This window comes from Microbacterium sp. AC026 (assembly GCF_979258475.1).
Genome location: NZ_OZ409857.1, coordinates 3,389,186 through 3,599,603 on the forward strand (window position 1 = coordinate 3,389,186; position 210,418 = coordinate 3,599,603).

Annotated in this window: 186 protein-coding genes, 2 tRNA genes, 3 rRNA genes, 27 pseudogenes and 1 riboswitch (1 of these 219 only partly in view); of the genes and pseudogenes, 146 read left to right on the forward strand and 72 right to left on the reverse strand. The window is 67.7% G+C overall.

Annotated elements, in window-relative coordinates; translation table 11 throughout:
• The 4 genes from ACZZ93_RS17185 to ACZZ93_RS17200 form a co-directional block, all read left to right on the forward strand.
• Window positions 1–554: the 3' portion of a ribose-phosphate diphosphokinase gene (locus ACZZ93_RS17185; protein ID WP_053097056.1), read on the forward strand. The gene continues 481 nt to the left of window position 1, outside the view; the window shows 554 of its 1,035 coding nt (coding positions 482–1,035); its start codon lies off the left edge, out of view; its stop codon occupies window positions 552–554.
• A gap of 85 nt (window positions 555–639) precedes the next feature.
• Window positions 640–1,110: an FMN-binding protein gene (locus ACZZ93_RS17190; RefSeq protein WP_053097053.1), complete on the forward strand. Its 471-nt coding sequence runs from the start codon at window positions 640–642 to the stop codon at window positions 1,108–1,110.
• Between the two features lie 15 nt (window positions 1,111–1,125).
• Complete coding sequence (locus tag ACZZ93_RS17195) at window positions 1,126–1,983, forward strand: FAD:protein FMN transferase (RefSeq protein WP_463511630.1); 858 nt, start codon at window positions 1,126–1,128, stop codon at window positions 1,981–1,983.
• A gap of 27 nt (window positions 1,984–2,010) precedes the next feature.
• Window positions 2,011–3,585: an FAD-dependent oxidoreductase gene (locus ACZZ93_RS17200; protein ID WP_295101881.1), complete on the forward strand. Its 1,575-nt coding sequence runs from the start codon at window positions 2,011–2,013 to the stop codon at window positions 3,583–3,585.
• Window positions 3,586–3,832: 247 nt separating this feature from the next.
• Here the strand turns inward: ACZZ93_RS17200 and ACZZ93_RS17205 are convergent, their stop codons facing one another.
• From ACZZ93_RS17205 to ACZZ93_RS17215, 3 genes and pseudogenes are all read right to left on the reverse strand, one after another.
• On the reverse strand, window positions 3,833–4,195 hold the full coding sequence (locus ACZZ93_RS17205; protein WP_463511766.1) for an endonuclease domain-containing protein: 363 nt from the start codon (window positions 4,193–4,195) through the stop codon (window positions 3,833–3,835).
• 930 nt (window positions 4,196–5,125) lie between these two features.
• Window positions 5,126–6,595 (reverse strand): sensor histidine kinase, encoded by a 1,470-nt coding sequence (locus tag ACZZ93_RS17210; protein ID WP_463511631.1) that lies wholly within the window; start codon window positions 6,593–6,595, stop codon window positions 5,126–5,128.
• Window positions 6,596–6,621: 26 nt separating this feature from the next.
• Window positions 6,622–7,349, reverse strand: a pseudogene (locus ACZZ93_RS17215) (response regulator transcription factor).
• A gap of 163 nt (window positions 7,350–7,512) precedes the next feature.
• Between ACZZ93_RS17215 and ACZZ93_RS17220 the strand changes: the two are divergent.
• The gene (locus ACZZ93_RS17220; protein WP_463511632.1) at window positions 7,513–8,985 is read left to right on the forward strand and encodes an ABC transporter permease; all 1,473 of its coding nucleotides are present in this window, start codon (window positions 7,513–7,515) and stop codon (window positions 8,983–8,985) included.
• 40 nt (window positions 8,986–9,025) lie between these two features.
• Window positions 9,026–9,751 carry an ABC transporter ATP-binding protein gene (locus ACZZ93_RS17225; RefSeq protein ID WP_463511633.1) on the forward strand — a complete coding sequence of 242 codons (726 nt, stop codon included), beginning with the start codon at window positions 9,026–9,028 and terminating at the stop codon, window positions 9,749–9,751.
• A 56-nt stretch (window positions 9,752–9,807) separates the two neighbouring features.
• On the opposite strand, the gene gndA is transcribed toward ACZZ93_RS17225, so the two are convergent.
• Both gndA and ACZZ93_RS17235 read right to left on the reverse strand, forming a co-directional pair.
• Window positions 9,808–11,256, reverse strand: coding sequence for an NADP-dependent phosphogluconate dehydrogenase (gndA, locus tag ACZZ93_RS17230; RefSeq protein WP_463511634.1), 1,449 nt, complete (start codon window positions 11,254–11,256; stop codon window positions 9,808–9,810).
• Window positions 11,257–11,353: 97 nt separating this feature from the next.
• A complete protein-coding gene (locus ACZZ93_RS17235) occupies window positions 11,354–11,479 on the reverse strand; it encodes a hypothetical protein (RefSeq protein ID WP_256381367.1) in 126 nt (41 codons plus the stop codon).
• A 222-nt stretch (window positions 11,480–11,701) separates the two neighbouring features.
• Here ACZZ93_RS17235 and ACZZ93_RS17240 point away from each other — a divergent pair, with 222 nt between their 5' ends.
• Window positions 11,702–12,310 carry a 50S ribosomal protein L25/general stress protein Ctc gene (locus tag ACZZ93_RS17240; RefSeq protein WP_053097039.1) on the forward strand — a complete coding sequence of 203 codons (609 nt, stop codon included), beginning with the start codon at window positions 11,702–11,704 and terminating at the stop codon, window positions 12,308–12,310.
• Window positions 12,311–12,430: 120 nt separating this feature from the next.
• Window positions 12,431–13,012, forward strand: a complete 582-nt coding sequence (gene pth / locus ACZZ93_RS17245) for an aminoacyl-tRNA hydrolase (RefSeq protein ID WP_053097037.1) — start codon at window positions 12,431–12,433, stop codon at window positions 13,010–13,012.
• Window positions 13,013–13,047: 35 nt separating this feature from the next.
• On the opposite strand, the gene ACZZ93_RS17250 is transcribed toward pth, so the two are convergent.
• From ACZZ93_RS17250 to sdhC, 9 genes are all read right to left on the reverse strand, one after another.
• On the reverse strand, window positions 13,048–13,758 hold the full coding sequence (locus tag ACZZ93_RS17250) for a hypothetical protein (RefSeq protein ID WP_463511635.1): 711 nt from the start codon (window positions 13,756–13,758) through the stop codon (window positions 13,048–13,050).
• A 24-nt stretch (window positions 13,759–13,782) separates the two neighbouring features.
• On the reverse strand, window positions 13,783–14,787 hold the full coding sequence (trpS, locus tag ACZZ93_RS17255; RefSeq protein ID WP_072591541.1) for a tryptophan--tRNA ligase: 1,005 nt from the start codon (window positions 14,785–14,787) through the stop codon (window positions 13,783–13,785).
• A gap of 77 nt (window positions 14,788–14,864) precedes the next feature.
• On the reverse strand, window positions 14,865–15,707 hold the full coding sequence (locus ACZZ93_RS17260) for an exodeoxyribonuclease III (RefSeq protein ID WP_053097033.1): 843 nt from the start codon (window positions 15,705–15,707) through the stop codon (window positions 14,865–14,867).
• A gap of 9 nt (window positions 15,708–15,716) precedes the next feature.
• Entirely contained in the window at window positions 15,717–16,445 is a 729-nt protein-coding gene (locus ACZZ93_RS17265) for a YihY/virulence factor BrkB family protein (protein ID WP_463511636.1), read from the reverse strand.
• A complete protein-coding gene (locus tag ACZZ93_RS17270; protein ID WP_463511637.1) occupies window positions 16,442–16,918 on the reverse strand; it encodes a YhjD/YihY/BrkB family envelope integrity protein in 477 nt (158 codons plus the stop codon). Before ACZZ93_RS17270 ends, ACZZ93_RS17265 begins: the two co-directional genes overlap by 4 nt.
• 77 nt (window positions 16,919–16,995) lie before the next feature.
• The gene (locus tag ACZZ93_RS17275) at window positions 16,996–17,763 is read right to left on the reverse strand and encodes a succinate dehydrogenase iron-sulfur subunit (protein WP_053097029.1); all 768 of its coding nucleotides are present in this window, start codon (window positions 17,761–17,763) and stop codon (window positions 16,996–16,998) included.
• A 2-nt stretch (window positions 17,764–17,765) separates the two neighbouring features.
• The gene (gene sdhA / locus ACZZ93_RS17280; protein ID WP_053097027.1) at window positions 17,766–19,592 is read right to left on the reverse strand and encodes a succinate dehydrogenase flavoprotein subunit; all 1,827 of its coding nucleotides are present in this window, start codon (window positions 19,590–19,592) and stop codon (window positions 17,766–17,768) included.
• Window positions 19,593–19,611: 19 nt separating this feature from the next.
• Complete coding sequence (locus ACZZ93_RS17285) at window positions 19,612–20,055, reverse strand: succinate dehydrogenase hydrophobic membrane anchor subunit (protein WP_053097025.1); 444 nt, start codon at window positions 20,053–20,055, stop codon at window positions 19,612–19,614.
• Window positions 20,055–20,489, reverse strand: coding sequence for a succinate dehydrogenase, cytochrome b556 subunit (gene sdhC / locus ACZZ93_RS17290; protein WP_463511638.1), 435 nt, complete (start codon window positions 20,487–20,489; stop codon window positions 20,055–20,057). The genes ACZZ93_RS17285 and sdhC overlap by 1 nt, the downstream gene beginning before the upstream one ends.
• Before the next feature lie 179 nt (window positions 20,490–20,668).
• Here sdhC and ACZZ93_RS17295 point away from each other — a divergent pair, with 179 nt between their 5' ends.
• The 10 genes and pseudogenes from ACZZ93_RS17295 to ACZZ93_RS17340 all read left to right on the forward strand — a co-directional run bounded on the left by ACZZ93_RS17295 (window position 20,669) and on the right by ACZZ93_RS17340 (window position 32,174).
• Window positions 20,669–21,784, forward strand: a complete 1,116-nt coding sequence (locus ACZZ93_RS17295) for a mannose-1-phosphate guanylyltransferase (RefSeq protein WP_463511639.1) — start codon at window positions 20,669–20,671, stop codon at window positions 21,782–21,784.
• A gap of 147 nt (window positions 21,785–21,931) precedes the next feature.
• Window positions 21,932–23,044, forward strand: a complete 1,113-nt coding sequence (locus ACZZ93_RS17300) for a BMP family lipoprotein (RefSeq protein WP_053097021.1) — start codon at window positions 21,932–21,934, stop codon at window positions 23,042–23,044.
• A gap of 161 nt (window positions 23,045–23,205) precedes the next feature.
• Window positions 23,206–24,720, forward strand: a complete 1,515-nt coding sequence (locus ACZZ93_RS17305) for an ABC transporter ATP-binding protein (protein ID WP_053097019.1) — start codon at window positions 23,206–23,208, stop codon at window positions 24,718–24,720.
• Complete coding sequence (locus ACZZ93_RS17310; protein ID WP_463511640.1) at window positions 24,717–26,036, forward strand: ABC transporter permease; 1,320 nt, start codon at window positions 24,717–24,719, stop codon at window positions 26,034–26,036. The genes ACZZ93_RS17305 and ACZZ93_RS17310 overlap by 4 nt, the downstream gene beginning before the upstream one ends.
• The gene (locus tag ACZZ93_RS17315; protein WP_056280054.1) at window positions 26,033–27,319 is read left to right on the forward strand and encodes an ABC transporter permease; all 1,287 of its coding nucleotides are present in this window, start codon (window positions 26,033–26,035) and stop codon (window positions 27,317–27,319) included. Before ACZZ93_RS17310 ends, ACZZ93_RS17315 begins: the two co-directional genes overlap by 4 nt.
• A 7-nt stretch (window positions 27,320–27,326) precedes the next feature.
• Window positions 27,327–27,725 (forward strand): cytidine deaminase, encoded by a 399-nt coding sequence (locus ACZZ93_RS17320; RefSeq protein WP_042536471.1) that lies wholly within the window; start codon window positions 27,327–27,329, stop codon window positions 27,723–27,725.
• Window positions 27,722–29,013: pseudogene (locus tag ACZZ93_RS17325) on the forward strand (thymidine phosphorylase). Before ACZZ93_RS17320 ends, ACZZ93_RS17325 begins: the two are co-directional and overlap by 4 nt.
• Before the next feature lie 52 nt (window positions 29,014–29,065).
• A complete protein-coding gene (locus ACZZ93_RS17330) occupies window positions 29,066–30,181 on the forward strand; it encodes an adenosine deaminase (RefSeq protein WP_463511641.1) in 1,116 nt (371 codons plus the stop codon).
• A gap of 41 nt (window positions 30,182–30,222) precedes the next feature.
• Window positions 30,223–31,287, forward strand: coding sequence for a polysaccharide deacetylase family protein (locus tag ACZZ93_RS17335; RefSeq protein ID WP_463511642.1), 1,065 nt, complete (start codon window positions 30,223–30,225; stop codon window positions 31,285–31,287).
• 29 nt (window positions 31,288–31,316) lie between these two features.
• On the forward strand, window positions 31,317–32,174 hold the full coding sequence (locus ACZZ93_RS17340; protein WP_463511643.1) for a carbohydrate kinase family protein: 858 nt from the start codon (window positions 31,317–31,319) through the stop codon (window positions 32,172–32,174).
• A gap of 19 nt (window positions 32,175–32,193) precedes the next feature.
• Here the strand turns inward: ACZZ93_RS17340 and ACZZ93_RS17345 are convergent, their stop codons facing one another.
• The 7 genes from ACZZ93_RS17345 to ACZZ93_RS17375 form a co-directional block, all read right to left on the reverse strand.
• Entirely contained in the window at window positions 32,194–32,943 is a 750-nt protein-coding gene (locus ACZZ93_RS17345) for an alpha/beta hydrolase (protein WP_082297854.1), read from the reverse strand.
• 10 nt (window positions 32,944–32,953) lie between these two features.
• Complete coding sequence (locus ACZZ93_RS17350) at window positions 32,954–34,273, reverse strand: flavin-containing monooxygenase (protein WP_463511644.1); 1,320 nt, start codon at window positions 34,271–34,273, stop codon at window positions 32,954–32,956.
• 85 nt (window positions 34,274–34,358) lie between these two features.
• A complete protein-coding gene (locus tag ACZZ93_RS17355) occupies window positions 34,359–35,516 on the reverse strand; it encodes a mannitol-1-phosphate 5-dehydrogenase (RefSeq protein WP_463511645.1) in 1,158 nt (385 codons plus the stop codon).
• Window positions 35,516–35,947, reverse strand: coding sequence for a PTS sugar transporter subunit IIA (locus ACZZ93_RS17360; RefSeq protein WP_056280066.1), 432 nt, complete (start codon window positions 35,945–35,947; stop codon window positions 35,516–35,518). The genes ACZZ93_RS17355 and ACZZ93_RS17360 overlap by 1 nt, the downstream gene beginning before the upstream one ends.
• Before the next feature lie 67 nt (window positions 35,948–36,014).
• Complete coding sequence (ptsP, locus tag ACZZ93_RS17365) at window positions 36,015–39,329, reverse strand: phosphoenolpyruvate--protein phosphotransferase (RefSeq protein ID WP_463511646.1); 3,315 nt, start codon at window positions 39,327–39,329, stop codon at window positions 36,015–36,017.
• Window positions 39,326–39,607, reverse strand: a complete 282-nt coding sequence (locus ACZZ93_RS17370) for an HPr family phosphocarrier protein (protein WP_463511647.1) — start codon at window positions 39,605–39,607, stop codon at window positions 39,326–39,328. The genes ptsP and ACZZ93_RS17370 overlap by 4 nt, the downstream gene beginning before the upstream one ends.
• A complete protein-coding gene (locus ACZZ93_RS17375) occupies window positions 39,604–39,921 on the reverse strand; it encodes a PTS sugar transporter subunit IIB (RefSeq protein WP_053096993.1) in 318 nt (105 codons plus the stop codon). The genes ACZZ93_RS17370 and ACZZ93_RS17375 overlap by 4 nt, the downstream gene beginning before the upstream one ends.
• Window positions 39,922–40,085: 164 nt before the next feature.
• Here ACZZ93_RS17375 and ACZZ93_RS17380 point away from each other — a divergent pair, with 164 nt between their 5' ends.
• The gene (locus tag ACZZ93_RS17380; protein ID WP_463511648.1) at window positions 40,086–41,069 is read left to right on the forward strand and encodes a BglG family transcription antiterminator; all 984 of its coding nucleotides are present in this window, start codon (window positions 40,086–40,088) and stop codon (window positions 41,067–41,069) included.
• Entirely contained in the window at window positions 40,973–42,007 is a 1,035-nt protein-coding gene (locus ACZZ93_RS17385) for a BglG family transcription antiterminator (RefSeq protein ID WP_463511649.1), read from the forward strand. The genes ACZZ93_RS17380 and ACZZ93_RS17385 overlap by 97 nt, the downstream gene beginning before the upstream one ends.
• An 8-nt stretch (window positions 42,008–42,015) precedes the next feature.
• On the opposite strand, the gene ACZZ93_RS17390 is transcribed toward ACZZ93_RS17385, so the two are convergent.
• The 3 genes and pseudogenes from ACZZ93_RS17390 to ACZZ93_RS17400 form a co-directional block, all read right to left on the reverse strand.
• Window positions 42,016–42,279: an HPr family phosphocarrier protein gene (locus tag ACZZ93_RS17390; protein ID WP_072591532.1), complete on the reverse strand. Its 264-nt coding sequence runs from the start codon at window positions 42,277–42,279 to the stop codon at window positions 42,016–42,018.
• Window positions 42,280–42,284: 5 nt separating this feature from the next.
• On the reverse strand, window positions 42,285–43,955 hold the full coding sequence (locus ACZZ93_RS17395; protein ID WP_295101903.1) for a phospho-sugar mutase: 1,671 nt from the start codon (window positions 43,953–43,955) through the stop codon (window positions 42,285–42,287).
• A pseudogene (locus tag ACZZ93_RS17400) lies at window positions 43,952–44,784 on the reverse strand (purine-nucleoside phosphorylase). The gene ACZZ93_RS17395 and the pseudogene ACZZ93_RS17400 overlap by 4 nt, the downstream one beginning before the upstream one ends.
• A gap of 48 nt (window positions 44,785–44,832) precedes the next feature.
• On the opposite strand from ACZZ93_RS17400, the gene ACZZ93_RS17405 reads away from it, so the two are divergent.
• A complete protein-coding gene (locus ACZZ93_RS17405; RefSeq protein ID WP_171821928.1) occupies window positions 44,833–46,287 on the forward strand; it encodes an NAD(P)H-quinone dehydrogenase in 1,455 nt (484 codons plus the stop codon).
• 68 nt (window positions 46,288–46,355) lie between these two features.
• On the opposite strand, the pseudogene ACZZ93_RS17410 reads toward ACZZ93_RS17405, so the two are convergent.
• Together ACZZ93_RS17410 and ACZZ93_RS17415 are read right to left on the reverse strand one after the other, a co-directional pair.
• Window positions 46,356–48,121: pseudogene (locus tag ACZZ93_RS17410) on the reverse strand (acetyl/propionyl/methylcrotonyl-CoA carboxylase subunit alpha).
• Window positions 48,122–48,199: 78 nt separating this feature from the next.
• Entirely contained in the window at window positions 48,200–48,838 is a 639-nt protein-coding gene (locus tag ACZZ93_RS17415; protein ID WP_053099183.1) for a Maf family protein, read from the reverse strand.
• Between the two features lie 23 nt (window positions 48,839–48,861).
• On the opposite strand from ACZZ93_RS17415, the gene ACZZ93_RS17420 reads away from it, so the two are divergent.
• The 7 genes and pseudogenes from ACZZ93_RS17420 (at window position 48,862) to ACZZ93_RS17450 (ending at window position 54,515) form a co-directional block, all read left to right on the forward strand.
• Complete coding sequence (locus ACZZ93_RS17420) at window positions 48,862–49,803, forward strand: TRAM domain-containing protein (protein WP_463511650.1); 942 nt, start codon at window positions 48,862–48,864, stop codon at window positions 49,801–49,803.
• Window positions 49,800–50,090, forward strand: coding sequence for a hypothetical protein (locus tag ACZZ93_RS17425; RefSeq protein ID WP_463511651.1), 291 nt, complete (start codon window positions 49,800–49,802; stop codon window positions 50,088–50,090). The genes ACZZ93_RS17420 and ACZZ93_RS17425 overlap by 4 nt, the downstream gene beginning before the upstream one ends.
• Before the next feature lie 40 nt (window positions 50,091–50,130).
• Window positions 50,131–50,793, forward strand: coding sequence for a response regulator transcription factor (locus ACZZ93_RS17430; RefSeq protein ID WP_053096978.1), 663 nt, complete (start codon window positions 50,131–50,133; stop codon window positions 50,791–50,793).
• A gap of 49 nt (window positions 50,794–50,842) precedes the next feature.
• Window positions 50,843–52,012: a sensor histidine kinase gene (locus ACZZ93_RS17435; protein WP_463511652.1), complete on the forward strand. Its 1,170-nt coding sequence runs from the start codon at window positions 50,843–50,845 to the stop codon at window positions 52,010–52,012.
• A complete protein-coding gene (locus ACZZ93_RS17440) occupies window positions 52,009–53,019 on the forward strand; it encodes a hypothetical protein (RefSeq protein WP_053096976.1) in 1,011 nt (336 codons plus the stop codon). Before ACZZ93_RS17435 ends, ACZZ93_RS17440 begins: the two co-directional genes overlap by 4 nt.
• Before the next feature lie 297 nt (window positions 53,020–53,316).
• A pseudogene (locus ACZZ93_RS17445) lies at window positions 53,317–53,409 on the forward strand (hypothetical protein); the annotation flags it as partial.
• A gap of 395 nt (window positions 53,410–53,804) precedes the next feature.
• Entirely contained in the window at window positions 53,805–54,515 is a 711-nt protein-coding gene (locus ACZZ93_RS17450; RefSeq protein ID WP_463511653.1) for an ROK family protein, read from the forward strand.
• Window positions 54,516–54,712: 197 nt separating this feature from the next.
• Here the strand turns inward: ACZZ93_RS17450 and ACZZ93_RS17455 are convergent, their stop codons facing one another.
• From ACZZ93_RS17455 to ACZZ93_RS17480, 6 genes and pseudogenes are all read right to left on the reverse strand, one after another.
• Window positions 54,713–54,946 carry an acyl-CoA carboxylase subunit epsilon gene (locus ACZZ93_RS17455; RefSeq protein WP_400342067.1) on the reverse strand — a complete coding sequence of 78 codons (234 nt, stop codon included), beginning with the start codon at window positions 54,944–54,946 and terminating at the stop codon, window positions 54,713–54,715.
• Entirely contained in the window at window positions 54,943–56,532 is a 1,590-nt protein-coding gene (locus ACZZ93_RS17460) for an acyl-CoA carboxylase subunit beta (RefSeq protein ID WP_372984169.1), read from the reverse strand. Before ACZZ93_RS17460 ends, ACZZ93_RS17455 begins: the two co-directional genes overlap by 4 nt.
• Before the next feature lie 108 nt (window positions 56,533–56,640).
• A pseudogene (locus tag ACZZ93_RS17465) lies at window positions 56,641–57,614 on the reverse strand (hypothetical protein).
• Window positions 57,615–57,694: 80 nt separating this feature from the next.
• The gene (locus tag ACZZ93_RS17470; RefSeq protein WP_053096968.1) at window positions 57,695–58,387 is read right to left on the reverse strand and encodes a phosphocholine cytidylyltransferase family protein; all 693 of its coding nucleotides are present in this window, start codon (window positions 58,385–58,387) and stop codon (window positions 57,695–57,697) included.
• Between the two features lie 282 nt (window positions 58,388–58,669).
• Window positions 58,670–59,236 carry a hypothetical protein gene (locus tag ACZZ93_RS17475; protein WP_463511654.1) on the reverse strand — a complete coding sequence of 189 codons (567 nt, stop codon included), beginning with the start codon at window positions 59,234–59,236 and terminating at the stop codon, window positions 58,670–58,672.
• Between the two features lie 81 nt (window positions 59,237–59,317).
• Window positions 59,318–59,659, reverse strand: a complete 342-nt coding sequence (locus ACZZ93_RS17480; RefSeq protein ID WP_463511655.1) for a hypothetical protein — start codon at window positions 59,657–59,659, stop codon at window positions 59,318–59,320.
• Window positions 59,660–59,723: 64 nt separating this feature from the next.
• Here ACZZ93_RS17480 and ACZZ93_RS17485 point away from each other — a divergent pair.
• The 4 genes and pseudogenes from ACZZ93_RS17485 to ACZZ93_RS17500 form a co-directional block, all read left to right on the forward strand.
• A pseudogene (locus ACZZ93_RS17485) lies at window positions 59,724–60,074 on the forward strand (ATP-binding cassette domain-containing protein); the annotation flags it as partial.
• Between the two features lie 206 nt (window positions 60,075–60,280).
• The gene (locus tag ACZZ93_RS17490) at window positions 60,281–60,406 is read left to right on the forward strand and encodes a hypothetical protein (RefSeq protein ID WP_463511656.1); all 126 of its coding nucleotides are present in this window, start codon (window positions 60,281–60,283) and stop codon (window positions 60,404–60,406) included.
• Window positions 60,382–61,947 carry a hypothetical protein gene (locus tag ACZZ93_RS17495; RefSeq protein WP_463511657.1) on the forward strand — a complete coding sequence of 522 codons (1,566 nt, stop codon included), beginning with the start codon at window positions 60,382–60,384 and terminating at the stop codon, window positions 61,945–61,947. Before ACZZ93_RS17490 ends, ACZZ93_RS17495 begins: the two co-directional genes overlap by 25 nt.
• Before the next feature lie 40 nt (window positions 61,948–61,987).
• A complete protein-coding gene (locus ACZZ93_RS17500; protein WP_053096965.1) occupies window positions 61,988–62,254 on the forward strand; it encodes a DUF3039 domain-containing protein in 267 nt (88 codons plus the stop codon).
• Window positions 62,255–62,274: 20 nt separating this feature from the next.
• On the opposite strand, the gene ACZZ93_RS17505 is transcribed toward ACZZ93_RS17500, so the two are convergent.
• On the reverse strand, window positions 62,275–63,600 hold the full coding sequence (locus ACZZ93_RS17505) for a nicotinate phosphoribosyltransferase (RefSeq protein ID WP_285364258.1): 1,326 nt from the start codon (window positions 63,598–63,600) through the stop codon (window positions 62,275–62,277).
• Between the two features lie 75 nt (window positions 63,601–63,675).
• Here ACZZ93_RS17505 and murI point away from each other — a divergent pair.
• The 5 genes and pseudogenes from murI to ACZZ93_RS17530 all read left to right on the forward strand — a co-directional run bounded on the left by murI (window position 63,676) and on the right by ACZZ93_RS17530 (window position 67,520).
• Window positions 63,676–64,508, forward strand: a pseudogene (murI, locus tag ACZZ93_RS17510) (glutamate racemase).
• A 45-nt stretch (window positions 64,509–64,553) separates the two neighbouring features.
• Complete coding sequence (gene rph, locus ACZZ93_RS17515; protein ID WP_042536503.1) at window positions 64,554–65,288, forward strand: ribonuclease PH; 735 nt, start codon at window positions 64,554–64,556, stop codon at window positions 65,286–65,288.
• Window positions 65,288–65,881 (forward strand): RdgB/HAM1 family non-canonical purine NTP pyrophosphatase, encoded by a 594-nt coding sequence (rdgB, locus tag ACZZ93_RS17520; RefSeq protein WP_463511658.1) that lies wholly within the window; start codon window positions 65,288–65,290, stop codon window positions 65,879–65,881. The genes rph and rdgB overlap by 1 nt, the downstream gene beginning before the upstream one ends.
• Window positions 65,882–65,937: 56 nt before the next feature.
• A complete protein-coding gene (locus ACZZ93_RS17525; protein WP_463511659.1) occupies window positions 65,938–66,513 on the forward strand; it encodes a dihydrofolate reductase family protein in 576 nt (191 codons plus the stop codon).
• A gap of 86 nt (window positions 66,514–66,599) precedes the next feature.
• Window positions 66,600–67,520 (forward strand): cation diffusion facilitator family transporter, encoded by a 921-nt coding sequence (locus tag ACZZ93_RS17530; RefSeq protein WP_463511660.1) that lies wholly within the window; start codon window positions 66,600–66,602, stop codon window positions 67,518–67,520.
• 3 nt (window positions 67,521–67,523) lie between these two features.
• Here ACZZ93_RS17530 and ligD read toward each other — a convergent pair.
• A pseudogene (ligD, locus tag ACZZ93_RS17535) lies at window positions 67,524–69,498 on the reverse strand (non-homologous end-joining DNA ligase).
• 58 nt (window positions 69,499–69,556) lie between these two features.
• Here ligD and ku point away from each other — a divergent pair.
• Window positions 69,557–70,411, forward strand: a complete 855-nt coding sequence (gene ku, locus ACZZ93_RS17540) for a non-homologous end joining protein Ku (RefSeq protein WP_053096954.1) — start codon at window positions 69,557–69,559, stop codon at window positions 70,409–70,411.
• Between the two features lie 27 nt (window positions 70,412–70,438).
• Here ku and ACZZ93_RS17545 read toward each other — a convergent pair whose 3' ends face one another.
• Both ACZZ93_RS17545 and ACZZ93_RS17550 read right to left on the reverse strand, forming a co-directional pair.
• Window positions 70,439–71,209 carry a DedA family protein gene (locus ACZZ93_RS17545; protein ID WP_053096952.1) on the reverse strand — a complete coding sequence of 257 codons (771 nt, stop codon included), beginning with the start codon at window positions 71,207–71,209 and terminating at the stop codon, window positions 70,439–70,441.
• Window positions 71,210–71,275: 66 nt separating this feature from the next.
• Window positions 71,276–71,357: transfer RNA gene (locus ACZZ93_RS17550), tRNA-Leu, on the reverse strand.
• A 120-nt stretch (window positions 71,358–71,477) separates the two neighbouring features.
• Between ACZZ93_RS17550 and ACZZ93_RS17555 the strand changes: the two genes are divergently transcribed.
• Genes ACZZ93_RS17555 through ACZZ93_RS17590 form a run of 8 tightly spaced genes read left to right on the forward strand, consistent with a single transcriptional unit; the run spans window position 71,478 to window position 75,933 of the window.
• Window positions 71,478–72,266: a CpaF family protein gene (locus ACZZ93_RS17555; protein WP_463511661.1), complete on the forward strand. Its 789-nt coding sequence runs from the start codon at window positions 71,478–71,480 to the stop codon at window positions 72,264–72,266.
• Between the two features lie 14 nt (window positions 72,267–72,280).
• A complete protein-coding gene (locus tag ACZZ93_RS17560; protein ID WP_463511662.1) occupies window positions 72,281–72,658 on the forward strand; it encodes an ATPase, T2SS/T4P/T4SS family in 378 nt (125 codons plus the stop codon).
• The gene (locus tag ACZZ93_RS17565; protein WP_463511663.1) at window positions 72,655–73,512 is read left to right on the forward strand and encodes a type II secretion system F family protein; all 858 of its coding nucleotides are present in this window, start codon (window positions 72,655–72,657) and stop codon (window positions 73,510–73,512) included. Before ACZZ93_RS17560 ends, ACZZ93_RS17565 begins: the two co-directional genes overlap by 4 nt.
• A gap of 5 nt (window positions 73,513–73,517) precedes the next feature.
• Complete coding sequence (locus ACZZ93_RS17570; RefSeq protein WP_463511664.1) at window positions 73,518–74,447, forward strand: type II secretion system F family protein; 930 nt, start codon at window positions 73,518–73,520, stop codon at window positions 74,445–74,447.
• Between the two features lie 19 nt (window positions 74,448–74,466).
• Window positions 74,467–74,679, forward strand: coding sequence for a hypothetical protein (locus tag ACZZ93_RS17575; protein ID WP_053096947.1), 213 nt, complete (start codon window positions 74,467–74,469; stop codon window positions 74,677–74,679).
• A gap of 12 nt (window positions 74,680–74,691) precedes the next feature.
• On the forward strand, window positions 74,692–75,102 hold the full coding sequence (locus ACZZ93_RS17580; protein WP_463511665.1) for a TadE/TadG family type IV pilus assembly protein: 411 nt from the start codon (window positions 74,692–74,694) through the stop codon (window positions 75,100–75,102).
• Entirely contained in the window at window positions 75,092–75,526 is a 435-nt protein-coding gene (locus ACZZ93_RS17585; protein WP_463511666.1) for a TadE family protein, read from the forward strand. Before ACZZ93_RS17580 ends, ACZZ93_RS17585 begins: the two co-directional genes overlap by 11 nt.
• On the forward strand, window positions 75,523–75,933 hold the full coding sequence (locus ACZZ93_RS17590; RefSeq protein WP_285364268.1) for a hypothetical protein: 411 nt from the start codon (window positions 75,523–75,525) through the stop codon (window positions 75,931–75,933). Before ACZZ93_RS17585 ends, ACZZ93_RS17590 begins: the two co-directional genes overlap by 4 nt.
• Window positions 75,934–75,983: 50 nt before the next feature.
• Here ACZZ93_RS17590 and ACZZ93_RS17595 read toward each other — a convergent pair whose 3' ends face one another.
• A complete protein-coding gene (locus ACZZ93_RS17595) occupies window positions 75,984–76,538 on the reverse strand; it encodes an NUDIX hydrolase (protein ID WP_463511667.1) in 555 nt (184 codons plus the stop codon).
• The gene (locus ACZZ93_RS17600; RefSeq protein ID WP_056280127.1) at window positions 76,535–77,767 is read right to left on the reverse strand and encodes an MFS transporter; all 1,233 of its coding nucleotides are present in this window, start codon (window positions 77,765–77,767) and stop codon (window positions 76,535–76,537) included. Before ACZZ93_RS17600 ends, ACZZ93_RS17595 begins: the two co-directional genes overlap by 4 nt.
• 108 nt (window positions 77,768–77,875) lie before the next feature.
• Between ACZZ93_RS17600 and prfB the strand changes: the two genes are divergently transcribed.
• On the forward strand, window positions 77,876–78,985 hold the full coding sequence (gene prfB / locus ACZZ93_RS17605; protein ID WP_053096937.1) for a peptide chain release factor 2: 1,110 nt from the start codon (window positions 77,876–77,878) through the stop codon (window positions 78,983–78,985).
• Between the two features lie 12 nt (window positions 78,986–78,997).
• Here the strand turns inward: prfB and ACZZ93_RS17610 are convergent, their stop codons facing one another.
• The 3 genes and pseudogenes from ACZZ93_RS17610 to ACZZ93_RS17620 all read right to left on the reverse strand — a co-directional run bounded on the left by ACZZ93_RS17610 (window position 78,998) and on the right by ACZZ93_RS17620 (window position 81,492).
• On the reverse strand, window positions 78,998–79,717 hold the full coding sequence (locus ACZZ93_RS17610; RefSeq protein ID WP_463511668.1) for a septum formation family protein: 720 nt from the start codon (window positions 79,715–79,717) through the stop codon (window positions 78,998–79,000).
• 242 nt (window positions 79,718–79,959) lie between these two features.
• Window positions 79,960–80,043: pseudogene (locus ACZZ93_RS17615) on the reverse strand (DUF2510 domain-containing protein); the annotation flags it as partial.
• Window positions 80,044–80,064: 21 nt separating this feature from the next.
• A complete protein-coding gene (locus tag ACZZ93_RS17620) occupies window positions 80,065–81,492 on the reverse strand; it encodes a DUF2510 domain-containing protein (RefSeq protein ID WP_463511669.1) in 1,428 nt (475 codons plus the stop codon).
• Between the two features lie 138 nt (window positions 81,493–81,630).
• Here ACZZ93_RS17620 and ftsE point away from each other — a divergent pair, with 138 nt between their 5' ends.
• From ftsE to smpB, 3 genes and pseudogenes are all read left to right on the forward strand, one after another.
• Complete coding sequence (gene ftsE / locus ACZZ93_RS17625; protein WP_053096931.1) at window positions 81,631–82,683, forward strand: cell division ATP-binding protein FtsE; 1,053 nt, start codon at window positions 81,631–81,633, stop codon at window positions 82,681–82,683.
• The gene (gene ftsX / locus ACZZ93_RS17630) at window positions 82,680–83,594 is read left to right on the forward strand and encodes a permease-like cell division protein FtsX (protein ID WP_056280135.1); all 915 of its coding nucleotides are present in this window, start codon (window positions 82,680–82,682) and stop codon (window positions 83,592–83,594) included. The genes ftsE and ftsX overlap by 4 nt, the downstream gene beginning before the upstream one ends.
• Before the next feature lie 85 nt (window positions 83,595–83,679).
• Window positions 83,680–84,150: pseudogene (gene smpB / locus ACZZ93_RS17635) on the forward strand (SsrA-binding protein SmpB); the annotation flags it as partial.
• A 5-nt stretch (window positions 84,151–84,155) separates the two neighbouring features.
• On the opposite strand, the gene ACZZ93_RS17640 reads toward smpB, so the two are convergent.
• Complete coding sequence (locus ACZZ93_RS17640) at window positions 84,156–85,646, reverse strand: dipeptidyl-peptidase 5 (RefSeq protein ID WP_463511670.1); 1,491 nt, start codon at window positions 85,644–85,646, stop codon at window positions 84,156–84,158.
• Window positions 85,647–86,074: 428 nt separating this feature from the next.
• Complete coding sequence (gene lexA / locus ACZZ93_RS17645; protein ID WP_056280140.1) at window positions 86,075–86,761, reverse strand: transcriptional repressor LexA; 687 nt, start codon at window positions 86,759–86,761, stop codon at window positions 86,075–86,077.
• A 282-nt stretch (window positions 86,762–87,043) separates the two neighbouring features.
• On the opposite strand from lexA, the gene ACZZ93_RS17650 reads away from it, so the two are divergent.
• The 4 genes and pseudogenes from ACZZ93_RS17650 to hisH form a co-directional block, all read left to right on the forward strand.
• Window positions 87,044–87,406 carry a LysM peptidoglycan-binding domain-containing protein gene (locus ACZZ93_RS17650; RefSeq protein ID WP_053096921.1) on the forward strand — a complete coding sequence of 121 codons (363 nt, stop codon included), beginning with the start codon at window positions 87,044–87,046 and terminating at the stop codon, window positions 87,404–87,406.
• Between the two features lie 91 nt (window positions 87,407–87,497).
• Window positions 87,498–88,592, forward strand: coding sequence for a histidinol-phosphate transaminase (locus ACZZ93_RS17655; protein ID WP_198032320.1), 1,095 nt, complete (start codon window positions 87,498–87,500; stop codon window positions 88,590–88,592).
• A pseudogene (hisB, locus tag ACZZ93_RS17660) lies at window positions 88,589–89,205 on the forward strand (imidazoleglycerol-phosphate dehydratase HisB). The gene ACZZ93_RS17655 and the pseudogene hisB overlap by 4 nt, the downstream one beginning before the upstream one ends.
• A 10-nt stretch (window positions 89,206–89,215) precedes the next feature.
• Window positions 89,216–89,842: pseudogene (gene hisH / locus ACZZ93_RS17665) on the forward strand (imidazole glycerol phosphate synthase subunit HisH); the annotation flags it as partial.
• 75 nt (window positions 89,843–89,917) lie between these two features.
• Here hisH and ACZZ93_RS17670 read toward each other — a convergent pair.
• Window positions 89,918–90,925, reverse strand: coding sequence for a MinD/ParA family ATP-binding protein (locus ACZZ93_RS17670; RefSeq protein ID WP_463511671.1), 1,008 nt, complete (start codon window positions 90,923–90,925; stop codon window positions 89,918–89,920).
• 666 nt (window positions 90,926–91,591) lie between these two features.
• On the opposite strand from ACZZ93_RS17670, the gene priA reads away from it, so the two are divergent.
• Window positions 91,592–92,338, forward strand: a complete 747-nt coding sequence (priA, locus tag ACZZ93_RS17675) for a bifunctional 1-(5-phosphoribosyl)-5-((5-phosphoribosylamino)methylideneamino)imidazole-4-carboxamide isomerase/phosphoribosylanthranilate isomerase PriA (RefSeq protein ID WP_463511672.1) — start codon at window positions 91,592–91,594, stop codon at window positions 92,336–92,338.
• Window positions 92,322–93,149: an SseB family protein gene (locus ACZZ93_RS17680; protein WP_053096910.1), complete on the forward strand. Its 828-nt coding sequence runs from the start codon at window positions 92,322–92,324 to the stop codon at window positions 93,147–93,149. The genes priA and ACZZ93_RS17680 overlap by 17 nt, the downstream gene beginning before the upstream one ends.
• A gap of 48 nt (window positions 93,150–93,197) precedes the next feature.
• On the opposite strand, the gene ACZZ93_RS17685 is transcribed toward ACZZ93_RS17680, so the two are convergent.
• On the reverse strand, window positions 93,198–93,596 hold the full coding sequence (locus tag ACZZ93_RS17685) for a DUF1844 domain-containing protein (protein WP_463511673.1): 399 nt from the start codon (window positions 93,594–93,596) through the stop codon (window positions 93,198–93,200).
• A 231-nt stretch (window positions 93,597–93,827) separates the two neighbouring features.
• Between ACZZ93_RS17685 and infC the strand changes: the two genes are divergently transcribed.
• The 23 genes and pseudogenes from infC to argH all read left to right on the forward strand — a co-directional run bounded on the left by infC (window position 93,828) and on the right by argH (window position 118,385).
• Window positions 93,828–94,478 (forward strand): translation initiation factor IF-3, encoded by a 651-nt coding sequence (gene infC / locus ACZZ93_RS17690; protein WP_463511767.1) that lies wholly within the window; start codon window positions 93,828–93,830, stop codon window positions 94,476–94,478.
• 72 nt (window positions 94,479–94,550) lie between these two features.
• Entirely contained in the window at window positions 94,551–94,745 is a 195-nt protein-coding gene (gene rpmI / locus ACZZ93_RS17695) for a 50S ribosomal protein L35 (protein WP_017828564.1), read from the forward strand.
• 32 nt (window positions 94,746–94,777) lie between these two features.
• On the forward strand, window positions 94,778–95,164 hold the full coding sequence (rplT, locus tag ACZZ93_RS17700) for a 50S ribosomal protein L20 (RefSeq protein ID WP_045252681.1): 387 nt from the start codon (window positions 94,778–94,780) through the stop codon (window positions 95,162–95,164).
• Between the two features lie 102 nt (window positions 95,165–95,266).
• Window positions 95,267–96,079: a TrmH family RNA methyltransferase gene (locus ACZZ93_RS17705; RefSeq protein ID WP_295105155.1), complete on the forward strand. Its 813-nt coding sequence runs from the start codon at window positions 95,267–95,269 to the stop codon at window positions 96,077–96,079.
• 76 nt (window positions 96,080–96,155) lie between these two features.
• Window positions 96,156–96,824, forward strand: coding sequence for a response regulator transcription factor (locus ACZZ93_RS17710; protein ID WP_053096904.1), 669 nt, complete (start codon window positions 96,156–96,158; stop codon window positions 96,822–96,824).
• Between the two features lie 6 nt (window positions 96,825–96,830).
• On the forward strand, window positions 96,831–98,207 hold the full coding sequence (locus ACZZ93_RS17715; protein ID WP_463511674.1) for a sensor histidine kinase: 1,377 nt from the start codon (window positions 96,831–96,833) through the stop codon (window positions 98,205–98,207).
• Entirely contained in the window at window positions 98,204–99,184 is a 981-nt protein-coding gene (locus ACZZ93_RS17720; protein ID WP_463511675.1) for a TAXI family TRAP transporter solute-binding subunit, read from the forward strand. Before ACZZ93_RS17715 ends, ACZZ93_RS17720 begins: the two co-directional genes overlap by 4 nt.
• A gap of 352 nt (window positions 99,185–99,536) precedes the next feature.
• Window positions 99,537–100,286: an amino acid ABC transporter ATP-binding protein gene (locus ACZZ93_RS17725; protein ID WP_372984152.1), complete on the forward strand. Its 750-nt coding sequence runs from the start codon at window positions 99,537–99,539 to the stop codon at window positions 100,284–100,286.
• 46 nt (window positions 100,287–100,332) lie between these two features.
• A complete protein-coding gene (locus ACZZ93_RS17730) occupies window positions 100,333–101,241 on the forward strand; it encodes a glutamate ABC transporter substrate-binding protein (protein ID WP_053096898.1) in 909 nt (302 codons plus the stop codon).
• Between the two features lie 57 nt (window positions 101,242–101,298).
• Window positions 101,299–101,955 carry an amino acid ABC transporter permease gene (locus ACZZ93_RS17735; RefSeq protein ID WP_053096897.1) on the forward strand — a complete coding sequence of 219 codons (657 nt, stop codon included), beginning with the start codon at window positions 101,299–101,301 and terminating at the stop codon, window positions 101,953–101,955.
• The gene (locus ACZZ93_RS17740; protein ID WP_053096895.1) at window positions 101,952–102,893 is read left to right on the forward strand and encodes an amino acid ABC transporter permease; all 942 of its coding nucleotides are present in this window, start codon (window positions 101,952–101,954) and stop codon (window positions 102,891–102,893) included. The genes ACZZ93_RS17735 and ACZZ93_RS17740 overlap by 4 nt, the downstream gene beginning before the upstream one ends.
• 48 nt (window positions 102,894–102,941) lie before the next feature.
• Window positions 102,942–103,982: a phenylalanine--tRNA ligase subunit alpha gene (pheS, locus tag ACZZ93_RS17745; protein ID WP_053096893.1), complete on the forward strand. Its 1,041-nt coding sequence runs from the start codon at window positions 102,942–102,944 to the stop codon at window positions 103,980–103,982.
• Window positions 103,982–106,485: pseudogene (gene pheT, locus ACZZ93_RS17750) on the forward strand (phenylalanine--tRNA ligase subunit beta). The gene pheS and the pseudogene pheT overlap by 1 nt, the downstream one beginning before the upstream one ends.
• 280 nt (window positions 106,486–106,765) lie before the next feature.
• The gene (locus ACZZ93_RS17755) at window positions 106,766–107,332 is read left to right on the forward strand and encodes a DUF402 domain-containing protein (protein WP_463511768.1); all 567 of its coding nucleotides are present in this window, start codon (window positions 106,766–106,768) and stop codon (window positions 107,330–107,332) included.
• A gap of 62 nt (window positions 107,333–107,394) precedes the next feature.
• Window positions 107,395–108,357, forward strand: coding sequence for an NAD-dependent epimerase/dehydratase family protein (locus tag ACZZ93_RS17760; protein WP_463511676.1), 963 nt, complete (start codon window positions 107,395–107,397; stop codon window positions 108,355–108,357).
• Window positions 108,358–108,378: 21 nt separating this feature from the next.
• A riboswitch (TPP riboswitch) is annotated at window positions 108,379–108,472 on the forward strand.
• A pseudogene (gene thiM, locus ACZZ93_RS17765) lies at window positions 108,463–109,310 on the forward strand (hydroxyethylthiazole kinase). (Overlaps the previous riboswitch by 10 nt.)
• On the forward strand, window positions 109,307–111,457 hold the full coding sequence (gene thiD / locus ACZZ93_RS17770) for a bifunctional hydroxymethylpyrimidine kinase/phosphomethylpyrimidine kinase (RefSeq protein ID WP_463511677.1): 2,151 nt from the start codon (window positions 109,307–109,309) through the stop codon (window positions 111,455–111,457). The pseudogene thiM and the gene thiD overlap by 4 nt, the downstream one beginning before the upstream one ends.
• Before the next feature lie 244 nt (window positions 111,458–111,701).
• On the forward strand, window positions 111,702–112,754 hold the full coding sequence (argC, locus tag ACZZ93_RS17775) for an N-acetyl-gamma-glutamyl-phosphate reductase (protein WP_447647573.1): 1,053 nt from the start codon (window positions 111,702–111,704) through the stop codon (window positions 112,752–112,754).
• A complete protein-coding gene (gene argJ / locus ACZZ93_RS17780) occupies window positions 112,751–113,908 on the forward strand; it encodes a bifunctional glutamate N-acetyltransferase/amino-acid acetyltransferase ArgJ (protein ID WP_072591497.1) in 1,158 nt (385 codons plus the stop codon). The genes argC and argJ overlap by 4 nt, the downstream gene beginning before the upstream one ends.
• Window positions 113,905–114,822: an acetylglutamate kinase gene (argB, locus tag ACZZ93_RS17785; protein WP_463511678.1), complete on the forward strand. Its 918-nt coding sequence runs from the start codon at window positions 113,905–113,907 to the stop codon at window positions 114,820–114,822. The genes argJ and argB overlap by 4 nt, the downstream gene beginning before the upstream one ends.
• A pseudogene (locus tag ACZZ93_RS17790) lies at window positions 114,819–116,029 on the forward strand (acetylornithine transaminase). Before argB ends, ACZZ93_RS17790 begins: the two are co-directional and overlap by 4 nt.
• Complete coding sequence (gene argF, locus ACZZ93_RS17795; protein ID WP_056280178.1) at window positions 116,026–116,955, forward strand: ornithine carbamoyltransferase; 930 nt, start codon at window positions 116,026–116,028, stop codon at window positions 116,953–116,955. The pseudogene ACZZ93_RS17790 and the gene argF overlap by 4 nt, the downstream one beginning before the upstream one ends.
• Window positions 116,955–118,385 (forward strand): argininosuccinate lyase, encoded by a 1,431-nt coding sequence (gene argH / locus ACZZ93_RS17800; RefSeq protein WP_463511679.1) that lies wholly within the window; start codon window positions 116,955–116,957, stop codon window positions 118,383–118,385. The genes argF and argH overlap by 1 nt, the downstream gene beginning before the upstream one ends.
• 50 nt (window positions 118,386–118,435) lie before the next feature.
• Here argH and ACZZ93_RS17805 read toward each other — a convergent pair whose 3' ends face one another.
• Complete coding sequence (locus ACZZ93_RS17805; RefSeq protein ID WP_053096868.1) at window positions 118,436–119,035, reverse strand: DUF1349 domain-containing protein; 600 nt, start codon at window positions 119,033–119,035, stop codon at window positions 118,436–118,438.
• Between the two features lie 59 nt (window positions 119,036–119,094).
• Here ACZZ93_RS17805 and ACZZ93_RS17810 point away from each other — a divergent pair, with 59 nt between their 5' ends.
• From ACZZ93_RS17810 to ACZZ93_RS17825, 4 genes are all read left to right on the forward strand, one after another.
• A complete protein-coding gene (locus ACZZ93_RS17810; protein ID WP_053096866.1) occupies window positions 119,095–119,739 on the forward strand; it encodes a SatD family protein in 645 nt (214 codons plus the stop codon).
• Window positions 119,736–120,584 (forward strand): hypothetical protein, encoded by an 849-nt coding sequence (locus ACZZ93_RS17815; RefSeq protein ID WP_463511680.1) that lies wholly within the window; start codon window positions 119,736–119,738, stop codon window positions 120,582–120,584. Before ACZZ93_RS17810 ends, ACZZ93_RS17815 begins: the two co-directional genes overlap by 4 nt.
• Window positions 120,585–120,636: 52 nt before the next feature.
• Window positions 120,637–121,938, forward strand: a complete 1,302-nt coding sequence (gene tyrS, locus ACZZ93_RS17820; protein ID WP_157557429.1) for a tyrosine--tRNA ligase — start codon at window positions 120,637–120,639, stop codon at window positions 121,936–121,938.
• Between the two features lie 94 nt (window positions 121,939–122,032).
• Window positions 122,033–122,830 (forward strand): DUF4184 family protein, encoded by a 798-nt coding sequence (locus tag ACZZ93_RS17825; protein WP_463511681.1) that lies wholly within the window; start codon window positions 122,033–122,035, stop codon window positions 122,828–122,830.
• On the opposite strand, the gene ACZZ93_RS17830 is transcribed toward ACZZ93_RS17825, so the two are convergent.
• Window positions 122,815–124,161, reverse strand: a complete 1,347-nt coding sequence (locus tag ACZZ93_RS17830; RefSeq protein ID WP_463511682.1) for a CoA transferase — start codon at window positions 124,159–124,161, stop codon at window positions 122,815–122,817. The two genes, ACZZ93_RS17825 and ACZZ93_RS17830, sit on opposite strands and share 16 nt — an antisense overlap.
• Window positions 124,162–124,751: 590 nt before the next feature.
• On the opposite strand from ACZZ93_RS17830, the gene ACZZ93_RS17835 reads away from it, so the two are divergent.
• The 3 genes from ACZZ93_RS17835 (at window position 124,752) to rrf (ending at window position 130,013) form a co-directional block, all read left to right on the forward strand.
• Window positions 124,752–126,275, forward strand: a 16S ribosomal RNA gene (locus tag ACZZ93_RS17835).
• Between the two features lie 406 nt (window positions 126,276–126,681).
• Window positions 126,682–129,786 (forward strand): 23S ribosomal RNA (locus tag ACZZ93_RS17840).
• 109 nt (window positions 129,787–129,895) lie between these two features.
• Window positions 129,896–130,013: ribosomal RNA gene (rrf, locus tag ACZZ93_RS17845) — 5S ribosomal RNA — on the forward strand.
• Together the 16S, 23S and 5S rRNA genes form the textbook arrangement of a ribosomal RNA operon.
• Before the next feature lie 289 nt (window positions 130,014–130,302).
• On the opposite strand, the gene ACZZ93_RS17850 is transcribed toward rrf, so the two are convergent.
• A complete protein-coding gene (locus tag ACZZ93_RS17850) occupies window positions 130,303–131,412 on the reverse strand; it encodes a hypothetical protein (RefSeq protein WP_463511683.1) in 1,110 nt (369 codons plus the stop codon).
• On the opposite strand from ACZZ93_RS17850, the gene ACZZ93_RS17855 reads away from it, so the two are divergent.
• The 17 genes and pseudogenes from ACZZ93_RS17855 (at window position 131,353) to ACZZ93_RS17935 (ending at window position 147,988) form a co-directional block, all read left to right on the forward strand.
• Window positions 131,353–132,366, forward strand: a complete 1,014-nt coding sequence (locus tag ACZZ93_RS17855) for a hypothetical protein (protein WP_463496533.1) — start codon at window positions 131,353–131,355, stop codon at window positions 132,364–132,366. The genes ACZZ93_RS17850 and ACZZ93_RS17855 overlap by 60 nt on opposite strands.
• A pseudogene (locus ACZZ93_RS17860) lies at window positions 132,366–133,402 on the forward strand (HAD-IIA family hydrolase). Before ACZZ93_RS17855 ends, ACZZ93_RS17860 begins: the two are co-directional and overlap by 1 nt.
• 63 nt (window positions 133,403–133,465) lie before the next feature.
• Window positions 133,466–133,642: a hypothetical protein gene (locus ACZZ93_RS17865; protein ID WP_171821925.1), complete on the forward strand. Its 177-nt coding sequence runs from the start codon at window positions 133,466–133,468 to the stop codon at window positions 133,640–133,642.
• The gene (locus tag ACZZ93_RS17870; RefSeq protein ID WP_053096856.1) at window positions 133,639–134,436 is read left to right on the forward strand and encodes a TlyA family RNA methyltransferase; all 798 of its coding nucleotides are present in this window, start codon (window positions 133,639–133,641) and stop codon (window positions 134,434–134,436) included. The genes ACZZ93_RS17865 and ACZZ93_RS17870 overlap by 4 nt, the downstream gene beginning before the upstream one ends.
• Complete coding sequence (locus tag ACZZ93_RS17875) at window positions 134,433–135,347, forward strand: NAD kinase (RefSeq protein WP_463511684.1); 915 nt, start codon at window positions 134,433–134,435, stop codon at window positions 135,345–135,347. The genes ACZZ93_RS17870 and ACZZ93_RS17875 overlap by 4 nt, the downstream gene beginning before the upstream one ends.
• Window positions 135,344–137,035, forward strand: coding sequence for a DNA repair protein RecN (gene recN, locus ACZZ93_RS17880; protein ID WP_463511685.1), 1,692 nt, complete (start codon window positions 135,344–135,346; stop codon window positions 137,033–137,035). Before ACZZ93_RS17875 ends, recN begins: the two co-directional genes overlap by 4 nt.
• A gap of 17 nt (window positions 137,036–137,052) precedes the next feature.
• Window positions 137,053–138,771, forward strand: a complete 1,719-nt coding sequence (locus ACZZ93_RS17885; protein ID WP_053096852.1) for a CTP synthase — start codon at window positions 137,053–137,055, stop codon at window positions 138,769–138,771.
• A gap of 14 nt (window positions 138,772–138,785) precedes the next feature.
• On the forward strand, window positions 138,786–139,364 hold the full coding sequence (locus ACZZ93_RS17890; RefSeq protein WP_394195476.1) for an NUDIX domain-containing protein: 579 nt from the start codon (window positions 138,786–138,788) through the stop codon (window positions 139,362–139,364).
• Between the two features lie 2 nt (window positions 139,365–139,366).
• Window positions 139,367–140,269: a site-specific tyrosine recombinase XerD gene (gene xerD, locus ACZZ93_RS17895; protein WP_463496539.1), complete on the forward strand. Its 903-nt coding sequence runs from the start codon at window positions 139,367–139,369 to the stop codon at window positions 140,267–140,269.
• Between the two features lie 156 nt (window positions 140,270–140,425).
• Entirely contained in the window at window positions 140,426–141,259 is an 834-nt protein-coding gene (locus ACZZ93_RS17900; RefSeq protein ID WP_053099169.1) for a ParA family protein, read from the forward strand.
• A gap of 73 nt (window positions 141,260–141,332) precedes the next feature.
• Window positions 141,333–142,151, forward strand: a complete 819-nt coding sequence (locus ACZZ93_RS17905; protein WP_295105834.1) for a segregation and condensation protein A — start codon at window positions 141,333–141,335, stop codon at window positions 142,149–142,151.
• A complete protein-coding gene (gene scpB, locus ACZZ93_RS17910) occupies window positions 142,141–142,755 on the forward strand; it encodes an SMC-Scp complex subunit ScpB (protein WP_053096848.1) in 615 nt (204 codons plus the stop codon). The genes ACZZ93_RS17905 and scpB overlap by 11 nt, the downstream gene beginning before the upstream one ends.
• 76 nt (window positions 142,756–142,831) lie before the next feature.
• A complete protein-coding gene (locus ACZZ93_RS17915) occupies window positions 142,832–143,620 on the forward strand; it encodes a pseudouridine synthase (RefSeq protein WP_463511686.1) in 789 nt (262 codons plus the stop codon).
• Window positions 143,617–144,761, forward strand: a pseudogene (locus ACZZ93_RS17920) (prephenate dehydrogenase). The gene ACZZ93_RS17915 and the pseudogene ACZZ93_RS17920 overlap by 4 nt, the downstream one beginning before the upstream one ends.
• Entirely contained in the window at window positions 144,754–145,428 is a 675-nt protein-coding gene (gene cmk / locus ACZZ93_RS17925) for a (d)CMP kinase (RefSeq protein ID WP_295104348.1), read from the forward strand. Before ACZZ93_RS17920 ends, cmk begins: the two are co-directional and overlap by 8 nt.
• Window positions 145,421–146,941 carry a ribosome biogenesis GTPase Der gene (gene der, locus ACZZ93_RS17930; protein WP_053096842.1) on the forward strand — a complete coding sequence of 507 codons (1,521 nt, stop codon included), beginning with the start codon at window positions 145,421–145,423 and terminating at the stop codon, window positions 146,939–146,941. Before cmk ends, der begins: the two co-directional genes overlap by 8 nt.
• 108 nt (window positions 146,942–147,049) lie before the next feature.
• Window positions 147,050–147,988 carry an NUDIX domain-containing protein gene (locus tag ACZZ93_RS17935; protein WP_463511687.1) on the forward strand — a complete coding sequence of 313 codons (939 nt, stop codon included), beginning with the start codon at window positions 147,050–147,052 and terminating at the stop codon, window positions 147,986–147,988.
• Window positions 147,989–148,166: 178 nt separating this feature from the next.
• Here ACZZ93_RS17935 and ACZZ93_RS17940 read toward each other — a convergent pair whose 3' ends face one another.
• The 6 genes and pseudogenes from ACZZ93_RS17940 to ACZZ93_RS17965 form a co-directional block, all read right to left on the reverse strand.
• Complete coding sequence (locus ACZZ93_RS17940; RefSeq protein WP_463511688.1) at window positions 148,167–149,621, reverse strand: HNH endonuclease signature motif containing protein; 1,455 nt, start codon at window positions 149,619–149,621, stop codon at window positions 148,167–148,169.
• A 38-nt stretch (window positions 149,622–149,659) separates the two neighbouring features.
• Window positions 149,660–150,045, reverse strand: a pseudogene (locus ACZZ93_RS17945) (RNA-binding S4 domain-containing protein).
• Window positions 150,045–150,713: a lysoplasmalogenase family protein gene (locus tag ACZZ93_RS17950; protein ID WP_463507817.1), complete on the reverse strand. Its 669-nt coding sequence runs from the start codon at window positions 150,711–150,713 to the stop codon at window positions 150,045–150,047. The pseudogene ACZZ93_RS17945 and the gene ACZZ93_RS17950 overlap by 1 nt, the downstream one beginning before the upstream one ends.
• Window positions 150,714–150,753: 40 nt before the next feature.
• A complete protein-coding gene (locus ACZZ93_RS17955; protein WP_053096834.1) occupies window positions 150,754–151,209 on the reverse strand; it encodes a hypothetical protein in 456 nt (151 codons plus the stop codon).
• 20 nt (window positions 151,210–151,229) lie between these two features.
• Window positions 151,230–151,427 carry a helix-hairpin-helix domain-containing protein gene (locus ACZZ93_RS17960; protein ID WP_053096832.1) on the reverse strand — a complete coding sequence of 66 codons (198 nt, stop codon included), beginning with the start codon at window positions 151,425–151,427 and terminating at the stop codon, window positions 151,230–151,232.
• Window positions 151,424–152,008 carry a GNAT family N-acetyltransferase gene (locus ACZZ93_RS17965; protein ID WP_463511689.1) on the reverse strand — a complete coding sequence of 195 codons (585 nt, stop codon included), beginning with the start codon at window positions 152,006–152,008 and terminating at the stop codon, window positions 151,424–151,426. Before ACZZ93_RS17965 ends, ACZZ93_RS17960 begins: the two co-directional genes overlap by 4 nt.
• Before the next feature lie 118 nt (window positions 152,009–152,126).
• Between ACZZ93_RS17965 and ACZZ93_RS17970 the strand changes: the two genes are divergently transcribed.
• From ACZZ93_RS17970 to ACZZ93_RS17980, 3 genes are all read left to right on the forward strand, one after another.
• Window positions 152,127–152,203: transfer RNA gene (locus ACZZ93_RS17970), tRNA-Pro, on the forward strand.
• Window positions 152,204–152,407: 204 nt separating this feature from the next.
• Window positions 152,408–153,097: a DUF5343 domain-containing protein gene (locus ACZZ93_RS17975; protein ID WP_463511690.1), complete on the forward strand. Its 690-nt coding sequence runs from the start codon at window positions 152,408–152,410 to the stop codon at window positions 153,095–153,097.
• Window positions 153,090–153,569, forward strand: a complete 480-nt coding sequence (locus ACZZ93_RS17980) for a TIGR02391 family protein (protein ID WP_463511691.1) — start codon at window positions 153,090–153,092, stop codon at window positions 153,567–153,569. Before ACZZ93_RS17975 ends, ACZZ93_RS17980 begins: the two co-directional genes overlap by 8 nt.
• A 754-nt stretch (window positions 153,570–154,323) precedes the next feature.
• Here the strand turns inward: ACZZ93_RS17980 and ACZZ93_RS17985 are convergent.
• Both ACZZ93_RS17985 and ACZZ93_RS17990 read right to left on the reverse strand, forming a co-directional pair.
• Window positions 154,324–155,076, reverse strand: a complete 753-nt coding sequence (locus ACZZ93_RS17985; protein WP_463511692.1) for a hypothetical protein — start codon at window positions 155,074–155,076, stop codon at window positions 154,324–154,326.
• 76 nt (window positions 155,077–155,152) lie between these two features.
• Window positions 155,153–155,722 (reverse strand): hypothetical protein, encoded by a 570-nt coding sequence (locus ACZZ93_RS17990; protein ID WP_463511693.1) that lies wholly within the window; start codon window positions 155,720–155,722, stop codon window positions 155,153–155,155.
• Window positions 155,723–156,578: 856 nt separating this feature from the next.
• On the opposite strand from ACZZ93_RS17990, the gene ACZZ93_RS17995 reads away from it, so the two are divergent.
• On the forward strand, window positions 156,579–156,746 hold the full coding sequence (locus ACZZ93_RS17995) for a hypothetical protein (RefSeq protein WP_198032317.1): 168 nt from the start codon (window positions 156,579–156,581) through the stop codon (window positions 156,744–156,746).
• A gap of 80 nt (window positions 156,747–156,826) precedes the next feature.
• On the opposite strand, the gene ACZZ93_RS18000 is transcribed toward ACZZ93_RS17995, so the two are convergent.
• The 5 genes from ACZZ93_RS18000 to ACZZ93_RS18020 all read right to left on the reverse strand — a co-directional run bounded on the left by ACZZ93_RS18000 (window position 156,827) and on the right by ACZZ93_RS18020 (window position 160,454).
• The gene (locus ACZZ93_RS18000) at window positions 156,827–157,102 is read right to left on the reverse strand and encodes a hypothetical protein (RefSeq protein ID WP_053096828.1); all 276 of its coding nucleotides are present in this window, start codon (window positions 157,100–157,102) and stop codon (window positions 156,827–156,829) included.
• A gap of 529 nt (window positions 157,103–157,631) precedes the next feature.
• Window positions 157,632–159,221 (reverse strand): amidohydrolase, encoded by a 1,590-nt coding sequence (locus tag ACZZ93_RS18005; RefSeq protein ID WP_463511694.1) that lies wholly within the window; start codon window positions 159,219–159,221, stop codon window positions 157,632–157,634.
• The gene (locus tag ACZZ93_RS18010; protein ID WP_463511695.1) at window positions 159,218–159,715 is read right to left on the reverse strand and encodes an MFS transporter; all 498 of its coding nucleotides are present in this window, start codon (window positions 159,713–159,715) and stop codon (window positions 159,218–159,220) included. The genes ACZZ93_RS18005 and ACZZ93_RS18010 overlap by 4 nt, the downstream gene beginning before the upstream one ends.
• The gene (locus ACZZ93_RS18015) at window positions 159,691–160,020 is read right to left on the reverse strand and encodes a hypothetical protein (protein WP_463511696.1); all 330 of its coding nucleotides are present in this window, start codon (window positions 160,018–160,020) and stop codon (window positions 159,691–159,693) included. Before ACZZ93_RS18015 ends, ACZZ93_RS18010 begins: the two co-directional genes overlap by 25 nt.
• Window positions 160,021–160,208: 188 nt before the next feature.
• The gene (locus ACZZ93_RS18020; protein ID WP_463511697.1) at window positions 160,209–160,454 is read right to left on the reverse strand and encodes a hypothetical protein; all 246 of its coding nucleotides are present in this window, start codon (window positions 160,452–160,454) and stop codon (window positions 160,209–160,211) included.
• Window positions 160,455–160,535: 81 nt separating this feature from the next.
• On the opposite strand from ACZZ93_RS18020, the gene ACZZ93_RS18025 reads away from it, so the two are divergent.
• Window positions 160,536–161,234, forward strand: coding sequence for a TetR/AcrR family transcriptional regulator (locus tag ACZZ93_RS18025; protein ID WP_463511698.1), 699 nt, complete (start codon window positions 160,536–160,538; stop codon window positions 161,232–161,234).
• A 30-nt stretch (window positions 161,235–161,264) separates the two neighbouring features.
• On the opposite strand, the gene ACZZ93_RS18030 is transcribed toward ACZZ93_RS18025, so the two are convergent.
• On the reverse strand, window positions 161,265–162,128 hold the full coding sequence (locus ACZZ93_RS18030) for a DUF72 domain-containing protein (RefSeq protein WP_463511699.1): 864 nt from the start codon (window positions 162,126–162,128) through the stop codon (window positions 161,265–161,267).
• A gap of 424 nt (window positions 162,129–162,552) precedes the next feature.
• On the opposite strand from ACZZ93_RS18030, the gene ACZZ93_RS18035 reads away from it, so the two are divergent.
• Window positions 162,553–162,942, forward strand: a complete 390-nt coding sequence (locus tag ACZZ93_RS18035; protein WP_463511700.1) for a hypothetical protein — start codon at window positions 162,553–162,555, stop codon at window positions 162,940–162,942.
• Between the two features lie 5 nt (window positions 162,943–162,947).
• On the opposite strand, the gene ACZZ93_RS18040 is transcribed toward ACZZ93_RS18035, so the two are convergent.
• Window positions 162,948–166,409, reverse strand: a complete 3,462-nt coding sequence (locus ACZZ93_RS18040) for an error-prone DNA polymerase (protein ID WP_463511701.1) — start codon at window positions 166,407–166,409, stop codon at window positions 162,948–162,950.
• Between the two features lie 61 nt (window positions 166,410–166,470).
• Here ACZZ93_RS18040 and ACZZ93_RS18045 point away from each other — a divergent pair, with 61 nt between their 5' ends.
• The gene (locus tag ACZZ93_RS18045) at window positions 166,471–167,754 is read left to right on the forward strand and encodes a hypothetical protein (protein WP_463511702.1); all 1,284 of its coding nucleotides are present in this window, start codon (window positions 166,471–166,473) and stop codon (window positions 167,752–167,754) included.
• 190 nt (window positions 167,755–167,944) lie between these two features.
• Here ACZZ93_RS18045 and ACZZ93_RS18050 read toward each other — a convergent pair whose 3' ends face one another.
• Window positions 167,945–168,742, reverse strand: coding sequence for a hypothetical protein (locus tag ACZZ93_RS18050; RefSeq protein WP_056278977.1), 798 nt, complete (start codon window positions 168,740–168,742; stop codon window positions 167,945–167,947).
• Window positions 168,743–168,874: 132 nt separating this feature from the next.
• Between ACZZ93_RS18050 and ACZZ93_RS18055 the strand changes: the two genes are divergently transcribed.
• From ACZZ93_RS18055 to ACZZ93_RS18080, 6 genes and pseudogenes are all read left to right on the forward strand, one after another.
• Window positions 168,875–169,345: a prepilin peptidase gene (locus ACZZ93_RS18055; RefSeq protein WP_463511703.1), complete on the forward strand. Its 471-nt coding sequence runs from the start codon at window positions 168,875–168,877 to the stop codon at window positions 169,343–169,345.
• Window positions 169,346–169,383: 38 nt separating this feature from the next.
• Window positions 169,384–169,596 carry a hypothetical protein gene (locus tag ACZZ93_RS18060; RefSeq protein ID WP_042538484.1) on the forward strand — a complete coding sequence of 71 codons (213 nt, stop codon included), beginning with the start codon at window positions 169,384–169,386 and terminating at the stop codon, window positions 169,594–169,596.
• Window positions 169,589–169,831: pseudogene (locus ACZZ93_RS18065) on the forward strand (CYTH domain-containing protein); the annotation flags it as partial. The gene ACZZ93_RS18060 and the pseudogene ACZZ93_RS18065, both read left to right, overlap by 8 nt.
• Window positions 169,832–169,935: 104 nt before the next feature.
• Window positions 169,936–170,232: a CYTH domain-containing protein gene (locus tag ACZZ93_RS18070; RefSeq protein ID WP_463511787.1), complete on the forward strand. Its 297-nt coding sequence runs from the start codon at window positions 169,936–169,938 to the stop codon at window positions 170,230–170,232.
• Between the two features lie 54 nt (window positions 170,233–170,286).
• On the forward strand, window positions 170,287–171,441 hold the full coding sequence (locus ACZZ93_RS18075; RefSeq protein ID WP_222839260.1) for a type III polyketide synthase: 1,155 nt from the start codon (window positions 170,287–170,289) through the stop codon (window positions 171,439–171,441).
• The gene (locus ACZZ93_RS18080; protein WP_463511704.1) at window positions 171,438–172,181 is read left to right on the forward strand and encodes a methyltransferase domain-containing protein; all 744 of its coding nucleotides are present in this window, start codon (window positions 171,438–171,440) and stop codon (window positions 172,179–172,181) included. Before ACZZ93_RS18075 ends, ACZZ93_RS18080 begins: the two co-directional genes overlap by 4 nt.
• Window positions 172,182–172,212: 31 nt before the next feature.
• Here ACZZ93_RS18080 and lpdA read toward each other — a convergent pair whose 3' ends face one another.
• On the reverse strand, window positions 172,213–173,610 hold the full coding sequence (gene lpdA / locus ACZZ93_RS18085; RefSeq protein ID WP_053096802.1) for a dihydrolipoyl dehydrogenase: 1,398 nt from the start codon (window positions 173,608–173,610) through the stop codon (window positions 172,213–172,215).
• Between the two features lie 9 nt (window positions 173,611–173,619).
• Window positions 173,620–174,279, reverse strand: a complete 660-nt coding sequence (locus ACZZ93_RS18090) for a copper resistance CopC family protein (RefSeq protein WP_463511705.1) — start codon at window positions 174,277–174,279, stop codon at window positions 173,620–173,622.
• A gap of 99 nt (window positions 174,280–174,378) precedes the next feature.
• On the opposite strand from ACZZ93_RS18090, the gene ACZZ93_RS18095 reads away from it, so the two are divergent.
• The 3 genes from ACZZ93_RS18095 to ACZZ93_RS18105 all read left to right on the forward strand — a co-directional run bounded on the left by ACZZ93_RS18095 (window position 174,379) and on the right by ACZZ93_RS18105 (window position 176,194).
• A complete protein-coding gene (locus ACZZ93_RS18095; protein ID WP_150115087.1) occupies window positions 174,379–174,864 on the forward strand; it encodes an FHA domain-containing protein in 486 nt (161 codons plus the stop codon).
• A gap of 43 nt (window positions 174,865–174,907) precedes the next feature.
• Window positions 174,908–175,549: a transcriptional regulator FtsR gene (gene ftsR / locus ACZZ93_RS18100; RefSeq protein WP_463511769.1), complete on the forward strand. Its 642-nt coding sequence runs from the start codon at window positions 174,908–174,910 to the stop codon at window positions 175,547–175,549.
• A gap of 99 nt (window positions 175,550–175,648) precedes the next feature.
• Window positions 175,649–176,194 carry a MerR family transcriptional regulator gene (locus ACZZ93_RS18105; RefSeq protein ID WP_053096796.1) on the forward strand — a complete coding sequence of 182 codons (546 nt, stop codon included), beginning with the start codon at window positions 175,649–175,651 and terminating at the stop codon, window positions 176,192–176,194.
• Window positions 176,195–176,287: 93 nt separating this feature from the next.
• Here the strand turns inward: ACZZ93_RS18105 and ACZZ93_RS18110 are convergent.
• Window positions 176,288–177,098: pseudogene (locus ACZZ93_RS18110) on the reverse strand (ParA family protein).
• A 94-nt stretch (window positions 177,099–177,192) separates the two neighbouring features.
• Between ACZZ93_RS18110 and ACZZ93_RS18115 the strand changes: the two are divergent.
• On the forward strand, window positions 177,193–180,600 hold the full coding sequence (locus ACZZ93_RS18115) for a pyruvate carboxylase (protein ID WP_463511706.1): 3,408 nt from the start codon (window positions 177,193–177,195) through the stop codon (window positions 180,598–180,600).
• A gap of 731 nt (window positions 180,601–181,331) precedes the next feature.
• Here the strand turns inward: ACZZ93_RS18115 and ACZZ93_RS18120 are convergent.
• Window positions 181,332–181,547, reverse strand: coding sequence for a hypothetical protein (locus tag ACZZ93_RS18120; RefSeq protein ID WP_463511707.1), 216 nt, complete (start codon window positions 181,545–181,547; stop codon window positions 181,332–181,334).
• A 327-nt stretch (window positions 181,548–181,874) separates the two neighbouring features.
• Between ACZZ93_RS18120 and ACZZ93_RS18125 the strand changes: the two genes are divergently transcribed.
• Together ACZZ93_RS18125 and def are read left to right on the forward strand one after the other, a co-directional pair.
• On the forward strand, window positions 181,875–182,612 hold the full coding sequence (locus ACZZ93_RS18125; RefSeq protein ID WP_463511708.1) for a MinD/ParA family ATP-binding protein: 738 nt from the start codon (window positions 181,875–181,877) through the stop codon (window positions 182,610–182,612).
• Window positions 182,612–183,102, forward strand: a pseudogene (gene def, locus ACZZ93_RS18130) (peptide deformylase). The gene ACZZ93_RS18125 and the pseudogene def overlap by 1 nt, the downstream one beginning before the upstream one ends.
• Window positions 183,103–183,160: 58 nt before the next feature.
• Here the strand turns inward: def and ACZZ93_RS18135 are convergent.
• Window positions 183,161–184,993 carry an AMP-dependent synthetase/ligase gene (locus ACZZ93_RS18135; protein WP_056278967.1) on the reverse strand — a complete coding sequence of 611 codons (1,833 nt, stop codon included), beginning with the start codon at window positions 184,991–184,993 and terminating at the stop codon, window positions 183,161–183,163.
• Window positions 184,994–185,144: 151 nt separating this feature from the next.
• Here ACZZ93_RS18135 and ACZZ93_RS18140 point away from each other — a divergent pair, with 151 nt between their 5' ends.
• Together ACZZ93_RS18140 and ACZZ93_RS18145 are read left to right on the forward strand one after the other, a co-directional pair.
• Window positions 185,145–185,843, forward strand: coding sequence for a lysophospholipid acyltransferase family protein (locus ACZZ93_RS18140; protein WP_053099163.1), 699 nt, complete (start codon window positions 185,145–185,147; stop codon window positions 185,841–185,843).
• 37 nt (window positions 185,844–185,880) lie between these two features.
• Window positions 185,881–187,221 (forward strand): class II 3-deoxy-7-phosphoheptulonate synthase, encoded by a 1,341-nt coding sequence (locus tag ACZZ93_RS18145; RefSeq protein WP_053096786.1) that lies wholly within the window; start codon window positions 185,881–185,883, stop codon window positions 187,219–187,221.
• Between the two features lie 121 nt (window positions 187,222–187,342).
• On the opposite strand, the gene pknB is transcribed toward ACZZ93_RS18145, so the two are convergent.
• Together pknB and ACZZ93_RS18155 are read right to left on the reverse strand one after the other, a co-directional pair.
• The gene (gene pknB / locus ACZZ93_RS18150; protein ID WP_463496663.1) at window positions 187,343–189,289 is read right to left on the reverse strand and encodes a Stk1 family PASTA domain-containing Ser/Thr kinase; all 1,947 of its coding nucleotides are present in this window, start codon (window positions 189,287–189,289) and stop codon (window positions 187,343–187,345) included.
• Window positions 189,290–189,298: 9 nt separating this feature from the next.
• Complete coding sequence (locus ACZZ93_RS18155; RefSeq protein ID WP_463511770.1) at window positions 189,299–190,387, reverse strand: LysM peptidoglycan-binding domain-containing protein; 1,089 nt, start codon at window positions 190,385–190,387, stop codon at window positions 189,299–189,301.
• Here ACZZ93_RS18155 and ACZZ93_RS18160 point away from each other — a divergent pair.
• On the forward strand, window positions 190,326–190,532 hold the full coding sequence (locus tag ACZZ93_RS18160; protein ID WP_463511788.1) for a hypothetical protein: 207 nt from the start codon (window positions 190,326–190,328) through the stop codon (window positions 190,530–190,532). The two genes, ACZZ93_RS18155 and ACZZ93_RS18160, sit on opposite strands and share 62 nt — an antisense overlap.
• A gap of 251 nt (window positions 190,533–190,783) precedes the next feature.
• Complete coding sequence (locus ACZZ93_RS18165; RefSeq protein WP_332257703.1) at window positions 190,784–191,128, forward strand: Rv2175c family DNA-binding protein; 345 nt, start codon at window positions 190,784–190,786, stop codon at window positions 191,126–191,128.
• A 26-nt stretch (window positions 191,129–191,154) separates the two neighbouring features.
• Here ACZZ93_RS18165 and ACZZ93_RS18170 read toward each other — a convergent pair whose 3' ends face one another.
• Complete coding sequence (locus ACZZ93_RS18170) at window positions 191,155–192,255, reverse strand: polyprenyl synthetase family protein (protein ID WP_072591462.1); 1,101 nt, start codon at window positions 192,253–192,255, stop codon at window positions 191,155–191,157.
• 86 nt (window positions 192,256–192,341) lie between these two features.
• On the opposite strand from ACZZ93_RS18170, the gene ACZZ93_RS18175 reads away from it, so the two are divergent.
• The 20 genes and pseudogenes from ACZZ93_RS18175 to ACZZ93_RS18270 all read left to right on the forward strand — a co-directional run.
• Window positions 192,342–192,713 (forward strand): DUF3040 domain-containing protein, encoded by a 372-nt coding sequence (locus ACZZ93_RS18175; RefSeq protein ID WP_053096778.1) that lies wholly within the window; start codon window positions 192,342–192,344, stop codon window positions 192,711–192,713.
• A gap of 279 nt (window positions 192,714–192,992) precedes the next feature.
• Window positions 192,993–193,424: a division/cell wall cluster transcriptional repressor MraZ gene (mraZ, locus tag ACZZ93_RS18180; protein WP_053096776.1), complete on the forward strand. Its 432-nt coding sequence runs from the start codon at window positions 192,993–192,995 to the stop codon at window positions 193,422–193,424.
• A gap of 117 nt (window positions 193,425–193,541) precedes the next feature.
• Window positions 193,542–194,479, forward strand: a pseudogene (gene rsmH, locus ACZZ93_RS18185) (16S rRNA (cytosine(1402)-N(4))-methyltransferase RsmH).
• Window positions 194,476–195,051 carry a cell division protein FtsL gene (gene ftsL, locus ACZZ93_RS18190; RefSeq protein WP_053096773.1) on the forward strand — a complete coding sequence of 192 codons (576 nt, stop codon included), beginning with the start codon at window positions 194,476–194,478 and terminating at the stop codon, window positions 195,049–195,051. Before rsmH ends, ftsL begins: the two are co-directional and overlap by 4 nt.
• Before the next feature lie 264 nt (window positions 195,052–195,315).
• A pseudogene (locus ACZZ93_RS18195) lies at window positions 195,316–196,248 on the forward strand (penicillin-binding transpeptidase domain-containing protein); the annotation flags it as partial.
• A 59-nt stretch (window positions 196,249–196,307) separates the two neighbouring features.
• Window positions 196,308–196,871: a penicillin-binding transpeptidase domain-containing protein gene (locus ACZZ93_RS18200; RefSeq protein WP_463511771.1), complete on the forward strand. Its 564-nt coding sequence runs from the start codon at window positions 196,308–196,310 to the stop codon at window positions 196,869–196,871.
• 28 nt (window positions 196,872–196,899) lie between these two features.
• Window positions 196,900–198,311 (forward strand): annotated as a pseudogene (locus tag ACZZ93_RS18205) (UDP-N-acetylmuramoyl-tripeptide--D-alanyl-D-alanine ligase).
• A pseudogene (mraY, locus tag ACZZ93_RS18210) lies at window positions 198,308–199,419 on the forward strand (phospho-N-acetylmuramoyl-pentapeptide-transferase). The pseudogenes ACZZ93_RS18205 and mraY overlap by 4 nt, the downstream one beginning before the upstream one ends.
• Window positions 199,409–200,946, forward strand: a pseudogene (gene murD / locus ACZZ93_RS18215) (UDP-N-acetylmuramoyl-L-alanine--D-glutamate ligase). The pseudogenes mraY and murD overlap by 11 nt, the downstream one beginning before the upstream one ends.
• Window positions 200,915–202,153 (forward strand): putative lipid II flippase FtsW, encoded by a 1,239-nt coding sequence (gene ftsW / locus ACZZ93_RS18220; protein ID WP_053096763.1) that lies wholly within the window; start codon window positions 200,915–200,917, stop codon window positions 202,151–202,153. Before murD ends, ftsW begins: the two are co-directional and overlap by 32 nt.
• Entirely contained in the window at window positions 202,150–203,226 is a 1,077-nt protein-coding gene (locus ACZZ93_RS18225; RefSeq protein WP_053096761.1) for a UDP-N-acetylglucosamine--N-acetylmuramyl-(pentapeptide) pyrophosphoryl-undecaprenol N-acetylglucosamine transferase, read from the forward strand. Before ftsW ends, ACZZ93_RS18225 begins: the two co-directional genes overlap by 4 nt.
• Before the next feature lie 64 nt (window positions 203,227–203,290).
• Entirely contained in the window at window positions 203,291–204,688 is a 1,398-nt protein-coding gene (murC, locus tag ACZZ93_RS18230) for a UDP-N-acetylmuramate--L-alanine ligase (RefSeq protein WP_053096759.1), read from the forward strand.
• Window positions 204,689–204,691: 3 nt separating this feature from the next.
• A complete protein-coding gene (locus ACZZ93_RS18235; RefSeq protein ID WP_447647591.1) occupies window positions 204,692–205,639 on the forward strand; it encodes a cell division protein FtsQ/DivIB in 948 nt (315 codons plus the stop codon).
• A gap of 175 nt (window positions 205,640–205,814) precedes the next feature.
• On the forward strand, window positions 205,815–206,966 hold the full coding sequence (gene ftsZ, locus ACZZ93_RS18240) for a cell division protein FtsZ (protein ID WP_463511709.1): 1,152 nt from the start codon (window positions 205,815–205,817) through the stop codon (window positions 206,964–206,966).
• Window positions 206,963–207,667 carry a YggS family pyridoxal phosphate-dependent enzyme gene (locus tag ACZZ93_RS18245; RefSeq protein ID WP_056278955.1) on the forward strand — a complete coding sequence of 235 codons (705 nt, stop codon included), beginning with the start codon at window positions 206,963–206,965 and terminating at the stop codon, window positions 207,665–207,667. The genes ftsZ and ACZZ93_RS18245 overlap by 4 nt, the downstream gene beginning before the upstream one ends.
• 43 nt (window positions 207,668–207,710) lie before the next feature.
• A complete protein-coding gene (locus ACZZ93_RS18250) occupies window positions 207,711–208,175 on the forward strand; it encodes a cell division protein SepF (RefSeq protein ID WP_053096751.1) in 465 nt (154 codons plus the stop codon).
• Window positions 208,176–208,178: 3 nt separating this feature from the next.
• Window positions 208,179–208,478, forward strand: a complete 300-nt coding sequence (locus ACZZ93_RS18255; RefSeq protein ID WP_053096749.1) for a YggT family protein — start codon at window positions 208,179–208,181, stop codon at window positions 208,476–208,478.
• A 152-nt stretch (window positions 208,479–208,630) separates the two neighbouring features.
• Window positions 208,631–209,239 (forward strand): DivIVA domain-containing protein, encoded by a 609-nt coding sequence (locus tag ACZZ93_RS18260; protein ID WP_053096747.1) that lies wholly within the window; start codon window positions 208,631–208,633, stop codon window positions 209,237–209,239.
• Between the two features lie 51 nt (window positions 209,240–209,290).
• Entirely contained in the window at window positions 209,291–209,881 is a 591-nt protein-coding gene (gene lspA / locus ACZZ93_RS18265; protein ID WP_463511772.1) for a signal peptidase II, read from the forward strand.
• A gap of 2 nt (window positions 209,882–209,883) precedes the next feature.
• Window positions 209,884–210,418, forward strand: a 535-nt coding sequence (locus ACZZ93_RS18270) for a pseudouridine synthase (protein WP_463511710.1), incomplete at its 3' end; no start/stop codon positions are given.

Below are 210,418 nucleotides of genomic sequence, written 5' to 3' on the forward strand. Positions count from 1 at the left end.
TCTTCGACGGTCCCGTCGACCACCTGTTCGCCAAGCCCGTGCTGCTCGAGTACTTCCAGCGCACGCTGAGCCCCGCCGACCGAGAGATCCTCACGGTCGTCTCGCCCGACATGGGTCGTGTCCGCGTGGCCGACACATGGTCCGACAGCCTCGGCGCCCCGCTGGCGATCATCCACAAGCGACGCGACCCGAAGGTCGCGAACCAGGTCTCGGTGCACGAGATCGTCGGAGCGGTCGAGGGTCGCACCTGCCTGCTCGTCGACGACATGATCGACACCGGTGGAACCATCGTGAAGGCCGCGCAGGCGCTCAAGGCCAACGGCGCGCATCGCGTGATCGTCGCCGCGACGCACGCGATCTTCAGCGATCCGGCCTCCGAGCGTCTGCAGGACGCCTCGATCGACGAGGTCGTGATCACCGACACGATCCCGCTCACCGAGTCGCGTCGCTGGGACAAGCTGACGGTCCTCCCGATCGCCCCGATGCTCGCGCGTGCGATCCACGAGGTCTTCGAAGACGGATCCGTCACGAGCATGTTCGGCGGAGACGCGTAAGCGACTCATATATCGGGCACAGCCTGCACATAGACGGGCTCCCTACGGTCGAATCAACACATCGATCAAGGCCGGGAGGACCATCATGATCCGCACGACTGTACCGACTTCTGTTCGCAAGAGCGCCGCCCTGGTCGGCGTCGCCGGGCTCCTCGTGCTCGCCGGTTGCTCCGGCACCGCGGATGCCGAAGACCAGTCCACCGACGCCGGAACCGACACGAGCACCGAGTCGACGGATTCGGGCGCATCGACGAGCGGCGACTACACCGACGGCACGTACACGGCCGACGGTTCGTACCAGACCCCCGAGACGGTCGAGAAGATCAGCGTGACCCTCACCGTCGCCGACGGCCTGGTCACCGAGGTCGAGGTGACCGGTGACCCGCAGGCACGCGAGAGCGAGCAGTACCAGGGGCAGTTCATCGACGGGATCTCGGATGAGGTCGTGGGCAAGTCGCTCGACGAGATCGAGGTCAGTCGAGTGGCCGGATCGTCGCTCACCAGCGGCGGGTTCAACGAGGCCGTCGAGTCGATCAAGGAGCAGGCGGCCGCCTGAGGCGCCTGACCACGTATGGCGATCTGGCGTTTCGACGCGATCGGCACGGCCTGGGAGATCGAGACGTCGCACGAGCTCGACGAGTATGACCGTGAGCGAGTCGGGGCCGAGATCGAGCGGTTCGACCGAGAGTGGTCGCGGTTCCGTGACGACTCCTCGGTCACGCGGGTCGGCCGTGACGGCGGCTCGATCTCCTCGCCCGATGCGGGAACCATGCTCGATGCCTTCCGCGAGCTGTCCCGCGCGACCCACGGGGCGGTCAACCCGCTCGTCGCCGACAGCCTGTCGGCCCTGGGCTACGACTCGTCGTACTCGCTCGTCGCGCACGATCCCGTCGCTGCGCCCGGCGACTGGACGTCCCTGCTGGACTGGACGCCGGGGGAGGCCACGGCATCCGTTCCCGCCCTGCTCGATGTCGGGGCCCTCGGCAAGGGGCGCCTCGTCGACCTCGTCGCCGCGGTGCTGTCCGACGTTCACGGGAGTGTCGTGGTCGATGCCGGCGGTGATATGAGGGTCCGCGGCGATGCGGTTCGGGTGGGCCTCGAGCATCCATACGATCCGACGAAGGCGATCGGCGTGATCGAACTGCAGGATGCCGCGCTGTGCGCCTCGGCGGTCAATCGCCGTGCGTGGGGCGACGGACTGCATCACGTCCTCGACGCTCGCACCGGCGTGCCCGTGCGGACATGGGCGGCCACGTGGGCGATCGCCCCCGACGCGATGCGAGCGGACGCTGTCGCGACTGCCCTGTTCTTCGAGGGCGGGCCAGAGATCGCCGCATCGTGGGGCGTGGAGTGGGTGCGGATGACGACCGACGGGCGGGCGGAACGCTCGACCAGCTGCCCCGCTCAGCTGTTCACCACCCGCCGTTGAATCAACGAAGTAGGGAAGAGTAGACCTGTGATCACCTCCATCACCGCACTGCGGCAGCGGGTCCTTGCGTTGCTCGGCGGCATCTCGATGTATCGCCTGGTGCTGTTCGCGCTGCTGACGCTGGCGCTCATCGCTGTGGTGCTCTCAGCTCTCGGCGTGATCGTCTCACCCACGCCGGTCGAGATCCTCGCATCCTTCGTCGTCCTGGCCATGGTCATCTCGCTGGTGGACGCAGCGGCCCAGCGAATCCTGCGCCTTCCGTGGCGTATCGAGTCGTCGCTGGTCACCGCGCTGATCCTGCTCTTCGTGCTCCGCCCCGGCATCGAGCCGAATGCCCTGCTCGGCCTCGCCATCGCCGGAGCCGTCGCGAGCCTCTCCAAGTACCTGATCGCGTGGCGAGGTCGGCACATCCTCAACCCGGCGGCGTTCGGCGCTGCCGTCGTGTCGATCCTCGGGTCGTTCGGAGCGTTCGAATGGCTCGGGACCTCGTCGTCCTGGTGGGTGGGCACCCCGTCACTCTTCATCCCCGTCCTGATCCTCGGGCTCGCCGTGCTGTGGCGCACCGAGAAGGTGCGGATCGTCGTCGTGTTCCTCGTCGTCGCCATCGCCGTCTCGGTCCTTCGTCAGGCCGTGCAGGCGCAGGAGTTCGCGATCGACTTCGACGCCGGCTCCGCCCTCTCGTTCGCGATCCTGCAGTCTCCGTTCCTGTTCCTCGGTGCGTTCATGCTGTCGGAGCCGTTGACTCTGCCGCCGCGACGGTGGCAGCAGTTCTCGGTGGCAGTTCTCGTCGGCGTGCTCGCCGGCTGGCCGATCGCGATCGGCGGTCTCTTCACGCTCGGGCAGGAGCGTGCTCTGCTCATCGGAAACCTCCTGGCCTTCGCCTTCGCGCTGCGCGGATCCGTGCGTCTCGTGCTCGAGAAGCGGCAGTTCATCACGCCGACGGCTCAGGAGCTGACGTTCCACGCGAAGGGCACGCTGAAGTTCCTGCCGGGGCAGTACCTCGAGCTGGACGTGCCGCACTCCCGCCCGGATGCGCGCGGAACCCGTCGCGAGTTCAGCATCGTCTCGGCGCCCGCCGACCTCCCGACGCTGCGCATCGCCTACAAGGACGGCGATCAGAAGCATCCCTCGAGCTACAAGCGTGCGCTGGCGGCCGCCGAGCCGGGTGCTGCGCTCGCGGTGACCGGCACATGGGGCGACTTCCTGCTTCCACGCGCCGAGACCCCGGTGCTGATGGTGGCCGCGGGCATCGGCGTCACGCCGTTCGTGTCGCAACTGCGACAGCTGATGCTGACCGAGCAGCAGCGTGACGTGGTTCTCGTCTACGTGGCATCCGACAGCTCGGAGCTCGCGTTCCGCGACGAGCTGGCCGCGACCGGTGCGCGCGTGATCGTGTTCACCCGGGACGAGCCTGTCGACCTGCCCTCGCGCTGGACCTGGGCCCAGGGTGCGCGCCTCGACGCGGCGGCTCTCGAGCACTACGTCCCGGACATCGGCGAGAGGCATTCCTACATCTCCGGCCCGCCGCGGCTGATCGCCGACCTCGCTCCCGCCCTGCAGAAGGCGCGGTCGCTCACGACAGACGCCTTCGCCGGGTACTGAGTCCGGTCTGTTCGGTGTCGCCCGGCGCCACGTGCAGGACGCCAGCACGTTCTGCGGGCCGGTTCTCCTGATTCCGTCCTGCATTCGTGCCTCGGTCCTGCAAGTGGTACAGGCTGTGCCTCGCCGAAGCGCTCTGTAGATCGCGGGGGTGGGTTGTCCTGTTCCGGTTGCAGGCCCCAGGCACGTTCTGCGGGGTGGTTTTCCTGATTCCATCCTGCATTCGTGCCTTGGTCCTGCAACCGGTACGTCAGATGCGTGCGCGAAGGCGATCGACGGCCGCAAGGATGGCGGCTTCCACGACCGGCCAGTCGTGGACGATCATCGCGTAGTCGAAGCGCAACGTCTCATATCCCTGCCTGGATGCCTCCGCATCGCGCAGCAGATCTCGATGGCGGTGCGATGCGCTGTCGTGATTCTCCGCCCCGTCGGCTTCGAGGATGAGCAGCTCATGGAGCACGAAGTCCACGCGTCCGACCGAAGGAATGTCGACCTGACATTCGAGATGGATCCCGAGCAGGTGAAGCCGAAGACGAAGCAGTGACTCGAGGCCGCTGTCGGCATCCGTCCGAGCCAGATCGACCAGCCACCGAGCCTTCGCCGGGAGGCGGATCGGATGCGGGCGCGGCCTGACGCTCCGATCTTGCGCAGCTGCAGGGCCGACTCGATCGAGACGAAGAACGACTCATCGCCCTTGCAGAGATAGACGTGCACAAGGGCGTCCTCGAGGGGAGCGAGGCCGAGAACCGTCCGTCCGCCGAAGTAATGGCCGGTGCAGGTGCATGCGATGTGGTGGTTTCGGCCGCGAGTGCCGAGCCAGACATGCGGATTCGTATCGTCCTCGAGCGTCCAGATGCCGTGCAGCCGCAGTGCACGAGAGCAGGTCAGCGCGCCTCCGTGCGCGGCAGCGGTGAGAACGTCGGCGGGAGCGGATGGCGTCGCGAACACGCCGTTGCGGACGCGAGTGATCGTGCCGTCGCGAACGGCTGACGAGAGCATCCGTCTGCTCAGCCCGAACTGGCGAAGAGTCGTACCCCTGGCCAGATCGCCCAGGTGAGAGAGGACGTGTGCGGCGGTCGGCATCTGATCGATCCTGCCCGTTCTGAGGCGGGGGACGGATCGGAATCGAGGGTCGTGGAAGGTATCGGCTGATAGCCCGACCTGTGCAGAAGAGAAGTCGTGGGTCCGTGCGGTCGTCTGCTTCACCGTCTGCAGGATGAGAGCACGGTTGCAGGATCAAAGTCGTCGGTTCGTCCTGCGAACGTGCCGCGGCCCTGCAAGCGGCCCGGGGGAGGGCCGGCGCAGAGGGGAGCGTGTTCCGTCTGCAGGATGAGAGCACGGTTGCAGGATCAAAGTCGTCGGTTCGTCCTGCAAGCGTGCCGCGGCCCCGCAGCCGGTCCTGGGGGAGGGCCGGCGCAGAGAGGGGCGTGTTCCGTCTGCAGGATGAGAGCACGGTTGCAGGACCGAAGTCGTCGGTTCGCCTTGCAGAAGTGCCTCGGTCCCGCAGACGGCTCTGCGGGACCGAGGGGAGACGAAGACGCGGTCAGTCCGAGGCGGACGCCGGATTGATCGGGAGCCGCACGCTGAAGGTCGTGTCTCCGGACTCGCTGTCGACCGTGAGGTGACCGCCGTGTCCTTCGACGATCGCCTTCGCGATGGCCAGTCCGAGCCCCGTGCCGCCGGTCTGGCGGGCGCGGGAGCTGTCACCGCGGGCGAAGCGTGCGAAGAGCTCGTCCCGCACCCCGGGGTCGATGCCCGGGCCGTTGTCGTGCACGCGCAGCACGGCCTCGTCGCCTTCGCGGGCCACGCTGAGGGTGATCGACGTACCGGCAGGCGTGTGCGTCCGCGCATTCGCGAGCAGGTTCGCGACGACCTGGTGCATGCGGCCCGCATCGCCGACGATGACGATGGGCTCGTCCGGCGCCTCGATGTTCCAGTGGTGGTCGGCTGCGGTCGGGCGCGCGTCGGAGAGCCCCTCCAGCGCGAGCTGCGTCAGATCGACGGTGCCGTAGACGAGTTCCCGTCCCTCGTCGAGACGGGCGAGCAGCAGCAGATCCTCCACCAGGCGCGTCATGCGCAGGGACTGGGCCTGGATGCGCTCGAGCGACGTCGTGGTGCTCTCGACGGCCGCCTCTCCGCCCTGCTGCTTCAGCGCACGCAGAGAGAGCTCGGAGTAGCCGCGGATCGACGACAGAGGTGTGCGCAGCTCGTGGCTCGCGTCGGCGACGAACCGACGCATCCGCTCTTCATTCTTCTGACGGGAGGCGAGAGAGGCGTTGACATGGTCGAGCAGCTTGTTGAGGGAGGAGCCGACGAGACCCGTCTCGGTCCGCGGATCGGCCTCCGCGGCAGGCACCCGCTCGGTGATCTGCACCTCTCCGCGGTCGAGGGGCTGGTTCGCCACCCGCGTCGCCGTCGCGGCGACCGCACGCAGCGGTCTCAGTCCGACGCGAATCGTGATCGCCGTCGTGAGCGCGAGGAGGATCAGACCGCCGATCGTCGCGAGGGCGATCACGGTGAGCAGTGTGGCCAGTTGATTCTGGATCTCGGTGCGGGGGAGACCGGTGACGACATTCACACCGTTGGGCGCCTGCTTCGCGAAGACCATGTACGAACCGAAGTCGTCCAGGGCGACGGTGGCGCTGGGCTGGCCGGCAAGTGCCGCGTCGATCCGTTCGAGGTCCGCGCTGGTCAACTTCTGCGGGACGCCGCCCCACTCGTCCTTGGTGTCGGGGAAGAGCACGCCGCTGGTGCCACCCTCGGTGCTGGACACCGCCAGCAGGAGTCCCGGAACCCGCGCATCGTTGATCTCGAGGATGTTGTCCATGTTCGCGAACTGGGCCGGTACCCGGCTGACCCACTGCGTCACCTGATTCGAGTAGCTGTGCAGGCGATCCTCAAGCTGCCGTTCGAGCGTGCTGCCGAGCAGCGCACTGGTGATCACGGCGACGATCACGAGGATGAGCGAGACGAAGCCGATCACGGCTGTCATCAGCCGTGTCTGCAGACTCATCGGCCGTCTGGCCATCCCCGTGCTGCTCACTGAGGTGCCTTGATCATGTAGCCGACACCGCGCACGGTGTGCAGCAGCGGGGTGCGTCCGGCGTCGATCTTCTTGCGGAGGTACGAGATGTACAGCTCGACGACCGAGGACTTGCCGCCGAAGTCGTAGCTCCACACGCGATCGAGGATCTGCGCCTTCGACAGCACTCTGCGTTCGTTGCGCATGAGGTAGCGGAGCAGCTCGAACTCGGTCGCGGTCAGCTCGATCTCGGTGCCATCGCGCATGACCTCGTGGCTGTCCTCATTGAGGGTGAGGTCGGCGACGCGGAGGATCGACTGACCGTCGTCGGCGGTCGCGTGTCCCGTGCGACGGATGATCGCGCGCAGACGTGCGATGACCTCTTCGAGACTGAACGGCTTGGTGACATAGTCGTCGCCGCCGGCGGTGAGGCCGGCGACGCGGTCGCCCACGGCATCCTTCGCGGTCAGGAACAGTACGGGCACGAGGCTGCCCGACTCGCGGAGGCGCCGCAGCACGGCCATGCCGTCGAGGTCGGGCATCATGATGTCGAGCACGAGAGCGTCGGGTTCGAACTCGCGCGCGACCTGCAGAGCTTCGAGGCCGGACGACGCCGTGCGCACCTCCCAGCCCTCCATCCGCAGAGCCATCGCGAGCAGGTCGGTGAGCATCTGCTCGTCGTCGACGGCGAGGATGCGCAGGGGGAGCCGTCGGGGCGGCGCAATTCGGGAAGATCAGTGCTCATGAGTACATTCTGCGGAATCACCTATGGGGTTTCTATGGAGTGCGCTATGCGTCGCCTGTGAGAAAGCACCCATAGCCTTCTCATCATCGGTCCCTCGATATCGCAAAAGTCCGGTCTTTAGCGTCGACATCGGCCCCGCGAACGGCGCGGCAGAAGGAGACACATGTACGGGACATATCTACGGCGCGAGTTGGCGGGCCGCAAGAAGCAGACCATGATCGTCGCGATCGGACTCGCGATCGCGATCGCCCTGGTGATCATCGTGAACGCCCTCACGGCAGGAGTTCGGGATGCGCAGGCGCAGGCGCTGGAATCGGTGTACGGCGTGGGCACCGACCTCACGGTCACCGGTGCCGCGGCGGAACCGGGGGAGGGCGGCGGGCAGCGCTTCGACTTCGGCTCGGAGGACGGCGCGACCGAGGGCGACACGACCACACTGAGCCAGTCGACTCTCATGACGGACTTCATGCGCGGCACGCTCGACGCGTCCGTGCTCGACACGGTGACCTCGACGGATGGGGTGACGGCGGCATCCGGTGCTCTCAGCCTCACGAACTCGACCTTCTCGGGCGAGCTGCCCAGCGGCGGGTTCGGTGAGCAGGACGCCACGACAGAGAGCACTGCGCCGACCGAGGGTCAGGCGCCGCCGCAAGGCGGAGCGGGTGGCGCGGGTGGCGGCTCGTTCGGCGTCGATTCATTCACCGTGCTCGGCATCGACCCGGCCGTGACGTCAGTGGGTCCGCTCGCCTCGGTCGGGGTCAGCGATGGCCGGGCTCTCGACACGGATGACGCCGGGGCACTCGTCGCGCTCGTCGACGCGACCTACGCGACCACGAACGAGATCGCCGTCGGCGACACGATCGACGTCGCAGGCTCCGATGTGGAGATCGTGGGGATCGTGGCTTCCACCGCGGACTCCGCCGACACCGCTGCCGACGTCTATCTGCCCCTCGACACGGCGCAGGATCTCTCCGGCGCCGGAGACGTCGTCTCCACGGTGTACGTGCAGGCCGAGTCCGCATCGTCGATCGACGCGGTGCAGGCGGCCCTCGCAGAAGAGCTGCCCGACGCGACGATCACCTCGCAGTCCGAGCTCGCCGCCACCGTCTCCGGTTCGCTGTCCAGTGCCACGTCGCTGATCACGAACCTCGGCACCTGGCTGTCGATCATCGTGCTCGCCGTGGCCGTGCTGCTCTCGGTGCTGCTGACGCTGTCCGGCGTCTCGCGCCGCACCCGCGAGTTCGGCACGCTCAAGGCGATCGGCTGGTCGAACGGTCGCGTCGTGCGCCAGGTCGCGGGCGAGTCGATGGTCCAGGGACTGATCGGTGGCGTCGTGGGGCTCGCACTCGGCATCGCCGGCATCGTTGTGATCGATCTCGTGAAGCCGACCGTCGCGGCTGCTGCCGCGAGCACTGCGGAAGGTGGCCCCGGCGGGATGGGCGGCGGGCCCACCGGAGGTGGCGACATGTTCCAGACGCAACAGGCGGCCGACATCGTGCTGCACGCACCGTTCACACCGTGGGTGCTGGTCGCCGCGGTCGGCCTCGCCGTGCTCGGCGGTCTCGTGGCAGGAGCATTCGGAGGCTGGCGCGCGGCCCGCCTCAGCCCGGCAGAGGCACTGCGCTCCGTCGCCTGACGGACGCTCGATCACCCATCGCACGACAAGGAGATACGACATGACCATCGCAGACATCGCCCCTTCCGCGAGCGGCACGGATGCCGCGGCGCCGCTGTACCGCGCGCAGGGTGTCACTCGCACGTACACGCAGAAGGGACGCACGGTGAAGGCGCTCACGGGGGTCGACCTCACGATCCTTCCCGGTGAGTTCGTCACCATCCAGGGGCCGACCGGAGGGGGCAAGTCGACTCTCCTGCAGATGCTGGGCGCGCTCGACAAGCCCTCCTCCGGCTCGTTGAAGCTCGGTGACATCGAACTGGCGTCGGCATCCGCGAGGGAGCTCAGCCGCATCCGTGCCCAAGAGATCGGCTTCGTGTTCCAAGGGTTCAATCTCATCCCCACGCTGACGGCGGCCGAGAACGTGGACATGGCCCTCGAGCCCACTGACCTGAGCCGGACCGAACGGACGGGTCGCGTCGCCGGGGCTCTCGCTCACGTCGGGCTCGCCGACCGCGGCGACCACCTGCCCACCGAGCTGTCGGGCGGTCAGCAGCAGCGTGTGGCGATCGCGCGGGCGATCGTGAAGCGACCCCGCGTGCTGCTCGCGGACGAGCCCACAGGCAACCTCGACGAGAGCATGCGCGATGAGATCCTCACGCTGCTCCAGGGGCTGTGCGCGGAAGGGATCACCATGATCGTCGTCACTCACGACTCGGCGGTGGCGCGCCGGGCCACCAGACGCCTTCGGCTGGCGAAGGGCACGGTGCAGGACATCACCCGGTGAGACATGACGAAGGCCCCGGCGGAATCGCCGGGGCCTTCGTCATGTCTGCGACGCGCTCAGTGCGTGTCTTCGGCTTCGATCTCGGTGCGGTCGCCCGACCACTGCGTGTGGAAGGTGCCCGGCTTGTCGATGCGCTTGTAGGTGTGCGCCCCGAAGAAGTCGCGCTGGCCCTGCACGAGGGCTGCGGGGAGGCGGTCGGCGCGGATGCCGTCGTAGTACGACAGTGACGACGAGAACGCCGGAGCCGGGATGCCGGCCTGTGCCGCCGCGACCACGACGCGACGCCACGGCGCCTGAGCGCGCGTGATCGCCTCGGTGAAGTACGGAGCCGTCAGCAGCACGGGAAGACCGGGCTCTGCCGCGTATGCGTCGGCGATGCGGTTGAGGAACTGCGCACGGATGATGCAGCCGCCGCGCCAGATCTTGCTGATGGCGCCCAGGTCGATGTTCCAGCCGTATTCGGCAGCGCCCGCGCGGATCTCGTCGAAGCCCTGCGAGTACGCGACGATCTTCGATGCGTAGAGCGCGAGACGGACGTCCTCGATGAAAGCGGCCTCGTCTGCGACGACGAACTCCTCGTCCGGGCCCGGGAGGGCTCCGGCGACCTCGCGCTGCTCGGGGTGCGACGACAGCGAGCGGGCGAACGTGGCCTCGGCGATGCCGGAGACGGGAACGCCGAGCGACAGCGCGGTCTGGACGGTCCACGCTCCGGTGCCCTTGGCTCCGGCCTGGTCGAGGATGACGTCGACGAGCGGCTTGCCGGTCTCGGCATCTACCTGGCGCAGCACCTCTGCGGTGATCTCGATCAGGTACGACTCGAGCTCGCCCTTGTTCCATTCGGCGAAGATCTCGGCGATCTCGGCGGGCGACTTGCCCGTGCCGCGGCGGATGAGGTCATAGGCCTCGGCGATGAGCTGCATGTCGGCGTACTCGATGCCGTTGTGCACCATCTTGACGAAGTGTCCGGCACCGTCGTGTCCGACGTGCGTGACGCACGGCTCGCCTTCGGCGATCGCGGCGATCGACTTGAGGATCGGGCCGAGGGTGATCCACGACTCGTCCGAGCCGCCGGGCATGATCGACGGGCCCGTGAGTGCGCCCTCCTCGCCGCCCGAGATCCCGGCGCCGACGAAGTTGATTCCGGTCTCACGGACCGCCTTCTCGCGGCGGATCGTGTCGGGGAAGTACGCGTTGCCGCCGTCGACGATGATGTCGCCCGGCTCGAAGACCTCGACCAGCGAGTCGATCACGGCGTCCGTCGGGCCGCCGGCCTTGACCATGATGATCGCGGTGCGCGGCTTCTGCAGCGAGTCGGCGAACTCCTGGTAGGTCTGGGCGGGGATGAAGCCGGCCTCAGGGTGATCGGAGACGAGCGTCGCGGTCTTCTCGTAGCTGCGGTTGAAGATCGCCACCGCGTTGCCCTCGCGGCTGGCGAGGTTGCGGGCGAGGTTCGAACCCATGACGGCGAGTCCGACGACTCCGATGTTCGCTGATGCTTCGGGCACAGATGGCTCCTAGATCGAGAAGAAGGGGATGCTCCCAGATTATCGCGGCGTCCGGGGTGGTGCTCCCGTGTGACGGGTGGTGACGGACGCGAGGAGGTCAGTCCTTGCGGTATCCCGAGCGCCCCAGGGAGAACAGGGCCGCGAAGGTGAAGCCTGCGGCGCACACGGTCATCGCGCCGATGAGCCAGGCGATCGCGTGGGAGAAGAAGACGCCGTCGAGCATGAGAGAACTCCGTGTTCTGCAGAGAGGGGATCGGTGTTCTCAGCCTACCGGCTCATCCGGTACCATGAGAGGAGTACCTCGGCGAGGGATGCTTCTGCGCGTGCGCTGGCATCCGTTATCGACGCGGCGAAGCAAGCCGGTGGCTTTCCTCACGTGTCTGCGTTCGAGAACAATTCCAAGACCACCGCGTAGCTGTCGCTGCGTGCCCCGAAGGAGAACCCCATGTCTGAAGACACCAAGGTCAAGGCCGAGCTCCGCGAGAGCTTCGGCAAGGGCTTCGCCCGTCGTCTGCGCGCCGCAGGCAAGATCCCCGCCGTGATCTACGGCCACGGCACCGACCCGGTGCACGTCGCACTGCCCGGCCACCAGGTCTCGCTGATCATCCGCCGTGCGAACGCTCTGCTCGAGCTCGACATCGACGGCAAGGACCAGCTCGCTCTCGTCAAGGACGTCCAGCGCGACCCGGTGCACCAGATCATCGAGCACATCGACCTGCTCGTCGTCCGCAAGGGCGAGAAGGTCACGATCGACGTTCCCGTCGTCGTCACCGGAGAGTCGGCTCCCGGAACGATCGTCAACCAGGACGCGAACACGCTGTCGATCGAGGCCGAGGCCACGCATCTTCCGCAGAACGTCGAGGTCTCGGTCGAGGGTCTCGAGGACGGCACGCACATCACCGCCGCCGAGGTCAAGCTCCCCAAGGGCTCGACGCTGCTGACCGACCCCGAGGTTCTCGTCGTCGCGATCTCGATCCCGGCCGAGGAGTCGCTCGAAGAGGACGAGGCCGGCGCCGACGAGGCTGCCGCCGAGGAGGCTCCCGCCGCGGAGTGATCTCCGCAGGCGCAGCGCACAGCTGACTGCAACACAGAGGGGGCGCGAGCATATCGCGCCCCCTCTGTCGTATTCTGACCCGGGCACCGCGAAGGGCCCGCATTCCGAGAGGACGACCACATGGCATCCACCTGGCTCGTGGTGGGACTCGGCAACCCCGGCCCCCGATACGCGGATACGCGTCACAACATCGGCCAGATGGTCGTCGATGAGCTCGCATCACGCCGCGGCGAGAACTTTCGGGAGCACAAGGGCGGCGCGCGCGTCGTCGAGACCTGGCTGCGCCCGGGCGGCGACAAGCTCGTGCTCGCCAAGCCGAACACGTTCATGAACGTGTCCGGGACGCCGGTCGCCGCCCTGGCGCGGTTCTACTCGGTGCCGCCGGAGCAGATCATCGTCGTCCACGATGAGCTCGACATCCCGTTCGACACCGTCAAGCTCAAGATCGGCGGAGGCCACGGCGGGCACAACGGCGTCCGAGACATCGCCCGTGCCATCACCACTCCGGATTTCCCGCGGGTGCGGGTCGGCATCGGTCGACCGATGGGGCGCCAGGACCCCGCGGACTGGGTGCTCTCGCCGTTCGGCAAGGACGAGCGCGCGAACCTGCCCATCCTCGTGTCCGACGCGGCGGACGCGGTCGAGCTGCTCGTCGAGGACGGACTGCTCGCCGCTCAGCAGAAGCACCACGCTCCACGGTGAGAGACGGGGCGGTGCACCCGTCGCGTGCCCCGCGGCTACGGCAGGAAGCCGGTCGCCGTTCCCGTCGACAGTGTCACCAGCAGCACGACCCAGAAGATGATCGGGCCGAGCACGGCGACCACGAGGCCGGCGATGCCCGCACCGCGCGCCTGCTTCTTGCGAATGGCGATGATGCCGATGACGATGGCGGCGATGCCGAGGATGGTCCCCGTCCAGAACGAGATCTCCGCCCACAGGACTTGGTCCCTCGCGGGAGAGAGGATCGACAGGAAGTCCGGTGCCGTCGTGTCGAGACCGCCCGGAAGACGACGTCCGATCTCGAAGCCCATGATGCCGGCGACGATCGGTGTGACCACGGCTGCCACGATCGCCAGGACCAGAGCCAGGATGCCGAGCAGCCCTGACTTCTTCTCCGCGATCACCGGTGCCTGGTATGCGCCCGCGGGCGCTGCGTAGCCTCCGACCGGAACCTGATAGGCGCCGGGAGGAGCCGCCTGCGGTGCGGGAGCGCCTTGGTACGAGGGCGGAGCGCCCTGATAGGCCGGGGGAGCGCTCTGGTATGCGGGCGGAGCACCCTGATAGGCCGGGGGAGCGCTCTGGTATGCGGGCGGCGCCGGGGGAGTCGACGAGTACGCAGCGGGCGCTGGCGGCACGGGCGGAGCGAACTGCTGCTGCTCGTCGGCCGATCGGGGCGCGGGAGGCACAGGGGGGACGGCACCGGACGGGGGCTGCTGCGGATCAGTCACGCCCCCATCCTATGGCTGGCCAGGTCAGACGCGACGAAGCAGTCCGACCCGGTCGTAGACCGCTCCGAGAGTGGCGTCGGCGACGGCATCCGCACGTGCGGCGTTCTGCGCGAGGATCCGATCGAGTTCAGCAGGGTCGTCGAGCAGCTCGAGCGCGCGGGCACGCACCGGCTCGAACTCGTTCACGACGACCTCGGCGAGTCCCTTCTTGAAGTCCCCGTAACCGCGGCCCGCGTACTCATCCTCGATCGCCGGAACCTGACGTCCCGACAGCGCGGCGTAGATGGTCAGCAGGTTGGACACGCCGGGCTTGGTGTCGCGGTCGAAGCGCACCGATCCTTCGTTGTCCGTGACGGCCCGCATGATCTTCTTCGCCGACTTCGCCGGGTCGTCGAGCATCCAGAGGACTCCCGCATCGCTCTCGGCGGACTTCGACATCTTCGACGTCGGGTTCTGCAGGTCGTAGATGCGCGCCGTGTCCTTCTGGATCACGGGGCGGGGCACGACGAACGTGTCCCCGAAACGGGAATTGAAGCGCTCGGCGAGGTCGCGGGTCAGCTCGACGTGCTGCTTCTGGTCGTCGCCGACCGGCACGACATCGGTCTGATACAGCAGGATGTCAGCTGCCATCAGCACCGGGTAGGTGAAGAGACCGACGCTGGTGGCATCCGCTCCGTAGCGCGCTGACTTGTCCTTGAACTGCGTCATGCGACCGGCTTCTCCGAAACCGGTGATCGTCGACAGGATCCAGGCCAGCTCGGCGTGCGCGCGGACGTGAGACTGCACGTAGAGCGTCGAGAGGGAGGGCTCGATGCCGGCGGCGATGTACTGAGCAGCGGTGCGGCGGGTCTTCTCGCGCAGCTCGGCGGGATCCTGTGCGACGGTGAGCGCATGCAGATCGACGACGGAGAAGTATGCGTCGTACGAGCTCTGCAGATCCCGCCACTGCAGGAGCGCTCCGATGTAATTGCCGATCTGAAGCGAGTCGGCGGAGGGCTGCATTCCTGAGTAAAGGCGAGGTTTCGTCACGACATCAATCCTAGGCGGCGCCGGTCGTGCCGGACCGCGCGAACCGGGTCCGTCCGAACCCGGGCGCCGCCTGCTGTTCAGTAGGTGTAATCGACGACCACCGGAGCATGGTCGCTCCAGCGCTCGTCATAGGCGGCCGCGCGGGCGACGTGATAGGCAGTGACCCGTTCGGCGAGAGCCGGAGTGGCGAGGTGGTAGTCGATGCGCCACCCGGAATCGTTGTCGAACGCCTGCCCGCGCATCGACCACCAGGTGTACGGCCCCTCGACCTCGCCGTGGAACACCCGGCCCACGTCGACCCAGCCGAGACCGGTGCCGGTCGAGCCGTCGACGCCCTCGACGGTCTCACCCGCCGCTCCGAGGAATCTGTCGAAGTACGCCCGCTCACGGGGCAGGAATCCCGCCTTCTTGCGGTTGCCGCGCCAGTTCTTGATGTCGAGTTCGCGGTGGCCCACGTTCAGGTCCCCGGTGACGAGCGCGAGTGCCCCGTCGTCCGCGCCGAGCTCGGCCAGCCGGGCACCGAACGCGTCGAGGAACTTCCACTTCTCCTCCTGCTTCGGAGTGTCGGCCTCGCCGCTGTGCACGTAAGCGCTCACGACCGTGAGAGGGCGGTCGCCGATGAGGAAGTCCGCTTCGATCCAGCGACCCTTCGAGTCGAAGTCGGCATCGCCGAAGTCGGTGCGCGAGGCGAGAGCCGGCAGCCGGCTGGCGATGGCCACGCCGGCGCGACCCTTGGCGGTCGCCTCGTCGTGCACGAACGTCCATCCGGGCAAGGCCGCTTCGAGATGCTCGTCCTGGCCGCGGACCTCCTGCAGAGTGAGGACGTCGACGTCTGCCGCGTCGAGCCACGCGCTCATGCCGTTGCGAGCCGCCGCTCGGATCCCGTTGACATTGACCGTGGCGATTCGCAGATGAGGCATGGTTCCAGCCTAACGAGCGCCACCGACATCGCGTGTCCGCTGCAGCTCGGCCAGCAGCCGCTGCGCGAGTGGCGACGCGGTGTCGACGGGCGGGGGCGCGGACGCCTCCAGCTCCGCCAGTTCCCGCTCCGCCGCATGCACGGCTCGCCGCGCGCCCCATACGCCGTACCAGGGTGCGGTGTCGCGTGCCGCGTGCGCGTCGCGGACGCGGATGCGGGCGGCCATGAGCAGGGTCTCATGCTCGACGATCCGACGCTCGGCCTCCGACTGAGCCAGCAGCGGCAGATCCCGGTCCTGGGCGGCGACGGCGATCCATGACGATGCCACGAGCATCACCACCCCGTTCACCCGGAACCACAGCAGCAGGCCGATGAAGATCGCGAACGTGGCCAGAAGCGGGTTGGAGGGCGTGTAGCTCAGGAGGAACCCTGCACCGTACTGCAGCACCGTCATCGCGGCGCCGCCGAGGATCGCGCCGGGCCAGATCGTGCGCCAATGGAGCGTCGTCCCCGTGAGGAAGCGCACCATCGCGGCCAGAGCGGCGGACATCAGGACGAACGACACGATGACCGTGCCGATGCGGATGCTGAGGTTCAGCCCGTCGGATCCCGAGTCCCAGCCGAGGAGGCTCAGGAGCCAGCTCAGCATCGCCGCACTGGCGGAGCTGAGGATCGACCCCACGATGAGCGAGACGCCGAAGATCAGCGCGGCGAGAAGATCCCGAGCCTTGAGGATCACGTAACTGCGAGTGTCCGGAGGAGGCCGAAGATGTCCCTCGTGGCGCGACGTGAGAAGGTCACCCACCCGATCGCGGTCCAGATCACCGTGCCGAGGGCGATGAGACCTGTCACTCCCAGGAGGCTGGCCGTGCTCGCGGCGATCTCCTTCACCTGATCCGGGGTGAACACCCCGCCCTGATCGAGGATCAGATTGGGAACGTAGCTGTTGATGATGACGATCAGACCGTCGACCGCCTCCGTGCTGCCACCGAGCCAGATGCCGATGATGGCGAAGGCGAGGTACACAGCCGCGAAGATCGCGAAGAGGGCCTGATAGCTCACCCCGGCAGCGAGAAGGAATCCGTTGTGCTGCAGGAAATGACGCCAGACACGCACGGGGAACAGGCCCAGAGTGCGCTGGGTCAGAGCGGTCGCCCTCTCCACGGCCGCGTCCAGGCGACCGGGCTCGGGGGCGGCGTGGTGTTCGGACACGTCCTCACCCTATCCAAGCGACGAGAACGGGCGGGCACCCATCAGGGTGCCCGCCCGTTCTCAGGTCGGCGACGGTGTCAGGGACGACCGCGCAGGACCGCCTGCTTGACCTCGGCGATGGCCTTCGTGACCTCGATGCCGCGGGGGCACGCCTCGGAGCAGTTGAAGGTCGTGCGGCAGCGCCAGACGCCCTCCTTGTCGTTGAGGATGTCGAGACGGACCGCAGCGTTGTCGTCGCGGGAGTCGAAGATGAACCGATGCGCATTCACGATCGCCGCCGGTCCGAAGTACTGTCCGTCGGTCCAGAAGACCGGGCACGACGAGGTGCATGCGGCGCACAGGATGCACTTGGTGGTGTCATCGAAGATCTCGCGATCGGCGATGCTCTGGACGCGCTCCTTGCCCTTTTCGGGCACCGAGTTCGCGACGAGGAACGGCTGCACCTCGCGGTACGACGCGAAGAAAGGCTCCATGTCGACGACGAGGTCCTTCTCGAGAGGCAGACCCTTGATCGCCTCGACGTAGATCGGCTTCGAGATGTCGAGATCCTTGATCAGCGTCTTGCAGGCGAGGCGGTTACGGCCGTTGATGCGCATGGCGTCGGAGCCGCAGATGCCGTGGGCGCACGAGCGCCGGAACGTCAGCGACCCGTCGACCTCCCACTTGATCTTGTGCAGTGCGTCGAGGACGCGGTCCGTGGAGTAGAGCTCCACGTCGTAGTCGACCCAGTGCGGCTCGGAGTCGATCTCCGGATCGAACCGGCGGATGTTGAACGTGACGATGAAGGACTGGATGCCCGTCTCCTCCGTCGTGTCCGCGGGAGCTTCGGCGATGGCGTTCGACATGCTCAGTACTTCCTCTCCATCGGCGGGTAGTTCAACTCGCCCTGCTCGTTCTTCGTGAAGACGACCGGCTTCCAGTCGAGCTTGATGTGATCGCTCGGAGTGGAGGAGTGCGGGTCACCCGTCAGGTAGGCCATCGTGTGCTGCATGTACTTCTCGTCGTCACGCGTGGGGAAGTCGTCGCGCATGTGGCCGCCACGGCTCTCCTCACGGTTCTGGGCCGCGTAGACGACGACCTCCGCGATGTCGAGGAGGAAGCCGAGCTCGACAGCCTCGAGCAGGTCGGTGTTGAACCGCTTGCCCTTGTCGTCGACGTGCACGTTCTTGTAGCGATCGCGCAGCTCGGCGATCACGCCGAGGACGTGCTCGAGCGAGTCGTGCGTGCGGAACACCTGCGCGCCCTTGTCCATCTCGTCCTGGAGCGCCTTGCGCAGGACGGCGATGCGCTCGGTTCCCTGGTTGTTGCGCAGGCCCTCGAGCATGTCGGAGACGAATGCTGCGGGGTTCTCGGGCAGCGGCACGAACTCGGCGGTCTTGACGTACTCCACCGCGTTGCGTCCTGCGCGCTTGCCGAACACGTTGATGTCGAGCAGCGAGTTGGTTCCGAGCCGGTTGGCGCCGTGCACCGAGACGCACGCGCATTCGCCGGCCGCGTAGAGGCCGGGCACGACGGTGGTGTTGTCGGCGAGCACCTCGGCGGCGTTGTTGGTGGGGATGCCGCCCATCGCGTAGTGCGCGGTCGGCATGACCGGAACCGGCTCCACGACCGGGTCGACGCCGAGGTACGTGCGTGCGAACTCGGTGATGTCGGGCAGTTTGGTCTCGAGGACCTCTGCGCCGAGGTGGGTGCAGTCGAGCAGCACGTAGTCCTTGTGCGGGCCGGCACCGCGGCCCTCCGCGACCTCCTGGACCATGCAGCGCGCGACGATGTCACGAGGCGCGAGGTCCTTGATGGTCGGAGCGTAGCGCTCCATGAAGCGCTCGCCCGATGCGTTGCGCAGGATCGCGCCCTCGCCTCGCGCTCCCTCGGTGAGGAGGATGCCGAGGCCGGCGAGACCTGTCGGGTGGAACTGGAAGAACTCGAGGTCCTCGAGGGGGAGGCCCTTGCGCCAGACGATGCCGACTCCGTCACCCGTCAGGGTGTGGGCGTTGGAGGTCGTCTTGAAGATCTTGCCGAAGCCGCCGGTCGCGAAGATCACGGCCTTGGCCTGGAACACGTGCAGCTCGCCCGTCGAGAGGTCGTAGGCGACGACGCCTGAGACCTGGGTCTTGCCGTCGGCATCCTTCACCGTGAGCAGATCGAGCACGTAGAACTCGTTGAAGAAGTTGATGCCGAGCTTGACGCAGTTCTGGAAGAGCGTCTGCAGGATCATGTGGCCGGTGCGGTCAGCGGCGTAGCACGCCCGGCGCACCGGGGTCTTGCCGTGCTCGGCGGTGTGGCCGCCGAATCGACGCTGATCGATCTTGCCCTCGGGCGTGCGGTTGAAGGGGAGACCCATGTTCTCGAGGTCGATGACCGCGTCGATCGCCTCCTTGGCGAGGATCTCCGCCGCATCCTGGTCGACGAGGTAGTCGCCGCCCTTGACCGTGTCGAAGGTGTGCCACTCCCAGCTGTCCTCCTCGACGTTGGCCAGCGCCGCCGCCATGCCGCCCTGCGCCGCACCCGTGTGCGAGCGAGTGGGGTAGAGCTTGGAGATGACCGCGGTCTTCGCGCCGGAGCCGGCCTCGATGGCCGCTCGCATGCCGGCGCCGCCGGCGCCCACGATGACGATGTCGAACTGGTGGTAATGCACGCCGTCGCGCACGACGGAATCCTGGGTCTCGGTAGTCACTTCTCGTATGCCTTCTCTTCTACTTGCCCAGCGTCTGGCACTGTTCCCACAGTGTGCTCGACTCGGTCACGCCGAGGCACGGGTCGAAGGTGAAGACGACCAGGGTGCCGAGGATGATGAGCAGCGCCGCGGCCAGGCCGAGGGCCCAGGTCAGCGCCTTGCGAGCGGTGTTGTTCGTCACGTAGTCGTTGACGATCGTGCGCATGCCGTTGGCGCCGTGGATCAGTGCCAGCCACAGCATCAGGACGTCCCACCACTGCCAGAACGGCGTGGCGAACTTGCCCGCGATGAACGCGAAGTCGAGGGCATGGATGCCCTCGCCGACCATCAGGTTGATGAAGAGGTGGCCGAAGATCAGCACGACGAGCACGACGCCCGAGGCGCGCATGAACACCCAGCCCCACTTCTCGAGGTTGAAGCCGCGCTGACGGCGGATGGGCGCGGCGACGGTCTGAGCGGCCATCAGTGTCCTCCTCCGAAGCCGGCGAACGCGAGCATCAGGTGACGCGGCACGAAGCCGGCCATGATGATGCCCCAGACGAGGATCACGCCCCAGAACAGCTGACGCTGGTACTTCGCGCCCTTCGACCAGAAGTCGACGGCGATGATGCGGAGGCCGTTCATCGCGTGGAACACGATGCCTGCGACCAGCACGACCTCGCCGAGGGCCATGATCGGGTTCTTGTAGGTTCCGATGACCGCGTTGTAGGCCTCGGGCGACACCCTGATGAGTGCAGTGTCGAGCACATGCACCAACAGGAAGAAGAAGATGGCGACTCCGGTGATGCGGTGAAGCACCCACGACCACATGCCCTCGCGACCCCGGTAGAGGGTGCCGCGCGGCGTCTTGGAAGTGGTTTCCGAAATCGACGGTGTCAAGCGAGCGCTTGTGGACACGGTCGTCCTCCCTGGATCGATGTGACTCGGTCGCGTGCGATGCGTCTTCCAAGCGTGAGCCTGCTGTCGTCAGGCACGGCCGATCGGACACCATCCTATTCCCGTGTGACGGGTGCGGGCGACGAAGGCGAGCCTAAGTGTCTCGATGTCGAGAGGTTTCGTCGGGATACCCTGACTCTGTGAGCGAACCTATCGAGGACTTCTACGCCGTCATTCCCGCCGGCGGCATCGGCAGCAGGCTGTGGCCTCTGTCCCGCGCGGACGCGCCGAAATTCCTGCACGACCTGACCGGCTCGGGGCACTCGCTGCTCCGGGACACCTGGGACCGGCTCGAGCCACTGGCCGGCGCCGATCGCATCGCCGTCGTCACCGGCCGGGCTCACCGGGCGGCGGTAGAGGCCGAACTGCCCGGAATACCGGATCTGAACGTCTTCCTCGAGTCCGAGCCGCGGGAGTCCGCCGCTGCGATCGGCCTCGCCGCGGCGATCCTGCACCGCCGTGATCCCGACGTCATCATCGGATCCTTCAGCGCCGACCATGTGATCCGCGGCACGCGGGTGTTCGAGTTCGCCGTGCGCGACGCCGTGGAGGTCGCGCGCGAGGGGTACATCTGCACGATCGGCATCTCGCCGACCGAGCCGGCCGTCGGCTTCGGCTACATCAAGAAGGGGCCGGAGCTGGTCATCGACGGCGCGCGCGAGGCAGCCCTCGTCGAGAGCTTCGTGGAGAAGCCCGACCTCGCCACGGCTCAGGCGTACATCGCGGATCGCGGCTACCTCTGGAACGCGGGCATGTTCATCGCGAAGGCGAGCGTCCTCCTCGACGAACTCGCGGCCAACGAGCCGGAACTCCACGCCGGCCTGATCGAACTCGCCGAAGCCTGGGATGATCGCGATCGTCGGGGGTCTGCGGTCGATCGCATCTGGCCGGGACTGAAGAAGATCGCGATCGACTATGCGGTGGCCGAGCCGGCGGCACGTCGCGGACGCCTCGCAGTCGTACCTGGACACTTCGACTGGGACGACGTCGGGGACTTCGCCTCCCTCACCAAGCTCATCACGAACGGGCGCAAGAACGATCTGGCCGTGCTCGGCCCGAACGCCAGGGTGCTCTCCGACGCGGCCAGCGGCATCCTGGTCAGTCAGACATCGAGGGTGATCAGCCTCGTGGGCGTGCAGGACATCGTCGTGGTCGACACACCGGACGCTCTGCTCGTGACGACGGTGCAGCACGCGCAGCGCGTGAAGGGCGTGGTGGAGTCCCTGAAGCTGACCGGACGGGGCGACGTGCTCTGATGAGCAGGGGTCGCCGCTCATCGGCTGTCTTGGTTTCAGGTTTGTAACCATTCGTCAGCGCCTCGCCCTCGCACGTGCACAAAAGTCGAAACACTAGGTAACTTTGAGCGATCCGCGAGGGCCGCGGCACCGTTCAGGAGGCATGAGTTGACCATCTCCACCACCAAGAAGCTGCTCGGCGCAACCATCGCCGCTGGCGTCGTCTTCGCACTCGCCGGCTGCGGCCAGGCTCCGACCGAATCGGGCGGCACCGGCGGCGGCGAGGCTGAGTCCGACTTCCTTCCCTGCCTCGTCTCGGACGCGGGCGGCTGGAACGACAAGTCGTTCAACCAGTCCGCCAAGGAGGGCATGGACCGTGCCGCTGACGAGCTCGGCGTCAAGCCGCTCGAGTTCGAGTCGGCCAACGACAACGACTACGCGCCCAACCTCGAGACCGCCGTCTCGGAAGGCTGCTCGCTCATCGTCGCCGTCGGCTTCAAGCTGTCGGCCGCGACCGTCGAGTCGGCGCTGGCGAACCCCGAGATCAACTACGCGATCATCGACGACTACGCGGACAACGACTTCGACGGCACCACCGATGCCCCGAACATCAAGCCCCTCGTCTTCGACACCGCTCAGGCCGCCTACCTCGGCGGATACGCCGCTGCCGGCTGGTCGGCTGAGTCCGGCGTGAACAAGGTCGGCACCTTCGGCGGAATGCAGATCCCCTCGGTCGCCGTGTTCATGGACGGCTTCCAGCTCGGTGTCGAGAAGTACAACGAGGACAAGTCGGGCGCCGTCGAGGTCTTCGGCTGGGACACCGCCACGCAGAAGGGCTCGTTCACCGGTGGCTTCGACGCCAACGACACGGCCAAGCAGACCGCTCAGGGCGTGCTCGACCAGGGCGTCGACGTCATCCTTCCCGTCGGCGGACCGATCTACCAGAGCGCTGCGGCCGCTATCGCGGACAGCGGCAAGGACACGCTCCTCGTCGGTGTCGACAGCGACCTCGCCGTCGCCGATGAGAGCGTGGCGGACGTCACCCTCTTCTCGATCATGAAGGCCATCGACGTCGCGGTCGAGGATGCGACGATCGCCGCGTCCGAGGGCGACTTCGACCCGGCTCCCTACGTCGGCACGCTCGAGAACGAGGGTGTGAAGCTCTCGGGCTTCGGTTCCTTCGAGGGTGACCTGCCCGACGGACTGCTCGACGAGATCTCGGCTCTGCAGGAGCAGATCATCGCCGGCGACATCACGGTGGAGTCCCCGAACTCCCCGTAATTCATCGAGTTCCAGCGCGGGGCGAGTGGTGCACGTGGCCACTCGCCCCGCGCCGTGGACGGACCATGACGACTGTTCACGGTGCATCCGGGTGATCCCCGTGCGATGCGCCGGAGATTCTTCGGACTCCTCTGGATGACACTTCTGGATAAGGTGCAGATATGAAGCTCGAACTTCGCGGTATCACCAAGCGGTTCGGAACCCTGGTGGCCAACGACCACATCGACCTGGTGGTCGAACCGGGTCAGATCCATGCGCTGCTCGGTGAGAACGGCGCAGGCAAGTCCACCCTGATGAACGTGCTCTACGGCCTCTATCAGGCCGACGAGGGCGAGATCCTCCTGGACGACGTCGTCCAGCGGTTCCGGGGCCCCGGCGACGCCATGAACGCCGGCATCGGAATGGTGCACCAGCACTTCATGCTCGTCCCCGTCTTCACGGTCGCCGAGAACGTGATGCTCGGCCACGAGCAGACCAAGGGACTCGGCACCCTCGACATCACGAAGGCGCGTGAGCACGTCCGCGCCGTCGCTGCCCGCTTCGGCTTCGACATCGACCCCGACGCGATCGTGGGCGATCTGCCCGTCGGCGTGCAGCAGCGGGTCGAGATCATCAAGGCGCTCTCGCGCGACGCGAAGGTCCTGGTCTTCGACGAGCCCACCGCCGTGCTCACGCCGCAGGAGACCGACGAGCTGATGGGCATCATGCGTCAGCTCCGCGACGAGGGCACGGCCATCGTCTTCATCACCCACAAGCTCCGCGAGGTGCGCGAGGTCGCCGACACCATCACGATCGTCCGCCTCGGCAAGATCGTCGGCGAGGCGTCGCCGTCCGCGACCAACGCGGAGCTCGCCTCCCTCATGGTCGGACGCGCCGTCGAGCTGACGGTGCACAAGGATCCGCCGCGGCTCGGCGAAGGCGGCCTCGAGGTCTCGGGGCTCCGGGTGCTCACCGCCGCGGGAGCGATCGTCGTCGACGGCGTCGACTTCTCCGTGCGACCCGGCGAGGTGCTCGCCGTCGCCGGCGTGCAGGGCAACGGTCAGACCGAGCTGGTCGAGGCCATCGTCGGCCTCGCGGCGAGGGTCGAGGGATCGATCACCCTCGGCGGCGCGGAACTGGTCGGCAAGAGCGTACGGGGCATCCTCGACGCCGGTGTCGGCTTCGTTCCGGAGGACCGCACGGAGGACGGGCTCGTGGCCGGGTTCTCGGTGGCGGAGAACCTGATCCTCGACCGCACGGGCGACGCCGACTTCAGCCGTGGTGGGACCATCCGCCGTGCCGCGCTCGACGACTTCGCCCGCGCGCGGATCAGCGAGTACGACATCCGGACCCAGGGACCGCACACGCCGGCCGGCACGCTCTCGGGCGGAAACCAGCAGAAGGTCGTGATCGCCCGCGAGATGAGTCGCGAGCTGAAGCTGCTCGTGGCTGCGCAGCCGACCCGCGGAGTCGATGTCGGCTCCATCGAGTTCATCCACAAGCGGATCATCGAGACCAGGGATGCGGGGATCCCCGTGGTCGTCGTCTCGACCGAGCTCGATGAGGTCGCGGCTCTCGCCGACCGCATCGCGGTCATGTACAGAGGCACCATCGTCGGGATCGTTCCCGGCGACACCCCGCGCGAGACGCTGGGACTGATGATGGCGGGCGCCGCCGAGGGAGAGGTGGCCGCATGAGCGGTATCACGCCACAGGGGAGTGGACCGGCGGGCGACGTGTCCGGCGACCAGCTCTCGCTGAACACGACCACGACGCAGCGCGACACGGGTGACGTCCCGCCGCCGCCGCGCGGCAACGTGATCCTCAAGGAGATGCTCCGCGGCAGCGCCGTCACGACGATCCTCGCGATCTTCCTCGCGCTGGTGGTCGGCGGCATCCTCGTCGCCTTCACCAACGAAGACGTGATCGAGGCCTCCGGGTACTTCTTCTCGCGTCCGACCGACACGATCGCCGCCGCATGGAACGCCGTCTACAACGGCTATGAGGCGCTGTTCCGCGGAGCGATCTTCAACGCACGAGGTGCGGACTTCGCCGCTCAGATCCGTCCGCTGACCAATACTCTCGGATTCGCCGCGCCGCTGATCGCCGCCGGTCTCGGTGTCGCCCTCGCGTTCCGCGTCGGTCTGTTCAACATCGGTGCCCGCGGCCAGATGCTGATCGGCGTCGCCGCGGCAGGACTCCTCACGTTCCAGCTCGACCTGCCGTTCTGGCTGCACATCCCCGTGACGCTGATCGCCGGCATCGCCGGTGGTGCGCTGTGGGGGGCGATCGCCGGTCTGCTGAAGGCACGCACGGGCGCCCACGAGGTCATCCTCACGATCATGCTCAACTATGTGGCGTACTACCTGCTGCTGTGGATGATCCGCACCCCCGGACTGCTCCAGAAGCCCGGAACGAACCAGGCGCTCGGCTATGCCACTCCTGAGAGCGCGCAGTTCCCCTCGCTCCTCGGCCCGCAGTTCCCTCTGCTCGACCTCGGATTCGTGATCGTCATCATCGCGACCCTGTTCGTCTGGTGGCTGATCGAGCGCTCCTCCCTCGGCATGCGGATGCGCGCCGTGGGCGAGAACCCGCACGCCGCGCGTGCGGCAGGCATCAGCGTCCAGCGCGTCTACGTCTACGCCATGCTCCTCGCGGGTGGTCTCGCCGGTCTCGCGGGCATGAACCAGGTGCAGGGCGCCGTCACGACCGGCATCACCGAGACGATCGACGCCGGCATCGGCTTCGACGCCATCACGGTCGCACTGCTCGGCCGCAGTCGCGCCTGGGGTACGTTCGCGGCCGGCATCCTGTTCGGCGCACTGAAGGCAGGCTCGTTCTCGATGCAGGCTCAGGACATCCCGGTCGACATCGTGCTCGTCGTGCAGTCGCTCGTCGTGCTGTTCATCGCCGCGCCGCCGCTGCTGCGCACGGTGTTCTTCCTTCCCAAGACCGACGCGGAGAAGGCGGCCAAGGCGAGAGCCAAAGCCGCGAAGAAGGCGGTGACCGCATGACCTCCCTCGTCCAGAGCGAAGCCGCCGACGGAACCGTGCAGCTCGCCACCGTGCGCGAGCGGCACCTGAAGGCGCCGATCGTCCTCGCCGCAGCCACGGTGCTGCTGGCGCTCCTCTTCCTGCTCGTGCCTCGCAGCGGCACCAGCAGCTTCCGGCTGAACGACCCGTCGTCGCCGTTCGCACTGCCCGATATCGCTCTGCCGACCGGGCCGACCAGCTGGGTCGTGATCGTGATCCTCGCGCTGCTGTCGGTGCTCGCGTTCCTTCGGGCATGGTCGTATCGCAAGCCGTCGATCTGGCTGGTGATCGCGTTCAGCGTGCTCGCCGTCTTCGGGTTCCTCGTGTGGGCGGGCGCGGGTGGACTCGTGCCCGTCAGCAGCCTGCTCTTCGGAGCCGTCTCGCTCTCCGTCCCGCTCGTGTTCGGCGCGCTCGGCGGCGTCATCGGCGAGCGCGCGGGTGTGGTCAACGTCGCGATCGAGGGTCAGCTCCTGCTCGGAGCGTTCGCGGCCGCTCTGCTCTCGAGCGTCACGGGCAGCCCGTTCGTCGGACTCCTCGGAGCGATGCTGGGCGGCGTGCTCGTCGCCGCGGTGCTGGCCGCATTCGCGATCAAGTACCTCGTCGAGCAGGTCATCGTCGGTGTCGTGCTCAACGTGCTCGTCAGCGGCCTCACCGGATTCCTCTACGGCGCACTGCTCGCGCCGAACGAGGCCGCCCTCAATACGCCGGTGCGCTTCAGCCGCATCGAGATCCCGCTGCTGAGCGACATCCCCATCATCGGCCCGGTGCTCTTCAACCAGACCTTCATCGTGTACCTGATGTTCATCACCGTCGCGATCGTCGCCTGGGGGCTCTACCGCACGAAGTGGGGACTCCGCGTCCGTGCGGTCGGCGAGCACCCGCAGGCCGCAGACACGGTCGGCATCAAGGTCAATGCGACCCGGTTCTGGAATGTGCTGCTCGCGGGCGCGATCGCCGGAATCGGTGGAGCGTACTTCACGCTGGTCTCGGTGCCGCAGTTCGGCAAGGACATGACCGCCGGCCTCGGCTTCATCGCCCTCGCCGCGGTGATCTTCGGCCGGTGGGATCCGATCCGCGCGACGCTCGCGGCGCTGCTGTTCGGCTTCGCCACGAACCTGCAGAACCTGCTGTCGATCCTCAAGACCCCCATCCCCGGCGAGTTCATGCTGATGCTCCCGTATGTCGTGACGCTGCTCGCGGTCGCCGGCTTCGCCGGTCAGATCCGCGGTCCGGCAGCCAGCGGCAAGCCGTACATCAAGTCCTAGGAGAGACATGACAGACATCGACTGGGACGAGCTCCGTCAGGTCGCGACCGACGCCATGACCAAGGCCTATGCGCCGTACTCCCGCTACCGCGTCGGAGCCGCCGCGCTCGTCGGCGACGGCCGCATCGTGGCCGGCTGCAACGTCGAGAACGCCTCGTACGGGGTGACGCTGTGCGCCGAGTGCGCGCTGGTGGGCGACCTGCACATGTCGGGCGGCGGCCAGCTCGTCGCCTTCGTGTGCGTCAACAACGACGGGCAGACCATCATGCCGTGCGGCCGTTGCCGTCAGCTGCTCTACGAACACGCGATGCCCGGAATGCTGCTGGAGACCGTCTCCGGCATCCGGACCATCGACGAAGTACTGCCGGACGCCTTCGGCCCCCGAGACCTGGAGGACGCCCGATGAGCGTTGAGCCCTTCGACGCCGTCGATGTGATCCGTGCCAAGCGCGACGGCGGTGCGGTGCCCGAGAAGGCGCTGCGCTGGATGGTCGACGCCTACACCCGCGGCTACGTCTCGGACGCGCAGATGGCGTCGTTCGCGATGGCGATCTTCCAACGCGGCATGGAGCGCGACGAGATCCGCGTGCTGACCGACGCGATGATCGCGTCGGGGGAGCGAATGAGCTTCGCGACCCTCGGCAAGAAGACGGTCGACAAGCACTCCACGGGCGGCGTCGGCGACAAGATCACTCTTCCGCTCGCTCCGCTCGTCGCGGTCTTCGGGGTGGCGGTCCCGCAGCTCTCCGGTCGCGGTCTCGGCCACACCGGCGGAACGCTCGACAAGCTCGAGTCGATCCCCGGCTGGCGCGCCGCGCTCAGCAACGAGGAGATGTTCGCCCAGATGCAGGGCGATGTGGGCGCCGTGATCTGCGCGGCAGGCTCAGGCCTCGCGCCCGCCGACAAGAAGCTCTACGCGCTGCGCGACGTCACCGGCACCGTCGAGGCGATCCCGCTGATCGCCTCGAGCATCATGTCGAAGAAGATCGCCGAGGGCACCGACGCTCTCGTGCTCGACGTGAAGTTCGGCTCCGGTGCGTTCATGCAGGACATCGACCGGGCACGCGAGCTCGCGCGCACCATGGTCGCACTCGGCACGGACTCCGGCGTCGCCACCACCGCCCTCCTCACGGACATGAACGTGCCGCTCGGTCGCGCGATCGGCAACGCGAACGAGGTCCGCGAGTCCGTCGAGGTGCTCGCCGGAGGAGGACCCGCCGACGTCCGCGAACTGACGATCGCCCTGGCGCGCGAGATGCTCTCGCTCGCAGGACAGCCGGATGCCGACGTGGAGGCCGCTCTCGACGACGGACGCGCGATGGACGGGTGGAAGGCCATGATCCGCGCTCAGGGCGGCGACCCCGACGCACCGCTGCCCACGGCCCGCGAGACCCATGTGGTCACGGCTCCCCGCGACGGCGTGGTGTCGCAGATGGACGCGCTGCCGTTCGGCATCGCGGCGTGGCGTCTCGGTGCGGGCGCGCGCGCGCTGAGGACCCGGTGATCTTCGAGGCCGGGATCGACCTGCACGCCAAGCCCGGTGATCGAGTAGCGGCCGGACAGCCCTTGTTCACGCTCTCGGCAGCCGACGAGGCTCGGTTCCCCCGCGCTCTCGAGGCGCTCGAGGGGTCCTGGGCGATCGGCGACGAGGCTCCGGCCGCAGGGCCGATCGTGCGGGAGCGCATCACGGCCTGATCCGCCGACCGCTAGCCTGAACAGAGCGAATCCGCGACCGAGAGGAATCCCCATGTCGATCGACGCGAACGGCGATGTCACCATCCAGGGGGCATCCCTGCGCAGCCTTCCCAAGGTGTCGCTGCACGACCATCTCGACGGCGCGGTGCGACCCTCGACGATCATCGAGCTGGCGGATGTGATCGGGCTCGAGGTTCCCGAATCGAAGCCGGCCGCTCTCGGCAGGTGGATCGCGAAGCAGGGCGACTCGGGGTCGCTGGTGGAGTACCTCAAGACCTTCGATCTGACCACGGCTGTGATGCAGACGCAGGAGGGCCTGACCCGTGTCGCTCGCGAGTTCGTGCAGGATCTCGCGCACGACGGCGTGATCTACGGCGAGGTGCGCTGGGCGCCCGAGCAGCATCTCACGCGTGGGCTCACCCTCGAGCAGACCGTCGAGGCTGTGCAGCAGGGGATCGAGGAGGGTGAGGACGCCGCGGATCGCGACGGCCACAGCATCCGCGTCGGTCAGCTGATCACCGCCATGCGCCACACAGACCGCTCGCGCGAGATCGCCGAGCTCGCCGTCGGCTTCCGCGGACGAGGGGTCGTCGGCTTCGACATCGCCGGTCCCGAGGACGGATTCCCGGCGTCGAACCATCGCGCCGCCTTCGACTACCTCGCGGAGAACTTCTTCCCCGTGACCGTCCACGCGGGGGAGGCTGCCGGGCCGGACTCGATCCGCTCGGCGCTCATCGACGGGCGAGCGCTGCGACTCGGCCACGGCGTGCGCATCGCCGAGGACCTGCAGGTCATCACGCAGGAGGGCGACGAGGTGCAGGTCCAGTTCGGCGACCTCGCCCGCTGGGTGCGAGACCGAGAGATCCCGCTCGAGCTGTCCCCGTCGTCGAATCTGCAGACCGGCGCGATCGCGTCGTGGGGCAACACGCTCGCCGACCATCCCTTCGACCTGCTCTACCAGCTCGGCTTCGCCGTGACGGTCAACGTCGACAACCGCACCATGAGTGCGACCTCGCTCACCCGGGAGCTGTCGCTCCTGATCGAGGCGTTCGAGTACGATCTCGACGATCTCGAGACCTTCCAGTTCAACGCGGCGGCCGGAGCCTTTCTGCCCGTCGAGGAGCGCGAGGAGCTTGTCGAGATGATCGCCGACGGATTCGACATCTAGATCATGGCTTCCGGGGGAAGCGACGCCGTATCGGCGTCGCAGTGATCGTCAGCGCCACCGTCATCGTCGTCGGCGGTGCGGTCGCGGCCTTCTCATGGTCGACCCGAGTGCCCGAGGTGCTCGTGCCGCGAGCGGGCGGCGACGCCATCGAGCGTCCGCTGACACCCGCGCAGCAGCTCGTCGCGGATGCCGGCGACCCGCTCGCGTGCGCGGTGAGCTTCATCGGCGACGGTGCGCCGCAGGATCCGATGCTCCAGCGGCAGGATGCACTGTACGCGGCCCTTCCGATACCGGCGCAGGACGGTCGTGTGTTCGCCGGCTGGTACTCGACCGCAGCCCATGCCGCCGGGGGCACGGTCGCCGCGCGGATCAACGGAGCCGACCCCGTCGTGTGCGTCGATCAGCAGATCGAGCTCTTCGCGGCGTGGACGACGCCCGAGGCGAATGCCGCGGCGGACGTGCAGGTCCCGATCCTGATGTACCACCAGTTCACCTCGAACCCCGAGGGCGAGACCGGCTGGCTCCGCGGCAACTACGCGTACATCGGCGACTTCGAGGCGCAGATGAACCACATCGAGACGACGGGCTTCTACCTGCCGACCTGGGATGAGCTCAGCGCGTTCATCGACGGTCGACTGTCGCTGCCTGCTCGTTCGGTGATCATCACCGACGACGACGCCGACCAGAGTTGGTTCGACCTCGCGGTTCCGGTGATCGATGCGCACAGGCTACTGTCGACGTCGTTCATGATCACCGCCGACCGCCAGGACCCCGCGCCGTCGATGTACGTCCTTCGCAGATCTCACACGCACGACATGCATCAGGCCGGCGACAACGGCAAGGGCCGGATGGTGAACTGGACGGCGGACGAGATCGCCGCCGATCTGAACGCATCCGCCGACGTGCTCGGGGTGCGCGAGGTGATCGCGTATCCGTTCGGTCACTTCGACGACACGTCGAAGCAGGGCGTCGCTCAGGCCGGGTTCGAGATGGCGCGGACCATCGAGCCCGGGTATGTCGAGATCGGCACGGACAAGCTCGCCCTGCCCGTCGTGCGGATCGACTACGGCATGGGGTTGGACTCGCTCATCCAGCGGATCGGCTGAACCGGGGTCTCGGACGGCAGGATGTACTCATGACCGCCACCGTCTTCATAGCCGGACCGGCATCGTGGAACTCGATCGTCGTGCTCGATCGATTGCCTGAGCCGGTGCCGCACATGCAGTTCGCCGAGGAGACCTGGGAGACCGTCGGCGGCACGAGCGCGGGGAAGGCCCTCACGCTCGCCTCGCTCGGGCGCTCCGCTCTGCTGTACGCCCTCACCGCGGCGGATGAACCGGGACACCGCGTGCGCGATGCGCTCGCACATGCCGGTGTGCGTGCGCGGTGGGGAACGGGCGACGCCACCGAGCGCCATCTGAACCTCATGACCCGCGAGGGCAAGCGAGTCTCGCTGTATCTCGCGTCCCCCTCGGCGACGGACGGGAGAGATGACTCAGCTCTGCACACCGCGATGAGCGACGCTGAGGTGATCGTGCTCGACCTCGCGGCCGAGCCGCTGCGACTCCTCCCCGCGGCCGTCGCGACCGGGCGCCCGATCTGGGTCGACGTGCACGACTACGACGGCGAATCCGAGTTCCACCGGCCCTTCCTCGCTGCAGCGCAGGCCGTGTTCTGCAACGCCGACCGTCTGGCCGATCCGGTGCGCTTCCTCCGGTCATGCGTCGCTGGCGGCGCCTCGCTCGCCGTGTGCACCCTGGGCGCCGACGGGGCGGTCGCGATCGACGCAGACGGCACCGAACACCGTGTCGCAGCCGTGCCGGTCGATGTCGTCGACACCAATGGCGCGGGCGACGCGTTCCTGGCTGGCGTCCTCGATGCCCGGCTCTCGGGGGCCTGCGTTCCGGACGCCCTCGCTGCGGGCTCACGCGCGGCGGCATCCGTGCTGGGCACACGGCACCTGCATCCGCTGCTCGACCCCGTCATCGGCTGAGCGGAGCAGTCGACGCTGCTCAGCGCGCGGCGACGTCCGCCATGAAGGCATCGAGGATCTCAGAGACCTGTGCGTGCATCTCGTCGCTCGAGATCGTCGGCTCGCCGTCACCGGCCTGGGGCCCGTAGTCGCCGAACGACGCGTGCGACGCTCCCTCGATCTCGACCATCTCGGCGTCGGCCGGCAGGAGGTCACGAGCATCGGCGATCTTCTCGGGCGTCGACAGTCCGTCCTCGCTGCCCGAGATGCTGAGAACGGCGAGATCGGTGTCCGACACGTCCGTCGCACAGTAGGAGCCGAACAGCACGAGTGCCTCGGCATCCGCGGCGAGCTGGCACGCGCGCACGCCGCCCAGCGAGTGTCCGCCGACCGCCCAGTCATCGATGTCGGGGGCCGCAGAGGTGAAGGAGTCGAGACCGCGCAGATCGAAGAACGCGAGGTTCAGCCACGGGCGGGTGATCACCACCGTGACGCCCTCTTCGGCGAGGCTCTGCAGGATCGGTGCGTACGCCCACGGATCGACCTTCGCACCGGGCACGAACACCAGGCCGAGGTCTGATTCGCCGTCGGCCGGGGTGAGCACGATCCCCTGCTCTGTATCCTCGACATGGATGGCGGAGTTGTCCTCGACGCTGGCGAGCGGATCCTTCTCGGCCGACATGACGCCGATCTGGCTCCAGGCGAGTATTCCGACGATGCCGATCACGAGGACGCCGACGACTCCCCAGAGGATCACTTTCAGGACACGACGACCACGCTTCTTCTGCACTCGCCCCACGTTACGGGGTGCGGATGTGAGCGAGCTCGGGGTGCGGCCGCTCGAGCGCCGACCGCTCGCGTCGCACCGCACCCCGATATGCGTCCTTGTTCACGTAGTAGGCCATGCGGTCGAGGCGCAGGTATCGGTAGCCGCCGGTCAGATCGGGCCACGGCTCGGAGGTCACCCGATCGCGGAATCGCACCGCCCGAGGCGGATCGTTCTCCGCCGCGTCCAGGTATGCGGCCAGCAGCTCCGCCTGCTCGTACCGCCCCTGCCAGCCGATGCCGGATGCCTCGATCATGCCCATCACGAAGAGACCGTTGAACGATGCGGGGAAGACGTGGAGGAACAGCCGTGGTGCCGCGCCGCTCCAGTGCAGGTGCTGTGGGTCGACGAACGGGTAGTCGAGCCGGTATCCGGTCGCGAGCAGGAGCAGATCGTAGTCGTCGGATGTCCCGTCCCGGAAGCGCACGGTCGTGCCGTCGAGGCGCTCCACATCGGGGCGGATACGCAGGTCCCCCTGCCCCAGGTGATTGAGGATCATCGTGTTGACGATCGGATGAGCCTCGTAGATGCGGTAGTCGGGCTTCGGGAAGCCGAAGCGCGCAGGGTCGCCGGTGAACGCCCGGAGCACCCGGCTGTCGACCGCCTGCTTGACGCGCGCGGGCAGGGGACGGCCCTGATTCAGGGTGTCGCTCGGCCTGCCGAACAGATAGCGCGGGACGAAGTAATAGCCGCGGCGGACGCTCATGTCGACCGAGGAGGCGTGGTGCACGGCATCCACCGCGATGTCGCACCCCGAGTTCCCCGCTCCGATCAGCAGCACACGCCGGCCGGTGAGCTGTGCGGCCGACCTGTACTCGCTCGCGTGCATGATCTCGCCGCTGAATTCTCCGGCGAAGGTCGGCACGTTCGGTTCGGCGAGCGTGCCGTTCGCGAGCACGACGCCGGCGTACCACCGGGTCTCGTCGCCGTCGGGCCCCGAGCTCGTCAGATCCCAGCCGTCGTCCCGCGGCTCGAGCCGCGTGACGGTCGTCTCGAACCGGAAGAGCCCGGTGAGACCGAAGTGCTCGGCATAGTCCTCGAAGTACTGTCGCAGCGTCCGATGGCCGGGGTAGTCGACGGTCGAACGCATGGGGTACTCGGCGAACTCGGTCGTCGTGCGCGAGGAGATCAGATGCGCGGACTCGTACATCGTGCTGCGGGGGTTGTCGATGTCCCACAGACCGCCCACGCTGGTCGAGGCCTCGTACCCGTCGATCCCGATACCGCGCTTCGTCAGCGCCCGAGCGGCGGCGAGGCCCGACGGACCTGCACCGATGACGGCGTATCTGTTCATGCTGCTCCCGCACCTCGCTGTGCTCGCCACTGCGCCCTCCGCCGATCGTATCGGCAGAGGGCGCAGAACACGGCGTGCGACGTCGTCAGGAGGCGTTCAGTGCTGTCTGACGGGAGACGACTGCGTCGCGGACCGCCGGGAACAGCGGATGCTCGGGGTCGAGCCCCGTTGCGGACGAGGTGAACGCCAGCGCATCCTCCGTGCGCAGGAGCTGCTGCAGCTCGACCGCCTGCTCGTCATCGGGATCCTCGAACTCGAGGGCTGCGGTGACCGCGCCGACCAGCGCGATCGTGGAGAGCCCTCTCTCTGCAGCCATCGCCGCCGGTCCGATGAAGCGCTCGTGTCGGGAGATCTTGCGCAACGGCTGACGGCCGACCCGCTGCACGGTGTCGACGAGCGCCGGATTGCGGAACCGCTCGAGGATCGTCGCTCGGTACGCGGCCAGTTCGGCCGGGTCGAGCCCGTGTTCGGCGACCAGCACCGCGGACGTCTCCTCGAGAGCGGCCGAGACGCGTGCGGCGATGTCGGGGTCGGCCAGGGCGTCGGAGATGCGCTCGATGCCGGCCCGTGCGCCGAAGTACGCCGTGGCGGCGTGGCCGGTGTTCACCGTGAAGAGCTTGCGCTCGATGTACGGGGCGAGATCGTCGACGAAATGAGCGCCGGGAATGTTCGGCAGCGCGCCGCCGAAGGCCTGGGATTCGATCGCCCACTCGAAGTACGGCTCGACCGTGACGTCGACGCCGCCGTCTGCGGGCTGACCGGGGACGATGCGGTCGACGGCGGTGTTCGCGAACACCGCACGCGCCAGCAGCTCCTCGGCATCCGCGCCCGCCGCCTTCTCGATCTCCGCCCGGAGGGTGTCCGTCGCCCCGATCGCGTTCTCGCAGGCCATGACCTGCAGGGGAGCGGCTCCGGCAGGGCGCAGGGCGAGGCCCGCGACGATCGTGGGGGCGACGAAGCGCAGCACGGTCGGTCCGACCGCCGTCGTGACCACATCGGCGGTCGCGACCTCGTCGGCCACGGCATCCGGATCGGTCCTGCTGTTGACCGCCCGGAAGCCGGTCACCACGTGGTCGGTGCCGCCGGGTCCGGCCTCGTGCACCGTGTACGAATCGACGGCGTTGATGGCGTCGACGAGAGCGTCGGCGACATCGGAGAACACGACCTCGTATCCGCCCTCGTGCAGGAGCAGCCCCACGAATCCGCGGCCGATGTTGCCCGCGCCGAAGTGCACGGCCTTCATCAGTCGTTCACCGCCGAGAGCAGGGCGTACAGCTCGTCGGGCGTCTGCGCCGCGTTGAGCTTCGCGACGTCGTCCTCATCGGAGAAAAGGATCGCGATCTGCGAGAGGATCTCGAGGTGCTCGTCGCCACGGCCGGCGATGCCGACGACGAACGTCGCGGCCTCCCCGTCCCAGTCGACTCCGCCGTCGTAGCGGACGACAGACAGCGCGGATCCGAGGATCGCATCCTTGGCGTCGTTCGTGCCGTGCGGAATCGCCAGACCGTTGCCCATGTAGGTCGAGACCGTCTGCTCGCGCTGACGCATCGCGTCGACATAGGCGGGGGTGACGGCGCCTGCCGCGACGAGGATGTCGGTCGCCTCCTGGAGGGCTTCCTCCTGCGTGCTGCTTCCGGAGTGGATGCGGACCTGATCGAGGGTGAGAACGCTCATGGTGATTCCTTCTTTCTGAGTATGTGGAGGCGGGGCGGATGCCGCAGCACCCGCCCCGCCTGGTCTGTCACGCGTCGGTGTCGCGCTGTTCGCGCACCATCTCGACGACCTCTTCGTACTTCGGAGAGTTCATGAAGTTGTCGACGGACACGTGCACCGAGTTCGGCGACTGCGCCTTCGCCCGGTCGGTCAGCTGCTGCTGGGTGATGACCAGGTCGGCGCTGCCGTCGAGGTTCGCGATGGCCTGGTTCGTGACGGTGACGCCCTCGACCCCCGCCTTCTTGAACTTGTTGCGCAGCACGCTCGCGCCCATGGCCGACGATCCCATTCCGGCGTCGCAGGCGAACACGATGTTCTCGATGCGACGGTCCGTGGCGACGCCCGTGCCAGCCGCAGCGGCTGCTCCGGCAGCTCCCGTACCCGACGAGGCGCGAAGGGCGTCCATCGCGGCGGACGACTTGCCCTTGTTCGCCTCGGTCTGTGCGATCGCGTCGCCGAAGCTGTCGCCCTCGGCCTCGAGGTCGCGCTTGCGGGAGGCGCGCAGGATGACGCCGGTGATGAGGAACGTGACGACCGCGGCGATGATCACCGAGAGGTAGACCACGAGCAGGTTCGGGACGCCGGGGCCGACGGCGGCCGCGGTCACGGCGATGATGCTGCCGGGGGCTGCCGGGAACGCCAGGCCGCCTCCGAGCACCATGTTGGTCGTGACACCGGCCGCGCCACCCGCGATCAGGGCGAGGATGGTGGTCGGCTTGCTCAGCGCGTACGGGAAGTAGATCTCGTGGATGCCGCCGAAGAACTGGATGATCGCCGCTCCGGGCGCAGACGCCTTGGCCGCGCCGACGCCGAAGAACGAGAACGCGAGCAGCAGACCGAGGCCCGGACCGGGGTTCGCCTCGATCAGGAAGAGGATCGACTTGCCGGTCTCGGCCGCCTGCTCGATGCCGAGCGGAGTGAACACGCCGTGGTTGATGGCGTTGTTCAGGAACAGCACCTTCGCGGGCTCCACGATGATCGACACGAGGGGCAGCAGGTTCAGCGCGACCAGCCAGTCGACGGCACCGCCGAGAACCGCGCTGATGCCGAGCATCACGGGACCGAAGGCGAAGAATCCCACGATCGCGAGGATCATGCCCAGGATGCCGGCCGAGAAGTTGTTCACCAGCATCTCGAAGCCGGGGCGGATCTTGCCGTCCCACATCCGGTCCATCTGCTTGGTGATCCAGGCCGCGAGCGGCCCCATGATCATCGCTCCGAGGAACATCGGGATGTTGGTGCCGACGATGACACCCATCGTCGCGATCGTCGCGACGACTCCACCGCGCTCGCCGTAGACCATGCGGCCCGCGGTGTTGGCGATGAGGAGCGGCAGCAGGTACGTGACCATCGGTCCGACGAGGCCAACGTACGCGAAGATGTTGCCGTCGGCGCCTTCGGCCACCGCGGTCATGGCGCCCTGCCAGCCGACCACTGCGGAATCGCCGCCGCCGCCGATGGTCTCGGCGACACCGGCCCAGTGCCAGCCGAACGGGCTCTCGGACCCGAAGAATCCGGCCGGGATGAAGAGCATCGTGATGAATCCCCACGCGATGAACGCGGCGATGTTGGGCATGATCATGCCCGAGAGGAACGTGCCGAAGCGCTGCACGCCCGTTCGGAGGCCGCCTGCCTTCGTGGCGGCGGGTGACGTCGTCGTCATGATGTCGTCTCTTTCTGGTGAGGGGGAGGGTGCCGCGGCGTCAGCCACGGCGAGGCGAGCACCGGCGGCGTCGTCCGCCGCCAGTGCGAGTTCGGCGAAGTTGCGGGCTTCGTCGAGAGTGTGCTGCGACAGGGTGTGACGCACGTCCGCCAGGGCGGACGGCGCCATGGAGAGGCTCGTTGCGCCGAGCCCGACGAGCACGACGGCGAGCATCGGATCGGCGGCGGCCTCACCGCAGATCCCGACCGGCTTGCCGAGCCGGGCACCTGCCGTGCCGACCTCACGGATGAGACGGAGCACGGCGGGGTGCCACGGATCCTGGAACGCCGCGACGGAGCCGAGCAGACGGTCGGCGGCCATCGTGTACTGCGTGAGGTCGTTCGTGCCGATCGAGGCGAAGTCGGCGTGCGCGAGGATCCGGTCGGCGAGCAGCGCACTGGACGGGATCTCGACCATGACACCGGCGGTCTTCAGGCCGTACTCCCGGGCGAGCGAGGTGAAGTACTGCGTCTCCTCGACGGTCGCCACCATCGGCGCCATGACCCAGAGGTCCGCCGCGGTCGTGGCATCCGCTTCGGCGAGGGCCGTCAGCTGCTCGCGCAGGATGTCCTCGCTCGCCCGCAGAGCACGCAGCCCCCGCAGGCCCAGGGCCGGGTTCTCCTCGTGCGCGTCGTTGAGGAACGCCAGCGGCTTGTCGGCGCCGGCATCCAGCATCCTCACGACGACCTTCTTGCCGGGGAAGGCCGCGAGCAGCTCCCGATAGGACTCTCGCTGCTGCTGCACCGTCGGCGCCTGCGCCGACGAGAGGAACAGGAACTCGGTGCGGAACAGCCCGACGCCCTCGGCCCCGCGTTCGACGGCATCGGATGCGTCTGCAGGCTTCCCCAGGTTCGCCAGCAGCGGGATCGGCGTGCCGTCGGCGAGGGCGCCGGGAGTGAGTGGTGCGGCATCCGCCGAGCGGCGGGCGGCGGCGCGCTGCTCGGCGCGCGCCTTCTCGTCGTCGGTCGGATCGACGGTGACGATTCCGGCTGCGGCGTCGACGATGACCGGGCTGCCGGTCGCGAGCTCCGAGGCTGATGCCGCTCCGACGATCGCGACGATGCCCTTCTCGCGGGCGAGGATCGCGGTGTGCGAGGTGGGTCCGCCGTCGAAGGTGACGAGGGCGAGCACCTGATCGAGGTTCAGCAGCGCGGTGTCGGCCGGGGCGAGGTCACGAGCGACGAGGACGAACGGATGCCCGGGGTCGGGGACCCCTGGCGCATCCACGCCGCGAAGCCGGGCGAGCACCCGCTGCGCGATGTCGTCGAGATCGGCGGCGCGCTCGCCGAGGTAGCCCCCGACCGCCTCGAGCGTCGCCCGGAAACCGGCGAACGCGTCATGCACGGCCCATTCGGCCGTCGCGCCGTCGTCGATGCGTGCGTCGACCTCATCCTGCAGCGTCGGGTCCTCGGCGATCATCGCCTGCGCCTCGAGCACCTCCTGGGCCGAGCCGCCGGCGGCCTCGCCGCGGGCCGTCAGCTCCTGTGCGACGGCCGTCACGGCCTCGCGGACACGTGTGCGCTCCGTGTCGGCTCCCTGACCGCTGGGGGTGTTCTCCGGGGCGGGCAGCGCCTCGGTCATCCGGACGACGACGCCCTGGGCGACTCCGAGACCGATGCCGACTCCACGCAGTTCGCTCATACTCCGGCGTCCTGATCATGGTCGGTCGTGAGCAGCTCGGTGAGCGTGTCGAGCACGCCTTCCGCGCTGTCGCCGTCGGCCGTCAGCGTGACGTAGTCGCCGTGCTCGATCGCCAGTGCGATCACGCCGAGGATGCTGGCCGCGTTGACCGGCTTCCCCGAGTCCTTCGCGATGGTCACGGGAATCCCCGAGTCCTTCGCCGCCTGTGCGAACAGCTTCGCCGGACGGGCGTGGAGTCCATGGGATGAGCCGATGCGGACGGTGCGAGAGACGGTCATGATGTTCCTTTCGGGGTGTTCCTGGCGCTGGAGACGATCGACTGTGCGAGTGCCAGCGTGCGGGTGCCGTCCCGATCGGCGAAGACGTCGTCGGGGAGCACGGCCACCTGAGCGGGCGCCGCCTGGCGGATCGCCTCGAGGCGATCGGCGAGATGAGGGCCGATGAGGATGAGGTCGTGGTCGCTGCCGGCGACGGACTGCTCCATGCCGGCTGCGGCGTCCCAGTCGAGGCCGGCTTCGGAAGCCGCCCGGCGGAGTCGTTGCGCGACGAACGTGCTCGACGCGCCAGCGCCGCACACCACGAGGATCTTCATCGATGCTCACCTTTCCTGAGAACAGTCTGGGAACAAGGGGGTGTGCTCGCCAACAGGTTCCTTTCCGCCCCTGCGGAACCTCGGTTTCGGAGCACCGCTCCCCGCTTGCTGACATCATGGAAGTCACGTCAGGACAGTGCGGTCGGCACGGAGGAGGGAGCATCATGTCGCGACAGCGTCAGGATCAGCTCCTGTCGTCCCTGCTCCGTCAGGGCGAGTGGGTGACGGCCGCCAGTCTCGCCGATCAGCTCGGGGTCACCCCGCGCAGCATCCGCTCGTACGTCGCCGCGCTGAACGCGAGAACCGGTGGAGCGGATGCCGTCGAGTCGGGCCCGGCGGGATACCGCGCCGGGTCGGGGGCTCGCGACGCACTGCGCACGCGTCAGACCGGCGACTCCGCCCCGCGTGACCGACTGCACGGTCTCGTCCGCACCCTGCTCGATGTGCCGGAAGGTGTCGACGTCTTCGTCACGGCCAGTGCGCTCCATGTGAGCGAAGCCACTCTCGAGGCGGACCTCGCCCGCGTCCGCACACTGCTCGACGGCACCGATCTCGCACTCGAGAGAGACCGCGAGATCGTGCGACTGCGAGGCAACGAGGCGGCACAGCGTCGTCTGCTGTCGCGACTCGCACATGACGAGATGGATGCCGCGTCGTTCCACCCCGAGACGTTCCGCCGAGCGCTCGCCGGAGGAGTCATCGCCGCCGACGCCGTCGGGCCTTTCAAGTCCGAGCTCGTGCGCGAACTCGGAGAACAGGGCTACTACGTCAACGAGCTCGCGATCTCCGATGTCCTTCTGCACATCGCGATCGCCGCCGAGAGGGTTGCGGCCGGCCACGCGCTCGAAGCCGGTCCTGCCGGTGCGCGGGAGGAGATCCCGCGGGTCGGGGCTGTGATCGCCCGGCTCGCCCAGCAGCACTTCTCGGTCGCGCTGGGCGACGGGGACAGCGGGCATCTCGCGTCCCTCGTCCTCACGCGCATCGTGGCTCCGGGGAGGACGCTGCGCGCGATGTCGCCCGCAGCGGCGTGGACCCGGGTGTCGAGGCGGCCGTGCGGGCGGAGATCGCGAGGGCGGCGGAGGATTTCCAAGTCGACCTGGTCGACGAGACCTTCGTGCTGCGCCTCGCCCTGCACGTGCAGAACCTGATGCGTCGCGCCGAGGAGAGCGCGCTGACCCGCAATCCGCTCACCCGCTCGCTCAAGACCTCGTATCCGATGATCTTCGAGGTGGCGGTCTCGATCGCCAGCGGACTGCACGATCGCCTCGGCACGCCGATCCACGACGACGAGATCGCCTACATCGCGATGCACGTCGGCGGACGACTCGAGCGCAGCCGCAAGGCCGAGTCGATCCTCACCGCGACCATCGTGTGCCCGGGGTATTACGAGCTGCACGAGCTGCTCCGATCGAGCGTCGACCGCTCGCTCGGGTCCGCGATCGAGGTGACCAGCGTCATCACCAAGGTCGACCCGGACTGGGCGTCGTTCGACACCGACCTGGTGCTCAGCACGATCGAGCCGGGCGCTGCCGGCGATCGCTTCGTCCGCATCCAGCCGTTCCTCACGGATGCCGATGTCGACCGGATCCAGCAGGCCGCGGCACGCGTCCGGCGGGGCCGACGCCTCACCAGGCTCCGTGGCGAGCTCGCACGATACTTCGATGCCGACGCCTTCGTCTATCCGCTGCCCGATGCGGGGGAGGAGGCGATCATCCGGCGACTGGGCGGTCTCCTCGTGGATGCGGGGCTGATCGGCGACGACTACGTCGAGAACACCATCCTCCGCGAACGGATGTCGTCGACGGCGTTCACAGACGCGCTCGCGGTGCCGCACGCGCTCCAGATGACCGCCACGCGCACCGCGATCGCGATCGGCGTGACGGACGGGTCGGCAGCGTGGGGTGAGGGCCGCGTGCAGGTGGTCGCTCTCGCCGCCTTCAGCGAGAGCGACCGCGCCGCGTTCCAGACGGTGTTCGAGCAGCTCGTCGAGGTGTTCAGCGAACGGGAGAGCGTGCAGCGAATCCTCCGCAGGGGCACCACCTTCGAGGCGTTCCTCGACGAGCTCGTCGCCGTCATCGACGGGTGACCGCCGGGTCAGCCCCGAGGGTCGAGGACGCCGGCGAGGGTGTCGAGCACGGCGTCGGCGCCGGCCGAGTCCGCCGTCTCGAGCACCACGGCATCGCCGGGCGCGAGCGCGAGGTCCATCAGCGCGAGAACGCTGCTGAGGTCCACGACCGCGCCCGACGACGTCCGCAGGGTCACCGCGTGCGAATGCGCCTGCACGAGCCGCACGAGCTCGGCGACGGGGCGCGCGTGCACCCCGTTGTGCGCGCTGATCACGACATGTCTTCTCGGCATGCGGCCTACGAGCGTTCTTCCAGGAGCAGGCGCACCGCGGCCTCGAGCTCGGCGACGGTCGCGGTGGCGCGCTCTGCGGAGTCCGCGGCCGCGTCGATGTAGACCTTGAGCTTCGGCTCGGTGCCGCTCGGACGGACGATGATGCGCGAGCCGTCCGTGAGTCGATACCGCAGCACGTCGCCCGAGGGCTGCCCTGCGTCGGCGTGCAGCAGATCCTCCACGGAGGCGATCGAGTGGCTGCCGAAGTGCGTCGGCGGCAGCGTGCGCAGCGAGAGCATCACGGTGCCGATGACCGAGAGGTCCTGCACGCGGACCGACACCTGACCGCTGGCGAAGTGGCCGTACGTGTCACCGAGCTCGGACAGCAGGTCGGCGAGAGAGCGTCCGCGCTCGTGCGCCTCGGCGGCGAGTCCGAGGATCGCCACGGTCGCCGAGATGCCGTCCTTGTCGCGCACGGTCTCGGGATTCACGAGGTAGCCGAGTGCCTCCTCGAAGCCGAAGACGATGCCGGGGGCGCGGGAGATCCATTTGAAGCCCGTGAGCGTCTCGTGGAAGTCGAGCCCGTGATGGGCGGCGACGGCGCCGAGGCCGGGCGATGAGACCAGGGAGCACGCGAGCGATGCACCCGGCGTGCCCTCGGCGGCCCTGGCGGCGCGAGCGCCCAGGAGGAGCCCGACCTCGTTGCCGGTGAGTCGCCGCCATCCGCCCTCCGACGACGCGTCCGGGATCGCCACGGCGAGTCGGTCGGCATCCGGATCATTGGCGATGATGAAGTCCGCCTGCACGCGGCGGGCCCGGGCGAAGGACAGGTCCATCGCCCCCGGCTCCTCCGGGTTGGGGAATGACACGGTGCGGAACGTCGCGTCGGGTTCGAGCTGCTCTCCGACGACCATCGGCTGAGGGTATCCGGCGGCCGCGACGATCTTCGACAGCGTCTCCCAGCCGACCCCGTGCATAGCGGTGTAGACCCAGCGCAGATCGGACGCGCCCGCTGGTGCGGGAGCGACCGCCGCTGTCGCGGCGACGTACGCGTCGACCACGGCTTCGCCGGCCGTCTCATAGTCGGTGGAGCGAGGCAACGACGTGACGTCGTCCGCATCGGCGACCCGCTGGATGTGCGCGGCGATCTCGGCATCGGCGGGTGCGACGATCTGCGAGCCCTGATCCGCGCCGCCCAGATAGACCTTGTATCCGTTGTCGTTCGGCGGGTTGTGCGACGCGGTCACCATGACACCGGCATCCGCGCCCAGGTGACGCACCGCGAACGCGAGCACGGGCGTGGGCAGCAGTCTCGGCAGCAGGATCGCGCGCAGCCCTGCTCCGGCGAACAGCTCGGCGGAGTCGGTCGCGAACACGCGGGAGTTGCGGCGTCCGTCATAGCCGATCACCACGGTCGGCGTGCGGCCGTGCGACTTCTCGCGCAGGTACGAGGCGAACCCGGCGGCCGCCTGCGCGACGAGCACGCGGTTCATGCGGTTGCTGCCGGCCCCCAGGGCTCCGCGGAGACCGGCGGTGCCGAACGCGAGTCGGGTGCTGAAGCGATCATCGAGGTCGGCGGCGGCCGACTCGTCGCCATCGGCTGCCCGCGTGATGACCACGGCCAGCTCGTCGCGGGTCTCGTGATCGGGGTCCTGTCTCATCCACGCGCGCGCCTGCGCGAGACGCTCGTCGTTCACAGCGCCTCGACCACTCGGGCCAGCAGCGCCGAGATGACCGGTTCGGCCTCTCGACCGGCCTCGATGACCTCAGCGTGGCTGAGCGGCGTCTTCTGGATGCCGGCGGCGAGGTTGGTGATGAGCGAGAACCCGAGGATCTCCATACCGGCCTCGCGAGCGGCGATCGCCTCGAGCGCTGTCGACATTCCCACGATGTGTCCGCCGATGTGCTTGGCCATCTGCACCTCGGCCGGCGTCTCGTAGTGCGGGCCGCGGAACTGCGTGTACACGCCCTCGTCGAGAGTGGGGTCGACGCTCCGGGCGATGTCGCGCAGACGTGTCGAATAGAGGTCGGTCAGGTCGATGAACGTCGCGCCCTCGAGAGGGAGTCGGCCGTGAGGTTGATGTGGTCGCTGATCAGCACGGGCTGGCCGGGGGTCCAGGTCTCGCGCACTCCGCCGGCGCCGTTCGTCAGCACCATGATCTTGGCGCCCGTGGCCGCGGCGGTGCGCACCGAGTGCACGACACGGCGCACGCCGTGGCCCTCGTAGTAGTGGGTGCGAGCACCGATGACGAGGACGTTCTTGCCATCGGGAGTGCGGATGCTGCGCAGGGTGCCCACGTGGCCCTCGAGAGCGGGCTTCGAGAAGCCGGTGACCTCGGTGGCGGGGATGGTCGCCGTGGTCTCGCCGATGATGTCGGCGGCCTTGCCCCACCCGCTGCCGAGGGTCAGGGCGATGTCGTGCTTCTCGACTCCGGTCAGGCGCGCGATGTCGGCGGCTGCGTCGGCTGCGACCTCGAACGGGTTCGCATTCGGGTCGTCGAGGGGGTTGCTGTGTGTTTCAGACATGGATCCACTCTAGGAAGGTGCAGGCTCCGGGGCCAGGATTGCGGAAGAATGGAGATCATGTCTTCCACCCCTTTTGAGCGCACACAGCGCGTCGCCGTCCTCGGCGGCGGTCCCGGCGGTTATGAGGCGGCCCTCGCGGCCGCTCAGCTCGGAGCCGAGGTGACCCTGGTCGAGCGTGTGGGCGTGGGCGGAGCGGCAGTGCTCACCGATGTCGTTCCCTCGAAGAGCCTGATCGCCACGGCGGATGCCGCGGTCGCGATCTCGGAGGCCTCCGACCTCGGAGTGCAGTTCTACGCCAAGGGCGAGCACGGCAAGCCGCTCAAGCCCGAGATCGCCATCAACCTCGCCGCGGTGAACAAACGTCTGATCGCGCTCGCGGGCCAGCAGTCCGAGGACATGCGCACGACGCTGCTCGAGGCCGGCGTGCGCATCCTGTCCGGCCACGGCCGTCTGGAGGGACCGACGGCGATCGTGGTCTCGACCGGGCAGAAGGGCACCGACTTCGACCGCGTCGAGGCCGACACGATCATCGTGGCGGTGGGCGCGTCGCCGCGCGAGCTGGATTCGGCCAAGCCCGACGGCAAGCGGATCCTCACGTGGACGCAGCTCTACGACATGAAGGCGCTTCCCGAGCACCTGATCGTGGTCGGCTCCGGTGTGACGGGCGCCGAGTTCGCGTCCGCCTACATGAACCTCGGCGCCAAGGTCACGCTGATCTCCAGCCGCGAGCAGGTGCTGCCGGGTGAGGACCAGGATGCCGCGCACGTTCTCGAGAAGGTCTTCAAGCGCGGCGGGATGACGGTGCTCTCCAAGGCCCGCGCCGAGAAGGTCGAGGTCACCGAGGACGGCGTGCGCGCGACGCTCTCCGACGGCCGCACGGTCGAGGGGAGCCACTGCCTCATGGCGGTCGGCTCGATCCCGAACACCGCTGGCATCGGTCTCGAAGATGCGGGAGTCGAGCTCGACGAGACCGGGCACGTGCGGGTGAACCGCGTCGCGCGCACCTCTGTGCCCAACGTCTACGCCGTCGGCGACTGCACGAACTTCTTCCCACTCGCCTCCGTCGCGTCGATGCAGGGCCGCACGGCCGTGTTCCACGCGCTGGGCGACATCGTGATCCCCCTGGAGCTGATCAAGATCACCTCCAACATCTTCACGGCGCCCGAGATCGCCACGGTCGGCTATTCCGAGAAGGACGTCGAAGACGGCGTCGCGGACGGCCTCGTCTACAAGCTGCCCCTCGCCGCGAACCCTCGGGCCAAGATGATGGGCATCAAGGACGGTTTCGTGAAGCTGATCGCACGCAAGGGATCCGGCACCGTGATCGGCGGCGTGATCGTCGCGCCCAAGGCCTCCGAGCTGATCTACCCGATCGCGGTCGCCGTGGAGCGTCGTCTGACGGTCGACCAGGTCTCTCGCGTCTTCGCGGCATACCCGTCGCTGTCGAGCAGCATCACCGACGCGAGCAGGGCGATGCACCTCGTCAACGCGAACATCTCCTAGATCCGCCGCGGATCAGACGAGAAAGGCGCCCCGCAGCAGCGGGGCGCCTTTCTCGTGTGCGAGGGCGGTCAGCTGATCGTGAGCAGCTGGTGTCCGGCCGAGACCGTCGCACCGGCGACGGCGCCGATGTTGCCGATCGTGCCGTCCTTGTGAGCCTGCAGCGGCTGCTCCATCTTCATCGCCTCGAGGACGACGACCAGATCGCCCTTGACGACCTGCTGCCCCTCTTCGACGGCGACCTTGACGACGGTCGCCTGCATCGGCGACTTGACGGCGTCTCCCGATGCGCCGGCGCTGACCGAGGTCGCGTGGCTGCGGCGGGACGGCGGAACTGCGGCCGGTCGTCCTGCGGTGCCGGCCGCCACCGCGACGCGATCGGGAAGGCTGACCTCGAGGCGCTTGCCGCCGACCTCGACCACGACGGTGTGCCGGTTCTCGCCGGCGGAGGGCGACTCGAGCTCGCCGTCCCAGGCGGGGATGTCGTTCTCGAACTCGGTCTCGATCCAGCGGGTGAAGATGCCGAACTCGCCGTTCTCGGCGGTGAACGCGGGGTCGTTCACGACCTTCCGGTGGAACGGGAGCACGGTGGGCAGACCTGCGACCTCGAACTCCTCGAGGGCGCGGCGCGAGCGCTCCAGGGCCTCGGCGCGGTCCTTGCCGGTGACGATGATCTTCGCGAGAAGCGAGTCGAAGGCGCCCGAGACCGAGTCGCCCGCGGTGACGCCGGAGTCGAGGCGGATGCCGGGTCCGCCGAAGGTCTTGAAGACGTGGATCGGACCCGGCTGCGGGAGGAACCCTCGACCGGGGTCCTCGCCGTTGATGCGGAACTCGATCGAGTGTCCGGTCGGCTTCGGGTCGTCGTAGTCGATCGTGCCGCCGGCGGCGATGCGGAACTGCTCGCGCACCAGGTCGATGCCGGTGACCTCCTCGGAGACGGGGTGCTCGACCTGCAGACGGGTGTTGACCTCGAGGAACGAGACGGTGCCGTCGGCGCCGATCAGGAACTCGCAGGTGCCTGCGCCCACGTAGCCGACCTCCTTGAGGATGGCCTTCGACGCGGAATAGAGCAGGTCGTTCTGCTCGTCCGTGAGGAACGGCGCGGGTGCCTCCTCGACGAGCTTCTGGTGGCGGCGCTGCAGCGAGCAGTCGCGCGTCGAGATGACGACGACGTTGCCCTCGGCATCCGCCAGGCACTGGGTCTCGACGTGCCGCGGCTTGTCGAGGTACTTCTCGACGAAGCACTCGCCGCGGCCGAAGGCGGTGACCGCCTCGCGCGTGGCGGATTCGAAGAGCTCCGCGACCTCGTCGAGCTCGCGGGCGACCTTCAGGCCGCGACCTCCGCCGCCGTACGCGGCTTTGATCGCGATCGGCAGACCGAACTCCTTCGCGAAGGCGACGACCTCGTCGGCTCCGGAGACGGGCCCCGGCGTTCCGGGAGCGAGCGGTGCGCCGACCTTCTCGGCGACGTGGCGGGCGGTGACCTTGTCGCCGAGCGCCTCGATGGCGTCGGGGAAGGCCCGATCCAGGTCATTCCCGCACCGATGACGGCGCGGGCGAATTCGGCGTTCTCGGCGAGGAAGCCGTACCCGGGGTGCACGGCGTCGGCGCCGGCGCGGCGGGCGACCGAGAGGATCTTCTCGATCTGCAGGTAGGTCTCGGCGCTCGTGGCGCCGCCGAGGGCATAGGCCTCGTCGGCGAGGCGGGTGTGCAGAGCGTCGCGGTCCTGGTCGGCGTACACGGCGACGGAGGCGATCCCCGAGTCGCGAGCGGCACGGATGATGCGGACGGCGATCTCGCCGCGGTTGGCGATGAGCACCTTGGCGATATCAGGCATGCTTGCCAGCCTAGCGAGAAGGCTCCCGTTCGCTTTGACGACTCTCCACAAGAAAGAGGCGGAAACGTCGACGAGACTCTACGACCAGAGGTCGGTCCACGTGACGCCGAGATCGGCGGCGAGGCGGCGCACGGTCGACAGCGACATCCCGACCACCGTCGACGGGTCGCCGTCGACGCGGGTGATGAAGGCGCCGCCCAGACTGTCGACCGTGAACGCACCGGCGACGAGCAGGGGCTCACCCGAGGCGACGTAGGCGGCGATCTCGGCATCCGTGACGTCATCGGCGAAGGTCACCGAAGCCTCGGCCGTGGCGGTGGCCTCGACCGGGTCGGTGCCCGGCGAGACACGGAAGACCGAGTGCCCCGAGTGCAGGATGCCGGTGGCCCCGCGCATCTCCTGCCAGCGTCTGGTCGCCTCCTCGGGCGTGTAGGGCTTGCCGTACACGCGCCCGCCGAGTTCGAACATCGAGTCTCCGCCGATCACGATGCCGTCGAACTCGCCGTCCGCAGAGAGGCGCTGCGCGACGTCCGCCGCCTTCGCCCGAGCGAGCAGGAGCACGAGGTCCGCCGGTGTCAGCTCCGCGCCCCGTTCGGCCGCGGCAGCGGCGGCGACCGCATCCTCATCCACTCCCGGCGACTGGGTCAGAGGCTCGATACCCGCCTGACGCAGCAGCATGAGGCGGGCGGGAGAGGTGGAGGCCAGGCAGACGCGCATGTTCACCACCGTATCCTCGAAGGATGACTTCCTCCCCAGTCCTGCTCGATCTGGACATCACCGGCATCGCGCACGGCGGCACGTTCATCGCCCGACACGAAGGCCGGGTCGTCTTCGTCTCCGACGCCATCCCCGGTGAGCGGGTCCGCGCGCGGCTCACCGAGGACTCCACGGGTGAGTCCAAGAGCTTCTGGCGTGCCGAGACTGTCGAGGTCCTGGACGCCTCGCCGCATCGTCGCCCGCACATCTGGGCGGAGGCCGACGTCTCCCGCGCGCCCGAGAACCGGCCGGGGGGCGCCGACCTGGGGCACATCGATCTCGCGCATCAGCGCGTGCTCAAGCGTCAGGTGCTCACCGAGGCGCTCGACCGTTTCGCCGGACCCGGTCTCGAGGCTCCCGAGATCGAGGCCGTGGACTCGACCGACGGAACCGGCTGGCGCTCCCGGGTGACCCTGCACGTCGACGACCAGGGGCGCGTCGGTCCCTACGCCGCTCGCAGCCACCGGGTGATCCCGGTCAGCTCCCACCCGCTCGCGCGTCCGGCGGTCGCACAGGCGGCCCTCCGTCTCGCGGGCGGCGAGGCGGGCAGCGTCGACCTGGTCGAACCGGGCGACGGCCAGGTGCGGGTCATCCGACGAGATCGCCTCGACGAGCGACCGGCCAGGGGCAGCACCGCCGCCCGGCGCCCGAAGTCGTCTACGAGCAGGTGGGCGATCGCCGGTTCCAGGTCGACGCCGGTGGATTCTGGCAGGTGCACCCGCGAGCCGCATCGGTGCTCGACGGCGCCGTCTACGGCATCCTCGACGGGCACGTCGATCCGGAGGCGACGCACTTCGACCTCTACGGAGGGGTCGGGCTCTTCGCCGCATCGCTCGCAGACCTCGGTGGCACCGACATCGTCACCGTCGAGTCCAGCAGGCGGGCGACGACTCACGCGCAGCAGAACCTCGCGCCCCTCGCCGTGAATGCCGTCACAGCACGGGTCGACCGCTATCTCGCCGGTCTCCCCTCCGACACGCGAGCAGGAGCGGTCGTACTCGATCCGCCTCGTGCCGGTGCCGGACGCGCGGTGGTCGATGCACTGAACTCTCTCGCCCCCGAGGCGATCGCCTACGTCGCCTGCGACCCTGTGGCGTTGGCGCGGGACCTCGGAACCTTCCGCGAACACGGGTGGAACGTGGGGACGCTGCGCGGCTTCGACCTGTTCGCGCACTCGCATCACTTCGAGGTCGTCGCGCTGCTCACCCGGTGATCGTGATCTGCGGGGGCTGAGTACTCAGTAGGCTGGGCGGATGAGCAGGGTCGCACTCATCGACGATCACGAATCCGTCCGCCTCGGTCTCGAGGCGGCGTGCGCTCGTGACGGAGAGCAGACCGTCGTCTTCTCCGGCAGCACCGTCGTGTCCTACCTCGAGTGGAGGTCGACGACGTCGTCGCAGCCTGCCGACGTGGTGGTGCTCGACCTCACCCTGGGAGACGGCACCACGGTGACCGAGAACGTCCGGTCTCTCGTCGCCGACGGCGCGAGCGTCGTGATCCACAGCGTCGCCGATCGACCGGCGGCTGTGCGCGAGGCGCTCGCTGCCGGTGCCGCCGGCGTCGTGAGCAAATCCTCTGCGCTGGACGACGTGCTCGACGCCATCCGCACCGTCGCGCAGGGCGAAGCGCTCAACAACGTCGAGTGGGCGAGCGCTGTCGACGGGGATCGCGATTTCGCGGACGCCCAGCTGTCGACACGCGAGCGGGAGGTGCTCCGGCTGTATGCCACCGGCCTGCCGCTGAAGGCCGTGGCCGAGCGCCTCGGCGTCGCGTACTCGACCGCCAAGGAGAACATCACCCGGATCCGGGTCAAGTACGTGGAGGTCGGGCGACCGGCCCCGACGAAGGTCGACCTTCTGCGGCGAGCGATGGAGGATGGGATCGTCGCCGCAGACGGGGCGCCGAGTGGCCGCTGACCCGCTCAGCATCCGGGAGGCATGGAGCAAGATCCCTTCGCCCGGCAGCGTGGAGACCGAGTTCGAGCGCTTCACCGGCAAACGCATGGAGCGCATCCTCGCCACGGTCGTCGCGATCGGATCGGGTGTTCTCGGCGCACAGGCACTGATCGCGGGGGTCACGACGACGGGATCGGATGCCGCGCGCATCACGATGCTGCTCGTGGTCTTCGTGCCGCTGATCGTCATGCTCGTCGCGTGCGTCATCGGACGTGGCGTCAGGACCGCGTCCGGCGCGTTCGCCATCGTGTACACACTCGCGCTCGCCGCCTGGCCGAGTCTGGTCGACCCTGTGGGCAGAGCCGCCGACCAGCCGTGGATCTTCTTCCTCGTCAACGTGGGCGTCGTGGCTGCGATGCTCGCCTTCCCTCTGTGGCTGCAGTTCGTCTGGGCGGTGTGCCTGCCGTTCGTCTACGGCTATGTCCGCCTCGTCGAGGGCGATTTCTCGCGAGACTTCTGGGTGACGACGGCGTTCGACGTGTCGTTCACCCTGATCCTCGGATGCGTCATCATCGCGTTGGGATGGATGTTCCGCTCGGTCGCCGCGGGTGTCGATGAGGCCCGGGCCCGAGCCGTCGCGTCGTACGCGGGCGCAGCGGCAGCCGCCGCAGCCGAGGAGGAGCGTGCGGCGATGTCGGCGCTCATGCACGACAGCGTCCTCGCAGCGCTGATCGCGGCGGAACGGGCCGAAGGCGATCGGGCGCAGGACCTCGCCGTGGGGATGGCCCGGGAGGCTCTCACCCGCCTGGCGAACACGGAGGCCGCGGTGGCCCAGGAGGGCAGCGACGAACCGGTGGGCGCCGCTCAGATCGTCGTCGAGCTCCGTCGTGCCCTGTCCGAGCTCGGGGCGGATGCGATCGTCGAGGAACGGGGAGGGATCGGCCTGATCCCCGGGCGCGCCGCGAGAGCACTCGTGCTCGCCGCCAGACAGGCGCTCGGCAACGCGGTCACCCATGCGGGTGGGCGCGGGCTGCACATTCTCGTCGAGGGCCGCGGTGACGAGGGGATCACGGTGACGATCACGGACACCGGCCCAGGATTCGATATCGGGGCGATCGGCGCCGACCGCCTCGGGATCAGAGCGTCGATCTTCGCACGGATGGCCGGGGTGGCGGGCACCGCCGAGATCGATTCGAGAGAGTGCGGCACCACCGTGACGCTGGGCTGGGAGCGGCCATGAATCGCACGGTGCGCAGTGTCGCGACGTCACTCGCGGTGGGCTTCGCGATGTACTTCGCTGCGAGAGGGGTGTGGTGGATCGAGCAGCCCTCCGCGCCGCTGCTGATGGTCGCGGCGATCGCGCTGTACCTCGTCGTCGTCAACGTCGCGATCCTCTGGGACTCGGCGATCTCGGTGCGGATGCCGCTCTGGGCGGCGCTGCTGACGCTGGTCTCGAGCGTCCTCATTCCGATTCTCGTGACGCTGTCACTCGATCCGCTGACACGCACGGCGCCGTTCGCCACCTGGTACATCGGTGCGCTCGGTCTGATGGGCGTGGTGTGCATCGTCCGGCGCCGCTTCGTGATCGGCTGGCTGGTGGTGCTCGTCCTCGTCGCCACATCGTCGGTGTATCTGGGTGTCTTCGTGGCGCTGTCCCTCGGCCTGGTGGGCTCGCTCGTGTGGGTCGCGATCGCTCACCTCCTGGTGATCTTCTGGGACAGAGCCGTCCGCGACACCGAGCGCCTCGCCGGCATCCAGCAGGCGGTGTCCGCCTGGCACGCGACCCAGCAGGTGCGCCAGAAGGAACGTCGTCTGCGCACGCAGTTCGCGCTGGCGGTCGCGGGGCCGGTGCTCAGTCGCACCGTCGCATCGCGTGGCGCGCTGAGCGAGGAGGAGCGTCTGCAGGCGCGTCTGGCGGAAGGTCGCCTGCGCGACGAGCTCCGGGGAGCCGATCTGCTCAACGATGCGGTGCGGGATGCGATCGAGGACGCGCGTCGCCGCGGTGCCGTCGTCACCGTCTTCGACGAGGGCGGCCTGGACGACGTCGATGAGGGACGACGCGCGATGATCCGCGACGAGCTCGCCCGGGTGCTGCGCGATGCGGATGCGGAGCGGTGGATCATCCGAGCGGCCAGGGATGCTCACACGGCCGTGACGGTGGTCGGCCGGGCCGGCGCCGGCGGGCAGAGCGACGACGATGCCGTCGACGTGTGGCACGAGATCCCGAGAGACGCTCCACGCCAGTGAGGCCCCTGTCCTCGGCTCTGGCCGGGGAGGGGGTCAGAGTCGAGGTCAGACAGAGTGGGCGAGGGGCGGCGAATCCGCCAGCCCCTCGCCATGCGGACCAGTTACCCGAAAACCGTCCGCTGGTGGCCGGTCTGCGTCTATCTACCCTGGGACAGAGAGACCAGCCGAACGCGAAGCGTCTTACTCAGTCTCATGGTTAGTCAAGTCGTTGTCTGTAGGTATTTTGGGGGACACGGGATCGACGCCGGTGCGAGATGATGAGGCATGGGAATGCGTCGCGGAACCAATCTCCCCCGCATGGGTGACTTCAACCAGTCCGTCATCCTCGAGGCCATCCGCCGGTCCGGAGAGGGACTCAGCCGGATCGAGCTCGTCGATGCGACCGGCCTCTCGGCGCAGACGATCACGAACATCACCCGTCGCCTTCTCGACGAGGGGCTGATCACCGAAGCAGGCCGGACCATCAACGGGCCCGGCAAGCCGCGAGTCACGCTGCGCCTGGTCGCGGAGAGTCGTTTCTCGGTCGGGGTGCATCTCGACCCGTCGGTGATCACCTTCGTGCTGCTGAACATGTCCGGTGCGGTGATCGCACGACGCGTCGTGCGCACGCAGGACCGCGACCCGCACCGCATCGTCGAGAGGATGGCGCAGACGATCGATGGCCTCGTCGACGAGGCCGGCATCGATCGCGCACTCGTCGCCGGGGTCGGCGTCGCTGCCCCCGGGCCGCTCGACGCGGCGAAGGGCACGGTGGTGGACCCCCGAAGCTCGACGGATGGCATCGGGTGCCGCTGCGTTCCGTTCTCGCAGAAGCGACGGGCTTCGAGGTCACGCTGGAGAAGGACACCACTGCCGCCGCAGTGGGGGAGCTGTGGACCGGCTCCGCGACAGCCGAGGACTCGTTCCTGTTCGTCTACCTCGGCACGGGGCTCGGAGCCGCCGCAGCGCGTGAGGGCGTCGTGGTCACAGGCAGCACCCACAACTTCGGCGAGATCGGCCACATCATGGTCGACCCAGACGGGCCGCCCTGCGCGTGCGGCTCGCGAGGATGCGTCGAAGTGGTATGCACCCCGCAGGCGATCGTCGAGCAGGCGGAGGCGGCCGGGGTGTTCCGCGATGAGCCGGATGACCGAGGTGCGCGCGGAGTGGAGGAGCGGTTCGCCCGTCTGTGCGAGCTCGCTTCCGCGGGCGAGATCCGGGCGCTGGGCGTTCTGCGTCGCTCTGCCGAACATCTCGCAGTGCTGATCTCGGTGCTCACGAACATCCTCGATGTCGATCGTGTGGTGCTCGGCGGGCCGTTCTGCGCCCCTCTGTCCGAGGTCTATCTGCGCGAGATCCCGGAGCAGTTGAACCGTCGCAGTGCGACGAGGTCGGTTCGGGCCTTGCGCGTCGACAGCGCGGTGGTGGGAGAGGATGTCGGTGCCGTGGGAGCCGCCTGCGTCGTGCTCGACGCGGTGCTCACGCCTCGAGCATCCGACCTCTACCTCGAGGATTGAACGGCGCCATCAATTCGCATACCGGTATATCGGTTGGAGCGCCCTCAGTGATTACTCCAGTCGATGTATTATCGAAGAGATGCGCCGTCTGGGGTTTACAGGTGCCAGGGGCGACGGCCCCGCATCAATCGGAGGGTCGTCTGCGTGGCCCGGTAGCTGGGGGCTCCGGGTCTCGCAGACTCTCCGATGCGAGGGGGTCAGCGCGCGAAGCGGCCCCACGGGATGTCTCGTCGCAGTCCGCGTCGCAGCGGTCGCTGGGTGCGGGCCCACGCCGACACGCGAGGCTCCTCGGCCACGGCATCCGCCGCCTCCTGCGAGTAGGCGTCGCTCACCACGGCGATGAGAGCGGCGAGCTCCTCTTCGGTCGCAACGCCCCGGGTGATCTCCATCGTCGGGAGCTGGCGCTCGTCCGACGTCGCGGGCTCGGTCACAGCGGGATGTTCCCGTGCTTCTTGGGGGGCAGCTCGGCGCGCTTCCCGCGGAGGGCTCGGAGCGCCTTGGCGATCGAGACTCGGGTGTTCGCCGGTTCGATGATGCCGTCGATCTCGCCGCGTTCGGCGGCGAGGAACGGCGAGGTCACGCTGTAGGTGTACTCGTTCGCGAGCCGCGTGCGCACGGCGGCGACGTCCTCGCCGGCCTCTTCGGCACGCTTGATCTCGCCGCGGTAGAGGATGTTGACCGCACCCTGGCCGCCCATCACGGCGATCTCCGCCGTCGGCCAGGCGAGGTTGACATCGGCGCCCAGCTGCTTCGATCCCATCACGATGTAGGCGCCGCCGTAGGCCTTGCGCAGGATGACCGTGACCAGCGGCACGGTCGCTTCCGCGTAGGCGTAGATGAGCTTGGCGCCGCGGCGGATCACGCCGGTCCACTCCTGATCGGTACCGGGGAGATACCCGGGCACGTCGACGAGCGTGACGATAGGGATCGAGAACGCGTCGCAGAACCGCACGAATCGGCTGGCCTTCTCACCCGCCTCGATGTTGAGCGTTCCGGCCATCTGGGACGGCTGGTTGGCGATGATCCCGACCGAGCGCCCTTCGACCCGGCCGAAGCCGATCACGATGTTCGGCGCGAAAAGCGGCTGGACCTCGATGAAGTCTCCCGCGTCGACGACGTGCTCGATGACCGTGTGGATGTCGTACGGCTGATTGGGGGAGTCGGGGATGATCGTGTTCAGAGAGCGATCGGCATCCGTGGTCTCCCACTCGAAGCCGCTCTCGTACGCGGGGATCTCCGCCATGTTGTTGTCGGGGAGGAAGCCGAGGAGCGTGCGGGCGTAGTCGATCGCGTCGTCCTCGTCCTCGGCGAGGTAGTGCGCGACACCCGAGCGAGTGTTGTGCGTGAGGGCTCCTCCGAGCTCCTCCATGCCGACGTCCTCGCCGGTGACCGTCTTGATGACGTCCGGACCGGTCACGAACATCTGGCTGGTCTTGTCGACCATGATCACGAAGTCCGTCAGAGCGGGGCCGTAGACGGCTCCACCGGCGGCCGGGCCCATGATGATCGAGATCTGCGGGATGACCCCCGACGACCGAGTGTTCAGGCGGAAGATCTCGCCGTACTTGCTGAGGGCGAGCACGCCCTCCTGGATCCGGGCTCCGCCGGAGTCGAGGATGCCGATGATCGGCATACCGCCCGACAGCGCGAACTCCATGATCTTGATGATCTTGTCGCCGGAGACCTCGCCGAGAGATCCGCCGAACGTGGTGAAGTCCTGCGAGTACACCGCGACCGTGCGGCCGTGGATCGTGCCCACACCCGTCACGACGGAATCGCCGTAGGGCCGGTTGCGATCCATGCCGAACGCGGTGGTGCGATGGCGCACGTACTCGTCGAACTCGACGAAGCTTCCGGGGTCGACGAGCAGTTCGATGCGCTCGCGGGCGGTCATCTTGCCCTTGGCGTGCTGCTTCTCCTGCGCGACCTTCTCGGCGTCGACAACGGCTTCGTTGTAGCGAGCGCGGAGGTCTGCGATTCTGCCGGCGGTGGTCGAGAGTTCGGGCTTGTCCGTCACGGATTCCACCCTATCGTCGCGGTGGCCCCGTCCGTTGGATGCTCGCTACAACGGGTCGTCAGATCCTTTGGCGGCTCTCGTGAACCCCGCGTGTCCCGAGGGCGGCCGTCACTCGCGGTGTTCGGCACCGAGCGTGCCCGGCAGGTCGTGGGTGCCGGCCTGCTCGATCTCGCCGACGTCCTTGTTGCGGCCACGTCCGACCGACGCGATCTTGCGTCCCGCCCAGCCGACGCCGCGGACCGCCGATCCGGCCGCTCCGGCCACGGCGCCCCCGACGAACTGGGCACCGTGCAGCATTCGCAGCTCCATCTTCTCTGCGCCGGCGACGGGCTCCAGCTCGAGCGGCATGTCCAGAGGTGCCGCTCCGAATGCGTGGTGCGACGTCGTCAGCACGCGGCGTCCGAGAATGTGGTTGCCCGCGCCTCCGACGGCCGCGCCGACGCCGAACGGCAGTGCCTTCCCGATGAACGAGGCACCGCCCTTCGCCGCGAACTGCTTCACGAACATGCTCTTCAGTCGATCCACGAGGGGGCCGACGGCAGCGCGCGGCAACGACTTCGTCACCATCTCGCCCCAGTACGACGACCTCGAGCCGCCGCGGCCGGTGGCCTCGCCTGCCAGCTGTCCGACGAGGGCCACGCCCTCCTTGCCGAGCATGAGGGTCATCACCAGCGCGCGAGCCCGGTCGGGGTTCGACACCGCGATGCCATGGACCTCTGCGACGGACTGCGCGAAGAGCGCCGTCGATTCGACGAAGCCCACCGTCTCGACTCCGGAGAGGGCGAGCGTGATGCCGGTGCCGATCCCCGGCACGACGGCGGTCGCTCCGACCGCCGCGCCGCCCGTGGTCACCGCCGCGAGATAGCGCCGCTCGAGGATGCGGATGATCTGCTCGGGCGAAGCGTGCGGGTTGCGCAGGCGGATGCTGCGGATGTGCGCCAGCACGAGCGGGCGCTGGATTGCGAGAACGCGGTCCAGCCCGCGGACCATCAGCGGATGCTCGGCCGAGCCGACGGGCGGCACCCCCTGTCCCACGCGGCGTCGTCGGGGAGGGAGTGGATCTTGTGCACCTTGGGGGCCATGGATCGATCCTAGGAAGCCAGGCCGCGAAAAAGCCGAAAGCCCGGCTCCCTTGACGGGGCCGGGCTTTCGTGGAAGGCGATCAGACGAACAGGTTCGCCCGCTCGAGGTCCTCGGCGAAGTCGACCTCGACCGCGTAGAGATCGGAGACGTCCATCGGCTCGAGGAGCAGGCCGTCTTCGGCGATCGCGAGCTCGAGGCCGCGCTCGAAGTAGTCCTGGTCTTCGACGCGCTGCAATTGGCGCATGAACGCCTTCTTGTCTGCGGAGGAGATGTAGTTGATGCCCACAGCCTCACCGAGACCGCCCTTGACGGTCTTCGACAGCTCATTGATGAAGCCCTCGGCCGTGACCGTGTACTTCACCTCCTCGTCGCTGACTTTGGAGGTGTTCACCGTGACGAAGGACTGGTCGCGCTCGATGTAGGCCGCAGCGCGGCCCAGGATCATCGGGTCGAACACCACGTCGCCGTTCATCCAGAGCACGCCCGACTTGCCGGTGGCGCCGAGAGCGCGCAACAGGCTCTTCGACGTGTTGGTCTCGTCGTAGCGCTCGTTGTGCACGTAATTGACGTTCGGGAACGCCTCGATGATGGTCTCTGCGCGGTACCCGACGACGGCGGTGATGCGGGCGTCCGATCCGAAGGCGGCGCGGATGTTGTCGTGCTGCTGGCGCATGATCGTGCGGCCGTCGCTCAACTCCGTGAGCGGCTTCGGCAGCGCGCGGCCGAGGCGTGAGCCCATGCCTGCTGCGAGGATGACGGTCTGAAGAGTCACGAGTGCTCCTAAATGAAGTATGTGTTCATGGTCGGTTCACCGACCGGACACTTCTTCGTGCCGAGAGCCATGCTAGCGATCCCGCCTGAGAACCCGCGGGGGTTGACATCGCTGTGGCCAATTCGTGATCCAGTACACACCCAACACTCAGATTCGTCCAGATCCGGAGTGAAATGTCCAACGGGTTCACCAGGTCGGCGAAATGTTGCGGTGACCCGAAGAAATCCTGCCCCCGTTGATACCGTAGGACGGTGACTGCTTCTTCCCCGACGATCCCGCTGCTCAGGCGGTCGACGCCACGCCCGCCGCCCCGAAGAAGACTTCCGCTCGCGCGACGCCTGCCAAGAAGACGGGTGGAGCGCGCGTTCCCTCCAAAGCTGCGGCGGACAAGGCCGCGGTCACCGTCGAGGTGGTCGCCGAACCGGCGCTGAAGATCGACCGGACCACCGAGAGCGGCGCTCCGCGATCGGCGGCATCGAAGAAGACCACCGCCGCTCGCACGACTGCCGCCAAGAACGCGACCCGCGACACGACCGCCCGCGCGGCTGGGGCGAAGACGTCATCGGCGCGATCCGCCGCTGCCAAGACCACCGCTGCGAGGACCACCGCCGCGAAGACGGCTGCGGCGAAGACCGCTGCTGCGAAGACCTCAGCCGCGCAGGGATCCACTCCGGCCGCCAGGGCGGCCGCGGCGAAGACGGTCGCCGCCAAGGCTGCGGTGGAGAAGAGCGCGTCGGCGAAGTCCGCAGCACGCACTTCCGCGGCGAAGACCACGGCGGCCAAGGCCGCGGCCGCGAAGTCCGCTGCGGCGAAGACAGCTGCCGCGAAGGCTGCTGCGGCCAGGGCCAAGGCCGAGGCCGAGGCCGAGGCGGACGCTCAGGTCGAGAGCGAAGCGGCGATCGAGATCGAGATGCCGGCTCCTGCCCACGTTCAGGGAGACGAGCCTGAGGCTGCAGCCGAGGGGGCGAAGACAGATCTGCCCGCTCCGGCGGAGGAGACCCCTATGAACGACGCCGCACCGGTTGTCGACGCGACGCCGGTCGACGACGCCACGCCGGTCGACGACGCCACGCCGGTCGACGACGCGACGGCGGACGACGACGCCACGCCGGTCGACGACGCGACGGCGGACGTCGCCGACGCCACCGCGTCTGCAGAATCGGCATCCGCCGACGAGAGCACGACATCCGAGGTCTCCGAGCCGGTGTCCGATGCGGACGCGACCGAGGAGGCTGTCACCGGAGTCGAGGCGGCGTCCGGTGCGGAGGCCATCCGCATCCGAGGCCTCGTCAAGAACTTCGGGGATCACACTGCGGTCAACGGCATCGACCTGACGGTGCCTGCAGGTTCGTTCTACGGCATCGTCGGTCCCAACGGCGCCGGCAAGACGACGACCCTGTCCATCGTCGCCGGGCTGCTGCGCGCCGATGCAGGCGACATCGTGATCTGCGGCATCGATCAGTCGGCGAAGCCTCTTGCCGCGAAACGCATGATGGGTGTGCTGCCCGACCGGCTCCGCACGTTCGATCGACTCACCGGGCGGCAGCTGCTCTACTACTACGGGCTCCTGCGGGGGCTCGCCTCGGCGGTCATCGAGAAGCGCGTCGCCGATCTCGCGCGCGCGTTCGATCTCGGAGAGGCGCTCAATCGCGTCGTCTCCGACTATTCGGCCGGTATGACCAAGAAGATCATGCTCGCGGGCGCCATGATCCACTCGCCGAGGGTCCTGGTGCTCGATGAGCCGTTCGAGGCCGTCGATCCGGTGTCCTCCGCGGTCATCCTCGACATTCTGCGCGCCTATGTCGCGCACGGCGGAACGGTGGTGCTCTCGAGTCACGGGATGGATCTCGTCGAGCGGGTCTGCTCGCGCGTCGCGATCATCGTCGGGGAGAAGTGCTCGCCGAGGGCACCATCGACGAGGTCCGCGCAGGCCAGACGCTCGAAGCGCGGTTCGTCGAGCTGTCCGGTGGCATCGGCGAGGTGGAGGGGCTCGAGTGGCTGCACACGTTCTCCGACTGAGGGCCGCGCTCCTGATCGGATCGCTCCGCGGCGAACGTCGGGTGCGGACGCTCGTCATGCTCGCCGTCGTGGCGATTCTCACGGGTGTGGTCTGCGCGGCGATCCTCAGCCTCGACGACGCACCCGTGGCTGTCGCGCGCACGGTCATCGTCCTCGGCAGCGCGGCACTGCTCCTGGGATTCCTGGTGGGTCCCATCCTCGTGGGTGCCGTGGATCAGCTCGATCCCCGCAGATTCGCCGTGTTCGGGGTCGACGAGCGGCAGATGCCATGGATCCTCGCGCTCGCCTCACTGGTCAGCGTTCCCAGCCTGGCTCTCATCGCTGTGAACATCAGCGTGTGCATCGTGGCGATCAGGCTCGGAGCGCTGTGGTTCATCGCGGTGCTGATGAGCGTCGTCTGCCTGTTCTCGACGGTGCTTGCGGCGCGTATCGGCATGGCGGTGAACGCGCTGCTGCTACCGGAGCGTCGATCGCGCGAGCTCACCGCCCTCTTCGCGCTGGCCGTGATCGTGATCGCATTCCCCGTGGCCGTGTTCCTCGCCTCGCTCAAGTGGGACGGGCAGGTCCCCGCCGCAGTGGGGGCACTGACGGCGACGATCGGGTTCACCCCTTTCGCCGCATCGTCGAGGTTCCTGTTCTCGTTCGCGACGGATGACGATGCCGGCAACTGGATCAGCGGGATCGTGGCCCTCCTCACCGCGGTGGTGCTCTGGGCGGTGTGGTCGTGGCTGGTTCGCAGACTGCTCACCACGACCGAGCGTCCTGTGGCCTCTCGCGAGCGCTCCGGTCTCGGCTGGTTCGGCCTGCTTCCGTCGAACGCCTTCGGTGCGATCGCGTCTCGCAGCCTCGTCTACTGGCTGCGTGACCGCCGCTACATCATGAATCTCATCGTGGTCCCGATCGCCGGCGTGCTGTCCGTCCTGCCACTCCTCGTCGCGGGCGTGCCGCTCGAGATCGCCGCTCTCGTGCCCGTTCCGGTGATGGCCCTGTTCTTCGGCTGGCTGCCGCACAACGATGTCGCCTACGACTCCACCGCACTGTGGACGCACGTGGCGAGCGGCGTGCGCGGCATCCCCGATCGTCTGGGCCGACTCGTCCCGGTGATGCTCGTGGCCGTTCCCGTGCTCGCGATCGCTGTGCCTCTCACGATGCTCTGGATCGATGATTGGCGTCTCCTTCTGCCCCTCACCGGCCTCGGGGCCAGCCTGCTGCTGTCGGCGCTCGGCTTCTCGAGCATCGTCTCTGTGATCGCGCCGTACGCCGTGTCGCGTCCCGGAGACAGCCCGTTCCAGCAGCCTCAGCGGCCGACGTCGCGTGGCGCGTACGGTCCTGCTGCGGCATTCCTCGGAGCGATCCTCGTGAGCGTGCCGACCATCTGGCTGCTCGTGCTCACGATGCTCGAGGGATCGCAGTTCGCCCCCGCGACGTTCTGGGCCGGACTCGCGACAGGGGTGGCGCTCTTCGCGATCGGTGTCGGCGTCGGCGGGCGGATCTTCGAGCATGAGGGCGAGCGACTGATGGAGTTCGTCGAGACCGCGTGACGACCGCCCAACCGGGTGCGTCCGAGGCTAGACTCTCGGCATGAGTACTCCGCTGGACAGCCCCGATCAGGGCGGCGTGGCAACGCTTGATCGCGAACTGGAAGAACTCCTCCGCGAGGAGAATGTCGAGCCGGGCGACCACGAGCGCTTCTCTCATTACGTCAAGAAGGACAAGATCCTCGAATCGGCGATCACCGGCAAGCCGGTGCGTGCGCTGTGCGGCAAGAAGTGGACGCCGGGCCGTGATCCGGAGAAGTTCCCGATCTGCCCCACGTGCAAGGAGATCTACGAATCGATGGTCGGCTGAGCTGAACCGCCTCCGCCGCGTCAGCTCGCGTCGACGTAGACGGTGGGGATCGCCGGGTCGGACTTGCTCAGGGCGAGCGCTCTGACCGGAAGCTCCTCCCGCACCCGCAGATGGTGCGCTCGGGCGGAGGCCGTTCCCTCGGGTCCTTCGAACGAGTCGTCGATCTCGCCGTTCTCGACGAAGGTCGTCTGCAGCGCCCGCCCGTCCGAATGTTCGGCCGGGGTGTCGAGTTCCTCGAATCCGTCGGAGACGACGACGGTCTCTGCCTCCGCCACCCCGTCGACGAGGGTGCGGAACGCTGCTTTGCGCCCGCCGTGAGATGCCTTGTCGGTCGACGCCTTCGCGACGCCGATCCATGCGCCGTCCGAGTCCTGCCGCGCCACGAGCTTGTAGACCATGCTCGCGGTGGGGTATCCGGAACCCGTGACCACCGACGTGCCCACGCCGTAAGCGTCGACGGGCGACGCGGCCAGCGCGGCGATCGCATACTCGTCGAGATCGCTCGTGACCGTGATGCGTGTCCCGGTCGCACCGAGCTCGTCGAGCTGCGCCCGCACCTCGGCGGCGACGATCGGCAGGTCACCCGAGTCGATCCGCACGCCGCCGAGTCCCGTACCTGCGACGCGGATGGCCGTCTCGACCCCGGCGCGGATGTCGTAGGTGTCGACGAGCAGGGTGGTGTCGGTTCCCAGAGAGTCGATCTGCGAGCGGAACGCCTCCTCTTCGGTCTCGTGCAGCAGGGTCCAGGAGTGCGCGGCCGTGCCCATGGTGGGGATACCCCAGCGTCGTCCGGCCTCGAGGTTGCTCGTGGCCCGGAAACCGGCGATGTAGGCCGCGCGCGCGGCTGCGACGGCGGACTGCTCTGCGGCACGCCGAGAGCCCATCTCGGCCAGCGGACGCTCGCCCGCCGCGATGCTCATGCGGGAGGCGGCGGTGGCGACGGCGGAGTCGTGGTTGAGCACGCTGAGAGCCAGGGTCTCGAGCACGACAGCGTCGGCGAAGCTGCCCTCGACCGTGAGGATGGGGGAGCCGGGGAAGTACAGCTCGCCCTCGCGGTAGCCACGGATGGAGCCGGTGAAGCGGTAGTTCTCGAGGTAGGTCAGGGACTCGGCATCCACCACCTGGTTGTCACGCAGGAATCGCAGTTCGTCATCCTCGAAGCGGAACTGTCGCAGCAGCGTGAGGAGCCGACCGGTACCGGCGACGACTCCGAAACGTCGTCCTCCCGACAACCTGCGTGAGAACAGTTCGAACACGCTCGGCCGTGATGCGGTGCCGTCGCGCAGTGCGGCGGCGAGCATGGTCAGTTCGTAACGATCGGTCAGAAGCGCCGTGGACGTCGTCATCCGCTCAGCTTAGTGAGGGGAGCCGTCCGGGTCGCTGAGCGTGACGCGCGCCGCACGCGGGTAGGCTGGGTAGTCATGAACGACGCCCCGATCGGAATCTTCGACTCCGGTGTCGGCGGACTCACGGTGGCCCGGGCCATCCGAGCCCAGCTGCCCCGGGAATCGTTCGTCTACATCGGCGACACCGCTCACTCGCCCTATGGCCCCAAGCCGATCGCGGACGTGCGGCGCTACAGCCTCGAAGTACTCGATTCCCTGGTCGACCAGGGCGTCAAGATGCTCGTGATCGCCTGCAACACGGCATCGGCGGCCATGCTGCGCGACGCCAGAGAGCGCTACGACATTCCGGTCGTCGAGGTGATCGGCCCGGCAGTGCGACGAGCCGTGTCGACGACTCGCAACGGCCGCGTCGGGGTCATCGGCACCGTGGGGACGATCGGCTCCCGCGCCTACCAGGACATGCTCGAGGTGAACGAACGGCTCGAGGTCTTCACCGCGGCGTGCCCGCGCTTCGTCGAGTTCGTCGAGGGGGGCATCACCGGCACGCCTGAAGTGCTCGCCACCGCCGAGGAGTACCTCGCGCCGCTCCGCGAGGCGGATGTCGACACACTCGTTCTCGGCTGCACCCATTACCCCTTCCTGCGTGGCGCGATCAGCTACGTGATGGGGGAGGGGTGACCCTCGTCTCGAGTGATGACGAGACCGCCGGGGATGTCTATCGCCAGCTCGTGCGAGGCGATCTTCTCGCGTCTCCCGACGCCACGGCCACGTACGTCTACGAGGCGACGGGGGACTCGACGACCGAGTTCACCGCCCTCGCCAACCGCCTGATGGGCCGGGAGGTGCGCGACGTGCAGCTCGTGCAGACCGGTGTCATCACGCTTCCGGAGCCTGTCCCCGGACAGTAGCCCGACCGCAGCATCCGCTTCATCCGCCTCCACCGAAGGAATCCCATGACCAGCATCGTCCGCGCCGACGGCCGTTCCACCGACCAGCTCCGCGAGATCACGATCGAGCGCGGGTGGAGCAGCCACGCCGAGGGCTCGGCTCTGATCAGCTTCGGCGGAACCAAGGTGCTGTGCACGGCATCATTCACGAATGGCGTTCCTCGCTGGCTGACCGGCAAGGGCAAGGGGTGGGTGACGGCGGAGTACTCGATGCTGCCCCGTGCGACCAACAGCCGCAACGACCGGGAGAGCGTCAAGGGGCGCATCGGCGGGCGCACGCACGAGATCTCGCGGCTGATCGGCCGTGCTCTGCGCGCAGTGGTCGACACCAAGGCGCTGGGTGAGAACACGATCGTGATCGACTGCGACGTGCTGCAGGCCGACGGAGGCACCCGCACCGCCGCGATCACCGGAGCGTACGTCGCCCTCGCAGATGCGATCGAGTGGGGACGCGAGAAGAAGTTCATCGGCAAGAACGCGACGCCGTTGCTCGACTCCGTGGCTGCGATCTCGGTCGGGATCATCGACGGCGAGCCCATGCTGGATCTGGCATATGTCGAGGACGTCCGCGCCGAGACCGACATGAACATCGTGGTCACGGGCCGCGGGCTCTTCGTCGAGGTGCAGGGCACGGCTGAAGGAGCGCCGTTCGACAAGCGCGAGCTCGACGCCCTGCTCGACCTGGGCGTCGCGGGCTGCGCCGACCTGAAGGATCACCAGCTGAAGGCGCTCGCGGGCTGATGAAGGTCGTCCTCGCCACGCACAATCCGCACAAGGTCGCGGAGTTCCAACAGATCGTGGCATCCGCTCGCCCTGATCTCGAGATCATCGCGTATGACGGACCGGAGCCCGTCGAGGACGGCGTCACGTTCGCGGAGAACGCGCTGATCAAGGCTCACGCCGCGTCGGCGCACACGGGACTCGCGGCGCTCGCCGACGACTCCGGCATCTGCGTCGACGTGCTGGGCGGGTCGCCCGGTGTCTTCTCGGCCTATTGGGCGGGGCAGAAGAAGGACCCCGCGGCGAACCTCGAGCTGCTGCTCGACCAGCTGCGCGACATCGCGGATCCTCACCGCGCTGCTCACTTCAACTCGACGATCGCGCTCGTGACTCCGGACGGAGCCGAGCACGTGGTCGTCGGGAACTGGCCGGGACGTCTCGCGCGCGAAGCATCCGGAGGCGGCGGATTCGGTTACGACCCCATCTTCGTCCCGGACGGACAGCCCGAGGGGGCGGAGCGCACGGTCGGCGATTTCACTGCCGGCGAGAAGCAGGCGCAGTCGCACCGTGCGCGCGCGTTCGCGGAACTGCTGCCGTTGCTCGCCGCTCTCTGAGTCGGCGGTATTCACTACGGTTGACGTACTTCATGCGTAGTGGTTACTCTGACGACATGCGAGAACTCACCTACTACGTCGGCGTCACGCTCGACGGATTCATCGCCGGCCCGGACGACGAGGTCGATTTCTTCCCCGTGACCGCTGCGTTCGCCGACGCTCTCGGCACGGAACTCCCCGACATCCAGCCTGCGCATGTGCGCGCGGCGCGGGGCGGCGCAAGCGCAGCGGTCACCCGCTTCGACACCGTCGTGATGGGGCGTCGGACCTACGAACCCGCACTGCAGGTCGGCGTCACAGACCCGTACTCGCAGTTGCGGACCGTCGTGTTCAGTCGCTCGCTGGACGATCCGGGCGAAGCCAACGTCGAGATCGTGCGCACCGATCCTGTCGCGCGGGTCCGCGCGCTCAAGGCGGAACCCGGCCTCGGCATCTACCTCGCGGGTGGGGCCGGGCTCGCCGGGGTGCTCCTCGACGAGATCGATCGCCTCATCGTCAAGAAGTACCCGACGATCGCGGGGTCCGGCATCCCGATGGCGAGCCACCCCTTCGCCCCGACCCAGTTCCGTCTCGACCAGGTGCGCTCGTTCGACAACGGGTGCGTCGTGCTCGAGTACTCTCGCCAGCGCTGACGGCCCCGCGGTTACTGAGAATCATCACCATTCCCGACTGGGCTGAGACCCGCCGGCGGGTGTGCGAGCCGGTCTAGCCTGGAGACATGCACGATCATGCGCCCGCCGCGGGCGGCATCCGCTCCGCGAACCATCGCCGTCTTCTGGCGATCTCGCTGACACTGACCGCGACGATCATGGTCGTGCAGATCGTGGGTGCACTGCTGACCGGTTCTCTCGCGCTGCTGGCGGATGCGGCTCACATGTTCACAGACGCCTCGGCTCTGGTGATCGCGCTCATCGCGGCGGCCGTCGCCGCCCGACCTGCCGACGACCGCCGTACGTTCGGATACCAGCGCGCCGAGGTGTTCGGGGCGCTCATCAACGCGATCATCCTGATCCTCCTCGCCGGGTGGGTGGGGGTGGAGGCCATCGGTCGTCTGATCAACCCGGGGGAGACCGAGGTGGTCGGCGGGCTGATGCTCATCGTCGCCGTCGTGGGTCTTGTCGCGAACGCCATCTCGATGTGGCTGCTGAGCCGCGCGCAGCGCACCAGCATGAACGTCCGCGGCGCCTACCTCGAGGTGATGGGCGACCTGATCGGGTCGGCGATGGTGATCATCGCAGCGATCGTGATCGTCACGACCGGATGGATGCCCGCCGACGCGCTCGCGTCGATCATGATCGCCGTGCTCATCATCCCGCGAGCCATCGCGCTGCTCCGCGAGGTGTTCTCGGTGCTCTCCGAATCAGCGCCCCAGGGCACTGCGGTCAGCGAGATCCGACAGCACCTCCTCGACTACGACGGAGTCGTCGGCGTGCATGACGTGCACGTCTGGCAGCTCACTCGCGGTGCTCCGGTGTTCAGTGCGCACGTCAGCGTCGACCCGGCTCTCCTCGCCGATGGACGTTCGGCGAAGCTGCTGAGCGACCTCCAGTCGTGTCTGTCGCACCACTTCGACGTCGCTCACTCGACCTTCCAGATCGAGCCCGCGGAGCAGTCCGACTGCCAACTGCACCACGCCTGACGGTCAGGACTCGACGATCACCTCGTCGGGAGTCTTATCCGGCCGGAGTCCCCGCCAACGGGAGTGACGCAGAACGCCGTCCGGGGTCCAGTTCGCGAACTCGACCTCGCCGACGAGCTCAGGTCGGACCCAGAGCGCATCCGACGCATCGAGCGCGGGCACGTCCTCGAGGGGCGCGGACTCGGTGCGCAGGGGAGCGAGCCGGCTCAGCAGGTCGCGCAGCATCCGGTCGGTGAATCCCGTGCCGACGCGACCGACATAGCGCAGCCGTCCGGACTCGGGGACCGCGAGCAGCAGGGAGCCGAACGTGCCCTCCCGGTCGCCCTTGCCGGGGCGGATACCGACGATCACGACCTCCTGCATGCGGGTGTGCTTGATCTTCAGCCAGGCCGGTGAGCGCTGGCCCGGACGGTACCGCGAGGACGGATCCTTGACGACGACGCCCTCGAGGCCGAACTCGTCGCTCGCCGCGAGAGCGGCGTCGAGATCGTCGAACACGGGCGGGACCTGCACCGGCGCATCGAGGTCGGCGACGACCTCCTCGAGGAGGGTCCGTCGCTCCGACAGCGCCATGGTGCTGAGGTCGTGACCGTTCAGTCGGAGCAGATCGAAAGCCATGTAGACGATGGGCGTGCGCACGACCTCGCGTTCGATCTCGCGGGGCCGGGTCAGGTGCATGCGGTTCTGCAGCATCGAGAAGCTCGGCCTGCCCTGCGCATCGAAGGCGACGATCTCGCCATCGATGATCGCATCGGACACGGGCAGGAACGGCGCGCCGTCGGAAGTCAGCTCGGGGTAGCGGGCCGTGATGTCGGTGCCGCTGCGGGCATGCAGCAGCATCCGTCCGTCCGCCCAGGTTCCGATGGCCCTGATGCCGTCCCACTTCACCTCCACCCACGACGGCGAGCTCAGAGTGCGGGCGATCGCCGGCGTGCCGTTCTCGGCCAGCATGGGGGAGACGGAGGGGGAGACGACGAGGCCAGTGGTGCCGCACCGGTCGCCCGCGGGCGGTGGCGGCTCACATGCGAGCTCGCGCCGTGTGCGTCGACGCGAGGGCCCGGCGCAGAGGTGGTGTCCGGGGGCCCTCCTGGGCGGCGAGAAGCGGAGCGATGGGGTCCTGCCCGGAACCCGCACGCTCGAGCACCGTCGCGAAGTCGAGCTGCGCGAGGTCGGGGTCGTCGAGTTCGTCCCAGGTGCGCGGAGCCGCCACCCAGGGGTGCGCGCGACCACGCATCGAGTACGGCGAGATCGTCGTCTTCTTGCCGTTGTTCTGGCTCCAGTCGAGAAAGACCTTGCCGCCGCGCGCGGCCTTGGCCATCGTGCTCGTGGCGAGATCCGGATGCCCGGTCTCGATCAGACGGGCGATCTCCTTCACGACCGCGGATATCTCTGCGCTCGTCTGCTGCCCGGGGAGGGCGGCGTAGAGGTGGATCCCTTTGCTTCCGCTGGTCACGGGCACCGGATCGAGTCCGATGTCGCTGAGCAGGCTGCGAGCGATCCGTGCGACCTCGGCGCACTGGGCGAGCCCGACCCCCGGGCCCGGGTCGAGATCCAGGACGAGCCGATCCGGCTTTCCCGGCATGCCGTCGGAGGCGAAGCGCCACTGCGGCACGTGCAGCTCGATCGCGGCGACCTGCGCGAGCCAGACCAGCGTGGGAACGTCCTGGACGAGGGGATACTCCTTGGGGCCGTCCGAGTGCCGGATCGGCTGTCGGGGGATCCATTCCGGAGCTCCCGGCTCGAGCTGCTTCGTGAAGAACGCGTCGGCGGGAGCATCCGCGGTCCCCACCCCTTCCACCCAGCGCTTGCGGGTCACGGGGCGGCCCGCGAGCAGAGGGAGGAGGTGCGGCGCGATCGCCGTGTAGTAGGCGATGATCTCGCCCTTCGTGGTGCCGGTCTCGGGGTAGACGACCTTGTCGAGGTTGGTGATGCGCAGCCGGCGGCCATCGATCTGCACGTTCTGCGCCTCTGCGACCATGACGCCAGCGTAGTCAAGGTACTGGCCGTGAGCCGCGCGGCTGGTGTTCACTGGGGTCATGAGAACGATCTGGAAAGGTGCGCTCACCTTCGGCCTCGTGAACGTGCCCGTCAAGGTGTATTCCGCCACCGAGGACCATGATGTGCCGCTGCACCAGGTGCACGAGAAGGACGGCGGCCGGATCCGGTACCAGCGCACCTGTGAGGTGTGCGGCGAGACCGTCGCCTACGCCGACATCGATCGCGCCTACGTCGAGGAAGGGCAGACGGTCGTGCTCACGAAGGACGATCTGGCGGCGCTGCCGGCGGAGAAGAGCCGCGAGATCGACGTCGTCGAGTTCGTGCCCTCCGACCAGGTCGATCTGCTGACCCTCGACAAGCCGTACTACCTCGAACCGGACTCCAAGTCGCCGAAGGCGTACGTGCTGCTGCGCAAGACGCTCGAACAGACCGACCGCACGGCGATCGTGCGCTTCACGCTGCGACAGAAGACCCGACTGGCCGCACTCCGTGTGCGTGGCAAGGTGCTCGTGCTGCAGACGCTGCTGTGGGCCGACGAGGTGCGTGAGGCGGCGTTCCCGGTGCTCGACGAGGATGTGAGGATTTCGAAGAAGGAGCTCGAGCTCTCGGCATCCCTCGTAGACAGCTATTCGGCTGACTTCGATCCTGAGTCGTTCGTCGACGAATACCAGAAGGAGTTGCGCACTCTGATCGATGCGAAGATCGAGGCGGGCGACACGTTCGATGTCTCGGACACCTTCGGCGAGGCCGAGGGCGATGCCAAGAGCGGTGAGGTCATCGACCTGATGGAGGCGCTGCGCGCCAGTGTGGCTCGCACCAAGGCCGCTCGGTCGGAGTCGACCGGCGACAAGGCGAGCACGAAGAAGAGCCCGAGCAAGAAGAAGGCGGGCTGAGACAGCGCGCCTTCTTCTGCACCGAGATCAGTGCTTGCCGTCTCCGTCGAAGTCCGGAGCACGGTCGAAGACCTCGGGGTCGAGGGCGAGTCCTTCGGCCTCGGTGGCGTCTGTCTCACCCTCGCCGGCCGCGGCTTCCTTCTTCGCCTTGTGACGCTCGGACAGGTAGTGCCAGAGCGTGATGAGTGCCGTGCCGCCGACTGCAGCGAGCAGGATCAGGTCGATGTAGCTCTCGACGAAGTGCGCGACCGGCGGGATGAAGCCGATGGCGTACCCGAACATCGTCAGACCGAAGCCCCAGAGGATCGCACCGATGAGGTTGTACAGCGTGTAGCGGCGCCACGGCATGTGGCCCACGCCGGCGGCGACCGGGGCGAAGGTGCGAACGATCGGCACGAAGCGGGCGAGGATGACGGTGATGCCGCCGAAACGCTCGAAGAAGGCGTTCGTCCGCTCGACGTTCTTCTTGCTGAACAGGCCCGATTCCTTGCGTTCGAAGACTGCGGGTCCGCCCTTGTGGCCGATGAGGTAGCCGACCTCACCGCCGACGAACGCCGAGAGCCCGATGAGCAGCGCGACGATCCACACGTTGATGCCGAACACCCCGTGCTCCGAGCCCGCGATCGGGTGCGACAGGAGTCCTGAGATCACGAGCAGCGTGTCGCCAGGAAGCAGGAACCCGACCAGAAGGCCCGTCTCCGCGAAGACGATGAAGCACACCACGAGAAGCGCCCAGGGGCCGGCCGAGCCGATGATCGTGGCGGGGTCGAGCCAGGGGATGAGAGCGGCGTGATGCATGGATTTCCCGTCGTCGTGCGCTGTGCGGCGGTCAAGTCGTCGGTCGCAGGGGGTGCGACAGATCGGTGCGGAAGGTGGGACTTGAACCCACACGCCCTAGGGCACAGGAACCTAAATCCTGCGTGTCTACCAATTTCACCACTCCCGCGCGCTGGGATAAGTCTACTGATCGGGGGATCGTGCGTTGCTGGGGATCCGCCCGCAGGAGCACCGCCGCCGCTGTGGATAACTCCGGCGCGTGTCACCCGATCCTTGCGAGGATGCTCGGGTGATCCAGCCCTCCGTCCTCGTCGCCGAGCGCGTTCGTCAGCGGCTACGCGCCGAAGGAACGGATCCGACGTTCGACTCCTCGGCAGCGCGCTCGGTCACGCTCGCCGAGGTGCGCAAGTTCAACGACCTGGCGCTGGCGCGAGGCGCGGCGGTGATCGACGACGAAGCAGCATGCGTGCGTGACGTGCTCGCGGCGGTCAGCGGCTTCGGGCCGTTGCAGTCGCTCCTCGACGACCCTGAGATCGAGGAGATCTGGCTCAACGGCCCCGAGAGCATCCACGTCGCACGCGGAGGGGTCGCCGAGCGGATCGAGATGCGTCTCACGGAATCGTCGTTGCGCGATCTCATCGAGCGGATGCTGCAGTCGACAGGGCGCCGTGTCGACATCAGTCAGCCGTTCGTGGATGCGTCTCTTCCCGACGGGTCGAGACTGCATGTCGCGATCGCGGATGTCGTCCGCGGATCGTGGTCCGTCAACATCCGCAAGTTCCTGCCCCGGTATCGAAGCCTCGAGGCGCTCGTCGACCACGGGGCGCTGACTCCGGACCTGGCCGCGATGCTTCGTGACGCGATGCGCGCGGGCAGGAGCGTCGTCGTGTCCGGTGCCACCCACGCAGGCAAGACCACCTTCCTCGGTGCGCTGCTCGACTCGTGCGCCGACCGTCAGCGGATCATCACCGTCGAGGAGACCTTCGAGCTCGCGGTGCAGGGACCGGATGTCGTGTCCTTGCAGGGGCGTCAGGCGAGTCTGGAGGGAACGGGGAGATCACGCTGCGCAGGCTCGTGAAGGAGGCGCTGAGGATGCGACCCGATCGCCTCGTCGTCGGCGAAGTCAGAGATGCGGAGGCGCTCGACCTGGTCCTCGCACTCAACACAGGCGTGCCGGGTGCTGCGACCGTGCACGCGAACTCCGCGGCCGAGGCGCTCGACAAGCTCACGCTTCTGCCGCTCCTCGCGGGACGGAACATCGATCGATCGTTCATCGTGCCGGCCCTCGCCGGCGCGGTCGATCTCGTGGTGCACTGCGTGCGTGACGACACCGGAGTGCGACGGGTGCACGAGGTCATCGCGCCGACGGGCGCGGTGGTCGACGGCCGGATCATCACGCGAACCGTGTACATCCGCGGCGACGAGGCGTCCACTGAACAGACGGCGTGGCGTCGCGGAGGCACTCTGTGACGGTCCTGCTCGGTGCGATGCTCGCCGCAGGTCTGCTGCTGTGCGCATCGCCGTGGCTCTGGCCTCCGCCTCAAGATGGAGGAAGGGTCCGGCACCGCGGCCGTCTGACTCGCCTTCTCGAAGAGGGCGGCATGGCGTCTGTCAGCCCGCGCACGCTCCTGCTGGTGATGCTGACGGTCGCGCTCGCCGCCGCTTCCTCTGTCTGGCTCTTCACAGCCATCCCGGTCCTCGCGGGCTTGGCAGGCGCGACCGCGGCCGTCGTGCCGATCGTCTTCGTGCGTTCCCGACGCCTCCGGCTGCGCAGACTTCGTCGCCAGCTCTGGCCCGACGTCTGTGACCTGCTGATCGCATCCATCCGTGTCGGATTGTCACTGCCGGACGCCGTCGCGAGTCTCGCTGAGTCATCGCCGACGATGATGCGGCCGGCCTTCGCCGTGTTCGCCAGAGACCTGCGCGCCACCGGCCGCTTCGAGACGAGCCTCGACCGGCTGAAGGCGGCGTTGGCTGATCCCATCGCCGATCGGATCATCGAGACGCTCCGTATGGCGCGACAGGTCGGCGGCACCGAGCTCACAGGCGTCCTCCGCGCGCTGTCGTCGTCGGTGCGCGCAGACGCCGTGCTGCGCGGCGAGGTCGAAGCCAGACAGTCATGGATCCGAGGCGCTGCCGTGCTCGGTGCCGTCGCGCCCTGGGTGATCCTCGGCCTGCTGGTGCTGCGCCCTGAGGGCGCGGCCGCCTACGGCACCGGTGAAGGGATGCTGGTGATCTGCGGGGGAGCTGCCGTGTCGGTGATCGCCTATCGCTTGATGATCCGTATCGGTCGGCTCCCCGAGCCGGGGCGGTGGTTCGGGTGAACCCGATGTCCGCGATCGCCGTCGCCGTGCTCGGCGGCGGAACACTCGGCATGGGGTTGCTCTGCATACTCGCGTCGCTTCCACGGTGGTCGGCAGCGCCGCTGGCTCTGCGCATCGCGCCCTATGTGCGCGATGCGGTCGCCGATGAAGACCTGCCCGGGAACGCGCTCCCGCGAGTCGGCGTGCTCTCCGCGGGTGACCGCGCATTCTGGCTTCGGTCACGTGTGCTCTTCGAACGCCTTGTGGGCGGCGGCGATGCTCTGCATCGGAGGATCGAGCAGGCGGGGATTCCTCTGGAGCAGGGGGCCTTCCGCGGGCGTCAGCTCGGCTGGGTGCTCGCCGGCATCGTCATCGGCTCGATCGCTGTGATCGTGTTCGCGATCACGGGCCGGATGAGCCCGCCGATCGCCCTGCTGCCCGGGATCCTCGGAGCCGCAGCCGGGTTCGCATACGACATGCGGCTCACGGCTCGCGTCGCTTCGCGTCGCGCCCGGTTGACCGACGAGCTGCCGACCACTCTCGAGTTCCTCGCGCTGTGCCTGTCGGCGGGTGAAGGCTTCCTGGACTCGCTGCGTCGGGTCGCCGCGGTCGGCTCCGGCGAACTGACCGGTGAGGTCCGCCGCGTGGTGCTCGCTGTCGGCACGGGGTCGCCGCTCGCCGACGCGCTCACGGAGATGGCCGCGCGACTGCAGCTTCCGGGGCTCTCCCGTGCGATCGACCAGGTGACCGCCGCGCTCGAGCATGGCGCGCCGCTCTCGGCCGTCCTGCATGCGCAGGCGGGGGACGCTCGCGAGGACGCCAAGCGGGTCCTCATCGAACAGGCCGGTCGGAAGGAGATCCTGATGCTCCTCCCGCTCGTCTTCCTGATCCTCCCGCTGTCCGTGCTCTTCGCCATCTACCCCGGTCTCTTCATCCTGCGACTCGGCATCGGCTGAGCGACCACGAAAGGACGACATGAACACCTCTCGACCACTGGGCACCACCAGGGTTGCCTCGCTCACCCCCGATCTCATGGACGATCTCGTCGGCGACGAATCGGGGGACGTACCCGGATGGGTGCTCGTCACACTGATGACCGCCGGTCTGGTGGTGCTCATCTGGGCGGTCGCCGGCCCGGCGCTCAGCGCACTGTTCGAGCAGGCCATCCAACGCGTCTCCGGTCTCTGACAGGTCTCCCTGATGACTGTCGATCCACCGCGGCGCCTTCTCGGCGATGAACGCGGATCGAGTCCCGTGGAGTTCGTGCTCGTGGGCACGCTCCTCACCCTTCTCACTCTCGCTGTCATGCAGCTCGCGCTCGCCGTCTACGTGCGCAATGTCGTGCACGACGCGGCGGTCGAAGGGGCCTACTACGCGGCCCTGGCAGACACACCCATGGAACTGGGCGTGGAGCGCGCCCGCACGGCGATCACCCTCGCGGTCGGGGCCGAGTACGCCCACGATGTGACGGCCGTTCGATCGACGGCACTGGATCGCGCGACGATCGAGGTGCGCGTCCGAACGACGCTCCCCGTGATCGGGCTGCTCGGGGTGCCCTTCGCGTTGGAGGTGCAGGCGCATGCGCCGGAAGAGTCCTTCGATGATCGATGACGAGGGTTCGGCGGCACTCGAATTCATCACGGTGGGCGTCATCCTGCTTGTGCCGTTGGTCTACCTGATCATCGCGCTGGGCGCGATTCAGGAGCAGACAATGGGAGTCGGGGCGGCCGCGCGCCACGTCGCGCGCACGATCGTGCTCGCACCGGATGCCGCCACTGCAGCAGTGCGGAGTGAGCTCGTGCTCGCCGACGTCACCGATCAGTACGGCATCGATGAGGAATCGACCGAGGTGTCTGTGGCGTGCGTGCCCGTCGGGACGGAGTGTCCGTCGGCAGGCGCCGTCGTGACCGTCACGGTCACGACGTCGGTGTCCCTGCCACTGATGCCGGCGGTCTTCGGATCGGACTCGGCGGGCGCGATCCGAGTCGAGGGGTCGGCGGTCCAGAAGGTCTCTCGCCTGTGGGGCACGGGATGAGAGGGGCGGGTGACGACGGAAGCGTGCTGCTGCTGACGCTCGGCTATGCCCTGCTGGCGCTCGCACTCATCTTCGTGAGCGTCTGCGCGACCGACCTCTACATCTCGCAGAAGCGGCTGGATGCGATCGCTGACGCCGCAGCGCTCGCCGGAGCGGACGGCTTCACCCTGGCTGTGGACGGAACGACGGCACGGGCGGACCTCACCGATCAGGGGGTCAGAGAGCAGGTCGACGCACTGCTCGCCGCGCTGCCGTCACCCGTGGACCTCGATTCAGCGTCGAGCCCCGACGGGCACTCAGCACGCGTGACCGTCTCGACCCTGTGGCATCCGCCGCTCGTGTCACTGTTCGTGACGGACGGGGTGCGCCTCGAGGCGACGGGGACGAGTCGCACCGCTCTGGGGTGATCGTTCGCTCGGGTCGACCTGCACGAGGGCGACCTCCGCCGGATGCGACGTCAGCTCACCAGACGATCGCGCAGTCGTCGCACCCGCCCGGCGAAGCCCTGCGGCACCTGCGACGGCAGCGCGTCGATCGCCCACCAGCGCACGTCCTCCGACTCGTCGCTCACGATCAGGTCGGCATCGTCGCTGACGACGACGCCGATCCCGATGTCGAGATGGGATGCGCACCGACCGAACGCCGAGGACAGCGCGTGATGATCGAGGTCGTACACGAGCGGCTCCGCGCTGGCGGAGAAGTCCACACCGGTCTCCTCCCGCAGCTCGCGCAGAGCGGCATCCGCCACAGAGGTGTCGTCGGGTTCGAGATGTCCGCCTGGCTGCACCCAGAACTGCCCCTTGGCGTGGAAGACGAGCAGCGTGCGAGTGAGTGAGCGGTCGAACACGAGCGCCGAAGCGGTCGCGTGATCGGGACCGTCGTCGCGGGAGACCGGCCCATGATCGTCGGCGAAGAACGTCGCGAAGTCGGCCGCGGCATCGCGATCGTGATCCGTCGACGACGGAGCCGCGACGACCAGGCGGCGCACGTCTGCGCGGAGGGCAGCGGTCATGACTCCTCCTGTGTGCTGCGCGGAACGAAACGCGGGATCCAGCGGATGAATCCACCCGCGCCGATCAGGCCGATCGCACCCATCGCCGCTGCGGCGATCGGCAGTGACGCGATCGCGACGATCGCCGATACCAGCAGCGGAGCGGCCGCTCCGCCGGCATCCGTCAGCGTGCGCCACGAGCCGAGGAACGCGGCGGGCTCCTCCTTCGGCGCGACGTCGGCGCCGAGTGTGAGCAGAATGCCGCTCGAGAGCCCGTTGCCCACCCCGAGCACGGCGGCGAACATGCCGAACCACAGGACCGCGGCTTCCAGGTCGTGCGTGAAGGAGAGGGCCAGGAACCCCGCGCCCATCAGCACCATCGCCGGCATAGCCGCCCATAGACGCCCGAACCTGTCCATCACCTGGCCGCTGGCGTAGAACAGGGCGAAGTCGATCGCTCCCGAGATTCCGACGACGAGGGCGATGGTCGAGGCGTCGAGTCCGAGTGAGAGTCCCCACAGGGGAAGCACGACCTGACGTGCCGATCGCACCGCGGACAGCGACGCGGCGGCGAGTCCCAGTCGTCCGAGCACGCTGCGCTGTTGCCACATCGTGCGGAAGATGCCCGCGCGCGCGGTCGTCGGAATCGAGCCCGTGACCGGTTCGCCGGAATCATCCGCGAGTGCGGCGGTGCGCACAGGGGTCGTCGGGGCGATCGTCTTCTCGGGATCGGGGCCCAGCAGCACGAGCAGCACCATCACGACGAGACAGCCCAGGAAGAACCAGATCGCGGCTGATTCCGAACCGAACAGCTGCAGGAGCCCAGCGGCGACGAACGGCCCGATGAAGATTCCGAGTCGGAAGCTGCCACCGAGGAGCGAGAGCGCGCGAGCACGGAACGCGAGGGGAACCCTCGTCGTCATGAACGCATGACGCGCCAGGCCGAAGGCGGCCGCGCAGAACCCCAGGAGGAACACGGAGGCGGCCAGCACGCCCAGCGAGGGGGCGAACACCATTCCGACGCCGGCGAGGATCGCTATCGCACCCGCGATCACCATCGTGAAGCGCTCGCCGATGCGCGCGACGGCCCAGCCCGCAGGAAGGTTGCCGCACAGCTGACCCACGACGAGGGCGGATGCCACCAGGGCGGCGAAGGCGACGTCGGCGCCCATCCGCGCAGCGATCACCGGGATCAGAGGGATCACCGCGCCTTCACCGAGCGAGAACAGCACGGTCGGGAGGTACACCATCGGTCCGAATCGCCTGAGGACCGTGGATGCGCTGCTCACCCGATTCACGCTACTCCCGTTCGAACGCCGTCCCCGCCCGCAGGGGCGGCACGTTAGGCTGGACGCGACATGCTCGAACTCGATCTCTCCGCCGACATCCAGGCCCTGCGACTCACCTACGGTGACATCCGCGAGGTCATCGATGTCGAGACCCTCCGCTCCGACATCGCGCGCCTCAGCGAGGAAGCCGGCGTGCCGGACCTCTGGGACGACCCCGAACGCGCCCAGAAGGTGACCAGTGCTCTGAGCCACCGCCAGTCGGCGCTCGCCAGAGTCGAGGGCATCGGTCGTCGACTCGACGATCTCGAGGTTCTCGTCGACCTGGCGAACGAGATGGGCGATGAGGACTCCGCCGTCGAAGCGCGCGCCGAGCTCAACGCGCTCACCGAGATCATCAATCAGCTCGAGGTGCAGACGCTGATGGACGGCGAGTACGACGAGCGCTCCGCCATCATCACCATCCGCTCGGGTGCAGGCGGCGACGACGCCACCGACTTCGCCGAGATGCTCATGCGCATGTACCTGCGCTGGGCCGAACGCCACAAGTATCCCGTCAAGGTTCTCGACACCTCGTACGCCGAAGGTGCCGGCATCAAGTCGGCGACGTTCGAGATCGACGCTCCCTACGCATTCGGAACGGTGTCGGTCGAGGCAGGGACGCACCGCCTCGCCCGTATCAGCCCGTTCGGCTCGGCGGACAAGCGGCAGACGTCCTTCGCCGCCGTCGAGGTCATCCCTCTCATGGAGGAGGCGACCGAGGTCGACATCCCCGAGAACGACATCCGAGTCGACGTCTTCCGCTCGTCGGGTCCCGGCGGGCAGTCCGTCAACACCACCGACTCCGCCGTGCGCCTGACTCACCTTCCGACCGGCATCGTCGTCTCGATGCAGAACGAGAAGTCGCAGATCCAGAACCGTGCTGCCGCGATGCGCGTGCTTCAGACCCGACTCCTGCTGCTGCAGAAGGAGGAGGAAGCCGCGAAGAAGAAGGAGCTGGCCGGAAACATCACGGCGAGCTGGGGCGACCAGATGCGCTCGTACTTCCTCTACGGTCAGCAGCTCGTGAAGGACCTCCGCACCGGACACGAGTCGGGCAACCCGGCTGCCGTGTTCGACGGCGATCTCGACGGGTTCATCTCGGCCGGCATCCGCTGGCGCAAGCGCAAAGACGAGGACTGAGCGACGCTCGTCTCAGCGGTCGGCGCCTTCGAGGGTGCCCGTGATCTCGTCGTAGCTGATCACGATGCACTGGACTGCGCGGTCGTTCATCCGCTTCCATGACGACTCAGTCGGTACGAACCAATAGTTGTCGAGCTCCGAATCGGCATAGGGGATGCCGACGAACTCCTCGAAAGCGACGTCGCACTTCTCGGCGGCGATGGTCTGCAGTTCGTCGTCCCCGGGGAATTCGCCCTCTGGCACATCGAAGATGAAATAGACCTCGTCGGTGTGCGGCGCGTCACACGGAACGATCGGAAGCTCGTACACCTCTTCCTCCCATTCGATGAGCGGAATGCAGTGACCGACCTCGAGTTCGTTGACCGTCACGGTCTCGGTTCCCGCGCTGCCGGGAGAGCCTTCGGCGGTGTCGTCGGGTTCTGTGCTCTGGGTCGCCTGAGGGGTCGAGGTGGACGTCGGCACGATCGACGACAGCCCCGAGGCGCCCAGGGTCAGCAGCATCATGGCGATCGCGACGACACCACCCAGCACGGCCACCGCGATGCCCACCGCTCCCGGCCACTTCGCACCCCGGAGGAACAGGGAGATCAGCGAGAGCACGAATCCGATCCCGAGCAGAACCCCACCAGCCATCGAGATCGGCGGGATGCACGAGAGGACCACGCCGAGCGCGGCCATGCCGAGACCGATGATGCCGAGCACAGAGACCTTCGTGTTCGCCTTCGGGGGCACAGGGCCGTACGACCCGAACCCTGCTGTCGCATCGGGGAGGCGACGACGCCTGCCGAGGTCGCGGGCATCGACGCGCGCCCGTACTGCGGCACCTCTGCGGAGGCCCCGGGGGAGGGATTCGACGACTGCCAGGCATAGGGCGGTTCGAAGATCGGGTCCGCCGATGCGGCGACCGTGGGCTCCTCCGTGGCATGCTGGCCGTGCTCCTGTGGCGTGTTCGCCACGGACGACGTCTCGGTGGTCACGGTGTGCTCAGTCCAGACTGCGCCGTCCCACCAGCGCTGCCGGCCCGCTCCGTCGTCGTACCACCCTGCCGGGACCGTCATGATCGCCGTTCCGCTCGGGTCTCAGCCGGCCGACGGAGCGACGTCGATGCGCGCGATGTCGCGTCCGGCCTCGTCAGTGACGACGAAGACGTAGGACTCGCTCTGGGCGATGTCGAAGGTGATCGGGCCGCTGACCGTCTGCCCCGGGTCGAGGAGCTCGTTCGGTGCGCCCGTCACGAAGAAGTCGACCTGACCCTCGACTCCCTCTGCCGTCTCCAGAGAGGTGAACAGCGGGTTCGCGGCCGTCGTGCCCTCGACACCGGTCCACGTCGTCTCGAGGGTCACGTAACCGCCGTTGGTCGAGGGGACGCTCGAGCCGTCGCTGGTCGCCCAGCGCGCCTCGGTGACAGTGATCTCGCCGCTCCCGCCCAGGAAGGTGAGTGTGACGGTGTCGCCGATCGTGCCCTCTTCGACCTGCGCGGACCCCGTGCCGTCGTCGGTCGTGCCGTCGTCGATTCCGGTGTCGGAATCGCTCGACGGCGGCGCGGACGGCAGATCGCGCACGGCCTCGGACACCGTCGCGAAGACGATGACGAAGAACATGACGACCGCGATGATCGCGCCGATGATCGAGAGGATGAGTCCGGAGATGCCGGGCCACTTCCTGCCCTTGAGGAAGAGCGAGATGAGCGAGACGATGAAGCCCACGCCGAGCAGGAGCCATCCGAGCCAGAAGATCACCGGGATGCACGACAGGATCGTTCCGAGCGCCGCGAGTCCGAGCCCGACGAGCCCGAGGACCGACGGGCGGGCCGGAGCCACCGGGGTCGTGGCGCCGTATGCGGGCGGGTATCCGGCGGGCGCACCATACTGCTGTCCGGCGGGAGCGTACGCGGCGGCGCCGGGGTACGAGGGTGAGGGTGCCGCCGAACCCGGGTATGCGGGCGCGACCGGGTACTCCTGGGGATACGAGGGGGCTGCGGTGCCCGGGTAGGAGGGTGCACCACCTTCGGAGGGACCCGCGGTGTTCGCATACGGGGGCACGATGTCGTCGGTCGGCGTCGGGGACTCCGGAGAGGTGGAACCCTGCTCATGCGTGGTGCCGGCCTCGTCGACAGGGGCATCGGTCACGGGCGCGCCGTATGAGGGCGCGGCGCCCGCGTCCTGGTGGGCGGACGGCTCGGCCGGAGTCTCCGCGTCGGCGCGGAAGTCGGAGGGTGCGGGCGTGTTCCACGACTGGCTCTCGACCGCGGCGACCGACTCGATCGCAGCGGCCGTCTCCGCGGCTGCTGCCGAATCGGGAATCGCGTCGGACGAGGAGTTGCCCGATACGTCAGCCGACTCGGAACCCCGGTCCGTGGTCGCTTCGCCGGTCAGACCGCCGGCCGACTCGCCTGCTGCAGACGGGGCGGATTCCACGATGGGAGCGAAGTGCTCGGTCCACTGGGTGCCGTCCCACCACCGCTGACGCCCGGATCCGTCGTCATACCAGCCTGCAGGCGTCGTCATGGTTCCCCCTCGGAGTATCGTCCATGCTGACGGCACGGATCGGCACCTCCATGTATAGCAGTGGAGTGCGACACGCAGGGGGTCGAGCGGGGTGTCGCTCGCAGGCAGACGAGGGTGCGCGCTTAGGCTCGAACCGCCATGATTCGGTTCGAGAACGTCACGAAACGCTATCGCGGGACCTCGCGGCCCGCTCTGTCCGATGTCGACTTCGAAGTGCAGCGCGGGGAGTTCGTCTTCCTCGTCGGCGCGTCGGGGTCGGGCAAGTCGTCCTGTCTGCGACTCATCCTCCGCGAGGACGTGCCGACGACGGGTCGAGTCGCCGTGCTCGGCCGCGATCTGCGTTCGCTTGCGAACCGGAAGGTGCCGTACTTCCGCCGCCACATCGGATCCGTGTTCCAGGACTTCCGACTGCTGCCGTCGAAGACCGTCTATCAGAACGTCGCCTTCACGCTGCAGGTGACCGGCTCGTCGCGCGGCTTCATCCAGCAGGCGGTGCCCGAGGCGCTCGCGCTGGTCGGACTCGACGGGAAGCAGAAGCGGATGCCGCACGAGCTCTCCGGCGGCGAGCAGCAGCGCGTCGCGATCGCACGGGCGCTCGTGAATCGCCCCCAGGTCCTGCTCGCGGACGAGCCGACCGGAAACCTCGACCCGGCGACGTCGGTCGACATCATGCAGCTCCTCGCCAGGATCAATGCCGGAGGCACCACCGTGCTGATGGCCACGCACGAGGCGGGCTTCGTCGACCAGATGCAGCGTCGGGTCATCGAACTTCGCGATGGCGAGATGGTGCGAGACGAGGTGCACGGCGGCTACGGAGACACGTCGAACATCCCGCGTCTGGTTCCCGAGGAGGTGCGCGGTGCCGCCGCGGCCGCTGCACTCACTGCTGTGCAGGAGGTGCAGCGCCAGACCGCCGACCTCTCGCTGGTCCGCGCCGCGCTCGCTGAGGAGCTCAGCGCGCAGCGCAAGGCGGAATCGGCGTCCGCAGACGCCGTCCCGACCGCATCCGAGACTCCCGAGGCTCAGGCGGCGCCGATCGAGCCGCCGGTGATAGACGAGCAGCCGGCGGTCGCCCTCGCGGCGCGGACGCATCCCATCGTGCTGCCGCAGGTCGACGTCGCCGAGCTCGGGGTGGCCGATCGACTCGGTCTGTCCGACGACGGCACGGAAGAAGTGGGGCCGACGTCGTGAGAATCGGACTCATCCTCGCGGAGGCCCTCGGAGGGCTTCGTCGCAACATCTCGATGGTCATCTCCGTCGTGCTCGTGACATTCGTCTCGCTGACCTTCGTCGGCGCCGCGATCCTGATGCAGGCGCAGATCGGCACGATGCGCGGCTATTGGACCGAGCGGGCGCAGGTCGCCGTCTACATGTGCTCCGACATCTCGGAGCAGGACACCTGCGTCGACGGCGGCGCCTCGGAGGAGCAGGTCGACGCCGTGCGAGCACAGCTCGACGGCGAGGCGCTCGCTCCTCTCATCAGCGAGGTCAGCTTCGATTCCAAGGAAGACACGTACGCCAAGCTCGTCGATCAGCTCGGCGAGGACCAGGCGAGCGTGATCTCGCCCGAGCAGGCGTTCGAGGTCTTCTTCGTCACCATGAAGGATCCCGGCCAGTCGCAGGTCATCTCCGAGGCGTTCAACGGTGTCGCGGGGGTGGAGCAGGTCCAGGATCAGCTCCAGTACCTCGAACCCCTGTTCTCCGCCTTGACGGTCGCGACCTACATCGCGGTCGGTATCGCAGCGCTCATGCTGATCGCCGCCATCCTCTTGATCGGCACGACCATCAGGCTCTCCGCGTACGCCAGACGCAAGGAGATCGGGATCATGCGCCTGGTGGGGGCGTCCAACCGCTTCATCCAGACGCCGTTCGTCCTGGAGGGCGTCTTCGCTGCCTTCCTCGGCTCGGCCCTCGCAAGCGCGGCCGTCGTCGCCGGCGTCCACTTCGGCGTCGACGGCTATCTCCGAGGACGCGTGCCGTTCATCACGACCTGGGTGTCGATGCAGGACGCTGCCGTCGTCGTCCCGGTGCTGATCGGCATCGGCGTCGTGCTCGCCGCGCTGTCGGCGGGTTTCGCGATCCGTCGCTGGCTTCGCACCTGACCCGCGCGCCGGTATAGACTGACAGGCTGTCGTGCGCCCGTGACGGGCACCGGAACCATTGCGCGACGCGGATCAGGAGAGAATCATGCCCAGGGAACGCGGGGAGAAGGTCGTCGCGACCAATCGTCGCGCACGTCACGACTACAACATCGAGAAGTCGTACGAGGCGGGGATGGTGCTCACCGGCACCGAGGTGAAGTCACTGCGCCAGGGGCGCGCGAACCTGAGCGACGGATATGCGTTCGTCAAGGGGAACGAGGTCTTTCTCGACTCGGTGCACATCCCGGAGTACTCGCAGGGCCACTGGACCAACCATTCGGCGAAGCGCGTCCGCAAGCTGCTGCTGCACCGTGAGGAGATCGCGAAGCTGCAGCACGCGGTCTCCGCCGGCGGCTACACGCTGATCCCGCTGAAGCTGTACTTCTCCGACGGTCGCGCCAAGGTCGAGATCGCTCTCGCCAAGGGAAAGCGCGAGTTCGACAAGCGCCAGACCCTCCGCGAGCGTCAGGACACCCGCGAAGCCGAGCGCGCGATGCGCCTGCGCAACCGCGTGGGGAGTGATCAGCGCGCGGGCGTGAATCCGAACACGCGTCCGAGGAAAGCGAGCTCCCTCTCGAGGGCGTCGATGATCGTCTCGCTCGACCGGAAGCCATGGCCCTCACCCGGGTACAGCACGTACTCGTGCTCCACACCACTCGTCGCCAGCGCATCGCGGATCGCCTCGGACTGTGCCGGTGGCACGACACGGTCGTCCGCACCCTGCATCAGCAGCACCGGCACGTCGATCCGGTCGGCGTGTGTCAGGGGCGAACGCGCGATGTAGAGTGCCTCCGCCTCGGGCAGCGGACCCACCAGCCCCTCGATGTAGTGCGCCTCGAAGTCGTGGGAGTGCGCGCTCAGCATCCGCAGGTCGACCACTCCGTATCGGCTGATCCCCGCGGCGAACGTCCCTCCCCGCACCAGCGACGAGAGCACTGTCCAACCACCCGCCGAGCCGCCTCTGATCGCGATGCGGGCGGGATCCGCGAGCCCGGCATCGGCGAGGCCGCGGGCCGCTGCGATCACGTCGTCGACGTCGACCACGCCCCATCCGCCGTCCAGCCGTTCGCGGTACGCACGGCCGTAGCCCGTCGATCCGCCGTAATTGACGTCGAGCACGCCGATGCCGCGGCTCGTCCAGAACGCGACGGCGGCGGACGCCGCGCCGGTCACATGCGCGGTCGGGCCGCCGTGGACGAGCACGATGTAGGGCGGGAGCTCGTCATCCGCGGCCGGAGCGTGGGCCGAGGGATTCGTCGGCGGGTACGCGAAGGCATGGACGGGCCCGTGCGAGCCGTCGACCAGGACCTCGGATGCGGGCGGCATCCACGCAGGATCGGTCGGCGCAGCCCCCGCGACGGCCTCGACGCGACCCGTGTCGACGTCGACGCACCAGACCCCGGGTTCTGTCGTCGAGCTGTTTCCGGAGAGCAGCACGCGGGAGCCCGCGACATCGTCGACACTCACGTGGCCGTCTGCGGGGAGGGGAATGCGGTGGGCGCTGCCGTCGGGGTCGATGACGACGACCCGGTCGCGACCGTTCGTGCGCACAGCCACGACGCGACCGTCGGCGAGCGGGCGGTACCAGCGATTGCCGAGCACCCAGAGGCCGTATCCCGTGTCGGCGTCGTCGTCGATGATCTGCTCCGCCGTGCCGACCGCCTGGGCTCCGCTGACACGCTGTCGGTGCAGAGCCCAGCGGCCCGAGGGATCGTCGGAGTACACGATCTCGTCGTCAGCCGTCCACTCGGGCTGCAGCGCGGCGCGAGTGGACAGCTCTGTGCGCGCGGTGCCGTCCGAGATCACCAACGACGCTCGCTGCCACGGCATCCGATCGCCGGACCACTCGACCCACGCTGCACGAGAACCGTCGGGAGACAGTGCCGGATGAGCGTAGAACGACTCGCCTTCGACGAGGGTCTTCAACAGCGCAGGCCGGTCGGATGCCGACCCGTCGGTCGGGATCTCGACGATGGCGCGTCGGTGAGGGGAGACGGACAGATCCTCCCGCACGGCGAACAGGCGGCCGCTCTGCAGACGCAGACCGCCGTGCGCCGGGCCCGGGGTGTCAGAGGAACGGGTGCACCGCCGCGGGGCATGCGGTGCACGCGCTGATCCTTGGCATCGACGAAGTACAGCGTGCCGTCGGCATCCGCGGTCCACGCCCCGCCGCCGTACTCGTGGACGCGAGACCGAGCACTCCATGGCGCGGGGAGGATCTCGGCACCCGTCGAACTTCGCACGGTCAGGCGACCGCCCTCGGCAGGGATCGACTCACCCCACCAGATCTCGTCAGCCACGAAGGCGCTGCCATCGATCCGCGGAGACGACGCGGCGATCCGGTCGGGGGTGAACGGAGAGGTCCAGGTACCGAACGGCGACGACATGGTTCGAGCCTATGGTGCGTCGACGCCCGCCGTCACCGGCAGGGTGGGAGGGAGTCAGACCGCGCGCAGCACGGCGACGATCTTGCCGAGGATGACGGACTCGTCGCCGAGGATCGGCTCGAATGCGGAGTTGCGAGGCAGCAGCCAGGTGTGGCCGTCGCGTCGACGGAGAACCTTCACCGTCGCCTCGCCGTCGAGCATGGCGGCGACGATCTCGCCGTTCTCGGCGCTGCTTTGCGACCGCACCACGACCCAGTCGCCGTCGCAGATCGCCGCATCGATCATCGATTCGCCGGACACCTTGAGCATGAACAGGTCGCCCTTGCCGACGAGCTGCCGGGGGAGCGGGAAGATCTCCTCGACCTGCTGGTCGGCGGTGATCGGGACACCTGCGGCGATGCGGCCGACGAGCGGCACGAGCGCCGCATCGCCCACGGGGGTCGCCACATCGGCGGGATTCTCTCCGCTGGTGCCGGGGAGGTCGATGAGCACTTCCATGGCACGGGTCTTGCCGGGGTCGCGTCGCAGATATCCGCTCAGCTCGAGCTGGCCGAGCTGGTGGGTCACGCTGGACAGCGACTTGAGGCCCACGGCGTCGCCGATCTCTCTCATGCTCGGCGGGTACCCGTGACGGCTGATCGACGTCTGGATGACCTCGAGGATCGCCATCTGCTTGGGACTCAGGCTCTTGCGGCGACGGGTGCGCGGGACGTCGGCGTCGGGGGCGGAGATGTCGCTCATGGTGCTCCTCAGGTGTGCGATTCCGGCGTCTCAGTTCGAATGTCGGAGGCCCGTGGTGGGGTGTTGACATCGAAACCGTATCCGAGAATCGCGCCGAAGTGGAAGATCTGTTCGAGCGTGTCGGCCTATTCCCGGACTTCTGTTTCGAAGAACGCTTGACAGATGTTCGAATTCGAAGATAACTTCGGAACGTAGCTTCGCATTCACGGCTCCCGGCCGAGGCGCGAATGCGAACGCTACGCCAACTTCACCGCCCACGCGGTAGATGCAGAGGAGCACGACATGAGCACCATCACCTTCAGCAGTGCAGCAGTCCTTCCGGCTCGTCCGGCGACGCGGCTCAAGCTGACGGCGCGCGGTCGACGTGTCGTTCTCGCTGTCGCGGCCGTGCCGCTCGCAGCCGGGATCGCATTCGCCGCACTCAGCGGCGGCAGTGCGATGGCCTCAGGCGAACAGACCGCCACGGCATCGTTCGCGACGGTGACGGTGATGCCCGGCGACACGCTGTGGTCGATCGCCGAGAGCGTGGCCCCCGGCGCCGATCCGCGCGACGTGATCGGCGACATCACGCGTCTGAACCTGCTGCGCGGCGGCGAGCTGCAGATCGGCCAGGAGCTGGCGATTCCGGCGCAGTATTCGGAATGAACCCGTGAGGGCCGTTCGATCGAGCGGTGCGGCGCGGATGCGCGTTCACACTCCGTCACCACGGGCGTCTGTGTAGCGAAGGCGGCCTACCATGGGAAGGGTGACTGCATCACTCGCCGACCTCCCTCTTCGCGACGACCTCCGAGGGCTCACGCCCTATGGAGCGCCGCAAGCGCCTCTTCCGATCGCACTCAACGTCAACGAGAACACGCATCCGGTTCCCGACGCGGTCGCCAGTGACATCCTGGACGACATCGCGGTCGCGCTCCGCGATGTCAACCGCTACCCGGATCGCGAGTTCACCACGCTCCGGGAAGGGTTCGCGGAGTACCTCGGTCATGGTCTCGAACCGGCTCAGATCTGGGCGGGCAACGGGTCGAACGAGGTCCTTCAGCACATTCTGCAGGCATTCGGCGGGCCGGGCCGCACGGCGTTCAGCTTCGCCCCGACCTACTCGATGTATCCGCTGATCTCGAAGGGCACCGGAGCGCGCTGGGTCGCCGGCACCAGGCAGCCCGACTACACGATCACCCCCGAAGAGGCGGCATCGCAGGTGCGAGATGTCGATCCTGACGTCATCCTGCTGTGCTCTCCGAACAATCCGACAGGCACGCCGCTGGGCCTCGACGTCGTCGAAGCCGTGTACGAGGCGTCGAACGGAATCGTCGTCGTCGACGAGGCGTATCAGGAGTTCGCGCCGCACGACGCGGCATCGGCTCTGACCCTTCTCGAGGGGCGACCGCGGCTCGCCGTCTCCCGCACGATGAGCAAGGCCTTCGCCTTCGCGGGTGCCCGCGTGGGGTACCTCGCCGCGGATCCTGCCTTCATCGACGCTCTGCGGCTCGTGCGCCTGCCGTACCACCTCAGCGCTCTCACGCAGGCCGCAGCCGTCGCCGCTCTGCGCAACTCCGACGTGATGCTCGGCATGGTCGAGGAGATCGTCGAGCAGCGGGATCGCATCTCCGCGACGCTCGAGGCGCTGGGGTACACCCCGCATGAGTCCTGGTCGAACTTCGTCCTGTTCGGGGGTGTCGCAGAGCCCCAGAAGGTCTGGCAGCAGCTCTACGAGCAGGGTGTTCTCATCCGCGACGTCGGGATACCCGGGCACCTCCGCGTCACCGCGGGCACCGAGGCGGAGACCACGGCATTCCTCGATGCCCTCGCCTCGATAGGATCGGCTTCATGAGCAGCCCCGCCCAGACCCCGCGCACCGCCACGCGTGTGCGCAGCACGTCGGAGTCCACCGTCGAGCTCGAGCTGAACCTCGACGGCACTGGTGCGAGCCGTATCGACACGTCGGTGCCGTTCTTCGATCACATGCTGACTGCTTTCGCGAAGCACTCGCTCACGGACCTCACTGTGCGCGCCTCGGGGGACACGCAGATCGACGCACACCACACCGTGGAGGACATCTCGATCGTTCTCGGTCAGGCCATCCGTGAGGCGCTGGGCGAGAAGTCCGGCATCTCGCGATACGGCGACGCTCTCGTGCCGCTCGACGAGGCGCTCGCTCAGGCTGTCGTGGACATCTCGGGGCGTCCCTATCTCGTTCACACGGGGAGCCTGTCGGTTTCGAGCACCACCTCATCGGCGGCCACTTCACCGGTTCGCTCGTGCGCCACACGTTCGAGGCCATCACCTTCAACGCGGGACTCACGGTGCACGTACGCGTTCTCGGGGGCCGCGACCCCCACCACATCGCCGAAGCCGAGTACAAGGCATTCGCTCGGGCGTTCCGCCAGGCCAAGGCCCTCGACCCCCTGGTCGACGGCATCCCGTCGACGAAGGGCGCACTGTGAGCAGGGCTCCCGGGTCGCCGTCTTCGACTACGAATCCGGCAACGTCCACTCGGCTGTCAAGGCGCTCATCGCCGCCGGTGCTGATGCGGTGCTGACGCGCGACCGCACGGAGGCGCTCGAGGCAGACGGTCTCGTGGTGCCCGGAGTCGGGGCGTTCCAGGCCGTCCGCGATGCGCTCTACGCGCACGGCGGCGACGAGATCATCGATCGCCGGCTCGCAGGCGGGCGCCCGGTGCTCGGCATCTGCGTCGGCATGCAGGTTCTGTTCGCGCACGGTGTCGAGCGCGGGCACGATTCCGAGGGTCTCGGCGAATGGCCGGGAGCGGTCACGGAGCTCAACGCGCCGGTGCTGCCGCACATGGGGTGGAACACGGTCGAGCCGGGCGCCGAATCGGTGCTGTTCAAGGGCATCGAGAACGAACGCTTCTACTTCGTGCATTCCTACGCCGCGCAGTCGTGGGAGCTCGATGTCATCCCGCCGTTCCCTCAGCCGGTGCTCACGTGGTCGACGTACGGCGATCCGTTCCTCGCTGCGGTCGAGAACGGGCCGCTCTCCGCGACGCAGTTCCATCCTGAGAAGTCCGGCGAGGCCGGAATCCAGCTGCTCCGCAACTGGGTCGACAGCCTTCGGTCCTGACGCGTCGGCAGCCCGCTGAGCCGCCGTCGATCCGAACCTCGGACGACCGGTCCGTCGGGTCCTCTGCCGAACGGCTCAGAAGCCTCGGGCGACGGCGGCCGCGGCAGAGAGCCACGACCGCTGCGTCGGCGCCGCAAGTGCACGAAGACGGAGGTGACCGTCGACCATCTCCCGATCGAAGGGGATGCCGACGACTTCGCGCGCGAGCGGCTGATATCCGGCGATGACGTCTGCGACTTCGGCGGGGGATGCCTTCGGGTCCGCCTGGCTGACGACGACCACTGACTCGCGAGCCAGCCGTGCGGATCGCTCGTCGCGGTCTTCGAGTGCCTCGAGCAGTAGCGCCCCGGCCTCGGCATGGTCGTCACGTGTCGTCGTCGCCACGACGATCTGGTCGGCGAGGTCGATCATCCGCAGCCACATCGGATCGGACTCGTCGTTGCCGGAGTCGATGATGATCAGACGGTAGAACTTGGCCGCGATCGCGTGGATGGAGTCGACGTCACTGGGCCGGAGCCGATTCTCGTGGGCCAGTCGGACGGGCTTCGACCGCAGGACGTCGTATTTCTCCTGCGGCTGGTGATGCACGAAGTGCGCGAGGTCGGCTGACTGTCCCTGGGCTCCCAGCAGGCGCTGGGTCTGCGGAAGCAGTTCGAGCAGCGTGCGCTCGTGCGCCCCCGTCTCGGTGCGCCAGCCGAGGGTGCCGCGGGTCTGGTTGTTGTCCCACGCGAGAACCCCGGCGCCGCCGTACTGCGCGAAGACCGCCGACAGCAGCACGGTGGCAGGTGTCTTTCCCGCCCCGCCCTTCCCGTTGACGACAGCGACGGTGCGGGGGCCCGGCCAATGGCGGCTCACCGCGTGCTCGTCGTCGCGGACGGCGCGTTCGCGAGCGCTCGGGCCGAGGGTGAACCCGACGCGGTTGAGCAGCCCGCGACCGCCCTGACGCGCTGGCTCCTCACGGCGCTCCTCCTGAAGGAACGAGCGACGCCCCACGCCCTGCTCGCGCTGCTGACGACGCGAGGATGCCGAGGACGCCGACTCTGCAGCGGCGGCGTTGGGCGCGGACGGGGCCGAGGCGGGCACCGGCAGCGGCGGAGCGGGCGGTACGTCGGAAGACTGGGGGCGCGGCGCCGTGGCCGCCGGAACGGCGGGCCGCGCGGTGCTGTCCTGAGTCGAAGAGCTCTGCTGTTCCGACCACGCGGTCGAAAGCGATCCGGTCGCAGCGGGCGCTCCGGAAGGTGCCGGCGTCGTCGGTACCGCAGGGGCTGCGGGCGATGCGGCTGAGGGCGCGGGCGGTACTGCAGGGGCGGCGGGTGGCGCAGCGGGGACCGAAGGCGGTGCGGAGATCGGCACAGCGGGCGTGGCCGGTCGCGCATCATCGGAAGGAGGAGCTGCGGCGGAGGCGGCTGCCCATGCCGCTGCGGCTCGTGTTCCCGGCGCGGGGGCGGGCTGGGGTGCCGGTCGGGGGTGCGGGGCTGTGGGCTCCGCGTCGGGTCCAGTCGGCATCTGAGCGCGCTCATCCGGAGTCTCGGGAGGCAGCGCATTCCCGCGTCGCAGGGGTCCGCCTCCTCGCGCTTCCGCATCGCGCACCATGGAACATCTCCTCACACACCGAAACAGGGGCGTCATCGAGGCTACCGCGTGGCACGGGAGGTTCTCTGCTGTCATCGTTTTGGAGCGGGCCGATACGCGGGCTAGTGTCGATTCTCGTGCCGACGAATCGGTCTCTCCATCTCACCTGAGGACGTCATGAACGACTTCGCGCAGTCTCCCGCTCTCACCCTTCTTCCCGCCGTCGATGTCGCCGGGGGCAAGGCCGTCCGCCTCACTCAGGGTGAGGCCGGCACCGAGACCAGCTACGGCGACCCGCTCGACGCCGCGGGGGAGTGGGTCACACAGGGGGCGAAGTGGATCCATCTCGTCGACCTCGATGCCGCTTTCGGACGCGGCAGCAACGCACCGATCCTCCGCAAGGTCATCAAGCAGTTCAAGAACGTCAACGTCGAGCTGTCCGGCGGCATCCGTGACGACGCGACGCTCGAGGCGGCTCTCGAGAGCGGCGCGACCCGCATCAACCTCGGCACGGCCGCGCTGGAGAACCCCGAGTGGGCCGCCGACGTGATCAGCCGTTACGGCGAAGCGATCGCTGTCGGACTCGACGTCCGCGGTACGACGCTGGCCGCTCGCGGGTGGACGAAGGAGGGCGGCGACCTCTGGGAGGTGCTCGAGCGCCTCGAGGATGCCGGCTGCAGCCGTTACGTCGTGACCGACGTCACCAAGGACGGGACCCTCAAGGGGCCGAACCTCGAGCTGCTGCGCGAGGTCACAGCCCGCACCCCGAAGCCCGTCGTGGCATCCGGAGGCATCTCGAACCTCGATGACATCGTGGCGCTCCGCGAACTGGTGCCGCTGGGCGTCGAAGGCGCCATCGTCGGCAAGGCACTCTACGCCGGCGCGTTCACGCTGGCTGAGGCGCTGGATGTCGCAGGGGACTGACGACGCCGGGGACCACGGTCCCCACGACCGTCATGGGTCGCACGAGCACCCGTCCAGCGATCGGGGCGACTCGGCCGGTGTGCCCTGGGAGGGCCGCAGCTTCCAGTCGAACCCTCATGCCGCCGACGACGGATCGGCCGACCCGGTTCTGCTCGACGCGCTGCTGCGTTTTCGGGCGGGCGACGGTGCTCAGACCGAGGTCGTCGACGCGTTCCGTTCGGCGCGGGTCCTGATCCCGCTCATCGCCGAGAAGGGCGAGGAGGGCGTGGCGCCGAGCGGTCTCGCTGTCGACAAGACTCAGGAGCTCTCGATCGTGACGGTCGCGGCTCCCGACGGTCGTCGCGTGCAGCCGGTGTTCTCGTCGGTCGAGGCGATGCAGCGCTGGGACGCGACGGCCCGTCCGATCCCGGTGGAAGCCGTGCGCGCCGCTCTCGCAGCGTCGGCGGAGGAGACGGATCTGATCGTTCTCGACCCGACGTCGGACACCGAGTTCGTCCTCCGTCGTCCCGCGGTGTGGGCAGTCGCGCAGGGTCATCGGTGGGAGCCGAGCTTCCTCTCGCCCGAGGTCTTCACTGCTCTGCAGGAGAGTGTCGCGCATGAACTCGCCGTGATCGACGTCGCCGTCGCGGCCGGAGACCCGGACGCTCGTCTGCGCGGACCGGAACTGATCGTCATCCTCGAGCTGGTCGACGGGCTCGAGCGCGAGGTGCTCGACGCCGTGCTCGCGCGCCTGGCGCAGCGGTGGGCGGCGGATGATCGTATCGCGGTGCTCGCCGACTCTCTCACCGTGAAGCTGCGTCGCTCGGCCTGACCGGCTCGGTGCTGCCACCGACCGGTCAGCCGCAGCGGCCGGCAGTCCCTAGTTGACCGGGCCTGTCCACTTCTCGCCCGGACCCTTGCCGATCGGGTCGGGAATGGTCGACGCCTCGCGGAACGCGAGCTGCAGCGAGCGCAGCCCGTCTCGGAGGGACCGCGCGTGCATGTCGCTGATCTCCGGTGCGCCGGCGGTGATCAGCCCGGCGAGGGCGTTGATGAGCTTGCGCGCCTCATCGAGGTCGAGCTGCTGCGCCGCGTGCGGGTCGTCGGCGAGGCCGAGCTTGACCGCCGCGGCACTCATGAGGTGGACGGCTGCGGTCGTGATGACCTCGACCGCCGGCACATCGGCGATGTCCCGCGTGGCGGAGGACGCCGCCTCCTCCTGCCGTGCCCAGCGCTCTTCGCGCTCGCGTGCAGCCTCATCCGATGCCTGGTTCGTCACTTCGCCTTGCCTTCTGTTAGACTTTGTCGGGCTCCGGAGCGTCATGCTCCGGTACGAAAGAGGATTCACTTCCCACCCGCGCTTGCCGTTCCAGGCTACCGGGTCTTGCACTCCACCGGATCGCGTCGTCAGACGGGGTCCGGCAGGCAGGGTGCGGAGCCGGCGTCTGAATGCCGGTGGGTGGGACGATTCTGATTTCGCCCGGGGTGCTGACAGCATCCTGGTGGCCGAATCCCATCGTCTAAGGAGCTACGCATCAGCGATCCCCGCACCAATGAGCGCATCCGCGTCCCCGAGGTCCGCCTCGTCGGTCCCGCGGGTGAGCAGATCGGCGTCGTCCGCATCGAGGCGGCGCTGCGCCTTGCGCAGGAAGCAGATCTCGACCTCGTCGAGGTCGCGCCCAACTCGAAGCCGCCCGTGGTCAAGATCATGGACTACGGCAAGTTCAAGTACGAAGCCGCCCAGAAGGAGAAGGAAGCTCGCCGCAACCAGGCGAACACCATCCTCAAAGAGGTCCGCTTCCGCCTGAAGATCGAGGCGCACGACTACACGACGAAGCTCAAGCGCGCCGAGGGCTTCCTCAAGGCCGGCGACAAGGTGAAGGCCATGATCCTGTTCCGTGGTCGCGAGCAGTCGCGTCCCGAGCAGGGCGTCCGTCTCCTCCGCAAGTTCGCCGAGGATGTCGCCGAGCTCGGAACCGTCGAGTCGAACCCGACCATCGACGGCCGCAACATGGTCATGATCGTGGCTCCGCTCAAGAGCAAGTCCGAGGCGAAGCAGGAGCAGAATGCGGTTCGCGACGCCCAGCGCGCAGCGAACAAGCAGGCCGCCCGCGAAGCCAAGACCGAGGCCGACGAGCCGGCCGAGGCCGCAGCGGAATAACTCCCGCCCCCAGACTCCCGCACCGCGGGTTGACACCGTCGCCTGAGAAGGCGCCATACGAAGGAAGAGAAGATGCCGAAGCAGAAGACCCACTCGGGTGCTAAGAAGCGCTTCAAGATCACCGGCAGCGGCAAGCTGAAGAAGCAGCAGGCCGGAATGCGCCACAACCTCGAGCACAAGTCGAGCCGTCGCACCCGCCGCCTCAACCAGGACCAGGTGCTGTCGAAGGCTGACACCAAGGTCGCGAAGAAGCTTCTCGGTCGCTGACGCGCCCGAACGCACGATAGGAACACAGGAAAATGGCAAGAGTCAAGCGGGCGGTAAACGCCCACAAGAAGCGTCGGGTCATCCTCGAGCGCGCCTCCGGCTACCGCGGTCAGCGTTCGCGCCTCTACCGCAAGGCCAAAGAGCAGGTCATCCACTCGCTGGTCTACTCGTACCGTGACCGTCGCAAGCGCAAGGGCGACTTCCGTCGTCTCTGGATCCAGCGCATCAACGCCGCTGCACGCCAGAACGGCATCACGTACAACCGCTTCATCCAGGGCCTCGGTCTCGCGGGTGTCACCGTCGACCGTCGCATGCTCGCCGACCTCGCGGTCAACGACGCAGCGACCTTCACGACGCTGGTCGAGACGGCGAAGAAGGCTCTGCCTTCCGACGTCAACGCCCCGAAGTCGGCTGCGTAAGCAGCTCTTCACGACAGAGGACGCTCTCCTTCGGGAGGGCGTCCTCTGTCGTTCGCCCGGCGTTTGCGCAGGAACGGTCCTGCCGTTCTCTAGACTGTGAACGTGCTGGAGAACCCCCGTTCGCCCCGAGTCCGTGCCGTCGCCAAGCTGACCAAGCGCAGCGCGCGCGCCGAGACAGGGCTCTACCTCCTCGAAGGTCCCCAGGCGGTTCGCGAGGCGCTGACCTATAGTCCTGAGGCGATCGTGGAGCTGTTCGCGACCCCGACCGGCTGGGAGAAGCATCCGGACATCCGCGCGAAGGCATCGGATGCCGGCATCGACGTGGAGTACGTCACGGAGTACGTGCTGAACGCGATGGCCGACACAGTCACTCCGCAGGGGCTGGTGGCCGTCGTCCGGCAGGCGCCCACGTCGGTGCGGGACATCTTCGCGGCATCCCCCCGTCTGGTGGCGATCTGCGAGGAGATCAGGGACCCGGGAAACCTCGGCACGATCATCAGGGCCGCCGATGCGGCGGGAGCCGACGCCGTCGTGCTGACGGGTCGCACGGTCGACCCCTACAACCCGAAGGTCGTGCGCGCCACGACAGGTTCGCTGTTCCATCTGCCCGTGTCCGTGGGCGCAGAGCTCTCGGATGTGGTCGAGAAGGCTCACGCCGCCGGACTCCGGATTCTGGCCGCGGACGTCAAGGGCGAGGATCTTCTTCATGCGCGGGCGGACGGAGTGCTCGCCGAGCCTACGGCGTGGCTGTTCGGCAATGAGGCGCGCGGTCTCGAGGACGAGGCGCTCGCGCAGGCCGACCAGGTGCTGAAGCTGCCGATCTTCGGCCGCGCCGAATCCTTGAACCTCGCCACGGCAGCGAGCGTCTGCCTGTACGAGAGCGCGTTCGCGCAGCGGGCGGCATCCTCGGCCTGATCCCCGGCGGACGAGCGGCCGCCCGTCCTGCTGGTAGGTTTGTCCCTGCTCGAGCGGAGAAGGGGACCCAGGGTCGATGCAGATTCTGATCGTGGAGGACGACGAGCGTGTCGCCGCTGCACTCGAGGCCTTCCTCGCGCGATCCGGGTACGCCACCGTGCGAGCTGCGGACGGAGCCTCCGCGCTGCAGGAACTGGGTGCGGACACCGAGGTGGTGCTCCTCGACCTCGGTCTGCCCGATGTCGACGGCATCGATCTCTGCCGTCGGATCCGCGCACGCTCCGAGGTGCCGATCGTGATCGTCACCGCACGCAACCAGGTCACGGAGCGCATCAGAGGGTTGCGTGCCGGCGCTGACGATTTCGTCGTCAAGCCCTACGACGTCCACGAGCTCCTCGCCCGGATCGAGGCGGTCACACGACGCTCTCGACCCGTGCGGCCGGAATCCGAGGCGCGCGTACGTCTGCAGGATGGCGAGATCGAGATCGACCTCGTCGCCAGGCAGGTGATCATCGGACGCGCTCCCATCGAACTCACTCGCAAGGAATTCGACATCGTGGCGGTGCTCGCCCGGTACCCCGGCGTCGCCGTGCCGAAGGAGAGACTCATCCGCGAGGTCTGGAACACCGACTGGCGCGGCTTCGGGCACTCGCTCGAGGTGCACGTCGGCGCGATCCGCAAGAAGGCGGGTCAGCGGCATCTGATCGAGACCGTGCGCGGTGTCGGCTATCGGTTGGCCGGGTAGCGTTCGATGCGCAGACGTCTCGTCGTCGTCTTCCTGGTGCCGCTCGTCGCCATCCTGCTGTCGTTGGGCGGCGCCACGGCGTGGAGCGCGACCCGCAGCATCCAGCAGGCCTTCTACACCGAGCAGCTCGGTGACCTCGGGTATTTCGTGACCAGCGCGCGGCAGGCGCTGCGGTCGGGCAGCGCGACGGTGATCGATGCGGAGGTCGCCCGCTTCCACGAGGTGTACGGGATCGATGTGATCGTCTTCGATCTTTCCGGTGGGGTGTGGTCAGCGCGCGACGGCGGCGGCGAAGTCCTGTCAGAGGACGATGCCGCACGGGTCGGCCTCGCGCTCTCGGGGCGCCGCGCCGAGGCGCCCGAGCCGGTGTTCCCCTGGATCGCGGCAGAGTCCTCGCTCGTCGAGCCGGTCTTCGACGACGGAGACGTGATCGGCGCCGTGATGCTCTCCGCGGACGTCGAGGCGCCACGGACCCAGATCCTGCAGCAGATTCTTGTGCTGACGGTCGTGTCGATCGTCTCGATCGGACTCGGCGTGCTCCTCGTCTTCCAACTCGCCCGGTGGGTGCTCTCTCCGGTCCGACGTCTCGATGAGGCGATGATCGCGATCGAACGCGGCGAGATGGATGCGAGGGTCGCGGAGGACACGGGGCCTCCTGAGCTACGCCGGATGACGCGCGTGTTCAACGGCATGGCGGATGAGATCGAGCGCGTCATGACGCGTCAGCAGGAGTTCGCCCTGAACGCCTCGCACGAGCTCCGCAATCCCCTCAACGCGCTGCTGCTGCGTGTCGAGCACCTCTCGACCGGTCTCGGAGCCGACTGGAAGGACGACGTCGAGGAGACGAGAGAGGAAGGGCGCCGGATGGCTCGCATCCTCGAGACGCTCCTCGGACTCGCGCGCGGCGGACGCGCCGACACGACGATCTCAGCCGTCGACCTGACCACGCTCGCCACCCGCCGCGCAGACGCCTGGAGCGAGGTCGCGTCACAGCGACGCGTCCGGATGATCTCGACAGGAGCGGGCCCGGTGATGAGCATCACCGACCGCACGATCGTCGAGAGCGCGCTCGACGCCGTCATCGACAATGCGGTGAAGTTCTCGCCCGCCGAGTCGGCCGTCGAGGTCGACGCGCACCGCAGCGGTGGACTCTGCGTGCTGACAGTCCGCGACCACGGCCCCGGGCTGACGCGAGAGCAGGCCGCGAACGCCGCCGACCGATTCTGGCGCAGCGACGACAGCGGCGGGGTTCCGGGGTCAGGGCTCGGCCTCGCGATAGCGACCGACCTCTTGGAATCGATCGGCGGCGAGCTGCGGGTCGATACGCCGGACGACGGCGGGCTGCTGGTGTCGCTGATGCTGCCGGACGGAGCCGAGGGATGAGCGGGCGGGAGAGCCGCCGCGCATGGTGGCGCAGAGGGGTGGCGACGGCATGCGTGCTGCTGCTCGCCGCCACGAGCAGCGCGTGCAGCGCTCGATCGACGGAGTGGAACGACTCTGCCTACGAGATCGCCGGTGGGGGATCCAACGGGGTCTATTACGCCTACGGCGACGAACTCGCTCGGGAGCTGTCGGAGTCCTTGGGCATCCGCGTGTCGGCAGCCGAGACCGCCGGGTCCGTCGACAACCTCCTGCGGGTGAGCTCGGGGGAGGCCCTCCTCGGCTTCGCGCAAGGGGATGCCGCTGCCGACGCCGTCGCCGGAGTGGGAGCGTTCGACGAGCCCATGCCGGTGCAGGCTGTCGCTCGCCTGTACGACGAGTACCTCCACGTGGTCGTACGCGCGGATTCGGACATCGCCGCCCTCGGCGACCTTGCGGGCAGGACGGTGTCGCTCGGGGCCGAGAATTCCGGCGTCAATGTGATCGCGGCGCGAGCACTCGACGCCGCCGACGTCGACGTCGCGACGATCACGGATCCCCGGCTCGATCTCGGTGAGTCGATCAGCGCGCTCGAGAGATCCGAGATCGACGGATTCTTCTGGGTCGGCGGCATCCCGACACCGGGCATCGCGGAGCTCGCGACGACGACGCCCGTGCGGCTGGTGCCGATCGAGCAGACATGGGTCACCGCGATCAACGCTCGATACTCCGATGCGTATCGGCAGTCCGACTTCCCCGTCGGGCTCTATGGACTCGACGAGTCCGCGCCCACGATGGCGGTGCCGAACTATCTGGTCACCTCGTCCGACACTCCGGACGGCGTCGTACGGGACGTCCTCACGAGCCTCTTCACGGTCCGCACCGATATCGCGCAGCGGGTTCCGGTCGCGTCCCTGCTCGACCGCAGGCAGGCGATCTTCACGCGGCCGGTCGACCTGCATCCAGGGGCCGTCGAGTACTACCGGGACCAGCGGGACTGAGGCCTCAAGAAATCCTCAAGAAGTCTCATTCCGGCATGTCACTCTGCCAATGTGGGGGTCGATCGCGCTCGATTCAACGGAGAATTCAGATGCCACAGAGTCCACGCCCCTCATTGAGGCGCGGACTCGGCCATTCTCCGGAGTCGTCCTGCGATCGGATCCGGTCGGAGGCTTGCTGCCACGTTCTACTCGGGGGAGGAACGGAGCAGCAGGGACGCCCCCACGGTCCGCGGGGGCGGACCGTGGGGCACTCCGGTTATCGGGCGGGATCGGCCCCATCGCGTGGTTACGAACGTGTAAATGTCGACGCATCACTGTGGAGCCACGTGAGCGACCTGGCTAGTTTGGAGAAATGATGACCACCGGTAAGCCCCTCGTCGTTGTCGACAACGTCCAGAAGCACTACGGCGACTTCCAGGCGCTCACGGATATCGACCTCACGGTGAACGCCGGCGAGGTCGTCGTGGTGATCGGTCCCTCAGGCTCGGGCAAGTCGACACTGTGTCGCACGATCAACCGCCTCGAGACGATCACGAGCGGCACGATCAGCATCGACGGCAAGGCGCTCCCCGCTGAGGGAAAGGGCCTCGCGCATCTGCGAGCAGACGTCGGCATGGTGTTCCAGTCGTTCAACCTCTTCGCGCACCTCACGATCCTCGAGAACGTGACGCTCGGCCCGATCAAGGTCCGCGGCATGAAGAAGGCCGATGCCGACAAGGAGGCGATGATGCTTCTCGAGCGCGTCGGCGTCGCCCAGCAGGCCTCGAAGCTTCCCGCACAGCTCTCCGGCGGACAGCAGCAGCGCGTCGCGATCGCCCGCGCTCTCGCCATGCAGCCCAAGGTCATGCTCTTCGACGAGCCGACCAGCGCGCTCGACCCCGAGATGATCAACGAGGTCCTCGACGTCATGGTGGAGCTCGCCCGTGACGGCATGACGATGATCGTCGTGACCCACGAGATGGGCTTCGCTCGCAAGGCCGCCAACCGGGTCGTGTTCATGGCCGACGGCAAGATCGTCGAGGAGGCGACGCCTGAGGAGTTCTTCACGAACCCGAAGAGCGACCGCGCCAAGGACTTCCTCTCCAAGCTCCTCACGCACTGACGAGCCTCACAGACCTTTGCACACACAGCACACGAAGGAGACGCACATGCGACGCACACGGACACTGGCAGGAATCGGGATCGCGACGGTTGCACTGTTCGCGCTGACGGCCTGCAACAGCGGCAGCCCGTCCAGCCCCGGCGCCGGAACCGGCGGCGAAGAGAGCGAGGACTCCACCTGGTTCGAGGTCGCTGACGACGTCCAGCTCGAGGGCAGCCCGACGTTCGACGCCATCCAGGAGCGCGACAAGGTGATCGTCGGCGTCAAGGAGGACCAGCCCGGGCTCGGCTACCTCGATGTCACGACCGGAGAGCGCACCGGCTTCGACGTCGACATCGCACGGTGGATCGCCGCATCCCTGGGCTACGACGAGGACAAGATCGAGTTCAAGCCGATCGCTTCGGCGAACCGCGAGCAGGCGATCACCAACGGTGACATCGACTACTACGTCGGCACCTACTCGATCAACGACAAGCGCAAGGAGCTCATCGACTTCGCGGGTCCCTACTTCATCACCGGTCAGGGACTCCTGGTCGCCGCCGACGCGGACGACGCCGAGGCTCTCGAGGACTTCAACGGCAAGACCGTCTGCTCGGCGACCGGCTCGACGCCGATCCAGAACATCAAGGCGAACTTCCCCGAGATCAAGACGCAGGAGTACGACCTGTACTCCGCCTGCGTCCAGGACCTCATCGACGGCAAGGTCGACGCCGTGACCACCGACCAGGCGATCCTGATCGGCTACGCGGCCCAGTACCCGGATGACGTCAAGGTGACCGGCGGCCTCTTCACCGAGGAGCGCTACGGTGTCGGCCTCACGAAGGGCGACGACGCGCTGCGCACGCACATCAACGAGCTCTTCACCGACGGTGGCGACATCTGGCAGGCGATCTTCGACGCGAACCTCGGTTCCAGCGGCATCGAGGTCGAACAGCCCGAGGTCGACGCGTACTGATCGACATGGGCGGCCCCCTCAGGGGCCGCCCATTCACTCTGAAGAAGGGAGGGTGGCGTGGACGTCATCTTCGGCAACCTCGACCTGTGGGGACAGGCGATCAGCAACACGCTGATCGTGTTCTTCGCGGGCGGGATCATCGCACTGATCCTGGGTCTGATCGTCGGGGCCATGCGTGTCTCCCCGGTGCCCATCGCCCGCGGCGTCGGCACGGTGTACGTGAACACCGTGCGCAACACCCCGCTCACCCTCGTGTTCTTCTTCTTCATCTTCGGGTACCCGCAACTCGGGTTGCCCGAACTGTCGAACCTCGTGCTCGGCATCCTCGCCATCGGCATCTACACGGCGACCTATGTGGCCGAGGTCCTGAGGGCGGGTATCAACACGGTGCCCGTCGGTCAGGCCGAGGCCGCGCGGGCCATCGGACTTCCCTTCGGACAGGTGATGGGTCTCGTGATCCTGCCGCAGGCGTTCCGCTCGGTCGTCCCGCCGATGATGAGCGTCTTCATCGCACTCCTGAAGAACACGACCGTCGCAGCCGGGTTCTCCGTCGCTGAGCTCGCGGCTCTCCGGTCGACCATCAACGATTCGGCCGACCGTCCGGGCAACCCGATGGAGGTCCTGCTCTGGGTCGCCGTCGTGTTCGTCGCCCTGGTGCTGCTGTTGAGCTGGCTGCAGCGATATCTCGAGAACCGTTGGAGGATCGCGCGATGAGCTCTGTACTGTACGACGTCCCCGGACCCCGGGCGATCGCCCGCAACCGGATCATCGCGGTCGCCACCGTCGTCCTCGTCCTGGCCGCCATCGGCTTCATCGTGCTCCGCATGGTGGAGACAGGCCAGTTCTCGGCGGAGAAGTGGTACGTGTTCACGTTCTCCAACGTGTGGATGGGTATCTTCAAGGCCCTGGGCAACACGCTCGCCGCCTTCGCGCTCGCCGCCGTCCTCAGCGTCGTCCTCGGCTTCGTGCTGGCCATCGGGCGGCTCTCCGAGCACGCGTGGGTGCGGATCCCCGTGACAGCCGTCACCGAGCTCTTCCGTGCCGTTCCGGTGCTGGTGTTCATGATGCTGCTCTACTACGGGCTCCCCGTGGTCGGAATCAAGATGGATCCCTACTGGGCCGTCGTGATCGCACTGATGGCCTACAACGGCTCCGTGCTCGCCGAGGTGCTGAGGGCCGGCATCGAGTCTCTGCCTCGGGGGCAGAAAGAAGCGGGCTATGCGATCGGACTCCGCAAGAGCGGCGTGATGCGTCTCATCCTCCTGCCGCAGGCGATCCGGGCGATGCTCCCGGTGATCGTCGCGCAGCTGGTCGTCACGATGAAGGACACCGCTCTGGGCTTCATCATCACCTACCCCGAGCTGCTGTACTACGCGAAGCAGCTGACGTCGCAGCAGGGTCGCCCGATCCTGCAGTCGGCCTTCGTCATCGGCGGCATCTACATCGTCATGTGCCTCATCCTGTCGGGCATCGCGAAGTGGGTCGAGATCCAGACCCGCCGCTCGCCGAAGGTGAAGGCGATCCACGCGGCAGAGGATCCCCGCCAGCACGGCGACGGCACCGACACCGAGCTCATCACCCTGCAGCGCGGGGGCAGCGGCTTCGGCGGCACCGGTGGTGTAGGCGGGCTGGACAGCTCCGATCCGAAGTGATGTCCACCGGCGCGGGGCGACCGCCTCGCGCCGGTAGACTCCTGTCTCGTGTCTGAGTCTCCCGAAATCACCCCGGAAGCGGTCGAAGCCGCCGTGGCGGCCGCGCTCGAAGCGATCGCCGCAGCCGCCGATACGACCGAACTGAAAGCCGCTCGCGCCGCGCACGTCGCCGACGGATCGCCGCTCGCCGTCCTGAACGCCTCGATGCGTCAGGTCGCCCCCGAGAACAAGGCCGCCTTCGGCAAGCTCGTCGGCCAGGGCCGCGGTCAGGTCACCAAGGCCCTCGCCGCCAAGGAGGAGGAGCTCGCCGCCGCGGAGGTCGCTGAGCGCCTCGAGGCCGAGCGGCTGGACATCACGGCGATCCCCTCGCGCACACGCGTCGGCGCCCGGCATCCGCTGACCCTGCTGAGCGAGCAGATCTCCGACATCTTCGTGGGCATGGGCTGGGAGATCGCGGAAGGACCCGAACTCGAGCACGAGTGGTTCAACTTCGACGCTCTGAACTTCGACGTCGACCACCCCGCCCGTCAGGAACAGGACACCTTCTACGTCGACCCGCCATCGCGCCATCTCGTCATGCGCACGCACACGAGCCCCGTGCAGGTGCGCTCGATGCTCGACCGCGAGGTGCCGATCTACGTGCTCTGCCCCGGCCGCGTGTACCGCACCGACGAGTTCGACGCGACGCACCTCCCCGTCTTCACCCAGTTCGAAGGACTCGTCGTCGACAAGGGCATCTCGATGGCGCATCTCAAGGGAACGCTCGACCACGTCGCGCGTCAGCTCTTCGGCCCCGAGGCCAAGACGCGCTTCCGCACGAACTTCTTCCCCTTCACCGAGCCGTCGGCCGAGCTCGACCTCTGGCACCCCACCTTCAAGGGCGGCGCCCGTTGGATCGAGTGGGGCGGCTGCGGCATGATCAACCCGAACGTGCTCCGCGCGGCGGGGATCGATCCCGACGTCTACAGCGGCTTCGCGTTCGGAATGGGCGTCGAGCGGGGACTCATGTTCCGCAGCGATGTGCAGGACATGCGGGACATGGCAGAGGGCGATGTCCGTTTCAGCGAGCAGTACGGGATGGTGGTGTGATGCGCGTCCCGCTTTCGTGGCTGCGTGAGTACGTCGATCTGGCAGCGGATACGACACCGGAAGACGTCCTCGCAGCGCTCGTGACCGTCGGATTCGAGGAGGAGGACGTCCACCGCTTCGAGATCTCGGGTCCCGTCGTCGTCGGACAGGTCGTCTCGCTCGAGGCGGAGCCGCAGTCCAACGGCAAGACGATCAACTGGTGCCAGGTCGATGTCGGTGAGACGAACGGCGGAATCCGTGGAATCGTCTGCGGCGCGCACAACTTCGTCGCGGGTGACAAGGTCGTCGTGACGCTTCCCGGTGCAGTGCTGCCGGGGCCGTTCCCGATCGCCGCCCGCAAGACCTACGGGCACGTGTCCGACGGCATGATCGCCTCTGCGCGTGAGCTGGGGCTCGGCGACGAACACAACGGCATCCTCGTCCTCGCGGACCTCGGTATCGATGCACCCGTCGGCACAGACGCCATCAGCCTGCTCGGACTCGACGATGTCGCGGTCGAGATCAACGTCACGCCCGACCGCGGGTACGCGTTCTCGCTGCGCGGTGTCGCCCGCGAGTACTCCCACGCGACCGGAGCACCGTTCCGCGACCCGGCCGAGCGCGACTTCACCGAGCTCCAGCCGGGCGCCGGTCACACGGCGATCGTCGACGATGCAGCCCCCGTACGCGGCCGCGTCGGCGCGAGCGAGTTCGTCACCCGCGTCGTCCGCGACGTCGACCCGTCGCGCCCCACCCCGCCGTGGATGATCGCGCGGCTGTCGCTCGCCGGCATGCGCTCGCTCGGCATCCTGATCGACATCACCAACTACGTGATGCTCGAATTGGGGCAGCCGCTGCACGGATACGACCTCGACAGGCTCTCCGGCGGCATCACCGTGCGTCGTGCGACGGCCGGTGAGACGATGACGACCCTCGACGGCCAGGAGCGGAAGCTCCACGTCGAGGACCTCCTGATCACCGACGAGTCGGGTCCGATCGGTCTCGCCGGCGTCATGGGCGGCGGCACGACCGAGATGAGCGACACGACGCACAACGTGCTGATCGAGGCCGCGACCTTCGACCCTGTGACGATCGCCCGCACCGCACGCCGTCACAAGCTGCCCAGCGAGGCATCCAAGCGGTTCGAGCGCGGTGTCGACCCGCTCGTGCCGTTCGTGGCCGCCCGCCGTGCAGCCGACCTGATGGTCGAATTCGCCGGCGGCGCGCTCACCGACGAGGGCGGCGCTCTGTTCGCCGAGGTCTTCGTCGCGGACATCGACCTCCCGCGCGGATTCGTGCAGGGGCTCATCGGCGTCGACTACTCCGACGACGAGATCGCCGGCGCGCTCACGACCATCGGCGCAGAGGTCTCCGGGTCGGATGCCGGGTGGACCGTGATCCCGCCGACCTGGCGTCCCGACCTCACCGACAAGTGGTCTCTCGCCGAAGAGGTCGCTCGCATCCACGGTCTCGACCGCATCCCGTCGGTGCTGCCGACGCCGCCGTCCGGCCGCGGGCTCACCGCACACCAGCAGGGTCGTCGCCGCGTCGCCGACGCGCTGGCGGCTGCCGGTCTCGTCGAGACGCCCTCATTCCCCTTCACGACGGAGGCGGAGAACGACCTGCACGGCTCGGCGTCGGGAGAGCATCTGCCCAGCATCCGGCTCGCGAACCCGCTCGACGGCTCCGCTCCGTTCCTGCGTCGATCGCTGGTCCCCGGGCTTCTGCAGACCGCGCACCGCAACATCTCGCGCGGCCTCACGGACCTCGCGCTGTTCGAGACCGGAGTCGTGTTCCTGCCCGAGCCGGGTGTCGAGTACGGCACGGACGAGGTGCCGCCGCTCGGCGAGCGTCCGTCGGACGACACGCTCGCCGAGCTGAACGCGTCGATCCCACCGCAGCACCGCCATGTCGCGGCGCTGTTCACGGGCAACGTCGTGACCAAGCAGCCGGGACGCGCCGTGGAGCCCTACGGGCTCTCCGAGGCGCTCGACGCCGCCAGAGTCATCGCGGCTGCAGCCGGAGTCGACCTCGATGTGGTGCAGGGGCAGCGCGCGGCGCTGCACCCCGGACGCACCGGCGTGCTCTCCGTCGGCGACGTCGAGATCGGATACGTCGGCGAGCTCCACCCCGAGGTCGCCGCCGGAGCAGACCTTCCCGGTCGTGCCATCGTGCTCGAGCTCGACCTCGACGAGGTCATCGCGCTCGGCGGGAACCGTGCGGTCGCCGCCTCGTTGTCGACCTTCCCCGCTGCGACACAGGACGTGTCGCTGGTGGTCGGCGCTGATGTGCCGGCGGGCGACGTGCGCGCTGCGCTCACCGAGGGCGCCGGTGCGCTTCTCGAGTCGATCCGCCTCGTCGACGACTACCGGGGGACGGCGTCGCGGATGGTCAGAAGAGTCTCACCTTCGCGCTGCGCTTCCGCGCGGACGACCGCACGCTCACCGCAGCCGAGGCGACAGAGGCGAAGCTCGCGGGTGTCTCTGTCGCAGCTGAGCGCTTCGACGCGACCCTGCGCGACTGAAGCTCCGCCTGAACCGACCCGCACGCGGACCGCACTCGAACGGTGCGGTCCGCGTGCGCGTGCTCTCGGGATGCTGCCGACGCCGCCGAGCCGACCTGAGCGCGGTGGACCTGCGAGGTACCGTGTCGGGATGAGCATCCTGCCCCACAGCACTCCCGCGGCGGTTCCCGATGGTGTCCGACCGATGGGTGAAGCGCCGTTCCTCGAACCCGGCGACCAGATCTCCTGGCACTACCGCAAGCCCGGCTGGCAGCCCGGCGATGCGTCGACCATCACGCCCATGCGGGTGGTCCGCGACGATGAACGCGGTCTGGTGGCATGGCTCGCTCCGGGCACGCTCCAGGAGGGACAGGGCACTCCGGCGGGCGAGCGCATCCGGACCGTTCCGCTCGAGCGTCGGTGGCTCGATCCGCGTACCCGGATCGTGGAGGAGTGGTGGGGCAACGGCATCCTCCGCATCGCTCCGGCCGGTGTGGCGTGGTCGGTGTGGCTGTTCTGGAGCGATGTGAGCGGTCCCGAGTGGGAGTTCGCCGGGTGGTACGTGAATCTCGAGAACGCGCATCTGCGCACCGACCGCGACACGTATTCGTCGGATCACATCCTCGACGTGGAGATCCAGGCGGACGGTCAGGTGCACCTCAAGGACGAGGACGAGGTGATCGCGGCCGTCGAGCAGGGACGTCTCACCTCTGAGCAGGCCGCGCAGATCGAACGACACGCGGACGCGGCGATCGAGTCCTTCCATCACGGTGACTGGCCGTTCGACGCCGAATGGCGCGACTGGCGCCCGGATCCCTCGTGGACGGTCCCGGAACTGTCCGGCCTGTCGGATCTTCGCACGAGCTGACCGGCATCCGCCCTGAGCGGAAGACCCTTCCCCTCGCGCGGCGAAGATGGTGGCATGGGGTCATGACGGATGTTCTGATCCTCGGCGGCACCGGCTGGCTGTCCGGCCGCATCGCCAGACGGCTGCTCCTGAGCGGGGCGACGGTGATGTGTCTGGCGCGCGGAGGACGCCCGTCTCCGGAGGGCGCGAGCCTGGTGCTGGCCGATCGTGACGCGGCGGACGCCTACGATACAGTGTCCGGTCGAGAGTGGGATCACGTGATCGACGTCTCGTCGAACGCGGCCCACGTCTCCGCTGCGGTCGCGGCACTCGGTGAGCGAGCGGGCCGCTGGACGTACGTCTCGTCGATGTCGGCATACTCCGACGAGGAGACCGTCGGTGCAGACGAGTCGGCGACGCTGCATCCGCCGGCTGAGAGGGGAGACGACGAGTACGGCCGGCAGAAGGTGGCCGCCGAGGACGCCGTGCGTGAACTAGGCGACCGCACCCTGATCGTGCGCCCGGGATTGATCGTCGGGGCGGACGACCCGAGCGATCGATTCGGGTACTGGGCTGCCGCTTTTCTGCGTGCCGAGGACGGTCCCGTGCTGGTTCCGCCTGTCGAGGGGCGAGACGTGCAGGTGATCGACGTCGACGACCTGTCAGAGTTCGTCACCACCACGAGGGCCACCGGTGTGATCAACACGATCGGCGATCGGCATCGGCTGAGCGAGGTCCTCGATGCCGTGCGCAGACGTGCGGGGCACCGGGGAGACACGGTCGCGGCATCTGACGCCTGGCTCGTCGAGCACGGTGTGGCGTATTGGGCGGGGGAGCGGTCGCTGCCGCTGTGGCTGCCGAGCGAGATGACCGGATTCATGACCAGGTCGAACGCCCGCTACCGCGCGGCAGGAGGTCGGCTTCGTCCGCTCGACGAGACGATCGCCGCCGTGGTCGATGACGAGCAGGCGCGCGGCGTCGATCGGGACCGGCGGGCAGGGCTCACTCGCGCCGACGAACTCGCGCTGTTGCAGCTGATCGACTGATCGGGGCCTCGCTAGACTGCGATCAGTGACACGGGGTGCCGCATCCGCGGCTGAGAACAGACCCGTCGAACCTGATCTAGTTCGTACTAGCGAAGGGATGTCGCGTTGAGCGATCGTCTGCGTCCTGATTCCGAATCGACCTTGGCCACCTCGGCGGCTGAGCTCCTGACAGGGCTGCGCGACAGCCCACCCTTGACCCATTGCATCACCAACAGCGTCGTCACGAGCTTCACCGCGAACGTGCTGCTCGCCCTCGGCGCGGCGCCGGCGATGGTCGACATCGTCGGTGAGGCGGGGATGTTCGCCGGGGTGGCCTCCGGGGTGCTGATCAACCTCGGTACGCCGACTCCGGAGCAGCGTGCGGCGAGCCGTGAAGCCGCGGCAGGAGCCCTCGCCGCAGGTACTCCGTGGGTGCTGGATCCCGTCGCGATCGGCGCGCTGCCGGTGCGCACGACACTCGCGCACGAGCTGGCCGACGCACGCCCCACGGCGATCAGGGGGAACGCCTCGGAGATCCTCGCCCTCGCGGGGCTCAGCGCTGGGGGCGCGGCGTCGATGCGACGGACACGACCGATGCCGCGGCCGAAGCGGCACTCGCACTCGCTTCGCGGCACGGCGCGGTGGTCGCGGTGTCGGGACCGGTCGACCTGGTGACGGATGGAGCACGATTGCTCCGCATCGCGAACGGTCATGAACTGCTCACCCGTGTCACCGGCGGCGGATGCGCGCTGGGCGCCGTCATGGCGGCGTTCCTCGGTGCGGCGCGCTCGACCGCTGCGGATCCGCTCACCGCCGTCTCGGCGGCGAGCCTCGTGTACACGATCGCCGCCGAGCGTGCCGCGGCGCGGGCCGCGGGCCCCGGCAGCTTCGCCGTCGCACTGCTCGACGCGCTCGCCGCCGTGCAGCCGGAGGACCTCGCCCTCGCCGCGCGTGTGCAGGAGCACGCGCTGTGATCGCGGACCTCTCCCTCTATCTCGTCACGGATCCCACCCTCTGCGGCGCGCGGGGCGTCGCGGAGACGGTGCGACTCGCCGTCGACGGGGGCGTGCGCATCGTCCAGCTGCGCGACAAGGGCGCGACGGATGCCGAGACCGCCGATCAGTTGATCGAGCTCTCTCGGGTGATCGACGGCCGTGCACTGCTCGTGGTGAACGACCGCGTCGAGGCGGCGCTGATCGCTCGCGCCAAGGGAGCGCGGGTCGACGGCGTGCACCTCGGCCAGGGCGACGTATCGGTGCTGCGGGCACGCGAGCGGCTGGGACCCGAGGCGATCATCGGGTTGACGGCGAACACGCCGGAGCATCTCGACGCCGTGGCCGCGCTGCCGGCGGGAACGGTCGACTATCTCGGCGTCGGCGTGATCCGTCCCACCGCCACTAAGCCGGATCACCCGCCGGCCCTGGGAATCGACGGCTTCGGTGCGCTCGCCGCGAGGACCGCACTGCCATGCGTCGCCATCGGCGGCGTGGGAATCGACGACATCGAGCGCCTTCGGGATGCGGGTGCGGCGGGGCTCGCCGTCGTCTCCGCCATCTGCGCCGCCGTCGATCCGACGAGGACGGCCCGGGCATTCCTCAGCCGATGGAGGGCTTCGGGCACACCTCGCGTGCTCAGCATCGCGGGGAGCGACCCGTCGGGCGGGGCGGGGATCCAGGCCGATCTCAAGTCGATCGCCGCGAACGGGGGCTATGGCATGGCGGCTGTCACGGCGCTCACGGCGCAGAACACCAGGGGAGTCCGAGCGGTGCACGTGCCTCCTGCCGAGTTCCTCCGGCAGCAGCTCGATGCCATCTCGGACGACATCGTCATCGACGCGGTGAAGATCGGGATGCTGGCGAACACGGAGGTGATCGCCACCGTCGCCGCCTGGCTCGACGCCGTCCGTCCGCCGATCGTCGTGCTCGACCCGGTCATGGTCGCGACCAGCGGTGATCGCCTGCTCGATGAGGATGCCGAGCGCGCACTCCGCGGGCTCGTCGAGCGCGCTCATGTCGTGACGCCCAACCTCGCCGAGCTCGCCGCGCTCTCCGATCGTCCGATCACGGGGTGGGACGACGCGCTCAAGGCCGGGGCCGAGCTCTCCGCCCGCATCGGCGGGGCGGTGCTCGTCAAGGGAGGGCACCTCGACGGCGACGACGTTCCGGACGCGTTGATCGATGTCGCCGGGGGTGTCAGACACGGCTATCCCGGATCGCGCATCATGACACACAACACGCACGGCACCGGATGCTCCCTGTCGTCGGCCCTCGCCACCCGCCTCGCCGGAGGGGAGTCCCCTGTCGATGCGGTGGAATCGGCGAGGACCTGGCTGCGGGAATCCCTGAGGCAGAGCGATGCGCTCGGCATCGGGAGCGGTCACGGACCGGTGAACCACTTCGGCGGCCTCTGGCGACGAGGGGGACTCGAGGCCGCACCCGAGCGTGCCGACCTCCGCGATCGGTGGTGGGACCGGATCGCGCACGTGCGGGCCGACATCGACGAGCTGTCCTTCATCCGCGCTCTGGCCGACGGGACTCTCGACCGCGAGCGGTTCCTCTTCTACCTCCGACAGGATGCGCTGTATCTCCGGGAGTACGCCCGAGTGCTCGCAGCGGCCGCGCGGATCGCGCCCACACCGCACGAGCAGGCGTTCTGGGCTCAGTCGGCGCAGGGGGCGATCACCGGAGAGCTCGAGCTCCATGCATCGTGGCTGGCCCCGGGCGCGGGAGTGGAAGCGGCGACCTTCGCCGCCGATCCTGCGCCTGCGACCGTCGCGTACCTCGACCACCTGCGCTCCGTGGCCTTCGGCGGCGACTACGCCGAGCTCATCGCGGCCGTGCTGCCGTGCTTCTGGCTGTACACCGATCTCGGAACCCGCCTGCACGCGGGGGAGTTCGACGCGTACGCCCGAGACCCGCAGCATCCCTACGCGTCGTGGCTCGCGACGTATGCCGATCCCGCGTTCGAGAAGGCGACGGAGCAGGCGATCGACCATGTGATGCATGCGGCGACGGAGTCGGATGCCGCGGGGCGGCGACGGATGCTCCGCGCTTTCGAGGTCTCCAGCGCGCACGAACTCGCCTTCTTCGCGGCGCCGGCACTCCACGCGTCCGGCGGATGACGGACCCGATTTGCGCATGCCGCGACGAGCGCGCTATCGTCGCGGCATGCCTTCGGCCGCCACCGCTCCTCTGACGCTCGTTCCGAGCGTCATCGCCGTGCGCCGACGCCGCAGCGGCCGCCGACTCTAGGCGACCCTGCGCTTCTGCCTGCGTACGCACGGCGGTCGAGTGCCGGTGTCGCCGCCCCGGTTCCCGACACTGCACCCCGCGTTCGCCGAGGGGTCCGACCGTTAAGGTAGAAGAATGACGTACTCCGTCGCCGTCTCCGGCGCATCCGGCTACGCGGGCGGCGAGATCCTGCGCCTCCTCGCGTCTCATCCCGACATCGAGATCCGCACGGTGACAGCGCACTCGAACGCCGGTCAACCGCTCGTGCAGCATCAGCCGCACCTGCGGTCGCTCGCACACCTCACACTGCAGGACACCACGCCCGAGACGCTCGCCGGGCACGACATCGTCTTCCTCGCTCTGCCGCACGGGCAGTCCGGGCAGTACACCGACGCGCTCGGCGACACCCCGCTCGTGATCGACGCGGGAGCGGACCACCGACTGACGTCGCAGGATTCCTGGGACGCGTTCTACGGCGGCGACTTCCACGAACCGTGGGCCTACGGCGTTCCCGAGCTGCTCGTCGGCGGTGTCAAGCAGCGCGAGACGCTGCGCGAGGCGAAGCGCATCGCCGCTCCCGGCTGCAACGCCTCGACCGTGAGCCTGAGCCTGGCCCCCGGGGTCGCCGCAGGGGTGATCGACGCGGGGGACATCGTCTCGGTGCTCGCCGTCGGCCCATCCGGAGCGGGGAAGAGCCTCAAGACCAACCTGCTCGCCGGCGAGATCCTCGGCACCGCCAATCCCTACGCGGTCGGGGGCACGCACCGGCACATCCCGGAGATCCGCCAGGCGCTCGCCGCGGCATCCGGTTCCCCAGCCGACGGCATCCGCATCTCGTTCACGCCCGTGCTGGTTCCGATGTCGCGGGGCATCCTCGCCACCTCGACCGCGCCGATCGTCGGCGATGTCAGCGATGCGGAGATCCGCGCCGCCTGGGAGGACGCCTACGGCGACGAGACCTTCGTGCAGTTGCTGCCCGCCGGTCAGTTCCCGCGCACGGCCGATGTCCTCGGTGCGAACACCGCCCTGATCGGTCTCGCGATCGATCGCGCGGCGAACCGCGTGACGGTGGTCACCGCGGTCGACAACCTCGTCAAAGGCACCGCCGGCGCTGCCGTCCAATCCATGAACCTCGCGCTGGGGCTGCCCGAGTCCCGCGCCCTCTCAGTGAACGGAGTCGCGCCGTGAGCGTCACCGCCCCCGCAGGATTCGAAGCGGCCGGAGTCGCCGCAGGTCTCAAATCGACCGGAAAGCCCGATGTCGCCGTCGTGGTCAATCGCGGCCCGCGCAAGGTCGGTGCGGCCGTGTTCACCAGCAACCGCGCCAAGGCGAACCCCATCATCTGGTCGCAGCAGGCCGTCGCCGATCGCGTGGTCGAGGCCGTCGTGCTGAACTCCGGAGGCGCGAACTGCTTCACCGGCAGCTTCGGCTTCCAGACGACGCACCAGACCGCAGAGAAGGCGGCCGAGCTGCTCGGCGTCGGCGCCGGCGACGTGCTCGTGTGCTCGACCGGCCTCATCGGAGTCGGAGACGAAATCTTCCGCGCGAAGGTCCTCTCGGGCACCGAACAGGCGATCGCCGAGCTGTCGACAGACGGCGGCGATGTCGCGGCCGAGGCCATCATGACCACCGACAGCGTGTCGAAGACCGCCGTGGTCAGCCGAGACGGCTGGACCATCGGCGGCATGGCCAAGGGAGCGGGCATGCTCGCTCCCGGGCTCGCCACGATGCTCGTCGTCATCACGACGGATGCCGTGCTCGAGCCTCTCGAGGCGGATGCCGCGCTGCGATTCGCCACCGGCACGACGTTCGACCGCCTCGATTCGGACGGATGCATGTCGACCAACGATCAGGTCACACTGCTCGCGAACGGCGCTTCCGAGGTGGTGCCCGACCTTAAGGACTTCTCCGCCGCGCTGGCAGAGCTGTGCCAGGAGCTCGCGGTCAAGCTGCAGGGCGATGCCGAGGGGGCCAGCCACGACATCACCATCGAGGTGCAGCACGCCGCGACCGAGGCGGAGGCGGTCGAGGTCGGCCGCTCCGTCGCGCGCAACAATCTCTTCAAGGCCGCCATCTTCGGCAACGACCCCAACTGGGGGCGGGTGCTCGCAGCGATCGGCACCACGAACGCCCAGTTCGACCCGTACGACGTCGACGTCTGGATGAACGGCGTCCGGGTGTGCAGCGAGGGCGGCCCCGACCGTCCGCGCGAGGAGGTCGACCTCACTCCGCGTGCCACGCATCTCGTGATCGATCTCAAGGTCGGCGATGCCACCGCGACGATCCTCACGAACGACCTCACCCACGATTACGTGCACGAGAACAGCGCCTACGCCTCATGACCGACATTCAGGACACCACCCCGGACGTCGCCGCCGTGAAGGCCGCGACGCTCATCGAGTCGCTCCCGTGGCTGAAGAAGTTCCGCGACCAGATCGTCGTCGTCAAGTACGGCGGCAATGCGATGGTCTCCGACGAGCTGCAGGAGGCGTTCGCACAGGACATCGCGTACCTGCGCTACGTCGGCGTGCTGCCGGTCGTCGTGCACGGCGGCGGACCGCAGATCTCCGACATGCTCCAGCGACTCGAGATCCCGAGCGAGTTCAAGGGCGGCTACCGGGTCACCAACACCGAGGCGATCAGCGTCGTGCGCATGGTCCTCACCGGCCAGGTGAACCCGCAGCTCGTCTCGAAGATCAACTCGCACGGTCCGATCGCCACCGGGCTGAGCGGGGAGGACGCCGGCCTGTTCGGCGGTCGTCGTCGCGGTGTCGTGATCGACGGCGAGGAGATCGACCTCGGACGCGTCGGCGACGTCGTGGAGGTCGACCCGACGCCCGTGCTCGATCACCTCGCGGCGGGACGCGTGCCCGTCGTCTCGAGCATCGCGCCCGACCTCGATCACCCCGGCCAGTCGCTCAACGTGAACGCGGATGCCGCGGCGGCAGCCCTCGCCGTGGCGCTCAACGCTCGCAAGCTCGTCATCCTCACCGACGTGCCGGGGCTCTATGCCGACTGGCCCAACCGCGACTCGCTCGTGTCGCACCTCACCTCGGAGGCTCTCATCGAGATGCTGCCGACACTCGAATCCGGCATGATCCCGAAGATGAGGGCCTGCCTGGATGCGATCGAAGGCGGCGTTGATGCCGCCGCGATCATCGACGGACGCGTGCCGCACTCGGTGCTCGTCGAACTCTTCACCAGCAAGGGAATCGGAACTGAAGTGGTCTTGGGAAGCGCAGGGATGAACGCATGAGCAACTGGCAGGATGACGCAGCGAGCGATCTGGTCCTCAACGCGGGCCCGCGCCTGGCGATGCTCACACGAGGCGAGGGGTCCTACCTCTGGGACTCCGAGGGCAAGCGCCACCTCGATTTCCTCGCCGGCATCGCGGTGACCTCGCTCGGTCACGCGCATCCGGTGTTCGTCGAGGCCGTGTCGAGACAGGCCGCGACTCTCGCGCACGTGTCGAACTACTTCGCGACGCCCTGGCAGCTCGCGCTCGCCGCACGGCTGAAGCGCCTCGCGGGCGCCGGGATCGACGGCCGCGTGTTCTTCTCGAACTCCGGCGCCGAGGCGAACGAAGCGGCGTTCAAGCTCGCCCGACTCCACGGGGGAACGGACAAGCCGCGCATCCTCGCACTCGAGAACGGATTCCACGGGCGCACCATGGGGTCACTCGCGCTGACGGCCAAGGCCGCGATGCGCGCGCCGTTCGAGCCGATGCCCGGGGAGTGGAGCACATCCCGGCGACCGTCGAGGCTCTGGAAGCCGCGATGGACGACCGGGTCGCCGCCGTCATCGTGGAGCCGATCCAGGGCGAGGCCGGCGTGGTCGAGCTTCCGGACGGCTATCTGCAGGCCGCCCGTTCGCTCACGCTGAAGCACGGGGCGCTGCTGATCGTCGACGAGATCCAGACGGGTGCCGGACGCACGGGGGCCTGGTTCGGCTTCAGCCACGAGGGCATCACTCCCGACGCGATCACGCTCGCGAAGGGCATCGGCGGAGGCTTCCCGATCGGCGCTCTCGTCACCTACGGTGCGGCGAGCTCGCTCTTCACGCCGGGTTCGCACGGATCGACGTTCGGCGGCAACCCGCTGGCCACCGCCGTGGCCGACGCCGTGCTCACCGAGATCGAGAACGCCGGACTCGTCGAGAACGCTGCGCGTCGCGGCGAGGAGATCCGACAGATCATCGCGGACATCGACTCGCCCCTCGTCACGGGAGTGCGTGGCCGAGGGCTCCTCATCGGAGTGGCACTCGGCGCCCCCGTCGCGAACGACGTGGTCGCCGCTGCTCAGGAGCGCGGCCTCATCGTGAACGCAGCCAACCCCGAGACGGTGCGCATCGCCCCGGCTCTCACGATCGGAGACGCTGAACTCGCCGAGTTCCGCAAGCTCTTCGCCGATTCGCTCGCTGACGTACAGACATCCCTCGCCGAATCCGGAAAGGCCCTCGCATGACCCGCCACCTGCTGCGTGACGACGATCTGACCCCCGCCGAGCAGGCGGAGATCCTCGATCTCGCCATCGAGCTGAAGAAGGACCGCTGGGCGAACAAGGCTCTCGCCGGTCCCCAGACGGTCGCGGTGATCTTCGACAAGTCGTCCACCCGCACCCGCGTCTCCTTCGCGGTGGGCATCGCCGACCTCGGCGGCACGCCGCTGATCATCTCGACCGCGAGCAGCCAGCTCGGCGGCAAGGAGACGCCGTCCGACACCGCGCGGGTTCTCGAGCGCCAGGTCGCGGCGATCGTCTGGCGCACCTATGCGCAGGCGGGGCTCGAGGAGATGGCCGCCGGCACCACGGTGCCAGTCGTCAACGCCCTCTCGGACGACTTCCACCCGTGCCAGCTGCTCGCCGACCTGCTCACGATCCGAGAGCACAAGGGCGAGCTCAAGGGGCTGACCCTGACGTTCTTCGGCGACGGGCAGAGCAACATGGCGCACTCCTACGCACTGGCCGGTGTCACTGCCGGCATGCATGTGCGCATCGCGTCACCTGCGGAGTACGCCCCGCGCGCCGACGTCGTCGAGGCGGCCGACCGCCGGGCTGCGGAGACCGGCGGCTCGATCACGCTGTTCACGGATGCGGTCGAGGCTGCGGCCGGCGCCGACGTCGTGGTCACCGACACCTGGGTGTCGATGGGCAAGGAGGAGGAGAAGCTCGCGCGCATCCGCGATCTCGGCGGCTACAAGGTGACCCCCGAGACGATGGAGATCGCCGATTCCGAGGCCATCTTCATCCACTGCCTTCCCGCCGACCGCGGCTACGAGGTGGACTCCGAGGTCATCGACGGACCGCAGAGCGTCGTCTGGGATGAGGCCGAGAACCGTCTCCACGCGCAGAAGGCCCTGCTCGTCTGGCTGCTCGGCAAGAAGGACGCGTGATGGTTGACTCGAAGAACGAAGGCACGAACGAAGGCGCACTGTGGGGCGCCCGCTTCGCGAGCGGGCCGTCGCCCGAGCTCGTCGAGCTCAGCAGATCGACGCATTTCGACTGGATCCTCGCCCCGTACGACATCGCGGGCTCGCATGCGCACGCGACGGCGCTCGCGGCTGCCGGCTACCTCGAACCTGCTGAGGCGGCCAGGATGCATGAGGGGCTCGATGCCGTGGCGCGCAAGGTCGCCGACGGCACGCTGCAGCCCGTCCCCTCCGATGAGGACGTGCACGGTGCGCTCGAGCAGGCGCTGATCGCCGAGCTCGGTCCCGAACTGGGCGGACGCCTGCGCGCCGGACGCAGCCGCAACGATCAGATCGCCACTCTCGTGCGCATGTACCTGATCGATCACGCTCGAGTGATCGCGCGCGACATCCTCCGTGTCATCGATGCGCTCGTCGCGCAGGCCGAGGCCCACCCCGACGCGATCCTCCCCGGCCGCACGCATCTGCAGCACGCGCAGCCGGTGCTCCTCGCGCACCACCTCCAGGCCCATGGCTGGCCGCTCGTGCGCGAGCTCGAGCGTCTCGTCGACTGGCGTCGTCGCGCAGGCGTCTCGCCGTATGGCGGGGGAGCGCTCGCGGGCTCGACCCTCGGACTCGATCCTGCGCTGGTCGCATCGGAACTCGGACTCGATCGACCGGCGGAGAACTCGCTCGACGGCACCGCGGCACGCGACGTCGTCGCCGAGTTCGCCTTCATCACGGCGATGACGGGTGTCGACATCTCGCGCCTGAGCGAGGAGATCATCCTCTGGAACACACGCGAGTTCGGCTTCGTCACGCTGCACGACGGGTACTCGACGGGGTCGAGCATCATGCCGCAGAAGAAGAACCCCGACATCGCGGAGCTCGCTCGCGGAAAGTCGGGGCGCCTGATCGGCAATCTGTCGGGGCTCATGGCGACGCTCAAGGGCCTCCCGTTGGCCTATAACCGCGACCTGCAGGAGGACAAGGAGCCGGTCTTCGATTCGGTCCAGACCCTCGAGGTCGTGCTTCCCGCGTTCGCCGGCATGATCGCGACGCTGCGCTTCGACACCGAGCGGATGGCGGCCCTCGCCCCCCAGGGATTCTCGCTCGCGACCGATGTCGCCGAGTGGCTCGTGAAGCGTCGGGTGCCGTTCCGCGACGCGCACGAGATCTCCGGCGCGCTCGTGCGGGCCTGCGAAGAACAGGGGATCGGTCTCGAGGACGCTTCCGACCAGCTGCTGCTCTCGGTCTCTCCGCATCTGGTCCCCGAGGTGCGTGAGGTTCTCACGATCGAGGGTTCCGTGGCATCGCGCACCGGAGCAGGGGGAACGGCTCCCGTCCGAGTCGCCGAGCAGCGTGCCGAGCTCGTCGCCAGAGCGCAGGCCGCGGCGCACGCCCTGGGCCTGTAGTCGGTTGTGCACCGCCGGTCGACGCGATGTGCGGCGACCGGCGGGGCTCCTCAGTGCAGCGCGACGTCGGCGGTCGACCTCGTCCACCGGGTGAAGCGCACGACGAGTCCCGCGCGCGTCGGACCGGCGAGGAACGGGCCGGCGGATGCAGCGGCGTCGCCGGTGAACGGAGCGACGCGAACCAGTCGCCAGTCCTCGTCGTCCGCGCGTGCGCGCACGATCACCGCGTCCGGCCACCGGCTCACGCGGACGGTGATCTCTCGGCCGTGCCAGTCGTCGACGTATCCGACGGACCAGTCGGAGCGGATGTCGGTGACGACGGCGCCGAGTCCGAGGTGCTCGTCGGCGTACTCGATGCCCGCTTTGATCCAGTGCTCGTCGTCGATGCGCACGAAGACTCCTGCCTGGTCGAACTGGCCGTCCCATGGCGCGCGGAATGAGACGTCCATCGCCTCGCCCACGGCCAGGGGAGCCAGCAGCGCGTGCTCGGTGTCGTGGACGAATCCGTACGCCGTGTGTCGCCAGGCGTCGCTGCCTTCCGCGGCGGTCACGTCCAGGTGCTCGACCCCGTCGGCGGAGATCGTGGTGAGTGCGGCGGGTGAGTGGGTCCAGGAACCTTCGTCCCACCGGATGATGTCTGATTCAGGCATGTTCCGAGCATATAACCTAATAGGGCATAAATAACAGTTATTCGTGATACGGTTATCACATGGTCATCGCCGTACTCGCCGACATCGTGGGATCGCGCAAGCTCGACGACCGCACGGCGGCGCAGCGCGTGCTCGATGACACGATCGCTCGGGTGGAGGCCGACCTGCCTCTGGCACATCACCCGCTCACCCCCACGGTGGGGGATGAGCAGCAGGGTGTCTATCTTCGGCTCGAAGACGCTCTGGTGTCGCTTCTCATGATCCAGCTCGCTCTTCCCGACGGCATCGCCTTCCGTTTCGGCATCGGGATCGGCGAGGTGCGCACCGTCGACTCCGTCCACGGCGAGCTCGCCGACGGGCCGGGGTGGTATGCGGCGCGCGCGGCGATCGAGACCGTCCACGCGAGAGAGGCACGCACCGTGCCGCGCACCCGGATCTGGATTGTCGGAGCCCCGGGGCAGGATGAGGTCATGGAGAGCGTGATCGCAGCATCGAACGCCTACCTCCTCGTCCGTGACGAGCTGGTCGGCGCCATGAACGAGCGCGAGCGCCGCCTCACCTACGGACGGATGGTCGGCAGATCGCAGCACGACCTCGCCGCCGAAGAGGGCATCTCGCAGCCCAGCGTCTCGAAGTCGTTGCGCAACGCCGGCAGCGCCGCACTCATCGAAGGTGCGGTCGCGCTGAGGGGAGCGAGCGCATGATCGTCGCCGGATTCATCCTGCTCGCGGTCGGATCCGCCGATCTCGTCCGCCAGTTCGCTCCGCATCGATGGGCCGGGTACCTCACGGTGGCCGTGATGTTCCTTCTGCTCGGCAGCGTGAGTGACGCGCTTCTGCCCATGCTCGCAGGGCTCGTGGTCGGAGCGCTCTGGGCCTGGTGCATGCCGTCGGAGCGCCGCGCACCACTCGGGTTCTGGCCCGCGGTGCTGCTCGGTCTCGTGAGCATCGGATCGGTCGTATGGCTGGGGGCGCGCACTGATGCCGGCCTGATCGGCACCGTGTGGAACCTCCGTTCACCGTTCGGCGACGTCCCGTTCGATCTTGCGATCCTGACGCTCGGCACCGGGGTCTTCCTCCTCGAGTCGGCGAACCTCGTGGTGCGCGCAGCGCTCGACGGTGAGCACACCTGGCGACCGGCTGAACTGCGTCGATCGGCGATGCGCGACGAGGTCGACGCGGAACCTGCGGCGCCCGAGGCCACCACGCCCGGCGACGCGATCGGCGGCAGGGAGTCGACCGACGCCACGATGGCGGACAAGCCGGGCCGACCGGATGAAGCCACGGCTCTGCGCGACCCGCGCGCGGGATTCAAGGGCGGTCGACTGATCGGCCCGCTCGAGCGCGTCCTGGTGATGCTGCTCACCCTGGCTGCGGCGTATCCGATCCTCGCCGCGATGCTGGCGGCGAAGGGGATCGTGCGCTTCCCTGAGATCTCCCGCGACGGTGAGACAGGTGCCAGGGCCGAGTACTTCCTCGTCGGGAGTCTCGTCAGCTGGGTCATCGGGTTGGGCGCGGCGTTCCTCGTGTGGTGGGCAGCGCACACCTGATCCACGGCGGCCCGGCGATTCACCGACCCTCACCGCTGATAGCCTGGGGCGCGTGTCGAATACCGCTCTGACGACCGCCCCGCCGGCGATCGACCCCACGTTCGAGAACGTGTGGGACGAACTGCTGTGGCGCGGCCTCGTCCACGTGTCCACTGACCAGGAGGCGCTGCGCGCCCTTCTCGCCGGGGACCCGATCACGTATTACTGCGGCTTCGATCCGACTGCTCCCAGCCTGCATCTGGGCAACCTGGTGCAGCTGCTGACGTTGCGTCGCATCCAGCTCGCCGGCCACAAGCCGCTCGGTCTCGTCGGCGGCTCCACCGGTCTGATCGGCGACCCGCGCCCCACGGCCGAGCGCACGCTCAACACTCGCGAGACCGTCGAGGAGTGGGTCGGACGCCTGCGGACGCAGGTCGAGCGCTACCTGAGCTTCGAGGGCGAGAACGCCGCCCGCATCGTCAACAATCTCGATTGGACGGCGCCGCTGTCGGCGATCGACTTCCTGCGGGAGATCGGCAAGCACTACCGCGTCGGGACCATGCTCAAGAAGGATGCGGTCGCCGCGCGACTGAACTCCGACGAGGGCATCAGCTACACGGAGTTCAGCTACCAGATCCTGCAGGGGATGGACTTCCTCGAGCTCTACCGTCAGTACGACTGCGTCCTGCAGACCGGCGGCTCCGACCAATGGGGGAACCTGACCAGCGGCACCGACCTCATCCGTCGTGCCGAGGGTGCGTCGGCGCACGCGATCGGCACACCGCTGATCACGAACAGCGACGGGACCAAGTTCGGCAAGAGCGAGGGGAACGCCATCTGGCTCGACCCCGAGATGTGCAGTCCGTACCGGATGTACCAGTTCTGGCTGAGCACCGCGGATGCCGACGTGATCGGCAGGCTGAAGGTCTTCACCTTCCTCACCCGGGCGGAGATCGAGGAGTACGAGGCGCTGGTCGAGTCCGAGCCCTTCCGTCGCGCCGCACAGAAGCGTCTCGCGCTCGAGGTCGTCGCCACCGTGCACGGCATCGATGCGGCCGCTGCGGTGATCGCGGCATCCGAGGCCCTGTTCGGACAGGGCGACCTGACTGCTCTCGACGCGTCGACGTTGCGCACGGCGCTCGAAGAGCTGCCGAACGCGACGGTCGATTCCGGGTCATCGGTGGTCGATGCGCTCGTCGCCACGGGATTGGTCTCCAGCTCGTCCGAAGCGCGACGCGCGATCAGCCAGGGTGGAGTGTCGCTCGACGGATCGCGTGTGGAAGACGATGCAGCCACCGTCAAGGGGTCTCTGCCCGGTGGGGTGTCCGTGCTCCGCCGCGGCAAGAAGACCCTCGCAGGTGTCTTCCTCGCGTGAACGTCCGACCCTGATCGCCTGACGGCGGTCGTCTGAGAGTCCTCGGACGGCCGCCGTCACGCTTCCACCGTTCACACTCGACAGGAGCCTGCCGATGCCGTTCACGCCGAGTCATGCAGTGGTCGCCCTCCCGTTCATCCGCACGCCGCTCGTGCCCGCCGCGATCGCGATCGGCGCCATGACGCCCGACCTTCCGCTGTTCATCCGCGGGGTCGGCCTCTCGTACTCGTTCACCCACTCATTCGGCAACGTCGTGTGGACCGCGCTGGTCGCTTTCGTGCTGTTCCTGCTGTGGCGCGTCGTGCTGCGTCCGGCCGTCGGTGAGCTCTCTCCGCTCTGGCTGGCTCGCCGGGTCCCTGCCGACTGGTCGCAGTCCGGCGTCGAAGCGGCCCGAGCCGCCGTCGGCGTCGGTGCTCGAGATCGGCTGTACCCGGCGATGCTCGCGGCATCGCTGGTGCTGGGAGTGCTGTCGCACATCGTCTGGGATCTCTTCACGCACGAGGGGCGTTGGGGCGTCGATGTGCTTCCCGCGCTCGACGATGTGTGGGGGCCGTTCACCGGATACAAGTGGCTGCAGTACGGCTCGAGCGTGATCGGCCTGCTCGTCATCGGGATCTGGGGGATTCTCCGGGTGAACCGCGCTGTTCCCCTCGAACGAGTCGACCGCGTGCTGCCTTCGGGCGTCCGAATCGCCTGGTGGCTGTCACTTCCCGTGGTGCTGATCACGGCGTGGGCCCTCGGCTACGCCGGCTACGGGCCGTTCACCGAGGAGTTCACCTACCAGCATCTGGCCTACCGGATGCTGCCGCCGGCGTGCGCTCTGTGGGGCGTGCTCACTCTCGTGCTCTGTCTGTCGCTGCCGGTGTTCCGGCGCATTCACCAGCGGGGCTGATCGGATCCCCAGCGATGGGGGGCGGCGAGGTCGAGGCCGGGAAGCGCCGATCGCGCCGTGGTGATCGTCTGCCCTGCGACGTCGAACGTCGCGGTGTGGGCGGCGAGGTCCAGCACCCGTTCCCGCTCCGACGTCGGTACCGATCGCGATCCCGAGGACCGTGGCATCCCGAGAAGCTCGGCGGCCACTCGACGCAGCGACGTGCGCACCACCCAGCCACCACCTTCTCGACGGCGCCGCTCGAGCAGCGAGATGATCGAGGCTGCGAGCAGGTACCCGGCACTGTGATCGAGGGCCTGCGCGGGGAGGACCCCCGGGCGGTCGCCGTCCGGCGTCTCGATCATGGCGATCCCGGACTCCGCTTGCACCAGACTGTCGAACCCTGCGCGAGAGGGGTGGTCGTCGCCCCACGCACTGAGCTCCGCGATCACCAGACTCGGGTGCCGCTCGATCAGGGCGGATGCGGAGAGGCCGAGTCGCGCGAGGGCTGCCGGTCGGTACCCGAGGACGACGACGTCAGCCTCGGCGAGCAGCTGGTCGAAACGCTCGGTTCCGGCGTCGAGCAGCGTCGATCGCTTCCCGTGACCGGTGTCGAAGTGCTGCCACTCGGGCTCGGGCAGCTGCGGGGGATCGACGCGCAGCACGTCTGCTCCCAGCAGTGCGAGCGTGCGGGTGCAGACGGGACCGGCGATCACCCGGGTGAGATCGAGCACGCGGATGCCGGTGAGTGGTGCACGACGATCGTCGCCGTCTCGCCGGCGCGGCTCCTCGCCGCTCGGGGAGGGCATCCGATCGACCTGGAGCAGGGGAGCGGACCGCAGCTGAGCGTCGTGGATGGGGTTCTCCGGCAGCACGGGCACGGCGAGTCCGCCCGCATCGACGATCCGATCGACAGCGTCGGCGGCCGACTGAGTCAGGATGGCCGCTCTGACGTCGTCGCCCGCTGCGTCGATTCCGAGCCCGAGACCGGTCAGAAGGCGCATCGCGTGGTGGGGGTAGTTGCCATGGGTGCGGATCCACCCGTCGGACGCCCGGAAGAATCCCGAGTACGGGGACCAGACATCGGGGGCGCGTCCGTCGACGGTGAGCACCCGATCGCTCCGGTACGCGACGGCGATGCGATCGGGGTCGGGGAGGGAGTCGACGCCGGCCGCCAGACACACGGCCCGAACGCTCGCCCAGGCCAGATCCGCCGTCGCGAGGCGCGACTCGAGAGGCACGGCGTGAACGAAGGGGGCGCCGGAATCGACCTCCACCGGCGCGAGCCCGAGGGCGGACCACACGCGGTCCAACAGAGCAGCGGAGGGGGCGCGATTCGGCAGCTGGGTCACGCTGCGATCGTACTCGTGGCGGCGATCTCGGCGGAATACCGTTGCTGGACTGGGAAAAGTGTTGCCACCTGGTGCAGCGACACGCCCGGGGGTGGTGGCCCGATTTGCCAGAACACCAGAACCCACGTAACTTATTACTTGTTCGCCCCACAGGGAAGCGGAGGAGCCGAGAGCTTCACCCCCTCAAGCGGAGAACCACCTCCCGATCCACTCACTTGTGAGAACAGACGCCTGCGTCTAGGATGGGAGATCCACCCCATCTGCGGCTGTCAAGAGCTGCGCAGCGGATCCAAGATCCGCGCGGCGCGCTGATTTGACAAGCGGGACGGGATGGCTAAGATAGAGAAGTTGCCCTTCGGGCCTGGTTGTGATGACTGGGTCGTGGGAGCATCCGATCCTTGAGAACTCAACAGCGTGCACTTGTCAAATGCCAAATAACCTCGATTCAGCTTCGGCTGGATGAGATTCCTTTGGATCAAAGACCAACCTCCTTGTGGGGTTGGCAACGGATAAAGTCAGCAATGATTTGTCTCTTTGGTCAGCATCAAACTCGCTGCGTCACCGTTTTCCCGGTGTCGTATGCATTTCTTTTTACGGAGAGTTTGATCCTGGCTCAGGATGAACGCTGGCGGCGTGCTTAACACATGCAAGTCGAACGGTGAACACGGAGCTTGCTCTGTGGGATCAGTGGCGAACGGGTGAGTAACACGTGAGCAACCTGCCCCTGACTCTGGGATAAGCGCTGGAAACGGCGTCTAATACTGGATACGAGTAGCGACCGCATGGTCAGTTACTGGAAAGATTTATTGGTTGGGGATGGGCTCGCGGCCTATCAGCTTGTTGGTGAGGTAATGGCTCACCAAGGCGTCGACGGGTAGCCGGCCTGAGAGGGTGACCGGCCACACTGGGACTGAGACACGGCCCAGACTCCTACGGGAGGCAGCAGTGGGGAATATTGCACAATGGGCGCAAGCCTGATGCAGCAACGCCGCGTGAGGGATGACGGCCTTCGGGTTGTAAACCTCTTTTAGCAGGGAAGAAGCGAAAGTGACGGTACCTGCAGAAAAAGCGCCGGCTAACTACGTGCCAGCAGCCGCGGTAATACGTAGGGCGCAAGCGTTATCCGGAATTATTGGGCGTAAAGAGCTCGTAGGCGGTTTGTCGCGTCTGCTGTGAAATCCGGAGGCTCAACCTCCGGCCTGCAGTGGGTACGGGCAGACTAGAGTGCGGTAGGGGAGATTGGAATTCCTGGTGTAGCGGTGGAATGCGCAGATATCAGGAGGAACACCGATGGCGAAGGCAGATCTCTGGGCCGTAACTGACGCTGAGGAGCGAAAGGGTGGGGAGCAAACAGGCTTAGATACCCTGGTAGTCCACCCCGTAAACGTTGGGAACTAGTTGTGGGGTCCATTCCACGGATTCCGTGACGCAGCTAACGCATTAAGTTCCCCGCCTGGGGAGTACGGCCGCAAGGCTAAAACTCAAAGGAATTGACGGGGACCCGCACAAGCGGCGGAGCATGCGGATTAATTCGATGCAACGCGAAGAACCTTACCAAGGCTTGACATATACGAGAACGGGCCAGAAATGGTCAACTCTTTGGACACTCGTAAACAGGTGGTGCATGGTTGTCGTCAGCTCGTGTCGTGAGATGTTGGGTTAAGTCCCGCAACGAGCGCAACCCTCGTTCTATGTTGCCAGCACGTAATGGTGGGAACTCATGGGATACTGCCGGGGTCAACTCGGAGGAAGGTGGGGATGACGTCAAATCATCATGCCCCTTATGTCTTGGGCTTCACGCATGCTACAATGGCCGGTACAAAGGGCTGCAATACCGCGAGGTGGAGCGAATCCCAAAAGCCGGTCCCAGTTCGGATTGAGGTCTGCAACTCGACCTCATGAAGTCGGAGTCGCTAGTAATCGCAGATCAGCAACGCTGCGGTGAATACGTTCCCGGGTCTTGTACACACCGCCCGTCAAGTCATGAAAGTCGGTAACACCTGAAGCCGGTGGCCTAACCCTTGTGGAGGGAGCCGTCGAAGGTGGGATCGGTAATTAGGACTAAGTCGTAACAAGGTAGCCGTACCGGAAGGTGCGGCTGGATCACCTCCTTTCTAAGGAGCATCTGACTCTTCGGAGTCCAGAACCCAGATCGAAGACGTTCGTTCTTCGCTGGGAGCTCATGGGTGGAACATTTGACATGGTGCGAAGGAAGAAGCTCTCGCTTAGTACACCGCTTGCGGTGGGAACGGGGAGGGTTTCGGATGTCGCACTTGCACGCTGTTGGGTCCTGAGGGACCGGATGCGATCTTCGGATCGTTTCTGTACCTCTGGGCCTCTTGTTGTTTCCCCTGTGGGGGTGGCGAGAAGGGGTACCGCCCGTACTTTGAGAACTACACAGTGGACGCGAGCATCTTGCAGCCGGCTTCGGTCGGTTGCACAAGATGATCTTAAAGATCATTAGTCAATTTCATGCCAGGCCTTCGGGTCTGGTGTCGATTCTGATTCAAACTCATGTGATTTCAAGTCTTTAAGAGCAAACGGTGGATGCCTTGGCATCTGGAGCCGAAGAAGGACGTAGCAATCTGCGATAAGCCTCGGGGAACTGATAAGCAAGTTTTGATCCGAGGGTGTCCGAATGGGGAAACCCCGCTGGGCGGCGTGCCGACCTAGTGACTCCCGCCTGAATATATAGGGCGGGTAGAGGGAACGTGGGGAAGTGAAACATCTCAGTACCCACAGGAAGAGAAAGCAACCGCGATTCCGTTAGTAGTGGCGAGCGAAACCGGAACAGGCTAAACCTAGCGTGTGTGATAGCCGGCAGGCGTTGCACGTTGGGGGTTGTGGGACTTTTCAGTCATCTCTGCCGAGATGGCGGCGTTACACGATGGTATAGACGAACGGTCTTGAAAGGCCGGTCATAGAGGGTGCCAACCCCGTAGTCGAAATGCCAACCGTGGCGCGAAGAGTATCCCAAGTAGCACGGGGCCCGTGAAATCCCGTGTGAATCTGTCAGGACCACCTGATAAGCCTAAATACTCCCAGATGACCGATAGCGGACAAGTACCGTGAGGGAAAGGTGAAAAGTACCCCGGGAGGGGAGTGAAATAGTACCTGAAACCGTTTGCTTACAAACCGTTGGAGCAGCCTTAGTAGCTGTGACAGCGTGCCTTTTGAAGAATGAGCCTGCGAGTTAGCGATATGTGGCGAGGTTAACCCGTTGAGGGGTAGCCGTAGCGAAAGCGAGTCTGAATAGGGCGATTCAGTCGCATGTCCTAGACCCGAAGCGAAGTGATCTATCCATGGCCAGGTTGAAGCGACGGTAAGACGTCGTGGAGGACCGAACCCACTTAGGTTGAAAACTGAGGGGATGAGCTGTGGATAGGGGTGAAAGGCCAATCAAACTTCGTGATAGCTGGTTCTCTCCGAAATGCATTTAGGTGCAGCGTTGCGTGTTTCTTGCCGGAGGTAGAGCTACTGGATGGCCGATGGGCCCTACAAGGTTACTGACGTCAGCCAAACTCCGAATGCCGGTAAGTGAGAGCGCAGCAGTGAGACTGTGGGGGATAAGCTTCATAGTCGAGAGGGAAACAACCCAGACCACCAACTAAGGTCCCAAAGCGCGTGCTAAGTGGGAAAGGATGTGGAGTTGCCTTGACAACCAGGAGGTTGGCTTAGAAGCAGCCACCCTTGAAAGAGTGCGTAATAGCTCACTGGTCAAGTGATTCCGCGCCGACAATGTAACGGGGCTCAAGCACGCCACCGAAGTTGTGGCATTGACATTATTGGTAGGCCTTCGTGGTCCAGCCGTGTTGATGGGTAGGAGAGCGTCGTGTGGCCAGCGAAGCGGCGGTGTAAACCAGCCGTGGAGGCTACACGAGTGAGAATGCAGGCATGAGTAGCGAAAGACGTGTGAGAAACACGTCCTCCGAAAGACCAAGGGTTCCAGGGTCAAGCTAATCTTCCCTGGGTAAGTCGGGACCTAAGGCGAGGCCGACAGGCGTAGTCGATGGACAACGGGTTGATATTCCCGTACCGGCGAAGAACCGCCCAAGCTAATCCAGTAGTGCTAAGTGTCTGAATCCCAGTGACTGATCCCTTCGGGGTGACGCGTTGGGCCTAGCGCACGACCCCATTCTGGTGCGGTTAGCGTATTAACAGGTGTGACGCAGGAAGGTAGTCCAAGCCAGGCGATGGTTGTCCTGGTGCAAGTGCGTAGGCCGAGAGATAGGCAAATCCGTCTCTCACATAGGCTGAGACACGATGCGGATAAAAAGTGGATGATCCTATGCTGCCAAGAAAAGCATCGACGCGAGGTTCTAGCCGCCCGTACCCCAAACCGACTCAGGTGGTCAGGTAGAGAATACCAAGGAGATCGAGAGAATCGTGGTTAAGGAACTCGGCAAAATGCCCCCGTAACTTCGGGAGAAGGGGGGCCTTCGACGTATTAGGACTTGCTCCGAAAGCGTTTGGAGGCCGCAGAGACTAGTGGGTAGCGACTGTTTACTAAAAACACAGGTCCGTGCCAAGTCGCAAGACGATGTATACGGACTGACGCCTGCCCGGTGCTGGAAGGTTAAGAGGACCGGTTAGCCGCAAGGCGAAGCTGAGAATTTAAGCCCCAGTAAACGGCGGTGGTAACTATAACCATCCTAAGGTAGCGAAATTCCTTGTCGGGTAAGTTCCGACCTGCACGAATGGCGTAACGACTTCCCAACTGTCTCAACCGCGAACTCGGCGAAATTGCATTACGAGTAAAGATGCTCGTTACGCGCAGCAGGACGGAAAGACCCCGTGACCTTTACTACAGCTTGGTATTGGTGTTCGGTGTGGCTTGTGTAGGATAGGTGGGAGACTGTGAAGCATGGACGCCAGTTCATGTGGAGTCATTGTTGAAATACCACTCTGGTCACTCTGGATATCTAACTTCGAACCGTAATCCGGTTCAGGGACAGTGCCTGGTGGGTAGTTTAACTGGGGCGGTTGCCTCCCAAAAAGTAACGGAGGCGCCCAAAGGTTCCCTCAACCTGGTTGGCAATCAGGTGTCGAGTGTAAGTGCACAAGGGAGCTTGACTGTGAGACTGACAGGTCGAGCAGGGACGAAAGTCGGGACTAGTGATCCGGCAGTGGCTTGTGGAAGCGCTGTCGCTCAACGGATAAAAGGTACCTCGGGGATAACAGGCTGATCTTGCCCAAGAGTCCATATCGACGGCATGGTTTGGCACCTCGATGTCGGCTCGTCGCATCCTGGGGCTGGAGTAGGTCCCAAGGGTTGGGCTGTTCGCCCATTAAAGCGGTACGCGAGCTGGGTTTAGAACGTCGTGAGACAGTTCGGTCCCTATCCGCTGCGCGCGTAGGAAATTTGAGAGGATCTGACCCTAGTACGAGAGGACCGGGTTGGACGAACCTCTGGTGTGTCAGTTGTTCCGCCAGGAGCACCGCTGATTAGCTACGTTCGGGATGGATAACCGCTGAAAGCATCTAAGCGGGAAGCCGGCCTCAAGATGAGATTTCCATACCTTCGGGTGAGAGGCTCCCAGCCAGACTACTGGGTTGATAGGCCAGATGTGGAAGTGCAGTAATGCATGCAGCTGACTGGTACTAATAAGCCGATGACTTGATAACACACCGTTTGTTGGTGCTACGCGTCCACTGAGTGGTTCTCGATGTACGGTCGAGAACCCTACAGACAACAATGATTTGTCTATAGGTTTGATTGAAACATCAATAGTGTTTCGGCGGCCATAGCGTGAGGGAAACGCCCGGTTTACATTCCGAACCCGGAAGCTAAGCCTCACAGCGCCGATGGTACTGCAGGGGGGACCCTGTGGGAGAGTAGGACACCGCCGGACTTCTTTTAAGCAAATGGCCACCCATCGTTGGGTGGCCATTTTGCGTTAACAACATCTAGAACAGGGAGCATCATGCCGGAAGAGGAAGAGCGCCGTCCGCGTCGCAACAACGACCAGGGATCGCGCAGTAACCGACCTTCCGGAGGACGCTCGGAACAGAATCGCAGCAGCGGTCCGCGTCGCGACGACGCACCCCGCCGCGAGGGCGGTTACAGTCGTGACGGAGGAGCCCCCGTTCTGGTGGGTACAACCGCGACAACCGCGATGGTGGCGCTCCCCGTTCCGGCGGCTACAGCCGCGATGGTGGTGCCCCCGTTCTGGTGGGTACAACCGCGATGGTGGTGCCCCCCATTCTGGTGGGTACAACCGCGATAACCGTGATGGTGGCGCTCCCCGTTCGGGCGGCTATAACCGTGATGGTGGCGCTCCCCGTTCGGGCGGCTATAACCGCGATGGGGGTGCCCCGCGCACTGGTGGGTACAACCGTGATAACCGTGACGGCGGCGCTCCGCGTTCCGGCGGTTACAACCGTGACATTCGTGACGGCGGCGCTCCGCGTTCGGGCGGTTACAACCGTGACAGCCGTGATGGTGGCGCACCCCGTTCGGGCGGCTACAGCCGTGATGGTGGTGCTCCCCGTACCGGTGGGTACAACCGTGACAGCCGTGATGGTGGTGCTCCGCGTTCTGGTGGGTACAGCCGTGACAATCGCGATGGTGGTGCTCCTCGCACTGGTGGGTACAGCCGTGACAGCCGTGACGGTGGTGCTCCTCGCACTGGTGGGTACAACCGTGACAGCCGTGACGGTGGTGCTCCTCGCACTGGTGGGTACAACCGCGACAGCCGTGACGGTGGTGCTCCCCGTACCGGTGGGTACAACCGCGACAACCGTGATGGTGGCGCTCCGCGTTCGGGCGGTTACAACCGTGACAGCCGTGACGGTGGCGCTCCGCGTTCTGGTGGCTACAACCGCGACAACCGTGATGGTGGCGCTCCGCGTTCTGGTGGGTACAACCGTGACAGCCGTGACGGTGGCGCACCTCGTACCGGTGGGTACAGCCGTGACGGTGGCGCTCCCCGTACCGGTGGGTACAACCGCGACAGTCGCGACGGTGGTTCTCCGCGTTCGGGTGGCTACAACCGTGACAGTCGCGACGGTGGCGCCCCCCGTACCGGCGGCTACAACCGCGACAACCGTGACGGTGGCGCACCGCGCTCGGGCGGCTACAACCGTGACAGCCGTGACGGTGGTGCTCCCCGCACGGGTGGCTACAACCGCGATGACCGCGCGCCGCGGCAGGACCGCGACTCGTCGCGCTCGTACCCGCAGCGTGGGGGAGTGGACCGTGAGCGTCCGGTGCAGGCAGCGGGCGATCGTCCTCGCTTCAACGACCCGCACATCCCCGATGACGTCACGGCCCGCGACCTGCACACGTCGGCGCGCAATGAGCTGAAGACCCTGAGCAAGGAGAACGCCGACCTCGTCGCTCGTCACCTCGCGATGGCGTCGCGTCTCATCGACGAGGATCCCGCTCTCGCACATGAGCACGCTCTCGCAGCATCCCGCCGTGCCGGCCGCATCGCGATCGTCCGCGAGACCCTCGGGATCACCGCCTATGCGACCGAGGACTTCGCTCTTGCGCTGCGTGAGCTGCGCACGTACCGCCGCATCTCCGGCAAGGACGATCAGATCGCCCTGATGGTCGACAGCGAGCGGGGCATCGGCCGCCCCGACCGTGCGCTCGAGACCGGTCGCGCTGTCGACCGGACCGCTCTGACCACGCCCGTCCGTGTCTCGCTGGCGATCGCCATGTCGGGTGCACGTCTGGATCAGGGCGACCTCGAACTCGCGCTCGGCGAACTCGAGATCCCTGAGCTCGACCCCGACCGCGCATTCGAGTGGAGCCCCGCACTCTTCGCTGCGCGCGCCGCCGTGCTCGAGGACTTGGGGCGCACCGACGAGGCAGAGTTCTGGGCGCATCGCGCCGAGGTCGCTGCGGAAGCGCTGGGCGTCGACGAAGCCGGTGATGAGGAGATCATCATCGAAGACGGTCTCATCGAAGGTGACTTCGATGACGACCATGCTGAAGACGGCCGGTCCGACTCTGAGTCCGACGATTCTGGCTCTGACGATTCTGAGTCCGACCTGGAGCCCGCCGAGTCCGACGAGACCATGGCGGCTGCAGGTGCTGAAGAGGCGGACACCGAGTCCGATATCGAGTCGGAACCGTCGATCGACGACGAGGTGCGTGAGCTTCTCGGCGAGGGCGAGGGCGAGGACGAGGACGAGGACGGCGACCCCGCCGACGCCGACGCGAAGCGCACAGCATCCGAGCCCTCTGAGGAGGCGTAGTGGGGCTGTTCTCCAAGAAGCCCGCGCTGCGCACGCCGCTCGACGGCGTCGACGCCGTGCTCGCTGACCTGGATGGCGTCGTCTATGCGGGCCCTGGCGCGCTGCCCTACGCGGTGGAGAGCCTCAACGCGGCCGGTGAGACCGCGAGACTCGGTTACATCACGAACAACGCGTCGCGCACCGACGCGTCGGTCGCCGAGCACCTGAGCAGCCTGGGTCTCGACGTCGCCCCGGCTGATGTCATCACCAGCCCGCAGGCCGCCATGCGGCTGCTCGCCGGGATCGTGCCCCTCCGGCGACGCTGCTGATCGTCGGGGGAGCCGGGCTCGTGGACGAGGCCGAGAAGGCCGGGTACACGGTGACTCGCAGTGCAGAGGACGCTCCGGATGCGGTCGTGCAGGGCTTCGCCCCTGAGGTCGCCTGGACGGACCTGGCAGAAGCGGCGTTCGCCCTGAAGCTCCCCGAAGATGAGGGCGGCATCCCGTGGATCGCCACCAACACCGACTGGACGATCCCGCGCGAACGCGGCGTCGCCCCGGGCAACGGGACGCTCGTGTCCGCCGTGCACACGGCGATCGGTCGGCTCGCGACAGTGGCAGGCAAACCGGAGACTCCGATCTTCGAGGAGGCCACGTCGCGCTTCGGCGCGACGAAGCCGCTGTTCATCGGCGACCGTCTCGACACCGACATTCTCGGGGCGGTGAGGGCGGGTATCGACTCCGCGCTGGTGCTCACGGGCATCGACCGGCCGAAGCATGTGCTCGCGGCACCGGAAGGATCCCGTCCGACGTACATCCTGAGCGATCTGCGGGAACTGCACCAGCCGTACCCGGAGCTCACGTCCAAGGACGGCGTCTATTCGGTCAACGGCGCGTCTGTGCGCGTCACCGGTGCGGATGTCGAGATCATCGCCGAGGGCGAGGCGCAGATCGATCTGCTGCGCGCCGGAGCAGCCGCGATCTGGGCTTCCGGGACACCGGTGTTCGTGCTTCGCGTCCCTGAGCGCCTCTACGACGACCCCTTCCACCGGCCCTGACGGGCAGCCGGGCCCTCGCCGTGGCTCCGACGACGTGTCGGCCCTGCCGCGTACAGTAGAAGCGTGAGCGAAGAGACGACGAACGCACCGACCGATGGTCTGTGGAGTCGCCTGCGCCTGATCGAGGGGCAGCCTCTCGCTGCCAGAGCAGACGCGTACTCCGGGCTGCATGACGAGCTGTCCCGCCGCCTCGACAGCGGCGCGAGACTCGATCAGCGCGATGCGCCGGGCGCCCGATGACGCGACTCGACGCTGCCCTCGCCGCGCGAGGACTCGCCCGCTCACGCACCCACGCCGCAACCCTGATCGCCGACGGTCTGGTGAGCGTCGACGGCCGACCGGTCGTGAAGGCGTCGACGCCTGTCAGCGATGAGGCCGAGATCTCCGTCGCGGGTGCCGACCACTATGTCGGTCGCGGCGCGCACAAGCTGGTCGCCGCGCTCGACGGCTTCGGCATCTCTGCCGAAGGGCGCCTGGCGCTCGACATGGGCGCCTCCACCGGTGGCTTCACCCAGGTGTTGCGTGAGCGCGGAGCGCGCCGTGTGCTGGCCGTCGACGTCGGACACGATCAGATGGCCGCTGCCGTGGCATCCGATCCCGGTGTGGTGCGCGTCGAGGGGTACAACGTCCGATACATGACCCCAGAGAACCTGAGGGACGTGACCGGGGAGGACGCAGCCCCCGACCTCATCGTGGGCGACCTCTCGTTCATCTCGCTCGAGCACGTCCTGCCGGCCGTCGCGAGCGTGGCAGCGGCGGGATCCGACATCGTGCTGCTGGTCAAACCCCAGTTCGAGGTCGGTCGAACGGCCGTGCGCGGGGGACTGGTGACAGATCCCGCCACGCGCGCCGACGCCGTCGCGCGGACGGCGTGGAGCGCTTGGGACGCGGGGCTCGGCATGCTCGGCATCCTGTCCTCCCCGATTCTCGGGACCCACGGGAACACGGAATACCTTCTGCACCTCGCACCGGGCCGCGGCAGTGATCCGTCAGAATGGTCGGACCGCATCAACGAACTGACAGGGAGACGATGAACGAGCGCAACATCCTGGTCGTCGCCCATGCCGGCAGGGAAGACACGGTCGAAGCGGCCCTCCGCGTGGTCGATGCGCTGCGTGGCGCGGGGGCGCGCCCCGTGCTCGCCGCCGACGACAGCCTCGACCTGCGTGCCGTCGATGCCCGCTTCGCGGATGTCGACGTGCTCGGCGAGACGGTGCAGCAGGAGCAGCTCGAGCTCGCGATCGTCCTGGGCGGCGACGGCACGATCCTGCGAGCCGCCGAGCTGGTGCGCGGCTGCGCGGCTCCCGTGCTCGGGATCAACATGGGCCACGTCGGATTCCTCGCGGAGATCGACCGCGATGACATGGATGCCGCCATGCGCCGCGTCATCGACCGCGACTACGAGGTCGAAGAGCGTCTCGCGCTGTCCGTCCGGGTCAAGGACGTCGACGGCGAGGTGGTCTACGAGACGTTCGCCCTCAACGAGGCGACGGTCGAGAAGGCGAGTCGGGAGCGCATGATCGAGGTCGTGCTCGAGATCGACGGACGCCCCCTCTCGAGCTTCGGATGCGACGGAATGGTCGTGTCCACTCCGACCGGGTCCACGGCCTACAACTTCTCCGCGGGCGGTCCGGTCATCTGGCCGAGCGTCGAAGCCATCGCGGTGGTGCCGCTCTCGGCGCACGCCCTCTTCGCCAAGCCGCTGGTGGTCAGCCCCGACGCCGCTGTGGCCATCGAGATGCTCGAAGGCACGTCCGGCGCTGGCATCCTCTGGTGCGACGGGCGACGGTTCCACGACCTGCCGCCGGGGGCCCGAGTCGTCGTGCGGCGATCATCGCGCCCCGTGCGCCTCGCGCGTCTGCACCCGACCGCGTTCACCGATCGTCTGGTGCGCAAGTTCCAGTTGCCGGTCGCGGGATGGCGCGGGCAGGGGGCAGCCTCATGATCGAGGAGATGCGGATGCAGGGACTCGGCGTGATCGCCGACGCCGTGCTGCCTCTCGGGCCCGGATTCACCGCGATCACAGGTGAGACCGGTGCCGGCAAGACGATGGTCGTGACCGGCCTCGGCCTGCTGCTCGGTCAGCGCGCCGATTCCGGAGCGGTGCGTGCCGGTGCCACCCAGGCCTCGGTCGCGGGCGTGTGGATCGTCCCCGAGACCGGCGACGTCGCGGACATCGTGGCAGACGCCGGGGGCGAGCTGGAACCCGCCGGTTCCGGTGCCGCAGAGCTGTACGTCTCACGCACGCTGAGCGCCGAGGGACGCAGCCGTGCGAGCGTCGGAGGACGCGCGGCGCCGGCGGGTGTGCTGTCGGCCCTGGCCGAGGAGCTGGTCGTCGTGCACGGTCAGTCCGAGCAGCTCAGGCTGCGCTCTGCCGCTGCGCAGCGCGATGCGCTCGATCGCTTCGGAGGAGCGCCGATCGCCCGGGCGCTCGACGCCTACGCATCGTCGTTCACCCGGTGGCGCGAGCTGGATTCCGAGATCGCGGACATCACCGAGAACCGTGATCGCCGAGCCGACGAGGCCTCCCGGCTTCGGGAGGCACTTGCTCTCATCGAGGCTGCCGCCCCGGAACCGGGCGAGGACGTCGAGCTGTCGGCACGGGCCGAGCGCCTGGCGAACGCCGAGGAGCTGCGCCTCGCGGCCTCGCTCGCCCACGGCGCGCTCTCGAACGAAGAGGGCGAGCCCGACGCATCCGCATTGATCGCCGAGGCGCGTCGCGCGCTCGAACGGGTCTCCGACGCCGCGCTCACCGAGATATCCGCAGGCCTCGCCGACATCGGCTACCGGATCGCCGACATCGCCGGACAGCTCTCCGCCTACCTCGCCGATCTCGACGAATCGGGACCGCACGAGCTCGCGGCTGTCGAAGAACGGCGCGCGGCACTGAGCACGCTCATCCGTGCGCACGGTTCGCTGGACGAGGCGCTCGAGCTGTGGCAGACCGGATCGACCCGGCTCGCCGAACTCGAAGACGACGGCGAGCGGCTCGCACGCCTCGAGGCCGAACGGGACGCCGCTCGCGCTGAGCTGGATTCCCGGGCCGAGGCACTGACCGCGAAGCGCACCGCAGCCGCAGCACGACTGGGCGTCGCCGTGAGCGATGAGCTGCGCGAGCTCGCCATGCCGGACGCGACTCTCGAGGTCGCGGTCACGCCCGGGGCGGAGAGCGCTCACGGCCGCGACGACGTCGCCATCCTGCTCGCGCCCCACCCCGGTGCCGAACCCCGCTCCGTCTCGAAGGGGGCATCCGGCGGTGAGCTGTCGCGCGTGATGCTCGCCATCGAGGTCGTGATCGCCGGCACCGACCCCGTGCCGACCTTCGTCTTCGACGAGGTCGATGCCGGCATCGGCGGTGCGGCGGCGATCGAGGTCGGCCGACGACTCGCCCGACTCGCAGAGAAGTCGCAGGTGATCGCCGTGACCCATCTGGCTCAGGTCGCCGCGTTCGCCAACAACCACCTCTCCGTCGTGAAATCCCACGACGGAGCAGTCACCGCATCGAGTGTCCGCCGTCTCGAAGGCCAGGAGCGCGAGGCCGAGATGGCCCGACTGCTGTCCGGATTGACCGATTCGGATGCCGCGATCACCCACGCCCGAGAACTTCTCAGCCTCGGCGCCCTCACCTCCTGATAGGATCGAAGCCCGTGATGAACTCTTCTTCTGCGGGGCCCAAGAACGACACGACCAAGCACATCTTTGTGACGGGTGGTGTCGTTTCGTCTTTGGGTAAGGGGCTCACTGCCGCAAGCCTCGGCAACCTCCTCACCGCACGCGGACTCCGCGTCGTGATGCAGAAGCTCGACCCGTATCTCAACGTCGATCCGGGCACGATGAACCCGTTCCAGCACGGTGAGGTCTTCGTCACGGATGACGGTGCCGAGACCGACCTCGACATCGGCCACTACGAGCGCTTCCTCGACATCAACCTGTCGCAGGCGGCGAACGTCACGACCGGTCAGATCTACTCGCAGGTCATCGCCCGCGAGCGTCGCGGCGAGTACCTCGGCGACACCGTGCAGGTCATCCCGCACATCACCGATGAGATCAAGCGCCGCATGCGTCTGCAGGCGACCGAGGATCCTCGCCCCGACGTGATCATCACCGAGGTCGGCGGAACGGTCGGCGACATCGAGTCGCAGCCGTTCCTCGAGGCCGCTCGTCAGCTGCGTCACGAGCTCGGACGCGACAGCGTGTTCTTCGTGCACGTCTCGCTGGTTCCGTTCATGGGCGCATCCGGTGAGCAGAAGACGAAGCCGACCCAGCACTCGGTGGCGGCCCTCCGTCAGGTCGGCATCCAGCCCGATGCCCTCGTGCTCCGCAGCGACCGGCCTGTGAGCGAGAGCAACCGCAACAAGATCGCACTCATGTGCGACGTCGACGCCGAGGGCGTCATCAACACGGTCGATCTGCCGAGCATCTACGACATCCCTTCGACGCTCAACGACCAGGGGCTCGACTCGTACATCGTGCGCCGCCTCGGACTCGACCAGAAGGCTGCCGACGAGGTGGACTGGTCGCGCTGGAGCAAGGTCCTCCACGCCGTGCACAACCCGAAGCATGAGGTCACCATCGGCCTGGTCGGCAAGTACATCGACCTGCCGGACGCCTACCTCTCGGTGACCGAAGCGCTGAAGGCCGGCGGTTTCGCACAGGAGACCAAGGTCAACATCCGCTGGATCCCGTCGGACCGCTGCGAGACCCCCGAGGGCGCCCGCGAGCAGCTCGCCGCACTCGACGGCATCTGCGTTCCCGGTGGCTTCGGCATCCGTGGGATCGAGGGCAAGCTCGGTGCGCTGAAGTTCGCGCGCGAGCAGGGAATTCCGACCCTCGGCCTCTGCCTCGGCCTCCAGTGCATGGTCATCGAATACGCCCGTGATGTCGCCGGCATCGAGGGCGCGTCGTCGAGCGAGTTCGACCCCGAGACGACCGAGCCGGTCATCGCCACGATGGCGGAGCAGATCGAGATCCTCGACGGTGGAGACCTGGGTGGCACGATGCGGCTCGGCCTCTACAAGGCGGCGCTGGCGGAGGGCTCCCTGGCGAGCGAGCTGTACGGCGGCCCCGAGGCGTCGGAGCGTCACCGCCACCGCTACGAGGTCAACAACGCCTACCGTGCGCGTCTCTCCGAGGCCGGTCTGGTCTTCTCGGGTCTCAACCCCGAGCTCGACCTGGTCGAGTACGTCGAGCTCCCGCGGGACGTCCACCCGTACTACATCGCCACCCAGGCGCACCCGGAGCTCCGCTCGCGCCCGACCGACCCGCACCCGCTGTTCCGTGGCCTGGTCGGGGCTGCGATCGAGCGTCACCGCTCGAGCGAGCTCTTCGACGTCGAGGCCGATGCCGAGTTCGGCGAAGCAGTCGCCTGAGCGTGGCGAAGCCCATGTCTGAGTTCGATGAGCTGAGAGACGAGCCCTTCCAGCCGGAGGTTCTGCAGAGTGACCTCGTCTACGAGGGTGCCGTCTGGAATGTGCGCGACGACCGTGTGCGTTACGGCGACGGGGAGATCCGCCGTCAGTATGTCGCGCACACCGGCGCCGTAGCGATCCTCGCGCTCGATGACCAGGGTCGCGTACTGCTGATCCAGCAGTACCGGCACCCGATCCGTCACCGCGACTGGGAGCTGCCGGCAGGTCTGCTCGACATGCCGGGGGAGGAGCCTCTCGCGGCAGCTCAGCGTGAGCTGGCGGAGGAGGCCGATCTCGTCGCCGCGCACTGGGAGCCGCTCGTATCGTCGTGGACGACCCCGGGTGGCAACGACGAGGTCATCCACGTCTTCCTCGCGAGTGGCGTGTCGGCGGCGAACGAAGCGCACGCGCGCGTGGACGAAGAGGCTGACATTCGCGTGGAGTGGGTGCCGCTCGATGCCGCGGTCGCCGCGGTGCTCGACGGGCGGATGCGCAACGGCATCCTCAGCATCGGCGTCCTCGCGGCCGCGCAGAGGCTGCGCGACCGGAGCTGAGCATGCAGCTCGACCGAGCGTTGGACACGTATCTGCGCCACGTCACGATCGAGCGCGGTCTCAGCGAGCACACCATCTCGGCGTATCGGCGCGACCTCGACACGTATCTGGAGTGGCTCGTGTCCGAGGGGGTGACGGACACCGCTGAGATCAGCGCTGCGGTCGTCGGACGCTTCATCGCCGATCGCTCCGGGGCCGATCCGGCTCCTGCGGCGACGAGCCTCGCCCGTCTGCAGTCGTCGGTGCGCGGATGGCACCGGTTCCTGGCGCGTGAAGGGATCGAACCGGATGACCCGAGCGGCCGTCTCCGTCCGCCCAAGGCCCCGCGGCGTCTGCCGAAGGCCCTGACGATCGACCAGGTCGAGAGCCTCCTCGGCGCCCCCAGCGCGGAGGACCCTCTGGGCATCCGTGACCGGGCCCTGCTCGAGCTGCTCTACGCGACCGGCGCTCGTGTGTCGGAGGCCGTCGGGCTCGACGTCGACGACCTCGCTCATGGCGATGTCCTGCGCCTCCGCGGCAAGGGGTCGAAGGAACGTATCGTGCCGATCGGCTCGTTCGCCCGCGCAGCGGTTGACGCGTACCTCACCCGGGTCCGTCCCGGGCTCGCAGTGAAGGGTCGGGCGTCGGCGCGGCTGTTCCTCGGCGCGCGCGGCGCGCCCCTGTCGCGCCAGAGCGCCTGGCTGGTCATCCGCGCGGCCGCGGAGAACGCGCACATCACCGCCGATGTCTCACCGCACACGCTGCGGCACTCGTTCGCCACGCACCTGCTGCAGGGCGGCGCAGACGTGCGCGTCGTGCAGGAGCTGCTCGGACACGCCTCGGTCGCGACGACCCAGATCTACACGCACGTGTCTGTCGACACGCTGCGCGACATATACGCGACGTCGCACCCTCGCGCCCGGTGAGCCGAGCTGCGGCCAAAACGCGGGATCGCCGCGGCCGAGGCGTGGAACCCTCCGGGCGATCGGTAGACTCGATCAAGCACGAAACGAGCAGGAGAATCGGTGGCTGAGAACGCGGCGAAGTCCAGGGCGAAGACGTCGAAGACCGACGACACCCCCATGGGACCCACCGGGCGTCCCTATCACGGCTTCGCGACCCCTGCTCCTCTCGCCTCGCATGGTCCGGCCCGCATCATCGCCCTCTGCAATCAGAAGGGCGGCGTCGGCAAGACCACGACCTCGATCAACCTCGCCGCGGCCCTCGCCGAATATGGCCGGAAGGTCCTCGCGGTCGACTTCGACCCGCAGGGCGCACTGTCGGCAGGTCTCGGCATTCAGACGCACGATGTGCCGACGATCTACGATCTGCTGCTCGACACCAAGCGCGACGCACATGATGCGATCGTGCACTCGGGTGTCGAAGGCCTCGACGTCATGCCGGCGAACATCGACCTGTCGGCCGCTGAGGTGCACCTCGTGAACGAGGTCGCCCGCGAGACGATCCTCGCCCGTGTCCTCCGCCAGGTCGCGGGGGAGTACGACGTCATCCTCATCGACTGCCAGCCCTCGCTCGGTCTGCTGACGGTCAACGCGCTGACCGCCGCTCACGGCGTCATCATCCCGCTCGAGTGCGAGTTCTTCGCGCTTCGCGGTGTGGCGCTGCTGATCGAGACGATCGACAAGGTGCGCGACCGGCTGAACCCGTCGATCACCATGGACGGCCTCCTCGCCACCATGTACGACCCGCGCACCCTGCACTCGCGTGAGGTTCTCGAGCGTGTGGTCGAGGCGTTCGGGGACGACGTCCTGGAGACCGTGATCGGTCGAACCGTCAAGTTCCCCGATGCATCGGTGTCCGGTGTGCCGATCACCGAGTTCGCTCCGGAGCACGCTGCCGCGCAGGCGTACCTGCGACTGGCGCGGGAGCTGGTCGCCCGTGGCGCTGTCGCCTGAGCTCGAGCCGCCAGACACCCCGGCTCAGTCCGTCTCGCCTCAGTCCGTCTCGCCCGTTCAGTCCGTCGCGGACATCGGCTCAGACATCGCTGACACCGCACTGCCGGCGGATCCCGGGTTCCGCGTCTCCCTGTCGAACTTCGACGGCCCGTTCGACCTTCTGCTGAACCTCATCTCGAAGCACGAGATGGACATCACCGAGGTGTCGCTGAGCGCCGTCACCAACGAGTTCATCGCTTACCTCAAGGAGCTCGACGACGACGAGGAGCTCGATCAGGCGTCCGAGTTCCTGGTGGTCGCAGCGACGCTGCTCGACATGAAGGTGGCGGGACTGCTGCCTCAGGGCGAGCTGGTGGATGCCGAAGCCGTCGCTCTTCTCGAAGCACGTGACCTCCTCTTCGCGCGACTCCTGCAGTACCGCGCCTTCAAAGAGGTCTCGGCGTGGTTCGCCCGATGCCTGCAGCGCGAGGACCGTCGGCACGTGCGTGCTGTCCGGCTGGATGAGAAGCACAGGCGAAAGACCCCCGAGCTCGTGTGGTCGCTCAGCGCGGATGACTTCGCCGCGCTCGCGCTTCTCGCGTTCGCGCCGAAGGAGATCCCGCATGTCGGCCTCGATCACCTGCACGCTCCGCTCGTCAGCATCCGCGAACAGGCCGCGATCGTGGTCACTCTGCTGCGCGCGGCGGAGTCCGTGAGCTTCCGCGAGCTGGTCGCGGGTGTGAGCGAGCCCGGGATCGTGGTCGCGCGGTTCATCTCTGTGCTGGAGCTCTACCGGCACGCCGCACTCTCCTTCGAGCAACTGGAACCGCTCGGCGAGCTCACGCTGCGCTGGGCTGCCGACTCCTGGTCGGACGAGACACTGGCATCCCTGGGAGCCGACTATGACCGATGACACCGTTGACGCAGTGACCGGAGCCGTGACCGAGCCGGCCGTGCGTGACACGCCCCTCTCCGAGCGCATAGAGGCGATCCTGCTGATCATCGACGAGCCGATCGGACTCGTCGCTCTCGCCGCTGCCGTCGGATCACCGGTCGCTGCCGTCCGACAGACGATCGAGACGCTGGTCGACGATTACGACGGCAAGGGTCACGGACCGCGACGGGGTTTCGAGCTGCGTGAGGTCGGCGGGGGCTGGCGCCTGTACGTCCGCGAGGATCACGACGACGTCGTCGCGGAGTTCGTCGGGGGACAAGCGCCGGCACGACTCTCGCAGGCGGCGCTCGAGACGCTCGCGGTGATCGCCTACAAGCAGCCCGTCACGCGCAGCCAGGTGGCGTCGATCCGCGCGGTGAACGTCGACTCCGTCGTGCGGACGCTCCTCGCACGAGGTCTCATCACCGAGCTGTTCGCGGACTCCGAGACCGGCGCCATCAACTACGGCACGACCGACGCGCTGCTGCAGCACCTGGGCATCAACTCGCTCGACGAGCTGCCCCCCATCTCTCCTCTGCTCGACGACGGCGCGGACGGCTTCGACGAAGGGACCATCCGATGATCTCGGTCGTCCTGACGGCGGCGACCGGCCGCGTCGGCACGACGCGCAGAATCAGTTTCAACGAAGGGACCTTCCGATGAGCGGCTTCGAGACACCAGAGGGCATCCGCCTGCAGAAGGTGCTGTCGGCGGCGGGCGTGGCCTCGCGACGCGTGATCGAGCAGTACATCGTCGAAGGGCGCATCCGTGTCAACGGCGTGACCGTCACCGAGCTCGGCCGTCGCGTCGACCCCGAGACCGATCTCATCGATGTGGACGGCACCGCTGTTCAGCTCGACGTGTCGAAGCGCTATGTGATGCTGAACAAGCCCACCGGGGTCGTCAGCAGCATGCGGGACGAGAACGATCGCCCGGATCTGCGCCGGTACACCGAGGACTACGAGGAGCGGCTCTACAACGTCGGGCGGCTCGACGCGGAGACCAGCGGGCTGCTGGTGCTGACCAACGACGGAGACCTCGCTCACGTGCTCGCTCACCCGTCATTCGGGGTGACCAAGGTCTACATCGCCAAGGTCGAAGGCGAAGTGACCGCGCAGACGATCTCGAAGCTCACCCGGGGCATCGAGCTCGACGACGGTCCGATCGCGGCAGACAAGGCGAGGCTGCTCGACACCTCTCGCGGGTCGAGTCTCGTCGAGCTGACACTGCACTCCGGGCGCAATCGCATCGTCCGACGGATGCTGGCAGCGGTCGGCCACCCGGTGACCGAACTCGTGCGCCGCCAGTTCGGCCCGCTGCACCTGGGAACCCTCCCGGTTGGGAAGACGCGCGAACTGACTAAAATCGAACTCGGCGCACTCTTGACTCTGTCGCGCCGTGATTCCGGTGTCGCCGAGGCGCCAGGCGAGCAACAGGAGAACGAGTGACCGATACGACGAGTGCGCCCACGGGGGCTCGGAGTTCCGTCGCGCCACGAATCGCGGCCAGACTCTCGGGAACCGTTCGCGTCGTCGGCGCCGGGCTGCTCGGCGCGAGCATCGGACATGCCCTTCGTGCGAAGGGTGTCGACGTGGTGCTCGCCGACACCTCGCCCGCCCAGCTGCGCCTCGCGATCGACTACGGGGCAGGCCGCTCGGCCGCCGAGGACGACTCGCCGGTGCTGGTCGTGGTCGCAGTGCCGCCTGACGTCACCGCGGATGTCATCGAGTCGGAGCTGAGTCGTTTCCCTCACGCTGTCGTCACCGATGTGGCGAGCGTCAAGCTCGAGCCCCTGCACAGTCTGCAGCACCGTGGCGTCGACCTCACCCGCTACATCGGCTCGCACCCCCTCGCCGGACGCGAGCGCGGCGGAGCGATCTCTGCGCGCGCCGACCTCTTCGTGGGCCGCCCCTGGGTGGTGTGCCGGGATGCCGACACGACCGCCACCGATCTCGCGCTCGTCGAAGCGCTCGCCCTCGATGTCGGAGCGATGCCGCTCGAGATGACTCCCGAGGAGCACGACCGCTCGGTCGCTCTCACCTCCCACGTTCCTCAGGTCGTCGCGAGCCTGCTCGCCGGCCGTCTCGCCACCGCCGACGAGGGTGCGCTGCGCCTCTCCGGCCAGGGCGTCCGCGACACAACGCGTATCGCGGCATCCGCCCCCGAACTCTGGGTGCAGATCCTCGGAGCGAACGCCGGGCCCGTGGTCGAGATCCTCGACGCTCTGGCATCCGATCTCCGCGAGGTGTCGGACGCTCTGCGCGCGCCCGAGGCCCCGGGGCTCGGCGTGTGGTCGCCGAGACGATCCGGCAGGGCAACGACGGCGTCGAACGTCTTCCCGGAAAGCATGGGCAGAACCAGCGATTCGAGTCCCTGGTCGTGATGGTCGACGACACCGCCGGCCAGCTCGGTCGACTGTTCGGCGAACTCGGAGAGCTCGGCGTCAACGTCGAGGACCTCCGTCTCGAGCACTCGCCGGGCGCGCAGTTCGGCCTGGCCGAGATCAGCGTCGACCCTGCTGCGCTGCACGGGGCGATCACCGGACTTCAGGAACGCGGCTGGCGGATTGCAGGTACCACCAATGACTGATTTCATCGCGATCGACGGGCCCGCCGGCTCCGGCAAGTCCAGCGTGTCCAAGGCGGTCGCTCGGGCTCTGGGCTTCGGCTACCTCGACACCGGCTCCGCGTACCGCGCTCTCGCCTGGCATGTGCTGGATCGAGGCGCCGACACGGCGGATGCCGCGGCGGTGCTCGACGCCGTCTCCGACTTCCCTGTGCGCCTCGGCCTCGACCCCGACGATCGCACCGTGCTCGTCGGAGAGGTCGACGTCACGGACGCGATCCGCGAACCATCGGTCTCGAGCGCGGTGAGCGGCGTCGCCCGTGTGCCCGAGGTGCGGGACCAGGTCAATCGTCTCTTCCGTACCCTCGTCGCCGAGGCGCCGTACCCGGCGGTCGTCGTCGAGGGGCGGGACATCACCACCGTGGTGGCTCCCGACGCCCCGGTGCGCATCCTCCTCACGGCTGCGCCCGAGGTGCGCGCCGCACGACGTGCCGGCGAGCTCGCCGGCGAGAACGCCGAGGCCGTCGCGGCCGCACTGCACAAGCGCGACGCATCAGACAGCGCCGTCGTCGACTTCCTGAACGCCGCAGACGGCGTCGAGGTCGTCGATTCGACGGAGCTCGATTTCACACAGACCATCGACGCCGTCCTCGCGGTGATCGAACGAATCCGAGGAGTACACCATGGCTGACGACGAATACGAAGGCGGCCCCGACCAGCTCGCCGAGAAGATGGAGTCGCTCGACGAGCAGCTCGCGGAGGCGCGCGCCGAGACCCTGCGCGCCGGCCTCGCCGACTACGACCTGGACGATGAAGATGCCGCCCTTCTCGCCGGCATCACGATGGGCGAGGACGGGATCCAGTTCTTCCCGGCCCTGCCGGTCGTCGCGATCGTCGGTCGACCGAACGTCGGCAAGTCGGCTCTCGTGAACCGCATCCTCGGTCGTCGTGAGGCAGTCGTCGAGGACACCCCCGGCGTGACCCGCGACCGCGTGACGTACAAGGCCGAGTGGGCCGACCGTCGCTTCTCGCTCGTCGACACGGGGGGCTGGGAGCCCGACGCCCGCGGCATCGACCGCTCGGTCGCCGCGCAGGCGGAGGTCGCGATCGACCTCGCGGACATCGTGCTGTTCGTCGTCGACGCCATGGTCGGCGCCACGTCGACCGACGAGCACGTCGTGAAGCTGCTGCGCAAGAGCGGCAAGCCGGTCTTCCTCGTCGCCAACAAGATCGACGACGCTCGTCAGGAGCCTGAGGCTGCGGCTCTCTGGAACCTCGGCCTCGGCGAGCCCTACCCGGTGTCGGCGATCCACGGTCGTGGCGTCGCCGATCTGCTCGACCAGCTGCTGAAGAAGCTGCCGGATGTCTCCGCGGTCGCGAAGGCCGAGATCGGCGGGCCGCGGCGCGTCGCGATCCTCGGTCGCCCGAACGTCGGCAAGTCCTCGCTGCTCAACAAGGCGGCCGGCGAAGAGCGCGTGGTCGTGAACGACCTCGCGGGAACCACCCGTGACCCGGTCGATGAGATCGTCGAGCTCGGTGGCAAGCTCTGGCGCCTCGTCGACACCGCCGGCATCCGCCGCCGGGTGCACATGGCGCAGGGTGCTGACTTCTACGCGTCGCTGCGCACGTCCGCTGCTCTCGAGAAGGCGGAGGTCGCGGTCGTCGTCCTCGATGTGTCCGAGACGATCAGCGAGCAGGACGTCCGCATCATCGATCTCGTGCTCGAGTCGGGCCGCTCTCTCGTGCTGGCATTCAACAAGTGGGATCGTCTGAACGATGACGACCTCGAGAACGCCGATCGACGTCGGTACCTCGAGCGTGAGATCGAGCAGGACCTGGCGCACGTCGCCTGGGCGCCCCGAGTGAACATCTCGGCCAAGACCGGTCGTCACCTCGACAAGCTCGTGCCGGCGCTCGAGACGGCGTTGGAGAACTGGGACCGTCGCATCCCGACGGGCAAGTTCAACGCCTTCCTCGCAGAGCTCGTCGCCGAGCACCCGCACCCGCTGCGTGGCGGAAAGCAGCCGCGCATCCTGTTCGGCACGCAGGCATCGACGCGTCCGCCGACGTTCGTGCTGTTCACGACGGGATTCCTCGACCCGGGCTACCGCCGCTTCATTCAGCGTCGTCTGCGCGAGCTCTACGAATTCGACGGAACTCCGATCGTCATCAACATGAGGGTCCGCGAGAAGCGCCAGCGCTGATCGCACCCGATTCGACAGCTGTGCCCGCGCGAATCCGCGCGGGCACAGCTGTTCCCGCGTATGACCCCGGCGGATGCCGACAGCCGGATGCTGTGACAGGCTGAAGGGGTGACTGTCGTACCTCCCGCCGCAGGTGAACCCCGCCGCCCAGATGGGCCGCGAAACCCGGGCGACGCCTGGGTGATCGCCCCCTCGGGGGAGAAGTACTGGGGGCGCTTCGGCGCGGCTGGACTGCTCGCCGTCGATCCGGAACGCGGGATCCTTCTTCAGCACCGGGTGTCCTGGTCGCACTTCGGTGGGACATGGGGGTTGCCTGGCGGCGCCATGCACGAGGGCGAGAGCGCGATCGTGGGCGCAGTGCGCGAGGCGCAGGAAGAGGCCGGGGTTCCGGATGCGGCCGTGCGACCCCGGTTCACCAGCGTGCTCGATCTGGACGTGTGGTCGTACACGACCGTCATCGCCGATGTGGTGCGTCCGTTCGACCCCGTCATCAGTGACCCCGAGAGTGTGGCTCTCGAGTGGGTTCCCGTCGATGAGGTGGACGCACGGCCGCTGCACCCCGGTTTCGGTAGCGCCTGGCCCGCTCTGCGCACCCTGCTCGATGTGCGCCTGTCGCTCGTCGTCGACGCCGCCAACGTGGTCGGCTCTGTGCCGAACGGATGGTGGAGAGATCGTGCCGGTGCGACGGCTCGTCTTGCCTCGCGCCTCGACGGACTCGCTGTGCCCGCGGCCGACCTCGGGGTCGGGGGAGCGACCTGGTTCCCGGAGATCGCTCTCGTCGTCGAAGGGGAGGCGCGCGGGATCGTGACTCCGTCGTCGGACGCCGATGCGGAGGTGCCCGAGCTGCTTCCCGCAGGTGGCGTCTCGATGGTCCGCGCCGAGGGGGCCGGAGACGACGCGATTGTGGCCGAGGTGGAAAGTCGAACGCGTGCCGGGCAGCGTGTCGTGGTCATCTCGAGCGACCGCGAGCTGCAGAACCGCGTCGACGCAGCGGGCGCGGCGCAAGTGCGCTCGGCGGGCTGGCTGTTGAGCGTGCTCCCGCAATAGTCGGGGCCGCTTTCGTCTCAGCGCGCGCTCCGCTTCGTCTTGGCTGTGTACCCCCTCGTCCGACGGCCGCTGCGCTCAGCGTGACGGGTGTTGCGCTCAGCGTGAGGGGCGTTGCGCTCAGCGTGAGGGTGCCGCGCGCAGCGTGAGGGTGCTGCGCTCAGCGTGACGTGTGCTGCGCTCAGACGAACATCACTCTTCGTCGCGGTGGGTCGACATACTCGCGGCCGAGCGGACTCATCCACGTGAGCGACCCGTCAGAAGTCTGGCGCGCCGTCCACCGATGGCGCTCGTCGATGTCCGGATGCTTGAGCGAGTGGTGCGTCGTGCAGAAGTGGCTGAGATTGTCGACGCGCGTGGGTCCACCACGGGCATGGTCGTGGTTGTGATCGATCTCGCAACGATGCACCGGCATCCTGCATCCGGGAAATCTGCAGTGCTGATCGCGTGCTCTGAGGAACCGTCGCATCTGCTCTGTCGGGGAGTAGGAGTCGGTCTCCGTGATCAGTCCCTTCGCGTCGAGGAACAGACGTGCCCACCCGGTGCGATGTCCTGCGAGTCCCCGCGCGACGTCGGGATCGAGCGGCCCGTGTCCGTCGAGTTCAGCGGGACGATCGTCCTCCCCGGCGAGAGTGCTTGCAGCGACGGTGACCTGGATGCGGGCGGAGATGTTCCCCAGCCCTGTGCCTGTCGCTTCGCTCGGATCGGCAGTGAGGAGCAGGTCAGCCAGCACATCGGCGCGCATCTGGTCGAATGTGCGAGTGTCGCCGGAGAGGTGCTCGATGTCAGGGCTGGAGGGGTCAACCATCGGGTCGATCAGTCCGGCAAGCGGGTCGGTGACGAACGTGCCGTCGGCGGTGATCACCCCTGTGTCGAAGTAGGACTCGCATCGGGGATCGTCGGGCGAGAGGTCGTCGAGGTAGAGCGACCCCTCCGGTTCGTCCAGCGGCTCCAGGATAGGCTCCCGCTCGTTGCGGGTGCGAGTGATGTGCCGGGCCATCTGCGTGAGCCGATCGGAGATCGCCACTGCGACCCACTCCGGCAGGATCGCCGTGAGGGCCGCAAGCCCGTCGCCGACGGAATTTACGGTGACACACCGTTCCGCGGCCGCTCGGCGATGCTGCTCGACGACGGTCTCGCCGACGAGAGCTGCCGCCACCTGACGTGCATGGGTCTTCGTTCTCGGTGCCGTGTCGTTCTCAGCGACCACCAGAACAGCAGCCTCGTAGAGGCTCATCGTCTCGGCGTCGACCTGCCCATCGCGGATGGCGTCGTCGACGATCTCGCTCGCACGCACGATCTCACGGACATGACGCACGCTGATCGACCCGACAGAGAAGGCGGCCTGCACGGCCGGGAGCGTGCGCGTCAATGTGCGTGCATCGGTGAAGGCGTACTCGACCGAACCTTTCGGGATGTGACCGGCCGCGGAGTACTCTGCGACCATCGAGCGGTAGATCGCCTCGCGATGGTGCGGGCTCTCCGAGACGTCGCTGTCGTGCATGCCGATCCGCTCGACCAGCAGCGCGTAGGACTCGGCCTCGAGCGCAGCGATCTGGCGGCGCGTGGCGACCCATTCGTCGAGCAGGCGGCAGCGCTCCTCGAGATCGAGGTCGAAGTCGGTACGCCGGGTCATAGGTCCACATTAGAACCTATGTTCGACAGCATCCAGGCTCAACCCTGGAATATGCCGTCATCCTCGTATCCTCGCCCGCGCAGCTTGTCGATGTCGCGACGCTCACGCTTCGTCGGTCGCCCCGCCCCCGATCACGCAGTCCGAGAGCCGCCTGCGGTTCGCGCTCCGGTGTGCGGTCCTCATATGCCAGCGCAGCGAGAGGGGCGCCGACGCGCTTGACGAGCAGCTGACGCACGATGAGAATCCGATCGAATCCGGCGATCCGGATGCGCAGTTCGTCGCCGACGCGGATGTGCTGAGCAGCCTTCACTTTGTCGCCGTTCACGCGCACATGCCCCGCACGGCATGCAGTGGTAGCGGCCGAGCGCGTCTTGTAGACGCGGATCGCCCAGAGCCAGCTGTCGACCCGTGCTGCATCCGCCATCAGATGTCTCGCTTTCTCAGTGCGATCAGGGTGCCGGCGATGATCAGACCCTGCCCGAGCGTGTAGGTGGCCATGATGGCGGGGCTGCTCCAGTCCGGCAGGGAACCGGGCAGGAAGAGCCGAAGAGCCAAGAGAGTGTCGCTGGCGAGGAAGAAGGCGCCGCCGATCGACACGAGCCCAGAGCATCGAGTGGCGGTGGCCGCTGTGCTCGCGAGGACGAGACCGTAGACAGCCACCGCGATCAGCAGCCCACCGGCGTGCGGACCGATGAACACCAGCATCGCCACCCACCACGCGGCGTAGACGAGCGCCCACCACGGCATCCGCCGCGCGGCGAGATGGCGGATGAAGAGCGCGATGTATGCCAGATGCGCGATGCCGAAGAACAGGAGCATCAGAGGCACTTCTGGCGCCGCGGGGAAGAACACCCCTGCGCTGTCGCCGAGCCACGAGAACAGGAGCGCCGCGATGGTCAACGCCAGCGCGGAGCGCTCCGCGGCGCGACCCACCGACACGAACACGGGCACGGCGAGCAAAGGCATGAGCAGGAGCTTCGTCGGGCCGGCTGCGGGGCTGCCGACGCTCAGCAGCGCCACGTGCGTCGCCGATGCCGCCGCATAGGGCAGAAAGGCCCAGAGAAGCGGGTCGGATGGACGGCGTCGCTGCATCTCACCATCGTAGGGCGGGATCGAACGCGGTCAGCCTCGCTCAGGATTCGACCGTGACCTGGGTGATCTGACCGTCGGCACCGAGGTGCACGGCGGGCCAGTAGCCCTCGGGGAAGTGCTGGCCGCAGGTGTCGATGAAATGGAGCACGACCGTGCCATCGGACGAGGCTTCGAGCGTCTCGAGGGTGAGGTCGGTCGCCGCGTCGTCGAGCTCGTGCTGCTCCGGGGCCGCATTGCTGAAGGCGGCGACGACCGCATCCGTCGCCAGTCGTCGCAGGACGCCGAGGGCGGCTATGGTCTGATGCACATGGGGGAGCAGTGCGGCAGCCTCATCGGCATCGGTGCCTTCGATCATGAGATCGAGAGGGGCGCCGGCGACGACCGTGCCGCCTGCATACCAGTCATGGGTCAGTACCGTTCCGTCGGACAGCTCGGTCGTGGCGCGCGTGAGGGTGCCCAGTTCGGGATCTTCGATGGTCGGGTTCTCGTCGCTCATGTCACCACGCTAGCGCTCGCTCACGGCCCGAGAGTCGAGCCGCGGGACTCGAGGTGCTCGCGCAGGATGCGAATGGCCTTCGGCCCGACTCCGTGGATGGCGAGCAGCGCCGTCTCGGACGCGCCGTCGAACTGGTCGAGACGGGTGAACCCGTGGAGCGCGAGCCCTCGTCGTGCGACCTTGCCCATGGACGCCGGTAGGTCCGTCTCTTCGTTCATGACGACAGATCCAGTGCGACCAGGGTTCGGCCGGGCTTCATCTCCGCGCGTTCTTCGAATCCCGCCGCCAGGAACGTGGCGAGCGTGCCGTGGAACAGATCGTTGGTGCGCTTCTTCTCGCCACGGGTGTCGACGGGGTACCCCTCGACCAGTCCGGCGCCGGAGCGTCGAGCGAGATCGACGGCGGCGCGCAGCAGCTCGAGGGTGATGCCCAAGCCGCGGTGTTCGCGACGGACCACGAAACATGTCACGGCCCATACGGACTCGTCATCGAAGGGTTCGGTTGATGCCGCCGCGATCATGCGCGTGCGCGGCACCCGCTGCTGCAGGGTTCGCGGACCGATTCTGATCCACCCCGCGGCCTCGCCGTCGATGTATGCGATCAGACCAGGTGGAGGGCCCGCCTGGATCTCATCGTGCAACATCTCTGTGCGTTGCGGTGTGGTGGTCTCATTCCACTCCTTGTTGCTCAGCATCGGCCACATGCACTGGCAGCTGGCACCGTCGCCGCCGCCCGTCAGTGCATGCTGAACGTCATCCCATCGGGCGCTGGTCGCCACCTCGGTCGTGATCGTCACCATGGATGCGACCGTACGCCGGGGCTCCGACACCCCGCAACGCCCGGCGCTCACCCGGTTCGCGGAGTTCCGTCGAGTGGGGCTAAGATAGGGGAGTTGCCTGCGCGAGAGTGCAGAACAACGGGCTGTGGCGCAGCTTGGTAGCGCACTTGACTGGGGGTCAAGGGGTCGCAGGTTCAAATCCTGTCAGCCCGACCACAAACCGAAAAAGCCCCGGTAGATTGCTGAATCTGCCGGGGCTTTTCTCATACTCTCAGTGGGATGGGGCTCCGAAAGGGCTCCGGTTGTCCACAACAGACTGTGGCCGCGTGCCGCGTGTCGTTCGCTGGACCGACGGTGCGTACGACAAGCTGCAACGCAGAGTGGTCGCGCGGCAGCGACCCGTTTGACGTGGGGAGAACCGTGGCGTCTTATCCGTACACATCGGGCCAGGGTGCGCTGGTCAAGGCGTTCGAGCAGTTCCGCAAGGCCTTTCCGCCTGTGCTTGATGCTTCCACTCTCAAGCGATTCAATATCGCACCTGCCAATGAGTCCTACATCATCAATATCTTCCGATTCCTGGGACTGATCGATGACGACGGCAAGAAAGTCGACGCGACTACGGAGATCTTCTTTCATGGTGAAGAGGCGTTCAAGTCCGGCCTGGAAGGACTCGTCTCTTCGGCATACGCCGATCTATTCGCTGAGCATGGAGCAAATGCATGGGACGAAGGCAAGGACTCTCTGACCACGTGGTTTCGCGTCAAGGACAAGACCTCCGAACTAATTGGAAGCAGGCAAGCAGCAACTTTCTTGACCCTCGCGGCGCTCGCTGGACACGGCGAGCCGATTAAGCCTGCTCCGGCTTCCAAAGCCGCGGCGGCCCCGAAGACCGCGGCCAAGTCGAAGCCGAAGCCGAACGGGTCCTCGACCTCCAACGCGGCAGCAGCGGAGATGCTCGTCACAACGCCAGCACCTCAGTACGTTCCGGTGACCGGAGGTGCTGTCGGCCTCTCGGTTCGTGTCGAAGTCAATCTTCCGGCCGCTGCAACCGCCGAGGTCTACGACGCGATCTTTGCGAGCATTCGGAAGAACCTCATCGACCGTGAGTAGCCTCGAGTGGTTCGAGGAAGTTGTTCGGCGGGCACACGTCGTTGATGGCGCCTCCGCCGAGGATGTCGCGGAACTTCACCCCTTCGAGACTCGAAATATTCATCCCGACCTGCCAGCGAAGGTTCGGAGGCTTTACGACGACGGCTACTATCCCGAGGCCGCGTTCGAGGCGTTCAAGTATGTCGAGAAGGAAGTGAAGCGAATCAGCGGCACCCGCGGGCTCACGGGGAACAAACTGATGATGGCGGCCTTCAACGAGCAGTCGCCCGTTATTCATCTGAACGGCATGGCTACCGACTCCGACAAAGACGAGCAGTTCGGATACCGGTACATGTTTGCCGGCGCTCAGTCAGGCATTCGGAATCCACGAGGCCATGAAACGGATCTCACGGATTCTCCCGACCTCTGTCTCGATCATTTGTCGGTGGCATCAATTCTCCTGCGCAAGCTCGACGACGCCGGGGTGCGCTAGCTCCCGACGGCGCGGATTCGGGCCGGTCGCGCAGTCGTTGCAGTGATGCGCGCCGAGAACGCCGCGCGGCCTTGGGGCGCGCGACAGCTACGCAGGATTGAAGGCGATGAGCCGGCGCGCTTGCTGGATTACGTCAGCACGCGCGCCACAGCCTTGTACGTGCCCAGCACCGAAGTCTCGGAGCACGGCTGTCCGTTGCCCTTCGACTTTGCGCGCATTATCGCGGACGACCGATCCTGGGGCTCCGGGGTGTACGGCCAATCGTCGATGGCAGCGGTGAGCCCTTCCCTGTGATGGGTGGCAATTGTTTACCGCCGCAGCTTTGCACTCGTCGTAGTCGGAACAACCCGCAGCAAGCGGGTGCCTCCGTTTCGTTCGTCGCTGGCATCATCGCGTTGTTCGCGACAGCTTTGATGATCGTCGTCATCATCTTGAACGGAGTGGCAGTGTCCACCCCGCAGTAGCTCTGCGCTGGCGAGGATTCGCGCCGAACTCTGCCACGGCGTTCTCTTCCGGTTCGCGCAGTCGCGCGGCGAGTGCCGCACCGCGCCGGAGGTGCAACCCGTCGTCGATACCCGCGACTTCGACGACAGGCGCGGCCAGTTCGCCGGACGACTGCTTTCAGTCGTGGAGGCGAGCCGTGCGACTTGTGCTCACTACCCGCTTCCGGTCGTCCATATCAGTAGCGTAGGTGGCCGGCGTCGGTCTCAGAATCCCGCCGTCTCTGCTTCGGGAACGGCGGGAACGAGGCCAATCAGGTGGTGGTCAGGTTCAATGTGCTCTCCACCCAGGCGTGGGGGCTCACGTGCTCGGCGCCGAGGTGAGTGTAGACAAGGAAAGTCAGGACGGCGATTGCGTCCTTCTCATCCTGCGTGAAGACACCGGACTTATCCGGGACGAAGCCGTCCACCTGCGTGCGCCGGAGCTCGCGGTTGAGGTCGAAAACAAGATCCGCCAGGGACACCGCGTCCCAGTGCTTCGCGGACGGGGCACCCATGTACATGCTGGCGGCGGATTGTCCGGCCCTGGAATACAGGTAGACGAACTTTGTGTCGGGGGAAATCGTGTACTCGGGAAACTTCTTCTCCCACCACTTCCATCCGAAGTAGCCATCGATCTGCCAGATGCCCTCAGGTTTGACGCCTGCGGCGTTGAGCTTGCCTCCGAAGACTCCGTACCCAGTGGCCGCAACGGCGTGCACCTCGGAGGCGTCCGGTGCCCCATCTCGTTTTGAGAACTTCTCCACTTCCACCCTTGAGGTGGCTTGCGCTGATGCGGACAATTTCGTTTCGATGACAACCTCGATCTGTGTCCCGCCCTCTCTGATGAGCACGACATCAGGACTGAACGGCTGCGTTATCGGGAGGTAGTCCAACGGCACCTCCCAGAGGTCCTCGCGAAGACCCAGCGCTTGAGCCGCCGTGCGCGAGAGCGTGGGGCGGGACGGTATGAACAACCCCTTCACTGCGCGATTGATCAGGTTCTCGTGCGAGGCAGGTAGTGACATAAATACTCCTAAGTTCGTTCCGCTCGGATGCTGCAAAAGCTGGGCAGCCGATGCGCGGGCAGCAGTGGTCCGGCCGTTACCGAGTGAATGTGGCCATCCATGTGTCCCAGCCGACGTGTTCTTCGACAGACATGAGCACGAGTGTGTGGTGCTCTAACGCCGCGTTTAGCGTCGCGTCGGAGACCTTGCCGCGGAGCTCGTGTGCAGCGGACGAGATTGGGTACAGGCCGAGGCTCATGTCGTCGTCGAAAAGGCGCATGGGGTTCAGCAGGCCGTTGGCGTCGACGTCAACGGGGAGCCGGAGGGTGTCGTCGGGCCGCAGGTCTCCGAGCGACCAGAACTGATATCCCTGGAGACGCTGCGCGGCGGCCATGAGGGCGACGTACGCACCTCGCGCGGCTGACGTCCCCGACGGGATCGGAAGCTGCTTCTGGCTGATAAACGCTGCGCGCACATTCCCAAGAACGGACAGCTCGGCGTCGGTCTTCGCAACGCCGGAGCCGACAGGGTCGCGGAGGATCGCGGCGTACGCCTCGTTCAGGGCCTCGAGGGAAGGGATTGAGATGACAGTGCTCTCCGCCCCTGAGACGAGCTCCACAGACGCTGCGTCATCGGAGCGGCTGGCGTCTGCGGCGGTCTCGGTCATAGCCGACAACGTAGCGGATGCCGGCGACATTATCGGCGACGTCCGATTGGCTTTGACTCCCGTCTGCCCGTCGGCCGGCCCGGTTGCTGGGATGTGTGGATCCTGTCAGAGGGAAGCAAGCACGCCAGGCGGGAGTCACAGGAAAATCTGGCAGCGGGTGCAGGAAAGATCGGCGCCCAGTGCAGTCGACATCCTCGCCACGAGGGGTTGTGCCAACAGCCCACCACAAAGCCCCGGAGAACCGCAGAAATACGCGGAACTCCGGGGCTTTTTTCATGCCCGGAATCCGGCGGCGTCAAGACTCCACGCACGAGGAAGCGGCCACAGTCATCGGGGCGGGCAGTACGGTGCCCCGACCGGTCCTGGGGTACCTATCGGGACACCTAGCCGGCTTCGCTGGGGAACTCCACCGGCTCGGGGCCGCGTCTGTGTGGCCACGGCCAACGTAACCCCAATGCAGCGCTGTATCTAGTGGTTGCGGATGCGCCTCAGTCCGATCCTGTGAACGGCGGTCGGCGGATCTCCGTTCATGTGCGGCGGCATCGAGATGCCGAGGCCCAGTCGCGTTTCGTGCAGAAGAGCGTACGCCCGCACGCCGTCGTCCACCACGCCATATGACGTGGCTCCTATCGGGCGTATCCTTCGCTCGAGAGCCTGCCCCGACCACGGTCTGGGGACCCCGGCGGGGCCGCTCCGGTCGAGGGACTCTTCCTTCACATGATCACTCGTGATCCGGAGAGAGAGTCCCTCCGCTGTGCGATCCGTCGTCCTTCCGTCCGATTCCTCCTCACGTCAACCCCCTCCTCGTGTGCGTGGTCGACCGCATACCGTCGCCTCAACCGACAGAGGAGATGCAATGAGCGATCTGCAGAACACGCACGGAACTCCCGGTGGCGACGAAGAGGCGGACACCGCCTCGGGCGGTGCGCCCGAGGAGTCGTCGTCGAAGAGCACCGACGAGATCATCGAGGACGAGACCACCGACGAAGACGGTGCGCCCCTCGAGAACCCGTCCGGCGGCTGACCCCGACGACGTCCACACAGAGAAGACCCCCACCGGCGCTGAGTCCTGTGGGGGTCTTCGTCGTCGGCGGGTCGCTGCATCTAGGCCGTGCGCACCGTCAGCATGCGCCACCCCTCGGGCACCTTCGCCTCGAGCGACGCCATGTCGTCGGCCTCGATCTCGCGCACGCCGTCGACACGGGTGAACGTGCCCGTCGCCTCCATCTTCGCTTCGCCCTTCAGCATCCGCACGGGCGCCGACGTCAGATAGAAGCCCGGCTTGCGGTGCTGTTCGAGCTCGACGAGCACCTCGGCCAGCGTCGTGCCGATGACGTCTGCAGTGCTGGTCTCGATGGGACGAATCAGAGCGATGAGCATCAGGCCAGCCTATGGCGCGGCCCTTGGGATTCGACGTACCGCTCCGCGCAGCGCATCAACTGACTGTCGTCGCGAGCGGAGGAAGGTGCGGGATCGTGACCGGCGACGTCGATCGGCTCGGCGGGTTGTGGAACCGCTGCAGGTCGCTGAGCACCTCTTCCGCCGACATGTACGAGCTCGCCAGGGAAGGTTGCGCAGCCAGAGCACATCGACCTCGACGGCGTCGACCTGATAGATGCAGGCGACAGTCTGGCGCGCATCGTGCGGCTCGTACCTGTGGTCGACGATCAGCCACTCGGTCTCCGTGACCCTTCGGAGCTCGAACCTCGGATCGGGCATCGCGGACATCTCAACACTCCAATCAGTCGTTGTCACCATCGGCTGACAGAGGGAGCGCTCCGCGCCCGGGCGGGAAGACACCACCGCCTGGTCGACGGGCGCCCTCTGCCCGCCAGAGTTCACCAGAATTATAAGAACTCACCGGTATATCGCTCAAGTGAGCCGTGAGGGATGCGGCGGACAGCGCGCCTCAGGCTTCGTGCGCGGTCTTCCCGGCGATCACGGTGCGCAGGACTCGCGCTGTGAGCAGAGACGCGCTGCCCTCCGAGAACGGATCGACGTCGAGCACGGCGAAGTCTGCGACCTGGCCCACCGCGATCCGGCCCCGCCAGTCGCCATCGCCGATCGAGAGCGCCGCGTCACGAGTCGCATGCACGACCGCGCGTTCGAGGGGAAGAGCGAACTGCGGATGCACCGCCGGCACATCCGGGTCGAGAGCGGACGCCCGCGTTGTGGCGACGTACATGTTCGCGAGCGCCGCGTGCGGTGCGGTGGGGGCGTCGGTAGAGAAGGCGAGCAGTGCACCGGCATCCTCATACTCGGGCCACGCGAAGGCGCGATCCGCACGATCGTCGCCCAGCTGTGCTGCCCAGTTGGCGAAGATGGCGGGGTCGGCGTGCACCGGCTGCATGGAAGCCGTCACGCCGAGCCGTGCCATGCGCTCGGCCGTGCCGGGTGCCGCGTACTCGAGATGCTCGATCCGGTGGCGACGGGGGCGATCGCCATTGACGGTGATGGCGTGCTCGATGGCATCCAGCGCGAGGGTGCTCGCCTCGTCGCCGATGGCATGCAGCGCGACCTGCAGTCCGGCGGCATCCGCGGCCGCCACCACAGGGAGCAGCCGATCAGCGGGCCAGATCGGCGCGGCGTGGGAGCCATCCGCATACGGTGCGCGCATCGCCGCCGTGCACGCGTCGATCGTGCCGTCGAGCACGAGCTTGATCCCGATCACGCGAACGGTGCCGGAGTCGGCGACGGCACGCTCGGCCGCCTCGGCGACCTGAGCCAGGTTCTGGGCATCGTCACCCGTGTTGGCGACGAACCAGTGCGCGGCGATCCGCAACGGCAGCGCGCCACGTCGCTCCGCGCGCTCGAGCGCTTCGAGCGCGAGCGCGTCGAACGCCATGTCGACGGCGCCGGTCACACCGGCCGCGAGGTACGCCTCGACGACGCGCTGCACCGCCGCATCCCGCTGCTCGTCGGTGGTGGTGGCATCGCGGTGCGCCCACGCGAACTGCTGCGCGGCCGTCTCGTAGAGCATCCCGGTCGGCTCGCCGTCGGCATCCCTCTCGATCCGACCGCCGATCGGGTCAGGGGTGTCGCGGGTGATGCCGAGCTCGCCGAGCGCCGCGGAGTTCACCCAGCACGAGTGGTAGTCGTTCGCATCGAGGTAGACGGGGACGTCAGCGACGACGGCGTCGATCATCGCCGCCGTCGGCGCGCCGCCGGGGATCGCATCGAAGAGCCATCCGCGTCCGCGGACGACGCCGGCAGAGGTCTCGCGTGCCGCTGTCACTCTGCGCTGGATCTCGTCGAGCGACCCGGCATCGGTGAGACCGATCTGACCGAGCGCCTCGCCCATCATGAGCAGGTGCGTGTGCGCGTCGATGAAGCCGGGAAGGACGACCCGTCCCTCGAGATCGACCACCGAGTCCGAGGAAGGGGCGTCGGAGTCGGTCCCCACGAAGACGAACTCCGCGCCGTCGACGACGACCGCGTCGGCCCAGGCGGTGTCGTCGGCCGTGAAGAACCGGGCGTTGCGATACAGGGTGCGGGTCATCGGAGCGTCTCCTCGTGGGCGGCGGCACGCTCGAGGCGTGTCGAGAGCAGGGCGATCGCGCTTGCGGGCACGGCGAGAACGAAGCTGGCGATGCCCAGAGCGACGGCGAATCCCTCGAAGCCGAGCACGCCGACCAATGCCGCACCGATCACCGGTGTGAGTGCCGAGCCGACGAGGTAGACGGCCAGGAGGGGGCCCGACCAGCGGCCGTCGGCATCGAGGGCGGCCGAGGTCGAGACGAAGTACATGAAGGCGATCGCGTAGACGGTGTTCCACGCGATGAACACGATGATGAACGCGGTCGGATCTGAGGTGAACCCCTCGACGATCTTCAGGACGCCTCCGGACACCAGCAGCACGGCGAGCGGCACTGCTCGCCCGAGTCGGGACCCGACGACCATGAGCAGCACAGATCCGATCAAGCCGCCCGCCGTCGCGCCGCTGAGCGCGAGACCCAGGCCTTCGGGGGTCAGCCCGGTCTGCTCAGCACCCATGATGCCTGCCATGGCCCAGAGCGAGTCCTCACTCGCCGCCCACAGAGCGAACACGACGAGAAGGCCGAAACCGGCGATGGTGACAGTACGCGAGCGCGCGGGGAGAGCCGCACCGTGCCGGTCGGCGGCACGTCGATCGGCATCGCCTCGGCGACCGCGGCGCCGGCCTGTGGGTCGAGCACAGGCGCCGCGGGCAACCAGGCCGAGACGAGCAGGCCCACGATGCTGAAGAGCGCCAGCGCCCCGAAGACATCGATCGGGGCGAGCCCGATGAGGGGGATCACGGCCAGCACGATCGTGATCACGCCGCGATTCGCGAGACCGTTGAATCCGGCGACCCTGTCGGGGTTGCGGAACGCGGCGAGAGCGGCGCCCGAGGCGGCGACGGCGCCACCGGCTCCCGCGCCGCCGACGAGCAGCCCCGGAAGGATGAGAGCGGGGACCGCAGCGGCGGTGGCGAAGCCGACCGCGGCGATGGCGAGTCCGGTTCTGGCTACGACCCGCCGGTGACTGCCGGCGCAGAGGGGGCGATGGCCAGCCCGGTGACAGCCGTGAGCAGAAGAGTCGCGGTGACGAGCCAGCTGGCCGCGAGCACGTCCATGCCGAGACCCGTCTGAGCGGCGGTGATCATGTAGGGCGACAGGTTCACGCCCAGATAGCCGGCGATTCCGATCGCGAACGTGGCGGTGGCGGTGGGCAACCGGAGCGGAACCCGGGTGCTGAGGTCGATGGCGGTCATGGTTCTCCCACTGAGAGGGCACGGCGGTGTGCGCGAGGTGATGACGACGCGCATCGGGTGGGGCGCGGATCTCATAAACGAATGCTGTTCGTCAACGAATGGTGTTCACTATTATGCACAGGAGGGATGCCGGAGGGAAGAGATTTCTTCGTCGCCCGTCACAGAGAGCGAGAATGCGATGCCCAGGCCGTCGAGCCCCTACTGTCCCCCGACATCATCGGCGCGGCAGGCCTCGCGCTGTCGAGGGCCGGAGAGCCGTTCGGGGTGAACGCGATCGCGCGCAGGCTCGGTGTCCGGCCCTCTTCGCTGTACAACCACGTCGACGGCATGGACGGCATCATCGAGCTGATGCGCGGCCGTCTGGTCGAGGACTACCGGGTGAGGCCCGAGGAGAAGCAGTGGGACGACTTCCTGGTCGATCTGCTCAGACAGCAGCGCCAGATGTATGCCGATCACCCGCAGCTCGTACCGCTGCTGATCGGCAAGACGATCACTCATCCGGCGGTCATCGCCGCCTACGACGACCTGGCGACCGCTCTCGTCGACGGCGGTTTCCCCGAGGACGAGGTGCTCACGGTGATCGCGATCATCGACGCGTTCGCGATCGGCTTCGGCCTCGATCTGGCATCGCCGGACGAGGTCTGGGAGCCCGGGGAGGGGACGCGGACGCTCGGGCGCGTGATGGAGGGCGCCGAGCGCGGGACAGCCCGCGCGGATCGGACCTTCGAACTCGGCGTCGGTTTGCTGGTCGATTCGCTCCGTGCTCGCCTCACCCGATGACCCGGGAGCCGGTGGAGCGGCGGTGACTGCTCAGGATCCGGTGCGTGCGGTGACGAGCGCCTGGAGCGCTGCCGCATCGTGCGGTGCGTGCCCGCGCGCGTCGTTGTCGAAGTAGACGTACACGTCGCGCGGTCGGCTGTCGCCGGCGCCCGTGCCGTCCGACCAGGCGCAGAGCAGGTCGGCCCATTCGTCGAGCTCGGCGGCGGTGTAGGCGCTGTGATAGAGCATCTGTGCGCCATGAAGCCGGACATAGACGACCTCGCTCGTCAGGGCGTCGAAACGTGGCCATCTGCCGGCGGTGTCGGCGATGACGAGCGAAGCGCCGTGGTGACTGAGGATGCGCAGTGCCTCAGGATCGTCGAATGTCTGCGACCTGGGCTCGATCGCGTAACGGATCGGCTGGTCGCTCTCGAGCTCCGTCCAGGCTCGTCCGTCGAGACGCGAGTCGTGCGTCATCGCCAGCTTCTGAGCATCGCCCGTCGTGCGGGGGAGTGAATCGAGGAATCGTTCCAGGACCTCGGCGTCGAACTTCTCACGCTCCGGCAGCTGCCAGAGGATCGGTCCGAGTTGGGTTCCGAGGGCGAGGATGCCGGAGGCGAAGAAGTTGGCGAGTGCCTGTTCCGTGTCGCGGAGCCGCAGCATGTGCGTCACATAGCGGGATCCCTTGATGGCGAAGCTGAAGTCGTCAGGCACCTCGCTGCGCCAGCGACGGTAGCTATCCGGGCGTTGCAGCGAGTAGAACGATCCGTTGAGCTCGACGGTGGGGAAGTGCTGTCCGATGTGCTCGAGCTCCCGGCGTTGAGGCAGACCCCGGGGATAGAAGTCACCGCGCCAGCTGGCGTACCGCCAGCCCGACACGCCTATCCTCACCTGCGCAGCGCGTGCGGCGGTCATCGACTGATCCTCCTCCGCTGCCGCCGTGATTCGGGCGGCGTGAGGCGACGATAGGTGCGATGCCGTGGATGGGGAGCGGGGTTGACGCCCGTGGGCCACGTTGGTAGCGGCGTGCTCTCTCGCTCGGCTGTGCGAGAAGACGAGGATCGCGCGTGGTGCGAGGACTGGTTGCCCTCTCGAGTCGTCCAACCCCATTTGGATCACTCGAGAGGGCTCACCGTCCTTCCCGGACGGTAGGGGAGGCGGCGAAGATTTTCGCTGCTCTCTCGACTGATATCCCCAGATGTTCAGCCGGTAGCCCCCGCTACTCCTTGCAGAATATCGCTTAATAGCTCTGTCCGCCATTTGGGGGACAAAGAAATCTACGAATGTTTCTTCCAAGACTGGGGCTTGCCGCGAGAACGTGCACTCATAGAGTGGGTTCATGGACAGAAAGCTCGTGCTGAACGCGCACCTCGCCATCGCCCACGGGCACCGCGTCGAGGTGACGGAGCGCATCGACGAGCTGACCGGAGAGTCGCTGATCCTGTCGGTCAGCGACCTCGACACGGGCATCCGGTATCGCCGCGTCGAAGAGCCGCGGGGTGAGTTCCTCCGGTGGCTCGGCCGTGTCGTCGACTGCACCGTAACCATCGGCGGCCACTCCTCGCAGACGACTCTCACCGTCGACGCCGACAGAGACGGATCAGGGGCGACGAGCGCCAGGGCTGCTCTGAACGGGGCGGATGCGGCGGTCGACGCCGCGAAGGCTGAAGCCGATCGCTGGGGCGGCGGAGACCGCGTCCCCGAGCCCGAGCCCGAACGCTTCTGGTGAGCCGCTCACCGGAAGTCCCTCGAACGATGCGTCACCCCCGTTCGGAGATCTTCGAACGCGTCGGCGAGGACGTTCACGACGCCCTCCGCTGAACGCTCGAGGATGCCGCGGATGATCAGCGCAGGAGAATCGCGCGCCACCCGGTGGTAACGACCCCATACCCCAGTCGAGCAGATGACGTTGACGAGACCGGTCTCATCCTCGAGATTGAGGAAGGTGACACCGGCTGCGGTCGCCGGACGTTGGCGGTGGGTCACAAGACCGGCGACCTCGATGCGTCGCCCCGTCTCGTGGCTCTGCAGATCGGCTGAGGTGAGCACGCCCCGTTCGCGCAGAAGCCCGCGGAAATGCGCCATCGGATGGTCGTCGGTCGAGACGCCGGTCGCCCAGAGATCTGCGGAGAGCCGCTCATAGCTGGACTGATCGCTGAACAGCGGCGGTTGCACGGCGATCGTCGTGCCGGGAAGGAACCGGGATCGGTCTTCAGCGGCTGCCCCGGACAGCCAGATCGCCTCTCTGCGCTGGAGGCCGAGGCACTCGAACGCGCCGGCGGTCGCCAGGGACTCCAGCTGCGCAGCGGTGGCATCCGTGCGCCTCACCAGATCGTTCAGATCGCGGAAAGGTCCGGCTGCCTCGCGCTCGGCGACGATCTTCTCCGCCAGTTGAGTGCCGATGCCGCGCACACCGCTGAGACCCATGCGCACCGCATAGGCGCCATCTCGACGGTGTGCCGCCGACTCGTCCGGAGAGGAGCGATCGAAGCGCGGCACCCGGGGCTGCAGAGGGTCGCTGCAGGTGTCCCGCCCCGTCGGCATCCGCAGCGGTGAGCCCTCGAGGGGTTCGAGAGTCTCGGTGGCCCCCGAGGCGTGCAGATCGGGTCGACGCACCTCGACCCCGTGTCGTCGTGCATCCGCGGTGAGTGTCGACGCGGAGTAGAAGCCCATCGGCTGCGACCGGAGGAGCCCCGCGAGGAACGCCGCGGGATAGTGCAGCTTGAGCCAGGAGCTCGCATAGACCAGGAGCGCGAAGGACAACGAGTGGGACTCTGCGAATCCGAAGTTCGCGAAGGCCTGGATCTGCGCGTAGATGCGATCCGACTGCTCGGCGGAGAGTCCGCGTCTGGTCATCCCCGCGTAGAGCTTGTCTCGCACCTTGTCGATCTTCTCGAGCCCGCGCTTGGACCCCATCGCGCGTCTGAGCAGATCGGCCTCGTCGGCGGTGCAGTCGCCGATGGCCGTCGCCATCTGGATCAGTTGCTCCTGGAAGATCGGGATGCCCAGTGTCCGCTCGAGGATCGGCTTGAGGTCATCGTGCGGATACGGGATCTCGAGCACCACGGGCTCTTCGCCACGGGCGGCTCTGACGAGATTCTCCTCGTCGAGCGCATCCTTCGCCATCTTGCGGCGGACGAAGGGATGCACGGCCCCGCCCTGGATGGGCCCGGGGCGGATCAGCGCGATCTGGATGGCGAGGTCGTAGAAGGCCCGAGGCTGCAGGCGGGGGAGAAGGCCGATCTGCGCACGGGATTCGACCTGGAACACCCCGATCGAGTCGGCGCGGCAGAGCATGTCGTAGACGGCCGGCTCTTCTTTCGGAAGGGTCTCGAGCGTCCACCGCTCACCCGTGGCGTCGTGGATCAGGTCGAAGCAGTGCTGGAGCGCAGCCAGCATCCCCAGCCCGAGGAGATCGAACTTCACCAGCCCCATCCAGGCCGCGTCGTCTTTGTCCCACTGGATCACCGTGCGGTTCTCCATGCGTGCATGCTCGACGGGAACGACCTCGCCGACAGGGCGCGCGGTGAGCACCATGCCGCCGGAGTGGATGCCGAGATGCCGGGGAGCCTTCAGCAGTTCGCCCGCGTAGTCGAGCACGTTCGCCGGGATGTCGTGCTCGTCGGCCACCTCGAGCCCGGCGCTCCACCCATCGACCTGCCGGGACCAGGCATCCTGCTGTCCCGGGGAGTAGCCGAGAGCTCTCGCCATGTCGCGCACCGCGTTCTTCGGACGGTACTGGATGACGTTCGCCACCTGTGCCGCACGTTCGCGTCCGTACTCGCGGTACACCCACTGGATGATCTCCTCGCGGCGATCCGAGTCGAAATCGACATCGATGTCCGGTTCTTCCTGTCGGGTCGTCGCGAGGAAGCGCTCGAAGGGCAGACGGTAGAGGATCGGGTCGACGGCGGTGATGCCGAGCAGATAGCAGACGGCGCTCGCCGCGGCCGAGCCGCGCCCCTGGCACAGGATGCCGCGACGGCGCGCCTCGGCGACGATGCCGTGCACGATGAGGAAGTAGCCGGGGAAGTCCTTCTCCTCGATCACATCGAGCTCGCGTCCGATCCTGCGACGGCCGTCGGCATCCAGGCGCGGATACTTCGTCGGCACGGCCTCCCACACCAGGTGGCGCAGCCAGCTCATCGGCGTGTGTCCGTCAGGGACCTCCTGCTTCGGGAGGGCAGGTCGTGCACGGCGGAGGGAGAAGGCCGACGCTGCGGCGAGTTCGAGGCCGTAGGAGATCGCGCCGGGGTGGCGCCGGAAGCGCGCTGCCATCTCCGCGCCGCTGCGCAGATGCGCTCCTCCGTGAGTCGGAAGCCACCCGTCGAGCTCGTCCATGCTGCGCACGGCGCGCACGGCGGCGACCGCTTCGGCCAGTGATGCACGCTCGGGCGCTGCATAGTGCACGTTGTTCGTCGCCACCACCGGCAGTCGCATCCGTCTGGCGAGATCGGCGAGAGCGTCGTTGCGTCGTGTGTCCAGCGGGTCGCCGTGGTCAAAGAGCTCGACGGCGACGTGATTCTGGCCGAACAGATCCACCAGTCGGCGCAGCGGCGTCTGAGCATCTCCCGCCTCTAGGCCACGGCGGACCCCGCCCTTCCGGCATCCGGTGAGGATCGTCCAGTGCCCGTCTGAGGCGGCTGCCAGCTCCTCGAGGTCGTAGACGGGGCGGCCCTTCTCGCCACCGCGCAGGTGGGCGGCCGTCATCGCGCCGGAGAGACGGTGGTAGCCCTCCAGCCCGTCGGCGAGCACCAGCAGATGGTCGCCGACGGGATCGGGGGCGCCCCGCTGCGGTGCGTCGAGGCCGAGCGAGAGCTCTGCGCCGAACACGGTCTGGACGCTCACATCCATCAGCTCTGCGACCTCGGCGAAGCGGGCAGCACCGTAGAAGCCGTCGTGGTCGGTGAGCGCCAGTGCAGTGAGTCCGAGACGCTCGGCCTCGGCGAGCAGGTCCTCCGGTGAGGAGGCGCCGTCGAGGAAGGAATAGGACGAATGCGCATGCAGCTCGGCGTACGGGACGGCGTCCTCTGGCCTGCTGACGGACGTCGGTGGGTTCCGTGTGCGCTTGGTGCTGACGGGGCCGGGGTCGGGTCGGCTGCCGGGCGGGATGCCTCCCGTTGGGTAGGGCGATTCCTCGCCGCTGAGAGTGCGCTCCAGCTCGTTCCAGGACAGGGGAGGGTTGTGCCAGCCCATCAGCGGTACCTCCCTCAGCCCACCACCGGCCTCCGGTGCAGAAGACGAGCCAGGCCCGATCATGATCGTCGACGATCTGCAGGCGGTGCCCTCTCTTGCCGCCGGAGTCCTCCCATCGGCGTTCATGGATCGGCCACGGACCGGCCCACGCCTGAACGTCGTCGCCGTCGATGCGAGCGGGCGCCGCCGAGAGCGCACCCCGTTCGTCGACGAGGACGGTCTCGCCGTCAGGGGAGAGCACTCCGATGGGGCGAGGAGGGCGGAACACCTCGGCGGGGAGAGGGTCGGGAAGGCTCCCCGGCCAGGGCTGCGCTGGGTCTCTGGGGGCGACGGCGCGTTCGCCCCACGGAGTGAGCACCTGTCGATCGGCGAGCCAGCGCCCGCCGGAGAGGGCAGCGGTGACGACGCCCTCGTGGCCGAGCATCGTCTGCACGCGCGAGATGGCGTGATGCAGGCGTTCATCAGTGCCGGACCCGAAGAGGCCGGGCTGGTGATGGGCGGCATCGTCGACCGCCACGGGGACGATCCGCACCAGAGAGATTCCGCCGAAGGCACGAGCCTCATCGACCGGCTCCTTCGCGGATTCGGCTCCCAGTGCTTCGAGCTGCCAGCGCACCCGGTCGACGAGATCAGCGGCATCGAAGCAGGTGGGATGCAGCCAGGGGCGCGAGAACACCTTGCCGTCGTCGTCGGTGAGGTCGATGCGGACCTCGGTGCACACCACCGAGGCCTCACCGAGGGCGAGCATGACCGCATCGGCCGTCTGCCGCACGGCGAAGGCCACCTGATCGGCTCCGGCAAGTGGCGAGTCGAACTCGATGGAGCGAACGAGCTCGGGGTCAGGAGGTCGTGCCACCACCGCGCGGGAATCGGCGCCGGCGGCGAGGGCGTGCAGACGCGCGCCGCGCTCGCCGAAGCGATCGCGCACCTCGATCTCGTCGAGGGCCGCGAAGTCGCCGAGCGTGCGCACACCGAGCCGGACGAGCAGACCGGTGAGCTGCTCGTCTCTCAGAACGTTCACCGGGAGTGGGGCGAGGAAGTCCTTCGCGAGGCCTGCAGGTACGACGGTGCACGGTGCGCTCCCTCGCGCGGCGAGCTCGGCGGTGAAGGGGCCGTCGGCGATGCCCACGCGCACCTCGGGGAACCCGGCGTCGGTGAGGATGTCGATCAGGGCACGCCCCGCCTCGGCCTCGCCGTCGTGATAGCGCGCGATGCCCCGTGCCCGCACCGCCGCCAGCCCTGGACGCAGCAGTGCCGCACCGGGCGCGTGCTTCTCGATGAGCTGCAGCACGGGGAGGAACGCTCTTTCATCGCGGGCGGGGTCGTGGGGCATCACGCGCAGTGACGAGATATGGCCCTGAGCGACGCGGCGACGTTGGCCGGCGCGCACGCCGTGCTCCTCGCCGATGCGGTGCACGCCACGACGGTGTTCGCATGCACCAGAGCAGTCGGCGGATGAGGCGGTGGCCCGCCGAGAGCTGCTCTCAGCGGCCAATCGGGAAGCCACAGGACGAGGACGCGGAGTGGAGCGGCGGTCATCCGGCCACCGCCAGACGCGGGTACTCTAGCGGAGCGGCCTCGCCGCCGCGCAGGCCGGTCAGCCCTGTGATCTCGGCCATGGTCTCGGTGGCGACGTGCTCCGCCGGCAGCTCTTCCACTGCGCCGTGGGAGCCGGGAAGACGCACGCGCACGCTCGACGTCAGCGGACTGTGCCTCGTCCGCGCCGACACCGTCGCCGTGGAGCCTTCGATGAGCCCCCACCCCTCGCCGATGCCGAGCCAGTGCTGGTCGTGCAGCCGGATGGACCCCTCGCTCTGCGGCCAGGCGCCGGACTCCGCGGACTCGGTGACGAGCAGGGTGCTCCCGCGGTCTCGCAGTCGTGCGCTCAGTCGGGACACATCCGCATCGCGGGCCCTCCCTCCGGGCTGCACGGCGATCAGCGGAACCACCTCGGCGAGCGCAGAGGCCACGGCGAGCCAGCGGTCTCCTGGTTCGGGGACGAGGATCAGGCGAGGAAGCGCGATTCCGAACGCCGCTGCGGCTTCGACACCCAGTGTGGGCATGCCCACGACCGCGCACCAGTGGCCCTTGCCCGAGGCCGCGGCGAGCAGTGCGAGGACGAGACTGGGGGAGGGAGAGACGGTGTACGTCGCCCCCGTCTGCAGCCCCTCTTCGGGGAGCAGCGAGGAGAAGGCCGGATCGAGAGGGAGAAGCGGGTGCTCGCTGCGTCTGCGCTGCATGCGGCTGATCTCCCGGCGCAGCCGAAGAACCTCTCCGGCGCGGGAGTCGCCAGCCGGAGAGAGCGCGGTCACCGCATCGAGCCCGATCCCCATGAATCCATCCTCGAAGATATGTACTAATAAAGCAACTGGAGTAGATGACGATAGTTCGAACCTCCGACATCGCGGCGTGACGTTATCCACACGCGGTCATCGCCGCCGTCCGAGTTCTCCTAACCTGCGGGCATGGATCTCCGTACTGTGGCCGTCGTGACCGTTCATCTGGTCCTGTTCGCGATCGCCTGCCGACTCGTCGCCGTCGACATCCGCACGCATCGGCTGCCGAACCGGATCGTGCTCCCCACCCTCGCGGCGCTCATCGTGCTCGGAGTCGTCGACGCCATCACGGTCGGCCAGAGCGCCCCATTGGTCAGGGCCGTATCCGGGTTGCTGATCCTCGGCGGCTTCTACGCGGCGCTCCGTCTGCTCAGCCGGGACGGCATGGGCGGAGGCGATGTCAAGCTCGCCGCCGTCATCGGTCTGGTCCTCGGATGGCACAGCTGGCAGGCGCTCGCCGTGGGAGCAGCATCCGCCTTCGTGCTCGGCGCCGTGTTCTCCCTCTCGCTGATGATGCTCCGCAGGGCGGACGGCTCCACGCGGATCGCCTTCGGACCGTGGATGATCATCGGCGCGCTCCTCGGCATCCTGATGGAGTGAGGCGCCGTGCAGGGTGCCGTCGGCGATAGGGTGAGGACATGGCACTCGCACGACTTCACGGCGGCCCGCTCGACGGGCAGATCATTCCTCTCGGCGACGCGGACGACAAGCTGATCGTCCCCTACAGCGAGACCCAGGTGGTGTACAACCGGCGCGGTGACGCGCAGAACACCGGCGACACCGACGGTCCCACCGAGATCGACTACTGGTACGACGAATCCCTCGAGGACATCAGCCCGTCGGATGACTGAGCACCCCAGCGAGTCGCCGTCTGGCTCCGAGCCCTCCAGGGTCGTCGAGGTCGAGCGCAAGTACGACGTCGATGACTCCACGCCCCTTCCGGTGTGGGTGGGGATCCCCGGAGTGGATGCCGTGTCGTCCGGAGAGGTGCGCGAGCTCGACGCTCGCTACTTCGACACCGTCGATGCTCGGCTCTCCCGTGCAGGGATAGCCCTTCGTCGCCGCACCGGCGGCCCCGATGCCGGATGGCACATCAAGGGACCGCGAGAAGGTGACGGTCGCCTCGAGATCGGCTGGCCCCTGGGCGAAGACGACAGCATCCCGGATGCCGTGACCGAGACCATCTCGCGATGGGCGACGGCGCCGCTCACACCCTCGCGCGGATCGAGAACACCCGCACGGCGTACCTGCTCACCGGGACGGCCGGAGTCGTCGCCGAGTTCGTCGATGACCGCGTTCGCGCGACCGATCTCCGACACGACGTGCAGCGGGAATGGCGGGAGTGGGAGTTCGAGCTCGGCCCCGCCGCGCCTGCCGATGCGGCGGGGCGAGCAGCCCTCTTCGACGCCGTGGAGCGGGTCGTCTCCGATGCCGGGGGTCGCGACGCGTCATCCGGCTCGAAGCTCGCGCGTGCTCTGGGTTTCTGACGCCCGATGCAAGCCCCTTCCGTGCTGGCGCGCGGTCATGCTTGAGTGACAGACATGACCCGCGCTGCCGTGCTCCGCTCATTGCGGACGATCGTTCCCGACACCGTCATCGAGCAGCACGAGGTGCGCGACATCTTCGCCTCGCAGCCCGATGTCGGACGCCTCGCCCAGCGGATCATCGGGGCGTCGTTCAACGGCTCGGGCATCGACACCCGCCACACCGTCATCCGAGAGCTCTCGCCCGCGGCCGGCACGGACGACAAGATGTTCTTCGACCGTGAGACGGGCCGCCTGCAGTCGCCGGGCACCGCAGCCCGCAACGACCTCTATACGCGCGAGGCGTCGCGTCTCTTCGTGGAGGTGGCGCGCAGCGCCTTGGACGCAGACCCCGACATCGTCGCCGCAGACGTCACGCACGTCATCACCGCATCCTGCACGGGCTTCCACGCGCCGGGCCCCGAGTACGAGATCGTGCGCGGGCTGGGGCTGTCCGACAGCGTGCAGCGCTATCACCTCGGATTCATGGGCTGCTACGCCTCGCTGCCGGCGCTCCGTGCGGCGAGCCAGTTCTGCGCAGCCGACCCCACGGCCGTGGTGCTCGTGGTCAGCGTCGAGCTGTGCACCGTGCACCTTCGCTCGTCGGAGGACCCGGATCTCATCGTCGCCAACTCGCTCTTCGCCGACGGGGCGGCTGCCGGCATCGTCACCGCACGCGACCTCGCCACTCCTGTTCCTGCGGTGCGTCTCGACGGCTTCCACACGGCGATAGCCGCGGAGGGCGAGAAGGACATGGCCTGGACCATCGGCGACCACGGCTTCGAGATGATCCTGTCGACGAAGGTGCCGCAGATCATCGGGGAGACCATCATCGGCGCGATCCGTCCGCTGTACGCGCGTGAGGGCGAGCTCGCAGCCGCGTTCGACGAGGGGCGCGTGGGGGAGCGGGTGGAGCACTGGGCCATCCACCCCGGTGGACGCAGCATCCTCGACCGCGTGCAGGAGCGACTGAATCTCAGCGACGATCAGCTCTTCCCGGCCCGGGAGACGCTGCGCGAGAACGGCAACATGTCGAGCGCCACTGTGCTCTTCGTCATCAAGCGGATCCTCGACGACGGCGCGAGGGACGGGTCGCGCGTCGCCGCGATGGCCTTCGGCCCTGGGCTGACCGCCGAGAGCGCACTGATGACGGTCACCACCGGCATCTCGTGAGACACGACCTCTCGACACGCGCCACCGAGGCGCGCGAGCTCATGGACGACCCGCATGCGGACATCGGGATGCTGGAGCGCACCTACCGGCGCTTCCGTCTCGTGAACGCGCTCGTCTCCCGACCCCGACTGCTCTATCGCCAGGACATTCTGCCGCGCGCCCGCCGCGGCTCGATCCGCATCCTCGACATCGGCGCGGGTGGCGGAGACGTATGCCGGATGATCGCGGCGCGAGCGCGGCGAGCGGGTCTCGAGGTGGAGATCACGGCGCTGGACGCCGACGAGCGGGCGATCCGCTGGGCGGCGGAGCACGATGGAGGAGCCGGCATCGCATATCGCTGCGCCTTCTCGTCAGACCTCGTGGCGGAGGGCGAGCAGTTCGACGTGGTCTTCTCGAATCACGTGCTGCACCACCTCACCGGGGCGGAGCTCGACGGCCTGCTGCGGGACTCCGAGGCGCTCGTCGGCAGCGGCGGTGTCGTGGTGCACCGCGACATCGCCCGCACTCGACTCGCCTACGTGCTGTACGACGTCGCGACGTGGATCCTCGCGGGCACGCTGTTCCGGGGCTCGTTCATCCGAGAGGACGGCCTCATCAGCATCCGTCGCTCGTACACGAGGGAGAACTCGCCGCGCTCGTGCCGTCCGGATGGACCGTGCACTTCGGACTCCCCTCGCGGCTGGAGCTGCGCAGGCGCGCCGACGCGGTCTCATGACGCACGAAGGCCCGGCCACGTGTGAGCGTGCCGGGCCTTCGAGTCGATCGCGGTGATCAGAAGTTGATCATGTGACCTGCGAGGCCGTGGAAGCCCTCCTGCAGCGCCTCCGAGAGCGTCGGGTGCGTGTGCACGTTGCGAGCCAGCTCGAGGGCCGTGAGGTCCCACTTCTGGGCCAGCGTCAGCTCGGGCAGGAGCTCCGACACGTCGGGGCCGATCATGTGAGCGCCGATGAGCTCGAGGTGCTCGGCGTCGGCGATCAGCTTGACGAACCCGACGGGCTCGCCGAGTCCGTGCGCCTTGCCGTTGGCCATGAACGGGAACGTCGCGACCTTGATCTCGCGTCCCTCGTCCTTCGCCTGCTGCTCGGTGAGACCGAACGAGGCGACCTGCGGCGAGCAGAACGTCGCGCGCGGCATCATGCGGTAGTCACCCAGCGTCTGCGTCTCCGCGCCGCCGATGGTCTCTGCGGCCACGACCCCCTGCGCCTCGGCCACATGGGCGAGCTGCAGCTTGGCGGTGACGTCGCCGATCGCGTAGATGCCCTCGACGTTCGTGCGCATGTGGTCGTCGATGTCGATCGCGCCGCGCTCGGTGAGCTTCACGCCGGTGGCCTCGAGACCGAAGCCCTCGATGTTGGGGGCGAAGCCGACCGACATGAGCACCTTGTCGGCCTCGATCGAACTCTGCTGACCGTCCTTGCCGGTGTAGGAGACGGTGACGGACGAGCCGTTGTCCACGACGGACTCGACCTTGGTGGAGGTCAGGATGTCGACGCCGTAGTTCTTGTACTGCTTGGCGATCTCCTTCGACACGTCGGCATCCTCGTTCGGGAGGGCACGGTCGAGGAACTCGATGATGGTGACCTTGACGCCGTAGTTCGTCATCACGTACGCGAACTCCATGCCGATGGCGCCGGCGCCCACGATGACGATGGACTTCGGCAGCTCGCGCGAGAGGATCTGCTCTTCGTACGTCACGACGTTGTCGCTGAGCTGGACGCCCGGAAGAAGTCGGACCTTCGAGCCCGTCGCGATGATCGCGTTGTCGAAGGTGACCTCTTCGGTCGAGCCGTCGGACTTCGCGACCGAGATCGCCTTCGGGCCCGTGAAGGTGCCGCGACCGTCGTACTCGGTCACCTTGTTCTTCTTCATCAGGAAGTGGATGCCCTTGACGCGACCGTCGGCGACGACGCGGCTGCGGTCGAACGCCTTGCCGTAGTCGATCGTGAACTCACCCGAGATGCCGAAGAAGTCGGCCTTGTGGTTGAGCGTGTGCGCGAGCTCCGCGTTCTTCAGAAGAGCCTTGGAGGGGATGCAGCCCACGTTGAGGCACACACCGCCCCAGTACTTCTCTTCGATGATGGCGGTGGACAGACCGAGCTGCGCGCTGCGAACCGCAGCGACGTATCCGCCAGGACCTGCACCGAGGATGACGACATCGTAATGTGGCATGCGTTAAGCCTATCGCCCCGAGGGGAGGTCGGAATCGGCGGATGCCGGGTCGCGGCGACCGCGGACGACGAGCCAGACGACGATGCCGACGATCACGAGGACGCCGACGATCGAGAGCACCCAGATCGTCGTCATCGGCGCCGCTGAGTCGTCGCTCTCGGGGGCCGGGGTGGCGTCCGTCCCGGGGCCCGCGGTCGCAGCCGGCTCGGGTGCTGCGGTGGCACTGGCAGTGGGCTCGGAGCCGGGCTCCGAGGTGGGCGCGGCCTCCGTGCTGTTCGTGACCGTGAAGTCGAACTCTCCCGACGTCGGATGGCCGTCGCTCGACACGACCTTCCAGATCACGTGATGGACGCCGGCTGGGGCCTCGGCGGCGAGCGGCTGAGTGACGATCGCCCCCTCGACCGTGGCGGCTCCGTCGGTGACCGAGTTGCCGGACGGATCCGTCACGACGACCTCGGTCGCGCCGGTCTCGTCGATGAGCTTCGCGCTGAAGGTGAGCGTCAATGCGGTGGGAAGCGTGTCTACCGTGCTGTCGGCCTCGGGGGAGGAGGCGAGCAGGCTGTCGTGGGCCGAGGCGGAGAGAGGTGCGAACAGCACGAGGAATGCGGTCAGGAGGGCGGCCGCAAGGGCGATCGGAGCTGCGGGGAGGCGACGGGCTGTGGTTTTCACGTGCTCAGCCTATGAAGTGTCGGTATGCGGTGCCTGATAGTGACGCGAGCTCCCGCGAGCGCCGTCCGATCAGTTAGTCTGGAGGACTAGGAGGGCATAGTGACAGACAGCCAGAATCGATCGGGCGGAGACGCCGCGATCCACCGTCCCGGCGAGCAGAGGCACGACGTGACGCAGACGTTCGGGCATGACTCGGACCTCTCCTTCGTGCCTTTCGGCGTGGAGCTCACCGACGTGGAGCAGGGCGCCATCGCGGCCCTTCCCTCCGGTTCCGCACTGCTTCTCGTGCGCTCCGGAGCTCTCGCGGGGGCCCGCTACCTTCTCGACACCGATGTGACGACCGTGGGCCGCCACCCCGAAGCCGACATCTTCTTCGATGACGTGACCGTCTCGCGTCGCCATGCGGAAGTGACTCGCAACGGATCGACGTTCGAGATCATCGACCAGCGTTCGCTCAACGGCACGTATGTGAACGGTGAGCGCGTCGACCGCAGTCCGCTGGTCGACGGCACCGAGCTTCGCGTCGGCAAGTTCCGGTTGAACTTCTTCGCCTCTCCCGTCGATCGCGTCGCGGCGATCGACTGATGGCGGCTTCCCCGCCCGCGAACGCTCAGCGTCCGCGGGCCTTCTGAGCATCGGGCAGGTGCTGGCCCGGCTCACGCCCGAGTTTCCCGAGCTCACCTCCAGCAAGCTCCGCTTCCTCGAGGTGCAGGGGATCGTCAGCCCGTCGCGCACGGAGTCCGGCTACCGCAAGTTCTCGCAGGCCGACATCGAGCGGCTGCGTCTCGGTCTCACGCTGCAGCGCGACCACTACCTGCCGCTCAGCATCATCCGCGAGCAGCTCGACGAGGCAGAGGCGAACGGTGAATCCGCGACCCTGGCTCCGCCGCCCTCGATCACGCCCACTCCCCGGCGCTACCGCCGAGGAGAGCTGCTGTCGGCAGCAGGCGCGGGCCCCCAGCTTCTCAACGACGCGATCAGCACCGGCGTGATCGTCGCGCAGGAGAGCTACCCCGAGTCGACCGTCACGCTGCTTCGCGGCCTGGTCGCCCTCGATCGCCACGGTATCGAGCCCCGCCACCTGCGCTCGCTGAGGCAGGGTGCCGAGCGAGAGGTTGCGCTGATCGAGTCTGCGATGTCCTCTCTGCTGCGTCGTACGGACGCCGCGTCGAGGGCGAAGGCGAGTGAGATGGCACCGAGCCTCGCCTCGAAGATCGACGAGGTGCGCTCGCTCTTCGTCAAGGACGCGCTCACCAGGTTGCTTTCGTAACGAACTGATTGCGACACACCTTCGGTGTCCCACGGATGTCATTGCCGGTGCCGGAGGCCTGCTCTAGCGTGGAGGTAACAGCTCCAGGGAGGATTTCAAATGAATGCGGATGAGCGTGCAGGCGACCCGCGGTTCGTGCCGGAACTCCTCTTCACCGACGGTCTGCCGGCGATGGACGACGAGGTCGGCTACCGCGGTGCGGTAGCGGCGCGGGCGGCTGGCATCACCTACCGGCAGCTGGACTACTGGGCTCGCACCGAGCTGGTGGAGCCCACGGTGCGCGGAGCCAGCGGTTCCGGGTCGCAGCGTCTCTACGGCTTTCGCGACATCCTCGTGCTCAAGCTCGTGAAGAGCCTTCTCGACACCGGCATCTCGCTGCAGCAGATCCGCACGGCGGTCGATGAACTCCGCCGCGCCGGCATCCGCGATCTCGCAGGAACGACGCTGATGAGCGACGGAGCCTCCGTCTACCTGTGCACCTCGAACGACGAGGTCATCGACCTGGTCAGTCGCGGTCAGGGAGTGTTCGGCATCGCTGTGGGCAAGGTCCTGCGCGAGGTCGAGTCGACGCTCGTCGAGTTCGATGCGACAGTGCCCGACCCGGTCGACGAGCTGTCGGCACGGCGCTCGAAGCGTTCCGCCTGAGCATTCGCCACCGAAGTCCCGCGAGCAGAGCCGCGCGACACGAAGAAACGGCCACCCTCGCGAGAGGATGGCCGTTCTGCTGTCCGGGGTGAGTCAGGCCTGCACGCCCGAGTCGGCGACCTGGATCCGGCCGGTGCGGATGATCCGGTCGAGCAGCTGATCGAAGTCGGAAGCGAGCTCCTGGGCCGAGTCGCCCGGCCAGATGTGGAGCGGCTTGGCTGCTCCCTGAGCCTGCTGCAGCGAGGTGCGCTCGGGCAGCTGGGGGAGAGCACGAGCGGACCGAACATGTCGCGCAGCTCCTTGATGCGGAACTGGTGCTCGATCGACTGGGGACGCACCCGGTTCACGACGATGCCGAGAGGCTGGAGTCGGGGGAGAGGCCGCGACGGATCTCTTCGATCGCGCGCAGCGCGCGGTCGGCCGCAGCCACGGAGAAGAGCCCGGGCTCTGTGACGACCATCACCCGATCGCTCGCTGCCCACGCGGTGCGGGTGAGGGCGTTCAGCGACGGGGCGCAGTCGATGAGGACGAGGTCGTAATCGGCCTCGACGGCAGCGAGCGCCTCTTCGAGCTTCCAGACGTCGCGCACGCTCGGGTGCGGGCCGTCGAAGTTGATCGCGGACGGGCTGCCGATCAGCACGTCGATGGTCCCGGGGTGCACCTTCGCCCAGCCGCTCGAGGTGATCGCCTGACGGACGACCTTCTCCTTCGGGTTCGCCAGGACATCGGCGATGTTGAGCCGACCTGCCACCTGGATGTCCATCCCGGTGGACACATCGGACTGTGGGTCGAGGTCGACGACGAGCGTTCGGACACCACGGGCGAAGGCTGCTGAGGCCAGGCCGAGTGTCACGGTCGTCTTGCCGACGCCTCCCTTGAGAGAGCTGACGCTGAGTACGTGCACGAACACCACGTTACCTTCCCCTAGGCTGGGTGCACACTCAGCCCCGCCCCATGCGCGCCGTATCCCGATGCGTATCGAGCTCCCAGAGGTGTGTATGTTCCAGAAGATCCTTGTGGCGAACCGCGGCGAGATCGCGATCCGTGCCTTCCGTGCGGCTTTCGAAGTCGGGGCCAGGACTGTGGCGGTGTTCCCGCACGAGGACCGTGGTTCGGTCCATCGGCTCAAGGCCGACGAGGCCTACGAGATCGGCGAACGCGGTCATCCGGTGCGCGCCTACCTCGACGTCGATGAGATCATCCGCGTCGCGAAGGATGCCGGGGCAGATGCGATCTACCCCGGATACGGCTTCCTCTCGGAGAACCCTGAGCTGGCCGAGAAGGCCGCCGCCAACGGCATCGTCTTCATCGGGCCCCCTGCGAAGGTCCTCGAGATGGCGGGCAACAAGGTCGAGGCCAAGCGTCATGCCATCGAGGCCGGCGTTCCGGTGCTCCGTTCGACGGAGGCGTCCGATGACATCGATGCACTCGTCGCCCAGGCCGCTGAGATCGGCTTCCCGCTGTTCGCGAAGGCCGTCGCCGGCGGTGGCGGACGCGGCATGCGACGCGTCGAGTCCGCAGGTGAGCTCGCTCCGGCACTCGCAGAGGCCATGCGCGAGGCCGCCAGCGCGTTCGGCGATCCGAGGATGTTCCTCGAGCAGGCTGTCCTTCGTCCCCGGCACATCGAAGTGCAGATCCTCGCCGACAAGACCGGCGAGACCGTGCACCTCTTCGAGCGGGACTGCTCCGTGCAGCGCCGTCACCAGAAGGTGGTGGAGATCGCCCCGGCACCGAACCTCGACGACGGCATCCGCACCGCGCTGCACGGCTACGCCGTCGCGTTCGCCCGTTCCATCGGATACGAGAACGCGGGAACGGTCGAGTTCCTGCTCGAGACCGCGGGGGAGCGCACCGGCGAGGTCGTCTTCATCGAGATGAATCCGCGCATCCAGGTCGAGCACACGGTCACCGAGGAGGTGACCGACGTCGATCTCGTGCAGAGTCAGATGCGCATCGCGGCCGGACAGACGCTCGCGGAGCTCGGTCTCGAGCAGAAGGATCTCCATGTGCGGGGAGCTGCGCTGCAGTGCCGCATCACGACGGAGGATCCCACTCAGGGGTTCCGTCCCGACACCGGCAAGATCACCACATACCGCTCACCGGGTGGCGCAGGGATCCGGCTCGACGGCGGCACCGTCCATCAGGGCGCGCAGATCAGCCCGCACTTCGACTCGATGCTCGCGAAGCTGACCTGCCGTGGTCGCGACTACCCTGCTGCGGTGGCGCGCGCGCGGCGCGCGTTGGCGGAGTTCCGCATCCGCGGTGTCTCGACGAACATCCCGTTCCTGCAGGCGCTGCTCGAGGATGACGCGTTCATCGCCGGCGACGTGAGTACGTCCTTCATCGACGAGCGTCCCGACCTGCTGCGCGGACGCGAGTCGAAGGATCGCGGTACCCGGATCCTGAACTGGCTGGTGGACGTGACGGTCAACAAGCCCCACGGCATCCACCCCGGCTCGTTGGATCCGCGGGCCAAGCTTCCGGCCGTGGACCTGTCCGCCACCCCGGCATCCGGTTCGCGGCAGCGCCTGCTCGAGCTGGGACCGGAGGGCTTCGCGAAGAGCCTCCGCGCGCAGAGTGCCCTCGCCATCACGGACACGACCTTCCGTGATGCGCACCAGTCGCTCCTGGCCACCCGGGTGCGCACGAGGGATCTCGTCGCGGTCGCACCGCACATCGCCAGGCTGACGCCGGAGCTGTTCTCGGTCGAGGCCTGGGGAGGTGCCACCTACGACGTCGCTCTGCGCTTCCTGGGCGAAGACCCCTGGGAGCGTCTCGACAAGCTGCGGGCCGCCCTTCCGAACGTCGCGATCCAGATGCTTCTCCGGGGACGCAACACCGTGGGCTACACGCCCTACCCGACGGCGGTCACCGAAGCGTTCGTGAAGGAGGCGGCGGCGAGCGGGGTCGACATCTTCCGGATCTTCGATGCCCTCAACGACATCGAGCAGATGCGCCCAGCGATCGACGCGGTGCGGAACACGGGTACGGCCATAGCCGAGGTGGCGCTCTGCTACACCGGCGACCTGCTGAACCCGGCCGAGGACCTGTACACCCTCGACTACTACCTGAATCTCGCCGAGCAGATCGTCGGGGCCGGCGCGCACATCCTGGCGATCAAGGACATGGCGGGCCTCCTGCGTCCTGCGGCGGCGGCGAAACTCGTCACCGCGCTGCGCGAGCGCTTCGATCTGCCCGTGCATCTGCACACGCACGACACCCCCGGCGGACAGCTCGCCACCCTGCTCGCCGCCAGCGCGGCGGGTGTGGATGCGGTCGACGCGGCATCCGCTCCGCTTTCCGGCACGACCAGCCAGCCCTCGCTCTCTTCTCTCGTCGCCGCGCTCGCGCACACGGATCGGGACAGCGGCATCTCGCTCGACAGCGTCTCGAACCTCGAGCCGTACTGGGAGGCGGTCCGCCGGATGTACGCGCCGTTCGAATCCGGACTTCCGGGCCCCACAGGCCGGGTCTACCACCACGAGATCCCGGGCGGCCAGCTGTCGAACCTGCGTCAGCAGGCGAAGGCGCTCGGCCTCGCAGAGGACTTCGAGCTGATCGAGGACATGTACGCCGCCGCCGATCGGATCCTCGGCCGGGTTCCCAAGGTGACCCCCTCGTCGAAGGTGGTCGGCGATCTCGCGCTGCACCTGGCAGCGGTGAAGGCGGACCCCGCCGATTTCGAGGCGAACCCCGAGAAGTACGACGTGCCCGACTCCGTCGTCGGGTTCATGGCGGGTGAACTCGGCGACCTCCCGGGCGGATGGCCCGAGCCCTTCCGCACCAAGGTTCTGGCGGGACGGTCGGTGCGCACAGGCATGACGGAGATCTCGGCCGACGATGAGGCGGCCCTCGCAGGTGACGGTGCGACCCGTCGGGCGAGACTGAACACGCTGCTGTTCCCCGCGCCGATGCGCGAGTTCACCGAGCGACGCGACGTGTTCGGCGATCTCTCGGTGCTCGACACGGCCGACTACATCTACGGTCTCGTCCAAGGACAGGAGCACGTCGTCGAGATCGATCGCGGCGTCCAGCTGTACGTGGGGCTCGAAGCCATCGGCGATGCGGACGACAAGGGCATGCGCACCGTCATGACGACGCTCAACGGTCAGCTGCGACCGGTGTTCGTGCGCGACAGATCGGTGGCAGTGGACGTGCACGAGATCGAGAAGGCCGACACCTCGGTGCCCGGTCAGGTGGCCGCACCGTTCTCGGGCGTCGTGACGCTCAAATCGGAAGTCGGTGACTCGGTGCGCGCCGGCGAACCGGTCGCATCCATCGAGGCGATGAAGATGGAGGCCGCCATCACGGCCCCTGTCGACGGTGTGGTCGAGCGCCTCGCGATCGGTGCGACGCAACAGGTCGAGGCCGGCGATCTTTTGGTCGTGATCCGCCCGGCGCACTAATCTTGTGCGGGCGAGGCCGCGTTCGACGCAACGCACCCGAGGCCCGCACAAGCTTGGAGTGACACAGTGACCCCGAAGAACGTGGCAGACAACCCGGACGATGAGTCCAGAGGGGTCCTCGACGACGCGACGTCGTTGGACACCTCGGCGATCGGGATCCTCGGCACCGCGCAGGTGAGCGTGGTGTTGCCGACCGACGATGACGACGACCTGGAAGACGACGGCGTCATCGAGGGCGAGGTCGTCGCCGATCTGATCGTCGACGAGCCCGTCGCCGCGGCGAAGGCTGCGGCGGAGATCGCACCGGCACCGCTCGGTGCGGCGCCGATGATCATCGAGCTGCCGCCGGAGCCCGCGAAGAAAGAGATCCAGCGACCCGAAGTCGAAGCGGAAGCAGAGCCCCAGGCGGAGCCTGAGCCTGCGGTAGAGCCTGAGTCTGAGGTCGAGCCTGAGTCCGCAGTCGAGCTTGAGCCTGAGCCTGAGCTCGAAGTTGAGCCTGAGGTCGAGCCCGAGCCTGAGCCTGAGGTCGAGCCCGAGCCCGAGCCCGAGCCTGAGCCTGAGCCTGAGGTCGAGTCTGAGGTCGAGTCTGAGGTCGAGCCTGAATCTGAGGTCGAGTCTGAGTCTGAGGTCGAGCGTGAAATCGAGCCCGAGCCCGAGCCCGAGCCCGAGCCCGAGCCCGAGCCCGCGGTCGCTCCCGCGACCGAATCGCAGTCGGAGACCGAACAGGACGCTCAGCCCGAGCCCCGGCGCACGCGTGAAAGCACTCCGGTGACTGCATCAGCCACGGATGCCGGCGCCGTTCCGTCCGCCAAGCCGGCTGCAGCGCCTGCTGACGCCGTCGCCGCGGAGGAGGCCGCTGCCGCCGCGGCGTTCATCGCGAAGGCGAAGGCGGACTTCGACGCCGCGCCGACCTCGAGGAGAGCGTCGGCGGCATCATCTCTCGCCAAGAAGGAGACTTCGGCAATGGACGCACAGAAGCCCAGGAACGCCGCGGCACCCGCGACTCGATCGACCCGTGCCGACGTGCAGCTCTCGTCGAAGCGTCTGGACGACCTCGGCGACTCCTCTCGCGAGAGCGCCGACCTCCTCACCGCCGACCGACTGCTCGATCCGCACCGTCTCACCAAGCCCGAACCCGAAGGAGCGTGGAGTCACTTCCTCTACGCCATCTCGGGGCGTCGGATCAACATCGGTGACGGACGCCGCGCCCGCGAGCGGAAGGCTCTGAGCGCGCGGATCGCCGCTCCGATCGTCGGGGAGCCCGGTTCGTCCCTGTGCTGTCGCGGAAGGGCGGAGTCGGCAAGACGACGATCACCGCTCTGCTGGGCATGGCCCTCGCCGACGCCAGGGACGATCGCGTCATCGCGGTCGACGCCAACCCCGACCGCGGCACCCTCGCCGAGCGCGTGGTGCGGCCGCACCACAACAAGTCGGTGCGCGACCTCGTTCGCATCCATGACGAGGTCAGGGGGTATCACGACATCTCTGCGATCGTCGCGCGAGATGCCACCCGCCTCGACGTGCTCGCGTCCGACTCGGATCCTCGGATCGCCGAGGCGTTCAGCGACAGCGACTATCGCGACGTGGCAGGCGTCGCCGCGCACTACTACTCGCTCGTGCTCACGGACACCGGAACAGGCATCGTGCACTCGGTCATGTCGGCCACGCTCGATCTGGCCGATCAGATCGTGATCGTGTCGGGGCTGAGCGTCGACGAGGCGCGGCTGGCGTCGGAGACGCTGACCTGGCTCGAGAGCAACGGATACGCGGAGCAGGCCCGCGAGGCGGTCGTGGTGCTGAACCAGTCGACGCCCGGCGCCCCGCTGGTGCGCCTCAACGAGCTCGAAGCGCATTTCGGCACGAGGGCGAAGCATGTGGTGCGGATGCCGTACGACTCGCAGATCGCCGGGGGCGGGACCATCGTCTTCGCCAATCTCCAGCCTGAGACACGGGTGGCGGCACGGGAACTGGCTGCGCTGCTCGTCGAAGGTCTGCGGGCGAAGGGCGCCTGATGGCGGTCCGTGAGATCCGGGTCTTCGGTGACCCCGTGCTTCGCACCGTCTGCGCACCGATCGACCGTATCGACGAGGGGGTGCGCGCGCTCGTCGCCGATCTGATCGACACCGTCGAGCTGCCTGGCCGTGCCGGTGTCGCGGCTCCGCAGATCGGCGTCGCGCTCCGCGCCTTCAGTTACAACATCGACGGTGACATCGGTTACGTGCTCAATCCCGTCCTGACCGAGGTCCGGGGTGAGCCGGTGCCCACGGGGAGGGCTGCCTGTCGGTTCCCGGCCTGTGGCACGACGCCCTGCGACACCCGTGGGCCCGCGTCGAGGGCATCGACCTCGACGGTGAGCCGGTGGTGCTCGAAGGAAGCGGTCTGCTGGCGCAGGCGCTTCAGCACGAGACCGATCACCTCGATGGGAAGCTCTACCTCACGAGGCTGGATGCCGAGACCCGCAAGCGTGCGATGCGCGAGGTCAGAGAGAGCGCGTGGTTCTGATCCTCGGACACTGAGAAAGGCCCCGCCGGAGCGGGGCCTTTCTGCTGTCTCGCGAGCCTCAGCCGCCGATCGCGACGTTGGTCGTCGAGACGGGTTCGTCGTAGATGGCAGCGATCTCGTCGGCGAAGTCGCTCATGATCACGTTGCGCTTGATCGACAGCTTCGGAGTGAGGTGACCGGAGGCCTCGGTCCACTCGCTGTCGAGAACGGTGAACTTGCGGATGGACTCCGCGCGCGAAACGCGGGCGTTGGCGGCATCGACCGCCTTCTGGATCTCGGCACGGACGGCATCGTTCGTGGCGGCCTCGGCGAGCGACATCTCCTTCGGGAGGCCGGCGTTGCCGAGCCAGGTCGGAAGCATCTCGGGATCCAGCGTGATGAGCGCGGAGATGAACGGACGCTGGTCGCCGACGACGACGACCTGTCCGATGATCGGATTCGCGCGGATCGGGTCTTCCAGCGCGGCCGGCGCGACGTTCTTTCCGCCGGCCGTGACGATGATCTCCTTCTTGCGACCGGTGATGGTCAGGAAGCCCTCGGAGTCGAAGCTGCCGATGTCGCCCGTGTGGAACCAGCCCCCGTCGCTGAACGCCTCTGCGGTCGCCTCGGGGTTGTTCCAGTACTCCTTGAAGACGTTGATGCCGCGGACCTGGATCTCACCGTCGTCCGCGAGTCGCACACCCACACCGGGGAGCGCGGGGCCGACGGTGCCGATCTTCGACTTGTCGGCCAGGTTCACGGTCGCCGGAGCAGTCGTCTCGGTGAGACCGTATCCCTCGAGGATCACGACGCCGAGGCTGTGGAAGAAGTGGCCCAGACGTGAACCGAGGGGAGCGGAGCCCGACACCGCGTAGACGACTCTGCCGCCCATGGCTTCACGCAGCTTGCTGTAGACGAGCTTGTTGAAGAGTGCGAACTTGAGCTTCGTCCCGATCGGGATGCTCTTGCCCTCCTCGACGAGCTTCGAGTGCTGGATGGCGACGTCCGCGGCGGCGCGGAAGATCTTCCCCTTCCCACCGGCCTCGGCCTTCTGCTCAGCAGAGTTGTAGACCTTCTCGAAGACGCGCGGCACGGCGAGGAGGTAGGTCGGCTTGAACGACCCGAGCGCCGGCAGCAGCTGTCGAGTGTCGGGCTGGTGTCCGGTGCGCACGCCGGCGTGGATGTTGAGGATCGAGATGAAGCGCGCGAACACGTGCGCTGTCGTGATGAAGAGCAGCGTGGAGGAACCCGGTGTCTGAACCACTGCGTCGAGTGCCGTCGCGGAATTGCGGCACAGCTCGACGAAGTTGCTGTGTGTGAGGACGCAGCCCTTGGGGCGGCCGGTCGACCCCGAGGTGTAGATGAGGGTGGCGATGTCAGAACCGACGGCGATGTTGCGGAGACGCTCGATCTCGGCATCGGTGACGGATGCCCCCTGGGCGGTCAGCGAATCGATCGCTCCGAGGTGCAGCTGCCATACCTCGCGGAGCAGCGGGAGGTCGCCGCGCACCTCGTCGAGCCGCGCGAAGTGCTCCGGCGACTCGACCACGAGGGCGATGGCACCGGAATCCTCGAGGATCCACTGGATCTGCGAAGGAGAGCTGGTCTCGTAGATCGGGACCATCACGGCGCCGGCGTAGAACAGCGCGAAGTCGACGAGAGTCCACTCGTAGGTCGTGCGTGCGAGGAAGCCCACCTTCTCACCCGGCTGGATGCCCGCGGCGACGAAGCCCTTGGCCAGCGCGATGACCGCGGTCTCGAAGTCGGCTGCGGTGATGTCGCGCCATCCGTCGCCATCGGGCACTGCGAAGAGGGGGCGATCGGGAGTCGCCTGGACGCGCTTCGCCAGCAGGTCGGCGATGTTCGCGTCTGGGTCGGCGGGGACGACGGCGGGGACTTCAAACTGGACCACGGCAGCTCCTTCGGTACCGGTCGGGCACTGGGTTGCACACGAGTCTAGAGCATGACACTCGGTCGCATATCAGGTGACACTCAGTCGCCGATCGGGTCTCGCGAGACCGGGGCTGTGGCGGATGCCGAGCACGACGCTAGACTTCACCTCGATGTTCTACTGGCTGATGAAGTACGTGGCGATCGGTCCCGTGGTCAAAGCGATATTCCGACCATGGGTGGTCGGGCGCGCGAACATCCCGGCGAACGGCGCGGCGATCCTCGCCAGCAACCACCTCTCCTTCGCCGATTCCATCTTCCTGCCGCTGATGATCGACCGACCGATGTCGTTCCTCGCCAAGAGTGACTACTTCACCGGACGCGGGATCAAGGGCTGGGCCACCAAGTTCTTCATGAAGGCGACGGGGCAGATCCCGATCGACCGCTCCGGCGGCAAGGCGTCCGAGGCCTCTCTCAACACCGGCCTGCAGGTCCTCGGACGCGGCGACCTGCTCGGCATCTATCCGGAGGGCACGCGGAGCCCCGACGGCCGGCTCTACCGTGGCCGCACGGGCATCGCCCGGATGGCGATGGAGGCGAAGGTCCCGGTGATCCCGGTGATCATGGTCGACACCGACACCGCGATGCCCATCGGGCAGCGCCTGCCGCGCGTGGTGCGGGTCGGGATCGTCATCGGAGAGCCCCTGGACTTCTCCCGCTACGCGGGCATGGAGAACGATCGCTACATCCTCCGCTCGGTCACGGACGAGATCATGGTCGCCCTCCAGCGACTGGGTGAACAGCAGTACGACGACGTGTACGCATCGACCGTGAAGGACCGGCTCCCGGCCCGCGTCACACAGCGCTCCTGAGGCATCCCGGCTTCGTCGCGAGCACTAGGCTGGACACATGCTCCAGCACCACATCGACGCGCTTGATGCGTGGCGCTCGCTCCCGATCAAACAGCAGCCTCAGTGGCTCGACGCAGAGCGTGTCTCCGAGGTCTCCACGCAGATCTCGACGCTCCCGCCCCTGGTGTTCGCCGGCGAGGTCGACAACCTCCGCGATCGTCTTGCGCGAGCAGCGTCCGGCAAGGCGTTCCTGCTGCAGGGCGGCGACTGCGCAGAGACCTTCGCGGGTGCCACCGCCGACCAGATCCGCAACAGGATCAAGACGGTCCTGCAGATGGCCGTGGTGCTGACGTACGGCGCATCGATGCCCGTGGTGAAGATGGGTCGCATGGCCGGCCAGTTCGCGAAGCCGCGGTCGAGCGACACCGAGACCCGTGGCGATGTCACGCTTCCCGCCTACCGCGGCGACATCGTGAACGGCTACGACTTCACCGAGGCGTCCCGCCGAGCCGATCCCGGCCGCCTGCTGCAGGGATACCACACGGCCGCGTCGACGCTGAACCTCATCCGCGCGTTCACGCAGGGTGGCTTCGCCGATCTGCGCGAGGTGCACTCGTGGAACAAGGGCTTCGCGCAGAACCCGGCGAACCAGCGCTACGAGCGCATGGCGGCCGAGATCGACCGGGCCATCAAGTTCATGGAGGCGGCCGGCGCCGACTTCGACGAGCTCACCCGCGTCGAGTTCTTCACCGGGCACGAGGGCCTGCTGATGGACTACGAGCGCCCGATGACCCGCATCGACTCCCGTACGGACACGCCGTTCAACACCTCGGCGCACTTCCTGTGGATCGGGGAGCGCACGCGCGAGCTCGACGGTGCGCACGTCGACTACTTCTCGAAGATCCGCAACCCCATCGGCGTGAAGCTCGGTCCGACCACGTCGCCCGATACGGCGCTCGCGCTGATCGACAAGCTCGACCCCGACCGCGAGCCGGGCCGTCTGACGTTCATCACGCGCATGGGCGCGGGCAAGATCCGCGACGCGCTGCCGCCGCTGCTCGAGGCCGTCCGCGACTCGGGCGCGCAGCCGCTGTGGGTCACCGACCCCATGCACGGCAACGGCATCACGACGCCCACGGGGTACAAGACGCGTCGCTTCGATGATGTCGTCGATGAGGTCCGCGGCTTCTTCGAGGCGCACCGGGCCGTGGGCACGTTCCCCGGCGGCATCCACGTCGAGCTCACCGGTGACGACGTCACCGAGTGCCTGGGCGGATCCGAGCACATCGACGAGGCCGCCCTCGCGACCCGCTACGAGAGCCTGTGCGACCCGCGTCTCAACCACATGCAGTCGCTCGAGCTCGCCTTCCTCGTGGCCGAAGAGCTCGAGAAGCGCTGACCACGATCCATCAGACAGAAGGGTCCTCTCCGTAGTCGGAGAGGACCCTTCTGTCTGGCGGCTGCGACAGGCGGCCGACGGCGTGCGGCCGCGGACGATAGGGGCGGGAACCGCCCGCCTCCTAGAACGCGCTGCTGCGGATCTGGAGGGTGATCTCGGTGCCCTTCGGGCGCTGCGCGCCGGCACCCGGATCGGACCCGCTGACCTCGGTGAAGTCGTTGGGGAAAGCGTTCCAGATGCCGTTCCAGGTCGGTTCGAAACCGGCATTCCGGATCACCTGGGCGGCCTCGTCGCGGCTCATCCCCTCGACCTCGGGCACGGGGAACAGTTCGGGTCCCTTCGAGACGATCAGCTGAACGGTATCGCCGGGGCGCCGATTGCCCTCTTCGGTGCGGTCGGTGACGCCGATGACGACATCCTTCGCGACCGAGTCGCTGAAGACGAACTGTGACTCCGGGTTGACCTCGACGCCCTTGTCGCGCAGCGTGTTCGTCGCCTGATCGACGCTCATTCCTGCGACATCGGGGAACGCGCCGGCGGAGACGTACAGCTCGACCGTGTCGTCCTCGCGCAGCTCGCAGCCCTCGGCGCACGCATAGACCTCGCCGCCGTCGCGAGGCGTCACGAAGGCGTTGATCACGCGCCCGGCCTCGGCGTCGGAGAAGAGCTGCAGGGAGGTCTCTGTGACGTTGATCCTGATGTCCGCGAGGTAGTCGCGAGCTTCCTGCTCGGTCTTGCCGTTGAGGGTCTCTACTGTGTGCGACGCCGGACCCGAGGACACGAAGACGGTGATCTCGGTGCCCTTGTCGAGGCGTTCGCCCTCGCCGGGGTCCGTACGGATCGTCTCACCGGCGGCGATGTCGATGGAGCTCTCCTCGCCGCGCACCGGCACGAAGCCCTCTGCAGTCAACGCCGATGCGGCGTCGTCGTACGACAGACCGGCCACCCCGGGGACGGCGACGAGTGAACCAGGACCGGACCCGAACCACCAGCCGACACCACCGGCGACGGTCGCGAGAAGCAGCACCAGCGTCAGAAGGAACGCTCCGCGCGCGCGACGTCGTGATGAGCGGCGACGCAGGAGCGTCGCGTTGTCGACGGCAGCCGTGACCGGGGCGGTCGGGTCGGCGATGACCATCGTGCTCGGCATGACCTTGGTGAGGTCCGCGGAGTCGGCCTGCGAGCGCTGCGACGTCGTCGCAGCGGCGACGGCGGGTGCGATCCCGAGCCCGCGCTCGATCTCGCGCAGTCGCTCCAGCATCTGCTGCGCATCGTCGGGACGCTCATCCGGCGATTTCTCCGTGGCCCAGAGCACGAGTTCGTCGAGCTCCTCCGGCACGCCGGGATTGCGCACGCTCGGGCGCGGCACGGACTCGGTGGCGTGCTGGAAGGCGATCTGCATGGGCTGCTCGCCCTTGTACGGCTGTTCGCCGACGAGCATCTCGTACAGCATGATGCCCAGCGCGTAGATGTCGCTCCTGGCGTCGGCAGTGCCGCGAGTGACGAGCTCGGGTGCGAGATAGGCGATGGTTCCGAGCAGCTGCTGTCCGGTGGCCGTGTTCGCGGTGGTCGCACGGGCGAGACCGAAGTCGCCGATCTTGATGCGTCCGTCTTCGGCCAGCAGCACGTTCTCGGGCTTCACGTCACGGTGCACGATCCCGGCTCGGTGCGCTGCGGAGAGGCCGGCGAGGACGGCATCCATGATGGTGATCGTCTGCGGGATCGTGAGCCGCTTCTGCTCGCGCAGCAGTTCGCGCAGCGTGATGCCGGGAAGGTACTCCATCACCAGGTATGCGAGTTCGCCGTCCTGGCCCTGGTCGAACACGTTGACGACGTGGGGATCGGCCAGCCGCGCGGCAGCTCGTGCCTCTTGGATGAACCGGCTCTGGAAGGCGGAGTCGTCGCTCAGGTGCGCGTGCATGACCTTCAGAGCGATGCGCCGCTCGAGGCGGAGATCGGTGGCGACATAGACGGTCGCCATGCCTCCCCGGGCGATTCGGGCGCGCACGCGGTACCGACCGTCGACAAGCCGCCCGATGAGGGGGTCGGCCTGCTGATTGGTCGTCACGTCAAGATTCTATGGAGAACTGCCTGAAAGCCCCGGGAGCGGCTCGCCCCTTGCACCTGCGGGTTTGCCCGGAAGCGCGTCACCCGTGGACACCGAGCCACTGGTGGGCCTGGGTCTCCCACTGGCCGTAACGATCGGGATACGCGGAGATCTGGACGGCCTGCGCGGCATCCGTGAATGACATGCTCTCCCAGCCCGAGATGTCGAAGAGCCCCCGGGAGGCCTGCCCGTTCGGGTCCGACGAGCCGCCGAAGAAGACACGGGTGCTCCGGTCGGCGTCGACAGCCTGCTCGGGCGAACCCCAGCCCATGCTGGGGCGCTGCTGGAAGAGGCCGAGGGAGTCGCGGTCACCCCATGACAGATTGCGCATGCTGGATTCGACCATGGCGGTGGCGAGAGCGATCGCGATGGCGCGGTCGGGCGCGCCGAGCTCGCGTCCGACGCGGATGATGAGCGAGGCGTTCGCGGCCTGTTCGGCGTCGAGGTTCGCGAACAGCTGGGGAGGGGCGTGGCCGCCGCCGGGGCGGGCATCGGAGCCGGAGCCGGCGCTGGCGCCGCCGCGACGGTCAGCGACTGGCCGGGGTAGATGATGGCTCCGGAACCCAGGCCGTTCAGCGCGAGGAGCTGCGCGACGGTCGTGCCGTACTTCTTCGCGATGGCGAACAGGGTGTCTCCTGCGGCGACAGCGTGCGCCTGGCCACCGGTCGCGGTCGGAGCGGGGGCGGCTGTCTGCGCGGGGGTTGCCGGCGGTGCGGCCGACGGAGCTGACTCGCCGCTGAGCGCGAGCTGCTGGCCGGGGTAGATCACGGACGACCGGTCAAGGCCGTTCGCGGCGAGAACAGCGTCGACGCTCGTCCCGTGCTTCTGCGCGATGCCGAACACGGTCTCGCCGGCGACGACGGTGTGCGTCGCCGTCGGAGCCGCCTGAACCGGGGCCGGGGCCGGCGAGGGGGCGCTCGCTCCTGCCAACGACAGCGTCTGCCCCGGGTAGATCACCGAACGCCAACTGAGTCCGTTCCAAGCCAGGACATCGACGGTGCGCAGACCGAACCGGTTCGCGATCGACGAGATCGTGTCGCCTGGCCGCACCGTGTACACGGCAGGAGGCGCCTCGGTCGGCGCGATCCGCGTCGGCGTCGCCTGCAGTCGTTCGATCGGAGACGAGACCGCGTCGGCGGATGCGGGGGTGGCAGCGATCCCCGCAGACAGCGTGCCCAAGAGGGCGGCGGGCACCCCGAGCTGAAGAGTGCGCGTTCGTCGCGCGACGGCAGGCGTTCTCACGGGGATCCCCTTGTTCGGCGTCCGCCCACGCTGACACGGATGTAAACGGATGTCAACAGGAGTGACGGATGGTGCGGATGGTGCCGATGTGAACCGAAGCCCCGATCGGAAAGTGCGATCAGCGCTCAGAGGTGAGATAGTTGCAACGTGTCTGTGCCGTCTGAAAGCAACCCGTCTGAAACCTCGCAGCCCGAGGCTGCGTCCGCGAACGCCGTGAGCGCCGCCGGCGTCACCGCCACCGAGTGGCTCACGATGCCCGACCTCGTGGAGGTCCTCGACGAGGCCCTCGGTCGTGTGCGCAGGCTCATCGACGAGCACTACCTCGTCGGCTCGCGCCGCTCCGGCGTGTTCGCGGTTCCGTCGGTGTTCATCGTCGACAACCACCCGCTGCCCTCGCTGCGAGGCACGATCATCGTGCTGCAGGATGCGGGCTTCTCCGACGACGAGGTCATCGACTGGCTCCTCGCTCCCGAGGAGGAACTGGGTCGCTCGCCGATCGATGCGCTCCTGGCCGGACACAAGAGTGCTGTCCGCAGGGTCGCCCGCACCCTCGCCTGAACCGAGGTCTCTGAAGCGGTTCGCGCTCAGGCCGAGCGCACCGTCGCAGCGCGTGCGAGGTCGCGCAGGTCTCCGACAGCGGTGGTGTCGAGCCGCGCTCCGGAGAGAGCGCGATCTGCTTCCCGCGCATAGTCGTCGATCATCCGCTCCACGCGCTCCAGGGCGCCGGAGGCCGTGATCGTCGCCTGGAGGAATGCGACCTGCTCGCTGGTGAGGTCGGGATCGCCGAGCATCTCATCGAACAGGGTGCGAGCGGACGCGTCGAGAGTCTGCCTCGTCAGAGCGACCAGCACGGTGCGCTTGCCCTCGCGCAGGTCGTCACCGGCAGGTTTGCCGGTCACGGCGGCGTCGCCGTAGACGCCGAGCAGGTCGTCGCGCAGCTGGAAGGCCATCCCGACCGGATGGCCGAACTCGCGAAGCGCCAGAAGCTGGTCCTCGTCGGCATCCGCGATCGCTGCTCCGAGCACGAGGGGCTGCTCGATGCTGTACCTCGCGGATTTGAGGGAGACGACGCGAAGCGCACGCTCGACATGCGAGTCCGTGGCGTGGACGCTCCAGGCGGACTCCTCCGCGATGTCGAGGAATTGGCCCACGGTGACGTCCCGGCGCATCCGTCCGTATTCGCGGCGGACCGCCGAGGCATGGGGGAGCGGCTCGATCGCCTCCTCGAGGAGGTCGTCGCTCCAGGCCACCAGCAGGTCACCGAGCAGGATCGCCGACGAGCGACCGAAGGCGGCGGGGTCGCCTCGCCATCCGGCTGCGACGTGCGCGCCTTCGAGTGCGCGGTGGGCCGCCGGACGTCCCCGCCTCGTGTCGGAGTTGTCGATCAGGTCGTCGTGCACCAGTGCGGCCGACTGGAAGATCTCCAGAGCCGCACAGACGTCCCAGAGGCCCGTCGATTCCTCGGCGTCGCGGTCGCGGAAACGTGCGACCGACTGCCATCCCGCGTGGCAGAAACGGGCCCGCAGGCGCTTGCCACCCACCAGGGTGTCGGCTGCCGAGTCGATCAGGCCCTCGGCATCCGGGCCGTATTCGGCCGACTCGCCTCGCATCCGGTCGAGGAAGAGGCGCAGGCGTGCGGCGACGGCGTCGGAGACAAATGAGGGGGACGGCACGACTCCCAGCATACGTAAAGCCAACGGAGGCCCTTGAAGCTAGCCCGCAGCGGCATACCGCGCGTAGAATGGACGGACGAATACCCGAGGGGGACGAAATGCCACTCTCCGAACAGGAGCAGCGTCTGCTCGACGAGATGGAACGCCATCTCCTCCACAACGACGCCGATGTCGTCACTGCGCCGTCTGGTGACCGCGCTCTCAGCTACCGCAACCTCGTGTACGGAGCCCTTCTGCTCCTCGCCGGTGTGGGTGGGTTGATCGTCGGAGTCGTCCTCGGGGACGTCTGGGGAGTCGTGGTCGGAGTGATCGGATTCGCCGCCATGCTCGGCGGCGTCATGATCGCTGTGACCCCCGTCCGCAAGCCCCTCTCCGCTGCACCCCGCGAACGCGCGGCGAAGCAGCAGAGCTCAGCGTCCTTCATGGATCGCATGAACGATCGATGGGACCGCCGCCAAGACGGCAACTGACCCACACACCTTCACGAAGGCCCGGATGCTCTGAGCATCCGGGCCTTCGTGCGTTCGGACCCGTATGCCGGCCCGGGGCTGCGTCGTGATGCCGGGCTCCGTCCTCCACTCGCGCTCCACCATCCTCCACCACCCTTGAGCCGCGGAAATCCGCGGCTCTTTGTCGTACGCGCACTCACAGGAGCGGTCTGGACAGGGATTGATCGTAGGTTTGTGGAGGAAAGTGGAGTAAAGTGGGGCGCACCTTGAGTTGGCCGGACGGAGAGGGGGTGATGGCTGATGTTGCTGGGAACGCATTCTCCGAAGTTGGACGACAAAGGACGGGTCATCCTTCCTGCGAAGTTCCGCGAAGACCTCGGTGGCGGCATCGTCGTCACCCGAGGGCAGGAACGCTGCCTCTACGTCTTCAGCACGGCCGAGTTCGAGACGATGCACGAGCGGATCCGCCAGGCGCCGCTCGCGAACAAGCAGGCGCGTGACTTCATGCGCCTGTTCCTCTCCGGTGCGAGTGCGGAGATGCCCGACAGTCAGAACCGCATCACCATCCCCGTGCACCTCCGTCAATACGCGGGGCTGCAGAAGGAGCTCATCGTCACCGGAGTCGGCGCCCACGCCGAGATCTGGGATGCGGAGAGCTGGAACACCTACCTCGCAGCAGGCGAGGAGACCTACGCAGATCTCGAGCAGGAGGTGATTCCGGGCCTCTTCTGACCACGGCTGTGATGCCCCGCCGCTCCTGCCCCGACACACTTCCCCGGTGCCGGGTCGTGAAGCGGAGGGGGATCAGGGCCCTGGTCACCGAGATACAGAGATCACCCGAGAAAGATCATGAACCTCCGCGACATCCACACCCCCGTACTCCTCGAACGCTGCGTCGAGCTTCTCGCCCCTGCGCTGCAGGCGGACGGAGCGGTGCTCGTCGATGCCACCCTCGGCATGGGCGGTCACTCCGAAGCGCTGCTCGAGCGGTTCCCGAACATCCGCCTCGTCGGCCTCGATCGCGACACCGACGCTCTGCGCATCGCGGGGAGCGTCTCGCTCGTTTCCGTGATCGGGTGACGCTGGTGCACACGGTCTATGACGAGATCGGACTGCACGCTCAGGGCGCCTCGGGCATCCTCTTCGACCTGGGAGTCTCGTCGCTGCAGCTCGATGAAGCCGAACGCGGCTTCGCCTACTCGAAGGATGCGCCGCTGGACATGCGGATGGATCAGACGAAGGGCGTGACGGCCGCCGAGGTGATCGCGACCTACACCGAAGGCAACCTGCGTCGCATCTTCGAGCGCTATGGCGAGGAGAAGCTCGCGGGACGCTATGCGCGCTTCATCATCGCCGCACGCGAGAAGAAGCCGATCACGCGCTCCGGCGAACTCGTCGAGATCCTCCAGGCGGCGACGCCCGCAGCTGCTCAGCGGGCCGGGCACCCGGCCAAGCGCGTCTTCCAGGCGCTGCGGATCGAAGTGAACACCGAACTCAACGTACTCGCGGATGCGATTCCCGCAGCCATGGATGCGCTCGCGGTCGGCGGACGCATCGTGGTGATGTCATACCAGTCTCTCGAGGACCGACTCGTGAAGCAGGCCTTCGCCGCCGGTGCGGCCTCCACCGCACCGCGGGGACTCCCCGTCGAGCTGCCGGAGCACGCGCCGCGGTTCCGCATCATCACCAAGGGTGCGGAGCTCGCCGACGACGCCGAACGGGCTCGCAATCCCCGCGCCATCCCCGTCCGACTGCGTGCCGCAGAGAAAGTGCGTGAGAGCTCATGAGTCTGAACGTCGCAGCGCCGAGGCCGAGGGCGCTCCCCGAGGCACCCGAACGCGCACCTCGTCGGCGTCTCGAGCCGGTGACGGGAACCCCCGTCCGCCGCAAGCCGAAGCTCGCCTACGCGCTGGTGGCGCTCGCAGGAGCCATGGCCATCGGAGGCGTGCAGATCGGCCTCTCGCTGGCGATCACCCAGGACTCCTTCGTGCTGGCAGGGCTCACGTCGCAGCAGCACGAACTGGATCTGCGGACGAACGCCCTGCAGGAGGATCTCACCGGGATGAGCTCACCCCAGTCGCTCGCCGCCAGTGCCGCATCCCTGGGCATGGTCGTGGCAGGGGCCCCGTCCTACCTCCGCCTGAGCGATGGAGCCGTCTTCGGCCAGGGAACCGGCGCGACCGGCTCGTCGACCATCGATCCGAACGGCGCCGGCGCGGTGAGCAACTCTCTGCTGAACGACGTGCCGGTGAACGCCTCCACGGCAGACGACCCCGCGCCCGACGGAGCGGCCGGGCACTCTGCGCAGGAGCTTCCGCCGGCGATCACCGACGGACTCCCGAGCCCCAGCACTCGCTAGACGACCACACCCACCATCGAGACCTGACGGAGAGAGTCCATGACGACACGAGCCACCCGGACACCCCGGCGACGCACGGTCGTCGCTCTCGCGGTGATCCTGGCGATCCTGGCCGCCTTCGTCGTGCGGCTCGTCGACATCCAGGTGGTGAAGGCCGACGAGCACGTCGCACAGTCGCTCGAGTTCATCGCGCACCGCACCGCGATTCCCGGTGAACGCGGCTCGGTGGTCGACAGCGACGGATCCGTGCTGGCCGAGAGCGTCATGGTCTACGACGCGCAGCTCAGCCCCCAGGTCATCCGCCTTCTGGAGGAGGACGAGAAGAACCCGCCGCCACTGCCCTGGGCTGAGGCGTCGACGCGCATCGCCGAGATCATGGGGCTGGATGCGGACGAGCTGCGTGCCGATGTCGCCGCTGCCCTCGCCGAGAACCCCGATTCGCAGTACCTGCCGCTGGTCAAGGGCCTCAGCACCGAGAAGTACATCGAGCTGCGCGACCTCAAGGTCGGCTCGTATCTCGTGATGAAGCCGCGCGAGGTCAGGGTCTACCCGAACGGCGCCGTGGCGGGAAACCTGCTCGGATACCTCGACGGGACCGGCACTGCGCAGGCCGGCATCGAGAAGATGGACGAGAAGTGCCTCGCCCCCACGGACGGCGAGGAGTCGTACCGCACCGGCAAGAACTCCGTCGTCATCCCCGGCAGTGAGAGCAGGGTGGACGCGGTCGACGGCGGCACCGTGCAGCTCACGATCAACAGCGACCTGCAGTGGTACATGCAGCAGATGATCGCCGAAGAGGCGCAGGCCCAGGGCGCCAAGGGCGGCACCGTCACCGTGGTCGAGGTGGGCACCGGAAAGATCCGCGCCGCGGCCGAATGGCCGACCATGGACCCGAACGATCTCGACGCCTCAGCGCCCGAGACGTGGGTGAGCAAGCTCTTCACCTACCCGTTCGAGCCGGGATCGACGTTCAAGGCCGTGACGGCCGCTGCGGTGATGGAGAACGGCGGTGTGACGATGACGAGTCCCACGGTGTCGGCCTCCTCGCACGAGAAGTTCGACAACGGCGCCGTGATCAACGACGCGTTCGTGCACCCGACCTTCCAGTACACCCTCGCCGGCGCGCTCATCGATTCATCGAACGTCGCGCTGTCGAAGTTCGGCACGATGGTGAGCCCGGACGTCCGTCACGACTACCTCGAGCGCTTCGGCGTCGGCGAGACGACGATCGGCTTCCCCAGTGAGACCTCGGGGAGATCCACCCCACGAGCGAGTGGGACAACCAGTCGCTCTACACCACCACGTTCGGTCAGTACTTCACGGTCACGGCGCCCCAGCTCGCCGGTGCCTACCAGGCGATCGCCAACGGCGGCGAGAAGATCGGTCTCTCGCTGATCGAGTCCTGCACGGCCGCTGACGGCACGGTGGTCACGCCGGGTGCTCCCGAGTCCGAGCAGATCATCAAGCCCCAGACCGCGGCCGACCTCACGCGGATGCTCGAGAACGTGGCCGTCCAGGGCGGCAACGCCGACCGCATCCAGGTTCCCGGCTACCGGGTGACCAGCAAGACGGGTACCGCGCAGATCCCGGACGGCAAGGGCGGCTACAAGTCGGGCGTCTACTACACGAGCATGGTGGGCTTCGCGCCGGTCGACGATCCGCAGTACGTCGTGGTGGTGACTCTCGACGAGCCGACTAGAGTTACATCGTCTGCTGCTACCGCTTCTGCCTTCCAGAAGGCGATGACCCAGACCATGAAGACCTACCGCGTGATGCCGTCCTCCAGCCCGATGGACGCACTGCTTCCGAAGTTCGAATAGACGGCGCCCCGCCGCGCCTGGAGACGTCATGATCGCCCTGTCGCTTGCTGAGATCGCCGCCGTCCTCGGGGTGATCTCCGCCTCGCCGGTTCTGCCACCGCCGACACCGTCATCGACGGTGTCGTGGACACGGACTCGCGCACCATGGCCCCCGGCTCCGTGTTCGTCGCGAAGCCGGGCGCGGAGACGGACGGACACCGGTTCGTCGGCGCTGCGCTGGCTGCGGGGGCAGCGCTCGCGATCGTCGAGCACCCGGTCGACGAGGAGATCACCCAGATCGTCGTCCCTGACGTCATCGTCGCCCTCGCCGATCTCGCCCGCGAGGTCGTCGCCCGCGTTCGCGCAGCCGGAGACCTCAAGATCGTCGGGATCACGGGGTCGAACGGCAAGACGACGACGAAGAACTTCCTCGCCCGCATCCTCTCCGACGAAGGCGGGACGATCGCCCCCATCAACTCGTACAACAACGAGGTGGGCGCGCCCGTCACCATGCTGCGCATCACGTACGGCACGCGGTTCCTCGTCAGCGAGTTCGGAGCCGACGGGCCCGGCAGCATCGCCCGCCTCGCCGGACTCGTCGAGCCGGACGTCGCTGTGGTGCTGATGGTCGGCATGGCGCACGCGGGCGGCTTCGGCGGCATCGAGGCGACGGCCAAGGCCAAGTCCGAGCTCGTCGCCGCCGCGAGGCCCACGGGTACGGCGGTGCTCAACGTCGACGACTCACGCGTCGCGGCGATGGGCGCGCTCGCGACGTCCCGCGGGATGCGGGTCGTCGGCTTCGGTCAGAGCGACGCGGCCGATGTCCAGGCGCACGACCTCGAGGTCACGGCATCCGGCACCTCGTGTGTCATCGAAGCGGCGGGGGAGCGTCTTCCGCTCCGCCTGCAGGTGCTCGGCGCCCACCACGTCGGCAACGCCCTGGCGGCCATCGCCGCCGCGGGCGTTCTCGGGGTGTCGACGGCCGACGCGATCGACCGTCTCGAGACGGTCGAGATCGCGGAGCGCTGGCGTATGCAGCCCATGGGCAGCGACCGCGTGCGCATCATCAACGACGCCTACAACGCCAGCCCGGACTCGATGGCCGCAGCCCTGCGGACTCTCGCGCAGATCACCGGTCCCGGCGAGCGGACGGTCGCCGTGCTCGGCGCCATGAGCGAGCTCGGCGAGACCGCGGGCGAGGAGCACGACCGGATCGGTCTGCTCGCCGTGCGTCTGAACATCCAGCGCATCGTCGTGGTCGGCCCCGAGGCCCGCCGCCTCTTCATCTCCGCGATCGGCGAAGGGTCCTGGGACAGCGAGGCCGTGTTCTTCGCTGACCAGGATGCCGCGTTCGAGTACCTGCGCTCCGAACTCCGCGACGGCGACCGGGTGCTCGTGAAGTCCTCCAATTCCGTAGGGCTCCGGCACCTCGGCGATCGTCTGGGAGAATTGTTCTCGTGAGATCTCTCATCATGGCGGCGGCCATATCGCTCGCCTTCACTCTTTTCTTACTCCCGTCTTCCTCCGGCTCTTCCGGAAGTGGGGCTGGGGCCAGGTCATCCGCACCCCGGAGGCCATCGAGAACCCGAACCACGAAGCCAAACGCGGCACGCCGACCATGGGCGGTGTCATCTTCATCGTCGGCACGATGGTCGGCTACTTCACGGCCACGTACGTCGGAGGCGGAACTCCCGCGCTGTCCGCGCTTCTCGTGATCTGGCTCATGGTCGGCTTCGGCGCAGTGGGCTTCATCGACGACTACATGAAGGTGCGCAGTCAGCGCAGCCTCGGGCTCTCGGGGTGGCGCAAGATCATCGGGCAGCTCGTCGTGATGATCCCGTTCGGCATCGTCGCGCTGAACTTCCCGAACGCCTTCGATCAGACTCCGGCATCCGGCTCGATCTCGCTCTTCCGCGACATCCCGTGGTTGAACCTGTTCGCGTTCACCGCGATCCTCGGCTGGGCGCTCTATCTGCTGTGGATCTCGATCATCGGCGTCGCGACCTCGAACAGCGTCAACCTCACCGACGGGCTCGACGGTCTCGCAGCCGGCGCCGGGGTCATCGTCGTGGGGGCTTACAGCCTGATCGCGTTCTGGCAGTTCAAGCAGTCGTGCGTGGGCGAGGGGGTCGAGACCGCCGCGCTCGGCGGATGCTACGAGGTCCGCGACCCGTTCAGCCTGGCGATCATCGCGGCCTCCTTCGCCTCGAGCCTGATCGGCTTCCTGTGGTGGAACGCTCCCAAGGCGAAGGTCTTCATGGGCGATGTCGGCTCGATGGCGATCGGAGGCGTCATCACCGCGATGGCGATCCTCACCCGCACCGAGCTGCTGCTGTTCGTGATCGCCGGCGTCTTCGTCCTCGCCTCCGGATCGGTGATCCTGCAGCGCGCCTACTTCAAGATCACGCGCGGAAAGCGACTCTTCCTGATGAGTCCGTTCCACCATCATCTCGAGATGCGCGGATGGTCCGAGGTCACGATCGTGGTCCGCATGTGGATCATCGCGGGCCTGCTCGCGATCTCGGCAGTCGGACTCTTCTACGTGGAGTGGCTGACTCGTGTCGACTGACGAGAGGCTCGCGACGCTGACGAGCTGGAACGCCGACTGGTCGGGCCTGCGCGTCGCCGTTCTCGGACTGTCCATGACCGGCTTCTCGGTGGCGGACACGCTCACCGAACTCGGTGCGGACGTCCTGGTGCTGACCGAGTCGGCGGAGGAGGAGTATGCCAAGCTCCTGCCCGTGATCGGTGCTCGTCTGGAGCTGGGAACGCTGGACAGGGTCCCTGAAGCTCTGACCGAGTTCGCGCCGGAGGTCATCATCGCCTCGCCGGGATTCCCTCCCTCGCACACCGTGATCCGCTGGGCGCAAGATGCCGGCATCGCGCTCTGGGGCGATGTCGAACTCGCCTGGCGCCTGCGCGACAAGGTGGCCCGCGCCGACGGCTCCCCGGCTGACTGGGTGCTCATCACGGGCACCAACGGCAAGACGACGACGACGCAGCTGACCGCGTCGCTCCTCGTCGAGGAGGTCTGCGTGCGGCGCCGTGCGGCAACATCGGCGTGCCCGTTCTCGACGCGGTCCGCGACCCCGCCGGTTTCGACGTGCTCGTCGTCGAGCTCTCCAGCCACCAGCTCTGGTACCTCGGACTCTCCGAGACCGAAGGCGAGCTGTATCCGCACGCCTCGGTGTGCCTGAACCTCGCGGACGACCACCTGGTGTGGCACGGCAGTGCGCAGGCGTACCGCGATGCGAAGGCCCTGGTGTACCGCAACACGAGAGTCGCCTGCGTCTACAACAAGGCCGACGAGGCGACCAGGCTCATGGTCGAGGACGCCGAGGTGGTCGAGGGTGCCCGCGCGATCGGATTCGATCTCGGCATCCCCGGCCCCAGCGATGTCGGCGTGGTGGAGGGGCTGCTCGTCGATCGTGCGTTCTTGGACGACCGGGCCAGCAGCGCACTCGAGCTCACGACCGTCGCCGACCTCAGAGAAGCCGGCCTGGCCGCCCCGCACATCGTGCAGAACATCCTGGCGGCGAGTGCGCTCGCTCGTTCTCTCGGCGTCGAGCCGCGCGCCATCCACTCGGCTCTGCAGTCGTTCCGTCTCGACGAGCATCGGATCCAGGTCATCGCCCGCCATCGCGGCATCACCTGGGTCGACGACTCCAAGGCCACCAACCCCCACGCTGCCGCGTCATCGCTCCGCGCATACCCCGGTGCGGTCTGGGTGGTCGGCGGCGACCTGAAGGGCGTCGACATCGGCGAGCTGGTCGCCACGGCCGGGACCACCGCCCGGGCGGCGGTCGTCATCGGAGTCCAGCGCTCAGCCGTCGTCGCCGCATTCGAGCGACACGCGCCGGGGGTTCCGGTGTTCGAGGTGGATGCTGGCGAGACTGGTCAGGTCATGAATCGCGTCGTGGAGATCGCCGCGGGAATCGTCGATGGCGAGGGAACAGTCCTGCTGGCCCCCGCCGCCGCGTCCTTCGATCAGTTCTCCAGTTACGCGGATCGAGGACACCGCTTCGCCGAAGCGGTGCGGGACTGGATAGACCGGGGGAGCACCGATGACGCAGGTCGAACGCCCCCCGCGCTCTGATCCCGGCAGCACCGGCTCCCGCGGTCTCGCGGCGAGAGTGTCGCTCGGGCGTCGTTTCACCCCGGTGTCGACCGAGTTCCTGATGATCGCATCGGCTGCGCTGATGCTGACGATCTTCGGCCTCGTGATGGTGCTCTCGGCGACGAGCGCGACCGCGGTCTCGAAGGGTGAGAATCCGATGGACGGCGCGCTTCGGCAGGGCATCTTCGCCGTGCTCGGCGTGCCGCTGATGTTCCTGATCTCCCGACTCCCGATCACGTTCCTCAAGCGCATGGCGTGGCCGGCACTGTTCGGATCCATCGCGCTCCAGCTGCTGGTCTTCACCCCGCTCGGCATCGAGGACGGCGGAAACCGCAACTGGATCATGATCGCCGGGTTCACCCTGCAGCCGTCGGAGTTCCTCAAGCTCGCCCTCGCGCTGTGGATCGGCTACGTCCTGATGCGCAAGCAGACCATGCTCGGCACCTGGCATCAGGTCTTCATCCCCGTGGTGCCCGTGGGAGCCCTGGCGATCGGGACGGTGATCGCCGGCAAGGACCTCGGCACCGCGATGGTGCTGGTCATCATCCTGCTCGGCTGCCTCTTCTTCTCGGGGGTGAAGCTCCGGCTGTTCATCCTGCCGGTGCTGCTCGGCGTCGTCGCCGTCATCGCGCTGGCCGTCACGAGCCCTGACCGCATGCGTCGCATCACGGCGACGTGCTCCGACATGTCGGCGTACACCGGCGACTGCTACCAGTCGATCCACGGGATCTGGGGAATGGCGTCCGGAGGAATCTTCGGCGTGGGGCTGGGCAACTCGCAGGAGAAGTACGGCTGGCTGCCCGCCGCCGGCAACGACTTCATCTTCGCCATCGTCGGCGAAGAGCTCGGCCTGATCGGCTGCATCGTCGTGCTGGCCCTCTTCACGCTGTTCACCATCGGTGCCTTCCACATCATCCGCAAGACCGCCGATCCGTTCATCCGGGTCGCAGCCGGCGGGATCACCGTCTGGATCACCGGTCAGGCCGTGTTCAACATCGGCGTCGTGATCGGACTGTTCCCCGTCATGGGAGTGCCGCTGCCGTTCATGTCGCAGGGAGGCACGGCTCTCCTCGCCGTCCTCATCGCGTGCGGAGTGCTGCTGTCGTTCGCGCGCACGATCCCCGTCGCCGAGGGTCGTTCGGCGGCACGGACTCCTTCAGCAGGGCGGGGTAAGGTCACACGGTGACCACGTACCTTCTCGCCGGCGGTGGAACCGCCGGTCACGTCAACCCCCTGCTCGCCGTCGCCGATGCGCTGCGCGCCAGGGACGCCGATGCCTCGATCCTGGTGCTCGGAACGGCCGAGGGACTCGAGTCCCGACTCGTGCCGGCTCGAGGGTATGAACTCCTCATCGTCGACAAGGTGCCGTTCCCGCGGCGGCCCGACAAGCAGGCAGCTTTGTTCCCCGCCAGGTTCCGCCGCGCCGTCGCCCAGGTCCGCGATCACATCCGCGCTCACCGCGTCGACGTCGTCGTGGGCTTCGGGGGCTATGCCTCCGCCCCGGCCTACGTGGCAGCAGGCCGTGAGCGCGTGCCGTTCGTCGTGCACGAGGCCAACGCGAAGCCGGGCCTCGCGAACGTGCTGGGTGCTCGACGCGCCGCGGCCACGGGAGTCGCATTCGCCGGAACCCCTCTGCGCGGCGGCGAGGTGGTCGGCATGCCGCTGCGTCGAGAGGTCATCGAGCTCGACCGCGCGGCCTCTCGCGATGAGGCCGCCGCGCACTTCGGGCTCGACCCGGCGCGCCCGGTCCTTCTCGTCTTCGGCGGGTCGCTGGGGGCCCAGAGGCTGAACGAGGCCATCGCAGACTCCTGGGGCGACATCCTGGCCGCCGACTGGCAGCTGCTGCACGTCACGGGCGAACGCAGTGATCTGGCCGACCCCGAGGTGCCGGGATACACCATGCGCCGATACGTCGACCGGATGGACCTCGCCTTCGCGCTCGCCGACCTCATCGTCTCCCGTTCCGGCGCAGCCACCGTGAGCGAGATCAGCGCCCTGGGGATCCCCGCGCTGTACGTGCCGTACTCCGTCGGCAACGGGGAGCAGCGACTGAACGCGGCGTCCGCCGTGGCAGCCGGGGCCGCTCGTCTTCTCGACGACGCCACCTTCGACGGCGACGCGGTGCGCCGCCTCGTGATCCCCGTCATGAACGATCCGCAGCAGCTCACGGCCATGCAGTCCGCCGCCGAGCAGGTGGGCACCCGCACCGGCACGGAGAACGTCGTCGCACTCGTGGATCGCGCCCTCCGGTCCTCCTGATCTCACCGTCGACACGGCTCCTCGACGCCGAATCGTCCTCACCGAAAAGTAGACTGAAACCGACATGATCAGACCTGACCTCTCCCTCCCGATCCCCGAGTCGATCTCCTCCGCGCACTTCATCGGCATCGGCGGATCCGGCATGAGCGGCCTCGCCAAGATGTTCCTCGACGCGGGGATCCGCGTCTCGGGAAGCGATCGAGCCGACAGCGACAACCTGCGCGCACTCGCGGCCGCCGGAGCGGATGTGCACGTCGGGCACGACGCGGCGCATCTCGGCGATGCCGACACGGTCGTCCACACCGGAGCGATCTGGCCGGAGAACCCCGAGTTCGTCACGGCGAAGCAGCGCGGGCTGCACGTGATCCACCGCTCGCAGGCCTTGCACTGGCTGATCGGATCGCGTCGACTGGTCTCCGTGGCCGGCGCGCACGGCAAGACGACGTCGACGGGCATGATCGTGACCGCGCTGCAGCAGCTCGGAGCCGACCCGAACTTCGTCAACGGCGGCGTGATCGAGCAGCTCGGCGTCTCGAGCGCCACCGGATCGGGTGAGCTCTTCGTGATCGAGGCGGATGAGTCCGACGGCACGTTCCTGCTCTACGACACGGCTGTCGCGCTGATCACCAATGTCGACCCCGATCACCTCGACCACTACGGGTCCGACGACGCGTTCCACGACGCGTTCGTGCGGTTCGCCGACGCGGCCACGGAGGCGGTCGTGATCTCCAGCGACGACGCCGGCGCCCTGCGAGTGGGAGCGGGGCTCTCGCACCCGAACGTCGTGACGTTCGGGCAGGCGGAGGACGCCGATGTCAGGGTGACCGACATCGTGGCGGCCGGGCCCGTCTCGGCCACCGTCAGCTCCGGAGCCGAGAGCGTGCGCCTCCAGCTCGCCGTGCCCGGCGTGCACAACGCCATCAACGCGGCAGGCGCCATCGCGGTCCTCCTCTCGGTGGGCTTCGGCCTGACCGAGTCCGCCAAGGCCGTCGAGGGCTTCGCCGGCACGGTCCGCCGCCTCGAGCAGCACGGCGTCGAGCGCGGCGTCACCGTCTACGACGACTACTCCCACCACCCGACCGAGGTGCGGGCGGCTCTCGAGGCGATGCGATCGATCGCCGGCACGGGCAGGATCATCGCGATCCAGCAGCCCCACACCTACTCGCGAACGCAGCACATGTTCCGCGAGTTCGCGGACGTGCTGGAGACGTATGCAGACCACACGGTCGTGCTCGACGTCTACGGTGCTCGCGAGGATCCGGTCCCGGGCGTCACGGGAGAGCTCGTGAGCGGGGCGTTCCACGACCCGTCGCACGTCCACTTCGTCGCCGACTGGCAGCAGGCAGCCGATTACACGGCGTCCGTCGCTCGCGACGGCGATTTCGTCGTCACGCTCGGCTGCGGCAACGTCTACCAGATCATCCCGCAGGTGCTCGAGTCTCTGCGGACCACCGAGGTCTGACGCATGCGTCGTCCGCCTCCGCTTCCCACGCCTCCCGCGGGCACCGCGGAGGACACGCCCAGGCGACGGGAGGGTCCGGCGACGCGAGGGCGCGCGCGGGACGTCGAGCAGGACGAACGCACAGGTCCGCAGGCCGCGGCGGTCGGCCTCGACTCCGACGTCCGTGCGGACATCGACGGGGATGCCGGGGTGCGGCCGACATCGACGCGGGACGTCTGGCGGGCGGCGCGAGCGAGACGCAAGGCGCTGCGGGCCGAGATCCGACGGTTCACGCAGCGCTCCCGACGGCGTCGCATCATCTGGCTGAGCGCGGTCGGTGCTGTCGTCCTGCTGATCGGTGGCACCACCGCCGCGGCGTACAGCCCGCTGTTCGCCGTGGAGAAGATCACGGTCGTGGGCGCGACGACGCTGGATGCCGCGGCGGTGGAGGCCGCCCTCGGCGAGCAGGTGGGCACCCCCTTGGCGCTGGTCGACTCGAGCGAGGTCAAGGCCGCGCTGCTGGGATTCCCGCTGATCGAGACCTATGCGCTCGAGGCGAAGCCGCCGCACGATCTCACGGTGCGGATCGTCGAGCGCACGCCGGTCGGCGTGATCCGCTCGGATGCGGGCTATACGCTCGTCGACGCCGCGGGCGTCGCGCTGGCGACGACCTCCGATCAGCCGGCGGGACAGCCGGTGCTCGACATCGACGGAGGCACCGACTCGGTCGCCTTCGAGAGTGCGGGTCTCGTGGTGCGCTCCGTGCCCGCTGATCTGCGCGCGCTGCTCACCGGAGTGCGGGCCACGACAGCTGATGACGTGACGTTGACGCTCAGCAGCGGGCTGACGGTCGTCTGGGGCAGCTCGGATGACTCCCCGATGAAGAGCGAAGTGCTCACGAAGACGCTGCTCAGCAATCCTGAGGCGTCGACGATCGATGTCACATCGCCGCATGCGGTGGTCGTGGGCTGAGGTTTCGACGGCAAACGGGCGACACGCCCGTGTCGCTGCGTGTGCGCGGGGACGTGACGCTTACCTTCGAACAAGAGAAACCAATACCGGGAAATACTTTACACCTCTAGTTGAGGTTTAAGGTTCGGCCCGCGGAATCTCACCCCAGACAGGCTCGACTATTCGGAGGCCGGCCATGAGCCAGAACCAGAACTACCTCGCCGTGATCAAGGTCGTCGGCGTCGGCGGTGGCGGCGTCAACGCCGTCAACCGCATGATCGATCTCGGGCTCCGCGGAGTCGAGTTCATCGCAGTGAACACCGACGCGCAGGCGCTGCTCATGAGCGATGCCGACGTCAAGCTCGATGTCGGTCGCGAGCTCACTCGCGGACTCGGCGCCGGCGCTGACCCCGAGGTCGGCCGTCGCGCCGCCGAGGATCACGCCGAGGAGATCGAGCAGGCGCTCACCGGTGCCGACATGGTCTTCGTGACGGCAGGCGAGGGCGGTGGAACGGGAACGGGTGGAGCCCCCGTCGTCGCGCGCATCGCGAAGTCGATCGGCGCACTGACCATCGGCGTCGTGACGAAGCCCTTCTCGTTCGAAGGCCGTCGTCGTCAGAGCCAGGCTGAAGCCGGTGTGGTGAAGCTGAAGGAAGAAGTCGACACCCTCATCGTGGTGCCGAACGACCGTCTGCTCGAGATCAGCGATCGCGGCATCTCGATGATCGAGGCCTTCGCGACCGCAGACCAGGTGCTCCTCGCCGGTGTCCAGGGCATCACCGACCTCATCACGACTCCCGGTCTCATCAACCTCGACTTCGCCGACGTCAAGTCGGTCATGCAGGGCGCCGGTTCGGCACTGATGGGAATCGGATCGGCACGCGGTGCCGACCGTGCCATCAAGGCCGCCGAACTCGCGGTCGAGTCGCCGCTCCTCGAGGCCAGCATCGAGGGTGCTCACGGAGTCCTGCTCTCGATCCAGGGTGGTTCGAACCTCGGCATCTTCGAGATCCACGACGCTGCGGACCTCGTGAAGGAAGCCGCGCACCCCGAGGCCAACATCATCTTCGGTACGGTCATCGACGACACGCTCGGCGACGAGGTGCGTGTCACCGTGATCGCGGCCGGCTTCGACAGCGGTGAGCCTTCGCTGCGCCTCGACCCCATGGTCGTCTCGCGGCCCGCCGCGGCCAGCACGCTGCCCGAGGTGGCGCTCTCGAACGACGAGGAGAGCAAGCTCGCTGCCGAGGCGCCCGCGCCCGAGAAGCCGCAGCAGCGCGTCCCGGCGACGAGCATCGAGCCTGCTTTCGCGGACGACGACATCGACATCCCCGAATTCCTGAAGTGACGCAGGCGCAGGGCCAGGCCGGGTCCGGTCTGGCAGCGCGGCTGTCGGCGATCGATCATCGGATCGCCGACGCCGCGCGCCTGGCCGGCAGGGACCCGGCGGAGATCTCCCGCATCGTCGTGACCAAGTTCCACCCGTCGTCGCTCGTTCGCGAGCTGCACGCGCTGGGTGTGCGCGACGTGGGGGAGAACCGCCAGCAGGAGCTCTCGTCGAAGACCGCCGAGCTGACGGACCTCGACCTCCGGTGGCACTTCATCGGGCAGGCGCAGACCAATAAGGCCGGTGCGATCCGCCGCAGCGCGGATGCCGTGCACTCGGTAGACCGCGACCGGCTGGCCGACGCACTGCATCGGGCGGCCGACGGGGATGACCTTCTCGACGTGCTCGTGCAGGTCAATCTCACCGATGATCACGGACGCGGCGGCGTCGCGCCCGCCGAGGCGGCCTCTCTCGCCGAGCACATCATGACGCTGCCCTCGCTGCGGCTTCGCGGTGTGATGGCGGTCGCGCCGCTCGATGAGGAACCCGCTTCCGCGTTCGCGCGCCTGCACTCGATCGCAGAGAGCGTGCGCGCCGTCGAGCCGTCGGCGACCTGGATGTCCGCAGGGATGACGGGCGATTTCGTCGAGGCCATCGAGGCCGGCGCGACACACCTGCGGATCGGCTCCGCAATCACGGGACCCCGCCCCGACCGGGGTTAACCTGTGAACAGACCAACCCGACACGTTCGAACCGGAGGACACGATGGGTAACCCGCTGAAGAAGACCATGGTGTATCTCGGCCTCGCTGACGAGGAAGAGGTCTACGAGGAGGAGCCGACCCCGGCCCGCTCGCACCGCGAGCGCGAACGCGAGGAGCCCGCTCCCGCGCCCGTGACCCCGCTACGGCGCCCCGTCGCCGTGCGCCAGCCCGCAGGAGGGGCAGTGAACGAGATCCTCACCGTGCACCCGAAGCAGTATCGCGATGCTCAGCTCATCGCGGAGAGCTTCCGCGAAGGTGTGCCGGTCATCATCAATCTCTCGCAGATGAGCGACGCAGACGCCCGCCGTCTGATCGATTTCGCCTCCGGACTCTCGCTCGGCCTGTACGGCCGCATCGAGCGGGTCACGTCGAAGGTCTTCCTCCTGTCGCCGGAGAACATCGCGGTCTCGGGTCACGGGGGAATCGCGCACGCGGACGCCGAGTCCGCGGGCTTCGACCAGTCGTAGACCGTGGGGTTCGTCGTCTCCATCGTCGCCAGCATCGTACATCTGGCTTTGCTGCTGTACCTGCTGGTGCTCTTCGCCCGACTCATTCTCAGCTACATCCCGATGTTCAATCGGGAGTGGCGACCGAAGGGCGCCGGACTCGTCGCGGCTGAGCTCGTCTACACGGTGACCGATCCGCCCGTCCGGTTCTTCCGGCGGATCATCCCTCCTCTGCGAATCGGCTCGCTCTCTCTGGATTTCGGCTTCTCGATCACCATCCTGATCGTGCTGATCCTGATGAGTGTCGTCCGAAGCTTCATCTGAGACCCCTGGGACTTCGGCGCTCTGGAGTGTCGCGGGATCGCGACTGACAGGCTCGGGGACTATGCTTGGCTCCCAGGTGCGCGCCCCGGGTTCGCGCCGAATCTCGACCACGCCATTCCAAACTGGCAACCGAACTCATCGAAGGAGCCACCATGGCACTTACCCCGGATGACGTCGTCACCAAGCAGTTCCAGCACGTCCGCTTCAAGGACGGCTTCGACCCGGACGAGGTCGACGACTTCCTCGACGAGATCGTCATCGAGTGGCGCAAGGCCCTCGAAGAGAACGTCGAACTCAAGGCCAAGCTGGCCGCGTACGAGTCCGGCGATGCACCGGCCGCTCCCGCAGCCGCTGCAGAGGCACCCGCCGCCGTGGTCGAAGAGGCTCCTGCGCCTGCTGCTGCCGCTCCCGCGGAGCCCGCTCCGTCGGGTTCGGCGACTGCGACCGCCGGCATCATCGAGCTCGCTCAGCGCCTTCACGACGAGCACGTCGCCGAGGGTGAGGCCAAGCGCGCCCAGCTCATCGCCGAGGCCGAAGGCGAGGTCAACCGCATCCGCACGGAGGCCGAGGCCAAGCAGCGCGAAGAGTCGGCTCGTCTCGAGCGCGAGCGCAACGCCCTCGAGGCCCGGATCACCGAGCTCCGCAACTTCGAGCGCGATTACCGCTCGCAGCTGCGCGGCTACATCGAGGGTCAGCTCCGCGATCTCGACGAGAAGTCGGCGTCGACGGACTCGACTCCGGTTTCCGCGATCGGACTGTAGGTCGTCCTTTTGCCAGGACGCCGTCCCCTTCGTCGGTCGGCGGCCGGCGCGATAGTTGCGGTTCTCGCAGCGATCGTGCTGGCCGCCGATCAGTTTGTGAAGTACCTCACGACCGAGAACCTGCCGCTCCAGCAGCCGGTGCCGGTGCTCGGTGAGTTCCTTCAGCTGTACTACGTGCGCAACCCCGGCGCAGCGTTCTCGCTCGGATCCGATGTCACATGGATCTTCACCATCGCTCTGGCGGTGGTGGCCGGTGTGATCGTGTGGAAGGCCCTGGGTCTTCAGTCACGCCTCTGGGCCGTCGTCCTGGGCTGCCTGCTCGGTGGAGTGCTCGGAAACCTCACCGATCGTCTCTTCCGCGATCCTGGTTTCCCCATGGGGCACGTGGTCGACATGATCTCGATGCCGTGGATGATGCCGGCGATCTTCAACGTCGCCGACATCTTCATCGTCACCGGGATGATCTCGGTCGCGCTGCTCGTCGTGCTGGGACTCCGCTTCGACGGCACCCGGGAGCGTGACCACGCTCCTGTGGAGACCGATGACGAAGCCGAGGCTGCCGCGTTGGCCGAGGAGACCGGAGGCCACACCTCTCGCCCGGGTACCGCCTCTCCGGATGCCGCCGCCGCGGACGGACGCTGAGCATGGAATTCCGCACCCTCCCCGTTCCTGACGGGCTGGACGGGACGCGCGTCGACGCGGCACTCGCGAAGATGCTGGGCTTCTCGCGCACCTTCGCCGCCGAGGTCGCCTCGGCGGGCGGCGTGCGCGTCGACGGGGTGACGCTCGACAAGTCCGATCGCCTGCGCGGCGGAGGGTGGCTCGAGGTGGAGTGGCAGCCGAAGGAGGAGCCGCGGATCATCCCGATCGCGGTTCCGGAACTCGGAATCGTCTACGACGATGACGACATCGTCGTGGTCGACAAGCCCACGGGCGTCGCCGCTCATCCCTCGCTCGGATGGGAGGGGCCGACCGTCGTCGGCGCTCTCGCAGCGGCGGGGTTCCGGGTCGCCACCAGTGGCGCTCCGGAGCGGCAGGGGATCGTGCATCGTCTGGATGTCGGCACCAGCGGGCTCATGGTCGTCGCCAAGAGCGAGACGGCGTACTCGTCGCTGAAGCACGCGTTCAAGGAGCGCACGGTGGAGAAGATCTATCACGCCGTCGTCCAGGGGCACCCCG

Bases quoted from the DNA above. Each gene is read 5' to 3' on its own strand.
- ACZZ93_RS17190 (WP_053097053.1), top strand. From the start codon at position 640: ATGATCCGCACGACTGTACCGACTTCTGTTCGCAAGAGCGCCGCCCTG.
- ACZZ93_RS17195 (WP_463511630.1), top strand. From the start codon at position 1,126: ATGGCGATCTGGCGTTTCGACGCGATCGGCACGGCCTGGGAGATCGAG.
- ACZZ93_RS17210 (WP_463511631.1), bottom strand. From the start codon at position 6,595: ATGAGTCTGCAGACACGGCTGATGACAGCCGTGATCGGCTTCGTCTCG.
- ACZZ93_RS17220 (WP_463511632.1), top strand. From the start codon at position 7,513: ATGTACGGGACATATCTACGGCGCGAGTTGGCGGGCCGCAAGAAGCAG.
- ACZZ93_RS17225 (WP_463511633.1), top strand. From the start codon at position 9,026: ATGACCATCGCAGACATCGCCCCTTCCGCGAGCGGCACGGATGCCGCG.
- ACZZ93_RS17235 (WP_256381367.1), bottom strand. From the start codon at position 11,479: ATGCTCGACGGCGTCTTCTTCTCCCACGCGATCGCCTGGCTCATCGGC.
- ACZZ93_RS17240 (WP_053097039.1), top strand. From the start codon at position 11,702: ATGTCTGAAGACACCAAGGTCAAGGCCGAGCTCCGCGAGAGCTTCGGC.
- pth (WP_053097037.1), top strand. From the start codon at position 12,431: ATGGCATCCACCTGGCTCGTGGTGGGACTCGGCAACCCCGGCCCCCGA.
- ACZZ93_RS17260 (WP_053097033.1), bottom strand. From the start codon at position 15,707: ATGCCTCATCTGCGAATCGCCACGGTCAATGTCAACGGGATCCGAGCG.
- ACZZ93_RS17275 (WP_053097029.1), bottom strand. From the start codon at position 17,763: ATGTCGAACGCCATCGCCGAAGCTCCCGCGGACACGACGGAGGAGACG.
- ACZZ93_RS17285 (WP_053097025.1), bottom strand. From the start codon at position 20,055: ATGGCCGCTCAGACCGTCGCCGCGCCCATCCGCCGTCAGCGCGGCTTC.
- ACZZ93_RS17305 (WP_053097019.1), top strand. From the start codon at position 23,206: ATGAAGCTCGAACTTCGCGGTATCACCAAGCGGTTCGGAACCCTGGTG.
- ACZZ93_RS17310 (WP_463511640.1), top strand. From the start codon at position 24,717: ATGAGCGGTATCACGCCACAGGGGAGTGGACCGGCGGGCGACGTGTCC.
- ACZZ93_RS17315 (WP_056280054.1), top strand. From the start codon at position 26,033: ATGACCTCCCTCGTCCAGAGCGAAGCCGCCGACGGAACCGTGCAGCTC.
- ACZZ93_RS17320 (WP_042536471.1), top strand. From the start codon at position 27,327: ATGACAGACATCGACTGGGACGAGCTCCGTCAGGTCGCGACCGACGCC.
- ACZZ93_RS17330 (WP_463511641.1), top strand. From the start codon at position 29,066: ATGTCGATCGACGCGAACGGCGATGTCACCATCCAGGGGGCATCCCTG.
- ACZZ93_RS17340 (WP_463511643.1), top strand. From the start codon at position 31,317: ATGACCGCCACCGTCTTCATAGCCGGACCGGCATCGTGGAACTCGATC.
- ACZZ93_RS17350 (WP_463511644.1), bottom strand. From the start codon at position 34,273: ATGAACAGATACGCCGTCATCGGTGCAGGTCCGTCGGGCCTCGCCGCC.
- ACZZ93_RS17355 (WP_463511645.1), bottom strand. From the start codon at position 35,516: ATGAAGGCCGTGCACTTCGGCGCGGGCAACATCGGCCGCGGATTCGTG.
- ACZZ93_RS17360 (WP_056280066.1), bottom strand. From the start codon at position 35,947: ATGAGCGTTCTCACCCTCGATCAGGTCCGCATCCACTCCGGAAGCAGC.
- ptsP (WP_463511646.1), bottom strand. From the start codon at position 39,329: ATGAGCGAACTGCGTGGAGTCGGCATCGGTCTCGGAGTCGCCCAGGGC.
- ACZZ93_RS17370 (WP_463511647.1), bottom strand. From the start codon at position 39,607: ATGACCGTCTCTCGCACCGTCCGCATCGGCTCATCCCATGGACTCCAC.
- ACZZ93_RS17375 (WP_053096993.1), bottom strand. From the start codon at position 39,921: ATGAAGATCCTCGTGGTGTGCGGCGCTGGCGCGTCGAGCACGTTCGTC.
- ACZZ93_RS17380 (WP_463511648.1), top strand. From the start codon at position 40,086: ATGTCGCGACAGCGTCAGGATCAGCTCCTGTCGTCCCTGCTCCGTCAG.
- ACZZ93_RS17390 (WP_072591532.1), bottom strand. From the start codon at position 42,279: ATGCCGAGAAGACATGTCGTGATCAGCGCGCACAACGGGGTGCACGCG.
- ACZZ93_RS17405 (WP_171821928.1), top strand. From the start codon at position 44,833: ATGGAGATCATGTCTTCCACCCCTTTTGAGCGCACACAGCGCGTCGCC.
- ACZZ93_RS17415 (WP_053099183.1), bottom strand. From the start codon at position 48,838: ATGCGCGTCTGCCTGGCCTCCACCTCTCCCGCCCGCCTCATGCTGCTG.
- ACZZ93_RS17420 (WP_463511650.1), top strand. From the start codon at position 48,862: ATGACTTCCTCCCCAGTCCTGCTCGATCTGGACATCACCGGCATCGCG.
- ACZZ93_RS17430 (WP_053096978.1), top strand. From the start codon at position 50,131: ATGAGCAGGGTCGCACTCATCGACGATCACGAATCCGTCCGCCTCGGT.
- ACZZ93_RS17440 (WP_053096976.1), top strand. From the start codon at position 52,009: ATGAATCGCACGGTGCGCAGTGTCGCGACGTCACTCGCGGTGGGCTTC.
- ACZZ93_RS17480 (WP_463511655.1), bottom strand. From the start codon at position 59,659: ATGGCCTCCGCACCGGACGCCGCCTCGACTCCGGTGACAGCCTCCTCG.
- ACZZ93_RS17500 (WP_053096965.1), top strand. From the start codon at position 61,988: ATGAGTACTCCGCTGGACAGCCCCGATCAGGGCGGCGTGGCAACGCTT.
- ACZZ93_RS17505 (WP_285364258.1), bottom strand. From the start codon at position 63,600: ATGACGACGTCCACGGCGCTTCTGACCGATCGTTACGAACTGACCATG.
- rph (WP_042536503.1), top strand. From the start codon at position 64,554: ATGACCAGCATCGTCCGCGCCGACGGCCGTTCCACCGACCAGCTCCGC.
- rdgB (WP_463511658.1), top strand. From the start codon at position 65,288: ATGAAGGTCGTCCTCGCCACGCACAATCCGCACAAGGTCGCGGAGTTC.
- ACZZ93_RS17525 (WP_463511659.1), top strand. From the start codon at position 65,938: ATGCGAGAACTCACCTACTACGTCGGCGTCACGCTCGACGGATTCATC.
- ACZZ93_RS17530 (WP_463511660.1), top strand. From the start codon at position 66,600: ATGCACGATCATGCGCCCGCCGCGGGCGGCATCCGCTCCGCGAACCAT.
- ku (WP_053096954.1), top strand. From the start codon at position 69,557: ATGAGAACGATCTGGAAAGGTGCGCTCACCTTCGGCCTCGTGAACGTG.
- ACZZ93_RS17545 (WP_053096952.1), bottom strand. From the start codon at position 71,209: ATGCATCACGCCGCTCTCATCCCCTGGCTCGACCCCGCCACGATCATC.
- ACZZ93_RS17560 (WP_463511662.1), top strand. From the start codon at position 72,281: ATGCGACCCGATCGCCTCGTCGTCGGCGAAGTCAGAGATGCGGAGGCG.
- ACZZ93_RS17570 (WP_463511664.1), top strand. From the start codon at position 73,518: ATGTCCGCGATCGCCGTCGCCGTGCTCGGCGGCGGAACACTCGGCATG.
- ACZZ93_RS17575 (WP_053096947.1), top strand. From the start codon at position 74,467: ATGAACACCTCTCGACCACTGGGCACCACCAGGGTTGCCTCGCTCACC.
- ACZZ93_RS17580 (WP_463511665.1), top strand. From the start codon at position 74,692: ATGACTGTCGATCCACCGCGGCGCCTTCTCGGCGATGAACGCGGATCG.
- ACZZ93_RS17585 (WP_463511666.1), top strand. From the start codon at position 75,092: ATGATCGATGACGAGGGTTCGGCGGCACTCGAATTCATCACGGTGGGC.
- ACZZ93_RS17590 (WP_285364268.1), top strand. From the start codon at position 75,523: ATGAGAGGGGCGGGTGACGACGGAAGCGTGCTGCTGCTGACGCTCGGC.
- ACZZ93_RS17595 (WP_463511667.1), bottom strand. From the start codon at position 76,538: ATGACCGCTGCCCTCCGCGCAGACGTGCGCCGCCTGGTCGTCGCGGCT.
- ACZZ93_RS17600 (WP_056280127.1), bottom strand. From the start codon at position 77,767: ATGGTGTACCTCCCGACCGTGCTGTTCTCGCTCGGTGAAGGCGCGGTG.
- prfB (WP_053096937.1), top strand. From the start codon at position 77,876: ATGCTCGAACTCGATCTCTCCGCCGACATCCAGGCCCTGCGACTCACC.
- ACZZ93_RS17620 (WP_463511669.1), bottom strand. From the start codon at position 81,492: ATGACGACGCCTGCAGGCTGGTATGACGACGGATCCGGGCGTCAGCGG.
- ftsE (WP_053096931.1), top strand. From the start codon at position 81,631: ATGATTCGGTTCGAGAACGTCACGAAACGCTATCGCGGGACCTCGCGG.
- lexA (WP_056280140.1), bottom strand. From the start codon at position 86,761: ATGAGCGACATCTCCGCCCCCGACGCCGACGTCCCGCGCACCCGTCGC.
- ACZZ93_RS17650 (WP_053096921.1), top strand. From the start codon at position 87,044: ATGAGCACCATCACCTTCAGCAGTGCAGCAGTCCTTCCGGCTCGTCCG.
- ACZZ93_RS17655 (WP_198032320.1), top strand. From the start codon at position 87,498: ATGGGAAGGGTGACTGCATCACTCGCCGACCTCCCTCTTCGCGACGAC.
- priA (WP_463511672.1), top strand. From the start codon at position 91,592: ATGAACGACTTCGCGCAGTCTCCCGCTCTCACCCTTCTTCCCGCCGTC.
- ACZZ93_RS17680 (WP_053096910.1), top strand. From the start codon at position 92,322: ATGTCGCAGGGGACTGACGACGCCGGGGACCACGGTCCCCACGACCGT.
- rpmI (WP_017828564.1), top strand. From the start codon at position 94,551: ATGCCGAAGCAGAAGACCCACTCGGGTGCTAAGAAGCGCTTCAAGATC.
- rplT (WP_045252681.1), top strand. From the start codon at position 94,778: ATGGCAAGAGTCAAGCGGGCGGTAAACGCCCACAAGAAGCGTCGGGTC.
- ACZZ93_RS17710 (WP_053096904.1), top strand. From the start codon at position 96,156: ATGCAGATTCTGATCGTGGAGGACGACGAGCGTGTCGCCGCTGCACTC.
- ACZZ93_RS17715 (WP_463511674.1), top strand. From the start codon at position 96,831: ATGCGCAGACGTCTCGTCGTCGTCTTCCTGGTGCCGCTCGTCGCCATC.
- ACZZ93_RS17720 (WP_463511675.1), top strand. From the start codon at position 98,204: ATGAGCGGGCGGGAGAGCCGCCGCGCATGGTGGCGCAGAGGGGTGGCG.
- ACZZ93_RS17725 (WP_372984152.1), top strand. From the start codon at position 99,537: ATGATGACCACCGGTAAGCCCCTCGTCGTTGTCGACAACGTCCAGAAG.
- ACZZ93_RS17730 (WP_053096898.1), top strand. From the start codon at position 100,333: ATGCGACGCACACGGACACTGGCAGGAATCGGGATCGCGACGGTTGCA.
- ACZZ93_RS17740 (WP_053096895.1), top strand. From the start codon at position 101,952: ATGAGCTCTGTACTGTACGACGTCCCCGGACCCCGGGCGATCGCCCGC.
- ACZZ93_RS17755 (WP_463511768.1), top strand. From the start codon at position 106,766: ATGCGGGTGGTCCGCGACGATGAACGCGGTCTGGTGGCATGGCTCGCT.
- ACZZ93_RS17760 (WP_463511676.1), top strand. From the start codon at position 107,395: ATGACGGATGTTCTGATCCTCGGCGGCACCGGCTGGCTGTCCGGCCGC.
- argC (WP_447647573.1), top strand. From the start codon at position 111,702: ATGACGTACTCCGTCGCCGTCTCCGGCGCATCCGGCTACGCGGGCGGC.
- argB (WP_463511678.1), top strand. From the start codon at position 113,905: ATGACCGACATTCAGGACACCACCCCGGACGTCGCCGCCGTGAAGGCC.
- argF (WP_056280178.1), top strand. From the start codon at position 116,026: ATGACCCGCCACCTGCTGCGTGACGACGATCTGACCCCCGCCGAGCAG.
- argH (WP_463511679.1), top strand. From the start codon at position 116,955: ATGGTTGACTCGAAGAACGAAGGCACGAACGAAGGCGCACTGTGGGGC.
- ACZZ93_RS17805 (WP_053096868.1), bottom strand. From the start codon at position 119,035: ATGCCTGAATCAGACATCATCCGGTGGGACGAAGGTTCCTGGACCCAC.
- ACZZ93_RS17810 (WP_053096866.1), top strand. From the start codon at position 119,095: ATGGTCATCGCCGTACTCGCCGACATCGTGGGATCGCGCAAGCTCGAC.
- ACZZ93_RS17815 (WP_463511680.1), top strand. From the start codon at position 119,736: ATGATCGTCGCCGGATTCATCCTGCTCGCGGTCGGATCCGCCGATCTC.
- ACZZ93_RS17825 (WP_463511681.1), top strand. From the start codon at position 122,033: ATGCCGTTCACGCCGAGTCATGCAGTGGTCGCCCTCCCGTTCATCCGC.
- ACZZ93_RS17870 (WP_053096856.1), top strand. From the start codon at position 133,639: ATGACGCGACTCGACGCTGCCCTCGCCGCGCGAGGACTCGCCCGCTCA.
- ACZZ93_RS17875 (WP_463511684.1), top strand. From the start codon at position 134,433: ATGAACGAGCGCAACATCCTGGTCGTCGCCCATGCCGGCAGGGAAGAC.
- recN (WP_463511685.1), top strand. From the start codon at position 135,344: ATGATCGAGGAGATGCGGATGCAGGGACTCGGCGTGATCGCCGACGCC.
- ACZZ93_RS17885 (WP_053096852.1), top strand. From the start codon at position 137,053: ATGAACTCTTCTTCTGCGGGGCCCAAGAACGACACGACCAAGCACATC.
- ACZZ93_RS17890 (WP_394195476.1), top strand. From the start codon at position 138,786: ATGTCTGAGTTCGATGAGCTGAGAGACGAGCCCTTCCAGCCGGAGGTT.
- xerD (WP_463496539.1), top strand. From the start codon at position 139,367: ATGCAGCTCGACCGAGCGTTGGACACGTATCTGCGCCACGTCACGATC.
- ACZZ93_RS17900 (WP_053099169.1), top strand. From the start codon at position 140,426: ATGGGACCCACCGGGCGTCCCTATCACGGCTTCGCGACCCCTGCTCCT.
- scpB (WP_053096848.1), top strand. From the start codon at position 142,141: ATGACCGATGACACCGTTGACGCAGTGACCGGAGCCGTGACCGAGCCG.
- ACZZ93_RS17915 (WP_463511686.1), top strand. From the start codon at position 142,832: ATGAGCGGCTTCGAGACACCAGAGGGCATCCGCCTGCAGAAGGTGCTG.
- cmk (WP_295104348.1), top strand. From the start codon at position 144,754: ATGACTGATTTCATCGCGATCGACGGGCCCGCCGGCTCCGGCAAGTCC.
- der (WP_053096842.1), top strand. From the start codon at position 145,421: ATGGCTGACGACGAATACGAAGGCGGCCCCGACCAGCTCGCCGAGAAG.
- ACZZ93_RS17940 (WP_463511688.1), bottom strand. From the start codon at position 149,621: ATGACCCGGCGTACCGACTTCGACCTCGATCTCGAGGAGCGCTGCCGC.
- ACZZ93_RS17950 (WP_463507817.1), bottom strand. From the start codon at position 150,713: ATGCAGCGACGCCGTCCATCCGACCCGCTTCTCTGGGCCTTTCTGCCC.
- ACZZ93_RS17955 (WP_053096834.1), bottom strand. From the start codon at position 151,209: ATGAGCGACGAGAACCCGACCATCGAAGATCCCGAACTGGGCACCCTC.
- ACZZ93_RS17960 (WP_053096832.1), bottom strand. From the start codon at position 151,427: ATGAACGAAGAGACGGACCTACCGGCGTCCATGGGCAAGGTCGCACGA.
- ACZZ93_RS17965 (WP_463511689.1), bottom strand. From the start codon at position 152,008: ATGGTGACGATCACGACCGAGGTGGCGACCAGCGCCCGATGGGATGAC.
- ACZZ93_RS17985 (WP_463511692.1), bottom strand. From the start codon at position 155,076: ATGTCACTACCTGCCTCGCACGAGAACCTGATCAATCGCGCAGTGAAG.
- ACZZ93_RS17990 (WP_463511693.1), bottom strand. From the start codon at position 155,722: ATGACCGAGACCGCCGCAGACGCCAGCCGCTCCGATGACGCAGCGTCT.
- ACZZ93_RS17995 (WP_198032317.1), top strand. From the start codon at position 156,579: ATGAGCGATCTGCAGAACACGCACGGAACTCCCGGTGGCGACGAAGAG.
- ACZZ93_RS18000 (WP_053096828.1), bottom strand. From the start codon at position 157,102: ATGCTCATCGCTCTGATTCGTCCCATCGAGACCAGCACTGCAGACGTC.
- ACZZ93_RS18005 (WP_463511694.1), bottom strand. From the start codon at position 159,221: ATGACCCGCACCCTGTATCGCAACGCCCGGTTCTTCACGGCCGACGAC.
- ACZZ93_RS18010 (WP_463511695.1), bottom strand. From the start codon at position 159,715: ATGGGTGCTGAGCAGACCGGGCTGACCCCCGAAGGCCTGGGTCTCGCG.
- ACZZ93_RS18020 (WP_463511697.1), bottom strand. From the start codon at position 160,454: ATGACCGCCATCGACCTCAGCACCCGGGTTCCGCTCCGGTTGCCCACC.
- ACZZ93_RS18025 (WP_463511698.1), top strand. From the start codon at position 160,536: ATGCTGTTCGTCAACGAATGGTGTTCACTATTATGCACAGGAGGGATG.
- ACZZ93_RS18030 (WP_463511699.1), bottom strand. From the start codon at position 162,128: ATGACCGCCGCACGCGCTGCGCAGGTGAGGATAGGCGTGTCGGGCTGG.
- ACZZ93_RS18035 (WP_463511700.1), top strand. From the start codon at position 162,553: ATGGACAGAAAGCTCGTGCTGAACGCGCACCTCGCCATCGCCCACGGG.
- ACZZ93_RS18040 (WP_463511701.1), bottom strand. From the start codon at position 166,409: ATGGGCTGGCACAACCCTCCCCTGTCCTGGAACGAGCTGGAGCGCACT.
- ACZZ93_RS18045 (WP_463511702.1), top strand. From the start codon at position 166,471: ATGATCGTCGACGATCTGCAGGCGGTGCCCTCTCTTGCCGCCGGAGTC.
- ACZZ93_RS18050 (WP_056278977.1), bottom strand. From the start codon at position 168,742: ATGGGGATCGGGCTCGATGCGGTGACCGCGCTCTCTCCGGCTGGCGAC.
- ACZZ93_RS18055 (WP_463511703.1), top strand. From the start codon at position 168,875: ATGGATCTCCGTACTGTGGCCGTCGTGACCGTTCATCTGGTCCTGTTC.
- ACZZ93_RS18060 (WP_042538484.1), top strand. From the start codon at position 169,384: ATGGCACTCGCACGACTTCACGGCGGCCCGCTCGACGGGCAGATCATT.
- ACZZ93_RS18070 (WP_463511787.1), top strand. From the start codon at position 169,936: ATGGGCGACGGCGCCGCTCACACCCTCGCGCGGATCGAGAACACCCGC.
- ACZZ93_RS18075 (WP_222839260.1), top strand. From the start codon at position 170,287: ATGACCCGCGCTGCCGTGCTCCGCTCATTGCGGACGATCGTTCCCGAC.
- lpdA (WP_053096802.1), bottom strand. From the start codon at position 173,610: ATGCCACATTACGATGTCGTCATCCTCGGTGCAGGTCCTGGCGGATAC.
- ACZZ93_RS18105 (WP_053096796.1), top strand. From the start codon at position 175,649: ATGAATGCGGATGAGCGTGCAGGCGACCCGCGGTTCGTGCCGGAACTC.
- ACZZ93_RS18115 (WP_463511706.1), top strand. From the start codon at position 177,193: ATGTTCCAGAAGATCCTTGTGGCGAACCGCGGCGAGATCGCGATCCGT.
- ACZZ93_RS18140 (WP_053099163.1), top strand. From the start codon at position 185,145: ATGTTCTACTGGCTGATGAAGTACGTGGCGATCGGTCCCGTGGTCAAA.
- ACZZ93_RS18145 (WP_053096786.1), top strand. From the start codon at position 185,881: ATGCTCCAGCACCACATCGACGCGCTTGATGCGTGGCGCTCGCTCCCG.
- ACZZ93_RS18170 (WP_072591462.1), bottom strand. From the start codon at position 192,255: ATGCTGGGAGTCGTGCCGTCCCCCTCATTTGTCTCCGACGCCGTCGCC.
- ACZZ93_RS18175 (WP_053096778.1), top strand. From the start codon at position 192,342: ATGCCACTCTCCGAACAGGAGCAGCGTCTGCTCGACGAGATGGAACGC.
- mraZ (WP_053096776.1), top strand. From the start codon at position 192,993: ATGTTGCTGGGAACGCATTCTCCGAAGTTGGACGACAAAGGACGGGTC.
- ftsL (WP_053096773.1), top strand. From the start codon at position 194,476: ATGAGTCTGAACGTCGCAGCGCCGAGGCCGAGGGCGCTCCCCGAGGCA.
- ftsW (WP_053096763.1), top strand. From the start codon at position 200,915: ATGACGCAGGTCGAACGCCCCCCGCGCTCTGATCCCGGCAGCACCGGC.
- murC (WP_053096759.1), top strand. From the start codon at position 203,291: ATGATCAGACCTGACCTCTCCCTCCCGATCCCCGAGTCGATCTCCTCC.
- ACZZ93_RS18235 (WP_447647591.1), top strand. From the start codon at position 204,692: ATGCGTCGTCCGCCTCCGCTTCCCACGCCTCCCGCGGGCACCGCGGAG.
- ftsZ (WP_463511709.1), top strand. From the start codon at position 205,815: ATGAGCCAGAACCAGAACTACCTCGCCGTGATCAAGGTCGTCGGCGTC.
- ACZZ93_RS18250 (WP_053096751.1), top strand. From the start codon at position 207,711: ATGGGTAACCCGCTGAAGAAGACCATGGTGTATCTCGGCCTCGCTGAC.
- ACZZ93_RS18260 (WP_053096747.1), top strand. From the start codon at position 208,631: ATGGCACTTACCCCGGATGACGTCGTCACCAAGCAGTTCCAGCACGTC.